The sequence below is a fragment of the Sporosarcina sp. P3 genome, from assembly GCF_002743415.1.
Classification (GTDB): domain Bacteria; phylum Bacillota; class Bacilli; order Bacillales_A; family Planococcaceae; genus Sporosarcina; species Sporosarcina ureae_A.
The window spans coordinates 1-230,686 of record NZ_PDZE01000005.1; the positions used below are offsets into that span (position 1 = coordinate 1).

Below are 230,686 nucleotides of genomic sequence, written 5' to 3' on the forward strand. Positions count from 1 at the left end.
GTGCGTCTTGAGACCCTGGACAGGTGCCTTAATTTCTGCAAAGTACACAGAAATACGGCAAAGCGAACCCTACGTTGTTCGCTTGGCTCAAGCCACGCCCCTCGGAAAGCGTGCCTTTCGGAGTGCAGGGAAACGAGGTGAGATAGTTATGTCCCAGCTTCTTATTGCGGTATTACTTTTGGTTTTTTTCTGCATAGATGCCCATAGCCGTACACATGAATTTGGCTAAACCTTCACCGAATTGATCAATGTTTTGGGTGAAACGCTCGTCGTCTACGTACATTTGACCCAATCCTTTGAATGCCTCTAGAGAGTAGTTTCCCATGTTGTTTAAGAAATGATACCACTCCCTAATTTTTTCTTGGACCTCTTTGGAATCAGGTGATAGATGGCGAATTGCGGCAAGGTTACGAAAAACCTCGTTGAATTTTTCCTGATCGAAGGCAGTCATATTTTTCGCTATCTTATTTGCTTCATCAACTGCTTGATCGCCCCACTTTTCTCTAGCTTCTTGTTCATACGGGTTATGGCTAAAGTCGAAGCCTTCAAATTTCTCTTGATTTGTCATTTGTATTTCTCCTTTCGCATGTTGAATTGTTTTTTCAATAGTCCCGATCATCTGATCAAGCCGTCTCTTTTTTTTCAGAAGCATTTTATGTTGCATTTCAAGCGCTTCTTGCTGATTAAACGATGGACTATCGATAATTTCTTTGATCTTCTTTAAAGGGAAGCCGAGTTCTCTAAAAAATAAGATTTGCTGCAAGGTCTCGAGATTCTCGTCAGAATATATACGATAACCAGCATCAGTGGTTTCGTCGGGAATGAGTAATCCAATTTCATTATAATGGTGTAGTGTGCGCACACTAATTCCTACTAACTCAGCAACTTCTTTCACTTTCATCTTGTTTCGCTCCCTTCACTAGTAACTATAAAGTATCTCGTAACGTGAGAGTCAATACTTTTCTAACAAAGGTTTGAAGAAGCATTGCATCAATAAACACATCAAGGGATGGATGATTCTATCCTAGCTGGCTAAGTTACAGAAAATATTATTCAAAAAATAGCATGATGTTGAGTGATTGGCGCTATGTTTAGCACTAATCACTTTTTTTATTATCGGTATTGGATCGCCTTAAAATTAGACCGTATAAACTTGATGTACATCAAGGTGTAAGCCCGCCAAGTAATTCATACTGAAGCTAGGAGTTACGCAATGGAACACTGACGATATCAGAGGCAACGCCAGTTTCACTTCTTATAGCGCAGCAATGAAACGAGGATGGTACTGGACAGAGAAATCCTGATTCGTTATGCCGGATATAGAAGAGGACTATACTTTTAAAGATATTCATATATAACAAGAAACGTTTAAAAGTTAATAGAATTATTACCCAAATTATTAGAATATTCCCAGTTATCGTGTTATGTTTATACTATTATCACTAGTAACTTGCCTTTACGTAAAGTAGAGAGAATGTGTGAAGTGAAATGAACGAGGCTGGTTGTATTGAATGGACAATAGCATTACCGTTCGTCACTCATAGAGTGGGTGACACAGACCTGCTTTATGTATGCGGTTCAATTACTTACAAAGAGGGGGGATCGTATGAAAAACTCACCGGGCAACGAAGTGAACAAAGAGGAAGTAGTGGATGAGGGTTCATTCAGAAATGCTATGTATGCTTCCATATTATTCGTTGGAGGCGGAATCGTTATTTTTTGGTTGATATTATTTATTTTCTTTTCAGTAAGACTATAAGGAGGTATTTCCATGAACATGCATCGATATGAAAAAATCTGGCTATTTTTAGCTGCTTCCATGTTGGTCATCGCTGTAGTCTATAGTGGCGTTCAGACCTTTGCGTTAGGTCAAGGCCCACCCAGTGGTGTCGGTATGATTGATCCAGAAAAAGTAGAAGAGACGGCGCCATTTGATAATCCGGGGACTTTTAAAATTAGTGAGAATGAATACGAAGTTGTCATGATCTTACGGGCTTTTTCATTTGAACCGAATGTAATTGAAATACCCGCTGGCGCAACGGTTCATTTTAAAATGACTTCTACAGATGTAATGCACGGTTTTCAAGTCATCGGCACGAATTTGAATGCGATGATCATGCCAGGACATATTCAAGAAGCGAAACAAACATTTAAGAAGCCTGGCGAGTATTTAGTCATATGTAATGAATATTGTGGTGTAGGTCATCAATTAATGAGCATGAAAATCATAGTGAAATAGGAGGTGAATGAAATGGAAGCGATTGAAAAGCAAAGTAGTAAAATCAGTAAATTGTCAGGGGGAAATAGATTAGATTCACGTCTGACATTAACGTATTTCTCCATAGCTTTCGTCACGTTATTGATAGGTGGACTCTTAGGTTTACTTCAAGGGCTTAATCGTGCGGGATTGCTCGAACTACCTACAAACTTTAATTATTACCAAGTCTTGACGGCGCATGGTATTTTATTAGTTTTAGTATTCTCTGTATTGTTCGTCATTGCGTATTTTTACTCGGTACTTTCTCATACGATGGATGGATTATTTCCAGTCGTCAGAAAGATGGGCTGGATTTCCCTGATCACTATGCTCGTAGGGGTAGTATTGGTCATTACGAACGTCGTCATGGGTAACGCCTCTGTCATGTACACATTTTATCCGCCGATGAAGGCATCCCCTTGGTTCTATGTTGGGTTATTCATTGTCGTGGCAGGCATCTGGATTGCTGCGTTTGGCGGATTTACTCAAATCGCCAAGTGGAGAAAGAGACACCGTGGCCAACATATACCGTTACTCGCATTCTTTGCGATGGGTGTTTTCATCCTGTTATTCTTCGGAAGTCTAGGTGTAACAGCAGAAGTGTTAATGCTTATACCGTGGGCGTTTGGGTGGACCGAAACGATTAATGTAATGCTCAGTAGAACATTATTTTGGAGCTTCGGACATACATTTGTCAATATTTGGTATTTAACCGCAGTTTCCTTATGGTATGTAGTCGTGCCGAAAGTAATTGGCGGTCGGTTATTTAGTGATACATTAACGAGAGTAGTTGTCATACTGTTAGTCGTCTCGAATATTCCAGGCGGTTTCCACCACCAAATTGTGGACCCAGGCATGTCAGAAGGAATTAAACTAACGCATGCGCTGATGAGCATGGTGATCGGCTTCCCGTCCTTGATGACAGCATTTGCGATGTTCTTCGTATTCGCTCGTGTGGGCAAGAAGAAAGGTGCGAAAGGGGTATTCGGCTGGATTAAAAAGATGCCTTGGGGAGACGTTCGTTTCCTAGCTCCGATGATTGCGATGATTTTCTTCATTCCAGGCGGAGCAGGTGGTATTGCACAAAATGCGAACCAATTGAATCAAGTCGTGCATAACTCGCTGTGGGTTGTAGGTCATTTCCATATCACTGTCGGAGTAACTGCCGTGTTGACCTTCTTCGGTGCGATGTATTGGTTAATACCTTATTTATCCAAGCGAACACTTACTCCTGCAATGAATAAATTGGGTGTAATTCAAACATTGATTTGGACTATTGGAATGGTCTTCATGGCCGGTGGAATGCACACGGTAGGTCTTCTAGGTGCTCCACGTAGAACGTCGTACACCACATATGGTGATAGTGCAACCGCTGCAAGTTGGGACCCGTACTTACTTTTATTGGCAGTAGGAGGCGTATTATTAACGATAGGTCTCGTGCTGATTGTCTACATCGTCTTCAATCTCATGTTCTTCGCACCAAAAGGAACTACAGAATTTCCTATTGCACAAGGTGAAGACAATGCAAGTGAGACACCGAAGTGGACAGAGCGTTGGAGTGTATGGATTATCATCATGCTGTTCATCGTCGCGTTCGGTTACGTTTTCCCTCTAGTGGATATGATTCAAAATGCACCACCGGGATCACCGCCATTCATTACTTGGTAATTGCTAGGGGTGTCCAGCATCAGTCGATATAGACACTTCATAATAAATTGTAAAAACATAGTGAAATCCCACCCAGTCATAATTGGTGGGATTTTTTCATAGAGTCAAAACCGGGGTGTTGCAGAAACGCCTACATCTATTGAGCTTAGTTAATATATCATTTTATTTAAAAGTATACTTGACGAATAGGAATTAAAGGGATAAAGTAAAATCTACAATACTATAGAGACAGAGGGGTGCGGAATGATGAATACTTTTTTACTTATTGTGAACATTGCGGGATTGTTATTGCTTGTCGGCCTATTATATAGAATGAATCGTAAAAAGGTATCCTTTTCAAAACGCGTGTTTACGGGGCTTGGGCTCGGAATTGGTTACGGACTTATTTTGCATTTTGCCTATGGAACAGAGTCTGAGATCCTCAAGCAGTCGATGCCATGGTTTAACCTAATCGGTAGCGGCTATGTTAAATTACTGCAAATGATTGTTATGCCACTTGTTTTTATTTCGATCTTAGCGGCCTTTACGAAAGTGACGATCGGGAAAAACTTTGGGAAAATGGCGGCTACGATTTTAGGCATGCTCGTCGGTACGACAGCGATTGCTGCCATTGTGGGGATTTCTGTTACGCTTCTATTTGGACTGGACGCTTCGGAAATTGTACAAGGGGAAGCAGAAGCGGCACGTGGGCTTTCTTTGGAAGAGAACTTGGAAACTGTAGCCGATGTTTCATTACCTGAAAAGCTCATCGATTTATTGCCTGCTAATCCTTTCCTAGATTTCACAGGTGCACGTCCAACTTCAACGATTGGAGTCGTGATTTTCGCGGCATTCCTCGGGTTTGCCTACTTAGCGATTACGAGAAGAGATGAAGAAAATGCGGTCACGGTGAAAAAAGGAATTGATGCGATTTACGCGTTGATCATGGGTGTGGTACGAATCGTACTACGTTTGACACCATATGGTATTTTGGCGATTATCGCGCGAACTGTTGCGACGTCTGATTTTATGGCGATTTACAGTCTCGGGAAGTTTGTCCTTGCTTCTTATGTCGCCTTACTGGTGATGTTCGGCATTCACTTGCTCATTATTACATTGTCGGGATTAAACCCAGTGACGTATGTGAAGAAAGCAGGGGAAGCATTGATATTTGCTTTCACATCCCGCTCAAGTGCAGGTACGTTACCGTTAACGATTCATGCACAAACGAACCGCTTGGGTGTGCCTGAAGGAATCGCCAACTTTTCGGGTTCATTTGGTTTATCCATCGGGCAAAATGGCTGTGCTGGGATCTACCCAGCGATGCTCGCTGTCATGATTGCTCCATCGGTTGGTATCAATCCACTGGACCCAACATTTTTAGTAACATTAATTGCAATTGTGGCGGTTAGCTCCTTTGGGGTAGCAGGCGTTGGAGGAGGCGCGACATTTGCCGCAATTCTAGTCTTGTCGGCACTCAATCTTCCTGTCGCACTCGCAGGGTTATTGATTTCTGTTGAACCACTGATTGACATGGGCCGTACTGCGGTAAACGTCAGTGGCTCGATGACAGCGGGTGTCACAACAGCCCGCGTAACGGGTGAACTGGACACGGATATGTATAATGAATCACTTGAAAAACAAACAGCAGAAGCGTAAGGTTTGGGAAATCCCGCAGGAGACAACATCGTCTTCTGCGGGATTTTTTTAATAGAATGAACATCCGATTAGAACGTCAAGCAGCACTGGATATAACGGTATCATTTAATTTCATAGAAAAATTTTTGGATAATTCTGTTATACTAATAAAATAGTCAGGTGAAGTTCATGTTTCCATCCTTGTCATCGATTGGGGAAGAGGTTCAGAAGGCCACGCTTAGTTGATCTTCGCTACAGCACAGATCAACGGTATCAGATCGCTATCTCGAGTTAAGGATTGTGTTCATCTCCCTACTGGCTATGTGGTTGATCTGTTATTACCTGTATCCCGTCTTGCACCGGATCTCTACTTTTTATATTTGAAACGAACACACCCAGCAGTGTAAGGACTCCTCCGATGATGGCGAAAGAGGTGGGCAGCTCATCCAGCCAGATCCACGCAATCATAAACGCGAAAGCCGGTGTTAAATAAAGGGAGCTTGTCGCTTCCGATGCGCCTGTACGTGATGTGATGTAAGCCAGAGTGAAATAAGGGATGACTGTCGGGAAAATACCTAAATAGACTACTACCATCGTAGTATCGATAGGAGCCTGCATAATCGCCAGTCCAAGCCCTGGAGTGAACAGGAGCATAAATAACGTCCCGGCCCAAATTGTATACATCGTAAACGCGACAAATCCATACTTTTTTAAATAGGATTGTTGGAATACAAAGTAGATACTTTCTGAAAGGGAGGCTACTAAAATGATGACAATTCCTCTATCAAATGAAAAACTTTCAGTTGCTCCGCCTAATGAAATACATGCTACTCCTATGAAGCTGATCAGGGCACCCATCCATCCTTGGAAGCCGAACCTTTCGCGGAAAAAGGCTAAAGCCAGAAAAGCTGTGAAAATAGGGGTCGTGGAAACAAGTAAGCTAGCGACTCCTGCGCTTATAGTTTGTTCTCCGTAATTTAAAGCGACTTGATAGACAGAAAAACCTAGGAAGCCTAGTAAGAAAATGACGGGGATGTCCTTCATTTCGGGCAGGCGGATCCGCAGAATGACTGCAACAATCAGTAATACCACTGACCCGACCAATAATCGTAAAAGCGATAAATGTGCGGGTGAATAGGTAGTGAGCGCTGCCCGGATACCCGGAAATGCGGATGCCCATAATACAATGGTCAGTATATGTGCAGAAATCAGTTTGAAACGAAATGTTTTTTCCATATAACCACTTCCTATTTATTTGTTTGTAAGCCAACCAATAAAAAAGTATGGTATTCATGTTAATCCGATTTTGCTAGAATGTCTTCAACCGGTTATACATTCAAAAACCAACCAATTTCCTACATGACGGTTGAGGAGGATCAGATGAGAAAACCAAAATACATACAGATTGTGGAGTATATAAAAGAAAAAATCGCAAAGGGCGAGTGGGCCATCGGAGACCGGATCCCCAGCCAGCGGGCGCTTGCCAAATTATTTGATGTAAACAGAAGTACGGTCATATCCGCGCTGGATGAGTTAACTGCAGATGGGTTGATCGAAGGAAAATCAGGGAAGGGAACCGTGGTGATCCATAACACGTGGACCTTGATGGGCCATACATCCTCGACGAACTGGAATGAGAATATTGCGTTAGGTATCCATAAAGCCAGTATGGAAACTGTGCAGAAGATTAATGAAGCGGAATCTGAAAACGACCTCATTCAGTTGAGTAAAGGGGAATTATCACCGGACATTTTCCCGTTGAAAAAGATGAGATCGGTCGTTCGGAAAGTCTCGGACCGGCTGGAGCCGTTCGGCTATGAAGTGCCCAAGGGCAATCTACAACTGCGCCAAGCTATCAGTGAGTATTTGAAGAAAGCAGGAATCCACGCCTCCCCTTCGTCCATTCTTGTAGTGTCAGGGGCGCTTCAAGCGTTGCATCTAATTTCCATCGGTCTGTTGCAGAAAGGATCGACCGTATTCTTAGAGAAACCATCCTATCTTTATTCGTTGTCGATGTTTCAGTCCATGGGAATGGATTTGAAGGGCCTGCCGATGGACGGAGAGGGACTGGTTCTGAGTTCGATTTATCAACCCAAATCCAAGAATTCCGTATTGTACACCATCCCGACCTTCCACAATCCGACCGGAAAGTTAATGCAGGAGAAAAGACGGGAAGAACTGATTCAATTCTGTGTAAAAGAGCAACTGCCTGTCATCGAGGATGATGTGTACCGAGAATTATGGATTGACTCTCCTCCACCGGCACCGTTAAAAGCGAATGACCATCACGGGAATATCCTATATTTGGGCAGCCTGTCGAAATCGTTAAGTCCTGGTTTGCGGATCGGGTGGGTGGTAGGATCGGAATCTGTAATTGACCGATTGGCCGATTTGAAAATGCAGTCCGATTACGGGTCCAGCACACTGTCCCAGCAAGTCGCCGCTGAGTGGCTGTCGAGCGGCTTATACGAAGATCATCTGCTGTTTGTAAGGGAGCAGCTGAAAATTCGAAGAGGTACGGCTTTGGGGGCATTGGAGACATACTTGAGTCCATATGCTACATGGGAGATTCCGAAAGGCGGTTTTTTCATTTGGATAAAAATAAAACCAGCCTTTCAACTACGTAATTTGTTTCAAAAAGCATTGGCGAAAGGGATTCTTCTTAATCCGGGAAGTATCTACGCTGAGCAATCGGGGCAATCCATCCGTTTGTCATATGCGTATGCATCATTGGAAGAAATCAACGAGGGTATTTTCCGATTGGGGGAAATGATCAAAAACAGGGAGTGAACAAATTTTATCATTAATTCATACAGGCGGAATCCTAAAGTCAGGAAATTTAACGGCTGTTTCGATACGTGAAGTAAGTGATTTGACATAAAAAACAAGCAAACGAAGGGGTAGATCAGAATGAAGAAGAAAATTGATGAGCATCAGATTCATAAAGAGTACTATGGGGAAATTCTTGAGCAAGTGAAAAACGATCCATACGCTACATCCTTAGGCATTGAGTTAACGAAATTTGACGCTGGCGTTGCAGAGGCAACGATGGAAGTGCAAAGTCATATGGTGAATGCGTTTGGCACGGTTCATGGAGCGGTTATTTATGCGTTAGCAGACCATGCCTTTTCTGTAGCGTGTAATGCCTATGGCAAAACGTCAGTGGGATTAAGTACAACGATTCAATTTATGGAACCAGCCAAGCCGGGGGACAAGTTAGTAGCCGCTGTAAAAGAAGTTAAACGAAACTTTCGCACAGGGTTCTACAGAGTGGAAGTTTTTCATGAAAAAAGTTTGATAGCGACCATGGAGGCAATGTCTTACAGTAAGAGTCATTACTTTATTGAACTTGAGGACCAAGATTAACTGCGTAGCCCGAAGATTATAGAATCAGGGAAGTCCTTTATTTAACGAATGGCCCAAATTAATGAATAGTTATCAGAAAGGTGATTGACTATGAAAATATATCTGAAAGAAAGATATACATCTTATATAAGTATCACTTTTGGTTTATTAATTGGTTTTATAATTGTTACATTTTTATCCGATAAACCTGATTATAAAGCTGGCGTTGTCGCCATTTTAATTGGATTAATAATCGGAGAGTTACTTTTTTACTTAAGATGGTCAATACGCCAAAAAAGGGAACGAGACATTTAAATAAACGGGCGTTTTTCTTGAAGAAAATCAGCGCTCACTTTTCATAATCGGAGCCATTTAATTGAGTTAATAAGAAATTTGATTAATAAAACTTTAATATTCGTTCAGTATTTATATGGTGACAAAAAGATATAATTGAACTAATAGGAGGTAGAATATATGGACGAGTTATTTAAAGCATTGCCTTCTTTGTTAGGTGTGATTATAGGTGGATTGATTACATTTTTTATTCAACAAAGTATTGTGCGCAAACAACAAAAATGGGACAGAGAAAAAATGAAGATTGATAAATTTCACCAAGAGCAAACTATTAAATTTCAAACATTTAACAAATACTCCAATTGAATGGTAGTTATGAAGTTCTTGAACATAATATACATTACGGACCTGAACTTAATCATAAAAATTATACTGAACATATAAGACCTTTGTTATTTGATATATTCCATCTATTAGATGAGAAAATAGTAACAAACGTTAATTGCATAGAAGACATAAATGAACGCCAATTTGTAATGGAAGAAGAAGCTCCTGGTGATAAAGAAGCTCTGAGCAATAGTTATTTAGAAATATTGGGATTAATTAATGAACAGTTTAAAGAGCTAAGAAAATCTAATCTAAATGATAGATAATAGGTCTATCAGAACTGACTGGCTAATCTTCTAATACAATCAGGTGCGTTAACTGTACAACTGTTGCGCACCAAACGGTCCAAATTATTTTAAAAAGGATGGTGATAGAATGTCTTTAAGCTTTTTTTATATATTAGTGTTATCGATTTTTGTAAGTTCAGTTGGTGGCTTTATTTTTTATAAACTAAGTTATAAATTTCTGTTACCGAAAACGATTAGTTCTGTGTTAGGTGGGATATTAACTTTACTTCTAAGCTATTTATTTGTAATGATTTTTATCGAAGTAAATTTATTATATGGCGCTATAATTGCATTGGCTATATATATTTGGTTCCTCAAAATTCCAGAGAGACATTTGGAATAAAAATTACTATTAACGGGTGCGTTTGCGTGATAAGGACAGTGCATCAAACGGGCCAGATTTTGCTTTTTGCGTTATTCTTTTTGAATTGATGAAAAGAATCAATGGCAGTCTGCCGACAATTTTGGAGGTATGTGTTTTGAGTCCAGGTAGTTTAATCCTTTTCACGATTTTAGTTGCTCCAATAATATTATTGGTCGTTGTGGCATTTTTTTGGAAAAAAGCTCGCATTATCTTGTTGGGTTTTGCGATTGTTATCTCATCGGTCGAAACTTATTATGTGCTTTACAATCAAGAGTCATCGCTTCAAAAGTGGTATCAGCATGAGGACATTGTTAATGCCTACTTAAAAAAAACATATCCTAACGACGATTGGGTAACTAGACAAGCTTCCAGATCTGCTTTTTTTCCGGCAGGTGTCGAAGTCATATTCACCGATGAACTCGAAGTAGCTTATTTGTACACAGTCGAAGATAGTACTGTAAATCTTGTCGGCTATTCTTCGGAAGAAGGATATGAAAATCCGAAAAGAAGTGAGTAGGAGATTGTTCATGGATTTAATTCAAAAAAGAGTTTAGTTTTATCACTGTCGCTTGCTTTTGGCCTTACTTGGTTGTAGGATAGCTTGTTTTGAGGGATTCAACAATCGGGTGCGTTTCTTGAATTAGGATTCCCGCCCATTATTGCAGAATCGGGCCAGATTTAGAAAAAAGTAATGATTAGTGGGAGTTGAGTGAACTGGTTAAAACAGTAACTTTTTCATTTATCAGTAGTACATTCGAAGGTACTGAGGCAAGAGAGACATTTACTTTTGAAGAATTAGAGATTGATGAATATCTGGAAGAAAAAGAATTAGGAGTTGAACTCGATCGAATTTATCAGGCGTGGATCTGGGATAAGATTAATGTATCGGGAAGTATCGTTATAGACGAACCAGATACATTCCAATAACGTCTGTCTCATAAACAGGGGAATTTGCTGAAGAAGGACTGTTCTCGAATCGGGTGCTTTAATCGTACATCGTTGTAGCTGAATAGGTTATTATCCGGAAGAGCTATTTTAATCATGATGATTAAAATTTAACCCAATATTATTTCAGAAAAGGGAGCAGTTGTTGCATAAAGGCTGTGTTGCAATCGAGATATTATATTATTGATTATTAAAAAGGAGGAGAAAAGGATTTGTATGAAGATTACAGTAGACAGGCTTTGCCATCTAAAGAATATAGGGAGTTACTAGGGAGTGCAGTCTGTGTTTTTAATTCTAATAATGCATTTATTATTGAAAACATACTGTCAAATGATGAAACGGATGAATATAATTGGCATCAATTAATTGATCTTACATCTGGAGAATTATCAGAACCTGTAAAGAATACTATTACAAAAAGTTCAAATACCGTTATTGCTAAGAAATTCAACGAACTTATCGCGACTAGAAATAGAATAATGCATAGCTTTCAAGTTACAGCTCGTACAGGAAGTGATCTTTCTGATGATGAAGATAATCAAATATTAGCTACTAAATATAAAAATGGAAAACAGGCTTATATTACAAAAGAGTTTTTATATGAATTTATCAAGAAGAATGAAGACTTGAGTATCGAACTCCATAATTTTAGAGGATATTAAAAACTTATTCTCGCAAACGGGGGGAGTTTGCGTTATAAGCGATCTCGTCTATATCGCAATCGGACCATTTAACCGATGAAATGAGGATTATATGATTAGAAAAAAATATCTTTTGTGTTTGCTAATTGTCAGTGTAATGTTTTCTGGTGGATGTGCTGGAGCATCGGATTACGATATAGATATACCAGGCAACTATTCGGTTCTTAGAACATCTGCTCACGAAGTAACGATAGCTCCTAAAACTAGTGAGACCGGTTGGGGTGCTAACGTGGTCCCCACTGAAGTTACTGAAGTAGGATGGAATGATGAATATATCATTGCAAAACAAGTTAAAGGTGAAAAAAAACCATAATTTTTGGATTATCCAAATAGATAATGGGAAAATAACAGGTCCATTAAATAAACCAAATTTAATTGATAAAAAAGAAGAATATGGAATACCTAGTGGTCTCACATTGAAAAAAGTGCAGGAATTAATAAATAACTAAAGTGTTCATTTGCAAAAGGAAATGCAACTGTTACTGAGTGCATATCAACTAATGGGTGCATTTCTTGAAGAAGATTTGCACCTTTTTTTTCAGTAATAAGGCCCTTTTTAAAAAATAAATATTGGTTTTAGATCGTGTGTAATTAGCAGTATTGAAGTGATTTACTTATCCCTTCAAGAATAGAAATGTATTAAGGAAAAAATACAGAAGTGGGGCGTGTCCAGTTAAGAAGAGACTAATGCTTATAATACTTTTTATAATTCTATTACTGGTGATTATTGTTCTTCTGAAACCTAACCAAAAACAAACAGACAAAGAGACAGCTTTAGTTGGAACAAACATACTAAACGAAGATTTCTCACCTCAAACGCTACCATCCGGTAATGAAAATCGATATGATATTGATTTAAAAATGGATTCAGATGGGAAGTTTCAAGTAGAATCAACTGTGGAAATTAAAAATACTTCAGAAGATACGTGGAAAGAGTTAGTTTTCTACTTTATTCCAAACATATTTACGAAAGAGAGTTCAGAGCAGTTGGGAAATACCTTGGATACTTCAGCGACTTTACAGGTACATGATATTTTAGTAGAAGGTAAAACCTCCGGATTCACTTTGACAAATGACACAATAACTATCCCATTAGATAACCCGATCCAACCAGGGGATAATGTTGCAGTGGATTTTTCTTACCAATTCACTTTGCCAGTAGGTGGGCTACGATTTACGAAGACCAAGGACAACTATCATCTTGCTCAATTTTTTCCCATGCTCGCTACATTCCGAGATCATAAGTGGAACAAGGAAGAGTATAGATTCAGGGGGGAAACGTACCATACCGGATTCAGTGATTTTAATGTATCGTATGATATTCCAGAAAGTTATACCTTTGTTTCTACAAGTGAAGATGAAATTTATCCTAGCAAAAGAACTGGTACATTTCTTATAAATGATGTTAAGGAAATCTTTATTGCTATATTGAAAGATCCTCGTGTTGTCGAGAAACAAGTGGGGGATGTAAACATAAGGGTATTCGGATTTGAAGAGAAAGACGATTTGTATAAGGAGATTAGTGGAATTGCTTCTGATTCATTACAATACTTTCAAGAGGTACTGGGGCCATATCCATTTACTCAATTAGATATTGTATTGGACGGTCTTGGAATGGAATATCCCGGTATTGTTACAGCGGGTTCAATCTATGGCAAATCAGTACGCGATGATGCTGTGAAAAATATGGTTGTTCACGAAATAGCACATCAGTGGTTTTACGGAGTTATTAATAATGATCCGTATAATGAAGCTTGGTTAGATGAAGGCTTTACTACCTTTGCTGAAGAGCTATTTCATTTCTCTCAATCTGATGATGAGATTCCTTATGATAAAATGCTAGAAAGAATCGAACTAATCAAGGATTCCTCTTTACCTGTAAACCTACCACTGGACCAATATGAGAATAACTCCCACTTCTACGGGAAAGCCAGCACAATGTTATGGTTATTATTTAAAGATAGAGGCGGATTAGAAGAGGCAGAAAAGTTTTTAAAAACCTATTATGATTTTTATAAGTATAAAGAAGTAAATACTGAGGAATTTGTAAGATTCGCCCGTTCTTATTTTAATCTAGAAGACGATTCCGAACTCTCAACTTGGTTGGAAATAAATAATTAAATCGCTATAACGTTCATCAATCGGGCGCGTTTATTGAGGAAGCTTCTCTGAAGTCGGTTAGTTGATCTTCGCTACAGCCGGCGACTCCGGGAGGATCAGTGGGACAGGTGAAACACCCGTCGAAGCGAAGAGGTGTGGTTCACCGCCCACCCATAGGACACGCGTCCGGCTGGAGCGCAGATCAACGGTTTTAGACTACTTTGCGTTTACCGGGCACGATTGTCGCAGGTTTTCTCTGTAGTCAGCTAGTTGATCTTCGCTGCAGCCAGCGACTCCGAGAGGATCAGCGAGAGCCGTGACGAAGAACGGCTTTTGCGAGTGAAGCGTAGCGAGAAGGAGCATATCTTTGCTTTGACAGGTGAAACACCCGTCGAAGCGAAGCGAAGAGGTGTGGTTCACCGCCCACCCATAGGACACGCGTCCGGCTGGAGCGCAGATCAACGGTTTCAGACTACTTTGCCTTTATCGGACGCAATAAATAAGATATATGCTTCAAGTGGGTGCTTAAGTAGAAAGATAAAATAGTAAGTTTTTATTAAATGTGGGGAGGAGAAAGATGGCTAGGCAGCAAGATTTCACAGAAGGAAATATAGTAAAACAGCTAATGCTTTTTTCTGGCCCCATTATGATCACCAATTTACTACAAGCATCCTATCAATTTATCGATAGCTTGTGGGTTGGAAATTTAATTGGCGCGAATGCACTTGGTGCTGTGGCTATTTCTGGGACAATCATCTTTACGGTCTTGTCATTTGTCATCGGATTGAACAATGCCGCACTGACGATTTTATCCCAGCAAAAAGGTAGAGGTAGCGAGTCGGGACTTCGACGTTATTTGAATGCGTTTGTCGTCCTGCTTTCCGGCATGTCCATCGTGCTCGGTGTTGCAGGGTTTATATTTGCAGAACCCCTCCTGCTGTTACTTGGAACTCCCGAAGCGATGTTGGCGATGGGCGTTACGTATTTGCGAATTAATTTCATCGGGATCCTTTTCTTATTCGGTTATAATTTTATTGGTACCGTATTTAGATCGGTAGGCGACTCGAAGACGCCGCTTTATTTTGTGTTGGCCGCGGTTATTTTGAATACAGTACTTGATCCTTTATTTATTTACGTCTTTGGATGGGGAGTTCACGGCGCTGCCTATGCAACGATTTTATCACAGGGAATCGCATTTGCCGCTGGCGCTATTTATTCGGTGCGAAAGAGCCTGGTACCATTCTCAACACCTCATATTCCAGCACGTCGAGAAGTACTCGATATATTGAGGTTGGGAATTCCTTCGGGTTTACAGATGAGCGTCATTTCGGCTGGTGTGATGGCAATCATGAGTGTTGTTGCATCATTCGGCCCTGCAGTTGTCGCGGGATACGGGGCGGCGCAAAGATTGGACAGTTTGATTATGCTGCCGGCCCAAGCACTCGGGACTGCGGTCAATAGTATGGCGGGTCAAAATATCGGGGCAGGCAGATGGGACCGGGTTCACAGAATTACATTGTACGGCTTTATATATAATTTGATTGTCATGTTTGCGATCGCCATTCTTATCGTCCTATTTGCAGATTATCTGATTAAGCTATTCATAACAGAACCGGAAGCTGCGGCTTTTGGTACAAACTATTTGAAGGCAATTGCGCTATTTTATCCGTTCCTTGGCATTAATTTCGTTTTAAATGGAGCTGTCCGTGCGGCGGGGGCCATGTTCCAAGTGCTTGTGCTAAACATCATTTCATTTTGGATCCTTCGTTATCCCGTCACGTATATGTTGTCTAGCATCATGGGTGAGAAGGGAATTGCACTCGGAATGGGCGTCAGTTTTGTCATGAGTAGTATCGTTGCGTTTCTTTATTACCGATATGGAAAATGGCGAGAAGCGAAAGCGATAAAGGAATAAGTTCCATGCACTTACGTAATCGATTTTCGCTACAGCCAGCGACACGGGCTGCAGATCAACCCGATCCCTATTTTGGGTACCGCATATGGGCAATCAATGTAAACACCACATGTAGTAACTTAGCAAAGGAGCAGACTATGAAAAACTTCACAAAATATTTAGTGTCTTCATTCATACTAGTACTCATCTTAAGTGGCTGCAGTTCCACTACCGAGCAGCCAAATGAAGATCTATTCGAATATAAAGGATCATTTATAGGGGATAATAGTGCAGTCATCCATATAATTGAGCAATTGCGTTATGCTGAGCAGTTTGAAGAAGTTTCTCTTGAAACCAAAACGGAACCTTATGGAATGACGATCCAGTATGAACATATGGATGCGGCAGTCGAAGAAAGTGAATACAAAGAGACGGCCGTTTATAATGCTAGTTACTTATTCGCGCTGATCGATAATGCACAGTGGGTTGTCTTTGATTTTGGAGATAACACCTATACAATCAGTAAATCAAAATTGCAGGAGTGGTATGGTAAAGAGTTACAGGACTTTACGAATGAAGAAGAATTGGACGCTTTCATTCAAGAAAAGTTAAAAGACGAGAGCGGAGTACGACAGCTGCTTACAGAGTAAAAATCGGAAAATTCCTCATTATAAGAACAATATATTATACAACAGAAACCCATCATTCTATGGTATACTTGCAGAAAAAATCAGGCATATTTGGAGATGGACAACGATGATACGATTTGAAAATGATTATACGGAAGGCGCTCATCCGCGGATTTTGCAGCGGTTGATCGAAACAAATGAAGAGCAAACTGCTGGATACGGTATGGATGCACATTGCGAAAAAGCTAAAGAGTATATTCGGAAAGAATGTGAAGCGGAAGAAGCGGATATTCATTTTTTAGTAGGGGGTACCCAAACGAATACGACGATTATTGCATCCATTTTACGTTCACATCAAGGAGCTGTCGCTGCGGAAAGTGGACATATTGCAACACATGAAACAGGAGCGATTGAATCTACTGGACATAAAGTGCTAACTATACCTAGTGAAAATGGAAAAATTACAGCCGAGCAAGTAAAAGAGTTAGTGGATGCTCACTGGAATGAAGCGAGTCCCGAACATAGTGTACAACCTGGACTTGTATATATTTCTAATCCAACAGAAAACGGGACGACGTATACGAAAGCGGAATTGGAAGCTTTAAGTGAAGTGTGTGGAGAAAGTCAGTTGCCATTAGTACTCGACGGTGCTCGATTAGGGTATGGTTTAGCTTCGATCGATAATGATATCACGTTAGCAGATTATGCACGACTCTGTGATGTGTTCTATATTGGTGGAACCAAGGTCGGTGCGATGTTCGGTGAAGCGGTAGTTATTACAAATGATTCACTAAAAAAGGATTTTCGTTATATTATCAAACAAAGAGGCGGCTTGCTCGCTAAAGGCAGACTGTTAGGGATCCAGTTTGAAACGTTGTTTGAAGACGGTTTATATTATGAAGTATCGAAGCACGCTGTGGAAATGGCGTCTATTCTTCGACGAGCATTTGAAGAGAATGGATTTGCCTTTCGTTATGATTCCACAACCAATCAGCAATTCCCGATTTTACCGGAGTATGTCATGACGGAATTAAGCAAAAAGTATTCATTCTCCTTCTGGGAAAAAGTCGACGCAACGCATAGTGCGGTTCGTTTTTGTACAAGCTGGTCTACTAAGAAAGAACATGTAGATCTGTTCGTGAACGATTTACACCAGCTATGTGTTACTTCCTAATACTTTCCGTTTGGGGTTAAATGACGGTAGATAGTAAATCAAGACCTACTCTACTAGAGAGGTTTGTTTAGGAATATGGATGGAATAGTAATTTTAGCAGCTCTATTGGCAATTCACGTTGGATACGAGACCTTACCAGTTTTTCGGGTAGGGTCTCTTTTGGTGTGTATATGACATCCTAGAGATTGACATAGAGTCGTTTATTCATAAAGTCAGAGGGAATAGATAATCAACTACCTTTAGGAAAGAGGGGGAGCAGATGAAGCGATTTTGGCAGTTAGTCGGCATAGGAATTGCCGGTGGTGCTGTTTTGGCGCTACTCATGCTGGTTATATGGGCTGTAACTGGAAATGAAGCATATATTTTACTGTATAATGTAGATTACTTCCCCATCATTCATGTCTTTTCGCACGTATTGTGGTTTGGTATCGTCTTTCACTTCGTTTTTTGCATTGCCAGTGTGTTGGGGCTGTTTTATCTATTGAGTTTTTTAAACTGGCAATATAAAATGTGGCCGTATATTGTGGTGTACACAGTAGGAAGCGGAGTTTTGTATTTCCTAACCTTGCTAACCGATCGGCCGCCAGCAGCAGATGACGGCATGGCCTGGTTGTACTGGACAGGGAGTCATTTGGTGTTCAGTGTGCTCGTTGCTAGCATGGTCAGCCGATACGTTGACCGCGGTCGTGTGTAGCGCATCCGGGATTCAATTGCTTGGATCATGTCATGCGTTGTCCTATCTAGTCTTTCGTACAATTACGGAGTATTTTCTTATCATTCTCTCCTATTTGCTTTCAATCTGGAAGGGGAACCTTATTTATTTTACTGACTAGGCACTTTTTAAGGATAAATACCATACGTTGAACGTAATGTAGATAGACGATGTGTATACATCTGGCATCCTCACTTGCGTATCGCTGCAGTCACTTTTCTTAAAAAGGAGCCTTTACATGAACCTCATTCAAGGACTCATCAGCTTCATCTTGCATATTGATGAACATCTGGTCGATATCATTCAACTATTTGGTAGCTGGTCATATGTCATCTTATTTTTAATCGTTTTTGTTGAAACCGGAGTAGTGATCTTTCCCTTTCTACCTGGAGATTCCCTGCTGTTCGCAGGCGGTGCATTTGCGGCTCTAGATGCTTTTAATATTTGGTTCGTTGTCGCGGTCTTCTTTGTTGCGGCCGTCCTCGGCGATACCGTGAACTATCATATTGGACGTAAAGTAGGGATGTCGATTTCTCCTGGTAGTTGGCTAGGGAAAGTCATAAACCAAGAGAAAATGAAAGCTGCGGAAGCGTTCTTTAATACGCATGGCGGGAAAACGATCCTGATTGCCCGCTTTATGCCGTTTGTCCGGACATTCGCTCCGTTCGTTGCAGGCGCGAGCCGCATGAATTACCGGTACTTTGCTTTCTATAACGTCGTTGGGGCGGCATTTTGGGTAGGCATATGCACCATGCTCGGGTATTTATTCGGCAATATTCCTATCATTAAAGAGAACTTTTCTACGGTATTGCTTGCAATTATTCTTTTATCTGTCTTGCCTGCGTTGTTCGGCATTGTGAAAAGTAAAGTTAGCAGTCAAACCGTGCGATGAGAGGAATCAGTTGTTATACACTGAAACTGTCAATAAATACCTATACATTCGTAGTTAGTTGACATATAAGCCGGTTCAATTTAAAGTGAATCTATAATAGTATACGAACACTTCCGTTAAGGGGAGTAGCTGTTACAGTAAGAGTCGTCAATACGGGATGGGAATCCTCGGCTTTACTGGCAACTCACGTTGTTTGCGAGACCTTACCAATTATTTGGTGAGGTCTCTTTTCATTTCAGTTGAGACATCAAAGCCACTAATTGGTCTTGATGTCTTTCTTATATGTATCGAAAACTATTGGAGGTTATATGTTGAGTATGTATCAGGAACTTGTACATTCCATTGTCATCACGAAAAAGAATCGACTAGTGGACTTTCATCCATCTCTGCAACTTGTCGGAACAGGAAGAAGTGCGTTTGTTTTCCGAGTCAAATCTTCGAACAAGGCAATTAAAGTATTCTTTCCAAACTCCGTGTACATCGCGAAGGAAGAAGCCGAGATTTATCAAACATTGAAAGACATTCATTATTTCCCCTGTATCTATGAAACCGGTGCGAATTACGTAGTGATGGATTACGTTGAAGGGCATACACTTTTTGATTGTATGACGAATGGGCGAGTCATTACAGAGGCTCATATTAAAGAAATTGATTACGCACTATCGCTAGCGGCCAATACAGGCTTAAATCCATCTGATATTCATTTGCGTAATATATTTATCACATCCGATAATCAAGTGAAGCTGATCGATGTGGCGCGGTATAGACAGAAAAAAGAGTGCAAACAGTGGAGCAATCTTAAAAGAGCCTACCGTCAATTTTATCGTAAACGTTTCTTTTGGAAGAAAGTCCCGAGTGCGCTTTTGAATGCTGTGGCGTTTTTGTATAAAAGAGGACTCATCCCATCGTATCGATTATAAAAATGTATATAGATAGTAGCGAGCTTTAGACACCGTCAAGCTGAAGAGAAAGAAGTAGCTATTTTTTATCTTCAGCGTCAGGCGTTAATTTCACACTGGAAGGTTCATAAAATTGATCCACTAAGTTATAAATAGTGATCAGTTCATACAAAACGACAAACTCGGGTGGGAATTGGCTTGGGTGTCTATCCTCCCGCATTGTGATTTCTTTATTGCCGTCCCAGAAAAGGTTGGTAACGTTTTGTAATTGCGTTTCATGCTTTTTCGGATTGTAGTCTATGGAATGCTTTAAGTCGTCCGCAAGCTCCTTGACAGCGTGCATGATCCGATCGCGCTCTGCCGATGTCCACGAAATGTGTTGTTCGGGTATATGGAGTAAAGCGCCTAAATGATATTCAAGATGATGTAAAAATAATAACTGTTTTTCAGCCATCTGCAGTTCTTTTTCTTTTCCTCTGACCCACGGATACAATTTGGATTCATTCCGTTGAAAATGAATCAATGTTTCCGTTTTCCTAATTTCTTTCGTAAGTTGCTTCGTGGTCTCTAGTTCATCGCGACGGTTTGTGTGTGCGTCATATAAAATCGTTCGGAAAGTCCGTTCTAAAATGGTTCCTGCTCGCTCACTGATTCGTTGGATGTTGTCTACAATATCTCTTCTGTAGTTCGGTGGGAACACCAACATATTCACTACAGTGGACACGAGCAAACCAATAGTGGTCGTACCAAGTCGAATGAAAAAGGCGAATAAGTAGTTGCTGTGGATGACTTCGACCATCGCAACAGCCGTCAATGTGGCAACGAGTAGACCGGCATGCAAGTTCAATCGGTAACAGACTAAAATGGTGGCTACCGCTGCTAATGCATAGGTAATCGGGGAATTCCCGAAGAGCGTAATAAAAAATACAGCGAATGCAGAGCCGATTGCCGATGCTGGAAATCGAATCAGTCCTTTTTTGATGGAATCGCTGACCGTTGGCTCGATCGTGACAATCGCTGTGATGACAGCGAATACGGGGGGCCAATTAAACCACTCACAAATGATAGCTGTCAACAAGATCGCTATCCCGGTTTTTACTATTCGGCCACCGTGGAAATGAAAGGATCGCATGCGGTTATAACCTCCAGTTTCTACTGCGTATGTCTAGTACTGTAGTACATTATAGCATCTGAAACCATCGGAATGTAGGAGCGATCCTTTTGCATACGTATCTACCTACACACATTTTTAATTGGCGAATACTATGCTGTAACGAGGAATAGATTGCTACTAAGGTGTCACTCGATTACTGTCTTGTCATGTTCGCAAGTAGCGTGCTAAATACGTGTGAAACTAGGAGAAGGGATGTGTGAAATGAGTATCCTTTTATATTTGATAGTTGGCGGTGTGATTGGCTGGTTTGCTAGTCTGATCATTGGCAAAAGTGTCCCGGGCGGTATTGTCGGTAACATTCTTACAGGAATCATAGGTGCGTGGATTGGCGGAAGTTTATTTGGCAGTTGGGGACCACGCTTAGGGGACTTTTATGTTATACCGACGATTGTCGGGGCGCTGATTTTTGTCATCATCGTCAGCTATATTATGAAAGCTGCGTACAAAAGTCGGTAACTAAATGAAGAAGAGGGCTACCCGAATTGTCGAGGGTGGTCCTTTTTTATTGATTACACTACAGAAGACGATGAAAATTCTACTTGCGTACATAAGCATATCGTTATATGATGCATAAAGAAGTGGAGGGATGGACTATGAATACACCTGTTACGGTTGATCTACAACGGGCATCACGACTGTTAAAATTGCTAGGCGATCCGACGCGGTTGACGATGATGAAGCTACTCCATGCACATGAATGCTGTGTCTGTGAATTTGTTGCGATTTTTAAAATGAGTCAGCCGGCAATTAGCCAGCACTTACGGAAACTTCGTGATATGGAGTTGGTTAAAGAAGAACGTAGAGGTCAGTGGATTTTCTTCTCGATCAATGAGCACCATGAAGAGTACCCGTTTATTCAAAGCATCCTTGAACACCTTCCAGAACAGAATGAATCCATCGCTGAATTGGAAGCACAAGGGCTTCGAATTTGTTGTGAATAAGGAGGAGAAAGTACGTTGGCTTCAGTCATAACCGCATCATTGATTTTCATCATCACATTGATTTTTGTCATTTGGCAGCCTAGAAACTTATCGATCGGATGGTCTGCCTGTATTGGTGCCATCATCGCATTAGGAGTAGGGGTTGTTAATTTCCAAGACGTCATGGACGTAACGGGAATCGTCTGGAATGCTACGCTAGCTTTCATCGCAATCATCATTATTTCATTAGTCTTGGATGAAATCGGATTTTTCGAGTGGTCCGCTCTACATATGGCTAGATTAGCCAAAGGCAGTGGTATTCGCCTATTTATTTACGTCACCATTTTAGGCGCAGTCGTGGCTGCTCTGTTCGCAAACGATGGGGCGGCTCTTATATTAACACCCATTGTACTTTCGATGGTACGAAATTTACATTTCAATGAAAAAATGATTTTCCCATTTATTATGGCCAGCGGTTTTATCGCTGACACGACTTCATTGCCATTGGTCGTAAGTAACTTAGTGAATATTGTTTCGGCAGACTTTTTTGATATCGGGTTTGTTGAATATGCATCTCGAATGATAGTCCCGAATTTGTTTGCATTAGTTGCCAGTGTCCTCGTGTTGTTGTTATTCTTCCGTAAAAGTATTCCCAAAAACTATGAAGTCTCTGATTTAAAACAACCGAAAGAGGCGATCAAAGATCTCAAGTTGTTCCGACTTGCTTGGGTCATTTTAGGTGTATTGCTGATTGGGTATTTCTCTAGTGGGTTTACAGGATTGCCTGTATCCATTATTGCGGGGCTGACGGCGATATTCTTCATGGCCATGGCACAAAAAAGTCCAGCTGTTCACACGAAACAAGTGCTTACAGGTGCACCTTGGGCGATCGTCTTCTTCTCTGTTGGGATGTATGTAGTCGTCTACGGATTGCGTAATGTCGGTCTAACGGGTGTGTTGGCGGATGTCATTCAAGTGGCAGCTGATCAAGGGCTCTTTATCGCAACGGTTTCGATGGGCTTTATCGCGGCACTATTGTCATCCATTATGAATAATATGCCGACGGTCATGATTAACGCGTTAGCCATATCAGACACGACCACGACAAGTCCTATTCGCGAAGCGTTGATTTACGCAAATGTTATCGGATCGGATTTAGGACCCAAAATCACCCCGATCGGTTCATTGGCCACTTTATTATGGTTGCATGTACTGTCTCAAAAAGGCGTGAAGATCTCTTGGGGGAGCTATTTCAAGATCGGTATTATACTAACAGTTCCTACACTCCTGATTACACTCATCGGACTGTATCTATGGCTGTCAATCGTACAATAAATCATCGAAAAAGGGGATTTCATTATGCAGAAAAAAACACTCTACTTCTTATGTACAGGCAACTCATGCCGTAGCCAAATGGCTGAAGGGTGGGGCAAAAAGTATCTCGGAGAAGAATGGCAAGTTCTCAGTGCTGGAATTGAAGCGCATGGTGTCAATCCACATGCTATACAAGCTATGAATGAAGTGGGCATCGACATTTCCAATCAAACTTCAGATATCATCGATCCACAAATCTTACACCATGCAGATGTCGTCGTCACTCTTTGTGGAGATGCTGCCGACAAGTGTCCGATGACACCACCCCATGTAAAACGTGATCATTGGGGATTCGATGACCCTGCAAAAGCACAAGGAACAGATGAAGAGAAATGGGCATTCTTCCAGCGTGTGCGCGATGAAATAGGTGCACGGATTGCGCATTTTTCTAAAACGGGTGAATGAAAGTGAAAGGCTGTAGATGCTGATCCGTGCTATTCGTTGACATGTGAAGTGCTTCTTTCATATTACTACGTCCTATAAATAGAATAATCAGATAGTACGTGAGATAATGAGACTATGAAAAGGAGGGGTTCGTCATGGATCATCGATTTCCGATCGGGGAATTACACGTTCCGGAACAGGTGACGTTGGAAGATGTTCAACAGTGGTTACAAAAAATGGAGAGCTATCCTACTCGATTGAGGGAAACTGTGGATGCATTAAATGTGGAAGAGTTGAACAAAACGTATCGCGAAGGTGCGTGGACCGTTCGTCAATTGGTGCATCACATTGCAGATTCGCAGTTGACTATGTATCAGCGATTAAAGCTTGCGTTAACAGAAGACCAGCCAACTGCTCCCGCTTTCGATCAAGAGAAGTGGGCTGTATTACCTGACACGCAGCTGCCGGTTGAGCCTTCGATTAACATGCTAGAAGGAATCAATGAACGTATAGTTGCGTTAGGCAATAGTCTAACGGAAGAGCAACTGCAACGAACATTTATTCATCAAGTAAACGGTGAGATCACAGTAGCGAAAAAAGTTGCGAAGTTGGCTTGGCATGAAGAGCATCACTTAGCACATATTGAAATCGCTTTGGCGAATTGAGTACGTAGTGTACGTATGGCCCCCGCCACTTCTTCATATGGAGGAAGTGGCGGGGTTTTTTTAATGAACTCCACGCCAAGTCATCCGTTCAAAAAGTAACCAATCTTTTTTACTAGTTGGAATTATGGTAAAGTGAGTACTAGTTTTTAAGATTGATCTTGCGCAGTTGAAAAGTTCATGTTGGATGATCCGACGTGTGTAAATGGAGGTTTACTGATGTTGAAAGTCGTGGTGATCTTTCTGCTGGCTGGCTTGGCTGAAATCGGCGGAGGGTATTTGATTTGGCAATGGTTGCGCGAAGGGAAATCTGCACTGTTCGGATTATTCGGCGGCATCGCCTTAATTTTATATGGCGTAGTGGTCACATTCCAGACATTTCCGACCTTTGGCAGAGTGTATGCGGCATATGGAGGCGTGTTCGTCTTTCTGTCCGTATTATGGGGATGGGGAATTGATAAAAAAACGCCTGATTTGTACGACTTCCTAGGGGCAGGAATTTGCCTGATTGGCGTAACTGTCATATTGTTTGCACCGAGATCGTGATGGCAAGACAGGGAAATGGAGTACATCATTTGATAACGGAAGGACGTTCCTATGACGCAAAATGAAATCTTTCATATTGGCAAACAAGCATTGGAAGCCCAATCTTTCAGCAAACTATTGGGAACGAAATTGATAGAGTTTACGATCGGGGAAGTAGTACTGGAAGTTCCCATCACGGAACACGTTCTACAGCAACATGGCTTTGTACACGGCGGGGTCATTGGCTATGCAGCAGATAACGCATTGACTTTTGTAGGCGGTTCCGTTCTAGGCCCGAACGTACTGACAGCAGAATACAAAATCAACTATGTACGGCCCGCTGTAGGTGAAATATTAATCGCCCGGGCGACAGTGATTTCTGCTGGAAAACGACAAGCCGTCTGCCGCTGTGATGTTTTTTCCATTAAGGATGGGGAAGAGAAGATTTGTGCCACTGCGCAAGGGACCATTATGACGGTCGTATCGGAATAATGAAATGAATAAACTACTACAACAACGCACCTACTAGCTAGCAGGTGCGTTTTGCGTCGTTTCATTCGCGTGCATATGACCGGCCGCAGTAGTCGTAGCGTCCGTCCGTTGACGTTTGGTCGAGTGATACCAGTTGTGAAACAATAGAATGATGATCACAAGATCCACCGCATCGCCACCGTAATACATAAGCATCGCTCCTGCACGCGCCTCTTCAATCGGTACACCGGTAGGCGGATAGGCGTATAGCCATTTGGATAAAATTCCGTGTCCCGCCAGAGCTACAATAAAGATTGCAGTACGGTAGCGATAACTATAGCGGCGTGACACGGGATCGATGTATAAGAGGGAAATCGTAAATAAATAACCCGCTATACACACGTGTATATGAATCACGATATGTAGCAAGAGATGATGATGCATGGCTGCAAACAAGCCTGTCGTGTATAACAGCCAAAGCCCGCCGATGTTCAAAATCGAAGCAATGACGGGATGTGTATAGAACCCTGCGAGTCGGCTTTTCAGCAAGTAGCTTACCTTTCTAGCCTGCCGAACGGGAAGTGTCCGCAGCGTTAACGTCATAGGAGCAGCGAGCGCCAATAGCAGGGGACCGAGCATGCCAAGCAAAAGGTGGCCTAACATATGCCAGGTAAAATGATCATGTGACAGCTTCGCTAGCGGTCCGACAACAGCGCTTACCGAAGCGAGTACGCCTGCTATCCATAGCACAGTCCGTCTATGTGGCCATTTCCGCAAATGCTTTTTCCGGTTGGAATGAAAGACAGCGCCCCCGTATAACAGAATAGAGAGCGATGCAAGCACCCCAAACAGCCAATCGGTTGTACTGAAGTATGCATCATGTGGCATGAAGCACCAACCTATCCGCTGATCGGGCGTCTTGTTGCGCTGACTTGATTAACAACAGACCGGCCCCAATCATCACAATCGCCGCACCGTTCCACACGACATCATACGGGACGATGTCTACATGATAACGAATCTGATGAATGCGCATGACCTTATGTTGAATGGTTCCGTCATACAATTGGAACGCCCCGCCACCAAGTAACTTGCCACCCCAAAACATCTTATGCCATAACGCATTTCTCCTACGCAAATCCGCCACCAAATACAACGCACCCACCGTCGCAAACCAGCTAAACGCATGAAACAAACCATCCGACACCAATCCAACCGCCACCGTAGATTGATCATAAAACTTGTGCCAATGCAGCAACTGATGAAACAGTGTCTCGTCCAAAAACGCTACAAACCCAAGTCCGAATAATATACCCGCCCAGAGATTTCTCTTTTGATAACTTTTTCGATTCGACCAATTTTTCACTTGCGATACAGCCATTTATTCCTACTCCTTTCCTAACGTACGTAGTGTTCCCTGAGCGTGCGGTGTTTAATACATGTTGGGGCTGGCGGATAGCTTATAGAGCGGTTGTGCGGGTGGATAGAGCGCATTGCTTTGAAGTATGAGCGGGTAGCGTTTGACATAGAGCGGATCTACACGGATATAGAGCGCTTTACAGTAAACTATGAGCGATTATGTGGCTTGATAGAGCGGATGTACGGGTGGATAGAGCGAATCGCCCCGCGCAGCTTGGTTAGAGCGCTCCACCCTGAAGTATGAGCGGCTAGCGTTTGACATAGAGCGGCTCCACACGGATATAGAGCGCTTTACAGTAAACTATGAGCGGATATACAACTCAATAGAGCGAATACGAGTACCCATAGAGCGGAAACACCCCCCAATAGAGCGCATACACCCCCCCGATTAAAACGACTACAAGCCTCAATTAATCAAACACACCCTGCCAAACCATCCACCTATTCATCTGCAAAGAAATTAAGCAACCATTATTAAAATAATAGATGAACCATCCACTATTTTACGGTAACTTTTCCTGCATAATCTGCTAGAATACGAATAAAGGGAGTGTGAGCCGTGAAAATTGTCATTGCGCCTGATGCATTTAAAGGAAGCTTGCATGCGGAAGAAGCGGCCGACGCTATATCTAAAGGAGTACAGAAAGTCTATCCACACGCGGAAGTAGTTCGTTTGCCTGTTGCGGATGGTGGCGAGGGGACGCTGGCTGTCCTCGTTTCGGCAACTGGCGGGACGTTGCGAAGGGTGCCTGTGCTTGATCCGTTGGGACGTACCATCGATGCATCGTTTGGCGTACTTGGTGACGGTCAGACGGCGGTCATTGAGATGGCGCAGGCGTCTGGTTTGTTGTTGCTGGAGGGGCATGAACTCGATCCGATGAAAGCGTCAACATTTGGCACGGGCCAGTTAATTCGTCATGCGCTGGATGCGGGCTACAGGAAAATGATTATTGGACTTGGCGGCAGTGCGACGAATGATGGGGGAGCAGGTTTGCTCGAAGCGCTAGGCGTCCGGTTTTTAGCTGATGGACAGTTGTTGCAAATGAATGGGGAAATACTTCCGTTCATCAATGAAATCGATGTCTCGCAACTAGATCAGCGTTTGCTGGAGACGGACATTCACATTGCATCCGACGTAGAAAATCCATTTGTCGGTGAACAAGGGGCGTCGTGTATTTTTGGTCCGCAAAAAGGGGCGGACGCGGAAATGGTTTTGCGTTTAGATGAAGGATTACGTCATTTGGCGGACGAGACAGAAAGGCAGACAGGCGTGCGGTTGCATGAGTTGCGCGGTGCAGGAGCGGCTGGGGGGAGTGCAGGTGCATTAATTGCATACTGTGGTGCGCGTCTTGAAAGTGGAATAGATGTCGTGCTGGAGGCGATGGATTTTGTAACGCATCTATCTTCAGCAGATTTCATTGTGACGGGCGAAGGCAAGACAGATCGGCAGACGCTTGCAGGCAAGGCATTAATGGGGATTGCGAAGCTTGCGAAAGTAGAGAGTGTTCCCGTTATAGTCATTTCGGGGACTATTGAGGAAGCGGCGCGTCCAGAGCTCCTCGAGTGGTTTTCTGAATTGCATTCATTGGATGACGGGAAGAGGTCGTTAGCTGAATTGATGGTACGTGCAGCGGAATTGTTGGAGAATAAAGCGTTGACAGTCATGCAAACTAAAAAATAGTTTTTAGTATGTCAAGCGTAGTAGGGTAGCATGTGGGGTATAGCATACACAAGGAGGTGGTCAGATGTTTCAAGACGCGATTGACTGGCTTGTAGGGCCGGCGAATAATTTTATTTGGACATATGTTTTAATTGCACTTTTATTGGCAGCGGGTTTATATTTCACGATTCGCACGAAATTTGTGCAAGTACGCTTATTTCGCGAGATGTTCCGTCTGATTGTAGAGAAGAAAGACAATAATGACGGAGTGTCTCCGTTCCAAGCATTCACAATTAGTGCCGCATCACGCGTTGGGACAGGTAACGTAGCGGGGGTAGCCCTCGCGATCGGAATCGGTGGACCGGGTGCGGTATTCTGGATGTGGGTGATCGCTGTAATCGGCATGGCGACCGCATTCATCGAAAGTACATTGGCACAAGTGTATAAAGTGAAAGACGGCGATACATTCCGCGGAGGACCGGCGTATTATATGCAAAAAGCGCTAGGTTGGCGGAAACTCGGTGTAGTCTTTGCGATTTTACTGACGATGTCTTTCGGATTCATATTTAACGCAGTACAATCTAACACGATCAGTCAATCATTCACAGATGTATTTGGCATTCCCGACTGGGGTGTTGGGGTCGGCTTAATACTCGTGACAGGAATCATCGTCTTCGGCGGCGTCAAACGGATTGTCAAAGTAACACAGACCATCGTACCCGTCATGGCAACTTTCTATATTTTGGTAGCGTTATATATTGTTATTGTAAATATCGCAGAAGTGCCGGGCTTGATTGTATTGATATTCGAGCATGCTTTCGGAATTAAAGAAGTCATGGGTGGCGGAATTGGGATGGCGATGATGCAAGGTGTGCGTCGTGGTCTCTTCTCCAATGAAGCAGGTATGGGTAGTGTGCCAAACGCAGCCGCTACAGCAAACGTATCGCACCCAGCAAAACAAGGATTGGTACAAAGTCTTGGCGTATTTTTCGATACGATCATCATCTGTTCTGCCACCGCATTCATTATTTTGCTCGGTGGATTGTATCAATCAGGTGAAGCAAATGGAATCATCTTGACACAAAACTCCATGGCCGTACAAGTAGGCGCGTGGGCACCGTATTTCATCGCGGTTGCGATCATGTTCTTCGCTTTCAGTTCCATCATCGGAAATTATTACTATGGCGAAACGAATATTGAATTTATTAATGCCAACGTCGTATGGAAACGAATCTACCAAGTACTCGTACTCGCAATGGTATATTTCGGCGCCATCGCAAAAGTACAAGTAGTATGGGATATGGCCGATCTGTTCATGGGACTAATGGCCATTATTAACCTAATTGTCATTCTACTGCTCGGCAAAATCGCCTTCAAAGTACTTGACGACTTCACGAAACAACGAAGAGCTGGTAGAAACCCCGTCTTCAAATCAGCCAGCATTCCTGACCTAAAAGGCGCAGAATGTTGGGAAAAAACAGCTGAAAGAGCAGAAGACCGTTTGTGATATGGAGAAATGATATTGCGCTTTTCAAGTTTTGATCGTAAGACTTTGAATGGGTACTAAAAAACACAGTGAATTTTCTAAGTGGTTTAGGTTAGAGAGTAGGATTGTAGCGGGAGCGGAAATCCCTTAACTTTACTTATTTCACACTCTATTTAAAAACATTCACACAAACGATTTAGTCAAGAAGTAAAAAGTTTGATATACTATAAAATACTGAATAGCAAAAGTCGAATCGTAGTTCAGAAGAAGGATTCTGAACTTCGGTTCGATTTTTGTTTTGCATGTTTGAACACAACATGTTAGGGTTATATATGAATTAACACACTATATATAGTGTGTGATAGCAATTAGATGAATTGGTACCCACGACGTTTAAAAGGGAATCCGCCACGAACGGAGCTGCCCCCGCAACTGAGGGCACGGACGACTATCTTATGAAAACCACTGCTACGGCGGGAAGGAAAGATGGAAGAACGATGTGCCAGCCAGTAGACCTGCCAGTCATCTCAGCAAAACATTCTTCGGGGTTGGAGAGTGAAAGCACAAAGCAGTCTTTTTTCAGTCTGCCTAAAACTTTCCGCAATCTACTAAGCGTCAATCGACGACTCCCGATTATATCGGGAGTTTTTTTAATTTAGTACATAACCGAATCAATTCACTAAAGGGAGCGGATATAATGGCTATTATTCAAGAAACTGTGGGACTTCATTTATTGATGGAAAACTTACAAGAAGAATTTGGCAAGAAACAAATCGAACCGTTGATCCAAGCGAGTGAGAAATTCCAAGAGCGTCACCCGGCGAGTTCGGCAACTGAATGGACGAACGCGATGGTGTTGGAATCTTTAAGCCGTATTGATGAGGCGAATGCGTATTGGACATTTGTAGCGGCGCGTATTTATTTATTCGACGTCTATGCAAAGCAAAAAGCATTGCGTGGAGCAGATGTCTATACCGATTTTGCGAAAAATGTAGAACGCTTGGTGGAACAAGGTTTATACACGCCTGTTCTGACAGAAAAATACAGCCGGGACGAGCTTCAGGAAATCGGTAAGCTACTCGATCCTTCTCGTGACCTATTATTCACATATATTGGACTAAAAACATTAGTAGACCGCTATGTAACAGTGAACTTTACGAAACAGTCAGTGGAGCTTCCGCAAGAGCGCTGGTTGATCATCGCGATGACGTTAATGCAAGACGAAACAGTAGATCGCATTCATAAAATCGGAGAAGCGTACTGGGCGATGAGTAATTTGTACATGACAGTTGCGACGCCTACATTATCGAATGCAGGTAAGATGCACGGTCAACTATCTAGCTGCTTTATCGATACAGTCGACGATTCATTACAAGGAATTTACAACAGCAATACGGATATCGCGAACTTGTCGAAATTTGGTGGCGGTATCGGTGTCTATATGGGGAAAGTTCGTTCTCGCGGTGCGTCGATTCGTGGTTTCGAAGGGGCATCAAGCGGTGTTCTTCCTTGGATCAAACAGCTGAACAACACAGCAGTCAGCGTCGACCAACTCGGTCAACGTCAAGGTGCCGTAGCCGTTTATCTTGACGTATGGCATCAAGACATCTTTACGTTCCTCGACCTCAAGCTCAATAACGGGGATGACCGTTTGCGCGCGCATGACATTTTCACAGGCGTCTGCTTGCCGGACTTGTTCATGGAAAAAGTTGAGTCCCGTGAAGACTGGCATTTATTCGATCCACATGAAGTCCGCACGAAAATGGGCTATTCATTGGAAGATTTCTATGATGAAACAAAAGGACAAGGCACATTCCGCGAGAAGTATGAAGAATGTGTCCGCAATGAAGATATATCCAGAGAGACGGTTCCAGCGATTGAAATCATGAAACGTATATTGCGTAGCCAGCTGGAAACAGGGACACCGTTCATGTTCTACCGCGACGAAGTAAACCGTATGAACGCTAATAAGCATGAAGGAATTATCTATTCTAGTAATTTGTGCACAGAAATAACCCAAAATATGTCAGCATCTGCACATGAATCCGTAACACTCGAAGACGATCTGGTCGTCACACGCACAAAGCCAGGCGATTTCGTTGTATGTAATCTGTCATCGATCAACCTTGGAAGAGCGGTGACAGCAGACGTGTTAGATCGTTTGATTCGCATCCAAGTACGTATGCTCGACAACGTCATCGATCAGAACCAAATCCCAGTCGTCCAAGCACAACGCACCAATGCACGCTACCGTGGAATTGGACTCGGCACATTCGGTTGGCACCATTTACTTGCATTGAAAAACATTCAGTGGGAGTCAGATGAAGCGGTGAATTTCGCAGACGAGTTATATGAAAACATTGCGTATTTGACTATTAAAGCCTCAATGGAATTATCGAAAGAAAAAGGCGCATATCCATTGTTTGATGGTTCCGATTGGCAAACAGGTGAATATTTCGAGCAACGCGAATACGATTCCAATAAATGGCGTGAATTGCGCATAGACGTAGCAATGAACGGTATGCGTAACGGCTACTTGATGGCAGTTGCACCAAACAGCTCGACGTCGGTTATCGCAGGCTCAACAGCATCCATCGATCCAGTGTTCAAGCCGTTCTACCATGAAGAGAAGAAAGACTATAAATTACCGGTCATTGCGCCGGATCTGGATCATAATACGTATGACATTTACCGTCGTTCCGCTTACATCGTGGATCAGCGCTGGTCTATTAAGCAAAATGCCGCGCGTCAGCAGCACATCGATCAGTCGATTTCATTCAACATCTATGTACCGAACTCCATCCGTGCTTCTGTTATTTTGGATCTGCACTTGCAAGCATGGAAATCAGGCATGAAAACAACGTACTACATGCGTTCAACCGCAGCAGAGATTGAGGAGTGCGAGTGGTGTCATTCTTAATCGCCTATGCGTCCTGGAGTGGTAACACTGAGGAAGTAGCGGAATTGATTGCGGAAAACTTACAAAGTGAAGGCGTCGACGTCGATACCTATCGTATCGGCATCGGCATCATCCCAAATGTTAAAGAATATGACGCGTTGTGCATTGGTTCCTTCACCTGGGAAAAAGGAGCAACACCCGATGAAGTCAAAGATTTCGTGGCGGACGTCGGCTACAAACCAGACCTCGTCTACGTTTTTGGCACAGGGGACACCCAGTTTGGCGGTGATGATTTATTTTGCAAAGCGGCAGACAAGCTCGCGAAATTCTATCATTCTCCATTTGAACCATTGAAGATCGAACAAAGCCCACGCGGCATGCAAGAACAAACAGTTACGAATTGGACGAAAGGAGTGCTCGAACATTGGCAACACTTACACGAGTAAAAGTACTGAATCCTGCAAACCCGAATAAAGCAACAGCCATTTTCGGTGGGGAAGCAAGCGGCATCCTGAACTGGAACGACATCGCGCACCCTCATTTCTATACACTACGTCAGCGAATCCGTGCGCTTTTCTGGACAGCGAATGAAGTGGACATGACGCAAGACGTTAAACAGTTCTCGAGCCTAACAAAAGAAGAGCAATCCGCATTCTTAAAAATTATCGGCCTACTGGCGACACTCGACGGTCCACAAACGGTCATCGCAATGAAAATCGCGGACTTCACAACGGATCCATCCGTCAAGTCGATTCTAGCGACAATCGCCGACCAGGAAAGTGAACATAATCACAGCTACGCGTACGTACTTTCATCCGTCACGAACTTAGACAAGCAAATGGAAGCCTTTGAAATGGGCCGTACAGACGAAGTACTAATGAAGCGAAATGAACGAATCGTAGACGTTTACAATGAGTTTGCGGAAAACCCGACAATCGAAACGGTTCTAAAAGCGATGGTCTACACGACGTTATTAGAAGGCTTATTCTTCTACAGTGGCTTCGCATTTTTCTACAACTTGGCGCGCCACCAAAAAATGGTCGGTACATCCACAATGATTTCGTACATTAACCGTGACGAACTGCAGCACGGTAAGGCAATCAGCGACATCTTCCGTGCAGCGTTAGCAGAAAACCCAGAGTACAACACAGACGAATTCACGGAATGGATCTATGACCAATTCCGCCACTCCGTCGAGCAAGAAGTCATCTGGAGTCGCTATGTATTAGCGGGCATCGATGGCCTCGAGCTAGATGAGATGGAAGGTTACATCAAGTATCGCGCGAATAAAATGTTGCGCATGCTCGGCTTAAGCGAAATCTATCCAGAGTTCACAGACAATCCAATGAAGTGGATCCGCGCGTACGTCGATAACTTCGACGACACGAAAACGGACTTCTTCGAACAAACGAGCCGTCAGTATGTGAAAACTAGTGATTTGAATGGCTTTGATGATTTGTAATAGGTAATAATGGAAGGGGAATCCGTGATGGGTTCCTCTTTTTTTTATGCTTGGGGGAGGGGAAGTGCACAGTTTTTTTAGGGAAGACGCTTTTACATACACATGGCTGGGCGCTCATACTTTTCCGCTATCCGCTCATAAATTTCCCTAACCGCTCAATGAACTACCGAAAGCGCTCAATCCATCCATTGATCCGCTCTATGTATCGCGGCATCCGCTCAAACTACTTGTTTAACCGCTCAATGTCCATCATGTCGGTCCGCCCAATCCAACAGCTAGAGGGGGTCGCTCACACATCTGGCCAAGCGCTCATACATCCACGCTATCCGCTCATACATTTCCCCAACCGCTCAAAGAACTACCGAAAGCGCTCAATCCATCCATTGATCCGCTCTATGTATCGCGGCATCCGCTCAAACCCCTTGTTTAACCGCTCAATGCCCAATCATGTCGGTCCGCTCCATCCAACCGCCCAAACCCCACCAAGCAAAGCATCCACCTACAACACCAATCCACAACCTACCCAAACCAATTCAAAACAAAAAAACCAAGCAGATCGAAATCTGCTTGGTCTTTCCTACCATATAAAATTACTTCTGAGCTTCAACAGTCTTGTGCATTGTCTTGTTCTTCGCAAGATTTACGTGCCAAGATAGAGCTTCTTCCAAGATGTGTGGAGTTTGTCCGCCCACTTGTTCGCATGCTCTGTTGTAATAATCACGAAGCTCTTCCTTGAAATCAGGGTGCGCACAGTTTTCGATCAACGCTTCTGCTTTTTGTCTTGGAGCCAAGCCGCGAAGATCTGCGTATCCTTGCTCTGTAACAATTACGTCTACGTCGTGCTCTGTGTGGTCCACGTGAGAAGAGAAAGGTACGATGGATGACACGTCTCCGCCTTTTGCATAAGACTTCGTAACGAAAATCGCGATACGTGCGTTACGAGCGAAGTCACCAGATCCTCCGATACCGTTCATCATGCGTGTTCCGCTAACATGTGTAGAGTTTACGTTTCCGTAGATGTCTAACTCAAGCGCTGTGTTGAATGAAATGATACCCAAACGACGGATTACTTCCGGGTGGTTTGAGATTTCTTGTGGACGGAATACAAGCTTGTCACGGTATTTAGCGATATCGTCTTTGAAGCTGTCCAAACGTTTTTTAGATAGAGTCAATGAAGTAGCAGAAGCGAATTTCACTACACCGTCATCGATCAAGTCGAAGATAGCGTCTTGAAGTACTTCGGAATATACTTCGATATCTTTAAACTCGGACGTTCTCATACCGTCAAGTACTGCGTTTGCAACCGAACCAACACCTGATTGAAGAGGCATGAGTGTTTCATCCATACGGCCCAATTTGATCTCATCACGGAAGAAGTTCAACAAGTTGTTTGCGATCTCTTGTGTCTCTTCGTCTGGAGGAACGATAGGGGAAGGAATATCACCTTTTTCTGTAAGTACGATTCCGACAACCTTCTCAGGGTCTACTTTGATACCTGGTGTACCGATTTTATCTGTTGTACTGTATATAGGAATTTCTTTACGATGGTTTTGAGCATCTGGGATATAGATGTCATGTAAGCCTTCAAATTCCATTGGTGCGTTGACGTTCAATTCGATGATGACATGCTTCGCTTCTTGAACGAAAATCGGAGAGTTACCAACAGAACCAGTCGGAATGATCGATCCGTCTTCTGTAATAGCTGCTGCTTCGATGATTGCATAGTCAACAGGTCCAATTACACCTTGGCGAATCCATTCAGATGTGTGGGAAAGGTGCTGGTCGATGTAGAATGAATCACCTGAGTTGATTTTGCCTCGCATTGCTGGGTTGCCTTGATAAGGAACACGTAGATTGATTACATCTGCATTGGCCATCAACTCATCAACGTTCGGGCCCATAGAAGCGCCAGTGAAAACGTTTACTTTGAAGTCCTCAGTTTTGCCTCGTTCTGCTAATGCCAATGGCACGGCTTTCGCGTCTCCGGACAAAGTAAATCCGCTCAGACCTAGAGACATTCCATCCTCGATCCAAGACGCTGCTTCTTCTGCTGTAACAATTTTGTCTTTCAGTGCTTCACAACGAAGTACCTTATTTAATTCGTTTGTCACGGTATCATCCACCTTACCTTTCATTTTGTATATAATTCTATCATTTATATAAATAAAATCAACTTAATATTATGAGAACTATACTAATTTTTCCATACGATTGAGAAATACAGTTAAAGTTACACACATGACAAATCGAATGCAAAAGCCATCATAAAGTATTCTCTCTTACTCAGAAAATAAGACAGGGGATTCAGGAAACGAGAATAGGGAATTCCCCCATAGGAATGAAAGTAAAAACACGTATACTTGTATAATATAAAGAAGTTTTACGAGGTTTGGTTAAAAAGTCCTGTGATTCAGAGTAAATAATAGGGAATTCCCTTAGATTAAAATCAGATTAATTAAATTATTTGAGGGTAAGAAGAGTAGTAGGTCTGTTTCATTTACTGCTACATTCTGAGAAGGAGTGGAATTATTCGATGAAAAAGAGATTCGGATTGAATTATTTTAAACCCGTCGAGAGTTTTTCTGGAAATTGGTCAGTGCTCGAAGAGAAAAATCGTGATTGGGAAAATATGTACCGACAGCGCTGGTCGCATGACAAAGTGGTGCGTACGACGCATGGCGTAAACTGCACAGGCTCTTGTAGCTGGAAAGTTTTCGTCAAGAACGGCATCATCACATGGGAAAATCAGCAAATCGATTATCCTTCCTGTGGTCCCGATATGCCTGAATTCGAACCGCGTGGTTGTCCGCGTGGTGCATCATTTTCTTGGTATGAATACAGCCCATTACGCGTGAAGTATCCTTATATAAGAGGGAAACTGTGGCGCATGTGGAACGAAGCACTGGAAGAAACGAAGGATCCAGTGAAAGCATGGACAGCGATCGTTGAAGATCCTGAGAAATCCAATGAATACAAAAAAGCCCGCGGTAAAGGCGGTCACGTTCGGATTCATTGGCGTGATGCAACGATGCTGATTGCGGCACAACTCATTTATACGGTACAAAAATACGGTCCGGATCGCGTAGCAGGATTTACACCGATTCCTGCCATGTCAATGGTCAGTTATGCATCAGGCGCGCGTTTCATTTCATTGCTCGGTGGCGAGATGCTCAGTTTCTACGACTGGTATGCAGATCTACCACCGTCCTCTCCACAAATCTGGGGTGAGCAGACAGATGTACCAGAATCGAGTGACTGGTTTAACGCAGGCTATATCATCATGTGGGGCTCCAATGTTCCGCTTACACGGACACCAGATGCGCACTTCATGACGGAAGTTCGCTATAAAGGAACGAAAGTAGTCTCGGTTGCACCGGATTATGCGGAAAGCGTAGTGCACGCCGACGACTGGATCGGGGCGAACCCGGGAACAGACGCAGCAGTTGCTCAAGCTATGACGCATGTTATTTTGGATGAATTCTATCAAAAACGTAAAGAACCGACATTTATAAACTATGCCAAACAATACACAGACATGCCCTTCTTGATTCTGCTGGATCCGCATGAAGATTCGTATAAAGCTGGACGTTTCTTGCGTGCAAGCGATCTTGGACAGCAGTCAGCACACGCTGAGTGGAAACCTGTCATATTTGATGAAGCGAAAGATGAAATCATCGTTCCAAACGGCACGATGGGGCAACGTTGGGAAGAAGACGTTAAGTGGAATCTGCAACTAGAAAACGAAGATGGCACACGCGTTGAGCCTGCATTGTCTATCGAAAAGCAAGCAGAACAATGGCATGAAATTCATTTCCCGTACTTCGATAACCGAGGAAATGGCACATTCAAACGCCCGATTCCAGCGATGAAAGTACAATTCGCTGACGGCACAGAGCGTTTAGTGACGACAACATATGATGTCATGCTGAGTCAATATGGTGTTAACCGGATCGACAGTGAGCTAGAGGCGACAGGTTATGACGATGTGACTTCTATCTATACACCGGCTTGGCAAGAAGCGATCACGAATGTGAAACCGGAACTCGTTACGCAAATCGCCATGGAGTTCGCACAAAATGCCATCGACACAGGTGGACGTTCGATGATTATTATGGGCGCAGGCATCAATCACTGGTTCAACAGTGACACGATCTACCGCGCGATCCTTAACCTGGTGACGTTGACAGCTTCACAAGGAGTGAACGGCGGAGGTTGGGCGCATTACGTAGGACAAGAGAAATGTCGTCCAATCGAAGGCTGGAGCACGATTGCCTTCGCGAAAGACTGGCAAGGACCACCACGTCTGCAAAACGCTACCTCATTCTTCTACTTTGCGACGGACCAATGGAAGTATGAAGAGGCGGGGACAGATACGTTGATGTCGCCACTTGGCGGAGAAGCGAGATACCAGCATCCGGCAGACTATAACGTACTGGCGGCGCGTCTCGGCTGGTTACCATCTTATCCTCAGTTCAATAAAAATAGTTTATTGCTCGTGGAAGAAGCGGCGAAGCTTGGGAAGACGGATACAAAGGAAGTCGTTTCACATGTCGTCGATCAACTTAAATCCGGTGAATTACAATTCGCAGCGGAAGACCCAGGTGCACCGGAAAACTTCCCGCGTTCATTATTCGTCTGGCGCTCGAACTTGATCTCCAGTTCCGCAAAAGGACAAGAATACTTCATGCGGCACTTACTCGGCGCTTCGGACGGCTTGCTTGCGACGCCGAACGAAGATATGAAACCGAAAGAAATGGTTTGGCGCGATGAAGTGGAAGGCAAGCTCGACCTATTAGTAGCGCTCGATTTCCGTATGACCGCGACACCGCTTTATGCAGATCTCGTGCTTCCGGCTGCGACATGGTACGAAAAGGTGGATTTATCTTCCACTGATATGCATCCATTCGTCCATCCATTCAATCCGGCAGTTAACCCATTATGGGAATCCAAATCGGATTGGGATATTTACCGCGAAATCGCAAAAACGTTCTCGACACTTGCGGAAACGCATTTGCCAGGCGTCTATAAAGACTTAGTCACATCTCCTCTAGCACATGACTCGGTTCAGGAAATTTCTCAGCCGATGGGCGAGGTGCATGACTGGAGTAAAGGTGAAATCGAAGCCATTCCGGGCAAAACGATGCCGGGCATGACCATCGTGGAGCGTGACTTTACGAAGATCTATGATAAATACATTACGCTTGGGCCTTTATTGTCCACAGGGAAAACGGGCGCGCATGGTGTCAGCTTCTCCGTCGCGGATGAATATGAAATGATGAAAGGAATTAACGGTATTTATGAGGATGATACCGTGAAAGACGGCTTGCCTAAATTGTACACAGCGAAACATGCAGCAGAAGCGATGTTAACCCTATCTTCCGCAACAAACGGTCGCGTGTCGCAACGTGCATTTGAAGCAGCGGAGCACGACACGGGCGTGGAATTGAAAGATATTTCAGCAGACCGCGCAGCAGAGCGATTCACATTCGCTGGTATTACCGCGCAACCGCGTGAAGTCATTCCAACACCAGTCTTCAGTGGTTCCAATAAACTCGGCAGACGCTACTCGCCGTTTACGACAAATATCGAACGTCTCGTACCATTCCGGACGTTGACGGGGAGACAGCATTTCTACGTCGATCACGAATTATTCCTAGGATTCGGTGAAGCATTGCCAGTCTATAAACCGACGCTTCCGCCATTTGTTTTTGCAGATCGTGATGCAGATATTAAAGGTGGACAAGATGCACTCGTACTGCGCTACTTAACACCGCACGGCAAGTGGAATATTCACTCGACATACCAGGACAACCAGCACATGTTGACGTTGTTCCGTGGAGGTCCAACCGTTTGGTTATCGAATCTCGATGCAGAAGAGCACGGAATCGACGACAATGCCTGGCTCGAAGTATATAACCGAAATGGTGTCGTCAATGCACGTGCCGTTGTCAGTCACAGAATGCCTAAAGGTACGATGTTTATGTACCACGCACAGGATAAGCATATTCAGATGCCTGGCTCGGAAATCACCGAGCAACGCGGAGGAAGCCATAATGCGCCGACGCGAATTCACATGAAGCCGACTCAAATGGTAGGCGGCTATGCACAGCTCAGTTATGGATTCAACTACTACGGGCCGATCGGTAATCAACGTGATGTCTACGTCGCAGTCCGTAAGATGAAGGAGGTCAATTGGCTTGAAAATTAAAGCGCAAGTTGCAATGGTGATGAACTTAGACAAGTGTATTGGGTGTCATACATGTAGTGTGACGTGTAAAACGACATGGACGAACCGTGAAGGTGCCGAGTATATGTGGTTCAATAACGTAGAAACGAAACCGGGGATCGGCTACCCGAAACGCTGGGAAGACCAGGAACTCTATAAGGGTGGCTGGCAGTTGCGAAAAGGGAAATTGGAATTGAAATCGGGTTCTAAACTATCGAAAATCGCACTCGGTAAAATCTTCTACAATCCCGATATGCCTGAAATGAAAGATTACTACGAGCCATGGACGTACGACTATGAAAAATTAACATCCGCACCGGATCAAGAACATACACCGGTTGCACGTGCAAAGTCTGTAGTTACAGGCGAATACATGGATCCAGAGTGGGGCCCGAACTGGGAAGATCAGTTAGCTGGTGCACATATTACCGGACCAACTGACCCAAATATCGAGAAAATTGAAGAAGAAATTAAATTCAACTTTGAACAAGCATTCATGATGTACTTGCCACGACTATGCGAACACTGCTTGAACCCGAGCTGTGTAGCTTCTTGTCCGTCAGGTGCTATGTACAAGCGTGACGAGGACGGAATCGTTCTGGTCGATCAGGAAGCATGTCGCGGATGGCGCTACTGTATGACCGGTTGCCCGTACAAGAAAGTGTACTTCAACTGGAAAACGAATAAAGCCGAGAAGTGTACGTTCTGTTTCCCACGCGTGGAATCTGGTTTGCCGACAGTTTGTTCCGAGACATGTACAGGCCGAATCCGCTATCTAGGTGTCTTGCTTTACGACGCAGACCGCGTGCAAGAAGCTGCATCTACACCGGATCCCAAAGACTTGTATCAAGCACAATGTGATTTGTTCTTAGATCCGCATGATCCGGAAGTCATCGAGCAAGCAATCAACGATGGCATTTCCGAAGACTGGATTGACGCAGCACAGAACTCACCTGTTTATAAATTAGCGATTGAATACAAGCTAGCATTCCCATTGCACCCGGAATACCGGACGTTGCCGATGGTGTGGTACGTTCCACCGCTTAGTCCGATCATGAACTACTTTGAAGGTAAAGACTCCATCAAAAACCCGGACATGATTTTCCCGGCTATCGAAGAAATGCGAATCCCGCTTCAATATTTAGCTAATATGCTAACGGCTGGAGATGTGGATATCGTCAAGGGAGGCTTGCAACGTATGGCGATGATGCGTTCGTATATGCGTGCGGTTTCTTCAGGCAAGGACTTCGACGAATCTAAGCTAGAGCGTGTTGGATTGACAGCGAAACAGACGAAGCAAATGTATCGTTTGCTTGCCATTGCGAAATACGAAGATCGTTTTGTGATTCCGACTTCGCATAAAGAAAGTCAGATGAACGTTTACCGTTCTCAAGGTTCTGCGGGGTACGACGGCATGGGTACGTATGGTGAACAAGCACCTGCCCAAAATCCGTATTCTTCCTTCTCTGTAATGGGCTCGGACGGAGGGTGTGACGGTTGTGGACCTGTAACTCCAGGAGCTGCTCCAGTGAAAACGGGCAAGCAAATCTACGAAGAGAATTTCTATGGGGGGATCTGGCGTGATTAATCTTGATCTCTTATATCAAAAGAAGCATATCTTCGGCTTTTTCTCCCATCAACTGAACTACCCAGAAAAGCTGACATTCCATCCAGATATGTGGAATGAGTATATAACAGAGGATGCTGCAGGTTACGAGGACCTGCAGCTCTACTGGGAAGCAATGCAAACATATAGTTTGGATGAAATACAGGAGATGTACACGTACACATTCGATTTTCAAAAAGACGCTACGCTGTTTATGACCTACGTAAAATTTTCAGACTCGAAAGAACGTGGTCAGACGCTGGCGCAGTTAAAAGTGTTATACGAAATGTTCGGGCTCGAAATGCCGGATGAAGAACTATCTGACTTGCTTCCGTTAATGTGTGAATTTATTTATGCAGCTGAATGGAAGGGAGATCCGCGAGCGCAACAGAGCTTCACGATGTTGCTTGCGGTCATCGAGGACGGTTCGTACTTCTTGATGAAAGCACTTGAGAAGTATGAAAGTCCATGGCTACATTTGATCCGTGCACTGCGTGAAACATGTAAATCATGTATTCAACGGGAGGTTTCCGCTAATGACTAGTCAATTCTTGTGGGTCATTTTTCCTTATATCTGTATCGCAGTATTTATTGTAGGGCATATTTTCCGTTACCGTAATGACCAATTCGGCTGGACCGCGAAGTCGAGTGAGTTTATTGAAAAGAAACAATTAATGATCGGTAGTTTGCTGTTCCACATCGGAATCTTTCCCGTCATTTTAGGTCATGTGGCGGGACTTGGGATTCCAAAAGAGTGGACACGTGCCATGGGAATCAGTGATCATATGTACCATATCGGTGCCGTATGGGGTGGTGGATTTTTTGGAGTCGTTACATTCGCCGGAATGATTATTTTAACATCCCGTCGTTTCACGAAGAAAAATGTACGCCATCTATCTTCTCGATCCGATTTAATTGTCAATTCGTTGTTGCTGTTGATCGTATTCCTAGGTGTCTACAGCTCATTGATTACGAACACGATGACACCGGGATTTGATTACCGTGATACGATTTCGGTCTGGTTCAGGTCATTACTCATATTCCAACCGGAAGCCGCGTTCATGGCATCAGTTCCCATTATGTTTAAGCTTCATGTTTTGACTGGATTTCTCATTTTTGCCATGTGGCCATTCACGCGCCTTGTACACGTGTGGAGTGTGCCATTGAATTATGTAGGTAGAAGTTATATCCTATATAGAAAACATCAGCCGACCAAACAATCACCTCGGTAAGCGAATGATAAATAATGGGAGATTAAGCTATGACAGGACAAGCAAATAGTACTTTCCAACTGGCGATTGACGAATTGAAGGAAACGCTTCATGCGGATTTCATTGGCTTAGCGTTAGTGGATTTGAAGAAATATCATCACGACTTTAGATGGCGATATGTAACGGGGAATATCAGTTCACGCTATCGTAGAATTGTCCTTCAATCAGGAAAAGGTGTGGCAGGAATTGTTTTCAAGACAGGAAAACCGATGAGTATCGAGAACGTAGACGTAAGTGTAATGGATGGAGATCTCTATAACTATCCAATTGTCGTATTTGAAAAGCTGAAAAGTTTTGGCGCGATCCCACTATTCCTTAATGATCATGTGCAAGGCGTGCTTTTGATTGGCTATCGTGAAGTGAACCGGTTAACGGCTGACAAGTTTGAGCAATTCAAACATGCGGTAGGACCTCGGTTTGGACCGTTTCACATGAAGGAGCGATTGAAAGATGACTTTATTGAACAATGACCAACTGACGACTATGTTGCATAAATTATACGACCATACGACAGAAGCAATGTTCTTTTTCGGCGCGAACGGCGAGATTCTATCCATGAATGAAGCGGCGAAACAAATTATAGAACCTGCGCTCTATGAAAAAATGCTACAAGGTGAAGCCGACGCGATGTGTCTTACATGCCGCGGCTTTACGAGCGAAGAGGAACAAATGACGTGTGTTTCGTGTTTTATGGAGAGACCGCAACAAACACTCTCTTCATTCCAACTATATTTGGAGACGAAAGATCTTGGCATACAACCATACAGCGCGACGTATCAGGTGTTGGATGAAGAGAACTATGTGTCCATGCTAATGTTGCGTAATTTAACGCGACAAACCCAGACGTCCGAAGTTCTCCATCAAAAATTGCGTATGCAACAAGTCATTTTGGCGCAGGAAAACGAACGCAAACGTATTTCACGCGAGTTGCATGACAGTGTAGCGCAGGAGATGCTCAGTTCACTTGTCGATTTACGTGTATTGAAATATATGGGGATGACGGAAAAGGCGCTCGAGAAGTTGCGTCAAACGGAAGGTTCATTGATGCGCTTACTCGATGAGATCCGTCATCTATCCGTCGAACTGCGACCGGCTGTACTCGATGATTTTGGACTGGATGCCGCTTTTCGAACGCACATCAAGAATCTGGAAAAGAACTACGGGCTGTATGTCCATTTCGAATCTGATTTGAGAGAATGTCGTTATGAAGGTGCGATTGAAACGGTTGCCTATCGTATCGGCCAAGAAGCAATTCTCAACTCCATGAAATATGCTCAAGTAGAAGATGTCTTTTTAACATTGAATGAAGTCGATGGCCAGCTGCAAATAAAAGTATTCGATGAAGGGGTCGGCTTCGATATCAATGACTTTACACCGCAAGGAACGGGCCTCGGTCTGTATGGCATGAAAGAACGGGTGGAACTAGTAGGTGGTAATTTGACAATCACTTCTAGTCAACAAAAAGGCACGACAGTACAAGCGACCATTCCACTGAAGAAGGAGAGAGCAACAAGTGAAAATCATAATAGCTGATGATCATGCAGTCGTCCGCACAGGGTTCATGCATATATTGAATTTCCAAGACGATATGGAAGTCGTGGCCACGGCGGCAGATGGATTGGAAGCATATGAACTAGTTGCAAAGCACAGACCCGATATTATTTTACTGGATCTTAGCATGCCTCCTGGCCAAAGTGGATTGATTGCGACAGGTAAAATTCATGAAGATTTTCCCGAAACCAAAATCGTCATTTTAACGATGTACGATGATGAGGAGTATATGTTTCATGTACTGAAAAACGGTGCAGCAGGCTATATTTTGAAAAATGCTCCTGATGAAGAGTTGCTACACGCCATTCGTGAAGTATACGACGGCGGGACGTATGTGCATCCGTCTATGGCGACGTCGCTTGTGAGGGAGTTTGTGAAGAAAGGAACGAAAGAGGCAGAAGAAAATGACCCGTTCAAGATTTTATCTAAACGAGAAGTCGAAATTCTGCCTTTGGTCGCAAAAGGTTACGGTAATAAGGAAATTGCAGAAATGCTGTATATTTCCGTCAAGACTGTAGAAGCGCATAAAGCGAAAATGATGGACAAACTGCATTTGAAGAGCCGTCCGGAACTCGTCGAATATGCGCTGCGCAAGAAACTTTTGAATTTCTAAATGAAGAGGTGAAGGATGATGGTCAATACAGGATTCACGCATACGCTACCTGCATTACGCGTGCTCGAAAACGAACATCGTTTCCTGACATCTTTGATGGAGCAGTGGCATACGATCGTACTGGATTTTGAGAATGATAGATTCACGCGTGACGAAGGTCTCGAAGCACTCAAGAGATTGCGCGAGCTAGTCGTCGAATTCATTGATCCATTGAAGAATCATACAGAAAAAGAAGAAGAATTTCTGTTTCCGATGCTAGCGAAATATGTGGGCAGTGATCAAGGACCGGTTCAAGCCGTGCAAGAAGAACATGATGAGATTGATGCGTTTATCGGACATTTCCTTCATCACACAAGAGGCGACTTATCAGAATTTACACTCGCCATGATGCAAGATGTCGTAAAAGACGCAGGCGAGGCATTTGAGGTGATTATGATTCATTTTGTAAAAGAAGAAAACGTCATCTTTCCGATGGTTCTATCGGTCTTGCTTGCTAAAGAGCAAGATGAATTATTCGAACAATTATATACGTCTATTCTACCGGAATAACGAATAATGAAGATGAAAAAAGAGTAAGTGGGTTGTTTTGCAACTAATTTTAGATTGGATGGATTCCTATGACACAAAAGATTCAGTTGCCTTTACAGACGGCAAATCTAGTTGTCGGCTTCATGGTGTGGGTCCTGATCTCTTCTTTACTACCGTTTATTAGCGAAGATATCAACATTCCACCAGAGCGCGTGGCCATCATCACAGCGATCCCTGTAGTACTCGGCTCAATTTTGCGTATTCCACTGGGTTACTATGCCAATGTCTATGGCGCGCGTATGATGTTTTTCATCAGTTTCATCGTTTTACTATTTCCTGTCTACTACATAAGTGAAACATCAACAGTGACAGGACTATTGATTGGCGGTACGTTACTTGGGATAGGGGGCGCGATTTTCTCTGTTGGTGTTACGTCGCTACCGAAGTACTATCCTAAAGAAAAGCACGGGCTCGTCAATGGTATTTACGGAATGGGGAATATCGGGACAGCGATCACAACGTTTGCGGCACCGATTCTCGCTGTAAAGTTCGGTTGGTCGTTGACTGTCAAAATGTACTTAATTTTACTGCTTGCATTCATCGCAATGAACTTCTTCTTCGGTGACCGTAAAGAAGTAAAAGTGAAAGCACCGATTGTCGATCAAATTAAAGGCGTGTATAAGAATGAGAAACTTTGGTTCTTCTCGTTGTTCTATTTCATCACATTCGGTTCATTCGTTGCGTTTACCGTATTCTTGCCGAGTTTCCTCGTCAATTACTTTGAACTCGATAAGGTCGACGCAGGACTACGTACAGCCGGCTTCATCGTCGTCGCGACGCTATTGCGTCCAGTCGGTGGTTGGTTAGGCGATAAATTCCAGCCGTTATTTTTATTGATGGGCTGTTTCGCAGGGTTGACAATCTCGTCCATCGTCTTAGCATTTTCACCGGATATCGGACTGTACACAGTCGGCAGTATTATGATTGCGGCAGCGGCTGGTATCGGAAACGGTGTGATCTTTAAACTGGTACCGATGTATTTCAGTAAGCAAGCAGGTACTGTCAACGGGATCGTATCGATGATGGGTGGTCTTGGTGGATTTTTCCCTCCATTATTACTCGCAACGATTTTCTCTATGACGGGTTCCTATTCAATAGGATTCATGGCGTTTTCACAAGTATCGTTAGTCAGTCTTGTATTGGCTATCTGGCTCTACTACATGGATCGCACGAGCTTGTCTAAAGAAGTATTCGATTCAACTGGGCAAGGTATTCTCGTGACCAATTCAAAAGGGTTGATTCTTTCGGTCAATCCGGCATTTACAAAACTAACAGGTTACAATGAGGAAGAAGTTCTCGGTAAGAGTCCGAGCATCTTAAGTTCAGGCCGACATGATCGAGCATACTATGACGACATGTGGCGCACCATTGAGGAACAAGGTGAATGGCAAGGTGAAATTTGGAATAAGAAAAAGAACGGCGAAGAGTATCTGGAGTTCCTATCCATCAGTTCGGTAATAGATGGAACAGGCGATGTAGTTCGCTATGTTGGTTCATTCAGTGATATTAGTCCAGAAGCAAACGCAGGCAATCGGTCTTAACCGATTGCCTCGCTTGTGGTGTAATGAAAGGAAGTAGATCCAGTGGAGAATCGTTATTCAAGGCAAACACTATTTCAACCTATTGGCACGTCGGGACAGCGGCAACTATCAGACTCTCATGCGGTCATCATAGGCTGTGGTGCGCTCGGTTCATCGATTTCCGAGACGCTTGTGCGTGCAGGAATTGGTAAAATAACGCTAGCAGACCGAGATTATGTGGAAGCATCCAATTTACAGCGGCAACAATTATTCGTCGAAGCAGATGCGAAAAACAGTGTGCCAAAAGTGGTAGCGGCAGCCCGTCGCTTGCATGCGATTCGAGAAGACGTGGACATTACAACGGTACTCGACCATATTGACGGACCGTTGCTCGAAGAAATGGCAGTCGGCGCGGACATCTTACTCGACGCAACCGATAACTTCGAGACACGTTTGCTGATCAATGACGTCGCATGGAAACGGAATATCCCTTGGGTCTACGGCGCGGTCGTTAGCAGTTCTGGCAGCGTCTTTCCTTTCATTCCAAGCAAAACACCGTGTTTTCGTTGTCTATTACCGGTTATGCCGGCGGTCAATGAAACATGTGATACAGTAGGGGTAATTGCACCCGCTGTCCAAATTTCGGCTGCACATCAAAGTGCGGAAGCAATGAAATGGCTGACGGGAAATGAAGACGCCATGCGTACAAAACTTCTGCATTTTGATGTGTGGAATAATACATCAGTGGAAGCGGGAATCAGCCGGATGAAGAACCCACAATGCGAAACTTGTGGTGAACATCCGACATATCCCGCGTTGCATCAGGCAGCGGGTACACAATACGCTGTGCTGTGCGGTCGTGATACAGTACAAATCATACCCGATGCAGGACGTAAATTAACGGTGGCGGACGGCGTAAAAGTCGCACAGCAACTGGGATCGAAGTACCGAGAGACACCATTTTTCGTGGAATTTCAAGCGGAAGGTTATCGTTGTATTTTATTCGGCAATGGCAGGCTGTTGATTCATGGTCTGAAAGATATGCGAGAAGGACGAAAAATCTATCATTCATTATTCGGCTAGGGGGAACAGCAAATGGAGAAGGCTCATTTACCACAGAAAGCGCGTGATCAATCGATTGCAGTCGCGGTGCTGACGATCAGTGATACGCGGACCAAAGCGGATGACAAAAGCGGCAAGGTCATCTGCGATAAGTTGGCCGAAGTGGGACATACCGTGAAAGCATACGAAATTTGCCCGGATGAAGCGGAGCGTATTGAAGAACAGTTGTCCACTTGGTCTTCCGATTCGTCCATTCAAGCTATGATTTTCACAGGCGGAACGGGGATTGGCGCACGGGATATTACAGTGGAAACCGTGTCACCTCATTTCACGAAACCATTAGACGGATTTGGCGAACTGTTTCGCTTTTTGAGTTATACCGAAGACGTGGGTTCGAAAGCATTGCTCAGTCGCGCGGCGGCTGGCGGAATGGGCTTGCAGGCGGTGTTTTTATTGCCGGGCTCTTCGAAGGCCGTGACGCTGGCGATGGATAAGTTGATCGTGCCGGAATTGCCGCATATTGTGCATGAATTGGGGAAGCATTTGGGGTGAATTAGGATGGGGGTATGAGCGGTTGTGGGGTTCGATAGAGCGGCTGGGTTGGAAGTATGAGCGGTTGCGGGGTTCGATAGAGCGGCTAGGGTGGAAGTATGAGCGGTTACGTGGCTTGATAGAGCGGTTGGGTTGGAAGAATGAGCGGTTGCGGGGTTCGATAGAGCGGCTAGGGTGGAAGTATGAGCGTTTGCGCGGTTAGATAGAGCGGCTAGCGTGAAAGTATGAGCGGCCACGCGGCTTGATAGAGCGGCTGGCATGAAACTATGAGCGGTCACCCGGCCCAATAGAGCGGCAAGCGCAAAACTATGAGCGGCCACGCAGCCCAATAGAGCGCTCAAGCCATTTCATTGAGCGCCAAGCCATCCCCAAACCAATCAAAAAAACGCGCGACATTCAGTCCGCGCGTTGATAATCTCCATTTTTCCCACCTGATTTATGCTGTAGCATCGTTGGGCCGATCACCATATCTTTGCCGGCCGCTTTACACATATCGTAAATTGTCAACGCGGCGGCAGAAGCGGCAGTCAAGGCTTCCATTTCGACGCCGGTTACGCCTTTCGTTTTGACTTCGGCTTGGATGAACACGTTATAATGGGAAGATTCTTCATCGATCTCCCAATCAAATCGGACATCTACACCTGTTAAAGGGAGTGGATGGCACATGGGAATGATGTTGGACGTGTTTTTCGCGGCCATAATGGCGGCGACTTGCGCAACTGCGAAGACGTCTCCTTTTTTATTTGTGCCTTGTGTAATTTGCTCGTGAATCGATTGGTTGACGAGGATGGACGATGTTGCGATCGCCGTACGTAATGTAGTTTCTTTTTCGGACACGTCGACCATTTTGGCGCGACCTTGTTCATTGAAGTGTGTAAGTTCGGACATGAGGATCATCCTTTCATTTCATTGTACTAGATAGTATACCAAAAGAAAGTAGGAGATGTACGTGGTAGAAATTCGAAAACCGATTCAAGTGGCGGAAGCTGTGGAACGTGTGATGAAAAATGTACATAAGCTTCAGACGGAAATTCTTCCGTTAGAAGATACATATGGTCGTGTGCTGGCAGAACCCATCGTGGCAAAGCATGATGTGCCGCCTTTTGATCGTTCGCCGTATGATGGTTTTGCGATTCGTGCGGAAGATTCGATGGGGGCTTCAGGAGACGCAAGAAAAGCGTTCCGTGTGATTGGGGAAATTGGTGCAGGGCATGTGGCGGATCGTCCGATGGAGACAGGTGAATCGTTCCGCATCATGACGGGTGCGTTGATTCCAGAACAGGCGGACGCAGTCGTTATGCTAGAGCAAACGGTCGAGAACGACAGTGGATTTACGCTGCGTAAGCCGTTTGAAGCGGGGGAGAATATTTCGCGTCAAGGGGAAGATGCAAAACAAGGTGAGACGTTGATTGAGGCAGGAACGGTTATTCATCCGGGAACGATCGCGTTGCTTGCGACATTTGGCTATGCACAAGTGCGTGTTGCGAAACGGCCGATTGCTGGCGTGTTGTCGACGGGAACTGAATTGCTGGATGTTGAGGATGAACTCGAACCAGGGAAGATCCGCAATTCAAATGGACCGATGATTCGCGCGCAGTTGAAGCGAATGGGGATTGAATATACGTCGTATGGCATGATGGAAGACGATTTAGATGCGTGTACTGAACTTGTTGAGAAAGCTCTTCAGGAGACGGACTTGCTCATTACGACGGGCGGTGTGTCGGTTGGAGATTATGATTATTTGCCGGTAATTTATGAACGTCTTGGTGCAAAAGTATTGTTCAATAAAGTGGCAATGCGTCCGGGAAGTGTGACGACGGTAGCGGTGTTAGGCGATAAATTATTATTTGGCCTATCAGGTAATCCTTCTGCTTGCTTCACTGGATTTGAGTTGTTCGCGCGTCCTGCTATTTATTCGATGATGGGTTGTACAGCGCCTTATATGCCACGTATTCAAGCGGTTCTTGGTGAGGATTTCAAGAAAGCGAATCCGTTCACTCGTTTCGTTCGTGCTAGCTGGTCGATGACGAATGAAGGAGTCGTTGCAACGCCTGCTGGCTTCAATAAGTCTAGCGCTGTGTCTTCTATTGCGCGTGGTAACTGTATCATCGTCTTGCCAAGCGGAACGCGCGGCTTTGAAAAAGGTATGTTGGTGGATGTATTATTGCTAGGAACGGAACAAGGCGTGGAGCGTTGGGAGCTGTGAAGACGTTACATGTCGTCGGCTTCAAGAATAGTGGCAAAACGACGCTTGTTTCGCATTGGATTACTGTGCTGAAACATCTTGGCTATGAAGTTGCGGTGCTAAAACATCATGGGCATGGTGGCGCGCCTGAACTGCCGCCAGCACATACCGACACGGTGCAATTCTTAGAATTTGGAGCTGTCTCTACACTTGTAGCGGGTGGCGATATGATACAATTGATACAAAACAAAGAACGTTCATTTGAACAACTAAAGGCATTGGCCGCGTCTAGTGAGCCAGATGTTTTATTGATAGAAGGGTATAAACAAGAAGTCGGTGAGAAAGTGGTCCTCATCCGAAATGAAGAGGAACGGCAAGAGTTGGAGTCGTTGTCTGGCATCATTCGGACAGAGAAAACAGCCGAACTGTTCGAAGATATCACACGACTCGACGATTGGCTGCAAGAATGGGTGGAGGCGAGATTATGAAACGGTATGAAATCATAGACACACCGATTGATGTGCAGAAATACAGTGAGTTGGTTCTGCATCCGGCGGCGGGTGCAGTGACGGTATTTACAGGACATGTACGCGAGTGGACGCATGGTGTTCGCACATTGTATCTCGCGTATGAAGCCTATGTACCGATGGCAGAAAAGAAACTTGCGGAAATCGGTGCGGAGATGGAAGCAAAGTGGCCGGGAATTCAGGTCGCGATGGCGCATCGGATTGGTGAATTGAAGATATCGGATATTGCTGTAGTGATCGCGGTATCATCACCTCACAGAAAAGAAGCGTATGAGGCAAATGAATACGCGATTGAGCGAATTAAAGAAGTCGTACCGATTTGGAAAAAGGAAATCTGGGAAGACGGTGAAGAGTGGATCGGTGCACAGAAGAAATATCCAGAGAAAGGGAGCGAATCACAATGATTACAGTTCATTACTTTGCAAGGCTACGGGAGTTAACGGGTAAAGATGAAGAGTCTTTGGATCGTGCGCCTTTGACGGTGGAAGAATTGCTGAACTGGGCGGAAGAGACGTATCCTGGTTTCGGTAAAGAGACGATCCATGTGGCGGTGAATGAAGAGTATGCCCTAAAGGATGATGTCATTCAAGTGGGCGATGTCTGCGCGTTCATTCCACCAGTGAGTGGCGGATGAAGACGGTCGGTGTGTTACTGGCAGGCGGACAATCGCGACGTTTCGGCTCGCCAAAAGCCTTTGCGACGCATGAAGGACACTCGTTCTATCAGTACTCGCTAGAAGCATTGCGACCGATTTGCGATGAAATTGTCGTCGTGACGCGTCCTGAATTTCAAGAACAGTTTCCAGACAGCGTTCAGGTGACGACGGATCTTGCGGCGTATGCTGGAATGGGCCCTCTTGCGGGGATTTTATCTGCAATGGAATTAATGGAAGCAGACCGCTACGTCGTGTTGCCTTGTGACATGCCGTTCATAGAAGCGAGTATCATGAAAAGATTAATGGAATTGCATGAAGGAGATATTTCGTCTGTCACGGTTGAAGGGAAGCGACATCCACTCGTATCGGTTTGGGACGCACGTGTCAAACCGACGATCAAACAAGCGTTGCGCGATGGCAATCGTCGCGTGATGCATGTGCAAGGCCAACACGAAGGTCAGTGGATTGAAGGAGCTTTATTAACCCCTACACCCGAAATAGCTTTCAAAAATGTCAACACGCCATGTGAACTGGAAAGGGGATGAAGAAGATGAATGCCATTGTAGATCAACTCGGACGTCCGATTCGGGACTTGCGGATTTCTGTTACGGATCGTTGTAACTTCCGCTGTACGTACTGCATGCCAAAAGAAGTATTTGGTGATGACTTCGTATTTTTAGCAAAAAATGAATTACTGTCGTTTGAAGAAATAGAACGCCTGGCTCGAATTTTCGCTCAGTTAGGTGTCAAGAAACTGCGCTTGACTGGCGGTGAACCGCTGATGCGTCGCAATTTGCCCGAGTTGATACAGAAGCTTCACGACATCGAAGGGATCGAAGACATCGGACTTACAACGAACGCAGTGCTGCTCGGTCAATACGCGCAACCGCTTTACGACGCTGGATTGCGCCGTCTGAACATTAGTTTAGACGCACTGGACCCGGAACTGTTTGGCCAGATCAACGGCCGTGGCATTTCACCTGAACTCGTTCTCAAAAACATTCAAAAGGCGCAGGACATCGGTTTTACTATCAAAGTGAATATGGTCGTACAAAAAGGTGTCAATGAAAGCGAGATCCTTCCGATGGCTGCGTATTTCAAAGAACGCGGCATCACATTGCGCTACATCGAGTTCATGGATGTCGGCAATGACAACGGCTGGAGCTTTAAAAAAGTGGTCACCAAAAAAGAAATCTACGACATGCTGGCTGCTGAATTCGATATGGAACCTGCGGAAGAAGACTATTACGGTGAAGTGGCTAAACGTTATCGCTATGTAGGAACGGATGCTCAAGTCGGCTTCATTACATCCGTTTCGGAGTCGTTTTGTTCAACGTGTACACGTTCACGTCTATCGTCTGAAGGGAAATTATACACTTGTCTTTTCGCGTCTGACGGCTTTGATCTGCGGGAATTAATTCGTTCGGATAAAACGGACGGAGAACTATACGAAGTGATTGCCAACGTGTGGAGAGGTCGAAAAGATCGCTATTCCGATGAACGTACGGAGCAAACTGTAAAGAACCGGAAGAAAATCAATATGAACTATATCGGTGGCTAAAGGAGTGCTGTCCATGAAACCAACAGTATATATCTGTCGAGAGATGCCAGAAGAAATGATCGCCCCCGTGCGTGAACATTACGAAGTACGCATGTGGGAATCGACGAGTGAAGCCGTTCCTCGTGACGTATTGCTTAAAGAAGTAGCTGACGTCGATGCGCTATGGACGGTTATCTCGGATCAAATCGATGAAGAAGTGCTAAACGCAGCGCCTTCCTTACAACTGATCGTCAATATGGCAGTGGGTTATAATCATATCGATGTCAAAGCGGCAGCGGCACGAAATATTGTCGTGACGAATACACCCGATGTGCTGACAGAAACGACGGCGGATTTAGCATTTGCTTTATTGATGGCTACGGCTCGTGATGTGATTGGCGCAGAGAATATGTTGCGCGAAGGACGTTGGACATCATGGGAGCCACTTGGTTTCACGGGAACCGACGTCTATGGGGCGACTCTTGGTATCATCGGAATGGGCCGAATCGGTGAAGCGGTGATGAAACGTGCAAAAGGGTTCGATATGGACGTGCTGTATCACAATCGTAACCGCAAGTCCGAAATGGAAGATATGTATGGTTGTCGGTATGCCCAGCTTCCGGATTTGCTTGCATCGTCTGATTTCGTGCTAATTTTAGTGCCGTATAGCGAAGAGACGAAAGGTATGATTGGGGAGAAAGAGTTGTCTCAGATGAAAGAGACGGGTATATTGATCAATGTTGCGCGTGGCGGAATTGTGGATGAAGACGCGTTGTTTGATGCGCTACGCACGAAGAAAATTCATGCGGCAGGGTTAGATGTCTTTGAGACGGAGCCTGTTCCGCTCGATCATCCGTTGCTGACGCTTCCGAATTTGACGGTGTTGCCGCATATTGGCAGTGCCACCGTGAAGACGCGCAAGGCGATGATGAAGCTGAACGTAGACGCATTGCTTGCGTTTGCGCAAGGAGAAGAGCCTAATCATCAGGTTCGTGGGTAGTCGTGACGTGGGAGCGCCGTTGCGACGTTCCAGGTACGCTCCTACACTCCCCGTATCTGTTTTCAACAATTGAAAAAGAGACTAGCAAAGTCGTACATGCCGACTTTGCTAGTCTCTTTTGTTGTTATTGAGATTTATGGATGAACAGCCAAACTGCTGCGGATAATTCGATTGCCTGTAGCTGCAGTTCGGAGCCTTCGAAGGCTTCGCGGAATGAGCGTACGACGGATTCGAGTAAATACAGTCGAGGTGGATCAGATGATAGCTCGTCCACTAAAAATTGGCTGTATAACGATCCTTGACTTTCTTCTTCCGGTAACTCGTCAATGAATTTTTGCAAACTCTCGATCAATACTTCGCGTGTCATCGGGTAAAACTCTGCGGCTGTTAACATGTCTTCTAGTAAGTTCTGCGACAGGAAGCGTGCGTCTCGTTCGATGATGTCCGGCACGATGACTTCCATTCGTTGCATAACGAATTCGACTAGTTTCATCGTATCGACGTGTTCGGTAGTGGAACTTTTCCAGACGTTGAGTGCGTGTTGGATGAAGCCAAAAAGCAGCGATGCACAATCGTAAGCGTAAGGTTTTATTTCTTCACCGTAAACGTTAACGAGTCGTTTCGCAATCCATGCCAGTTCCCGGAAATGCATCTGTTTGACGAATTGACGTAGCTCGTCGTCAGGGGAATGCACGATAGTTTCAAACAACGGTAGCAAGTTTTGTTCCCGGTTCGTTGTTAAACGAATTTCAATTTGTGCAGAAAGTAAGGCGGGGTCTGTAAGATCTTTACCGATCGCCAGCTCATTTCTTCGTAAGTAACTTATATAATAGGCATCGCGCAAAATGGCCATTAGACATTCGTTTTTAGAAGAAAAGTAATTATAGAACGTGCCTTTTGAAATTTGTGCTGCATCCAAAATGTCTTGAATGGATGTCGCATGAAAGCCTTTGTCGATAAATAATTGTTTCGCGATAAGCAATACGTGCCTTTTGCGGTCGTTCATAGAGAATCACCCGTAATTTTATTTTTTATACTGTGTGTACATTTCATATACTAATCTTAAAACATTGCCATATCAAGCTTTTAAATCTTTTAAAATGTATTAGTTGTAATAAATGTACTGGCGGTATAAAATATACTTCTGACATATTTTATATAGGTTATAGGAGGGTAAAATGGTAGAATCATTAGAAATTAAAAAAATGCATGAAAAACCGCCTTATGGCATCATTGCCATATTGTTCATTGGTGCATTTGTAGCGATCTTGAATAATACGTTGCTGAATATCGCATTACCGGTCATTATGGAAGAGTTCTCGATCACGCCATCAGCCGTTCAGTGGCTGACGACTGGTTATATGCTGGTCAACGGGATAATGATTCCGGCAAGTGCGTTTTTTATACAGAAGTTTACCAATAGAAGAATCTTTATTACAGCGATGGTGCTCTTTTCATTAGGGACGTTGATCGCAATCGTCGCACCGACATTTTCTTTGCTAGTAGTCGCACGGATGATCCAGGCATCTGGTTCCGCACTGATGATGCCGTTACTAATGAATGTCATGTTGACGGCTTTCCCGATTGAAAAGCGGGGAGCGGCACTGGGTATGTTTGGTCTCGTCATGTTCACGGCACCGGCAATTGGACCGACTTTATCCGGCTGGGTAGTGGAAAATTATTCGTGGCGGACATTGTTTGAAATTGTCTTGCCGATTTCCGTATTAACATTGGTTCTCGCTATCTTCAAACTTAAAAATATTACGCCAAATCGTGATGTACGCATCAATTTCTTATCGTTAGTATTATCGACGATCGGTTTTGGTAGTTTGCTGTACGGTTTCAGTTCTGCAGGTGAAAAAGGTTGGAGTTCCCCGCTCGTCTATGGGATGATCGCACTTGGAACGGTAGCCCTTGTATTATTTATAGTAAGACAACTACGTATGAAAGAGCCGATGCTCGATTTTCGAATTTACAAACATCCGATGTTTGCACTTGCTTCCGTCATATCTATGGTGCTGGCAGTAGCGATGTTTTCCGGCATGATTTTGACACCGTTATATGTGCAAAATGTCCGAGGTATTTCACCGCTAGATGCAGGACTGCTGATGTTGCCAGGTGCAGTTTTGATGGGCATCATGTCGCCTATTACAGGCCGTTTATTTGATAGATACGGTCCGCGGATATTAGTCTATACAGGGCTGATTATTTCCGTAATTGGTACATATCTAATGAGCCAATTACAGATGGATACAGGTTATTATTATTTAATGGCAGTCTATACGTTCCGTATGTTCGGCATGTCCATGGTCATGATGCCAGTTATGACAAACGGAATGAACTCGTTGCCGATGATCTCGAATCCGCATGGTACCGCCATGAATAACACATTGCAACAAGTTTCTGGTGCAATTGGTTCGGCATTGTTATTGACACTCATGACCAAACGATTGGATGCATCGGCAATGGCGCAAGCAAAGGACTTAGCCGCATCTGGAGTCGATGTGTCTACTATGACAGAAGAGATTGAACGTATGGCGATGCTCGACGGTGTCAATCACGCGTTCTTTGTTTCGACAGTGATTACAGTCTTCGCATTGATTCTCTCGTTGTTCATTAAACGAGTTATGCCACCTACTTCACCGTCTATTAAAGAGGTGAAGGAACAGTCAAAAAAGTAGAATAAGAAGTTTCGTATGCTACTATGCATGCGGAGCTTCTTTTTAGTATGGTATAGTAAAAAGAAAAGGTTGTGTTCGATGTGATAGGGAATAAAGAAAAATGCCCATGCGGAAGTGGGGATATCGTAGAGAACTGCTGCGGCAAAACAGATATGCCGGGCACAAATCTAGTTCAGGAAGAACTGAAGAAAGTATTAAACAGCTATTATGAAACTACATTGTCTCCTGCTGAGATTCAATCATTAGAAGGATTGTTGAAAGAGTGGGCAGGACGTCTAGGTGAGTGGATGGAAGAAGAGGAACTCGTGACGAATGTCAGCGATTATTATTTCTTCATCGTCCGCAAAGATCTATGGAGACGCCACCTCGTAAAAGCGCTGAACCGTACGCAAAATAGAGCGGTACGAGCTATTTTGAAGAGCTGGCAGAATGCTTTCATTACGTTCGCGGAAGTGACGAAGGCGGATAAAGAAGTCTACCATATGAAAGAAATTCTTGGAGATGGCGAGTATTTATTAGCAAGAGAAGCAGGCGAGCCTGAAGACGTTCGCGCTATCATTGCCATCGTATTGGAAGAGATGCGCAATGATGAGCGCTGGGTCATGCCGATTTCTGCCATCGCAGTGAATAAGCATATGAGTGATGAATTATTGACGCGTGTGCAAGATCTAGCTGAAACGAGTGAAGAAAAAAATAGCTTCGATTTCTTCAAGAAGCATCTTGTTGACATTTACGAAGTCGTTTGCAAACTCGACGTTCAGACATTATCTGACGTAGTCGAGCAAAACTTTACACCCTTACAACGTGAAGTAATAGAAATTTTGGATGCTCAACTCGAAAAGGAAGAGCTTTATCCGGGCGCGTATGAAATGGTGCTGTCCTTGATGGCATACTACTTTACCGATCAAAATCCGAAGTTCCGTAAGCCCGAAGTACTTGCTGCAGCGGCGTTCCAATTGGCAGTCGATACAAACATGATGCCAACTACGTATACGCAAGCAGAAGTAGGGAAACTGTTTGACGTTTCGGTTTCTTCATTCCGAAAGCACACGGATATTTTGCTAGAGAAGATTGAAGATCTTGAGAAAATGATGGCGAAAGGGCAAACTGGTGAAACGTATCATATCGGTACCAATCCACTGCCGTCTGAGCAAATGAACTGGCAAGTGCATATGTTGACGCAAAAGCATAATTTTGATTCATTTGAAGAAGCGCAAGCATATATTCAAGAAGCTATTCAACAGCCGTTCGAGCCGGAAAATCAGCAACAAGAAGCGCAAATGCTTGGTTATATGGCGTACAATGCCGAAACGATCGAACAGCGACATGACTTCGCGGTAGGAGCTTATGGCGCGGACCCAACGAATGTGGATGCGTTATTACTTCAGGTGGAGCTGACAGATTCGAAGGACGAGCAGGAGAAGTTCTTTAAGCAAGCTATATTCTCTGGTGACAAACAGTTTGACAACCGTGCGGAAGATGCATGGAAGTTCGCACCGAATCGTCCGTATTTACGTAGTTTGATGCAGTACGGTGTATGGCTCTATGAGCAAGATCGTTTTGTTGAAGCGAGCGAGACGTTGTTGCGCCTGCTGTCGCTCGACCTCTATGATCACCAAAGTGCACGGTACTTGGCGATTTCTTCATTGATTCACCAAGGCGAGATAGATCAGGCGGCGCAGGTTTTGGAAGCGAGTGCAGAAGTTTCTGAAGGCGATGCAACGTATTGGTATTTGTCTTGGTTGGTGGAGATGGAGCGTGCGAAAGGGAAGTCTTCGGAACGTGCTTTGGAGTTGTTTGCTAAGGCAGAGCAGTTGAATCCACATGTGAGTAAGTTGATGGAGATGGCTGTGGAGAAGATGAGTTATCCGAAGAGCGTGGCGCTTACGCCTGGTAGTCATGAGGAAGCGCATTATATTTGGTATTTGCTGTAATGCATGCAGGCCGTCACGGCGAGTTGGAAGTTCCGACTTGCTGTGACGGTTTTTTGGCATTGATGAGCAGTAGGGCTTGATTTGCGTGACGACATTGCCTTCCGCGATCATCTAGTATCGTTTTCTTTAGGGGGAGAAACGCTCATACTTTCTTCTACGCGCTCATACTTCCACGATATCCGCTCATACATCTCTAATAGTCGCTCTATGATCGCTCTAGAGCGCTCTATCAGCCCGTTTAACCGCTCTATGAAATGAGTCAAGCGCTCTAAGTCTGTCATCCATTCTTGCCCATCAAGTTCATTTTTCCCGAATATGTCTAGCTAAAGAGGAATAGGATGATATATTGTCGAACAATTCTAATAGGGATTACTTACGAAATCTATATGGAGTAGAGAGGAGTAGTTTTGATGAAGCTGACGAATTATATTGATGGTGTTTGGCAGAAGGAAGCCGCTAGTTATACCGCTGTATTGAATCCAGCGAATGGGGAAGAGTTGGCGCAGGTGCCTTTGTCGACCGAGGATGAAGTGGGGCAGGCGGTGGCTGCGGCGAAGAGGGCGCAAAGGAAGTGGGCTTTGGTGCCAGCGCCTAAGCGTGCGGACTATCTCTATGAAATTGGCCGTATAATGAAAGATAAGAAAGAACATTTAGCGTACGTGTTGACGAAGGAAATGGGTAAGGTAATTGAAGAGGCGCGTGGTGAAGTGCAAGAGGGAATCGACATGGCGTTCTACATGGCTGGCGAGGGTCGACGGTTGTTTGGTGAAACCGTTCCGTCGGAGTTGCAAGATAAATTCGCGATGAGCGTTCGCGCACCGATTGGCGTGGTCGGCTTGATTACGCCGTGGAATTTCCCTATTGCGATTGCTACGTGGAAATCGTTTCCGGCAATGGTAGCAGGGAATACATTCATTTGGAAACCGGCGACGGAAACTCCGTTGATGGCGTATGAAATGGCATTAATTTTTGAAGAGGTTGGTTTGCCGCATGGCGTGGCGAATATCGTCTTTGGTTCAGGATCAGACGTTGGTACTGCGCTAATCGAACATCCCGACGTACGTGTTATTTCGTTTACTGGCTCGACGGAAACAGGTCGACGCGTGGCGGAATTAGGCGGACGTCACTTGAAGAAAGTGTCCCTTGAAATGGGTGGCAAGAACGCGGTCATCGTGCTGGAAGATGCAGATATTGAGCTAGCGGTAGAAGGTATTTTATGGAGCGCATTTGGAACGGCAGGACAACGCTGTACAGCTTGTAGTCGGGTCATCGTTCATCAAGATGTAAAAGAAGAGCTGCAAAAACGTCTGCTAGAAAGCATGAAAGACCTGACGATGGGCGACGGACTGGACGAAACCGTGAAAGTTGGTCCGGTGATCAATGAAAAAGCGCTGGAGAAAATCCAACGCTATATTGAAATTGGCAAAGAGGAAGGTGCAAATCTAGTGGCGGGTGGACAGGTGCTGAATGAAGGCCGATTCGCTACTGGACATTATATTGAACCTACATTGTTTGCGGATGTCGCATGGGATAGCCGACTCGCACAGGAAGAAATTTTCGGCCCGGTAGTGTCATTGATTACGGTCAGCAGTCTGGACGAAGCGATCGAAGTGAATAACAGCGTTGCATATGGCTTGTCCAGTTCTATTTTCTCGCAAGACGTCAATAACGTGTTCCGCGCACAACGTGATTTAGATACAGGTATTGTCTATATCAATGCAGGGACAACGGGTGCGGAAATTCATTTGCCGTTTGGTGGAACGAAGGGAACGGGGAACGGTCATCGTGACTCTGGAGTTGCGGCGCTCGATGTCTTTACGGAATGGAAGAGCATTTACGTCGATTACAGCGGCAAGTTACAACGTGCGCAAATCGATACGGAATGAATTTACAGGAAGAAGGGATGAGCAGATGAAAGTTGTGGTATTAGGTGCAGGATTAATGGGAAAAGAGGTTGTGCGTGATTTAGTCAAGCAAGACGAAGTGAGAAAAGTGTATCTCGCGGACCGCGCGATTCGGCAGGCGGAAGATTTCGCTGAAGAACTAATGAATGAAAAGCTCGATATTTTATTACTCGATGCGACGAATGAAGAGCAACTGAGCGACGTCATCGGGCTTGGAGATATTGTCGTCAACGCACTGTTTTATACTTTCAATGAAGCGGTCGCCCGCTGTGCAGTAGAGCGGGGCGTACATGTTGTCGACCTAGGCGGACATATCGGTGGCGCAACGGAAAAAGTGCTTGCACTAAATGAACGGGCTGCCGCAAAAGGTGTGACATTGATTCCGGATCTCGGCGTAGCACCCGGTATGATTAATATTCTGTCAGGATACGGTGCGTCGTTACTCGATGAAACGAAGTCGATTAAACTGTATGTAGGCGGAGTTCCGGTTAAACCTGAGCCACCACTGAATTATAATGTCGTTTTTTCGTTGGAAGGATTATTCGATCATTACACCGATTCATCGCGCGTTATGCGGAATGGTGAAGTGAAGGAATTGCCTTCATTATCGGAAATTGAAACGCTAGAATTCGATGGCTATGGCGAAATGGAGGCCTTCCATACGTCAGGTGGTACGTCGACGATGCTCGAGTCATTCCCTACCGTCGACACGCTAGAATACAAGACAATCCGCTATCCGGGTCATGCTGAGAAGGTGCGGCTATTAGTTGATCTCGGTTTACTGTCTAGAGATTCTACTATTCAAGTAGATGGTAGACCGTTACGTGTGCGCGACGTCATGCTCGCTCATTTGACACCGCAATTGCGCCTGAGAGACAAATCGGATGCCGTCTTACTTCGCGTCATAGTGAGCGGTACGAAAGACGAACAGCCACAGACGGTCACGTTTAATATGATTACGGAAAAGGATCAGAACACGAACGAAACCGCTATGGCACTTGCGACGGCCAACACTATTTCTGTCGTAGCGCAAATGATCGGCAACGGAGTTATCACAAAAAGAGGTGCTCATCCACCAGAAAATATTGTGCCTGGCGAACTGTATATCGCGGAAATGAAGAAACGTGGAGTGGTTATTGACGTACAACAAGCCTGATACAGTATATACTAGTAGGAAAGCGTGGATTTAGATCTCAACAGACCATCTCCTCGTATGTCTAAGGAGTGAAGTACTATGCAACACCAAACATTAAATACATCACAGATGGGATTACAGCATCTCGCAACGAATCGACGGACGTTGAACAGGTTATTTAAATTTGTGCTAGTAGACTTTGGATTTCTCGATCATATTCCGTTCCCGATTATGCGTAAAGCACTGAAGAAAAATATTTTGCGTGCAGTCTATTTGACGGACGGCATCAACATTTACGGCTATGCTATCTATCAGGAAATCCCGAAATATGGCGGTATTCACGTACTCTACTTGGCAATAGCACCGGAATTCCGTTCATATGGCTTAGGCAGCGTCATGCTTCGTCGTCTGGATGCGTTATCGCCAGCGGGAATTTTACTAGAAGTGGAAGACCCCGACTTTTCCCGAAATGAAGAGGAATTATCGATTCGGACACGACGTATCGCTTTTTATGAACGCAATGGACTGACGCTGGATCCAGCGGTGAAGCTAACCAATTTCAAGCACCCGTTATTATTAATGACTACGTCCGCACTGCCTGTATTAAATGAGCGTCAGTTCCGTAAGTTTTATCGACAGTTGTATAATCGTGTATACCGCATGCCAGTAGGGCAAATTGCAGTAAATGCACGTATCGAAAAAGCCTAGTTTCATTGTAAAGGAGGACACGAAGATGGACTTTACATTTACAGATGAACAGAACATGTTGCGACAAACGGCCAGACAGTTTGTAGATGCGGAAATTATGCCGCATATTGCGAAATGGGATGCAGAGGGAAGTTTTGACAAAGGAATTTGGAAACGACTTGCGGATCTCGGATTCATGGGCGTCTGTGTACCAGAAAAGTATGGTGGTAGCGGGATGGATTATAATGCTCTGGCAATTTTATGCGAAGAACTCGAACGTGGAGACACAGCTTTTCGTACCGCAGTTTCCGTACACATCGGTTTGAATTGCATGACGCTAATGCAGTGGGGAACAGAAGAGCAGAAGCAAAAGTATTTGATGCCGCAAGCAAAAGGCGAGAAAATCGGTGCGTTCGGATTGACGGAACCAGGCGCTGGCTCAGACGTTTCCGCCATTCAGACGACTGCGGTTCTTGACGGCAATGACTATGTATTGAACGGGCAGAAAACGTGGATTTCATTATGTGATTCAGCAGACAACTTCCTCGTTTTCGCCTACACAGATAAATCAAAGAAGCACCACGGCATCAGCGCGTTTATTGTAGAGCGGAGCATGCCTGGATTTTCATCGAAAGCAATCAAAGGGAAATATGGCATTCGCGCTGGTAACACGGGCGAGCTGTTCTTTGAAGACGTGCGCGTACCGGCTACCAACTTACTAGGCGAAGAAGGCGAAGGATTCAAGATTGCGATGGCTGCGCTAGATAACGGCCGTTTCACCGTGGCAGCAGGTGCAGTCGGCTTGTTGTACGCCTGTCTTGAAGCGAGTGTAAAGTATGCTACAACGCGTGAAACGTTCGGCAAGAAAATAGGTGAACATCAACTAGTCCAGCAAATGCTGGCGAAGATGGAAGCGGGTTATGAAATGAGCCGTCTTCTCGTCTATCGCGCAGGTGAGTTGAAGAATAGCGGTGTTCGCAATACACGCGAGACGTCACTCGCGAAATGGCAAGCATGTGATTTTGCCAACCAAGCAGCAGATGACGCTGTGCAAATCCATGGCGCGTACGGCTATTCGGATGAATATCCAGTTGCACGGTATTTACGCAATTCGAAGGCGCCCGTTATTTACGAGGGCACGCGAGAAATCCATACGATCATGCAGGCGGAATATGTGCTTGGAGAGCGTAGTGATAAGAAATTGAATCGTATGTTGCCTAAGTGGCCGTTTGAGGAATAAAAGCGATGCGGTAAGCCTCATGGCTTACTGCATCGCTTTTTCGCGTGGAATTTCTTATTTTGAGAGTATAAGCGTGGTCGTACTAATTAAGACCCAACAAAGTCGCCGCCATCGACGTGTATCGTCTGTCCCGTCATATAGCTCGAGTCCTGTGAAGCCAAGAATACATAAGCGGGTGCGTTCTCAGCAGGCTGTCCACGGCGTTTCATCGGTGTGTCTGCACCATGTTCATCCACCTTTTTCACGTCGAATGTAGCAGGGATGAGCGGTGTCCAGATCGGTCCTGGTGCCACTGCGTTGACACGAATTCCTCTGTCCGATACATTTAAGGCCAATGAACGGGTAAAGCTTGTGATAGCTCCTTTTGTTGCGGAGTAATCAAGCAATCCAGGCGAGCCGTTATAAGCTGTAATCGAAGAAGTGTTGACGATGCAGTCGCCTTTTTTCATATGCGCAAGGGCTGCTTTTGACATAAAGAACAAGCCGAAGAAATTCGTTTCAAACGTTTCCTTCAACTGTTCTTCCGTAATGTCTTCGATCGAGGTTTGCGGAAATTGTTTACCGGCATTGTTAACGAGTATATTGAGCTCACCGAAGTCTTCTATTACCTGGCGGATTAGTTGTTTACAGTTGTCATCGCTACTAATATCAGTCTGATATTTCTTCGCTTTCCCACCATATTTCTCAATTAAAGCAATCGTTTTGTCGGCATCTTCATCTTCCTGATCAGCCAAATAGGCGATGGCGACGTTCGCACCTTCTTTCGCATAGGCAACCGCGACAGCGCGACCAATTCCACTGTCACCGCCCGTGATCAATGCGGTTTTTCCTTTCAATTTATCCGCACCTGTAAAATTAGGATCATCATAAATTGGCGCGGGATTCATTTCTTCCTCTACGCCAGGCTGTGTAGATTGTGTTTGTCCTGGTATATTGTCATCTATTTTTTCGTATCGATTTTTACTCATGTCGTATCCTCCTCTGTGCATAGTTACCAAAAGTATTCCCCGATTACTCATGAACAAACATGAAAAGGTCTGGTATAAAATTAATCCAAGCATTCTTTTTGCGTGTTATAATAAAGTCGTGAAGTACTATATAACAGCTAAGGAGCGTGTCTTCGTGAATTTTCAACCTTCCAAAAAAATGTCTATATTCTCACCAGCGATCTTTGGTGACTTAAAAGCAGCCGCCGAGTTAAAAAAAGCAACAGGTACGCAAGTCATCGATTTGAGCCTCGGTAGCCCGGACCTTCCGCCTGACGAGCGTGTGCGTCAAGCGTTGTCTGAGCAAAGCGCGTTAGCCTCATCTTACGGTTACACACTGGGAGGAACGAAGCGATTCCATGAAGCCGTCGCGAATTATTACAAACGACGCACAGGTGTCACCATCAATCCCGACACAGAAATTTTGCAGACAATGGGTTCGCAGGAAGGTCTCGTCCATTTACCGTTCGCATTTTGCGACGAAGGAGATTACGTCCTGACAACGAATCCTGCCTATGTCGCTTATGACGCAGGAATCAAACTAGCAGGCGCAGTGCCTTATTACATGCCATTACTTGCGGAAAATGACTTCTTGCCGAATCTGAATGAAGTCCCGGAAGATGTGCTGAAAAAAACTAAGTTACTGATCCTCAACCTACCAGGAAATCCAGTACCCGCTATGCCAAATGAAGCCTTTTTCGAAGAAGTCGTAGCGTTCGCAAAAAAACACGAAATCATCGTGCTTCATGACGCAGCGTATTCGGAATACTATTTCACAGGCGACCGTCCAGCGAGTTTCCTCACAACACCTGGCGCAATGGAAGTCGGTTTGGAAATCAACTCGCTATCAAAAAGCTTCAGCTTGGCAGGCGCACGGATTGCGTACTTCGTCGGTAATGCTGAAATGATCAGAGTGCTACGCGAACTAAAATCCAATCTCGACTATGGAACATTCGGCCCAATTCAAGAAGCGGCCATTGTGGCGCTTGATAACGGGGAAGAAATCACCAACCGTCTACGCGCGGAGTTCTCTAAACGTCACCACGCGTTAATGGACGGACTCGCATCATTAGGCTGGGAAACGACCCCGTCTGAAGGCGGTATGTTCGTCTGGGCGAAGTATCCCTATGACATCGACGACATAGAATTCGTCTTCGAAGTCATCAAACAAGCAGGCGTCGTCATGGTCCCTGGTAGCATCTTCGGTACCGCAGGGAAAGGTTACGTCCGCCTCGCCCTCGTACAAAAAGTTGAATTGATTGAACAAGCGATTCAACAGCTGAAAGAATTATCGATTGTTAGCGTGTAAATAATAAAAGGGAGAGCGATTTTTCTGCTCTTCCTTTTTCTATAATGAAAAAATGATTCAAAACCAATTCGATACTAGACATCTGCTGCATATACTGATTTACTACCGCGAAATATCGATAGAAATGAAACAGAGAGGGGGGGTACGATGAGCGAACATGAAAAGGACCGAAGCTACAAGGAAACCAACAGAATTCAACCACTTAGAAAAAAACAGAGTATAGTAATCTGGAGTGTAGTTGCGACAGTCACCGTGATGTTTTTACTACTCGTGTTACCATTATTGCAAGAATCGAATACAGAAAATGAAAAGGTTGTACCTGCTGTAGGTCTCTATGAAGATCTAGAAAATGTACAACTCAAGGTGTTACAAGAAAAACCGTTAGAAGATGGAAAAGTTGAATACTTAATTGAAATAAATAATGACACCAATAGGGTGATTCACCAGCCTACATTAACCTTCAGTTTCGAAGTGAAACTAGAAAAAGGTTGGGCAGAGAACCCTTTCAAGTACTCAACGGACCTTGGATTGGAAATCGAACCGGGACAAAAAATGAAAGTACCGCTCGCAGTAGATGTGAATCTTCTCAACCAGGAGACGATCGACACCAATCACATCATGCTTGAATTGAAAGGCTATCTAGATGAACTAGAACTAGAGAATCTGTTTCATACGGGACAATCCATCCATAATGATAAAGGCGACAGACAATGGAAGAAGCTATAACGTAGCTAAAATCACTCTATAAAAAGAGTGGTTTTAGCTTTTTTACATAGGATGTAACGAAACTGAAAAATTTCAGTCTACTCTACTACATAGTAAATAAAAGGAGATGAACATCATGAATACAGGTAAATGGCTCATTGTGTTGGGGGTAGCTGGAACGATCGGAGTGCTTGTGCTGATCAGTTTTTTATTCTGGCCAAAAGTAGGCGTTACATCGACCAAGTCTGTGCTCGCGGGTCAGTCACTACACGTCTACTTTACAGACCCCGTGAGAGGAAACGTGGACGCTTCACAGTTTTACGTGACGAAAAATAAGGAGAAGACACCGGCCAAGCTTGCGTACGGAAATGGAAAGACGTCATTGCAAGTAGGGGAGTTGCAACCCGGAAACTATACATTGCATGTTCCAGCGAATAGTTTTGGCATCTGGAAACGCGCAGCAAACCAAGCGCTTTCATTCACCGTCCTCGAATCCGTACAGCCCATCACGTCTATTAAGGAGATCGAGAACTTCTTTGAACGGGTGAAACCTCAAGGACGCAGTGAAATTATGGAAGAGTCTTCTTCGGAAGACAAAGCTTCTGGTAGCGGTGTCGACCATTCACAAACCAACCAGCAAGTAGCGGGTGTAGATGAAGCCGACACTGTCAAAACAGACGGCGATTTCCTATACGACGTCTTAAATGGTGATGGACTTATGATCACGGATATACGAAATCCAAACGAGATGGTCCGGGCCAGCAAGACCGACTTCACCGATGGATTCTATGCAAACCAACTGTATGTAGATCAAGACAAAGTCGTAGTCATCGGTGGCCAAAATCTAGACGCACCAACGTCCAATATGGATATGAAAATAACAGAAGATCGGATCATGCCGATGCAGCAACTTTCCGTTATCCGTGTATATGACGTCACGGACCGCACGAATCCGAAACTCATTCGCGAAACAGGGGCAGAAGGCTACGTCATCGGCACACGTAAAATCGGCCAATTCGTCTATATGGTCACGAATAATCAACCATTTCTCTGGTACGATCATCCAACTCCAGCAGAAGATCAGCTACTACCAACAGTCTATGATTCCGCAACCAATCAACAAGCACAGCCACTAGCACTCGATAAAATTTCCATTTTGCCAGGCGCGATGGAACCTTCCTACTCGATCATTACGACACTCGATATCGAATCAGGAGAACGGAGTGGAGTAGATACGAAAGCTTATCTCGGCAGCGGTGAACAACTGTACATGTCTGCAGATCATCTATACTTAACGTCTACAAACTACCAAGACAATCAGCAAAGCACTAGTGAGGTATTCAAATTCAGCCTCGAGAAAACGCATGTGCATTTCCTGCAAACCGCTCAACTAAGAGGGACCATCTTAAATCAATTTTCGATGGATGAGCACAACGGCTATTTCCGGACAGTCACAACAGAAGGCAATCTGTGGGACGAACGCAATAAAGCGAAGAACCATTTATTCATCCTCGACGAAAACATGAAGCAAGTCGGTTCAGTCGAAAATCTAGCAGTCAATGAACGCATTTACTCCGCACGATTCCTAGGAGACAAAGCGTATATGGTCACGTTCCGTGAAACAGATCCGCTATTCGTCATGGACGTTGCGGACCCGACTAACCCAAAAGTACTCGGCGAACTAAAAATACCAGGCTTCAGCAACTATTTGCATCCACTGGACGAAGGCCACTTAATCGGCTTCGGCTATGAAACCATCGCGAAGAAAAATCCACAAGGTGGCGCACCCATCATCCAAACAGGCGGCATGAAAATCTCCGTGTTCGACGTGACAGACTTTGCAAATCCAAAAGAAACCGCTTCTGAAATCATCGGCGGGCAAGGGACCTATTCATCAGTCCAACACGACCATCACGCACTGTTCATCCACCCAACACGAAACCTATTCGGCTTCCCGATCTCAGTGTATGAGCAATCCCAGCGTGAAAACATCCTGGATCTCCAAAGCACTGGCGCCATGATCTACGAAATCACAGCAGAACGCGGCATCGTCCAAACCGCCGATCTGACCAAACCCATGACGAATGACTATATGGACTGGGAAACAGAAATCCAACGTCTGGTATATAGCGGTAATTCCCTCTACACGATTTCCGTAAATGAAATAAACAGCTATACATTAGACCAGTTCACACCGCTGGATACGTTAGAGAGAGTCATCCATTGAATCAATCGAAAAGCAAGGCTTGAGCGCTCATATTTATAGGTGAGTGCTCATTTATTTTGCCTGAGCGCTCTATGGTGGTCGCAATGCGCTCAATGAAGCTGGTCGAGCGCGGTCACGTTCGAATTCGCTCAATAAAGTGGACCAAGCGCTCTATCTCAGTCGGGTTCCGCTCAATCAAGCCAGCCAAACGCTCTATAGCCATCGCTATCCGCTCAATCCATCTTCGCGAGCGCTCTATGTGTTGTCTAATGCGCTCAATCGCTCGCACCATCATGCACTAAGCCTGTCCGCGAGTGCTTAGTGTGTTGTCTGAAACACTTTATCAACCCGCGCCATCTCATCTCGCTCAATGAACTAACTTAAACGCTCTATGGGTCACGCTATCCGCTCTATATAACGCCACAAGCGCTCTATCTCAGTTGAATTCCGCTCAACAGGGCCAGCTAAGCGCTCAATAACCATCGCTATCCGCTCAATCGCACCCGCTGTCCGTCCAATGAAGCAAGTCGATGGACCAACCGCGGTCACGTTCGAATCCGCTCAATAAAGTGGCCCAAGCGCTCTATCCCAGTCGAATTCCGCTCAATCAAGCCAGCCAAACGCTCTATAGCCATCGTGATCCGCTCAATCCATCTTCGCGAGCGCTCTATGTGTCTGTCTAATGCGCTCAATCGCTCGCGCCATCATGCACTAAGCCTGTCCGCGAGTGCTTAGTGTGTTGTCTGAAACGCTGTATCAACCCGCGCCATCTCATCTCGCTCAATGAACTAACTTAAACGCTCTATGGGTCACGCTGTCCGCTCTATACAACTCCACAAGCGCTCTATCTCAGTCGAATTCCGCTCAACAGGGCCAGCTAAGCGCTCTATAGCCATCGCAATCCGCTCAATCGCACCCGCTGTCCGTCCAATGAAGCAATTCAATGAACCCAAACGCGGCCACGTTCGAATCCGCTCAATAAAGTGGCCCAAGCGCTCTATACCGGTCGAGTTCCGCTCAATCAAGCCAGCAAAACGCTCTATAACCACTGCTATCCGCTCAATCAGCCCAGCCAAGCGCTCAATCGCACCCGCTATCCGCTCAATCAACCCACCCCAACCACCACCCAACCCACACCCCTACCGCACACCAATCAAAAAAGGTTGTCTTTTCACCCCCCGTACAGTAAGCTGTAATCAAACGCACTAAGACATACCCCAAGTGAATAAGATAGACAAAAATGGAGCCCTTTCTTTATGAAAGGAGCTCCATCTAATTTGATAGCGATACTTTATTTAATTTCGATTTGTTCAGCGGGCATCGGCATGCCGATGAAATGACCTTGCATAGCATCGATGCCCATTTCTTTCAGCAACTCAAATTGCTGTTCATTGCTGACGCCTTCTGCAATGGTATATAAGTTAATTTTTTTGGAAAGTTGGATCAGTCCTTCGATCAACTTTTGCGTCTTTGGATTGCTCAACAACGTATCGATAAAGACGCGATCTATTTTGACGCTGGAGATCGGCAAGTGTTGCAAGTAGCGCAACGATGCGTATCCTGATCCGAAATCATCGAGAGTGAACTGAAAACCGAGGTTTTGTAGTTCGGACATTTGTGCCAGCACGGATTGTTCTTCTTCCGCTTTAAGCGCGAATTTCTCGGTGAATTCAAGTTGCACTTTATCTGCTGGGCAACCGGTTTGATTCAAGATGGAGATTAACCGGTCTTTCCATTGTGGATTCAAAGATTCACGAATAGAAGAGTTGATGGAAATATTCATGTCATTCCCTGCACGATGCCATTTCGTTACGAACGTCATCGCCTCTTCTGCCACATATGCACCGACTTCTTCAATCAAACCATTTTCTTCTGCAATCGGAATTAATTCGTCAGGGCTGATGACGCCAAGGTCTTCATCTTCCCAACGAACGAGTGCTTCGTAGCAAGTGATTTTCTCGCTAGCCACATCGTATTGTGGCTGATACGCTACATGCAATGAATTGCGATCAAGTGCCGTTAGCATCTTGCGATCAATTTCCAAACGTCGGTTCAGAATTTTATGGGACTCAGCAGACAGTGAAGCAATCCGTCCACCACCTTGACTAATGACATCATTTGCGGCGGTCATCGCGACTTTGTACAGTTGCGAATAGGTTTTCTGGTCTTCAGGGAAACGGACAATCCCGCCACTGATCGAAATGGTTTGCGCATTGTGGCTGAGGTAGATTGGCTGTTGCTTTAAGAAATCATAGAAACCTTGAATATACCAATCACCGAAAGCTGTCAGTACAACAAAGCTATTCGTATCGATCCGCGCAATCGGATTATCTTGGAAGTAGCGTTTTAACCGGTTAGTGAATTCTTGAATAAGCTGCGTCTCAGATTCTTGGGATTGCAGCTCTTTCATAGTGAAGTAATGATCGATCGTCAAATAGACAAATGAAAAATGGCTAGCATTTGCGATGGATTCATTTACTACTTGTTCTAGCTTGTGGCGGCTCATAAGTCCGGTTTCTACATCAATGAATGCAATGTCTCCTAAGCGTTCTTGCAAGCGAACATCTTCCGTAATATCAAGTTCTAGGAAGAACACGGATTGCAGTTCTCCGAAATCGGAGAGGGTAGGGACAGCGAGTGTATTCACAAAAAAGGAATCGCCTTTGCGAGTCATTTTTTCTATTTTACCCGCCCATGTTTTTCCGGACAGCAAACAGTCCCAAATGGAGTTCGCTATTTCTTGGCTTTCAGGTTGATCTGAAAACATTTGCCAGAAAGATTTGCCTAAGATGCGCTTAGGAGTCCAACCACTGACAGTTAGGTAATTTTGGTTAGCATAGGTGATTAGACCATCGCCATCCGTATGTGTAACTAATTGGTATTTACTTAGACTATCGACTAATGTCTGATGTTTGCTAGTCTCTGGTAACGGAATTGTGTGCATAGAGGTACTCCTTTCCAATTCTACTATATAACTATTATAAATGAAGTTTCAGTGTTGTCCATGTCTCATATGTGAATTTTATACTATATGACTAAAAAGACAAGAAATTAGTAAGGGGTGATCAATCATGTTGCGATTAAAAGGAATTATGATGATTATTATCGGTTCGATCTTATGGGGCGCTACGGGGCCTATGATGGAGTGGATTTTGGACCATAGTGAAATGTCTGTTTCGATGATGTTAATCCTTCGTTTGTCGATCGCGGGTGGCGCGTTGCTCTTATTATTGAAAGCAAAAGGCATACAAGTAGGTCGTCCTATGAGACAAAAGTTGTGGTTACGTAAAATGTTGATGTTCGGTGTCATCGGAATGCTCGGTGTACAATTCGGCTTTGTCCAAACTATTGCACATAGTGACGCAGTGGTGGCTACATTATTCCAGTTCGTTGCGCCGGTTTACATTATCATTCTGCTTTCGATTTTACAAAGATCCTTCCCACCAGGCAGCCAGGTGATCGGTATGATCGTTGCGTTATTCGGTTTGATTTTACTTTTAACAAACGGTTCATTCTCGAGTATTTCATTGGGTACGACCGCAATTGTGTGGGGTGTGATTGTAGGATTTGCCTTTACATTCTACACATTATATCCCGTAGTTCTTATGGCGGAGTGGGGAGTATTACTCGTCGTCGGCTGGGGAATGTTCATTGGCGGTATGACTTTATTCGTCATCAATTTGCCGATGTTCTTCATGAATCTTGGTGCTTTGCTTGACGGTCCAGCGATGGGTATGTTGTTACTCGTCATTATTATGGGAACGCTCGCTTTCATCATGTTCCTGCAAAGTATGAATTATATTTCACCCGTTGAAACGAGTGTGCTGTCTAGCTTCGAACCGCTTACGGCGATGATCGTTTCCGTTTTCTGGCTAGGTCAGGCAATGGGTGTCTGGCAAATAAGTGGCGCAGCGATCATGCTGGTAGGGGTTGTCTGGTTATCTATTGGAGGTAATCGCAAGAAGGAAAGCGCTCCGTTCCCTGATTCTATTCAAGAGTACGACCATAGCGAGGTATAGCTTTTCGCCTGTACACACTGTATTCCTATATGACATAATGAAAGGAAAGACAGCAAGTAAAGGGTGTATGAAATGAAAACGGTTTTCCGCTATGCACTACCTTATAAATGGCCGATGTTCATCGCCATTCTACTCATGTTACTTGAACTATCGGTCGAATTAATACAGCCATTGCTGATCGGTAGAATTATAGATGAAGGAATAATGAAAGAAGACTTGAACGCCGTGTTGATATGGGGGAGTGTCATGATGGCACTCGCCTTTATGGCGTTATTCACAGGCGTCGTCAATTCCTATTTCGCTGCACATGCCGCGCAAAGTTTCGGCTATGATCTCAGACAAGCTTTGTTTCGGTGCGTCCAGACGTTTTCATTAGCGGCATTTTTACGCTTTCCGACGTCAAGTCTCATTACACGTTTGACTAGTGATGTGACGCTTGCCCAAACTGCGTTGTTCATGGGGTTACGAATTATGGCTCGCGCGCCGTTGATGGCACTCGGCAGTTTGATTATGGCATTCGTCGTCAGTCCGAAACTCGCAGTATTCTTACTAATCGGTGCACCGTTCCTAGCTGTATTCCTCGTTGTCATGGCACGCAAAGGTGTACGTTTATTCGGGCAAGTACAACGCCGTTTGGACGGTGTCAATCGACTCGTACAAGAGAATTTACAAGCGGTTCGTCTCATAAAAGCCTATTTACGAGGTGTTTTTGAAACGAACCGTTTTTCCAAAGCGGCAAGTGCGCTGAAAAAAGATAGTATCCATGCGATGCGTTTAATGGAATTAATTTTACCCGTGTTATTGTTCATCATGAACGTCAGCTTCATGGCAGTGCTTTGGTTTGGTGCAGATGAAGTCCGCAACTCCAATATGCCTGTCGGGGACGTTGTAGCGGTCATCAACTACACGATGAGAATGACAAGCGCTTTTTCCATGTTCTCCTTTTTGATTGTTATTTTCTCGCGCGCAAAAGCGTCTTCTGATCGAATGGAAGAGTTGCTAGTTGCCGATGATGATCTTGAACAGCTGGAGATAGCTACCGATCGTCACCAAGGCGCAGTTTCCGTTCGGTTTGAACATGTATCATTCCGTTATCCAGGAACGACTGAAGACGTGCTACGAGACGTGTCGTTTGAAGTACCTGCGGGGGAGAAACTCGTCATTATGGGGGCTACCGGTTCAGGTAAGTCCACAATGCTTCAACTACTCCCACGCATGTTCACAGCGACGGAAGGTACGGTGTGGGTGGATGGTAAAAACCTAGCAGACTGGCCGCTTGATACATTACGGAACATGATCGGCTATGTGCCGCAACAATCGATGCTCTTTACAGGTTCCATCGCTGAAAATCTATCGTGGGGCAAGCCGAATGCCACTACGAATGAAATCGAAGAGGCCGCTAAAAAAGCGCAAGTTCATTCATCTGTCATGAATTTTACCGATGGCTATGCAACACGAGTCGGGCAGCGCGGCGTGAATTTATCTGGTGGTCAAAAACAGCGTCTATCGATTGCTCGTGCATTGATCCGTAAACCTTCTTTACTGATTTTGGATGATAGTACGAGCGCGCTCGATGTCAAAACCGAATCGTCGTTATGGGACGCATTGCAGGAAGAAGACACAACGATGCTGATCGTCACGCAAAAAATTCAAACCGCTCAAATTGCTGATGCGATTTTATTAGTGTCAGAGGGTGAAGTCGTGGGCTATGGCACGCATGAAGAGTTGCTTCAAACGTCTGCCTTCTATCGGGAAATTGCGAAATCGCAACAGAATGGGGGAGTGGCATGATGCAGAAACCTTTCGGCTATGAACCTATTATCCAAAAACAAGACCTATCAAAAGCAGAGCGTAAAAAAGTTCAAAAAGCGGGAGACTGGAAATCTGTCCTCGCACGCATTTGGCGTTTGATCGACCAACAACGAGGGTTACTGATTACAGTGTTGACACTCGTTTTCATCAGTTCAGCGCTAGCGCTAATCGGCCCATTGATGATCGGGAATATGATCGACCATTTCATTATTCCGAAAAAAGTGGACGGGCTCAGTATGCAAATTGGTTTATTATTACTTGTGTATGCAGGCTTTTCCTTGTCTACCTATTTCCAAAACTACTGGATGGTCGGAATCGCACAACAAACAGTCTATCGTCTACGCACGCAATTATTTGGCCATCTCCAGAAGTTGCCGATCCGATTTTTCGATAAACGACAGCACGGTGAATTGATGAGCCGCGTGACGAATGATATTGAGAATGTCAGTCAAACGCTAAATTCCTCATTGATCCAAGTGTTCTCCAGTGTACTGACACTTGTCGGTACTCTATCGATCATGCTGTATCTCAGTCCGTTATTGACGTTGCTCACTATGATCATCGTCCCTGTCATGTTCATTGCTATGCGCTGGATCACTCGACGCACCGGGATATTATTTAAAGAACAACAGCGCGCAATTGGTGAATTAAATGGCATGATTGAAGAAACGGTTTCGGGTCAGCGAGTCGTCAAAGCATTCTCACAGGAACAGAATGTCATGGAAGAGTTCGCGCGAAAAAGTGAACGCCTGCGTACAGCAGGTTTCTGGGCACAGACGTATTCAGGATTCATTCCAAAAGTCATGAACACACTTAATAATATGTCGTTCGCGATCGTCGCAGGAGTAGGCGGACTGCTGGCGGTGACAGGAACTGGCGGCGTAACGGTCGGAACGATTGTCATTTTCAGTGAGTACGCCAGACAATTTACGCGACCATTAAATGATTTGGCTAATCAATTCAATACCGTCCTCTCCGCCATTGCGGGAGCAGAGCGAGTATTTTCTATTCTGGACGAGCCGGAGGAAAAAGATGAAGCAACGAAGCAAATCGAAACCATACATGGCGATGTCGAGTTCCGTCATGTGACGTTTGGTTATGATGAAGAAGCGATTATTAAGAATCTTAGCTTCCATGTTCAATCAGGCGAAACCGCGGCCTTTGTCGGTGCAACAGGAGCGGGGAAGACGACGATCATGCAATTGCTCTCACGTTTTTATGAAGTAGATAGCGGTCAAATTCTGCTCGACGGCATCCCGATCAATGAACTGCCACGCCATACTGTACGTAGTCAAATGGCCTTCGTCTTGCAAGATCCGTTCTTATTCGAAGCGACAGTGCGTGAAAACATTCGCTACGGTCGACTCGACGCAACGGATGAAGAAGTAGAAGAAGCCGCCAAAAAGGCCAACGCCCACAGCTTCATCTGCAAACTACCGTCAGGCTATGACACGGTGTTGACGGCTGGCGGAGAAGAAATATCACAAGGACAAAAACAATTGTTATCCATCGCACGAGCACTAGTGGCAGATCCGACTTTGCTGTTACTCGATGAAGCAACGAGCAGCATCGATACCGTGACAGAGCTCGCGATTCAAGATGCGTTGGAGCGTCTCATGGAAGGACGAACAAGCTTCGTCATCGCCCACCGTTTGAACACGATTAGACAAGCAGACAAAATCTTTGTACTGGCAGATGGCGAGCTACTCGAATCCGGAAGCCACGAAGAATTGCTAGCACGCAAAGGTGTGTTTTACGGGATGCTGCATAATGAAGAGTAACGAAAAAATGTGCTTACGTAATGATCTAGGAAATTGAATTATAAACACATGAAAAAGCATCGCATGTAGCGGTGCTTTTTATTTTGGAATAAACATAGTTAGAACGCTTATTGGGATTTTATGTATACTTGTAATATAGTAACTAAAAGAGTGGAATCAGAAAGTCTAAGAACAGTCGCTTTACCTGTAGGTATTCAAAAGGGTTGAACATTTTCACGCTGTATGGACGTATAAATAGTAGAAGATCCATTTCATAAAAGGAGGGATTTGTGTGAGAAGGTTCATTTATTACTTCGGATGGACAATGGCGATAGGAATGATTATGTATGTAGGCGCTACCTATCAGTTCCAGTTGAAACAAGAATATATGAAAAACTATAATGCACAATCATTTGTGTTTTTTTCAACAATATTTTCTATTGGCATTGGAATGCTGCTCAAATTGCCGAATCTTCTAATCGAAATGAAAGAGAATAAGCAATGGACTTTTGATTGGGCTACATTCATAGGGATTGGGTTGCCGTCTCTTGCTGTATGTTCTATGGGCGTATTACTATTTACGCCAGTAGGAGAGAGTATGTTTCCATTCGTCCCGGAAATAATTTATCCCGGTAATTCACCAATTCAAACAATAGCTGGTGTGGTATTTGGGTTTATTCTGTTGGATAGTGTAAAGAAATAATGAATGGGATGTAAATTAATCAGTGTAGCTGTTGAAGAATTGTTGTGCTTAAAGCGGTCCATATGGTTAAGTTAAACGTATCGGAATGGTGCACATTATAAAATCTTAATTTACGGATTTTCAAACTACAATTAAGGAGGTTGTATATGATCAAGCAAAAAAGCGTGACTGGATTATTAACTTATCTTTTAGTTAGTATCGTTGCGATGTTTTTTCTTTATCTTATTGGTCTATCGATTTTATCGGCAAATCCGGCCGAATTAGAGCAATTGAGTAGAATGACGGGAATTTCAGTATCACTTGAAATCTTAGCCTTACTCGCTGTAATTCCCAATTTCATCATCATCATAATAGCTCTTGTCGTGGGATTTTTCACAGCGCATAAAGTTGGCTTGAAATCTGTGGTTATTCACCCTCATGCTAGGGTAAAGTCAAAGTCAGATTGGATAAATGGTATTAAACTAGCTATAATACTAGGCTCGGTTGCAGCTGTCGTTATGATTGGATTCGATTATTTTTTCCAACCGTTCTTACCAGATAGCTTAGTTGAAACATTACAACCGTATACAGCTCTACACTTCATATCGGCTTTACTTTACGGAGGGGTTGTTGAGGAACTAATCATGCGTTTTGGTGTGATGAGCTTATTGGTTTTTATTCTCGGGAAAGTATTTAATCGAAAATCGGAAAAACCTACTAATTGGGTCTTTATCCTTGCCATATTCATTAGCGCATTCATGTTTGCGTTAGGTCACTATAGTGCAACCGCGCAGATGACGGAAATGACCGCATTCATTTGGTTCCGAATGATTTTACTGAATGGTATAGGTGGCTTGTTCTTTGGTTGGATTTATTGGAAGCACAATCTTGAGCTTGCAATGCTTGCACATATGTTTGCACATATTGTCATGAATTTATTACTGTTGATTATCTATTTCTCGTTATAAGACAATCAACATCGCTGCTCTTACTCTGGTAATGTCATCTGTAGTAATAAGTAACCTAAGAGGAATAATGATATTCTACGAATGGAAGCGTTAACTGAACAACCATTACGCGCCAAACGGACCAAATAGTGTAACTTGCCTAACCATAAACCGTCTAACCTCACAAGGAGATGAAGGCATAATGAAATTGAAATTCATGTATTTTGCATTAGCATTATTTTCAATAATGCTTATTATGGGTTGTTCAAATAAGTCAGTGATAGAAAACTCAAATGACACAGATAGCTATGAAGATGCTAAAGCCGCAGCATGGGGATTTTTAAAAGAAGAAGGTTGGCAGGACCAAGCAAAAGATGACTTTCAAAATGCGAAAGTGAAAGAGGTAATTATTGATAATAAATATGTATTATTAGATAAAGCGTATGATGGAAAAGAAGTGTTAAGCGTTTCTTTTGAAGATGTAGATAATGCTGTAACTGGAACAACTTTAATCCTTGTTGATCCGAATACAAATAAAGTAATTGGCTATATGCCAACAGAATAATGCAACTAATGGCAAGCATTCGGGGGCTGTTCTTAAGAAGGATTGCTACCAATTCAGTAATAGGGCCATTTTGTTAGTTCAATGTGAAATTAATGAATTTCCAATAAGAAACTAGGATACTCTGGTATGATTTACAGTAAATTAATTAAGAGAGAGTAGATTCCATATGAAATATTTGTTCTTGACAATTTTTGGGGCAGTCTTTGCTTGGATAGTTCTTAGCTTTATTTTGAAAGATTGGGATCAGGATGGGCTTACGATTCTAATCATAGGAATAGTTATTGGATATATTACTAGAAAACAAACTGAAGATAAGCTTTAAACGCAAAAGATTGCAAGAACTCCCTCACTGAACTAAAGGGGGCGTTTGTAGCATAACTTTGTTCCAGAATAGGGCCATTATGGCTAAAGGGGGCATGAAAATATGGATTTAGATACTGTGTTTATAGTTTTAAGAGATTTATTTATGAGCTTATTCATTATTTTTTTCGTTTTGAATACTTTTTCGAAAAGATCTTATAAAATCCAATGCTATGTTTTCATAACATTAGGGGTCATCTTCTCAGCTTTAACATGGAATTGGTCACTAGGATTCAAAGTTGGATTTATTACTCTGTTTGCTATGTTGGCTATAAAAACAATTTCTGATGCTAGAAAAAGAAATGTAGATATTAATGCAGACATATAAACTATTTGAAATCTATTAAAGCAATCGGGTGCGTTTGCGTGATAAAGACAATGCACCAAACGGGCCAGATAAAAACAATATAGGTAGGGGTTAAGTATGAATTCATTTAAAATTTTAGGTCTTGTATTTATTGTTACGTCTGGATTTATTTACACTTTAGAAAAAGGCTTCTCTATGCTTTCTTCGAGTATTGTTCAAGCTGGATTTTATTCTGGAGGAATGACAGGAGAAGTCCCAGAAATTGAAGTTAGTGGATTCTTCGAAAATTTATATGTTGTACCTTTATTGGTTTTAGGGATATTGATTTTACTAGTTGGATTTGTAAGAGATAAATAATTCTATAATCGGGCGCGTTTATAGAGAAGATTTCTTTGTAGTTGGCTAGTTGATTGGAGCGGAAGCCGGCGACTCCGGGAGGATCAGTGGGACAGGTGAAACACCCGTCGAAGCGAAGCGAAGAGGTGTGGTTCACCGCCCACCCTCCGGAACGCGTCCGGCTGCAGCGCAGATCAACGGTTTTCGACCACTAAGTCGTTATCGGGCGCAAATGTTGTATATCTTCTATTTAAATCACGTTATAACTTTGACAAAAAGCATGCAAAAAACCGCTAATTCAAATACGAATTAACGGTCTGCTTTATTCTGCATTTTGTACCAGTAAATCGAACAAGTTACTCAACCCGTATAAATAGCTGATTCCCTGTTATTACTTCTTCTCATCAATATGCAGAGTCTTGTCGTCTGTAAACTTTACATCCAACTCAAACTCATCATACGTATCAAGACCGTACCACTGCAGAATGCGATCAATCGCTTCTTCTTTAGTAGTTCCGCTATCGATCAAAATCTCCATAAACATCTTATGCATATCGTCAATTGCTTCATTTCCTTCGAGATCCACTTCTTGGAACTCGTTGACATACTCTGCATCATCAGGCTTTACATCTTCATAATCTGTTTCGATTTTCTTGCCGTCTTTCTTGATCGTCAAATCGAAATCGGTGAAGCCATAGCCGTCACCCGTGTTAATTGTGCTGCCTTCACCCTCATCTTCAATACTGATTGCCTCATCATTGTCCGGTGCCTCGTCTTTTGATGAGCAACCTCCTAGAAGTAAAATAGATGAAACCCCAACCATAGATAGTATTCTCATTAATGACATAAGCGCCACCCTTTCTAAAGTGTATACTACCTATATTATCACCGTAAAACAGCAACCTTAAACAAAAAAACGATCTCTTTGTAGACAGGAAAGTAAAGTAAACAGGAAATTAATGATATTTGCGCTCTAAGATGGAACCGAGCATTTGTCGAATCGGTAAGACTTGTCCGCTTGATAATCGAACTTTTCCATGATAATAGCCGACATGTTGTGTAATCGACATCTTCCTGACGAGATAGTGATCAAGCGTCTGGCATTGAAAGAATGGTTTAAATGTCAATTGGATATCATCTGAAAATTTCGTTTGAATTTTCCAAGCGCTTTTTGGGTCTTCTTTATCGCTCTTGAATACTACATCCTCATGAAATTTATGCATCGTACCTTCTACAAAGACCGCATTTTCTGTTAGTCCCGTGCCATCGGTCCAACGGCCGCCGAAATTCAAGCCGATACGTTTTCCACTTGTACGTTGAGAGGCCATTGCCCAGTCCCAATTCGTTCGGCCGTTCCACACGCCACGACCATAATCATAGACCGCGAAACTGTAATAAGGATTGAAATCATAGCGTCGATCTCCAACGCGAACATATCCGCCAGTCGGCATAATTGAATGCTTGGAAGTGAAGTGGAATGAATCTCGACTTTTCGGAATGACGACGTTCAAAGATTCATCTTTTTCGGGATGTATAATATGCAAATCTGCATGCAATACTTCATTATCAAAGTCAGGAATGAGAATTGACAAATGCGTTTCGCCTTGCATGTGGACGAGTTGAATCGTTATATCGTCATGTACGAATTTAATACTTTCAAGTGCCTCCTCAGGCATTTTAACGCGTCTGCCAAATGGGAGGGAAACATGTTTTTCATAGAAACGTTGAGTCTCGTAGTTGAGTATGTAAATTAGACAAATAACTTTATGATCTAGGTGTACAATTGAAGTAGTTAATAAAACGTCTTCCCCGTAAATGCACCAATTGTTCCAGCGCTTTTTTTTCCTGAAATGTCCTCTTAGATTGCTTCTCACTATTGGGTTGCGTGCGTATCCTATTGATTCGGGATTCAAAAGCCCCTTGGAGTCACACAGAGACACAGCTTCAGTCAACTCTTTTTCTTCATGCTGCATACCATTAACCACCTTTCTTGCCTATTGTCTTTTAAACGAACAGTTGATATACTCTATATTGTATCAGATATGAGGGGCATTAGCTCAGCTGGGAGAGCGTTGCGCTGGCAGTGCAAAGGTCAGGGGTTCGAGCCCCCTATGCTCCATTCAAACGATAGCGGCAGTTCTTGAGTACATCTTCAAGAGCTGTCGCTTTTTCTATTTAACATCATACTAGTCTACATATATTCCCCTTTATCATTCACAATGAAACTATTTACTGTTGTATAATTATTCATTATGTCGTATATTAAAAATATAGAAAATAATCGTTATAAGACTTCGTCCAATATATGTAGTATACAAGCAAACGTATACATATACTTATAGACAGGCGTCGGTAGGTAACTTATAATTGTATTAATTTAGAATATTTATACTAGTAGAGAGAGAAGGGGAAATGTATGAAGAAGATGTTTACAGCACTATTACTAATCCTAGTATTGGTCGTCGCTGGATGTAGTAGTAACGATGGAGGAGCAGGATCAACAGAGAAGTCCACGTTAAAGAATATTAAAGACAACAAGAAATTGGTGATCGGAATTGCACCAGGCTATTTCCCTTTTGAAATGAAAAGCATTGACGGCGGATTTGTCGGCTACGATATCGATCTAGCAAATGCGGTAGGGGAAGCGCTAAATACAGAAGTAGAATTTAAACAGTTCGTATTTGACGGCTTAGGACCAGCTTTGCAAATAGGTGAAGTAGATATGGTCATCGCAGGGATGACGATTCGCGGAGACCGTGCATTATCTATTAGTATGTCAAATCCTTATTATAAAACAGGTCAGGCGATCATGGTGCCAGCTGCCAATAAAGGTATCAAGTCATGGGAAGAGCTTGATGTAAAAGGGAATAAAATTGCTGTAGGGATCGGAACTACAGGAGCGTTACTTGCGAAGACTCAGTTCAAAAACGCGGAAGTCGTAGATTTCGAAGATTTCCCGTTAGCAGCTACAACAATGGGCTCAGGGCAGGCGGATGCAGTCGTCTATGATGAACCTGCTATTGCTGTATGGCGCTTGGAGCACGAAGGGGAAGTTCATCAACTTGAAGGTTTGCTGTCAGCTGAAAACTTAGGAATTGCAGTAAAGAAAAATGACTTTGAAACAATTCAATGGTTGAACTCATTTTTGCATAGCTATGTGGATAGCCCCGAAGAATTGGAATCCAGAAGTCGCTGGTTTGAGGAAAGCGACTGGCTAGATAAGGTTTCAGGAGAATAATATGGGTGGCTATGAATATGACTTCAGTGTAATATCGCAAAATATGGATATCTTTATTGAAGGGGCGCTGAAAACACTCGAAATTTCAGCAATCGCATTATTGCTGGCTATTCCGATGGGTATTATCATCGGAATGGGTCGGATTTCCCGCAATAGATTCATCCGTATTCTTTCCTCAGCCTATGTAGAAGTCATGCGCGGCGTGCCGTTGCTAGTACTATTGATTTGGATTTTCTTTGTACTCGGTCAATTTTTAAAACTCGGTTCCTATTGGGCGTCGATTATCGGTCTAGCTGTCTTTACCGCAGCATTCATTGCAGAAATCGTTCGTTCAGGCATACAAGGTGTCCCAAGAGGTCAGATGGAAGCGGCTCGTTCGTCAGGTATGACCTACTGGCAGGCTATGCGTTTGATCGTCTTGCCACAAGCATTCCGACGAGTGTTACCGCCACTTGCTTCACAATTCATCATGCTAATTAAAGATTCTTCTTTGATCTCGGTCATCGGTGCGACGGAATTGACGTTGAACGCGAAGAACCTCGTTGCCACTAGTATGCGTTCCATTGAAGTATGGACATTCATAGGTTTCGTTTACTTTGCCATGACGTTCACGTTATCCATGATCATTCGTGCGATCGAACAAAAGTTATTAGCGAGAGAAAATTCATGAAGCTCGATGTGAAGGAGTGCCAGATATGATTTCTATAAAACATGTGAATAAAACATTCGGTATGAACCAAGTGCTGACAGATGTCACGCTTGAAGTACCCAAGTCTAACGTTGTGGCCATCATTGGCCCAAGTGGAGCGGGGAAGTCTACATTAATTCGCACGATCAATGCGCTCGAGCCGATCGATAACGGAGAAATTGTAGTAGACGGAATTTCCATCCACGATAAAAAAGTGAATATCAATAAAGCACGTTCTGAAATCGGATTCGTATTTCAAAGCTTTAATCTCTATCCTTTTCTCACGGCATTGCAAAACGTTACACTTGCGCCGATCAATGTCAAAGGACTAAGTAAGAGTGCGGCGGAAGAGCGAGGAAAGGAATTGCTGACTTCACTCGGACTTGGCGACAAATTCGATGCGTATCCAAACCGGTTATCGGGCGGTCAGCAACAACGCGTAGCAATAGCACGTGCGCTCGCGATGGATCCGCAAGTCATGCTTTTCGACGAGCCGACTTCCGCACTCGACCCGGAGATGGTCACGGAAGTTCTGGATGCGATTCGTAAACTCGCGGAAAGCGGTATGACGATGGTCGTTGTGACGCATGAAATGGGCTTCGCCAAAGAAATTTGCGACGAGATCATCTTTATGGCGGACGGCAAAGTCGTGGAACAAGCAACACCAGCCAAGTTCTTTACGAATCCTGATTCTGAACGCGCCCAAAACTTTTTATCGAAAGTGCTACATCACTAATTGAATGTCCCTCGTTGTCATATGATATGGCAAGGAGGGATTTTTTTGTACAATCGACAAGCGGCAGTGGACTATGCAGATAAATGGTGGAACAGCAGAAACCCTGCCTTTCCAAGTGTTGAAGATGACTGTACGAACTACATTTCACAATGTCTGTTGGCAGGCGGTGCACCGATGCATGGGGCACCGAACCGCGAAAAGGGCTGGTGGATGCGTAAAGGCACGTGGAGCTTCAGTTTTACCGTCGCACACTCGATGCGCTGGTACTTGGCAACTTCCACAAAAGGGCTGACTGCTACTCAAGTAAAAACTCCACAAGAATTACAGATTGGGGATATCATTACGTACGACTTTCATGGGGATGGCCGCTTCGACCATACGACCATCGTAACTGCCAAGGACGGGGATAACCCTCTCGTCAATGCTCATACGTACGACGCTTATCATCGCACATGGGACTATAAAGACTCTTACGCTTATTCGCCGAATGCGAAGTATATCTTCTTCAAAATTCATGACCATTTCTCATAATTCCCCAGTTCTGCATCAAAGTGTTTCTCTTAGCCTCTAGCAACAGACTACCAAGTTAGGGTATAATGAAAAACAGATACTTAGTGCAAAGGAGAAGGTTGAGTGTGAATGAACAAGCATTATCGGTAAGAGAGGCCATCGTCACACGGCGCTCTATCAAGAATTTTAACGGACAACCGATCGAACCAGAGATCATTCCCGAAATTATAGAAGATGCCGTTTGGGCGCCAAACCACGGAAACCGTAATCCTTGGCGATTGATCGTAGCAACAGGCGAACAGTATGAAGAGCTTTTGGACGTCTTAAAGGAGTTCGGTGTAGCAAATTGGAAACAGCTTTCTGACGAGGATCTAGAAAAACAAATGAAGAAGTTCTCGACTGCCAGTGCGGCTGTATTCGTCATCGTCCCTGAAGACGTACGCCAAAAAGAGCGGCTGGAAGATTACGCAGCAGCCAGCATACTGATTCAGAATATCCAATTGCTTGCTTGGGATAAAGGGGTCGGGACTTGCTGGAAAACACCGCCATTCATCGATAACCCAAAATTCCGCGAGCGTCTAGGTGTGGAGGAGGGCGAGCGCATCATCAGCATGTTGCAATTCGGCTATTTCGACACATCACCAAAAGCTCCACCGCGTAAGCCAGTAGAGGAAATCATCACATACTTTGGCAGTAGCGAGGACGAAGAAGAGGAAGCTTAAGAATCGAGAAGTCTCGTTCTTCATAATGGAATGAAATAAAAAACAGGCTACCCCCTTTGTGGAGTAGCCTGTTTTTTTGTATGTGTGAAGAGGGAGGAGTGCTCGTAATTTGTCGCGAGGAGCTCTATTGGGCTTCGCGAGCGCTCAATGTAAACCCGCGTACGCTCTATTCGGCTGTGTAAGCGCTCAATGCAAACCCGCATGCGCTCTATCAGGCTATGCAAACGCTCAATGTAACGCCGCATGCGCTCTATTCGACCACGTAAGCGCTCAATGCAACGCCGCAAGCGCTCTATACAGCCACGCAACCGCTCAATGCAACGCCGCTAACGCTTCAGCCACGCAAACGCTCAAAGCAATCCCGCGAGCGCTCTATCAGTCCGCGTAAGCGCTCAATGCAACGCCGCATGCGCTCTATTCAGCCACACAAGCGCTCAAAGCAAACCCGCAACCGCTCTATCAGTCCACACAACCGCTCAATACACCCACAAAACCGCTCAAAAATTCACAAATCACAATCCAAGCTTTTCAATCTCTCCATAATAACTTCCGATGACACGCAATCCTTTATCGAAATTCTCTAAATGGAAGTGTTCATTCGGTGCGTGGAAGTTTTCTGTGTCCAGTCCGAAGCCCATCAAGACAACTGGGATGTTCAGGATTTCATCGAACGCAGCAACGATTGGTATGGAGCCACCACCTCGTGTGTAGACGGTAGGTACGCCATATACTTGCTCGTATGCTCTGCCTGCTGCTTGAATCACTTCGTGGTCGTATGGCGTTAGGTAAGGTTTCCCTTTATCAAACTCCGTCACCGTTACTTCACAGCCGACGGGTTCGTGTTTCGCAATGTGCGCGCGTAGTTTTTCTACGATTTCATCCGGTTCTTGATCAGGGACTAGTCGGCATGTGATTTTCGCGCCTGCTTCGGAAGGGAGGACGGTCTTGATGCCTTCTCCTGAAAATCCACCGAATACGCCGTTGATCTCGAGTGTTGGACGAGCCCATGTGCGTTCTGTATACGTATAACCTGGTTCGCCAGTCAGTTCTTTGACGCCGACTTCTTTTTTCACTGCTTCCTTATCGAAGTCAAGAGCTGCCCAACCTGCGCGCTCTTCTTCAGTAAGATCACGAACTTGATCGTAGAATCCATCGATTGCGATAGTTCCTTCGGCATCACGGAATGAAGCGAGAATTTCGACAAGTGCGTGGATCGGGTTTTGTACGCCGCCACCGTATAGTCCGGAATGCAAGTCGCCTTTGGGACCTTTCACATCGATTTGTACGCCAGCTAATCCGCGCAGTCCGTAGCAAATGGCCGGCTGTCCAGGCCCGTACATGCCTGTATCAGAAATGACGATGAAGTCCGCTGCTAGCTTGTCTTGATTATTTCGGATATATTCCTCTAGGCTCGGGCTGCCAATTTCCTCTTCCCCTTCAATAATAAGCTTGACGTTAACAGGGAGTTTGCCTTCGACATTCATGAGTGCCTCGATCGCTTTACTGTGCATAAACACTTGCCCTTTATCATCGCTTGCTCCGCGTGCATATAATTTATTATCACGGATTGTTGCTTCAAATGGAGGTGTTTCCCATAAGTGAAGCGGATCAACAGGTTGCACATCGTAGTGGCCGTAGATCAGGATGGTTGGTTGACCTTCAGCATGCAACCAGTCTGCATACACAACGGATTGTCCAGCCGTTTTTTCAATTGACACGTTCTCCAAGCCGATATTTTCGAATTCATTCGACAGCCATTCCGCTGCTTTTTGCATATCCGGTTGATGTTCCGAAAGTGCGCTGATGCTTGGAATTGCCAGGAAGTTCGTTAATTCTTCCAAGTGGCGGTCACGGTTGTTTGTGAAATATTGGTCCAATGATTGTGATGAAGTCATGGTAAACCCTCTTTTCTTTAGTTATTTTATATTTCACAGTATAGCAGAGAATCATGATGCATTAAGGTTTAGACGCTTACGGATGAGGGAACCGAATGATAAAAGTATACGTCCTACCTGTATGTAGCATTAACAATTCAGTTTATATATATGATATACTTACGCAATAAGAAAAAGTGGATTCATGGCAATCACACATGATGAATGATGACAAATAAATGGAGAATCGTTGGAGGAGACGCAATTGTTTATTGCACTGGGACTATGTTTGATTTTGTCCTTCTTTTTATCGGGAAGTGAAACAGCTCTAACCGCTATCAACCGGATGAAAGTTCAGTTGCGTGCGGATCAAGGAGATAGTAAATCGATAAAATTACGAAAGTTGATTTCCAAGCCGGACCGTATGATTACGGCCATCCTAATTGGGAATAATATCGTAAATATTTTGATGCCGACGATTGTGACGATGATTGCAATCGATAAAGGATTGAATATTGGATTACTGACAGGGATCTTAACGGTTGTTTTGATTATATTCGGAGAAGTATTGCCGAAAACGATTGCTGCAACATTTGCAGATCGTATCGCGTATATTGTAGCGCCACCTATTTCGGTGCTCGTGAAGTTATTGATACCATTGACGTTAGTTCTGTCATTGTTTACCAATTTCTTCGTGCGCTTGATTTCTAAAGGAACGGTGACGGAAGCAACTTTGACGAAAGAAGATGTGCGTTCGATGGTGGACATTGCGTCTACAGAAGGTACTTTCGGTCAAGATGAATCCATTCGTTTAAAGGGTATGCTAGATTTTCGCGATAAAGATGTAAGCGATGTAATGGAAACACACCGTACCGATATTATTTCACTGTCGTTAGATTCAACGTATGAAGATGTACGTGACGTCGTATTGCAGTATTTCTATACTCGCTATCCAGTATATGAAGAGAGTATCGACAAAATAGTCGGTATTTTTTATTCAAAAATGATAATCGAGTGGTCCATGTTTCCCGAGCGGTCGTTTGCGGATGTCATTGATCGCCAACCTTTGTTCGTCGTGCAGACAGCAAGTGTAGAACTTGTATTTAAACGTATGCTAACACAAAAGAAACATATGGCGATTGTGTTAGATGAATACGGGGGGACATTAGGGATCGTGACACAGGAAGATATTATTGAAGAAATGATTGGGCAGGATATAGAGGACGAAACAGATGTCGAAGAAGAGTCGATGGTCTTCGAAAAAGAAGACAATCATTTAGTCTGTCAAGGACGTTTGGAGATTGAAGACGTGATTGAACTACTTGACATAGAGTTACCGACGGATCATGATACGATCGGTGGTTTTGTTTTTCAGGAAGTAGGGCATATTCCAGAAGAAGGCGAAAAGTTCAGTTATAATTCGCTATTGTTTGAGATTGAAGAAATGGATCGAACGCGGATTTTGCGTCTAAAGATTACTAAGCAGGAACCGAAAGAAGAGGCCATTGAAGCGTAGGATATGTCAAGTAACCTTACACAATTGTAAGGTTACTGAAAGAGAAAGCGATAGTTCGTAATGTGTTTGTCGGTGATAATAAGGGTACCAGTTATAAAACGGAGGCTACTTATTATGAAAAACGACTTAAACGCATTGTACGAAGAATATGGACGCTATATATATCACTTATGTCTTAAATTGACTCGCAATAAAGAAGAAGCAGAAGATCTCATGCAGGACGTATGGGTGAAAGTAGTGCGCTACAGAGGTGAAATGAGTGAAGTCAACCGCATGAAAGCTTGGTTGACGACGATTTGTATGAACACATTCCGCGACCGTTATAGAAAAAATGTACGTCACAGTCAATACGTGATGAATCAACCTGATACATTAGACGTTCCGATCTTAGATTTGGTTCCCAGCAATGCGAAAACTCCTGCTGAGTTGATAGAGCAGAATGATATTTCTGATCTTGTGCAGCAGAAAATCGGTGAGTTGGACGGTATTTATCGGAAGACGATCGAGTATTTCTATGTGAATCAGTATTCGTTAGTAGAGATCGCAGGGTTGATGAGTGTGTCGATCGGTACTGTGAAGTCTCGCTTGTTCCGCGCGAAGAAGTATCTGAAGGAGTTGCTCGTACAAGACGAAGCAGCCCACGAATATGTAATGGCCTAAGCTCACATTTGCTGTGAGCTTTTTTTAATGGATCAATAAGAGGTTAAGTTCTAGAGTATGGATAGTTAGTTACTGAGTGCAAGGGGATTGAGGCTCCAGCCATGCTCGCAGGAAAGCATCCCCTCCGAAGCGCAAATATCCAACCTAACAGCATTTCTAGACTTACAAGAAACAACCTCCATCAGCTATACATCCGATGGAGGTTGTTCGTGTTAATTTGTTGCTTCAGCAAGTTGCTTATTCAAATCTGCGAGGCGCTCTTCCATTCTAGAAAGACGCTTTTCCGCGTTTTCGATCATCTTCACATGACCGGTCGACTCCAACTTCTCCATATCACCCTGCAAGCTGATGTAGTCCATCTTAAGCTCCGCGATCTCTTGCTCTAACTGATCCTTTGTCATAAGGGAAAACTCCTATCATATGTTTTCCTTTAGTGTAACATATTCTGTCTTGTGCGTTTAGGATACTCCAGCAAATAACGGATCGCTTCAAGCACTGTTTCGTTACTCGCCCCAACATCGATCTGCAACTGCTTTTTGATTGCGCGTTCTTTACGTGCGTCATGCAGCAGCGGTTCCATAATTGCGTTCAATAAGTTCGACTGGGTCACTTTACGACCGAGGCCCAGGTGGGTAAAGCCATTTTTTTCAGTCGGAAATCCAAGGGTTGATTCGAACTCGTTTTGTGCAAGTACAATACAAGGAACACCGATAACAGCTACTTCATATGGTGTATAACCAGCATCGCACAGAACCATATCAGCTTTTGAAAACAGCTCAGCACGGTTGTCCGGGGCGTGGACGACTTTTGTGTTTGGTCGGCTCAATGCCATCATTTGAATTTCACTAACGTCATGTTTATAATTCGGTCCGAGTAGTACTGTGACGGACAAAGGAATTTGCAGTTGCTTTAAATGTCGCAACGCCCGGAACGTGAGGTTACCTGGATCCTCATCACCGAATGAAATGACGAGTTGCGAGGAGGATGAAGACTTTCTCTTTAAACCAGCATGTCGAAGTGATTGCAGTGACGCATCGACCATGAATGTCTGAGGCCCCACGATATAGTGCTCGGCATGTAGTTCTTGAGTTTCCGGATACAGCGTCTGGATCACCCAGTCTGCTAATTGCCCACCATCACCGAAGTCGTCAAAATGTAGAATGCTAGGTACTAGTTCATGAATTTTGGTCATTTCTTCTTTATGGCTTGGACCACTGTCTCGAATTAAAAGATCAGGTTGAAGTGTACGTATTAATTTACTAAATGAGGAAGGACCGATGACTTTATGACATGTGAAGTGTTCGCTTGGGACTGGTGTTTCTTGGTCGTATAAAAAGATGACTTGTGCTTCATTTTTTAGTATGTTTGCCAGTAGTAAAGCACGTCGTAAAGGATAACTTCCTTTACATTCTGTTATGGAAAGATAAATCACGATTGTTTTTTGGACTTGTTTTTCGATTGGAACCACCCTTTCTGAACCTGCTCGTTCCTCTTACCCTATGAAAAACGAGAATAGTTTATTACAATGGGATGGAAGCAGTTCAGAAAGGCTTGAAAGAGGGAAGGAGGCGACCTACCTAATGTTCAATTCATTGATTATGGATTTGATGTTGGTCGTGTTAATTGGCGTAGCGTCGCAATGGATAGCATGGCGGACGAGGATGCCAGCGATTGTCGTAATGGCAATTGCAGGGCTAGTAGTTGGACCGATTTTCGATTTGATCAATCCACAGCAATCAATGGGCGAGTTATATTCACCCATTATCACATTCGCAGTAGCTATCATATTATTTGAAGGCAGTTTGAACCTTGATTTTAAAGAAATTAAAGGATTTGGACGTCCCGTTGCAAGAATCGTAACGTTCGGTGCGTTTATCGCATGGATTGCAGGTTCACTTGCAGCTCACTATATCGCAGGATTGTCGTGGGAAGTGGCATTCATCATTGGCGGATTGTTTATCGTCACAGGTCCTACCGTAATCTTGCCTTTACTTCGACAAGCACGGTTAAAACCTCGTGCCGCCGCCATATTGAAGTGGGAAGGCATTGTCGTCGATCCGTTCGGCGCCTTGCTAGCGGTATTTGCATTTGAAGTTATCAGGTTCCTCAATAGTGAAGTAACGGCCAAAGCGATGTTGCTGTTCGTTGGTGCTTCGCTGTTCTCCGTATTTCTTGGATGGGGAACGAGCCGAATTTTGGGTACAGCATTTGAAAAAGGCTGGGTACCGGAGTATTTGAAAGCTCCGATTTTATTCGGCCTCGTGTTATTTGTCTTTGTGTTATCTGATGAAATTATGCACGAAACGGGTCTGTTGGCGGTCACCGCGATGGGGATGACGATGGCGAATATGCATTTGACTACGTTAGAAGATATTCGCAACTTTAAGGAGAATATTTCGGTATTGCTCATCTCAGGAATTTTCGTCATGTTGACGGCGTCCTTGAATCCGCATGTTTTAATTGAAATTTTGAACCCGAAAATTATTCTGTATGTACTCGCGATGCTATTTGTCGTCAGACCGCTTTCTATATGGATATCAACAATCGGTACAGATTTGACGAATCGTGAAAAAACACTCATCGGTTGGATTGCGCCACGAGGAATTGTGGCACTGACCGTGTCGGGCTATTTCGCGACCATATTACTAGAGAACGGCTATAAAGACGCGGAGCTTCTAACCGCTTTGACTTTCGCTCTCGTATTTGCGACCGTCGTCGTTCATGGTTTTTCAATTGGTTGGCTAGCCAAAAAACTCAATTTGGCCACGCCGGAAGAATCGGGTGTAGTCCTGATCGGAAGTACAAGGTTTGTAGCGGAGCTTGCGAATAATATTCGTAACGTGGGCCATAAAGTGTTAGTCGTGGAAGATTCATGGGGCGGTCTGTCCAATGCGCGAAAACTTAGCGTGCCAACATACAGGGGAGATATTTTATCCGAGCATACGGGCTATCATTTAGACTTGACGCCATATCGTTATATTTTAGCGATGACTAAAACGGATTCCTATAACTCGCACGTATGCGCTGATTTCACGCCGGATCTAGGACGCGACCTATTGTTCCAGACAACGACGCATAAACGAAGCGCAGGTCAAGAGTTTAACCTGGCGACAGGACAATTCCTGTTCACACCGAATTTGTCCATCCACGAATTAGACGATCGTATGAACCAAGGGCATGTATTCCGTAAGACGTTGCTGACGAAACAATACAGCTACACGCAATACTTACGCGAGCGTGATGACCGATCGGTGTTGTTGTACATCATACGGGCGAATGGGGAAATGGAGTTTTACACGGCAGAAAAAGAACTAAAAGCACAAACAGGAGACACCATTGTAGCGCTTTCGACGTTGAATAAAACCATCGAACGGACGATTGACCGACTCGAAGAAAAGAACGGCAAAGCAACGATGCCAAAAGAAGTCGTCGAGACAAAGTTCTTAGAAGATCCACCAAATGAAAAACCAGCAATTCCAGGTGAAACTCCGCCGAAGATCATGAAAGATGGAGTGACATGAATTGTAAGGTGGAGCACGCGTGTCAAGTGACATTGATCGGTGTTCATTAATGGTGAAATTGTATTGTTTCTGTATGTGAACTTGGCAAGCCCTTGAAATGAACTTGGTTCAAGGGCTTTACTAATTCACGTACTGTCTACAGTGGAAGATCTATCACCTTCCATCCCATGCACTCTGTCAATCAACGAGAAGCGTTGTTTGATCACATAAAAAAAGGGTATCTATAGTACACATATTCTCGCATTAACACTAGTAAATTCCACCCGCCTTGCCTATCCATACAGTATGAAAAGGGTATCCAGTGGGTGAAATGAAATTACCAACCTAAGCGAATCCAATCTTTTGATGGATTGGCAGTTCACGCGCTATTGCGTAAACTAGTTATACTAGATACACGTATCGAACATTCTATTCGGAGGTGGGTACCATGAATGCTGTATTAGGGTTTGCGAGCGCTGCCGAACAACTACAGCGGTATGACGCAGTCCGTAGAAAGAATACCGAAAACGCCTATGAACGCCAAACAGAATTCCGAGAACTAGCGCAAAAGACCAAAGACGACCTAGTTGCATTGCTACGCGGAAACTTACCACCGATTGAGAATTCCGGAGAAACGCAACAAGACTTCAAAAAGCTTGGTGCGGGCCAGGTAAAGAATATTTCAATTCCGCTCGGCAATAACTTGGATGAAACGATTGATCTCTTGCGTGAAGTTCGCAAAGAGGCATATTCTGAATCGCCGCCGACAATAGCGGATTATCAACTAGCCAGTAATGCATCAGCGAAAATAAACCAAGCAGAACTACAAATAGCGTTACATAACCGCGCCAAAACGATCCGTGATCAAATGAGCACAGTCGATAGTACCGTTGCAACTAATGGGCCGAGCCGTATGCAACAGCAATATAGCCATGCATTTTCCATCTATCAAGTCCAACATCAAGCGAGGATGAGGCAGTACGAAATGGATCAGCCACAAATGAATGTCAGCATCTAATCTACTTCATTTGAAAACGAAGCCCGTTTTGCTGGAACCCAGTGAATGGGCTTTTTGATGATATATATTCCATTAGCTTTCTATCCAAACGAAGAGAAAGGAAGTCCTACATATGTCTAAAAAGAACAAATTACCGAAAACCAATGCAATCCGTATCATCGAAAGCGAGCAGATTCCGTATGAAATTCATAGCTATCAAACAGATGATGGACATAATGACAGTATTTCGGTAGCGAAAAAAACGAATGAACCGGTCTCTACTGTCTATAAAACGCTTGTCGCCATGGCGAGTAAAACGGATTTACTCGTTTTTATCATTCCCGTCTCCGATGAGCTAGACTTGAAAAAAGCAGCGAAAACGGCAGGCTTTAAAAAAGTTGAAATGCTTCCGATGAAGGAATTAACGAAAGAAACAGGCTATGTCCGTGGCGGATGTTCACCGATTGGTATGAAACGGGAGTTACCGACATTCATTGACCAACAAGCAGAAGCGCTTGACTTTTTGTATGTCAGTGCGGGTAAAGTTGGTTTGCAAATGAAATTGGCCCCACAAGATTTGGCACATGTCGCAAAAGCACAATTTAGCGATCTCGTAAAGTAAGACCATAGCAACTCTGTTGATTTCTGTTACAATGAATCAATAAAGACATTGATAAACAGAAGAAAGAAGAATGTATATGCGTAATTTATTAGCTTGGCGATGGATATTTTTCATCGGAGGAATGATGATCATGTCGCTTGGCATCTCATTGATGATTAAAGGACAGCGGCTTGGCATAGCTCCGTGGGACGTGCTCCATCTCGGGTTGTATCAAAACTTCGGATTAACGATAGGATCATGGAGTATACTATCCGGTTTTGTGATCATTTCAGTGACGTCGATTATTTTGAAAGAATGGCCGAGAGTAGGCACTTGGCTTAATATGTTGGTCATCGGCTTATTTATCGACTTTTTCAACTGGCTCATACCCGATGTTTCTTCATTGACTGTGCAAATTATTTGTTTCATCATCGGTGTATTTGTCCTATCTTATGGGGTAGGAATATACGTATCTCCAAATCTTGGTGCTGGACCTCGTGACAGCTTGATGTTGTTGTTTGTTGAAAAGTTTGGCTGGAGCCTTCGATTGGTTCGAACCACGATTGAAGCTATTGCGACACTAATCGGTTTCTTACTTGGGGGACCTGTAGGGATCGGTACAGTGGTTGTCGTGTTATTCTCTGGGCAAATCATTCAAATTGCCTTACCGCAATGTAAGAAACTGTTATTGAAAATCACTCAGCAAACGGACGAAAAAGTTTTATTACACTATAAAGGAGCATAAGCCTACTCGGCTGTGCTTTTTTTATTTGCCTATACATATAATGAAATGAAGAAAGAAAGGGTGGTCAATATATACGGACATATTATAGATTACATGGGGACGGCTTATACAGGACAAGGCGTGCAGCATAAGTATGAAGAGTTGCTAGCGGAATCAAAGAAAACGATATTTTTGAAGTGTTTACCAACGCATTCTTTATCGCAAGTGCTCAATGACTTAGTAGTCTATTTTGTCAACAAGGGCTATAGTGTCGATAAATTTATGAATCCTGGCCATGTGGATAAGACCGATGCGCTTTTCGTGACAGAACTGGAACTTCTCATTTTACAGGCATCCCATCCGGTTTCATTCGAGCCAACAGATTTAGGCAAACGCCAAAAAGTCTTTTCTTTCTATGACGTCTATCACCAAGACCAGCTACTTGGACAGCATAACGAAGTGAGTGTTTTGTCGACAGAAGAGAAAACACACATCGGTCAGGCGTTGAAAGAATTGAAGAACGCAAAAGCAATTCATGACGAATGGGAAGCAGTGAATATCGCACGCATGGATTGGCCCCGCCACGAAGAGATTACGGAAGATTTAAAGCGGGAAATATTCGGGACGATTGAGTTGACGAAGGCAGCTCACGTTTCGCATCGCATAGTTGGCTCATTGTCTGCTGGAAGCGCGCATGACTTTATCCCATCTATCACGAAACATGCGAAACGTCGTTTTCTGATCAAGGGATTACCGGGCACAGGTAAGTCGACGATGATGCGTGCGCTAGGAGACGAAGCACAGCGCCGAGGGCTAGATGTGCTGTATGGTTGGTGCGGATTGGATGCGACAAGTATCGACTTAGTCCTGTTTCCGGAGTTGTCTGTGTGCTTGTTTGATTCGACGCAACCCCATGCCTATGATGCAGAAAGTCCGCGCGATGAGTTAGTAGACATCGTGCCGTTATGCGCAGAAGATGACGATGCAGAAAAGAAAATCGATGAGATACGAAACCGTTATCGAGCGGTGATTGGAGAAGCGGGCAAGCAGATGCAAGCCGCTGTGCAAGCACAAAACGGCGCAAGAATCCAAATGGATCGTGCGTTAAACGTGGAAGTATTTGAGAAGAAGGTACAGGATCTCTATGCCTTTATTCATGCATTTGAAGAGGAGTAATCTCGTATAAGATACAAAAAAAACCGCAAATTTGCGGTTTTTTACTTGAATTCATGAATATAAAAGGCTTCGTTATACAACCAGTCAAGTGCATCCTTGTCGTTGGCAGCCCACCGTTTTTCCATATCGGGCAGCATCCAAACTGTCTGGGAGGCGTGTGCGCGTAATGCGGCAATCTTTTTATCTGCTACGTTGGGTGTGTGATGCGCAACATGCGGTTCACCCAATTGATTCAACGTATCATTGTCGAATGCTTTCATATACAGTACCGGTCGATCAGCTTCCGGCATGCGACTCATCGCTTCAATCACAGCTACGCCTGTTGCGTTGTGGTCGGGATGAACAGCAAGTGTCGGGTGGAATGAAATGACTAACGAAGGGTGTAATTCTTCAATGAGGTCAGTCATCATGTTAACCAGTTTCTCGGGATCTTCAAATTCTATCGTTTTGTCTCGAAGTCCCATCATTCGTAAATCTGTCAATCCCATCGCCTCACACGCGCCTAGCAACTCTTGTTTCCGGATTTGCGGTAAGGTTTCGCGGTTAGCGAAAGGAGGATTTCCGAGATTTCGGCCCATTTCGCCAAGTGTCAAGCAAGCATACGTAACGGGAACACCCATTTCAATATATTGTGCAATCGTGCCGGCCGTGCCGAAAGATTCATCGTCTGGATGAGGGAATACAACGAGTACGTGTCGTTCTTTTTGCAACATCAAAAAATCTCCCTTCTTAATAAGCAAATGGCGTTTCACTGATTTCAAGCGCTACCGCTAGTTTTCCATCAGGTCCAAGTCCCGCCATTAGTAAACGATCATGTTCATCGAGTGTATAGTGTGTAATTCCTTGTGCGTAAATCCAACCATTCGGCAATTTCAAACCGATGCGGTGAGGGGATTCGCCCGCCACTTTTCCCAGTTCATAGCGGATGACAACATTACGAATAAACGCGCCCGCATTAAAAAATCCTTCTTGGAAATGAGAAGCATACGATCCATTTGTCGTTTCCAAATGTATGTAGACATCTTTATTGGCAAAGGAGTCTAGTAACTCCTGTAAATGGTTCACGTCAACAGTTTCCATACTCATCCTCCTAAATCTTGCAGTCATTTCGCTGCAATCTTCCTATTTAGTATTATATAGATATCGTAGTTTGAATGCGATTAGACGGCTCACAAAAAAAGCCAGGAATACACCTGACTTGTAAGCATTCATTATACTTCTTGCAACTCAACCCGTGGCACGTCGAACTGATTTTTCGCACCATGCATGACAGGTCCCACATACTCATTGAGCTTCCAGCCGTGCGCAATGGCCGCTGTGACAAACTGCTTCGCTTCAATGACCGCGTCCTTGATCGACAATCCATTCGCTAAATTTGCCGTGATCGCCGCTGCGAATGTGCAACCCGCGCCGTGATTATGATACGTATCAGATCTTTCGGATTTCAGTAACGTAAACGTTGATCCATCGTAAAATAAATCCACCGCTTTTTCGTGAACGAGTTGTTTACCACCTTTGATTACCACATTACGTGCACCAAGTTCATGGATTTTCTGTGCGGCCACTTTCATATCATCAATGGTCTTTGGTGTTTTCATAGAAGCTAATTGTCCTGCTTCGAATAAATTCGGTGTAACGATTTCTGCTTTTGGCACGAGATATGTAATCATCGCATCCGTGTTCCCAGGATTCAATACTTCATCTTCACCTTTACACACCATGACAGGGTCGATGACGACATGATCTAAACCAGATTCATCAATTGTTTGACCTGCTGTCTGAATGACTTCTTCTGTGCTCAACATGCCTGTCTTGATCGCGTCGATTCCAGTGGATAATGCAGTTTTCAATTGTGCTTTCACGACATCGATTGGCAAAGAATAGACATTATGCGACCAATTCTGATCGGGATCCATTGTGACAATTACGGTCACTGCTGTCATGCCATACGTACCGTGTTCTTGAAAAGTTTTCAAGTCCGCCTGAATACCTGCACCACCTGAGGTATCCGAGCCTGCAATCGTCAAAGTTTTCTTTAATGGCATAATCAAACATCTCCTTCGCTTACTAAATTTTCATGTTACTTATAGTATACAACTAATTGTCGAAATACAAACAATTCGGGTATGATGAAAGTCTAGAAAACTTGTCACGCGAATAGGTCTTACCTATGAAACCTATTATTTGAAGGAACGTATAAATAGAAACAGAGCGTTTGATGAAACGAGAGGATGTGAGCCATGAGTAAGCATAATTCGTCTAAGATAGGGAAGAAGGAAAAGACGGAGACGGAGGCTGATGCGCAAGCAACCGTAACATTCGCTGGACGTAAAAAGATCAAACGAAAGCGCAAGGGAGGAATACTCAAACTCGCCTTTACTTTATGGTCATCGTGAAGAAAAGCCTATATTTTATTACTTTTACTATTGGTCGCTGCACTTATTACCCTGCCGATCGCAGGCTTTTATTGAATGCAACTAGGCTCTACTTTTTTAGAACAAAAAACAGCTTTTGTCGAGCGGGTACAAGAGCTACAGCAACTGACAACGGCGGAAGCGTACACGAAAGTGCTCGTCAAACGCACCGACAATAAATTATTTGGTCAAAGCATCGGCGTTAATTTTCCTGGAACGAAGCGGAATTTATTAGTTGTCATTCCAGGCTCGATCAAAGCCGGAATTGACCTAAGTAAAATCACCGAGCAGGACGTACTGGAATCTGCAGAACAGAATGCAGTAAAAACGCTGAAAGATATGTTCTCATTCGCAGGCTATCGACTGTATATTGAATTTAAGGAGTGATGCAAATGGTAGCAGAGTTTCGTAATGACTGGGATCGCATACTACAAGATGAATTTAACAAACCATATTATCAAGAACTACGCACGTTCCTACACGAAGAATACACAAATCATGTCATCTATCCACAAATGGCCGATATATGGACGGCATTTGAACTGACGCCTTTTCAAGATGTTAAGGTCGTGATTTTGGGCCAAGATCCGTATCATGGACCGAACCAAGCGCATGGCATGAGTTTTTCAGTTCAGCCTGGCGTTAAAATACCGCCAAGTTTACGCAATATCTTCAAAGAGCTATCATCGGATATTGGAATCGATGTCCCGACTGAAGGGATGTTGACAGGATGGGCCGAGCAAGGTGTATTATTATTGAATACTGTACTGACTGTGCGTGAAGGAGCAGCAGCGTCGCATCGCGGAAAAGGCTGGGAACGCTTTACGGACGAAGTCATTCGTAAACTGTCGTTGCGTAGCGCACCCATTGTCTTCATATTATGGGGGAGGCATGCGCAAGAAAAAACGGCATTGATCAATCGCAGACGTCATGAGATTATTGAGTCACCACATCCGAGTCCATTCAGTGCCTCGAGAGGATTCTTTGGCAGTAAGCCATTTACGAAAGCGAATAATTATTTACGAGAGTGGGGAAGAGAGCCGATTGATTGGGCGAAAACCATCAAGTGAATAAGTAGAAAGGAAGTGTGACGATGGCTGTCAATTGCTTCGACTGTATCTTCTTTTATACCACATGGGATCCCGCCAGTCCGCGGGGCTGCAAGGCATATGGATTCAAAACGAAAATGTTGCCATCTATAGTAGTAAAACGCTCCTCAGGTATGGAGTGTATGAAGTTTGAACCGAAGAAGGGGATGAAAATGAGATGATCACAGTTGCACAATTGCTTGGAGAAATCGAGCAACAAGTTCGCTTGGCGAAACAAACACAGAATGAAGCGGCACAAAGAGAAGCCATTTATGCTGTACGAACGTTATGTAACCTGATGCTCGGTGAAGAAAGGCCGTCTGCACCGTCGATTCCACAACCCATGCAAATGAGCCCTGTCCATGCGACACCCATTACGTCGCTGAACGAGCAACCATTACAAGAAGCGGATGCCAATGGGGAATCATTGTTTGATTTTTAATGCGCCACAAACCGTTCAAACACCTGTCCTTTTTACGTGTATGAATATGATAGACTGGAAACAGGTGGACAAGATTCGTTAGAAAGAAGGAATAATCATGCCGTTTTTTATTATCGCAGGAGCTATTAACGCCGCGATCGCAGTTGCATTTGGGGCGTTTGGTGCACACGCATTGAAAGATCGTCTGTCTGAACATTACTTAGCCGTCTGGGAAACCGCGGTCCAATATCAGATGTTTCATGCAATCGCCTTGCTCGCTATCGGTATTTTAATGAGTAGTACATTGCTTGGGCCGTCTACACAACTCTCATGGGCTGGCTATTTGATTCTGGCTGGTATTATTATTTTCTCCGGAAGTTTGTACGTGCTTAGCTTGTCTGGAATCGGAATACTCGGCGCCATCACACCTATCGGCGGTGTAGCATTCATCGCTGGTTGGATCATGTTAATCATTGCCGCAGTGAAATTTGGAAGATAACATAGGAAAACCGCTCACACATGATGAGCGGTTTTTTTCTTATGGCGTTTGGTCGAAATAATTTAATTCCTCAGGGAACTCTGCATAGTCGAAGTAAATCATAGGGAATAAATAGCGACGTCCTGTATTCGCTTCGCTGAGGATGACGTGGTCGCGTCCTGCAGCTTCCACCATACCCGCGACAGATTTCGTGTTCTTGCCTGCATCTACCGCATGTTCGAATGAAAAGTGAAAGACGCCGGGTTTTCCTCTGTTAAGCCGTAAAATATTCTCGATGTACGACTGCTCTCTAAAAGGCGTAGTGGGTGCGTTCCCCTGTACATTCGGTTGGGGAGGTACCATTTGTTGGGGTGGTACCATTTGTTGCTGGGCATAGCCCGGATTCCAATAATATTGAACCATTTCAACATCCTCTCCAGATCTGTTAGTTTTACTCGCGGGCAGTCTTGTTGGGCGCGGGGGAAAGTGCGTTGCGTTTTGAAGTTGTCTGTGTGAGACTAGCAAGCGCTATCGTTCCCTTTTATTTATCGCGATGACAGCTAAAGCAAAACCCCCTTGGTTGTATCTTATGTTGGAAGGGTGGTGGGTATGAATGAAGTTTTTTGGAGAGGGGAGTTTGAGGCACGGGGGAGGAGTTACCGTTACGCTGCGTTCCAGGCGGACGCTTCAATCCCGAACCGCTAGCCCTATTTTTCCCTTTTCATCGCAACAAAAAAAGCCGCGAAGTGTTTCATTCGCGGCTTCCATCGTACGTATTAAACTTCGAAAAATGCTGCGCGCTTGTCGGCGTCTAAAATCGTACCGACGAAGAACGAGCCGAATACACCGTAGCGTGCGCTGACTTCGTCAAAACGCATTTCATAAATGAGCTTCTTAAACTGCAACATGTCATCGGAGAACAGTGTGACGCCCCACTCGTAATCATCTAAACCGATAGAACCTGAAATGATTTGCTTTACTTTACCTGCATATCCGCGGCCGATCATACCGTGGCTACGCATTAACCCTTTACGGTCGTCCATGTCGAGCATGTACCAGTTGTCTTCGCCTTCACGCTTCTTGTCCATTGGATAGAAACAAACGTATTGACTACGTGGTAGCTCAGGATACAAACGTCCGCGTATATATGGATTCTGATATGGATCTTCGTCAGATTCACCTGCTAGGTAATTCGATAACTCGACTACCGACACATAAGAATACGCTGGGATCGTATAATCCGCAATCGTTAATTTATTGAATTCTGCTTCTAGTTGCTGAAGTTCATCCATTGTAGGGCGTAATGTCATTAGCATGAAGTCTGCCTTTTGACCAACTACTGTATAAAACGCATGACTGCCTGTTTTAGCATCATCCGCCTCTTGCATACGCTCTAAAAATGTTAGAAATTCATTGACTGCTGCCTGGCGCTCTTCTTTTGAAATCAGTTTCCAAGAAGCCCAGTCCATCGTGCGAAAATCGTGAAGTACATACCAACCGTCTAATGTAATAGCTGCTTCGTTCACTTGAATTCAATCTCCTTTTAAATCAAAGTAGTTTCTATTTCAAGTGTATCATAACGGACTTTATTCGTTAAGGGATAAGGTACGACCCGCGATACGTACTATAAAAATGAATGGACAAGTTACAGTTATCAGAAAACTTCGGAATACGTGATGTATTAATTGGGCTTTTCAGGTATGATGAATAGGAAAATATAACAAAGGGTGGGAATTACATATGGCAGATCTTTTTGAAAGTATCCGTAAAACGTTGGAAGGTAAAGGGAAGACGATTGTTTTACCTGAAGGGGAAGACGTGAGAGTACTTGAAGCGGCTGTACATCTTCAACAAGAGGGAATTATCACACCGGTTTTATTAGGAAATGAAGAAGCGGTACATCAGGCCGCAAAAGATGGCGGCTTTGATATTTCGGAAATAAAGTTGATTGATCCTGAAAACGCTTCCTATTTTGAAGAACTGGCAGAAAAATTCGTTGAACGTCGTGCAGGAAAAGCGACAATTGAGCAGGCTCGTGAACAATTGAAAGATGTAAACTATTTCGGAACTATGCTAATCTATACAGGACGTGTAGACGGTTTGGTGAGCGGGGCTGCACATTCAACAGCGGATACAGTTCGTCCGGCATTGCAGATTATTAAGACGAAGCCCGGCATATCCAAAACAAGCGGAGCCTTCATTATGATGAAAGAAGAAGAACGTCTGATTTTTGCAGACTGTGCCATTACGGTGAATCCTACAGCTAAAGAGTTAGCTGAAATCGCAGTGGAGAGTACGAAAACAGCAAAAGCATTCGGAATTGATCCGCGCGTTGCGATGCTTTCATTCTCCACTAAAGGTTCCGCAGTGACAGAAGAGACGGAAAAAGTGGTGGAGGCGGCTAAACTAGCGAAGGAATTGGCGCCTGAGCTATTGATCGATGGAGAATTCCAATTTGACGCGGCGTATGTACCAAGTGTGGCAGCGAAAAAAGCTCCGGAATCCGTCATCAAAGGCGATGCAAACGTCTTTATTTTCCCGACACTCGACGCTGGAAACATTGGCTACAAATTGACAGAACGTCTAGGTGGCTACGAAGCGATCGGTCCGATTCTTCAAGGCTTGAATGGTCCTGTCAACGATTTATCACGCGGCTGCTCCGCAGAAGATGTGTACAAGCTATCTATCATCACAGCAGCTCAGAGCCTATAATTACAGGTTCGAAGTGTGTGAACCGTCTACATTTAATCCAGATCAACTACCATAGGAGAGCTAGACATGTCACAAGATAAACATTTATTGAATCAACCCGCTTGGCGTTTCATCGACGAATCCATTTCGGCACGCAATCGATCTGCGCTTGAATCTTTCGCCATGGATGATACGTTATGCCAATTAGTTGGACAACAACAAAGTGTCCCCGTCGTTAGGACGTGGGTGCATGACCATACGATCGTGTTAGGCATTCAAGATCATCGGATGCCATTTATCCAAGAAGCGATGGACAGCATTGAGCAACACGGCTATCAATCGATTGTGCGTAATTCGGGCGGTCTGGCTGTTGTGCTGGATGAAGGGATATTAAATATTTCCTTAATCTTTTCCGAACAAAAGTCATCGATTGATATTCCGATAGGCTACGAAGCTATGCTATCACTTGTTCAATTGTTATTTCCTGAACTCGGTGAACGGATTGAAGCCTATGAAATTGTCGGGTCCTATTGTCCCGGATCGTATGATTTAAGTGTCGATGGTAAGAAGTTCGCTGGAATCTCTCAGCGACGGCTGCGCCAAGGAGTCGCTGTGCAAGTGTATTTATGCGTAGAAGGCAGTGGTTCTGAACGTGCGGAGATCATTCGTGAAGTTTATGAGAAAGGCTTACAAGGTCAGCAGACAAAATTCACCTATCCTATAATCCAGCCCGATACCATGGCGTCGCTATCGGAAATTCTCGATACGCACTTGACGGTCAACGAAGTCGTCATCCGTCTGCAAATAGTATTACGCTCGTTGACGGAAGATGTGCGACATGGTGGATTAACAGATGAAGAGATGGAATTGTACAGCTTTTATTTAAAACGCGTCTTTGAACGCAATCAAAAAATGCTGTCATAGAACGAAAAAAAGCTGCCAATCAGTTATTGATTGGCGGCTCTTTTGATGTAATTAAATTTCCATTCGGTTCCATTTTAAATAATGGTGCGACGTGCTCGCTTTCTTCATTCAAAGCGATCAATCGGCGTGCGCGGTTCATGATTTGGACGAATTGCTCATAATCTTCTTTCAGCGTACGATTCTCTTTCTTCAGTTCTTCAAGTTGTGTTTCTAGCGATTTCATTTGCTCTGTCGCTGTTTTGGCTGTTTGTCTCCATCGAAGGGCATCCGTATCTGCACCGCCGTTATGGTGCATGCGAATCAAATAGGCAATCACAGTATCAAGGGATAGGGCGGATAATGGAACTTGGATTTTCTCCTGGCCATCTGCGCCTGTCTCCGGGTTGTACATTTGCTGGTTACGTCTTTTAAAATCTGTACCTAGCACACGTAACGTTTGCTTTCTCTCTTTCTTCGCTTCAGCGAGTTCACTCTCGTAGTCTCTTCGCACGACTGCATTCCATCTGAACCCACAAGCTGCTGCAGTTCGGTTCAATGCGTCGCCTACTTCCTCGAATGCACCTAGTTGTGTACTTCCTTCTCTTACATGTCGTAACACCGTCTCTGCCAATAATTCATCGTCTTGTTCTAACCATGCATCTTGTCTAACTTTCACCATCTCCATGCCTCCTGACTTGTACTCTCTTTCTACTGCCATTATGACCACGAAATGAATCTTTTATTCAGAGAGTCACAAAATTCTATCAAGATGGTAATGAAATGGCCGTTTTTTTGGATGAGTAGGAGTTGAATATGGTAGTTGGTAGGGTGTTCGGGAATAGGCTGACGGGCTGTTGGGGTGGGGATTGGTGCTTCCGAGGGGATGCAGTTCCTGAGGGCCCGCGGCGAGCCAAACAGTCGCAAGCTCCTTTGGTTGTCTCTCCTGTCGGGCTGATCCTCTGGGAGTCGCCCATCCTATGCGCCAATCCCTTGCAAGACGAGTAGGTTATACATTTTGTTGTGCATTGAAGTTAAGTTTGTAATCTATTTCGAACTTGAATAAGTTTAGGCATAACAATAGTTCACACACTACCTACAATGAGTGATATAAGTACCTCCACTCAATAAGTAGGATGGAAGCGGAAACTGACGGCGACTCCCGCAGGCTCATGGGAAAGCGTCCGTGGGCTTCCGCTTCCATCCCTTTGTAGATACTAAGTCACTATCCTGAATTTGAAATTCCATACACAATCCTGTTTAAAATCCGTCATAGTGTACTATGTCACGTTCCGTCGTTTTTTGTTATACTGTAACGAATGAAGGATGAGGTGACGACATGGCGTACCAAAACGAAAAACTGCCTGAAGAAAAAGTGTTTAAAGACCCCGTGCACCGCTACATACACGTCCGGGATCGCGTTATATGGGACCTGGTCAACACACGAGAGTTCCAGCGCCTGCGCAGGATTCGCCAGCTTGGCACCACCTACCTAGTGTTCCACGGCGCAGAACACAGCCGCTTCCAGCACTCGCTCGGTGTCTATGAAATCGTCAGACGAATTCTTGACGATGGCTTCAGTGGGCGTGAAGAATGGGACGATGAACAGCGACTGGTTGCTCTCTGTGCAGCATTATTGCATGATTTGGGACATGGCCCATTTTCCCACGCATTTGAAAAAGTATTCAACCTAGATCACGAACTATTTACCCAGCAAATTTTATTGGAACAGACAGAAGTTCATGAAGTATTGCATCGTGTATCACCGGATTTCCCTCAAAAAGTGGCGGATGTCATAGATAAAACGTATCCAGACAAACTAGTTGTCAGCTTGATTTCCAGTCAAATCGACGCGGACCGAATGGATTATCTTCAGCGCGATGCGTATTATACAGGCGTTTCCTATGGCCATTTCGACATGGAACGGATTTTGCGTGTCATGCGTCCGACAGAAGATCAAGTCGTCATCAAGCAGAGCGGCATGCACGCAGTGGAAGACTATATCATGAGCCGGTATCAAATGTATTGGCAAGTATATTTCCACCCGGTGTCGCGCAGTGCAGAAGTGATTTTGATCAAAATCTTACACAGAGCGAAACATTTATTCGAAACTGGATATGCGTTTAAGCAAGAACCGATGCATTTCGTTTCATTCTTCGCACAAGAGTTCAAACTGAAAGAGTACATAGCCCTTGACGAGGGTGTGTTATTAACGTATTTCCAGTTGTGGATGGAAGAAGACGATACCATTTTAGCAGATTTATGTGATCGATTCGTGAACAGACGGCTATTTCAATATGCCGAGTTCGATCCAGCAGTGCAGTATATGAAATTTGGTGAACTTATCACGTTGTTTAAAGAAACAGGACTCGATCCTGACTATTATTTAGTGACGGATTCTTCATCAGACTTACCGTACGACTTTTATCGTCCAGGTGAAGAAAATGAGCGCGTGCCGATTTATTTACAACTAGGAAATGGTGATTTGCGTGAACTATCGCGGATGTCCGACGTGGTCGAAGCGATATCAGGAAAACGCAGAACAGACCATAAAATTTATTATCCAGAAGATTTGTTGATAGATGGAAACCCATTGCACGAGAAAATTTTGGAATTGTTAAGAGGCTAAGAGAGGGGTTGCGGGACTTGCTGCAAGAGCATGCAAAAATCGTTCAGTTTATATCGTTGGCGAATGAAGTAAATGGCCGTAAGAAGATGCAGAAAATGGTGTATATATTAAAGAAAATGAATTTCCCGTTTGCTGAGAAATACGAGCTCCATATGTATGGTCCTTATTCGGAAGAACTAACATTACGAGTGGAAGAACTATGTGAAATGGGCTTTTTGGCTGAACGTTTCGAGGACAAGGGTTCGTATAAACAATATTGCTATCAAGTAACGGACGAGGGATCGAAATTCCTTGCGACAGCAGAAGCACCGAAAGAACAGTTACCAAAATGTATTGAGCGATTGAATGAGAAGTCGTCACGCTTTTTGGAATTGGTCTCCACCTTGTTGTTTTTCGATCAGCTCGATAAAGAGGATCAAATTGCTAAAGTACGTATCGTAAAAAACAAACTGAATTTTACTGATCAGGAAATGGATCAAGCATTTGCCTTCATCGAAGAGATGCAAGTGAGTTCAGTCAGCTAAATGAATGAAGAAAAAAGGATTCTCGTGATGAGAATCCTTTTGCCGATTTTACTGATCACTCATTAGTTTACCTTCTCTAAAAAGATGATTTTTTGGCATTTCTTCAATGAAAACTGTTACGCTATCAGAAGTAGCGCCCGTCGTTTCCACAACGGCTTGCGTAACTTTTTCACAGAGTGCACGTTTTTGATCATCAGTACGGCCTTCAAGCATTTTTACTGTAACGTATGGCATTTTATTTCCTCCTTGGCGGAAAATTCAGGTATAGTACATATAATAACAGAGACGGAGGTTGATTTACATGGCAAGTGAGCAAAATTCAAAACCAAAGTTAGGCTTTACGATAATAAAAAATGATCCTACAGATGGACATAAAGGGTTTGGCATAGGTTCGTTGTCGCTGGAAAACATTTCACCTGTGATCATCGACGTGGAGGAAGGTACAGCACAAGTAGAAATGGGTGCCATGCATGCCCGTAGTGATACAGAACGAGGAATCAAATTCACCACTGACCGCAAAGATTCTGAAGGCGGTAAACCATTCTGGCTCGTTTGGGTGACAATTGATTACCGTGAAGAAGGTCCATATTATGCAGGAATCACAGCGTGTGAAATGGTCGTGAATCGTGAAAAGAGACGTGGCTATAAGTTACTCGCTGACCACGTCAATCGCATGGACAAATCAATGAAACGTCACATTATCGTAGATGAAATGGACGATCGTTCAAAGAAGATTCTGAAAGATTTTCTAATCTCGCATAACGCAGAACTTTGGGAACGCAGCACCAATGAATTACACGAAGGTTTGCGTACAGAGTAAGATATCACGCGACATAATAGAATAGTGCAATTCTCGTCAAATACGTCAAAAATGTGACAATTTGCATAACGTACTCTTTGAGGTTGAATGTCTGCCACAAAGGAAGTAAACTAAATATACAGCTTTGCGCTGTAATCTAGGACACCCGCTATGTAGACAGTCGTTTGATGAAAACACAAACCCAAGCAGTGCGGATTCATTCGATCACTGCATAACGGTCAAAAAAGCCTCGTTCTCCGCGGATACGGAGAACGAGGCTTTTTTCTATGGAGATTTTTGGTGTGGAATCTACTTGTGGTGCTCATGCTTTGTGGTTAAGCGCTCTATGCTGTCGGCCGAGCGCTCATAGTTTGTCGTCATCCGCTCTATCTTGGCAGCTACCCGCTCAATCCGAAGCCTGTTCCGCTCAAACATCCACGCTATCCGCTCAATCCTGCCGGTCAACCGCTCATACTTTGCCGTCCGCTCAATCGCAAGCGCTAACCGCTCTATCAAAGCAACCACCCGCTCATAGCTACCAGCCATCAGCTCTATACAAGCGTAAACCCGCTCAAACATCCGCGATATCCGCTCACTCCTGCCGGTCAACCGCTCATACTTTGCCGTCCGCTCAATCACAAGCGCTACCCGCTCAATCAAGGCAACCATCCGCTCATAGCTACCAGCCATCCGCTCTATACAGGCGTAAACCTGCTCAAACATCCACGCTACCCGCTCAATCCTGCCGGCTAATCGCTCATACTTTGCCGTACGCTCAATCGCAAGCGCTACCCGCTCAATCAAAGCAACCACCCGCTCATAGCTACCAGCTATCCGCTCTATACAAGCGTAAACCCGCTCAAACATCCACGCCAACCGCTCAATCTCACCAGTCAACCGCTCAATCTCACCAGCCAACCGCTCAATCCCAAGCCAACAAGCCAAACCCACTCCACCCAAAATCACTCAAAAAATGAAAACGGGAATAACTCCATTTTAGAATTTTCCTCTTCCCCCGAATGCTGTTCTCTCAACGAGCGATCCGTACATAACTTCTTCGGTACATCTTTATCCTTCACATAGATCAATCGTTGCTTCGCACATTCATTGACAGCAATTCCGCCAGTTTCGATGTCTACAATGACACCTTGCACGCCGGAAGGGGGGACGAATGGTTGCGGTGCTGTACCTTCATGCGCCGCTTCCATAAAATCAATCCACACTTTTTTCGAGACAGATTTATCTTCCAAATTCTCGAGTTGCTTGCCACGGTCGAACCCCGTCCAAATTCCCGCTGTTAATGTGGGCGAGAATCCAATCAAATACTGATCTGTTATCGTTGTTCCGGACTTCGCCGCATAAGGCCGTGTTTGTTTAGGTCGCATGGATAGACCCGTAGAGGTTAAATAATCATTAAAGACGGGGTCGAACATCCCTGTCATCAAATGCGTCAACACAAATGCGTCTTGTTCCGACATCGCTTGCTTTGGTTTCTTCGAAGAATGCTCATAGACCAGTTTCCCGTTCGCATCCGTAATCGATAGAATCATTTGGGGTTCGACTTGTTTCCCTTTTGATGCAATCCGATTATACGCTGTCGTCATCTCGAACAACGTCACATCGGAAGTGCCGAGAGCAACTGCAGGGGATTCGGGAAACGTGACGTCGATTCCGAGTCGTTGCGCCATTTTCGTGTAGGGCTTGTAACCAACTTGCTCAAGCGTTTTGACTGCATAAATATTATCCGAAATCGCAATTGCCTGTGCCAATGAAATCGGCTTCGCCGCAAACTCATCGTTAATATTGCTTGGCTCATATGTCGAACGTCCGTCATCATACGTAAACAGCGTTTTTTCAGCCGTCATGAACGTTAAAGGATTCATGCCTTTTTCCAGTGCGGCTGCATAAAGGATCGGCTTCATCGCAGATCCTGGCTGACGTTTCGCTTGAGTCACACGGTTGAAGGAGCTTTCGCCAAAATCCACACCACCTATCATGGATGTAACAAAGCCTGTGTCTGCGGCCATTGAAATGAATCCTATTTGCAAATCATTTTCAGGCATCGCTTGTTTAATTGCTTGTTCCGCTGCTTGCTGGTGCTGTTGATTCAACGTCGTTCGGATTTGCCAACCACCTTCCGCGGGTGCTCGACCTTTCGAAGCGAGGATGTCTTCTGCTTGTTGCCACGCAGCATCCAAAAAATAAGGTGCCACTTGCTTCATATCTTTCCAACTATCAGTCTTGAGTACAATTTCCTCTTCTATTGCGCGTTCTTTTTGTTCAGTAGAAATATAGTCATAGAGCTCCATTTGATTCAGTACGAGCAATTGACGATCACGTGAATTTTCGGGATGATCAAGTGGCGAATAAATCGAAGGGCCTTTTGCGATCGCCGCAATCGTAGCCGCTTCTTCTAAAGTCAGATCTTTTGCTGCCTTGGAGAAATAAAATCGACTCGCTGCTTCCACTCCATACATTCCATGGCCGAAGTAGACGGTATTTAAATAACCTTCCAAAATCGTATCCTTGTCATAGAAAATTTCCAGTCGATAGGCAAAGAGTGCCTCATGCAGTTTCCGTGTCCATGACTTTTCGTGCGTCAAATATAAATTCCGCGCATATTGCATGGTAATCGTACTCGCTCCTTGTGCTTTACTCATCGTTTTGACATCTTTCAGAATTGCACCCGCGATCCGTTTGTAATCAAATCCATTATGCGAATAAAATTTCTTATCTTCCGTTGCAACGAAGGCATCCGAAAGAAAAGGGGACATATCGGACAGCTTCATCCAATAACGTCGATGTTGTGAAAAATGATCCCCGATCTGATGTCCGCTATGATCGAGGAACAATGAAGCCTTTGGTACGCTCAATGAAGGGGCACCAAGTACTTGAGCATATATTCGAAGAGCGATTAAGACAGTTAGAATCGCGGCTATAGACGTGATCGACAGAGATAGTGCGATCTTTTTCCATTTTTTACGATTTGTAGATTTTATATAATCGGTACGTTTCACTACATATCACATCCCGTTCCATTCAGTATCTTTTGACAGTATGGGACGGTTGTGAACGGATTAAACGGTTCGTAGGAAAAGTTTAGACGTGTAACATTGAAACTACCGCCAGAAGAAGTGTATAATGAGTGAATCTATTTACATAAGGCGGTGAACGAATGGAAGCGCCAAAAATGGAAGTTCAGCTCCGTTCCGTTATTCAACATCCAGACCAGCAAGCGGAAACGCATACGATGCAGGCGACTGGAGAACTCATTGAGAAAAAAGGACAGGCCTACTTATTGTTTGAAGAACGAACAGAAGGAATGCCGCCGGTCCGAACAACGGTGAAATTACATGCCGATGATGCCTTCATCATGCGTAAGGGCGGCGTTCAGATGCGATTGCCGTTCAGACAGGATGATACGCGTTTCGGTACATACGGTAATGGCCCTGCCGTTATGGATTTAGCCGTTTATACCAAACAACTGGAGTGGGTACCTGGACGCTTTACGGTAGCGTACGACTTACATTCAGACGAAAGTTTATTAGGAAAATATCATTTGACAATAACCTACTCGGAGGTAACACAATGAATGCAGTAGAGCAGATTCAACATGAAATAAAAGTAGCATTGCACGAAGCAATTGAAAAAGCACAACTAGTCGAAGGAACAGAAATTCCAGAAATCAAACTGGAATCACCAAGAAGTAAAGAAAACGGCGACTATGCGGCGAATATCGCTATGCAGTTGACGAAACTAGCAAAAAAGCCACCACGGGCGATTGCGGAAAGTATTTTGGAGCACCTCGACACGACGAGCACAGCAATTGATACCATTGAAATCGCTGGACCCGGCTTCCTCAATATTCGCTTGAAAACAGACAGTCTCGGGGATATCGTGAAATCCGTTCTTGACCAAGGAGTTGACTACGGTCGTTCCGACAGTGGACAACAACAGAAAATTCAAGTGGAATTCGTATCAGCCAACCCAACAGGCGACTTGCACTTAGGGCACGCACGCGGAGCATCACTTGGAGATTCACTATGTAATATTCTCGACAAAGCAGGCTATAACGTAGCGCGCGAATACTATATTAACGATGCTGGTAATCAAATAAACAACTTAGCATTATCTATCGACGTTCGGTATTTTGAAGCACTTGGCTTAGAAAAAGAAATGCCAGAAGACGGCTATCGTGGTGCGGATATCATCGCGATCGCAAAAGATCTCGTCGAACAATACGGTGACAAATATGTCCATGTACCAGAAGAAGAGCGGCTTGCATTTTTCCGTGAGCACGGATTGAATATCGAACTGGATAAACTGAAGAAAGACTTAGCGGACTTCCGCGTTCATTTCGATAACTGGTTCTCGGAAACCTCTCTATATAACAACGGCAAGATCGAAGTCGCACTTACTAAACTTCGTGAAAACGGCCATGTCTATGAAGAAGATGGTGCCACTTGGTTCCGCTCCACTACATTTGGCGACGACAAAGACCGTGTACTGATCAAGCAAGACGGTTCATTCACATACTTAACACCGGATATCGCGTATCACCAAGACAAGCTAAGCCGCGGATTCGATAAACTCATCAATATTTGGGGAGCAGACCACCACGGATATATTCCGCGTATGAAAGCGGCAATTCAGGCACTTGGCTATGACCGCGATACACTCGAAGTAGAAGTGGCACAAATGGTTCAGCTTTATAAAGACGGAGAAAAATTCAAGATGAGCAAACGCACGGGAAAAGCAGTCACACTACGTGAATTGGTGGAAGAAGTAGGCTTAGACGCTGTACGTTACTTCTTTGCGATGCGCTCAGGCGATGCACAAATGGACTTCGATTTAGATTTGGCGGTATCCAAATCCAATGAAAACCCTGTCTACTACGCACAATACGCGCACGCACGTATTTGCTCGATCTTACGTCAGGCAAAAGAGCAAAACGTAGAAGCATCAACAGAACACGTCACGCTATTGCAAGACGAAAAAGAGCTAGAGCTATTGAAGAAACTCGGAGATTTCCCGAAACTAATCAGCGACTCGGCTCGCATGCGCGCACCGCACCGCGTGACGACATATATCCAAGAACTAGCAGCTACATTCCATAGTTTCTACAATGCTAATAAAGTGCTGGATCCGGAAAACAAAGACCTTTCCGAAGCACGTTTAGCTTTGATTACAGCAACAAAAACGACGATTGCGAACGCGTTGAAATTGGTTGGCGTGGAAGCACCTGAAAGAATGTAATATATCGAACATGGCCAGGCGGATTTCCTGCTTGGCTTTTTTTATGTCTTTGTAAAGTGGAGAGGAAAAAGAAGATACTGTTACGCTGCGTTTCAGGCGGACGCTCACCGCAGGCCACCGGGAATGCGCTTCCTTACTGGAGCCTTATTCCCAAACGCTCCTCAATCTCCGCCTTACCCTGTACAACCAAGACTATTATCGCTATAATAAAGCATAATTACATATCTTCTGAAAAGGTTCTCAAAACTTGAGATGAAAAGCGAAATCGGTTCAAATCCGATGCGGTCCCGCCACTGTATGTGCCATGCACAAGCCAGGTCACCTGCCTTTTTAGAAAATGAAGTTCCGCAGCAACCTACGAGGATAGGTACAGTGGAAGAAGTCACGCGCTGACTTCATCCTACCTCATCCTTCGAACTTTTGAAGGTTTTTTTTATGTCTGCGACTTGCGTAATGAAACACACATATTAGAGGAGGAACACACATGAAGAAGTTTTGGCAACTGATGCTAACGGCAATGCTTGCAGTACTACTACTCGCGGCATGCGGAAGCGACAGTGAAAAAGAAGAAACACCGGCAGATGAAAATCAAGCTGGCGAAGAAGCGAACACGGAACAAGAATCAACGGATGCAACGAGCTATCCCTACACCTTGACGGATGCCACTGGCGAAGAAATGACATTTGAACAAGCGCCGGAAACTGTCATTTCATTAATTCCGAGCAATACAGAAATTTTATTCGGAATTGATGCAGGAGATCAAGTGATCGCGGTAACAGAAAACGATGACTACCCTGAAGAAGTAACGGAGCTTGATACAGTAGGGGACTTTACGGTTAACGTGGAAAAAGTCATTTCATTGGAGCCGGAAGCAGTGTTCGCAAGTGAAATGATGATGGGTTCAAGTGAAGAAGGATTGAATCAAATTCGCGAAGCAGGCATCCCTGTAATCGTCGTGCAGAATGCAGGGTCATTCGACGAGACATATGAAGTGATTGAACTGATTGGTGAAGTCATGGACAAAAATGTAGAAGCCAATCAAATCGTCGAAGATATGAAAGCAAAAGTGGCAGATATCAAAAAGAAAGCAGCAGACATTACGGACAAGAAACGTGTGTCTGTTGAAAACTCCGATGCGCCTGAAATTTATACGCCAGGAAAAGGGACATTCCCACAGCAATTCCTAGATATGATCCACGCTGAAAACATCGTGACAGAAGAAGGCTGGATCATGATCAGCCCTGAAACGATTGTAGATGAAAATCCGGATGTAATTTTGGCTATGTATAGTTATGTTCCGAATGTCATAGAAAATATTAAAACGCGTGACGGATTTGATACGGTTACTGCGATCAAAGAAGATCAAGTTATTCAACTGGATGAAAACATCACAAGCCGTACGGGTCCACGTTTAGCTGACGGATTAGAATTGTTTGCAAAAGCAGTCTATCCAGAGGTATTCGGTGAATAAAACCGCCCTCGCCTATGTCGTGTCGATGGCCACATTGCTTGTGGCCATCTGGCTCGGCGTATCGATCGGTACAGTGAAAATACCAATAGAGACGCTATGGAATCAATCGGATGCGACCGCAAGTAATATACTGTGGAAGATCCGCATGCCCCGTGTGTTGCTGGCGGGAATCGTCGGTGCATCACTAGCTATTTCAGGAGCCGCTTTCCAAGGGCTATTGAAAAACCCATTAGCTGATCCTTACACCCTCGGAGTGTCATCCGGTGCCTCTGTCGGCGCCGTGATCACACTCTTTTTTGGTATTTCACTACCGGTTCTGGGCGCATTCACCTTACCTGTATTTAGTATGATCGGTGCCGCCGTGACGATGTTTCTAGTAATCGGTTTCGCTCGAATGGTCGATCGGTCAATGAAAATGGAAACGATTATTTTAACAGGTATTATTTTCGGTTCATTTCTTGGCTCCGTGCTGTCGCTGATGATCGCGTTAACGCAAGAAGAACTCCGTCAGATCGTTGGGTGGCTGCTTGGTAGCGTATCGATGCGCGGTTGGAATTATATTCTGATGGTACTGCCGTTTTTCATCATCGGTTCCTTCATGCTGTGGCTCAATCGCCGTGAGTTGAACGCTTTATTATTCGGTGAAGAACGCGCACATCATCTCGGGGTCAATGTCAAACAGCGTAAATTGATGATTTTGCTAGGTGGTTCGGTCTTAACGGGTTCTGCTGTTGCAGTGTCTGGGACCATCGGCTTTGTCGGTCTAGTGGTCCCTCATATGACGCGCATGCTATGGGGGTCCGATCACCGTCATGTTCTGCCGTTATCACTATGTAACGGTGCTTCCTTATTGATCATTTGCGATCTCGTGGCACGAACGATCATTTCACCGGCTGAATTACCGGTCGGTGTCATTACAGCATTCATTGGCGCTCCGGTGTTTGCTTATATCTTTTACAAACAACGTAGAAAAGGGGCGATGTGAAGATGTTGCAAGTGGACAATCTTTCGGGGGGCTACGGCAAAGAACCGATTGTGCGAAATGTGTCGTTCCACGTGGAAAAAGGAGAAGTTCTTGGAATATTAGGGCCGAATGGTAGCGGAAAATCCACGTTATTGAAAATCATCTCGGGAATTTTGCCGAAACAAAGCGGTAAGGTCATGATTGCCGGTAAACCTTCGGGCGCCTATACTCAAAAGCAATTTGCGCAGCAAGTAGCCGTCTTGCCACAGCTTCATGCCCATGCGTTTTCTCATAGCGTCAAAGACACTGTCGCTCTCGGTCGCTATCCGTATCAGTCGGGGATTTTTTCGAGTTGGTCGGAGCTAGACGAGCAAGCAGTGCAAGAAGCGATGAACTATACAGGCGTCACGCGATATGAAAATACCGCTATTGAATTATTATCTGGCGGTGAGCAACAACGTGTATTCGTTGCCCAAGCACTCGCCCAGCAAGCACCTATTTTATTATTGGATGAACCGACAAACCATCTAGACATCGCGCATCAGCAACAATTGCTCGATACGATCCGCAATCAAGCGAGACAGAAGGGGATCACGGTCATCTCAGTATTTCACGACATCAATTTGGCCGCACTCTATTGTGATCGCTTATTGCTGCTGAAGAACGGGGAAGTAGCATCAATTGGTGTGCCGCAAGACGTCGTACTGGAACAAGAAATTCATCATGTGTACGACGCACGCGTCAAAACGCAGCCTCACCCTGAAATGCCGAAACCTCAAATGACGCTATTGCCGAACTTGCAAGAAAAGGTGGAGCTGTTTAGTGTGAAGAAAGCAGACGTAAAGATTCGTGAAGATCACGTATTGTTGCAATCCAACCAACCACTGAAGACCATTTCTTCAGCGGTCCATAATGCGGGGCTTGGTTGGTACCGGACATTCGTCAATCGAGGTGTACGTGCAGATTATATGATCGATGACGTACAACGCGAGAATACGGAATACTTACGTGCGCTAGGCTATCATTTGACAGATACAGTTGCGATGATGACGGCGGTTAGTCCGGAGCACGTTGAAGTGGAAGAATACGAAGGACCATTTGGCTCGATTGTCGTGGCAGTGACAGCAGGTGTCGGAAACGCGGTCGATGTTTCGAAGTCGTGGCAGCGTGAAAATATTCCGTACATAGGGACGATCAACACATGGGTATTCATTAATGGCGAATTAAGTGAAGAAGCATTCGTCCAAGCATTGATTACCGCAACGGAAGCGAAAGTGAAAGCACTGCAAGATGAGCGAGTAAAGGATCCTGAATCCGGCACGGTCGCTACCGGTACTTCGACAGACAGCTTGCTGATCGCATCGACACAGCAAGGGGAATACTTGCCGTACGCTGGACCGATTACGCAACTCGGAAAGTTGATCGGTAAAGGGGTATATGACTGTACGGTGCGGGCTATTCATTCATATCGAGCAGCAGTAGGTGAGCACGTATGATCCCAGCGCATTTCATAGCGATTGCGATCGGCATGGTGCTCGACCGGTTCATTGGTGATCCACCTAACTGGCCCCATCCAGTCAAATGGCTAGGCACGACAATCAGTAATTTGACGAAGCTATTAAATAAAGGGCGTATGCGGACAATAAAAGGTGCGATTTTATGGTTACTTATTTGCATGACGACATTTCTACTAGTCATCTGGCTCGTGAGTATCGCATACCGTCTGCATCTAATCGCAGGCATCGCAATCGAAGCGCTACTCATTGCGGCTGGACTTGCGCAAAAGAGTTTGCGTGATGCGGCATTCGTAGTCTATGAGCCGTTGAAGATAGGAGATGTAAGCGAAGCGCGTGAGAAGCTGAGCTGGATTGTCGGCAGGGATACGGAGAAGCTCGATGAGAGTGAGATAGCCCGTGCGACGATTGAAACAGTTTCGGAAAACACGTCTGATGGCATCACAGCCCCCTTATTTTGGGCATTCTGGCTAGGGGCACCGGGCCTGTGGTTGTATAAAGCGGTCAATACACTCGATTCTATGATCGGGTACAAAGATGAGCGTTATCGTGCATTCGGAAAAATTTCAGCGCATATGGATGATCTTTTTAACTGGATTCCTTCTAGAATAACAGGATTGCTTATTCTATTGTTCACTTCGAATGAAGGTGGACATTCTTTTACACAGCGAATGAGTGGCTGGTTAGGCGATGCCAAAAAACATATGAGCCCGAATAGCGGCTATTTGGAAGCGGCAACTGCTTGGCAACTCAATATCCAATTAGGCGGACGCAGTACATATCGAGGAGTCGTATCGGAACGAGCGGTACTAGGCCCGGCAGTCATTGCGAATAAAGAACATATCCGCTCCGCTACGTATCAAATGCAAGTCGTGTCTTGGACTTTCTGGTCACTCGGCACAGTAATAGGGGGGATTTTCTATGCGATTGCCTGAACACGGTGCAAACAGTAAACGATTATATACATCCATGAATATCTCGATGCCTGATGAAGTGCTCGATTTCAGTGAGAACTGCAATCCGGCAGGACCTCCATCGTCCGTAGTGGAAGCGTGGCCTACGTTGATTTCGACCCTCAACAGCTACCCCGATCCAGACGGTCAGCCGTTTCGTTCGGCAATTGCGGAATTTCATCAAGTGGACGAACAACAAGTTCTTGTAGGCAATGGGGCTGCGGACATACTATCTTTGTTAGCAGGCACCTATCGTGGAAAGCGAGTTCTCCTAATTGACCCAACCTTTTCCGAATACCGTGCCACGCTCGAAGTGAACGATGCAGAGGTCGTGTCGCTTCAAGCGAATGAAACAGAAGGATTTCTATTACCTATGCGTCAAATTCTGGAAGCACTACCTGAAGCGGATGCGCTGTATATGTGCACGCCTAATAATCCGACAGGCTTGTTGCCTTCAAAAGACGAGCTACTAACGATTGTAGACGCAGCTAAGAAGAGTTCAACAGATGTGGTGTTAGATGAAGCATTCATTGATTTCGTCGATGAATCAAAGTCCTTTATTCCGCATGTCGCGAACTATCCGAATGTATTAATTGTACGCTCGATGACGAAAATGTACGCGATTCCTGGCATCCGCCTTGGGTATTTAATTGCCCATTCCGAGCGAATCAACACGCTTGCGCAACGAGCTTCCCATTGGCATGTCAACGGACTCGCTGCTGAAATCGGTGTACTATGTCTGAAGGAAAAAACGTATCGTCAACAGGCGATTTCACATGCGCAAATGGAGCGCGTGAAGATGACCCAGTTCTTGCGCTCACATGGCTGTGAAGTACTCAATTCTTCGGCAAACTACCTCGTCATGAAACCTCAGCAAGAGGCGAAGAAGCTATATCAAGATTTATTGAAACAAGGCATCGTCTTGCGTCACTCTGAAAACTTCCGCGGGATGGATGGGCGCTGGTTACGGATCGGCATGAAGTCCGAACCGATGATGGATACACTGCGGGAGGCGATGGATCAATGGTTCAAGCAACACTAACATTCGTCAGTGGCGGTGCGCGCAGTGGGAAAAGTGCGTATGCAGAACGTCTGTTGACGAGTCAAACGGCAAGTCGCCTCGTCTACATCGCATCCGGTGTAGCAGCCGATGAAGAGATGAAGCATCGGATTCAGCAACATAAAGAAGATCGTCAACAAGCCAATTGGCACACAATTGAGCAACCGAAAAACCTTCATGAAGTGTTGCCGCTTCTAAAGCCAGGCGATCTCGTATTATGGGATTGCCTCACTACGTGGCTCGCCAATGAAATGTATGAAGGGTACGAAGAAGGTGCTCCGTGCGTTCAACGACCAGGCTGTCTGGAACAAAAACAAGAACAATTACTGCAGACGTTAAAGCAAATGAAAGAAATCGTCTCTCATCTAGTCATCGTGTCAAATGAAGTCCTCGATGAGTGGCCGCATTACGAAAAAGAGACGGAAATCTACCGCCAAACGATCGGCATGCTTCATCAACAACTGGTGGAGTTTGCTGATCACGCAGTGGAAATGGATCACGGCATGCCCATCGTTTGGAAACGAGAACGTATATGAACGGAGTAATGATCGTTGGCACTGCGTCAGACGTTGGTAAAACGATGATTTGCACTGCGCTATGCCGACTGCTTGCGAATGAAGGTGTCCAGGTAGCCCCTTTCAAATCACAAAATATGTCCGGCTTCTCTGAGACATTAGCAGACGGACGTGAAATAAGCCGCTCCCAGTTCCAGCAAGCACAAGCCGCCCGCACACAACCGATCGTTGAAATGAATCCGATTTTGATGAAGCCGCAAGAAAACATGGAGGCTGACGTTCTACTGATGGGCGTCCCGCTTGAGACGATAGAGGGGCAAACTTTTCGTAAGGAGTGGTTCGACAAAGGTCTGAAAACGATTCAACAAGCGCTAGACTATTTAGCCGATCACTACGATACGCTAATTATCGAAGGAGCAGGGAGTATCGCTGAAGTAAATTTAATGGACCGTGAACTAACCAATATGCGCGTCGCGGAACTGGCGGATGTGCCTGTCATACTAGTCGCAGACATTTCTAAAGGCGGTGCGTTTGCATCGATTGTCGGCACGCTTCAACTTCTGTCAGAAGAAAGACGTCGGCGTGTCAAAGGAATTATCATCAATAAATTTTACGGAGACGCTTCTTATTTTAAAGAGGGAGTGAAATTTATTGAACAATACACCGGAATTCCGGTTGCGGGTGTCATTCCTGTCTTGGAAAATCACGGGATTCCAGAAGAGGATATGGATCGTGCCACGCTTCCTGCAACGGAAGGTGTTGACGTATACGAACAATGGGCGGCACACGTCAAGCAACATATCGACTGGCCATTCGTTCAATCTATTTTGGCGTAAAGGAGCGAGAAGATGAATAGCATTTTATTAGCGCTCCAATTTTTCACGTCGCTACCTGTTCATAAAGAACTGCCGCTAGGGAAAAAAGAAGTATCGGGCATGTACATCGCGCTGCCGTTTGTCGGTGGAGGAATCGGTCTACTGCTGGCGGGCGTTGCGTATATCATGAGTGATTTCAATAGTTTCCTTGCAGCGGTACTTATTTTGTTGGCGGGACTTATTGCGACTGGCGGCTTGCATGTAGATGGTTTTGCAGATCTAGGTGATGCATTCTTTTCCTATCAAGATCGTGAAAAACGTCTGACCATCATGGATGATCCACGACTCGGGGCATTCGGGACGCTATCGTTACTCGTGTTACTCTGTTTGAAAATCGGCTTGTTCATTGAAATTCTACAGCTTGTAAACGGTTGGGCGTTGCTCGTGGCAGTGCCGATTCTCTCTCGTGCCGCATTAGTAGGGTATTATACCTTAACGAAAACCGCGAAACCAAGTGGCATTGCATTCTTTTTTAAACAACATTTCCTACGCGGGCGGATGCTAGTCGCATCGAGCACCACCAGCTTCGTAACAATTATTTTGTTAAGTATTCAATTCCACGCTATTTTATTACTCCCCGTGATCCTAATCGTCATCTGTTTGGCCATCTGGTTTTACCATCGCTGGACGATCAAACATTTCGGCGGTGTCACCGGGGATTTATGCGGGGCATTCATTGAAGGAATGGAGGTGGTCTTATGGTTCGTCCTTATCGTATATTTCTCATTCGCCATTTAAAAACAACTGCGAATGCACAAAAAGTCTATTGTGGGTGGACAGATAGCGGCTTGGTTGCAAAAGAAGGAGAAGCCATTGATTTTCCAGTGCCAGTTCAACAAGTAACGGGTAGTGATTTAATTAGAACTCGTCAAACAGCGGCCATTTATTTTCCGAACATCAACTTTACAGCAGATCCACGCTGGCGAGAATGTAATTTCGGTGACTTTGAAGAGCAGACGTATGATCAATTGAAAAATGACCCCGACTATCGCAACTGGCTAGACGATGCGTGGAACACACCACCTCGCAACGGGGAAACATTGCAACAAGTAAAGTCACGCGTGTTGGAAGCGCTAGCTGAATTGCCAAATGAAGCAGTCGTCGTGACACATGGCGGTGTGATCCGGGTCGTGCTGGATACATTCGCGCAAGACAATCGTTCATTTTGGGACTGGAACGTAACGAACGGATCTATTTGGCAACTCGAATGGGCTAGCGCGGAAGAATTCAGGGAGGGGAAGCCATGCACGTCTTTATCGGAGGTGCCTATAACGGCAAAACGGACTATGTGAGACGTTGGATTGGCGATTCGCCGGCATGTTTCTGTACAATGGATACAACAGCGACCGCTAAACCCGGTGAATCACTCGTTATAACGGATATACACGAGTGGCTGATGACTACTGACATAACAGAAAAAGAAGCTAGCAACACAGTACGCGAGATTAGCGGACCGAACACCGTTTTCATTTTGACGGAAATGGGGCGGGGCATTGTCCCGCTCGATGCACAGCAACGAGAACTCCGCGATCGATGCGGCCGTCTGTACCAGCAATTATTTGCAGAAGCAACAACTGTCACAAGAATTTGGTATGGAATTCCTCAAACAATTAAAGGAGTGAAGTGAAATGAAAATCTATACGAAGACTGGCGACAAAGGAACGACTAGCTTAATTGGTGGGCGCGTCGCAAAAGATGACTTACGCGTCGAAGCATATGGCACGATCGATGAACTGAATTCATTCATTGGTAAAGCTATGACAGAACTTGATGGAGAGAAGTTTGCAGATATCCTGACTGATCTCGAGACGATCCAAAATGAATTATTCGACGGTGGCGGCGACTTAGCCAACGTTATGAAAGAACGCCATTACAAACTCGACGAAGAACCGATCACAGTTCTCGAAAACCGAATTGATAAGCTGATGGAAGAAGCACCCGAACTAGAACGCTTCATCCTGCCGGGCGGCTCACCAGCTGCGGCAACATTACACATCGCACGTACCGTCACACGCCGCGCAGAACGTGTAACTGTCACACTGATGAACGCAGCAGACGACGTATCGCCAGTCGTTGGACGCTATTTGAACCGTCTATCGGACTACCTATTCGTAGCAGCACGCATCGTGAACGCCCGTCTCGGCATTTCAGACAATGAATACGTCCGCAGCGCAAAAGTATTCCGCACGAACGAGAAAAAGGATAAATGATCATGAATAAACAAGGCCCCCTGGTTAATGCCAGGGGGCCTTGTTTTTCGTGTGGGGCTCAATGTGTTGGTGTATTCGCTCTATGCCGGGGCTTAAGCGCTCAATCCGCTCGCGTATCCGCTCAATACCGAGGCCTAAGCGCTCAATCCGCCCGCGTATCCGCTCAATGCCGAAGCCCAAGCGCTCAATCCGCCCGCGTATCCGCTCAATACCAAGGCTCAAGCGCTCAATCCGCCCACGTATCCGCTCAATGCCAAAGCCCAAGCGCTCAATCCGCCCGCGTATCCGCTCAATACCAAGGCCCAAGCGCTCAATCCGCCCACGTATCCGCTCAATGCCAAAGCCCAAGCGCTCAATCCGCCCACGTATCCGCTCAATGCCGAAGCCCAACCGCTCAATCCAAACAACCTCATCAAACCCGAATCACATCATACAACTCCGTAAACTCTCTCTTACTCAAAATCTTCGGCACAGGATACAGCGGATTCGCTTCCGCGGAGGCACGTTTAACCATCAAAGGAATATCCTCAACCATAATTCCATCCACTTGCTTCGGAATATTCATTGCATGATTCAACGCCCGAATTTCCTCAATAAACTTCTCGGCTTTCATTTGCTTCGTATCCGAATGATGTGTAATGCCGATTAGATCAGCTAACTCGGAAAGCGGTTCGTGTACACATTTGCCGTAATACTCGAGTGCGTGTGGTAAAATAATCGCGTTCGCTAATCCGTGTGGCATGCTGTAAAATCCACCGAGTGTGTGTGCAATAGCGTGGATATTTCCAACATACGCTCGAGTAAATGCTTTGCCAGCCAAATAAGAAGCCCGTTGCATATTCGTTCGCGCGATCAAATTATCTCCATTACGATACGCTTCATATAAGTTAGCGAATACCAACTGCACTACTTCACGGCTATCTTTCCACGTTTCAGTTGTATTACTATTCCCAATATATGCTTCCACCGCGTGCGTTAACGCATCCATTCCAGTAGCGGCGGTAATCGCTGGCGGCAATTTCATCGTCAACAATGGATCAAGTACAGCGTAGTGGGGGATCAGTGATGTATCATTGATCGCATACTTCTCATGTGTCTTACTATTCGTCACGACAGCGGCAAGCGTGGCTTCACTTCCAGTTCCCGCTGTCGTCGGTACCGCGAATAACGTAGGGATTTGCTTCCGTACATGGAATAAACCTTTCAACTCGGGAATCTGTTTCTCGGGTCTCGCAATTCTCGCACCCACTGCTTTTGCACAATCAATCGGAGAACCGCCGCCGAACGCAATGAGTGCTTCGCATTCATTCGCAACGTATAATCTCCGTGCTTCTTCAATATTAATGATCGTGGGATTCGCGACAGTTTGGTCATACACTAAGTATTTGATTCCAAGTGAATGGAGACCGACTAGCATGACGTCTAACAAGCCGAGTTTCGCAATTTCGCGATCTGTAATTATGAGCACGCTGTGTATTCCAAGACTTTTCACTTTTCCTGCAAGATTTTCCAAGCTACCAGGTCCAACTAGCAGCTCAGGCTCCCTCCAAGGTAAATGATCCATTCCCGCTTTGAGTCCTTTTTGAAATAATCGCGCATACAATCGATACATAATGAAAACTCCTTTCCGATGCTAGCAACACATTATGAAAACGTTATCATGAAATAGACGAATTTGCTATATTGTTATACAATAAAGTTAGAACATTCCAACTGATCGGATACTACTAATATGCTAGACGTGTAGTGAGTACATTTTCGCTAATTTAGAACAGATCTGCGTCCTATATAGAGTGGTAAATTAAATTTACAATACGATCAAGCCTATACTAGTAGGTTTAGATGAGGGAATTATTATAATAAATAAATAATTGCTTGACAAAAAGGTCTTTCAGCCATAGTAAGAAAATAAAAAATAAACTTTCAAAAACAGTTGACTGAATGATCATTCATTATTACACTATATATAGAATATTATTGAAAGCGGTTTCTCAAAGGGGATCTCAAGTAGAAGAAATGGAAGGGGAATAAGAGATGAATATACTACTCATCGCAAACTGGATATTATTTGTAGCAGTCGTCTTATACGGCTTGGGTCTATTCCTATACCTATTAAAAACTCGCTACGAATTCATCCGACTGGGGAGAAAAGAAGAATTCGATAATGACGTCAAAGCGCGTCTGAAGAAAATTTGGGTGTATGTATTTGGACAAAAGAAACTATTGAAAGATAAAAAGAGTGGGGCTATCCACGTCATGTTCTTTTATGGCTTCCTACTCGTGCAATTTGGTGCAATTGATTTGATTTGGAAAGGTTTAAAGCCAGGATCACATCTACCACTTGGTCCGTTGTATCCGGCATTTACATTCTTCCAGGAAATTGTTGTATTCGTTATCCTAGTAGCGGTCGTATGGGCATTCTATCGTCGTTACATGGAGAAGCTAGTTCGTCTAAAGCGCGGCTGGAAATCCGGTCTAGTTCTTATATTTATTGGACTACTTATGCTTTCCACACTGGTAGCTAACGGTGCGAACATGATTTGGCACAATGAAGGCACTACATGGACAGAGCCAATGGCATCGATCATCGCCACTGTATTCAGCGCGGTTCCGACAGGCGTAGCTGTGACGATATTCTTTGTCGGTTGGTGGGTACACTTACTGACATTGCTGACGTTCCTAGTGTATGTACCACAATCTAAGCATGCGCACTTGATCGCAGGTCCGGCGAACGTGTATTTCCACCGTTTAGATCACGCGGGACGTTTGAAGCCGATCGATTTTGAAGCACTTGAAGAAATTGAAGACGAAGAGGACATGCCACCACTTGGTGTAGGCAAGATCACGGACTTCACACAAGCGCAAATGATTGACTTCTATGCATGTGTAGAATGTGGACGTTGTACAAATATGTGTCCAGCAACGGGTACAGGTAAAATGCTGTCGCCGATGGACTTAATTACAAAGCTACGTGATCATCTAACAAACACAGGTGCCATCATGACGAAGCAACAGCCATGGGTACCTCAACTAATGTTCAAAAACTCACAAGGAAATCAATTGGCCCTCGCTGCTACGGCAGAGGGAATGACAATGGACGAACTCTACAATCCTTCATTGATCGGTGACGTCATCACGGAAGAAGAAATTTGGGCATGTACGACGTGCCGTAACTGTGAAGATCAGTGTCCGGTAATGAATGAACACGTAGATAAAATTATCGATCTTCGTCGTTATCTTGTGATGACGGAAGGGAAGATGAACCCGGATGCTCAGCGCGCGATGACGAACATCGAACGTCAAGGGAATCCGTGGGGCCTTAACCGTAAAGAGAAAGAAAACTGGAGAGACGCACGTCCAGACTTGCACATCCCGACAGTAAAAGAAGCGAAAAAAGCTGGAGAAGACTTTGAATACTTACTATGGGTTGGTTCTATGGGAGCGTTTGATAACCGCTCACAGAAGATCGCTCTATCATTCGCGCATTTATTGAATGAAGCCGGTGTGAGCTTCGCGATTCTTGGTAATAAAGAGAAGAACTCCGGAGACACACCACGTCGCCTCGGAAATGAATTCTTATTCCAAGAGCTCGCAACAGCGAATATCGCGGAATTCGAAAAAGCGAACGTCTCGAAAATTGTGACGGTCGATCCGCACGCCTATAATATCTTCAAAAATGAATATCCTGATTTCGGACTGCAAGTCATCGTCAAACACCATACCGAGTTGCTACACGAACTAGTTATGGCAGGCAAGCTAGTACCGAAGTATGAAATCGATGAAGTCATTACATTCCACGACTCTTGTTATCTAGGTCGCTATAATGATGTCTATGATCAGCCGAGAGAAATTCTTAAAGCTATTCCAGGCGTTCAGTTGGTGGAGATGGAACGTAACCGTGAAGACGGTATGTGCTGTGGAGCAGGTGGCGGTATGATGTGGATGGAAGAAGATACAGGCCAGCGCGTCAACGTAGCACGTACTGAACAAGCGCTTGAAGTGAGCCCAGGAATCATTTCATCAGGTTGTCCGTATTGCTTGACGATGTTGTCTGACGGAACGAAAGCCGTTGAAGTCGAAGAACAAGTCGGCACATACGATATTGCTGAACTATTGGAACGCTCGATCTTTGGAGAACACCAAACAGTCGTTGAAACTGAAGAAGTAGTAGAGTTGGAGGAAGGGATTTTAGAACCTGAGTTAGCTGTAACGGTTGAAACAGGGGATGGAACACCGGAAACCGACGATAGAAAACAAGATTAAAATTATTGCGAATATCGTGTCAATACCGTACAATTAAGATATCTAAAACGCTAACAATTGAATGAACTATTAATAAGAGGGTCTATACGCCCTCTTATTTAGTAGTAAGATATCGAGCGAGCGTTCAGTCAGTAAACTACTAGGGGGAATAGGAAAATGAGAACAGTAATCTTACAAGGTGCTAGAACACCATTTGGAAAATTAAGCGGTGCATTACAATCACAAACGGCAAGTGATCTTGGTGGTATCGCTATTAAGGAAGCGCTTGCACGGGCTGGAGTACAAGGCGATCAAGTAGACGAAGTCATCATGGGGACGGTTTTACAAGCAGGGCAAGGCCAGATTCCTTCTCGCCAAGCAGCTGTTAAAGGCGGTATTCCGTACGGCGTCAAAACGGAAACAATCAACAAAGTATGCGCTTCCGGAATGCGCAGTATCACACTTGCTGATCAGTTGATCCGTCTTGGGGATGAGACAACGATTGTCGCGGGTGGTATGGAATCAATGACCAACGCACCGTACTATGCAAATGTTCGTTCAGGTTTGAAAATGGGCGATAGCACATTGGTAGATGGCATGATTTACGATGGATTGACGTGTTCATTCTCTGAAGGCAATGTCCACATGGGCACATACGGAAACAGCACAGCAAACGACTTCTCTGTAAGCCGTGAAACGCAGGACGAATGGTCGTTACGTAGTCATGAACGCGCACTTGCAGCGATGGATAATGGATTATTTGAAGAGGAAATCGTTGGCGTCAGCATTCCACAGCGCAAAGGCGATCCAGTCGTTGTGACAGAAGATGAAGGCCCACGTAGAGGCAGTTCACTTGAAGCGTTGGCGAAACTACGCCCAGCTTTCGGCAAAGAAGGCAGTGTCACGGCTGGAAACGCACCTGGCATTAACGATGGCGCATGTGCGGTAGTGTTAATGAATGAAGACGAAGCGAAGAAGCAAGGCAAAGAACCACTTGCTGTGATTCTAGGCCACGCGGAAGTTGCTATCGAACCGGAACGTTTCCCTGAAACACCAGGCCACGTCATCAAAGCGTTACTTGAGAAAACAGGTAAAACAGCGGACGACATTGATCTATATGAAATCAATGAAGCATTCGCAGTCGTTGCGCTTGCGAGCTCACAAATCGCTGGACTGGACGAAGAAAAAGTGAACGTTAATGGTGGCGCAGTCGCACTAGGACACCCAATCGGTGCAAGCGGAGCGCGTGTCGTTCTGACACTGGCAAATGAATTAAAACGTCGTGGCGGTGGAATCGGAATCGCAGCAATCTGTTCAGGTGGCGGTCAAGGCGATGCCATCATGATCGAAGTACCAAAAACTAACTGATCGGGGGCATTCCAGATGACAATTGAAAAAGTATTCGTAATCGGTGCAGGACAAATGGGCGGAGGAATTGCTCAAGTCTGCGCACAGGCGGGCTATCAAGTAACTCTTCACGACCTCAATGAAGAAGCATACGACCGAGGTTTTAAAGTCATCACGAAAAACTTAGCGCGCAACGTGGAAAAAGGACGTATGACAGAAGAAGAAAAAGAAGCAGTGCTTGGTCGCTTCACGAAATCACTGGATATGCAAAATGCCAAAGATGCCGACATCGTCATCGAAGCGGCAGTTGAAAATATGGCAATCAAAACAAAGATCTTTGCGGAGCTCGATGAAATCACACCAGAACACACGATATTGGCAACGAACACATCTTCGTTGCCTATCACGGAAATCGGTGCAGCTACTAAACGTCCAGGGAAGGTCATTGGCATGCACTTCATGAATCCAGTACCGGTCATGCAGCTTGTCGAAGTCATTCGTGGCCTTGCTACAGATGATGATGTCTATGAAGCCGTCGAAGAGATGACGAAAAAGCTCAGCAAAACACCAGTTGAAGTGAATGACGCGCCAGGGTTTGTTGCAAACCGTGTATTGATGCCGATGATCAACGAAGCCATCTTCACATTATACGAAGGTGTTGCGACGAAAGAAGCCATTGATGATGTCATGAAAATGGGAATGAATCATCCGATGGGACCTCTGCAACTAGCAGATTTCATTGGACTCGATACATGTCTCTACATTATGGAAACGCTGTATGAAGGATTCGGCGACTCGAAATACCGTCCATGCCCGTTGCTGCGTAAATACGTCAAAGCGGGTTGGTACGGCAAGAAAACAGGACGCGGTTTCTATTCATACGAATAATTGAATTAAGTGGAAAGTAAGAGGTGAAAAGGATGGATTTTATATTAACAGAAGAACAACAGATGATGCGCCAAATGGTTCGTGATTTCGCAAAGAACGAGATCGAACCTTGGATTCCCCGGATGGAAGATGGAGAGTTTCCACGTGAACTACTAGAGAAAATGGGCGAGCTTGGATTGATGGGCATTACAGCGCCTGAACAGTATGGAGGTTCAGAGATGGACTTCTTGTCATATATCATCGCGATTCACGAACTATCGAAAGTCAGCGCCGTCATGGGCGTCGTGTTGTCTGTCCATACTTCTGTTGGAATGAATCCAATCCTTTACTTCGGCACGGAAGAACAAAAGAATCGCTACTTACCAAAAATGGCATCTGGCGAGTATCTCGGTGCCTTCTGCCTGACAGAAGCATCGTCCGGATCAGATGCAGGTTCATTGAAAACGAAAGCGAAGCGAGTCGACGACCACTACGTGATCAGCGGCTCCAAAATATTCATCACAAACGGTGGGGAAGCGGACGTTTACATCGTATTTGCTAACACGGCTCCTGAAAAAGGTACATACGGCATTACCGCATTCATCGTCGACCGAAACACACCGGGATTATCTGTAGGGAAAGACGAAAAGAAAATGGGACTACACGGTTCACGAACCGTCGCACTCAGCTTCGACAATATGAAAGTACCGGTGGAAAATAGACTAGGTGAAGAAGGAAACGGCTTCAAAATCGCTATGGCCAACCTTGACGCTGGACGAATCGGCATCGCTGCTCAAGCACTGGGCATAGCAGAAGCGTCACTAGAAGCCGCCGTCGCCTACGCAAAAGAACGCGAACAATTCGGCAAACCGATCGCAGCCAACCAAGGTATAGGATTTAAGCTAGCCGACATGGCGACCGCAACAGAAGCAGCCAGATTACTAGTCTACCGCGCAGCTTGGCTACGTTCAGAAGACAAACCATGTGGCAAAGAAGCCTCCATGGCCAAACTATTCGCATCCCAAGCAGCCGTAGACAACTCCATAGAAGCCGTCCAAGTATTCGGTGGCTACGGCTACACCAAAGACTACCCAGTAGAACGCTACTTCCGCGACGCCAAAGTATGCCAAATCTACGAAGGCACAAGCGAAATCCAAAGAGTCGTCATCGCCAAACACCTAACAAACTAAAGGTAGAAGCGCTTAGGGGAGCGCATGGCGCGGTTAGCACAAACTACGGCTGTGATTGATTCACAACAACTTACAAATTTAATGATGTCAGTTTGCTTCAACAAGATGTAGGTAGGGATTGGAGCGGAAGAAGGGGCGACTCCTGGGGATCAGCGAGAGCCGTGGCGAAGGACGGCTTTTGCGAGTAAAAGCGAAGCGTTGGGAGCATGCACTTTTACAGGTTGCATTCGAGTAGGCCACGCCTTCCGGAAAGCGTCCCCTTCTGGAGCTCCAATCCCCAAGCATAAGCCAGCATCAAGCTTCACTATTTCATTGAAATTTTCAGTAACCAAACAAACAAAAGGGTGGGAGAAAAAATGGACTTTAAATTATCAGAAGAACACGAAATGATCAGAAAAATGGTACGCGACTTTGCACAAAAGGAAGTAGCACCAACCGCAGCACAACGAGACGAAGACGAAACCTTCGACATGGACATTTTCCACAAGATGGCCGAACTCGGACTCACAGGCATTCCATGGCCAGAAGAATATGGCGGCATCGGCAGCGACTTCCTAGCGTACGTCATCGCAGTAGAAGAACTATCCCGTGTCTGTGCATCTACAGGCGTCGTCCTATCCGCACACACATCACTAGCAGGATGGCCACTATTCAAATACGGCAACGAAGAACAAAAACAAAAATACTTACGCCCACTGGCTGAAGGTTCGAAGATGGGAGCGTACTGCCTAACAGAAGCAGGCTCAGGATCAGACGCAGGGGGAATGAAAACGACAGCGAAGCTTGATGGTGACGACTACGTGCTAAATGGCTCGAAAATCTTCATCACGAATGGCGGAATCGCTGACACATATATCGTCTTTGCTGTAACGGATCCAGAATCCAAACATAAAGGAACAAGCGCATTCATTGTAGAAAGTACATTTGAAGGATTCTCTGTAGGAAAGAAAGAGAAGAAAATGGGCATTCGTTCCTCTCCGACAACAGAAGTCGTACTGGATAACTGTCGCGTACCGAAAGAAAATCTTCTAGGAGAAGAAGGCGATGGTTTCATTATCGCGATGAAAACGCTCGACGGTGGACGTAACGGAATCGCTGCTCAAGCAGTAGGAATCGCACAAGGCGCATTGGATGCGGCAGTCGATTATTCAAAAGAACGTGTACAATTCGGCAAGCCGATCGTAGCCAATCAAGGCATCAGCTTCAAACTAGCGGATATGGCGACAGCGACAGAAGCATCTCGTCTGTTAACATACCAGGCAGCATGGCTCGAATCGAATGACCTGCCGTACGGTAAAGCCTCTGCTATGGCGAAACTAATGGCTGGTGACACAGCGATGAAAGTCACAACAGAAGCGGTTCAAGTATTCGGCGGCTACGGTTATACAAAAGATTATCCAGTAGAGCGCTATATGCGTGATGCGAAAATCACGCAAATCTATGAAGGTACACAAGAAATTCAACGTCTCGTCATCTCGCGTATGCTGACGAAATAACAGGAGGTCTATGCAATGCCCAAACATGAAGTGAAATCTACCGTCAAAGATGAAGAACTCATTCAGAAGCGACGTGAACAAATTAGCCGGGGCGCTGTGAAATTATTTATCGATAAAGGATTCCACAGGACGACTACACGTGAAATCGCCAAAGAAGCGGGCTTCAGTATTGGCACATTGTACGAGTATATTCGGACAAAGGAAGACGTCCTGTATCTCGTCTGTGACAATATTTACAATGAAGTGAAAGTTCGCCTGTCTGAGCTCGACAACAATGACAACACGGTAGAAGGGCTACGTGTGGCGATTGCACGGTATTATGAAGTCATCGATCAAATGTCGGATGAATTCCTCGTCATGTATCAGGAGTCGAAGTCGTTACCTAGCGAAGCACTTCGTTACGTACTCACGAAAGAACTGGAAATGGTTGAACAATTTGAGACCATTATTCGTAAATGCATGGAAGCTGGGAATCTTCGCATTGGACGGGATGAAGTATCATTGACCGCACACCACATCCTCGTATCTGGCCAAATGTGGTCGTTCCGAAGATGGGCGTTGCGTAAACAATATACGTTAGAACACTATACGAGAGTACAAACTGATCTACTTATTAAAGGTGTAGAGAAGTAACTAACTTGCGGACTCTGCCACGAAAAATTTCGTGGCGGTAGTCAGCATGTACGGAAGGTGGAAGACAAATGGTAACCACAGAAATTTATCAACCGAAACACCATATTCGTTTCGTGACGGCATCTAGTTTATTCGACGGGCATGATGCATCCATCAATATCATGCGTAGAATTTTACAGTCAACCGGAGCGGAAGTTATTCATCTCGGACATAATCGATCCGTTGAGGAAGTTGTAAACGCTGCCATCCAAGAAGATGTGCAAGGAATTGCCATGTCATCCTATCAAGGTGGCCACGTGGAGTATTTCAAATACATGCATGACTTGCTGAAAGAAAGAGGCGCTTCCCATATTAAAATATTCGGCGGTGGTGGAGGAGTCATCATCCCGAAAGAAATCAAAGAGTTGCATGAGTATGGCATCGAATGGATCTTTTCACCGGAAGACGGTCGAAAACTAGGTCTACAAGGTATGATCAATAAAATCATGGAATTATCGGATTTCTCCACGACTCCCGAAAGCGAAGAGGCCAATCTGGAGCAGTTGACAGCCGAAACACCAGGTATCTTAGCCAATTTAATTACCTACGTAGAAGAAAAGCATATGAAAAAAGATGAAGCAGCGGAGCAGTTACTCGATCACGCCCGTTCCATGTCCAAACAAACGCCGGTACTCGGTATCACTGGTACAGGTGGAGCAGGTAAAAGTTCCTTGACGGATGAATTAATTCGTCGTTTCTTGCGTGAGTTCCCTGATAAAAGAGTAGCGATTCTTTCTGTAGATCCAACGAAGCAAAAAACAGGTGGTGCGTTGCTTGGCGACCGAATTCGCATGAATGCAATCTTTAATAACCGTGTGTACATGCGGAGTTTAGCAACACGTGGCTCACGTTCTGAGCTGACAACGGCGATCCATGATGTATTGGATATCACGAAAGCAGCTGGTTACGATTTAATTATTGTAGAAACGAGCGGAATCGGGCAAGGAGATGCGCGCATTACAGATGTCTCCGACGTTTCAATGTACGTCATGACGAGTGAATTCGGTGCACCGACACAGCTCGAGAAAATCGATATGATCGACTTTGCTGACTTAATTGTTATCAATAAATTCGAGCGTAAAGGTTCGGAAGATGCGCTAATTCAAGTCCGCAAACAATATCAACGTAGCCATTTACTATTTGACAACGATCTAGAAACGATGCCTGTCTATGGCACGATCGCAAGCCAGTTCAACGACAAAGGGACCAACACACTTTTCGCAGCGCTTATTGAAAAGATCAACGACGCAACAGATTCAGATTGGACGACAAGCTACACAGACTTGGTGACGAATCAAAAGCAAACCGTGATCATTCCGCCTGACCGAAGCCATTACTTACGCGAGATCGCTTCCACTGTTCGTAACTACCATGCGAAATCCAAGCAACAAGCCGAATTCGCACGTCGGATGTTCCAGTTGGAAGGTGCGATCGAAGCAGTGAAAGAAAGCGATTCTAATGAAGCGTTACTAGACTCATTGAATAGCTTAAAAGAAGGCGTCGAAGAACAACTAACAAGCGAATCCAAGCGAGCTCTGAAAAACTGGGAGTCTTTGAAAGAATCTTACAAGCAGGATGAATATGTAGTGAAAATCCGCGACAAAGAAATCCGTACGTCGCTCAATACTGTAAGTCTTTCTGGCTTGAAGGTTCCGAAAGTAGTCTTGCCGCAATACAAAGACTATGGTGAAATTTTACGTTTTATCTATAGTGAAAATGTTCCAGGTTCATTCCCGTACACTGGAGGCGTCTTCCCATTCAAACGCGAAGGTGAAGATCCACGCCGTCAGTTCGCTGGAGAAGGGACACCTGAACGTACGAACCGTCGTTTCCACTACGTATCAAAAGATGACGACGCGAAACGTCTATCTACAGCGTTTGATTCTGTCACATTATACGGGGAAGACCCTGACGAGCGTCCTGACATCTACGGAAAAGTCGGCGAATCGGGTGTGAGCATTTGTACACTAGAAGATATGAAAAAGCTCTATGACGGTTTTGATCTGTGTTCACCTATGACGTCCGTTTCCATGACCATCAATGGACCGGCACCGATTATTCTAGCGATGTTCATGAATGCAGCTGTCGATCAGCAAGTGCGTAAAAAAGAAGAAGAGCTTGGCCGGACACTCACTGTGGAAGAGTTCACTGAAGTCCGTGAAATGACATTCCAAACAGTTCGTGGAACCGTCCAAGCGGATATTCTAAAAGAAGACCAAGGGCAAAATACATGCATCTTCTCTACAGAATTTGCATTGCGTCTAATGGGTGATATCCAGCAGTACTTCATTGATAAAAAAGTTCGTAATTATTATTCGGTGTCGATTTCGGGCTATCATATCGCAGAGGCAGGGTCGAATCCGATTTCGCAGCTAGCGTTCACACTCGCAAACGGCTTCACGTATGTCGAATATTACTTGAGTCGCGGTATGCACATCGACGACTTTGCACCGAATCTGTCGTTCTTCTTCTCAAATGGACTCGATCCCGAATATACGGTCATCGGTCGCGTGGCACGTCGCATTTGGGCAGTTACGATGCGTGATAAATACGGAGCCAATGAACGCAGCCAAAAATTGAAATACCATATCCAAACATCGGGTCGTAGTTTGCATGCGCAGGAAATCGATTTCAACGACATCCGCACAACATTGCAGGCATTGATGGCTTTGCAAGATAACTGTAATTCGCTGCACACAAATGCTTACGACGAAGCCATTACGACACCGACAGAAGAATCTGTTCGTCGTGCGATGGCAATTCAGATGATCATTATGAAAGAACACGGCTTGTCGAAGAACGAAAATCCGCTTCAAGGGGCTTACATTATCGAAGAAATGACAAGTCTCGTGGAAGAAGCGGTATTACAAGAATTCGATCGACTAAATGATCGTGGCGGTGTACTTGGCTCTATGGAGACACAGTACCAGCGCGGAAAAATCCAAGAAGAGTCCATGTATTACGAAATGAAAAAGCACTCAGGTGAGCTACCAATCATCGGCGTCAACACGTACGTGAATCCGAATCCACCATCTGAGGAAGATATCGATAATATGGAATTGGCACGTGCAACACAAGAAGAAAAAGAGTCACAAATTACCAACTTGCGCGCTTTCCAAGCCAAGCATGCTGACGAAGCAGAACAAGCGCTTGCTGATCTTCAAGAAGTAGCGATCACAGGAGGCAACGTCTTCGCTGAGTTGATGAAGACGGTGCGAGTAGCGAGCCTTGGACAAATTACCAATGCGCTTTACGAAGTAGGCGGGCAGTACCGCCGTAATATGTAATTGCATCTCAGAGGGGATGCCACAGAAGCCATCACTTCTGGCGGCATCCTCTTTTTGCATGGGGTTAAGGTGGAATTCAAATTCAAAGTATAGGTGCATGGGCTGATTGCGTGGGATTGCAACTCCAGCTAGGGACGCGTTTCAGGGGCAGCTGGGGTTGCAGTCCTTATGTAGAGAGTGAAAAACATAGAATATTCACTGGCTACGGAGTGTAAATTATTGTTGTCCTTGAACTTAATAATATTCAAGTGCTGAATAGATTACGAAACTGACTTGATAAGTCACAATATGTGTCACTCACTGTCGCTAGTGTGTGAAATAGTAATGTCCCTAGCAATAGTTAAATTTAAGGCCAGAGTGAGTGTAAATGATACGTACTAAACCAGTCACAAGCGCAACTTCAATGGGCAACAATAACTGTCACCCACTCAGCTTGCAAGGGATTGGCGCGTAGGAGGGGCGACTCCTAGAGGATCAGCTCACCGCGAGCCCTCAGGAAAAGCGTCCCCTCCGAAGCGCAAATCCCCACCCCAACAGCCATTCCGACCACTCAATATCAAGTATCCTATGAAACTAAACCAGCTGCTTATAATTCATTCTTCATCAAAGTGGATAATTTAGTAAGTTAATTAGTATAATGAGAACAACAATGAAAAGGGACGTGCTGAATGTGAGATGGTACTATCATGCAATCATAATAGCTCTCTTAATTACACTCACACTCATCTTCTACAACAGCGGACTCGGCGTAATCCCCTTCACCATTGGGGCGGTCTACCTGGGGTATTTGACCATTATTGAGTATAGAAATATAAAGAGAAGTAAAAGAATGTAGCATATTGGTAGAAATAACGTATATAATGTACACTATGCTTATACGCTACAAGATAAAAAACGTCGATCGGCCAAATCATTCACTGACTTGGTCGGTTCCGCGTGTGATTGATAGAAGAAAGGACGTGCCATACATTGAATATCCATGACATGACAAAAGAAGAATTGTTGGAAGAATCATTAATCAACATTACGCACCAAGTACTAACAGAACGACGTGAATCCCTCACGTTAGCGGAATTAATGGAAGAGTTCCGTAAACTTACAGGTATATCCGAGAAAGAATTGAAGGCAAAACTCCTTCAGTTTTATACAGACCTGAACATCGATGGCAGATTCCTTGCGATCCAAGACAACCGTTGGGGCTTGCGCGAATGGTATCCAGTTGATCAGCTCGTAGAAGAAACAGCGCCTGTCGTAAAAGTACGCAAGAAGAAAAAGAAGAAAAAAGATTATGATGAAGAAGATATTGAAGAAGATGATGACGAAGAAGAAATCTTCGATGAAGAATACGTAGAGCTCGGCGAAGAAGATGACGTAGACGACGAGGAAGACGAAGAAGAGGAAGTAGTCGAACTCGAGGAAGATTTAATCGATCCTGATGACGACCTGGAAGTTATTCCTGAAGTAGAACTCGATATCGAAGAAGATGACGAGGACGAAGAAGAAGACGAAGAGTACGACGAAGAGTACGAGGAAGAGAAATAATTGGACTTGACTTTTAGTGCCCAAAAATATAAGATTTGGATGGGCTCCTGAAAAGGACACATAAATTCGTGTATACGCGCTCCTTATTGTAGTTACGCTACAAACGGGGCGCTTTTTTGATTTTATATCGACCCTACAAGCATGGAAAAAGAATAAATGGAGGCACTACACATGACAAAATATATTTTCATTACAGGCGGCGTCGTCTCTTCTTTAGGTAAAGGTATCAACGCAGCATCACTTGGACGTTTACTTAAAAACCGCGGTTTGAAAATCACTAACCAAAAATTCGACCCATATATCAATATTGACCCACGCATGATGAGCCCATACCAGCACGGAGAAGTTTTCGTAACAGAAGACGGTGCGGAAACGGATCTTGACATCGGTCACTATGAGCGTTTTATCGACATCGAATGTAATCGTTACTCCAACGTAACAATGGGTAAAGTATATGATCTAGTATTGCGCAAAGAGCGCGCTGGCGAATATAACGGCGCAACAGTTCAGGTAATCCCGCATATTACGAATGAAATTAAAGAATTGATCAAACGTGCTGGTCAAACATTGAACGCAGACGTTGTCATTACAGAAATTGGTGGTAGCGTAGGGGATATCGAATCCTTACCGTATCTTGAAGCCATTCGCCAAATGAAAACAGATCTTGCGAAAGATGACGTGATGTACATCCACAACACGCTCATTCCGTATTTGCATGCAGCTGGTGAAATGAAAACGAAGCCGACGCAGCACAGTGTAAAAGAATTACGTAGCCTTGGAATTCAGCCGAACATGATCGTCGTACGAAGCGAATACCCAGTACCACAAGAAATGAAAGACAAGATCGCGTTGTTCTGTAACATTAAGTCAGAAGAAGTAATCGAAGCACTCGATGCAGAAACTTTATACGAAGTACCTCTTCGTTTGCATGAACAAAACATGGATCAGCTAGTTGTGGATTACTTGGGGCTTGAAACACCACAGCCTGAACTCTCAGAAGTGGAACAACTAGTAAAGTTGGTTAAGTCACTAAAAGAAACAGTGAAAATCGGTTTAGTTGGTAAGTATGTGGAATTACAAGATGCATACATTTCAGCAGTTGAAGCTATGCGTCACGCCGGATACTCGTTCGACGCAGATATCGATATTAAGTGGATCAACTCTGCAGATGTGACTTCTGAAAACGTAGCAGAACTTCTTGGAGACGTAGATGGTATTCTGGTACCAGGTGGTTTCGGAGATCGTGCAATCGATGGTAAAATTGAAGCGATTACGTATGCACGTGAACAGAAGATTCCATTCTTCGGTATCAGTTTAGGTTTACAGTTAGCGGCTACTGAAATCGCGCGTAACGTCATCGGTCTGAAAACAGCTCATTCATTGGAGTTCGACACAGAGACTGAGCATCAGGTGACAACATTCCATCCAGATTGCCGTACAGCACGCGAAGCAGACAGTACATTGCGTCTAGGTGCGTATCCGTGTAAAGTAGCTGAAAATACGAAGGCTTCCGCTGCATATGGCGAGGAGTTAGTGTACGAGCGTCATCGTCACCGTTATGAAATGAACTTAGCATACCGTGCGCAGTTGGAAGAGGCAGGATTCATCGTATCTGGAATTAGCCCGGACGGTCGCTTGATCGAAATTATGGAAATGAAAGACCATCCATACTTCGTGGCATGCCAGTTCCACCCGGAATTCGCTTCCCGTCCAAATCGTCCATCACCACTCATCCGCGATTTCATCCGCGCGGCGCTTGAGCATAAAAACTAAAATCAATGCCCACAGAAGACTTGTCCTCTGTGGGCATTTTTGGCATTACATATTAGTGGAGACTAGAAATTAGAGTTGCTGAGTGCAGGGGGATTGAAGCTCCAGCTGGCGGACGCTTTCCCATGGGCTCGGCTTGAGCCGCTTCCTACGCTTCGCTTCGTCCAGGGTCTCAAGCTCTCGCTGATCCATCGGGAGTCGCCGCCAGCCTCCGCTTCAATCCTACTTACCGAGTGGATGTACTCGCAACACTTACTGTAGATCGTGTATGATTTTTTGCTGTTTTGAACATTTTTTAAGTCAAGTGCAGATCTTATCCAGTTTCTAGTTAATCACTGATTACTAACGAAACTTCAATGTGCAATGGAAAGTATCACCCACTCACATCGTAAGGGATTGGCGCGTAGGAGGGGCGACTCCCGATGGATCAGCCCGATCAGGTGAGACAACCATGAGGGAGCTCGCGACCTGGTTGGGTCACCGCGGGCCCATGGGAAAGCGTCCCCTCCGAAGCGCCAATCCCCACCCCAACAGTAATTTCGCCCTATGCCAAGTTATAGCTCGTCGTCTTCATCCGCCAACATATCATCAATCGACAGCTTCACTGCCTCGTACACAAACAACGCAGCGAGCGCGTGGGGCTGTACGATTCTTTCGCCCGTAGGACCCGGAATCAGTCCCTTTTTCAAACCTGTCGAAATATACGTATACGCAAGAGAAGCGAGTTCATTGTCGTCTTCTTCCTTATCCGCAGCCAACACAGCAAACGGGATGAATTGATCCGCTAGCTCCTGTGCCAGCTCAAGTGCAGCGGGGTGATCTGCCTTTCGCACAAGCAACCATACGCGATCTGCCGTCGTCAGCTCCAACTCTTTAGTGTAACGAATCGCACCCTCCAACGGTTCAACACCATCCAGTGCAGTCGCAGTCACAGCTTTCATTTCATCAAAAGCAGCCAAGACAATTCGTCCTTCGCCTACTAATGCTTGCGCCAATAAACGAGCAGTTTCCTCCAGTGACTCTTCTTGTCCTTCTGCAATTCTCTCCAGAAGACCTCTAATCTGTGTAGTTAATATTTTCACGAAAATCCCTCCAAAAGCTCAGTATAGGCGAGAAAAGAAAGAAGTGCAAAATAGTTGACGAAAAATAAAGGAATTGTTGGAATACTCTAGAATAACATGACATAGACGAAAAATAGAGAAATAGAATCATACATAATTTTTCTATACAAGCGCCTTTATTAGACAGGAATAATGAAGGGTGGATTTCACTGTAAGTACAAAATCAAACAAAAAATTAGGTGATGGGAGAGATGTGGATGAAACATTTATTAATTGTAGACGACCAACCAGGAATACGGTTATTACTGGAGGAAATCTTCAAGACAACTGGAATAATGACAGCGCTTGCATCAAATGGAAAAGAAGCGTTAGAAATAGTTCAGAAACTTAATCCAGACTGTATTTTGCTTGATATGAAGATGCCGGGTATGAATGGTGTCGAGGTATTAAGAGAAATTCGAACCCTATCGCCTGACGCAATTGTCATGATGATGACAGCGTACAGTGAAATAGAATTACTTGAAGATGCCGACAAGCTTGGCATTGATCAGCACTTTACCAAGCCATTCGATATTTTCGAAGTGCGCGATAGCGTCTTAAAAAGGTTAGAACGACTAGACGTCTGACAGTAGTAATCATGGCATGAATTTGATATGCTAGTGGATGGAAATAACTATAATTACAACACATAAAAATTCGTGAAAACTCAAGGAGGAATTTTACATGCCACTGGTCTCGATGAAGGAAATGATGATCCAAGGTAAAGAGCGAGGATATGCGATCGGTCAATATAACTTGAATAACCTGGAATATACACAAGCCATCTTACAAGCTGCCGAAGAAGAGAAATCGCCTGTTATTTTAGGTGTTTCAGAAGGCGCTGCACGCTATATGGGCGGATTCAAAACAGTCGTTATGATGGTCAAAGGATTAATGGAGGACTACGGTACGACTGTGCCGGTAGCCATTCATTTGGATCACGGTTCCAGCTTTGAAAAGTGTAAGGAAGCAATCGAAGCAGGCTTCACTTCTGTCATGATCGATGCATCTTCTAAGCCACTTGAAGAAAACATTGAAATCACGAAAAAAGTGGTGGATTTCGCGAAGCAACATAATGTATCAGTAGAAGCTGAACTTGGCGTAGTTGGTGGTCAGGAAGATGACGTCATCGCAGACGGTGTTATTTATGCAGATCCGGCTGAATGCAAAGAGCTTGTGGAGCAGACAGGTATCGACTGCCTAGCACCTGCACTTGGTTCTGTACACGGACCGTATAAAGGTGAACCGAATCTTGGATTTGAAGAAATGGAAGAAATCTCAAAACAAGGCGATATTCCACTCGTGTTGCACGGTGGCACAGGTATTCCGACGAAGGATATCCAACATGCCATTTCACTTGGTACGTCTAAAATTAACGTCAACACAGAAAATCAGATTCAAGGTACGAAAGCTGTGCGCGACATCCTGAACGAAGATGCCGACGTGTATGATCCACGTAAATACCTTGGACCAATGCGCGAAGCGATCAAAGCAACAGTAATCGGTAAAATGCGTGAGTTTGGCAGTTCAAACCAAGCGTAATGACAGTATGTAGATGGAGCAAAGGAGGAGCGTAACCTGTCTCCTTCTTTGCTTTTTAGTTAAATGAATAACCCACAACTAGGAGGATAACAAACATGAAATTTTTTATAGATACAGCCAATTTTGAGGAAATTAAAGAAGCGCATAGCTGGGGGATCATCTCTGGTGTCACAACTAACCCTTCGCTAGTCGCAAAAGAAAATATTTCATTCCACGACCGCTTGAAAGAAATTACGGCTCTCGTACCGGGTTCTGTCAGTGCGGAAGTCATCGCTTTAGATGCGGAAGGTATGATCGAAGAAGGACGTAAACTTGCAGCCCTTGCAGAAAACATCACAGTGAAATTACCGATGACACCTGAAGGCTTGAAAGCTTGTTCTGTATTCGCAGCAGAAGGAATCAAAACGAACGTCACACTTATTTTTAGTGCCAACCAAGCCCTACTTGCAGCACGTGCAGGCGCGACGTACGTTTCACCGTTCATCGGACGTTTGGATGACATTGGCCAAAATGGTGTCGAATTAATCGAAACGATTTCAGACATCTTCACGATCCATGACTTGGATACACAAATTATCGCGGCTTCTATCAGACACCCACAACATATCACGGCTGCAGCACTTGCAGGAGCGCATATTGCGACCACTCCATTCAACGTACTTCAGAGTCTGTTTGCACACCCATTAACGACTAAAGGAATCGATCAGTTTTTGAAAGACTGGGAAACCAGAACGAATAAGTGATAGAACAAAAGGAGCTTGAAATGGACGTTTATAAAATCAAAGGCGGAAAACGACTGCAAGGAACGATCAGAGTGAGTGGAGCGAAGAATAGCGCAGTGGCTCTTATTCCTGCCGCTATTTTAGCTGATTCACCTGTTACAATTGCAGGTCTTCCCGAAATTTCAGATGTCTATACATTGCAGGCGCTCGTCGAAGAAATCGGCGGCAAAGTGGAAATGAAAGATGGCACGATGATCATCGACCCAACTGAAATCATTTCTATGCCATTGCCTAACGGTAACGTCAAAAAACTTCGTGCTTCCTACTATATGATGGGGGCGATGCTTGGCAAGTTCAAGCACGCAGTCATCGGATTACCTGGAGGTTGTCACTTGGGACCACGCCCGATTGATCAACACATTAAGGGCTTTGAAGCGCTGGGTGCCAAAGTCGAAAATGAACATGGCGCTATTTATTTGCGTGCAGATGAACTGTATGGCGCGAAAATTTATTTAGACGTCGTCAGCGTTGGTGCCACGATCAATATCATGCTTGCTGCTGTGAAAGCAAAAGGCAAAACAATTATTGAAAACGCAGCGAAAGAACCCGAAATTATTGATGTCGCGACGTTGCTTTCCAATATGGGCGCGAATATTAAAGGGGCAGGAACGAATGTCATTCGTATCGAAGGCGTTGACACATTGCACGGTACGAAACACACGATCATTCCAGACCGCATTGAAACAGGTACGCATATGATCATGGCGGCTGCAATTGGTGATGGCGTCACCATTGATAATGTCATTCCTTTACATGTTGAGGCAGTCACAGCGAAGCTTCGTGAAATGGGCGTAAAAGTAGAAGTCGGTGAAGAACAAATTTTCATTCCAAAAACTGAGAAACTTCATGCGGTCGATGTGAAAACTCTTGTCTATCCAGGATTCCCAACAGACTTGCAGCAACCATTCGGTGTTTTATCGACACAGGCAGAAGGTTCATCCATTCTGACAGACACAATTTATCCCGCTCGCTTCAAACAAATCGATGAGCTTCGTCGAATGAATGCAGACGGTAGAGTAGAAGGCCGATCCGCTATCATAACAGGACCAACGGAATTGCAAGCGGCAACGGTTGAAGCAACCGATTTACGTGCTGGAGCTGCGTTATTGATCGCAGGATTACTAGCTAGCGGAGAAACAGAAATTCATGAAATTGAACATATTGAACGCGGCTATGGCGATATCATTAACAAACTGCGAAATCTCGGTGCCGAGATCGATAAAGTACATGTGCTCACTCCATCTTCAATTTCTGAGTGACGCTAATTGCCAAAACGTGTATAATAGACTCAAACGACACATCCATTACGTATGAAAGTGGCCAATGGGTGCGGACGTAGGCAAATGAAAGGTAATTCGCAATACGCGCCTTACCGCAAACAGGAGGAACAAAACATTATGGAACGTAGTTTATCGATGGAATTAGTGCGTGTAACAGAGGCAGCAGCCGTAGCGGCAGCTCGCTGGATGGGACGCGGTTTGAAGAACGAAGCAGACGACGCAGCAACAGAAGCGATGCGTACAGTATTCGACACAATTCCTATGGAAGGTGTAGTCGTGATCGGTGAAGGTGAAATGGACGAAGCACCTATGCTATATATCGGTGAAGAGCTTGGAACAGGTCACGGACCCGCTGTAGACATCGCTGTCGATCCAGTTGAAGGTACGAATATCGTAGCGGCAGGTGGTTGGAATGCGCTAGCTGTTCTAGCTGTTGCAGATAAAGGCAACTTGCTAAACGCACCGGATATGTACATGGACAAAATCGCAGTAGGACCTGAAGCGGTTGGAAAAATTGATATTGACGCAAGCGTTACAGATAACTTGAAGGCTGTAGCAAAAGCGAAAAATAAATCAGTATCTGACCTCGTGGCATCTGTTTTAAACCGTGAACGCCACGCAGACATCATCGAGGAAATTCGTGAAGCGGGTGCTCGTATTAAGTTGATCGAAGATGGCGACGTAGCAGCTGCGATCAACACAGCTTTCGATGACACAGGTGTGGATATTTTATTCGGTAGAGGCGGTGCTCCGGAAGGCGTAATCGCAGCAGTCGGCTTGAAATGTCTCGGTGGAGAAATCCAAGGACGTCTCGTACCTTCAAATGATGAGGAAAGAGCACGTTGTATTAAAATGGGCATCGATGTAGACAAAGTTCTCATGATGGACGATTTAGTTAAAGGAGACGACTGTATTTTCGCAGCAACAGGTGTAACAGACGGTGAATTGATGGACGGCGTGCAGTTTAAAGGTACGTATTGCCGAACTCAGTCGATTGTTATGCGCTCGAAATCAGGAACAATTCGTTTCGTAGAAGGTCGCCACAGTATGAAGAAAAAACCTCTTCTCGTAATGCAAGACTAACTCCCTCAACACCCGGTGTCACAACCGGGTCTCTATTTCCTAAAAACTATCTAGATCCATAATGTCCGGCTACTGAAGGAAAGGAAGTACATCACGTACTCTCCTTTCTATTTACTATGCCAAATTTTCCATATAATAAATGAAGAGTGGTGTACGCATAGATGACAATGATTACCCTTGCAGACCTAGAGAATATGACGCTTAAAGAGCTATACTCTCATGCGAAGCAGTTTAAGGTTACCAACTATAGCAAACTGACAAAGAAAGAATTGATCTTCGCTATATTAAAATCCCGCGCGGAACAAGAAGGCTTCTTCTTCATGGAAGGTGTCCTCGAAATTATTCAATCTGAAGGATACGGATTCTTACGTCCGATTAATTACTCATCCAGTTCAGAAGATATCTACATCTCAGCATCTCAAATCCGTCGTTTCGATTTACGTAACGGAGACAAAGTAACAGGGAAAGTGCGACCACCAAAAGAAAACGAACGCTTCTATGGTTTACTTCAAGTAGAAGCAGTCAACGGGCAAAATCCAGAAGTCTCACGCGAACGTGTGCACTTCCCAGCGTTGACACCTTTATATCCTGAACGTCAAATTCATTTGGAAACTTCAAAAAACAATGTTTCCACACGTATTATGGACCTCGTCTCTCCGGTCGGATTTGGTCAACGTGGATTAATCGTCGCGCCTCCAAAAGCAGGGAAGACGACATTGCTGAAAGAAATTGCTAATTCCATCACAACAAACCATCCTGAAGCGGAACTCATTGTATTGTTGATCGACGAACGTCCAGAAGAAGTAACGGACATCGAACGTTCAGTGAAAGCCGATGTAGTCAGTTCCACGTTCGATGAAGTGCCGCAAAATCACGTCAAAGTAGCGGAACTTGTGCTCGAACGCGCAATGCGTCTAGTCGAAAGTAAACGCGACGTGATCATCTTAATGGATTCCATCACTCGATTGGCACGCGCATTCAACCTAGTCATCCCACCGAGTGGACGAACACTATCCGGAGGAATTGATCCAGCAGCTTTCCACCGTCCGAAAAGATTCTTCGGTGCAGCACGTAACATCGAAGAAGGTGGAAGCTTAACGATCCTTGCGACAGCCCTAATTGAAACTGGCTCACGTATGGACGAAGTCATCTACGAAGAATTTAAAGGAACGGGCAACATGGAATTGCACCTAGACCGCAACCTAGCCGAACGCAGAATCTTCCCAGCGCTGGACATCCGTCGCTCGGGCACACGAAAAGAAGAATTACTCATTCCAAAAGACAACTTGGAAAAACTATGGGCCATCAGAAAAACGTTCTCAGACTCCCACGACTTCACCGAACGCTTCATGAAAAAGCTAAGCCAATCTGAAAACAACGAAGAATTCTTCAACAAGCTTAATGAAGAAATGAAGGCGAAAAAAGGCAAGGGCCTAATCTGATTTATCAAGTGTAACCATGTGGATTTTGTATTACTTTTACGCACGTAAACGAAAAAACTAAGTGAGCATATGCCCAGTAAATACCCAAATCAAACAGTTGCACAACGTATCGAATTTTGCTATACTAATCAAGTACAGTTTTTCTGTACACCGCATATACGGCTGACAAACACGGGCCGTGTACGGCATCGATCGTTTCATTGGCAACTGGTCAATAAAACATCCATAATTTCAAACTCTGTGCCAGATGGTTCAGGGCGAAAGGAGAGATATCGATGAAAGCAGGAATTCATCCCGATTACAAACTCGCAACAGTAACTTGCTCATGTGGCAATACATTTGAAACAGGTTCTGTAAAAGAGGACATTCGCGTAGAAGTATGCTCAGAATGTCACCCATTCTACACTGGCCGTCAGAAGTTTGCTACAGCAGACGGACGAGTTGACCGTTTCAACAAGAAATACGGCATCAAGACAGAAGGACAAGAGTAATAAAAGCCAGATACCCGTCAGGTGCAGTCGTGCCAGACGGGTATTTTTATTAATTTACTGCGAATTTTAGCGAGTACATAGGGCCAAAGTGTAAAGATTTAGGGGAGTTTCGCTCTGTTGGTGTTGTAGAGCGCTCGAACTGTGTCTCTAAGTGCTCAATGTTTTGTGTTAAGCGCTCAAAGTTGGACGGTAACCGCTCAATCTAGGTTGCTAAGCGCTCAAAGTTGGACGGTAACCGCTCAATCTAGGCTGCTAAGCGCTCAAAGTTACGCGCTAACCGCTCAATCCAAGCGGCCAAACGCTCATATTTACACGTCAACCGCTCAAACTAAGCGTCTAAGCGCTCAAAGTTGCGTGTCAACCGCTCAATCCAAGCGGCCAGGGGCTCATAGTTACACGCGAACCGCTCAATCCAAGCGGCCAAGCGCTCAAAGTTGCACGCGAACCGCTCAATCCAAGCGGCCAAGCGCTCATAACTACACAAACAAACCGCTCAAAACAGCACACGAAACCACTCTTATCGCACGACCCACATACATATAGCACGACATCGAAAGGAGATTGACCATGTACGTTTCAATGCAAGGCGGCTGGATGGAAGTCATCTGCGGCAGCATGTTTTCAGGTAAATCAGAGGAGCTCATTCGCCGGATTCGGAGGGGGGAATTTGCCAAACAAAAGATTGCGGTGTTCAAACCGGCAATTGATGATCGGTATAGCGAGGAAGCCGTCGTCAGCCACGATGGCGCTTCGACCATTGCGAATCCCATTTCCAAAGCGAGTGAAATACCGGACCTCGTATCAGATGATTTCGATGTGGTCGCCATTGATGAAGCACAGTTTTTCGACAGGGATATTATAGATGTCGCAATTGCACTCGCTGATCGCGGATTTCGCGTGATTATTGCAGGACTCGATCAAGACTTCAAGGGCGAACCATTCGGGCCGATGCCGGAATTAATGGCAGTGGCAGAACTGGTGACTAAACTTCAAGCAGTTTGTACTGTTTGCGGATCGCCTTCAAGCCGGACGCAACGATTAATTGATGGACAACCGGCATGCCAAGATGATCCCATCATTCTAGTTGGCGCATCCGAAGCATATGAACCACGTTGCCGTCAGCACCACGAAGTACCCGTCAGTCGTGCGCAACATGTAGAATAAACATATTTGCGTCTATCCATAAGCAAGAAAGGATAGACGTTTCTGCTATATAGTAGAATGTAACCAATAATGTAGAAGAGGTGAACCGACTATGTTCGATAGACTGCAAGCGGTAGAAGACCGTTATGATCGACTCAATGAACTACTTAGTGACCCGGAAATCGTCAATGATCTGGATAAATTACGGAGCTATTCGAAAGAGCAATCGGATTTACAAGACACGGTCGATGTGTACCGTGAATACAAAAGTGTCTACGCTCAATATAAAAATGCGAAAGACATGCAAGATGAACCACTCGATGACGAAATGAAAGAATTAGTTAAAATGGAAATCGATGAACTGGAAGACCGGATTGAAGCTCTGGAAGAACAATTAAAGGTATTGTTGATTCCAAAAGATCCGAATGACAATAAAAGTGTCATTATGGAAATACGAGGCGCAGCGGGCGGAGACGAAGCAGCTTTATTTGCGGGAAGTCTATATCGTATGTATACACGCTACGCGGAAATGAATCATTGGAAAGTAGAAGTCATCGATTCATCGCCAACCGAACTTGGTGGTTTTAAAGAAATTATTTTCATGATTGATGGCAAAGGTGCTTACTCCAAGTTGAAGTATGAAAACGGAGCGCATCGTGTGCAACGTGTACCGGAAACGGAATCAGGGGGACGAACGCATACGTCTACTGCGACAGTTGCGTGCTTGCCTGAAACGGAAGAAGTAGAAATTGAGATTCATGATAAAGATATTCGTACTGATACATTCGCTTCATCGGGACCGGGTGGACAATCCGTTAACACGACCATGTCTGCTGTACGCCTGACGCATTTGCCGACAGGTACGACGGTATCGATTCAAGACGAAAAATCTCAAATCAAAAATAAAGAAAAAGCGATGAAAGTTTTACGCGCACGTGTTTACGATAAGTTTATGCAAGAGGCGCAAGCTGAATACGATGAAAAGCGGAAAACAGCCGTGGGGTCAGGAGACCGTTCTGAACGAATTCGCACATACAACTTCCCGCAAAATCGTGTGACTGACCATCGAATCGGTTTGACCATCCAAAAACTCGATCAGATTATAGAAGGGAAATTGGATGAAGTCATCGATGCACTGATTATAGAAGAACAAGCACATCGTCTGGAAAGCTTGGACCGCAATGAATGAGACCATCTATGAGTCCGTACAACGCGCACAACGATTGCTTCAGGAACGTGGAATGGACACGCATGCCGCTGAACTAGCGATGCGTTCTGTCACTGGAATGAGTCAGGCTCATTATTTAGCTAGTTTTCGTGAACGAATTTCGCCTGAAACGCATTCGCAATTTTGGGCGATTGTCACAGAATTACTGACCGGTAAGCCGATTCAATATATCCTGGGTGAAGAATCTTTTTACGGCTATTCATTCGAGGTCAATGAACACGTCTTGATTCCACGCCCTGAAACAGAAGAACTCGTCCACTATGCATTGCAACGAGCGAATCAATTATTCGGAGACCAAGTTATTCAAGTGGCGGATATTGGAACGGGTAGTGGAGCAATTGCGGTCGCATTCAAAAAAGAACGACCGACTGCAAATGTAACGGCCACTGACTTTAGTGACGCAGCGCTTGAAGTTGCAAAACGCAATGCACAGCGCAATGAAGCGGATGTACACTTTATTCATGGCGATATGGAAGAACCGTTGACTCAGCAGAAATGGGACATTATCCTATCGAATCCACCGTACATCGCTGACCATGAAAAATCCAATATGTCGCCAACTGTCTATGATTTCGAACCGCAAACTGCGCTATTCGCTGAAGAAGAAGGACTCTACTTTTATCGAAGACTAGCAGAGAACTTATCTCCTCTAATGAATCGTCCGGCACTTATCGGCTTTGAAATCGGCTACCAGCAAGGAGTGATCGTGCAGGAATACTTGCGAAAATCCTTTCCCGAAGCGACAGTTGAAATCGTTCAAGATATCCATAATAAAGATCGAATGATATTTTGTGAGATTCGATGAATAAAATCTCCTCCTGCGGGTCAAGATAGAGTGCAGGAGGGGATGACATGTTACAAGATTATCCGATTAACCAACAACCGACTCAAACTTCGAAACTATTGGCGTTTATAGAATTTGTACTTATATTACTTACTATTCAAGCGGTGCTGCTCGTGTTCGGTCAGCAGGCAACGACAGGTGAAGCGACACAATTTCGCATTCTGGCAAACTCTAATACAGTAGCGGATCAACAAGTGAAACGAGATGTTCAAGAAAAAATTGCGCCATTACTTGAGCAGGCAATTAACCAATCTACTAGCACACAGCAAATTACTGATAAACTTCAAGGATTAGAGCCTGCGATTCTGGAAATCGCCAAATCACAAGCAAACGGTGCACGCGTAACACTTGAGCACAGTGCAGCAGTGATTCCACCAAAACGGGTAGGGTTCTTCATTCAGCCACAAGACGTTTACGATGCGTATGTCGTGAAAATTGGCGCAGGCCGAGGCGATAATTGGTGGTGTTCATTGTTTCCTAACGTTTGTTTCCCGGAAGAAGCTACAGTGACTGAAACAGAAGAAGAAGAACCTGTTACATTTTTCATTTGGGAGTGGATAAAGTCGCTGTTTAAATGAACATATTCACATTTTTTGTGGATAAGGTTGATAAAATGTGTATAAAAAGGGGTTGAGCAAGTGGAGACTACGCAAGAAATAGTGGATAACCTAGTGGATAACGACAGAGTCTATGAACAAGCTGTGGGTATCTTAAATTCTGGAGGGATAGTTGCCTTCCCGACTGAAACAGTTTATGGTTTAGGAGCTATTGCGACAGATGAGCAAGCAGTACAGCGGATCTTCGAAGCAAAAGGAAGACCTTCAGATAATCCGCTGATCGTACATATTGGGAACCAGTCAGACATCAAGAAATACGCAACCGATATTCCTGAAATTGCAGACATATTACTAAAGGAATTTTGGCCAGGACCGTTGACGTTAATTATGAAGAAAAAAGCTGGAGTTATTGCAGATGTCGTCACGGCAGGACTTGACACAGTAGCTATTCGCATGCCTGACCACCCGATAGCGTTGGCCTTACTGCGCAAACTAGATCAGCCGTTAGCGGCACCGAGTGCGAATCGTAGCGGAAAGCCGAGCCCGACAGAAGCGGATCATGTCTACCATGATCTAATCGGTAGAGTACCGCTAATTTTGGATGGTGGAGAGACGGGTGTAGGTGTAGAATCTACTATTTTAGATATTACAGTTACGCCGCCCGTCATTTTGCGCCCGGGCGGCATTACGAAAGAGCAGCTGGAAAATTTAATCGGCACCGTTCATATAGCGACGCTTCCTACAGATCAAACGGCCACGCCGCGTGCGCCGGGGATGAAATATGCCCATTACGCACCCGAAGCACCGTTATTCATCATCGAGCCAAATGCGGATTCTATTGCGCATGCGCTAGAGACTAGTCATCAACAAAATAAACGCGTCGCGATGATTGGACCCGATGAGTTATACACAGAAAAAGCAGATTGGTACTTTTCCACAGGTTCTATCCATAATCGTGAAGCGATGGCATCGAGTCTTTATAAATTGATTCGCCAATGCGACAATACAGAAGCTGATATGATCTTGGCAATTGAGACCGATCATTCGGGTATCGGTGCAGCGGTTATGAATCGCCTTGATAAAGCATCGGACGGCAAGCGTTTCACCGAATAACATTGCGAAAATGATGAATAGCTCCCTTTAGCACCCGCATAAGATGAGTAGATGCGAGACTTGCGAGGGGGCTACTTTTTTGATAGAAATTATAGCGGCGATCGTGACAACGATTGATATTCTGATCGTCTACACATTACTCCGACTGCGGCGAGGTCGTTTGATGATTATGCTGTGGACGACTATACTGAATGTGTTGCTACCACTCATCGGTTTCTACACAGGGGAGTGGGTGATGACCTTTTTCGCAGGGTGGGGCCATGCGCTCTCAGGTGTACTGCTTTCACTCATAGGTCTTCACATTCTCCTCTCTGACAGTGAAGATCTGTCAGTTGTCAATAAAATTTCCCCATTTTTCTTAGCGCTGATCGTCAGTATAGATGCGTTCGGAGTGAGCGTGACATTCGGAATGATGCAACTGAATAAATGGCTATTTGTTTTGGTGTCTGGTTTCTTTTCTATGCTGTTTTCGGCCATTGCTCTCTTGTACACAGGCCGCTTGCGTATAATTAATAGTACATTTATTCGCCGATTAGCAGGTATTGTATTCATATGTATGGGTGTATTGTCCTTGATTCATTAAAAATAGTGTTTCTTTTTTCTCATAAATCCGTTATTCTGTAAAGTAGGTGAAGAAAATGAATATGTATTTTATTTGTACAGGCAACACATGTAGAAGTCCTTTGGCGGAAGCATTAGTCAATCATGCCAACGTGCCAGGTATTACGGCGAAATCAGCAGGTATTCATGCGATAGACGGCTTGCCGATTTCAACGAATTCCGCACGGTTGCTGACGGAAGAAAAAATACCTTTTACTCCACATTCTAATGAAGTCAAGTTAGCTGACATGGAGTGGGCAGATGTTGTGTTGACGATGACAGCAAACCATCGAGATATCCTGCACAGTCGTTATCCTGCAATGAAAGAAAAAGTATTTACATTAAAAGAATACGCGGGTACGATGGCGGGTCTTGATGTGCATGATCCATATGGCGGCGATTTGGAAACATACCGCACTACATTTCATGAACTGACAGATCTCATTAACTCCGTCATCCGAAAGCAAGCGGAGGAGAACTTATGAAAGAACCGAAAAAAGTCGGGCTACGGGCGAAACTCGTCCTATTTATCGTGATTCTTGCAGTCATCACGTATACAACGAGTGCGGTATTCATTAACTGGGTACAACCAACATTCTTCCCGAATGTACGGCCATTCGTTTTCCAACTACTTACATACGCGCTGGGCATCATGTGGTCAGGCATTTTAGCTGCTCTATTCAGCACGATTTTGACTAAGCCGTTGCAACGTTTGGAAACAGCTGCTATGCAAGTGGCGGATGGCAAGATTGGTACAGACATTCAATTGCCCAACTCTTCGGATGAAATTCATTCCGTCTCCAAAGCATTCCAGCAAGTAGTCGTTAATTTACGTAGCATTATTGAGCAAATTGAATCCAACTTCCAAGCTACTGCTCAATCCGTCGATGAATTGACGAAAGAGACAAGCGCTGCGTCCGGCCAATCAGACGCCATTGCGCGCACGATTGGCGAAATTTCCGATGGAGCAGAAAACACGTCGGAATCGATTCAAGAAACAGTCAATGCGATTGAAGATATTCGGCAACTCGCAGTGGAAGTCAATAATCGCGCGGGTCAGTCTTCTGAACAATCCAAAGTGATGTTGCAGGAATTACACGCAACTACAGAAGTCTTCCAATCCGTGCTAGCGGGCATTCATCAAATGAGCGACCAAAGCGAGCATTCATTGGAAACGATACAAGTGCTCGATGAAAATGCACATAAAATTGGTGAGATCGTGGAACTCGTCGGCAACATCGCGGGTCAGACTAACCTACTGGCGCTTAACGCGTCTATAGAAGCGGCACGAGCAGGGGAGCATGGTAAGGGCTTCGCTGTCGTTGCGGAAGAAGTCCGGAATTTAGCGGATGAAAGCGCAAAAGCGGTTCAAATGATTTCGGGGCTCGTTCAAACGATCCAATCCGACGTCAAACAAGTCGTAGCAGAAATGCAGCAACAAGTAAAAACGGCATCCACTGAGGCCGAACGTGCGACAAAAACGAATGGAAACGTTGAAACGATGACCGCTACCATTCAGACAATGGCACATTATGTAGAAGAAATTAGCCAAATCGTCAGCAATCAAATGCAGACGATCGAGCGAACGGCCAAGCAGTCGATGGATGTAGCAACGATTGCAGAGCATGCTTCAGCGGGAGCACAAGAAGTTCGTGCGGCCACAGAAGAACAAGTGGCGTCCATAGACCAAACGAAAAACAAGGCACTGGAGCTGAAAGAGCAGTCGGAAGAGTTGTACAAAGTCATCCGAAAGTTCGACCGTACGCCGATGTGATAAATAAAGACGATTCTGGGGCGTTTTGCTCGAGGTCGTTTTTTTATTTGGATTGTGGTTATTAATGGAGTTGGTGGGGTTCAGTTTGGTGTTTGATTAGAACTACAACCCAATTACGTGCTACTTAGTCGCGCAACATCCCTACGCCTAGGCATCTACAAAAATGAAACTTTCCGAATAGAATGCTTAATTTACGTCAAGCAATGCCTTGAACCTGCCTTCTTACACTTCAAACACGTACGATACTTTCGTTTTATTCATATAATATTCGTCTTTATGACGAAAATCCAACGTTTTAAAATAAGGTTTTCAAAAATAGTACAGTAAAACCGATGATTTTTTAATCGAACAATGATAGAATAAGCGATAAGTAAAAATAGAAATGAGGGTGCGCAGTGAAAGTTGCAATTTCTTCAGACCACGGAGGCAACAACCTCCGAAAAGAGATCACCAATCTATTAACCGAACTCGACATTGAATATATCGACTACGGACCGGACGCCGACACTTCCGTCGACTATCCTGACTATGCAGTACCGGTAGCGAACGACGTCGTGGCGGGGAAAGTAGACCGCGGAATTTTGATTTGCGGTACAGGAATCGGCATGTCCATTTCTGCCAATAAAATCAAAGGGATCCGTTGCGCGCTCGTTCATGATGTATTCAGCGCAAAAGCGACACGCGGACATAATGACACCAACATGTTAGCGATGGGAGAACGTGTAATTGGACCAGGTCTAGCACGAGAAATCGTTAGCACTTGGCTTGAAACAGAATTTGAAGGCGGCCGTCACGAGCGTCGTATAAATAAAATGATGGAACTTGAAAAGAACTAAAGGAAGCAGGTGGAACAAGTGGATGCCATTCAATTATGGAAACTGCAGCTAGAACAAGCATTGACCGAGTTTGCCGAGCAAGCACCACCTGTCGAAGGGACGATTTTCGTCGTCGGCTGTTCTACTTCTGAAGTAGCGGGTGCCCGTATCGGTACGAACGGTGCACTGGAAATCGGAGAAGCACTATTCGCACCGCTTCAAGCGTTCGCGAATACACACCACGTACATTTAGCTTTCCAAGGTTGCGAGCATATCAACCGCGCCATCACATTGGAACGCAAGACGGCACAGCAATTTCATTTGGAACCTGTATCCGTTATACCCGTTTTTAAAGCGGGTGGCTCGATGTCTACGTATGCATATCAACAATTCAGCGATCCCGTCGTAGTGGAATCGGTACAGGCAAATGCCGGTATCGATATCGGACAAACTTTAATTGGCATGCAAATGAAGCCGGTAGTAGTACCGATCCGCACATCTATTAAGAAAATCGGTGAAGCTGTAATCACACTTGCGACAACTCGTCCAAAATTAATTGGCGGAAGTCGTGCGAAATACGAATAAACCGTGTACAATACAAGAAAATATAAAACTATCAGAAAAAAGGGGATACTATCCAATGGACTTAAGCAATGTACAACGCAATGATTCAGCAATTTATGAAGCAATCATGGCGGAAAAGAACCGTCAAAACTCGAACATCGAATTAATCGCATCTGAAAACTTCGTATCGGAAGCGGTAATGGAAGCGCAAGGGTCATACTTGACGAATAAATATGCTGAAGGATATCCAGGCAAGCGTTACTACGGTGGATGTGAGCACGTAGACGTAGTCGAAAACATTGCACGCGATCGTGTAAAAGAAATTTTCGGTGCAGCATATGCAAACGTACAGCCACACTCTGGCGCACAAGCAAACATGGCTGTTTATTTTACAGCACTTGAGGCGGGCGACACAGTTCTTGGAATGAACCTTTCTCACGGCGGTCACTTAACACACGGTTCACCAGTTAACTTCTCGGGGAAGCTTTATAATTTCGTAGATTACGGTGTAACAAAAGATGAAGAAGTGATCGACTATGAAGACGTTCGTCAAAAAGCGCTTGAGCACAAGCCGAAGATGATCGTTGCGGGTGCAAGTGCGTACCCACGTGGAATCGACTTTGCAAAATTCCGTGAAATTGCGGATGAAGTCGGTGCATACTTGATGGTAGATATGGCACACATCGCAGGTTTAGTCGCAGTAGGTGAGCATGAAAATCCAGTTCCACACGCACACTTTGTGACATCCACAACGCATAAAACATTGCGTGGACCACGTGGCGGAATCATTCTATTGAATGAAGAAATGGCTGAAGAATTCGGCAAGAAAATCGACAAAACAGTATTCCCAGGCGTTCAAGGCGGTCCGTTGATGCACGTAATCGCTGCAAAAGCGGTAGCGTTCAAAGAAGTACTCGAACCTTCATTCAAAGAATATGCACAACAAGTAAAGAAAAACGCTGTGGCATTGGCTGAAAAACTACAATCAGAAGGAATCGACGTCGTGTCTGGCGGTACAGACAACCACATCGTACTTGTGAAGCTGAAATCACTAGACCTAACTGGTAAAGTAGCGGAGCACGTACTCGATGAAGTGGGAATCACAGTAAACAAAAACACCGTACCCTTCGATACGGAAGGACCATTCATCACGTCGGGTATCCGCATCGGTACACCGGCTGTTACCACTCGTGGTTTCGTAGAAAAAGACATGGTAGAAGTAGGACGCATCATCGCAGAATTGTTGAAAAACCACGAAGATCCGTCCGCAAAAGAAGCAGCACGCAAAGCCGTTACTGCTTTGACAGATCAGTATCCTCTATATAAATAAGCAAACGAGCGCCTGACCTTGTGTTAGGCGCTTTTTTTATGTGGTGGGTGGGTGTTTATGAGCGGTTGGGGGTGTGGATAGAGCGGTTAACTTGATTCAATGAGCGGTTGAGCGTGGAAATAGAGCGATTGAGGAGATACATAGAGCGGTTCCGGAGTTGTATAGAGCGGGTAGAACGCGACATAGAGCGGTTAAGGCAGTACATTGAGCACTTGTGGACGGGCATTGAGCGAGATGGCGCGGTCGATAGAGTGTTTTAGCCCACATACTGAGCGCACGCGGAACGGCATAGAGCGGATAACCGGGCCGAATGAGCGATTGAGGGGACACATAGAGCACTCGCGGAGTTGTATAGAGCGGATAGAACGTGGCATAGAGCGGTTAAGCCAGTACATTGAGCGCTTGCGGATGAACTTTGAGCGAGATGGCGCGGTCGATAGAGTGTTTTGACCAACACACTAAGCACACGCGGAACGGCATTGAGCGGATAACCGGGCCGGATGAGCGATTGAGGCGACACATAGAGCACTCGCGGAGTTGTATAGAGCGGATAGAACGTGGCATAGAGCGGTTAAGCCAACACATTGAGCGCTTGCGGATGAACTTTGAGCGAGATGGCGCGGACGATAGAGTGTTTTAGCCCACATTCTGAGCGCACGCGGAACGGCATAGAGCGGATAACCGAGCCGAATGAGCGATTGAAGGGACACATAGAGCGCTCGCGGAGTTGTATAGAGCGGATAGAACACGACATAGAGCGGTTAAACCAGAACATAGAGCGCTTGACAGAAAGTATGAGCGGGTCGCTCGCTTGATAGAGCGGATACACAGTTCGATAGAGCGCTTAGTAGAGCGAATACACCAACCCACAGAGCACTTCCGAAGAAGTATGAGCATTCACAAAATTAAATGTCCTTTTCATTATATTTTCATTATTACAAATCACACATGTTCACTGCGCCTCGTGCTTGATTTCTGTTATAATGTACAAGATATTCCGAAAAGGAGCGATACCAATGGGAAAAGTACATGTTTTTGATCATCCATTAATTCAACACAAATTGACGTTTATACGAAAGGTCGATACAGGAACGAAAGAATTTCGCGAGCTTGTGAACGAATTAGCCACACTTATGGCTTTCGAAATCACACGTGATCTTCCAACGCAAGAAATTACGATCCAGACACCGGTCTGCGAAGCAAAATCACGCATTTTGGCAGGGAAAAAATTAGGAATTGTTCCGATCTTACGTGCGGGAATCGGCATGGTCGACGGAATCATTGATTTAATCCCAGCAGCAAAAGTAGGACATGTTGGATTATTCCGCGACCCAGAAACATTAAAGCCCGTTGAGTACTTTGTGAAGTTGCCTTCTGATGTAGCTGAGCGTGAATTCATCGTAGTGGATCCGATGCTGGCGACGGGTGGAACTGCAGTTGAAGCAATCAATTCAATGAAAAAGCGTGGCGCGGTGAACATCAAATTTATGTGCTTAGTCGCTGCTCCTGAAGGTGTCGAAGTTCTGACAGAAGCGCATCCAGACGTTGACGTGTATATCGCAGCGCTAGACGAGAAGTTGGATGAACATGGCTATATCGTCCCTGGACTAGGTGACGCAGGTGACCGTTTATTCGGCACGAAATAATGGAGGGATCAATCATTGACTAAAAAATGGAAAGTGATGACGATTTTCGGCACAAGACCGGAAGCTATTAAAATGGCGCCTCTCGTTCTCGAGCTCGAAAAGCATCCGAATGAAATTGAGTCAATCGTCACGGTCACTGCCCAGCATCGTGAAATGCTTGACCAAGTGCTGGAAACATTTAACATTACACCAGACTATGATTTGAATATCATGAAAGACCGCCAGACGCTGATCGATGTGGCAACACGCGGCCTAGAAGGTTTGGATAAAATAATGAAAGAAGCGCAACCGGATATCGTGCTCGTCCACGGTGATACATCGACGACGTTCATCGGTAGTCTAGCTGCGTTCTATAATCAAATTTCGGTCGGTCACGTGGAGGCCGGGCTACGTACATGGAATAAATATTCGCCGTACCCTGAAGAAATGAATCGCCAACTGACTGGCGTTATTGCCGATCTTCATTTCTCGCCAACTGAAAGATCCGCGCAAAATTTGATTGATGAAGGCAAAAACAAAGAACGCATCTACGTCACGGGCAACACGGCAATTGACGCGTTGCAAACGACGGTAGATCCTGAGTATCACCATCCAATCTTTGATACGCTTGGAGACGACCGTTTAGTCTTATTGACTGCGCACCGACGTGAAAACCTCGGTGAACCAATGCGCAACATGTTCCGTGCGATCAATCGTTTGCTAGACAAACACGATGATATTCAAGTGATCTATCCGGTGCACATGAATCCGGCTGTACGTGAAGTGGCGGATGAATTACTAGGCGACAACGATCGCATTCATCTGATTGAGCCGCTCGAAGTACTAGATTTCCATAACTTCGCAGCACGTTCGCACATCATTCTCACAGACTCAGGCGGTATTCAAGAAGAAGCACCATCCCTTGGAAAACCTGTCATCGTTTTGCGGGATACAACCGAACGCCCAGAAGGTATCGATGCAGGCACATTGCGCTTAGCGGGAACAGAAGAAGAAAACATCTTCCAACTATCCGACGCGCTCCTATCCGACGATGCCGAGTACGAAAAAATGTCCAAAGCCCACAACCCTTACGGCGACGGCCACGCATCGGCGCGAATAGTAGAGTCCCTACTCAAATACCTACATTCACTATAAGAACCAAAACAGCAGAGAACTTACATCTGCTGTTTTTTCTGTTTGCAAATAAAGTTGTTAAGAGAAGAGAGGGGAGGGGGGGCGGGATTGAAGCTCCAGCTGGCGGGCCCATGGGAAAGCGTCCCCTCCGAAGCGCCAATCCCTACCCCAACAGCCCGTCAAGCTTGAAAGTATAAAACCGACAGACCATAACAACTAAATCAGAAAATACTAACAGTTCCCTACACAAATTCCCCCTGAAAAACCACCCATCCAACCCTCCAAACAAATATGTCGAATGTTTGACAAAGAGAACACATTGTGAATTAAATCACTTGAATCAATTGACATAAAAAACCCTCTATTGTATGCTAACAAAGGGTAAGATTGATAAGGAACTCATACATAAATTGAGTACAGAAATCATGTTTCGTAGGTTTCAAGTCTTCACTCGGAAGCGCCAAACCTTAACACTTTATCGACGTCGCACATAGCAACGTCACCTGGTGGACGGAACAGGCGATTCACTTACAATTTCCAGATTCCTCTACAAGGAATCTATGTCGTTGAAAGAGATCAAAACGACAAAGACTCAACACTCGACACAAGTCGGGAACTACTGAACACTTCAGACGCTGTAATCCAAAATACGAATTGGGAGAATCGACAATGCAAAGTATGCAGGAAATTTTTAAACAGCAAAAGAAGAGTTTCTTTTTTTTGCTTGCATTGTTCGTGCTCGGTTGGTTTTTCTTGGACTACCGGACAATCTTCGCTGGGCTCATCTTAGGTTCACTTTTCGGTATGTATAACTTTTGGATTCTCGTTCGACGGATGGAACGATTTGATCGGTCCATCGATGAAGGAAAGCGAGCGAAGTCATTAGGTATGGGCTTACGTTTTGCATCAGGTGTAGGGGCTACGGCCATTGCACTCGTTATGCCGGAGGAGTTCGATCTGATCAGCACGGTAATCGGGTTAATGATACCCTATGCATTGCTGTTTACTGGTCATCTGCTGTTCCATTTTAAGCAATGACACTTTACTAGCAAGGGGAGGTGAACAAAAACGTGAATCATGAAAATCCACAGTTTATTTTATTCGGAATCGGGTTTAACCCATCGAATATACTGATGTTATTTGTAACGTGTCTGATCGTCTTCCTGATTGCAGTTGCATCTACGCGGCGGCTTCAAATGAAACCTACGGGTATGCAAAACTTCATGGAGTGGGTCATGGACTTTGTCAAAGGCATCATCAAAAATAACATGGACTGGAAAACGGGTGGCCGCTTCCACGTACTAGGCATTACTTTAATCATGTTTGTCTTCGTTGCAAATATGATTGGACTTCCATTTGCAATCGTATGGGATGACCAACTTTGGTGGAAATCACCGACAGCTGATCCAGTTATCACGTTAACCCTCGCTGCTACAGTGGTTGCGTTAACGCATTACTATGGTGTGAAACAGCTCGGAATGGGCAAGTATTTGAAATCATACTTCCAGCCAATTCCATTCTTAGCACCATTGAAGATCATTGAGGAATTCGCAAACACGTTGACACTCGGTCTTCGTCTTTACGGTAACATTTTCGCAGGTGAAATCTTGATTGGTTTACTTGCAACATTGGGTGCTTCCAGCATCTTCGGTCTTGCCGGAGCTGTTATACCAGCACTTGCATGGCTCGGTTTCTCGGTATTCATCGGGGCGATCCAAGCATTTATCTTCGTTATGTTAACGATGGTCTATATGGCTCACAAAGTCAGCACAGATCACTAAACATATATTTACCCTGGAATCAGGGAACAAAACTACAAAGAATATTAGGAGGAAATACAAAATGGCAGGTATGGGTTTATTAGCAGCAGCTATTGCAGTTGGTCTAGGTGCACTTGGTGCAGGTATCGGTAACGGTTTAATCGTTTCTAAGACAGTTGAAGGGATCGCTCGTCAACCAGAAGCACGTGGCGTTCTACAAACAACAATGTTCATTGGTGTTGCATTGGTTGAGGCACTTCCAATCATCGCAACTGTTATTGCGTTTATCGTAATGAACAAATAATATTTGCGTTATATGGCGAAGCATGCAGTATAGGTCTTCGCCATTGCTTTATGTCATCAAATAAACAAATGATAGATCTGAAAGAATAAAGTGTTCTAAATTGAGTAAGAAACAAAAGAGTCATGAGCTCTTGAAGGGAGTGAAACAATCGTGTTGGATACCTTCGTCCTCTTATCAGCAAACGCTGACGCAGGATTTTTAGCTAGTTTAAACCAACGTCTAAATTTAGGCGACATTATCGTCACTGTAGTATTTTTCACGATTCTCATGGTACTTCTAAAGAAGTTTGCATGGGGTCCGTTAATGGGCGTGATGGATCAACGAGCGAAACTAATCGCTACAGAGATCGAACAAGCCGAAGCAAGTCGTCAAGAATCTGCAAAGCTTCTTGAAGAGCAACGTGCTCTATTGAAAGAAGCACGCGAAAACGCACAATCTATTGTAGAGAGTGCGAAGAAACAAGGTGACACTCAACGTGAAGAGCTGATTATGGCTGCACGCGCTGAAGCTAACCGTATGAAAGAATCTGCAACTCTCGAAATCGCTACTGAAAAAGAGAAAGCCGTTGCAGCAGTTCGCGAAGAATTCGTATCTCTTTCTATTTTGGCTGCGTCTAAGGTTCTTGGGAAGGAAATTTCTGAGGAAGATAACCGCGCATTGATCGAAGAAACGATTGTGAAGGCAGGCGAAGGGCGATGAGCCAATCGGTAATCGCAAAACGTTATGCCGTTGCATTATTTGAAGCAGCACAGGAGAAGCAACAAACACTTTCCGTGCAAACTGATCTAAAAGAAATGAAAAAAGTATTCGCTGGAGACAAGCAGTTTGGTGAGCTATTAATTTCACCAAAGTTTTCTACAGAGAAAAAGAAAGAATTGATTGGGCAATTTTTCAATGGAGCAAACCCACTTGTATTGAACACACTATATGTGTTGCTCGATGCAGGTCGTATTGAAGAAATAGATAGTCTAATCGAAGACTTCCAGGAACTCGCTAACGAGGCTTCCGGAGTTGCCGAAGCGAAAGTCTACTCTACACGTTTGCTTTCTGATGAAGAAAGTACAGCTATCTCTACTGCCTTTGCGCACAAAGTAGGAAAACAATCATTGCATATCGAAAACATCATTGATCCAAGCTTGATCGGTGGCATTCGCCTCCAGATCGGCAATCAAATTTACGACAGTAGTGTCAGTGCAAAACTGGCGCGTCTGGAACGTCAATTAATCAATTAATTTGAATTAAGAGGGGTGACATACATGGGCATCAAAGCTGAGGAAATTAGCGGTCTGATCAAACAACAGATCGAAAATTATCAGTCTGAAATGGAAGTAAGTGAAACAGGTACTGTAATCCGTGTAGGTGACGGTATCGCACTTGCTCATGGCCTCGACAATGTCATGGCGGGGGAACTTCTTGAGTTCTCTACCGGCGTAATGGGTCTGGCACAAAACTTGGAAGCGAACAACGTAGGTATCGTTATCCTTGGGCCATACACAGACATTAAAGAAGGCGATGAAGTTCGTCGTACAGGCCGTATTATGGAAGTACCAGTCGGAGAAGAATTGATCGGACGTGTAGTCAATTCACTTGGACAACCAGTTGATGGACTAGGTCCAATCAATACAACAAAAACTCGTCCTATCGAAAGCCCTGCACAAGGGGTTATGGCGCGTAAATCAGTTCATGAACCATTGCAAACAGGAATCAAAGCGATTGACGCTCTAGTTCCGATCGGCCGTGGACAACGTGAATTAATCATCGGTGACCGTCAAACAGGTAAAACAACTGTTGCAATTGACGCCATCCTAAACCAAGCAGACCAAGACATGATCTGTATCTATGTCGCAATCGGTCAAAAAGAATCTACTGTTCGTGGAGTGGTTGAAACTTTACGTAAAAACGGTGCACTTGACTACACAATCGTAGTTACTGCTTCTGCATCAAGCCCGTCGCCAATGCTTTTCTTGGCACCATATACAGGTATTTCGATGGCAGAAGAATTCATGTTCGACGGCAAGCACGTACTAATTGTTTACGATGATCTATCTAAACAAGCAGCAGCTTACCGTGAACTGTCCTTGCTACTTCGTCGTCCTCCGGGCCGTGAAGCCTATCCAGGGGATGTCTTCTACCTACACAGCCGCCTACTTGAGCGTGCTGCGAAGTTGAATGACGAACTAGGAGCAGGATCGATTACAGCATTGCCGTTCGTTGAAACACAAGCTGGAGATATCTCCGCTTATATTCCAACAAACGTAATTTCTATTACAGACGGACAAATCTTCTTGCAGTCTGACCTATTCTTCTCAGGTGTACGTCCAGCGATCAACGCCGGTCTATCCGTATCCCGTGTTGGTGGATCAGCGCAAATTAAAGCAATGAAGAAAGTTGCCGGTACACTTCGTTTGGACTTGGCAGCATTCCGTGAACTAGAAGCATTCTCACAATTCGGTTCGGATCTAGATCCATCTACAAGAGCAAAACTGGACCGCGGTCAACGCACAGTTGAAATCTTGAAGCAGGACTTGAACAAGCCGTTGAAAGTCGAATACCAAGTAATCAGTCTATATGCACTGACACGTGGTTACCTCGACGATATTCCAGTAAGAGACGTATTGCGTTTTGAAAGTGAAATCACTAGCTGGTTAGAATCCAACCATACGGAAGTGTATGATCACATCCGGACAACGAAAGATCTTCCAGCTGATGACGTAATGAGCGCAGCGTTCAACGAATTCAAGAAAAATTTTGTGACTTCTGAAGCTTAATATTCCTTGAATGGATCTTAAAATAAAGGTGGTGAATAGCCAGTGGCGTCCTTACGCGAGATAGAAAGCCGCATTGCTTCAACAAAAAAGACGAGTCAAATCACGAGAGCGATGCAAATGGTATCTGCTTCCAAACTAAACCGTGCTGAAATGAATGCGAAGAAATTCGTACCATACATGGATAAAGTAGAAGAAGTAGTTGGTGCCATTGCAGCCGTAACGAAAGATTCCGGACATCCTCTATTAACTGCACGCCCTGTTAAGAAGTCTGCGTATATCGTAGTTACTTCCGACCGTGGACTAGTTGGTGGATACAACGCGCACATTTTCCGTGCAGTTACCCGTGCAATCGAACAACGCCATAAATCGAAAGATGAAGTGGTCATTATCGCGATCGGTCGTAAAGGCTATGAATTCTTCGACCGTCTGGGTTACCAGATTGAAGAAAGCCTGATCGGACTTTCGGATCACCCTCGTTTTGAAGAAGTAAAAGATATCGCGAATCGGGCTGTTGGCATGTTCACAGAAGGCGTGTACGATGAAGTGTTCTTGTATTACAACCACTTCATCTCCGCCATCTCCAACGAAGCAACTGAACGTAAATTGCTTCCACTCACAGATATTTCATCTGTATCAGCTTCATCATCTTATGAGTTCGAGCCTTCAGCAGAAGCGATTCTCGAAACACTCCTCCCACAATACACGGAGAGCCTCATTTATGGAGCGGTACTCGATGGAAAAGCGAGCGAACATGCTTCCAGTATGACAGCGATGAAGACGGCGACAGACAATGCGTCTGACCTAATTGATTCGTTAACATTACAATTTAACCGTGCTCGTCAAGCAGCGATCACTCAGGAAATCACTGAAATCGTAGCCGGCGTAGCAGCACTCGAATAATAGATTTGAAACAGTAAGACAGGAGGGAAAAGCATGAGTAATGGACATATTCTTCAAGTTATGGGTCCAGTTGTCGACGTAAAGTTCGAAAACGGACAACTTCCAGCGATCTATAACGCATTGAAGGTTAATATCGACCGTTCTAACGGAGTGGTTGAAGTATTGACTTTAGAAGTAGCACTTCACCTTGGTGATGATGCAGTTCGTACGATTGCAATGTCTTCGACAGATGGTCTGAAACGCGGTACGTCAGTAATTAATACAGGCGCACCCATTTCTGTTCCAGTTGGTGACGTTACACTCGGACGTGTATTTAACGTACTAGGTGAGGAAATTGACCTGCGTGAGCCAGTTCCTGCTGAATCACAACGTGACCCAATTCACCGTGCTGCACCTACATTCGAATTCCTATCCACAGAGGTAGAAATTCTTGAAACAGGAATTAAAGTAGTTGACTTGCTTGCACCATACATCAAGGGTGGTAAAATCGGACTCTTCGGTGGTGCTGGAGTTGGTAAAACAGTTCTAATTCAGGAATTAATCAACAACATCGCACAAGAACACGGTGGTATTTCCGTATTCGCTGGTGTTGGAGAGCGTACTCGTGAAGGAAACGACTTGTACTTTGAAATGACAGATTCAGGCGTTATCAAGAAAACGGCAATGGTATTCGGTCAAATGAACGAGCCACCAGGCGCACGTATGCGTGTAGCACTTTCTGGCTTGACTATGGCTGAGTATTTCCGTGATGAGCAAGGACAAGACGTTCTATTGTTCATCGATAACATTTTCCGCTTTACACAAGCAGGTTCTGAAGTTTCTGCCCTACTTGGACGTATGCCTTCTGCGGTTGGTTACCAGCCGACATTGGCTACAGAAATGGGTCAGTTACAAGAGCGAATCACTTCTACAAATAAAGGATCGGTTACATCGATCCAAGCAATCTACGTACCAGCGGATGACTATACGGATCCAGCTCCGGCAACAACTTTCGCTCACTTAGATGCAACAACGAACTTGGAGCGTAAACTTTCAGAGATGGGTATCTACCCAGCTGTGGATCCACTAGCTTCTTCTTCACGTGCATTGAGTGCAGAAATCGTTGGACCGGAACACTACCGTGTAGCTCGTGAAGTACAAACTACTCTTCAACGATACCGTGAATTGCAAGATATCATCGCAATCCTAGGTATGGATGAGTTGGATGAAGACGACAAGCAGGTTGTTGACCGCGCACGTCGTATCCAGTTCTTCTTGTCACAAAACTTCCACGTTGCGGAGCAGTTTACAGGACAAAAAGGTTCTTACGTTCCTGTTGCTGAAACGATCAAAGGCTTTGCTGAAATTCTTGAAGGTAAGTATGATCACTTACCGGAAGATGCATTCCGTCTAGTTGGACGTATCGAAGAAGTTATTGCAAAAGCAAAAGCTATGGGTGTAGAAGTCTAAGAAAAGGGACCAGGAGGGAAAAAAATGAGTAAAATCAAAGTGAATATCGTCACTCCCGACGGCCCTGTTGTTGAAATGGATGCGAACATGGTGATTGCAGTTACCGAAGCAGGTGAGATCGGGGTTCTACCCGGTCACATCGCGATGGTCGCGCCGCTTCAAATTGGTGCACTTCGCCTAAAGACAGATGGCAAAACAGAAACAGTCGCAGTCCACGGAGGCTTCATCGAGGTCCGTCCTGAAGTTGTCACTGTATTGGCACAGAGTGCGGAACTGGCTGAGTCTATTGATATCGCACGCGCAAAGAAAGCTGCTGAAAAAGCTGAACAAGATCTTCAGAAAAAGACTGATGACCTTACTCAAAACTTAGCAGAGCTTGATTTAAAACGTGCTATTAACCGCATACAAGTGTATGAACAACGTATTTAATCTATAATTAAAATGGGTGGACAGACAACCTCTGTCTGCCCATTTTCTCTATACAAAGGAAAAAAGGAGTGGTAACTATGGACAGCATGTTAGGAAGTAATCCACTACTCGCGATCGTATCGCACATCTTCTTCATCGGCATCAGCTTTTACGCACTACAAGCGATCCTGCCAGAAAACATCATACGAAAAAATCGCGTATTCCAAACACAACTTTTGTTTATTTTGTTAAGTATTGCTATCGGATCTACCGTATCAAAATTCTTTTTAGACATATCCTACTGGTCAGGAAGATGGGCAACCTGGTTTTGATTTCCTTCAGCTGAAGCTCTACTAGTACGACCAGCGGAAATCAGAACTCTGGCTGAAAGAAATTAAAACGGGATGACCATGACATGGTGTGTTTTTGTCATTTGAACTTTTAAAAGTTCAAATGAATTCACTTCTAGTCAACAACTTATAGGTAGGGTTGCAACAGCGAATGTATAGGACAAGCGCCCCATGGTAGATGTGGAAATTCTACATACGTTACATTGTAGACTTTTCATGAGGCCACTTTGTAATATTCATGTAATAAAAATATCTCACATTGCGTGTAAAATGTAGGATTAACGGGTAATTACGATAATGTGGCTATAAATGAACGGTCAAATGCAATCACTTTGTGTCAGATCATCACATATACTACATCATGCAAGAAATAACTCAAAACTGCGCCGGAAGGTACTTGTTTAGGAAAGTTTTACAAGGTACAATAGTATATGTTTTATATGTGAAATCTGAATTTAACAATTGAACTGCAACACCAATGAAAATGTTTATAGACGATTAAACGATTATTGATAATAGGCTGTGGGTGAAGGATAAATTGGACTCGGAGGGGCTACTGGTGGAAAAAATTATTATTAACGGCGGACGGACTTTACAAGGGAACGTACGTGTAGAAGGTGCGAAAAACGCGGTATTACCGATCTTGGCTGCTGCTTTATTAGCATCTGAAGGAGTGAATGTCATTCGTGACGTTCCCAATCTCTCAGATGTACGGACGATTAATGAAGTGCTTAAGAGTTTAAACGCAAAAATCACGCATGATCCAGAAAAAGGGGAAGTCATCGTAGATTCACGTGGAAGACTAGCTGATGAAGCACAATTTGAATTTGTACGTAAAATGCGCGCATCCATTTTAGTAATGGGACCGTTACTGGCGCGTAACGGATTCGCACGTATTGCATTGCCAGGCGGCTGTGCAATCGGTTCAAGACCCATTGACCAACATTTGAAAGGCTTCGAGGCAATGGGAGCAGAAATTTCATTTGGACATGGTCATGTGGAAGCAAAAGTGGACGGCCGATTAAAAGGCGCGAAGATCTACTTGGATTTCCCAAGCGTAGGTGCAACAGAAAATATTATGACGGCTGCTGCTCTCGCGGAAGGTACAACGATCATCGAGAACGCTGCCAAAGAACCTGAAATCGTCGACTTGTCGAATTTCATCAATGAAATGGGCGGTAAAGTCGTAGGTGCAGGTACAGATACTATTCGTATCGAAGGTGTACAGACAATGTATGCATCGGTTCATCACATTATTCCGGATCGTATCGAAGCAGGAACATTCATGGTAGCTGCAGCGATTACAGGTGGAGACGTTACCATCGACAACGCAGTACCTGAACATTCTACAGCTTTAATTTCCAAATTGACGGAAATGGGCGTAGACATTACTCCGTTGGATGAAGGGATTCGCGTTACAGCGAAGCATCCACTAAAGGCAGTTGACTTGAAGACGATGCCGCATCCAGGTTTCCCGACAGATATGCAATCACAAATGATGGCATTGATGTTAACAGCTACCGGTATCGGTGTGTTAACGGAAACTGTATTTGAAAATCGTTTTATGCACGTTGAAGAATTCCGCCGTATGAACGCGGATGTAAAAATCGAAGGACGTTCTGTTATTGTTTCAGGGCCTTCAAAACTCCAAGGTGCGGAAGTCGCAGCCACAGACTTGCGTGCCGCTGCATCACTCATCCTAGCCGGACTCGTAGCAGAAGGCGTTACACGTGTGACTGAATTGATTCACTTAGATCGCGGTTATGTGGACTTTGATAAAAAGCTCAAAGCCCTAGGCGCAGACATAACACGTGTTTCAACTGAACAAGAAGTTTCAGAATCTCAACTAGTATAATGAACGAAGCCATGGACAGTACGCTGTTCATGGTTTTTTCATGGATTCCAATGAATACGAAATCTCCGCTTAACATATAGTCTAGTATGTACAAAAAACTACTCCCTTTATTCATCATTCTCACATTATTTTTTATTCCTATTTTAGTAAGACAAGCGCCAGAATTTACACTGGTAGACCAACGAGAGGAGAAGTATTGCGATGCTATGATCACGGTCATAGGTGTGGACGAGCCAATACCATTAGAAGAGTATGTCGTCGGAGTGGTAGCAGGTGAGATGCCGGCTGATTTTCATCCCGAAGCATTGAAAGCGCAAGTGATTGCTGCCCGCACATATGCCGCAAGAAACACAGACAAAGGGGTCAAGCCGATCGCTAAAGATGTCTCCGCCCAAGTGTATCGCACAGAAGCTGAACGTAAAGAGCGTTGGGGCAAGTCGTTCAACGACAATGAAAAGAAAGTGCGCAAAGCGGCGGAAGAGACGAAAGGTCAAATCATTGTGTACGGGGAAGAAATCATATCCGCCATGTTTTTCTCTACATCCAATGGAAAAACTGAAGCTGCACAAAACTTCAGCGGCAATCCAGTCGAGTATTTACAGAGTGTGGAAAGTCCAGGCGAAGAAGATGTAGCCCCTACCGTAGAGCGCAAGCAAGAGCTAACATTAACTGAATGGAATCGTAAACTCGGTTTCAACTGGGATGCCAATCAATTTCGTGAACTGAAGCTCGTCCGCAATCAAACCGGACGTGTCCAGAAAATTATCTCTGGACAATATGAAACAAGTGGGCGACAAATTCGTGAAAAACTTCATTTGGCCTCTACCGATTTCAATATTGCGTATGATGTCAACAATCAAATCGTCCATATTACGACCGTTGGTTATGGCCATGGAGTCGGGATGAGTCAATACGGTGCGGAGGCTTTTGCCCAAAAAGGATGGACCGCAGATCAAATTGTGTCTCACTATTATACAGGCACAAAAATCCAGCAAATAAATTTACCTGAAGATCGATGTTTAAAATCCTCTTAACTTGCAAAGAATGCAAGTGAGGTGATGAACATGCGAGAAGAAAAACCAAAGGCCCCTTCTCAGGAGAACAAGAAAACGAAGAACGGCTGGTTCTGGCCTGCCATTTATACGAGCGTTGCGCTTTTATTCATCGGCATGGTATGGGGATACACCGCATTGACGACGGAAGAATCAGCACCGTCTGAAGTGGCAAAAGTAGAGCAGCCAAAAGAAAACGCCACGGTAGAAACAAACGCAGCAAAGGAAACACTGAAGTATCCATTCGATGAAGCAAAAGTAGATCAAGTCGCCATCTTACAAGAATTTTATGATGCAGAAGCAGACGAAGCAGTGCGTGAGAAAGCACTACTCGTATTCAACCAGACGTACGTCACCAGCAAAGGACTTTCTCTATCGATGGATGGAGAGCCATTCGAAGCTGTAGCGGCAATGAGTGGAACAGTCGAAGAAGTCATCGTGGATTCATTCAAAGGCACAGAAATTAGATTGAAACACGCGGACGGAAAGTCAACAGTCTACGGTTCATTGACAGGCGTCCTTGTAAAAGAAGGCGACACAGTCGAACAAGGACAAGTGCTTGCCACAACGACGCAGAATGAATGGAATCCTGAAGCTGGCGTCCACTTGCAATTCGAAATCCAGCAAGATGGAGTAGCCGTAAATCCACACGATTTCCTAGCGTTTTAATACGAAGCACCCAAGCCATTCCAGCCCCCGGAATGGCTTTTTTCATATGTTGACACCTGTTCGCATACACTACATTAGTCAAAGGAGTGAATAGAGAAAGGAAGAGGGCGTGCACGAGCAAATTAGAAAACGCTGCGTACGACTGGGCAAGCTACTGATCGAGACCAACTTGACAGTGCGCGCGCTAGCCAATGCGACCGGCTACTCCAAAAGCACGGTCCACAAAGACTTGACCGAACGACTACCAAACGTAGATCCATGCTTGTCACGGGAAGTCGCAGAAATTCTGGCTTACCACAAATCCATCCGCCACCTACGCGGAGGAGAAGCCACCCGCCAAAAATGGAAAAATGAAACCGAAGCTCAAAAAGCAGATGCCTAACCCCACTGAAAATGAAGCAATAAAGCACTGTACCCATACAAGCAGCCTGAACATGTGAAAAGCTATCCAGAGGAATGTATCTGGATAGCTTTTGTGTGATTGATTGAGTGTTGGGTGGTGATGCGGGGTTGGGTCATGCTGGGCTAGATGGGGCTGGGCCGCTCAATGTTGAGTGCTAACCGCTCTATGTGGGTCCGCAAGCGCTCAATGCGTTGGCTTATCCGCTCAAAGTCACGTGCTACCCGCTCTATAAAACTCCGCGAGCGCTCAATGTGTCGGCTCAAGCGCTCAATCGTCCGCGCCATCATGCTCTAAGCCTATCCGCGCGTGCTTAGTGTGTCGTCTAAAAGACTGTATTGCACGCGCCATCTCGCTCTATGTCGGTCCGTAAGCGCTCAATGTATTGGCCCAATCGCTCTATGTCTCGCGCTATCCGCTCAATGTGCTGGCTTACCCGCTCTATATCGCGTGTTATCCGCTCTATGTCAGTCCGCAAGCGCTCAATGCGTTTGGCTTGACCGCTCAATGTGTCGCTTTAAGCGCTCAGTCCTCCGTGCTGTCATTCTCTAAGTCTGTCCGCGAGTGCTTAGTGTGTGGTCTAAAACACTGTATTGCCCGCGCCATCTCGCTCAATGCCCGTCCGTCAGCGCTCAATGTGTTGGCTTACCCGCTCAATGTCCTACGCTATCCGCTCTATACAACTCCGCTAGCGCTCTATGTATCGTCTCAATCGCTCAATCCTCGTGCGCAAGCGCTCAATGTGCAAGCTTAACCGCTCTAACCCACCACCCTCACCCCAAAAAACATGTATAATAGACACCAATCATCACCAACAGGAGGAATGAATCATGACGAAAAAGTATATCCTAGCGCTCGATCAAGGTACGACGAGCTCGCGTGCGATCCTATTTGATAAAAAAGGTGACATTTTCCATACCGCGCAACAGGAATTTACGCAGTATTTTCCGAAGCCTGGCTGGGTGGAGCATAATGCGGATGAAATTTGGAGCTCGGTTCTGTCTGTCATCGCGGCTGTCATTTCTGAAAAAAATATTGCCGCCACGCAAATTGAGGGGATTGGCATCACCAATCAACGTGAAACGACGGTCGTGTGGGATAAGCATACTGGCAACCCGGTGTACCATGCGATCGTTTGGCAATCCCGCCAGACAGCTGACGTGTGTGAAGAATTAAAAGCGGCAGGGCACGATGATGTATTCCGTACTAAAACGGGCTTGCTAATTGATTCGTATTTCTCCGGAACGAAAGTGAAATGGATTTTGGACAACGTAGAAGGCGCGCGTGAAAAAGCCGACAACGGGGACTTGCTATTTGGCACAATCGATACGTGGATTATTTGGAAATTGTCAGGCGGTGCAGCGCATGTTACCGACTACTCGAATGCCTCGCGCACGCTCATGTACAATATTCACGACTTGCAGTGGGATGAAGAGTTACTCAACATATTAAATGTTCCTAAAACAATGTTGCCGACTGTCTGCCAATCTTCCGAAATTTACACACACACGGATACTAGACACTTTTTCGGTCACAATGCACCAATCGCGGGAATCGCTGGTGATCAGCAGGCGGCTTTATTTGGCCAGGCGTGCTTTGAAAGCGGCATGGTGAAAAACACGTACGGCACGGGTTGTTTCATGCTGATGAATACAGGGGAGAAAGCGGTGACGTCTGACCACGGGTTATTGACGACCATCGCGTGGGGAATTGATGGGAAAGTGGAATACGCACTTGAAGGCAGTATTTTCGTCGCGGGCTCTGCGATTCAATGGCTGCGTGACGGACTGCGTATGTTCCGTAGCGCATCTGAGAGCGAAAGTTATGCGAAGCGCGTCCAATCGACGGATGGTGTCTACGTTGTACCGGCATTCGTCGGGCTCGGCACACCGTATTGGGACAGTGACGTCAAAGGCGCGGTATTCGGCTTGACTCGCGGAACGACAAAAGAACATTTCGTGCGGGCTACTATCGAATCGCTCGCTTACCAAACGAAAGACGTGCTCGATGCGATGGAAGCGGACTCGGGGATTTCATTGAAAACGTTACGGGTTGATGGGGGCGTGGTGGACAATGACTTCCTGATGCAATTTCAGGCAGATTTGCTCAACGTGCCAGTCGAGCGTTCGACGATCAATGAAACGACGGCTCTCGGCGCGGCGTATCTTGCAGGTTTGGCGGTAGGATTTTGGAAGGACCGCAATGAAATCGCAGACTACTGGCGTCTCGATCGACCTTTTGAGCCGAATATGGAAGAGGCGGTACGCGAAGATCTCTACAAAGGATGGCAAAAAGCTATTCACGCAACGATTGCCTTTAAATAATTCACTAGCCGCCGCTAACTTGCTGGCGGCTTTTAGTTTTGCTGACCGCTATCGAAAAATGCCAAATAAAGTAGAAATATGATATAATGAACAGCTAAGAGTGTAATCAGACAGGACGTATGAGGAAGGAGTCGTGGTCACGATGTTTTCAAAAGATATTGGAATAGACCTAGGTACTGCCAATGTATTGATATATGTGAAAGACAACGGTCTCGTCATCAATGAGCCGGCTGTCATGGCGATCGATAAGCGTACGGACGAACCTGTGGCGTTTGGTGAAGAGGCGTATCACATGATGGGTCGTTCACCGGAACATATCCAGATTGTACGTCCAATGAAAGCTGGGAACATTGCGGAGTTTGAGATGACCCGCGTGTTGATCAGACACTTCCTCGAAAAAGCGCTAGGAAAAAGCCTGCGTCTCAAACCTCATATTACGGTATGCTGTAAAGCGGATACGACGCGAGTGGAAAAAAACGTGATCCGACAAGTGCTGATGGGGGCGGGAGCCAAGCAAGTCGTTATAGAAGAAGAATCAAAAGTAGCGGCACTTGGTGCAGGTATTGATATATCCAAGCCTTCAGGCAATATGCTAGTCGATCTCGGTGCAGGCACGACAGATGCATCCGTGCTGTCGATGGGGGAAATCGTATCGTTTACGAAAACGAATATTGGCGGCCTTCATTTCGATCAATGTATCATCCAACATATACGAAAAAAACATAATGTTTATATAGGTGAAAAAACGGCAGAACAAGTGAAAAAAGGCATTGGTGTCGTGTTGATGAGTGGAGAAAAACCGAACACGATGAATGTGCATGGTAGTGACCTGGCGACAGGCATTCCGAAAACGATTGAAGTCACAGCGGAAGAGATTCGTCAGGCATTGCAACTACCGATTAGTAAAATCGTAGAGACAACTAGAGACGCGCTGGAAGACACACCGCCCGAGCTCGCTGCGGATATCGCACAGCGCGGCATCATTTTAATCGGTGGTGGCGCATGGCTACCCGGAATAGATACTTTATTATCCGAACACCTCAACGTTCCGGTCTTCATTGCGGAAAATCCACTTACTTGTATGGCGGAAGGCGCTGGACTGCTACTAGACGCGGACGGTAAAACTTCAACACGCATAATTTGACCTGCCATGCAAGCTGCAAGTAGTGTATACTAAAAACATCGATTTATCTGACATGACGATGCAAAGGAGTGAAATGAAATGTTTCGTGGTTTTTACACAGTAGGATCAGGCATGATCGCACAGCAACGCCGTACGGAAATGCTGTCAAATAATATCGCGAACGCCAACACGCCAGGCTATAAGGCGGAGCAGTCGACGATTCGTGCATTTCCTGACATGTTGATGTCCCGCTTGGATTCAACGCGCGTACCGACGGAAAAAGGCTTGAACTTTAGAAATCTTTCCGAAGTCGGTGAACTTTCGACGGGCGTTTATATGCAGGAAACCTTGCCGTTATTCGCACAAGGCCAGTTGCGTGAAACGGAACAGAAGACCGACATCGCGTTATTTGATGGACCGATGGAAGTCAATGAAGAGACAGGCGTTGCAGGAACCGTGTTTTTCACGCTAGAAGGTGAGAATGGCGGTCAGTACTACACACGAAACGGTAATTTCGCTGTCAACGCAGAAGGATACTTGACCAATCCATCCGGCTTATACGTCTTAGACGATGCAGGCAATCGGATCGAACTGACAAGTGATGATATTCGCGTGACGGATTCAGGAGCGATCTTCGCGGGGGAAACAGAAGTCGCGACGCTAGGTATTGCCTACTCTGACGCACCGGATACCTTGTCCAAGCAAGACAACGGACTCTTCACGACGATCGACGGCAATGCGTTACCTACAGGCGGCACATACTCGATGCAACAAGGCTATCTTGAAGATTCCAATGTCGATGCCGCGCGCTCGATGACGGATATGCTGACAGCCTACCGTGCATTTGAAGCCAATCAAAAAATCCTACAAGCTTATGATCGCAGTATGGAAAAAGCGGTCAATGAAGTAGGTCGGGTCAATTAATGACTACATATAGAAGCATGCGAAAAGGAAGTGACCTTTGATGATCCGCACGATGACTACAGCGACCAACACGATGAACCAGTTGCAGCAACGTCTCGACTTGATCGGCAACAACTTATCGAACGTCGGTACGCATGGATATAAATCCTTGGCCGCTACATTCCAAGAACTTTTATTCCAGCAAATGAATAATGACAAAGCCGACCAAGCCGAGCGCAGTTCAGACTTTGGCATCCGTATGGGCACCGGCGCACATCTCGGTAGCTTGCAAATGAACTGGAAAGTGGGCTCTGTTCAAATAACGGACCGCCAGCTAGACTTTGCGCTAACAGAACCGAAACAACATTTTAATTTGATCCAGCCAACGGACGGTGGAGAAGAAATCATTTATTCACGTAAAGGGAATTTCTACTTATCCCCAACTGCAAACGGGGACAATGCGCTAGTCAATGAAGAAGGACTCGCAGTGGCGGATAGCGCAGGCCGTCCAATCGTCTTTTCTGGACAGGCAACCGACTATCAAATTCGTCCGAACGGTGTATTGCAAGTGACGACACCGCAAGGCACACAGGAATTTAATCTCGGTGTCACCGTCCTAGAAAAACCTGATTCCATGGTTCAGCTTTCCGCAACCAACTTTGGTTTGCCGACAGACCTAGCAGCGCTCGGACTGACAGCAAATGACGTATTGACTGAAATGACAGGCGCTGGACGAAGTCAGATTGGCTTGCAAAATCGAGCGCTCGAAACTTCCAACGTAGAGTATGAAAAAGAAATGGCGGATTTGATTTCGACGCAACGTGCCTATCAATTCAATGCGCGTTCCGTAACCATGGCGGACCAGATGATGGGCTTAATTAATGGCATTCGCTAACGCGTGCAATAGGAGTATTTACTATGACAGATAAAAATAAAAACTTCAAAAAAATAACAGAACCACTATCACCTGTGCAACCATTCGAACCCATGAAGACTTCGGAACCGGCAGAAATGGAAGAACCGATCGAACTGACAGAGACAGATCCGATCGTACCCACTGAAAAGGACGAAGTGGCAGTTACGGTCGCAGAGCCGCTCACAGCAGACGAAGAAGTTCAAGAAGACATTGAGTCGACAACGGAGATAGAAGTGCCTGAAACTGCTCCTGACGCTCCAGAAGAGGCAATAGAAGAAACACCACTAGTCGAAACAGAACCTGTCAAAAAATTGCCTGCGCCAGAAGAGTCCAACACGACATTCTGGACAAAGATCAAATCGAAATGGCCACGCAGAGAGCGCGCTGAAAAAATCGCAAAACCCGTTAGTGAAATGCGCTGGGTCCAAGTCCGCATGATCCCCATCTGGTTGCGACTGCTGATTGTACTCGTATTGCTTGTCTTAGCAGCTATAGCAGGTACCATGGTTGGATTCAGTGTAATTGGTGACGGATCAGCAGGCGATGTCTTTAAAAAAGAGACATGGACGCATATTTTTGATATCATGAACGGTAAATAAGTACAGAAACGTCTGATTACTTCAGAACCTCTGGAATAAAGGAGACATATTTCATGCTGAATGCTCAACAAATACAAGAAATTATCCCGCATCGCTATCCATTCTTGCTCGTCGATCGCATCGAAGAACTCGAAGAAGGTAAGCGTGCAGTCGGGTTGAAAAACGTTTCAATTAATGAAGACTTCTTCAACGGTCACTTCCCAGGCTATCCGGTCATGCCGGGCGTCCTCATCGTAGAAGCACTCGCCCAAGTCGGCGCTGTCGCTCTACTCAAAAAAGAAGAAAACAAAGGCCGTCTAGCGTTTTTCGCAGGCATCGACAACTGCCGCTTCAAACGTCAAGTCACACCAGGCGACACCCTTCGTCTCGAAGTAGAAATTGTGCGCTTGCGTGGTTCAATCGGTAAAGGAAAAGCCATCGCAACCGTTGAAGGCGAAGTGGCATGCGAAGCAGATATTACGTTCGCACTCGGCCCCGTCCAAGAACAATAACATCACGAAGCAGTACTGAAAAGTTGATATAATAATCATTGGAATGCCAAGCAAGGCATACAGTGGGAGGGTACATTACAGCATGTTAAAGAAGCTTTCTCCAAATATTAAGAGCAGCATCACTCGTTCCATTTCTCAATCATTCGAACAATATATGAGTGAAATCGGCTGGTCAGCAGAAGAATACAATATCGAACAATTTTATGCGAACTGGCGGGAATACATCACGACCAAAGCGCTTTGGTACGACAAGATACCAGACGACGTCAAAGCAGATCCCGAGTTCCACAAAGAGTTGGCAGAGCGCGTGGAAGAAGTATTAATCCGCATACTCAATGATCCACCGACCGAAGAACAGATCGCACAAATTGAAATTTTACAACAAAATCTCGACACACATTATGATTATGGCTGTAAAGCGGAAGCTGTATACGTTCAAAACATATTAGAAACTACATCAGGCTATCCGAATAATTAAAACGAATAGTTCTCTCCTTTTCGCACAAGCTACCGTTGAACATACCAATACGTATGGTTCACAGCTTGTAAAAAAGGAGGGAATTTTTTTATGATCAGAAAAGCTCTACCCGTAGTTTTCGCATCCGCGCTCGTTCTGACCGCATGTAACACGAACAACGGCGCACTGCCGAACAACAACGAAACACCCATGCAAGACGTAGAACGTGACAATACGCCAAACGACAATCAGCGTATGGGTCCAAACCTCGACGGTCTTGACGACAACGATGACCGCGGCATCATGAACAACGACGGCGATGGCATCATGAACGGTGACGGCGATGGCATCATGGAAGACACGCGTGAAGGAATCGAAAAAACACGCGAAGAACTTCTTGATGACAACAACGAAAACCGTGGCGCACGCGACGACAACAACATGAACGGCAACATGAACGGTAGCGACTCTGCTCCTGACGGCGTTATACGCAATGACGATCGTAAAGAGTGATGATTCCCGCCATTATAAAAACGGCCCTGCATATTACATGCTAGGGTCGTTTTTGTGTGGGGTTTTTTGGGGTGTGTGTGCTCTATGTGGTGGGGTATCCGATCAAACTTCATTCGCGAGCGCTCTATGTGTCCTTCCGAGCGTCCTATCGTACGCGCTATCCGCTCAATGTCCTTGCGCATGCGCTCAATGTATCCTTGAATCCGCTCAATGCTGGTGTATGAGCGCTCAATGTGCCATCGTAACCGCTCAAACTCCGCGAGCCGCTCAATCCATCCGCCCAAGCGCTCTATCGCACGCGCTATTCGCTCAATGTCCTTCCGTATGCGCTCTATGTATCCTTGGAATCGCTCAATGCTAGTGTGTGAGCGCTCAAAGTGGCATCATATCCGCTCAAACTCCGCGAGCCGCTCAATCCATCCGCCCGAGCGCTCTATCGCACGCGCTATTCGCTCAATGTAACGTCGTATGCGCTCAATGTATCCTTGAATCCGCTCAATACTAGCGTGTGAGTGCTCTATGTGGCATCGTAACCGCTCAAACTCCGCGAGCCGCTCAATCCATCCTCCCGAGCGCTCTATTGCACGCGCTATTCGCTCAATGTCCTTCCGTATGCGCTCTATGTATCTTTGAATCCGCTCAATGCTAGTGTGTGAGTGCTCAATGTGGCCTCATAACCGCTCAAACTCCGCGAGCCGCTCAATCCATCCTCCCGAGCGCTCTATCGCACGCGCTATTCGCTCAATGTCCTTCCGTATGCGCTCTATCAATCCTTGAATCCGCTCAATGTAAGCGTGTAAGCGCTCAATGTGGCATCGTAACCGCTCAAACTCCGCGAGCCGCTCAATCCATCCTCCCAAGCGCTCTATCGCACGCGCCATCCGCTCAATGCCATCATACAAGCGCTCTATCAAGTATCGTATCCGCTCAAACTTCACCCCCAAGCGCTCAATCACCCCCGCCAGCCGCTCAATCCCACCGCCCATCCACCCCCAAAAACCCAAAAACCCAAAAACCCAAAAACCAAAAAAAAGCCACCCAAAAGGGCAGCCCATCCATCACAACTTCGTCTTCTCATCAAGCTCCGTATCACGCTTCAACTTCGGCCGATCCCACATAGCCGTTTGGAATTGCTCGAGCAGCGCATCGCCTTCCAAACCTTCATCCATCAACTCTTCCAGCAAGTGCTCGGGATACTTCGATCGGACACGCTTCAAACGTCCCTTCATCAAAACGGAAATCCGGTCCCCGATCTGCCGCCAATTTTCCACCGCCACATCAAATGAAGCGGGCTCGTTGCCAGGATACGAAATGACGACGCGCACGGTCAGCAACGTCTCCTCGACTTTCCACTTTTCCATAATGTCCTTGTGCTTGGCATCAATGAACAGCTCCAGCACCCACAAACGATGACTGTTCTCCTGGTTGATGATAATGCCGTCAAACAGCGGGAATGCAAGCACACCGCTCTCCTGAATTACTTCCACCGAAATCATTTTAAACGTCTTCAATTCCATCACCTCGGTACAATTTTCCCAAGTATAGCATAAAAATCTCAAAATACTCGAGAATTCAAAAATGCCGTGTAGCTCACCAAGCAGAAACCGCATATTACCGCGAATGTTCAAAAATCCTTTCAAATGAAAATTTAAAAAACACACCGAAAATCATAGCAAAATTCAATTTTGCCACTTTGCCAACGAGAACCCCTGTAGATTACGATAAGGGCAGCACAAAGAAAGGAGGAACCAACTCGTGAACCAAGTGGCTTTAGTAGGGAACATCACCAAAGACTTCGTATTAAAAGAACACGCATCAGGACGTGTCAACACCACGTTCGTCCTCGCTATCAATCGCAGCTTCAAAAACGCAAACGGGGAAGTAGCAACCGACTTCGTGCTGTGCTCCGTCTGGGGACGATCCGCCGAAAACCTAGTCCGTCACTGTGGCAAAGGATCGCTCGTAGGCGTCAGTGGAAGCATTCAGACCCGGAACTACGAACGCGAAGATCGATCGAAAGTGTATGTCACGGAAGTCGTGTGCAATGAAATCCGCTTCTTGTCGAAATCACTTAAATCTCAACACACAGAAATGAAAACACATTCGTCTACTGAGCCCAAACGTTTTGAAGAAGCGAAAACAACCGAAACCGCATTACCTATTTTCTAACCAGTTCCATAACGAAAGGGGAGATGACCCAGGCAGATCCGCCGTCGCACATCCGGTTCTGATCAATTCCTGAAAAGAGATGGATGACATACAATTGAAGAGAAATGAAAAAAGAGAAAATCACACGACACTACAAGCATATTCGCCAACTAGCATGACTCGGCAGAAGCAAGAGCGGGTGGGGACTCGATCCTCTGTGATGCCGGGAGTACATTCAGCATAGGAACTGAATCAATTTTACGCCAACTCATCCGTCGCCCGTCTCTGTCGGAGACCACTTCCACTAGGCGGGCTGACGGAATACATACCCGCTCATAGAAAGGATGAAGCCCACATGCACAGCCCACCTACAGTCGCGCAGAAACAAGATATTCAACGCCTCGAAGACCAGATTGGCCAGCTGATCCGCATTATTGCCAACCTGAACGAGCGCATCAATTACCTCGAAACCGTCAAAACGAACCCTTTCCTCATCCCCGATATAAAATGAATACAAAAAGACCTGCATCCACTTTCGATACAGATCCTAATGGTCAATAAGTTAATTAAATGTCAGCAAATCCTCGAGCTCTCGATCATTGAGCTCCGTCAACCACTGACTCGAATGAATCAAATCAGCTGACAACGCTGCTTTCTCGAAGAGCATCTCGTCAATCTTTTCCTCGATCGTCCCGACAGTCACAAATTTATGCACATGCACAAATTTGGTCTGCCCGATACGGTACGCCCGATCCGTTGCCTGGTTCTCCACAGCCGGATTCCACCAACGGTCTGCGTGCAATACGTGATTCGCCTGCGTCAGATTTAAGCCGGTGCCCCCAGCTTTCAACGACAGGATGAAAATCGGGAATTCCCCGTTTTGGAACGCCTCGACCAATGCATCACGTTGTCCTTTTGGCATACTACCTGTCAAGAATGGTACGTCAATTCCGTGCAACTCCGACAAGCACTGACGGATCATTTGCCCCATGCCAATATACTGCGTGAAGATCAAGCATTGCTCACCGTTCGCCGCAATCTCCGCTGCCATCGAAACGATTCGCGCCATTTTATTGGAACGCTTCGTCAACTCGGCAGCAGGGGCTGGCGGTTCCTTTAGGAATAAAGCTGGATGGTTACATAATTGCTTCAACCGACTGAGCATCTTCAAGATCAAGCCTTTGCGCTCAAATCCTGTCAACGTCTCGAGTTTGAATTTCGTCTCCGAAACAAAACTCTCATACAACGCAGCTTGCTCAGGCGTCAGCGGTACATATTCATTTTGCTCGAGCTTCTCAGGCAAGTTCAGACGTAACTCCGGATCATTCTTCGTCCGGCGCATCATGAACGGCTGAATGCGCGCACGCAATTTCCGTTTCTCCGCCTCGAGATCATCACGCTCGATCGGCACGATGAACTCCTCGCTAAATTTACGGAAACTTCCAAGATAGCCTTTATGAATGAAATCAAAAATAGCCCATAACTCCGATAAACGGTTCTCGATCGGCGTACCCGTCAACGCGATATGATGCTCACCGCGCAATTTGCGGATCGCTCGTGATTGCTTCGTCTGTAAGTTTTTAATATTTTGTGCTTCATCAATCGTTACATTCGCAAACTCATACATCGACAGCATCTCACCGTCTTGCGTGGCAGTGCCATACGTCGTCAAAATAATGTCCGCCTGGCGCTTGCTCATCATATCGGCAAACTGTTCTTCACGCGCGCGATTCGTCCCGTAATGTACATGTACTGTCAATGAAGGCGCGAAACGCTCGAGCTCCTTCTGCCAGTTCCCCATGACACTCGTCGGGCAAATGATCAGCGAAGGGGAGTCCGTTTCCGGTAAATTATGCACATACAGCAAATACGTGATGAGCTGTACGGTTTTACCGAGCCCCATATCATCCGCGAGCACTGCACCGAATTGATTGTCGCGCATGAAATGAAGCCACTCGAAACCTTCTTGCTGATAAGGACGCAACTCGGCGTGCAATGTCTGCGGTACAGAAACAGCCGGCAAACCTTTCTTGTCATGCAGCATATTCATTACTTTACGCAACGACTGCTGCATCGAAAACGCTACTAACGGATCGTCTTCTTCCTCTTCATCATAGACAGGCGCAATCTCTTCCGGGACTTCATTGAACAGCAAATCTTTCACTGTCCATTCACCGTCGTCAACTTGCTCCATCAACTCACGAATGCGTTTAAGCCATGTCGGATCCAAATGGAACCACTCATCGCCCGCGCGGATATACTCGCGGTTCTCATCGACCATCTTCTGGAATTGCTCCCTGTTGATCTTTTCTCCAGCGAGCGAAAACTGCCAATCAAACGACAACACTTGATCGAGGCTTGCTGCAGAACGATACGACTGCATACCTGCAGACGTCCGAATCTTCAACTTCGTCTCGGTCACGCTCTTTAACCAAGCCGGCAAGATCACCGGATAATCAAATGCCTGACATAGTGGCAGATCTTCCTGAATGAAAATCCGCACTTGCGCATCATTTAACGGCACATGCATAAACTGGCGCGGTTCATACCATTCAACAGAGCGGAAAATCCCGACCATCTCGGCTTGACGCTCTTCGATATCCTCCGCATACGGCTTTCGTTTTGCCGGCAATGCATTTTCGATCGAACCCGCTAGTTTACCGGCCGCTGGCGACCACTGCGCACCGCGATCGCTAATCAAGATCGTCTCAAGCAACCAATCCGTCTCATTGACATCAGGTTCCGTCAAACGAAGGGCTACGCGGAACGGTAACTTCGTCGTTTCGGTATGTGGCCAGCCATACTGCTGGAAGTGTGGCAACAAAGCAGGGAAGTCTGCCATCGAGATACCAAGCGTCGCCAACTGCCCACGCATCGCAAGCGAAATATAACGTCCAGCCCGTTCGGATAAATCGGTTTTGTCGAGATCGAACGACAGTCCAGACTCATTCGCTTCAACATATGAAAACAACGCAGGATCTTTCCACAACGTCGTGGCTTCACGAATGTCAGTCAGCACTTGTTGATCGTCAGACGTCGCACCGGAGTATTGCACGTACGGATGACTTCCAGCCGAGAACAAGCGCAGCAACATATCGATCGATACATCGAGCCAATTATCCCGCTGCTCCACCAACATGCCGTACATCGTAGGTTCATCCGAATAAAATAAATACGACACCAACATGTCCGCATCGATCTTGCGCGTTTCACCTGCAACATTGGCGGACACGAAGAAGAGGCCGTCTTGTCCTTCTTGTAACGTTAACTCTAATGAAAGTTGTAAGATGTTCGAATCGGTCATAGCAGTAGATTTCCTTTCTCCATCTCTTCCAACAGTGCACGCAGACGTGGAAATTGCTGGCGGACTGTATGGACGTAACGGTTCCAAAATTCATTGCGGCCATCGCGCTTGGCAGCCGTCTTCATTTGCTTCCACAAACGCACTGCACGACGATAGCTATCTCGATTTTTCTCTTTGACTAATTTCAACGCTTCGGCATGCATGAGAGGGAACACCGCTTGCGAATCTTCCGCGAGCGCCGTTTTCATCGCAGAGTTGTCAATCATATCGACGGACCCGCGCGTTAAATGCATCAGCGCAGCCCATTCGGCGTAACGGTTACGTTCGAATAAAAATTTGCCATACGCACGACTTGCTTCTGGTCCATATGATTGGAACAGTTGATCGCGCTGCTCTTCTGACACATCCGACAGCGACAGCAACTCGTCGATATCTTCAGCAAATGCTGAACGGTTACGCGTTGCAAGCTGCTGATAGTGCTCAGCTAAATGAGGGAGCAATTGCTGCATAATCGACTGCACAATATCAAAATCCTCATCTTCCTTCGCGTAAAGCGCAAACGCCAACCACTGGGGAACAGCAGTCGCATCTAGCGTATTCAACTCCTCATCAAGCTCGTCAAAACGTCCTGACGTCAAATAGAGAAACGCACGGAACAATGGCGCATCTTCTGCCGTTTCCTTTTGCAGGCGTTCGATCTCCTCTGTCAATTCAGCCTCATCGGAATACAGCTCAGTATAGACAAGACGGAACGCTTCAAAACGCTTCGAGAATAAACCTTCTTCGTCTATTGCGAATGAATGAATCAAATCTTTCAACTTCACATGAAATGCATCCGTCTCAAACAGACGCGATTTCGAACTCAGTTGTTTAATGCCCGCTTTAATTTCGGACATTTGCTCATTGAGCCAAATCGTCAGTTGCCATTTGCCGTATTGATAGGAATCATTTGCTGATAGCTCGCTATGCAGGAAAGGCCATGCCGCCCGCAATAACGTCAGCTGATAGTACAGCGAAAAGAGCGGCTTCCATTCCCATTCAAAAGGAGAAAGCCGCGTCTTCTGATGTTCGATTTTGGAAGCATAATGCAAGAAACCGGTCGGTCCGTCACTTGGGCTCAACTCGGTTAGCGGCTTCACTAATACGGATAACGCATTCAACCAAGCTTCTGGCGTTCGCTCATTGATCGACAATTGCGTCTGCACCGTTCCAGACTTGCGCCACGTATTGAGCCAATCTGATAACGAATGAAATTGCGAGTACAGATGAAAGACGACCGCGATCTGATGCGCGCACCAGTCTCCGTCAGCACATGTGCAGTACGGTTCCATCGTCATGAAGGACAGACGTGCGAACTCCGACTCGGTGCCTGAAATATTGGCCATTAAGGATTGCTCGGTTTCCGTGTAGCGATACGCACCAATTGCGTTCATACGTACAAGTGAAGCGGCCTTGCGTATAATTTCCGCCTGTGCAGAGTCAGACGGCTGAAATGTATGTTTAATATGATTCATGAATTCTTCAATTTCTGATTCGTGCATATTTGCGATTCGTTCAATAGTGATGGCCACCGAATCCACTCCTTACTTAAGCATTCCTCCTATTATACCGTTTTTATCGGTCCTTTACCACAACTTGAGAAACATAAAAACCATTCAATTTCATTTACTTGTTTGATTATCGAATAGCTGCATAAGGTTCAACATGCCTGACAGCAACAACTGGCGGTTTTCGTGGTCCAATGAACTGGCTCGTAAAATAAATTCTTTTAACAGTGGCTCGTTTTCAATAAATGATCCGTATTGCGCTAAAAAGCCTTTTTCGTATGTGGCGGTGCTGTCGAGCGTTTGATTCGAAAAAGGGCGTACCGTCTTTAACGGTTTGTCCAGGATCATCGCAAGTAATACATCATCTGGTATGTTATAGATTCTCTGAATAAGCGGTACTAAATAAATGGGGAAAGACCGTTCGCTCGATTCATATCTGGACATCGTCGCGCCGTCGACTCCGAGGTCCTCTGCCATCTGCTTTTGTGAAATATGTAAATACTCATCGCGATATTCTCGTAATTGTGTTCCGAAACTCATTTTCATCACCCGTTTTTCTCGCCATCGTATAAGAAAAGAATCCGCTATTTCGTTAAATTGTCATTTAGACAATAGGAATTGACGAATTAGCAATTACAAGATTTTTCTACAAGATTATGAGAAGATTGTGATAAAAAATAGAAAGTAGGCGAAAGTGATAGAAAAAGTGCAATTGATCTTACACTTACCTCAATTGCGGTACCGACTACAAAGACCGGAATCCGTAAAGACAAGCAAGCTAGGTTTCTTCGAATCTTTCGAACAATACTCCGAAAAATGCGTCCATGATTCGAACGGGAAAGTTTCCTATTTGTATAACGTCACGCGCGAAGAGATGTTGTTTGAGCAAGTCGTCATCTCGTACGCTACCCATCAAATGACTTTTACTTACGAGAAAACAATTGTCGATGCGAGCGAGCAATTACTGGAACAATTGAAAGAAGGAAACATCGAGTATCAGCCAGTGTCCAAAACCTTTTTCGTCGGGTATGATGAATAACCCGAAAGACGGCGTGATTCGCCACTATGACCGATTTTTGAAAATTCTCTTGGTATATTAGATGGTTTCCGACTCATATCATGCACAAAATCCTCTTTAATGTGATATATTAATAATAATCGGAAAATTCAAATTACTGAGGAGGAGGGGGAAGATATGCTAGTCATACAGCGAATCAAGCCGTTTTTCACCAGGAAAGAAGAATTCAACTTACGCCTTGTATTCGCTTATCAATATTTCTCGATTAAGCGAAATGATGAGGTATTTCAATTCATCCCTACAGAAGGTAAAGAAATCGTTGTGAATACGAAAAGTCTGCAGATTGAGAACTTAGGAGAAGTGTTCGTCTTTCAGCGAGGCAGCAGGTTTATACGGATCCCACTTTATCAATTGTTACTAGTTTCCGATTTGCATTTACATTTGTCGACTATACTCGAAGGAGCGATGGGATTGGAAGGCCATCTACAGGAAGAGTACATGCGTGAAGCGGACGGTTTGGTGGAGAAGTTGGAGCAGGATAACTGGGAACGAATGGTAGATTATGCGCTAGAAACGAAAAACCAGCTCTTGTTTAAGGAGTTGATGGAAGGACTGCGAGTAATTTGATCATCACACTTACGAGATAAAAACACCTCAGTTGGAAGCGCATGTATGTGCGTGGACGATGAGGTGTTTTTATGTGTGTGGTGGTATCCGTTTTCTCATAGCGTTAGGAAATGGAGCGCCGCTACGAATAGTCCTGATCCGCCAAGGCCTAGTGCAAAGTCCTGCCATGTAAACTCAATCGTTTTTTCTAAGTTCATCGCTCTTCACTCCTTTTATATATTCATAGTCTTCCCGGATGGTTCCTATCATAACCTATTTTTATTTATTTTCAACATTCTGATAATTAAATGAATCTAATGGGCTAGGGATTTTTAGTGGCGGAGGGAGATGGGCTGTTGGGGTGGGGATTGAGCTGAAGGGGTGTTGAGTAGAAAGGCTGTTGGGTTGGGGATTGGTGCTTCGGAGGGGACGCTTTCCCATGGGCCCGCGGTGAGCCAACCAGGTCGCGAGCTCCCTCTTGGTTGTCTCACCTGATCGGGCTGATCCATCGGGAGTCGCCCCTCCTACGCTCCAATCCCTTACGGACAGAGTGGGGGACAATTATTGAAGCCATCGAAATTACGCTTGTGATTGCTTTTATAGTTGAAATAAAGCTAGTTTAATAACCACAAATATTTGCAATGTACTGCCAGAGAGTGATGCATATCTTTCCATTTTGAGAGTAGGATTGAAGCGGAAGATGGGGGCGACTCTGAGAGGATTAGCGCGAGTTCGAGACCCCGGGCAGATGCCTTAATTTCTGTAGAGTGCACAGAAATACGGCAAAGCGAACCCTTCGCTGTTCGCTTGGTTCGGGCCGCGCCCTCCAGAAAGCGTCCCCCATCTGTAGCGGAAATCCCATGCACAATGTAACTTCACTCAGCACCTTTGAGCATTTAATTCTCCAACCCAATTGCCAAATTCTGCAACAATACGAGACATTCGTTGCAAATCCGTCATATTTTGATAAAGTAAGAGAGATAGAAACTGATATAATCAGCTGATAAAGTTGGAGGCAAAGGAGAAGTACATATGTATTCTACTTACGGTTACTGGCGTTCACTAGTTTATCCTGACCGGCTTGCCGTGGAAATTGGGCAAGGGACCGTTACTGGATTTAAACGCCGTGTGTTTAGCGTATTCATTTTGGGCATCATCCTGTTCGTCCTCCGCGATATGTGGGGCATGAATACTGGGACGATGACGTATATTTTGGCGAACGGTTCACTTGACGAATACACCATTGGCCGCATCACTGCATTGGTCGGTGCCATTCTCTGGGCCATCGTCTATATGGCGTTCCATTTCTGGGGCGTTGCATGGATTTTAAGTATGCTGACGAAAATTCCGTTTAAGCCATTGCTGAAGTTGCAGCTGGTGGTTACGGGCTTATTATTAATTGAAAAACTCATCAATTTCCTAATCTTCGCGGTTGCTGGGAAGTCAGCAGCGGTTTCGATTCTTTCGTTCGGACCTCTCGCGGTTACGTTCTTGGATAATTGGTACATCATTTTATTTGTCAATCAACTTACGATTTTCTCCGCCTTGATCGTGGCGGTTCAGTATCGCTTCATCAGCTTCTCGAAAGTGGAAACGTCACTTGTTGGTGGGGAAGTTGTAGAGCATACAGGCGTCCGCAAGCATGCATTGTGGATGTTGATCGCCTTGCAAGTGGTCTTTGCATTGATCACTGCGGCAGTTGGCTTTGCTCCTATTGAAAAAATGTTGAACTTGTTAATGATTGGGGGACTATAAGATGAAAGCACAAAATATCATCGTGACGGTCCTCGTTACAGCGTTCCTAGCATTAAATACGTATTTAGTATTCGCAGAAAAAAGTGTCATCCCGAAAGCGCAGTACGTTAGTGAGTACGAACGGCTATCTGCGGATGATTACAAGAAAGAGCTCGATAAAGAAGGGTTCATTTCGCCGAAAGATTTGCATACGATCTACCTAAAAGACGACCAGACGATTGAATCATGGCTCGTGCAAGAAGGGGAGACAGTGGACTTTGGAACGGAGCTCGCTTCATTGAAAGTGGATCATATTGATTCCAAACGCAGTGAACTGAACTCGGAACTGTCCGCGTTGCAAAATCAGTCGTCTTCGATTTCACAAACGATCAGTAATCTTGAGTATGAACAGTCCTCAGCGGGCGGTTCGAAAAACGACAGCGATTACTACGATACGAATGACGAGAAAAAAGTGCGTGTCAATTTGAATGTGGGTATTGAAGTAAAAGAAGAAGCAGCATATGCGCAAGCGATTGCGGAAGCGGAGCGTGATCTTGCAGAAGTGCAGCGGAAAACGGAAATTGTCGAAGCCAAGCTCGCAGAATTACCGAATGAATCTGCATTGACGAGTCCAGTCAGCGGCTATGTCGTAGCAATCAAACGCGACAGCGAATCACCATCTATTGATATTTACAGCACAGACCAAACAATTGTCACATACGTTCTCGACAACGAATGGCCAAACGTCGAAACGGGCGCGCCGGTTATAATCCAGCACGGCTCGATCCAAACACCATTCACACCTAAAGTCGATCCGAATGAACAACTTGAAGATCAAACAGAACCAATTGATCCTGAAAATACGGAAGACGGAATCGGCAGTGAAAAAGGCAAGTCTGTAGCCTCTCTATCTGCTGACGGTGTACCACCGAGTACCGTACCGTACGACGATCCAAAAAAGGAAATCGACGGAACGAATGCAGAACCGCCAGCTGTTGATCCAAACACAGGAACGGACGCTCCTGAAGAAAACTTCGACGGCACTTCCGGTAATCCGGACGGCTCAGTCGATCAGCCGGATACACCGGTATCTTCACCGGGCAGTTCGAATACAGGTACGGAAAACGAACCCGACACGGAGACACCGCCAACTACAGGCACTCCGGATACGGACAGCACGATCGATCCTGATGCTAATCCGGAAGGTACAACAACAAACCCTGACGGCACAATCACGAATCCCGATGGAACGATTTCCAATCCTGAAGTAAACGATTCGCCTGAAGGCAAACCTGTCTTAACAAATAAAGAAAAGAAACTAGCGGAAGCTCAAGAACGCATCACACCGGATTATCCGGATAACATCTCCACAATTAACGGAGTCGTTGTATCGGTATCCAAAGTGCCTGCGAAAGACGACGAATGGCTAGAAGCGTATAAAGCCCTAGGCAACACACAAAAAGACAATCCACTAGCCTATTACGAAGTACGCGTAGCACCGTACGACGAGCAAATGGACTTGCCATTCGGCACAAACGTCAACACATTCATTCAAACGAATGAAGCAAACCAAGTCGTCAGCATCAAAACAAACTGGCTAACAGATCAATATCAGAACGATGCAAAAGTATGGACACTAGACACCAATGGACGAGCAGTCCAAAACATCGTCGAAGCGCCATTTACATCATTGGATCGAACCGTCCTCACAACAGGCGTCGAACCAGGAATGGTCGCACTGCACAACGACGATCTAGACAGCAGCCTCGAGCACCAATCCGTCTTCCATCCATTGCCGCTCTATCTGCCGGAATGGGAACAATGGAAAACCACGCCTTGGCAACTTTATGTACGGTATTTGATTAAACGATGAAAAAACTGCCCTTGAGGGGGCAGTTTTTTTCGTTGGAATGAAATTATGCAGAGTGGTGGTGGCTGTGCCGCTCATACGCCCATTCCTTTGAACGAAATCAAGCAAGGCGGAGCCGCGCGCTCAAACATTCAATTAAGCGCTCTATTAACTACCTTATCCGCTCAATCTACATGTTGGAGCGCTCTATCAAACCGAATATCCGCTCAATTCCAACGCTGGACCGCTCTATCCAGCGCCCCACCCGCTCATACGCCCAATCCATTGAACGAAATCAAGCAAGGCGGAGCCGCGCGCTCAAACATTCTATTAAGCGCTCTATCGACCTAGCCAACCGCTCAATCCACATGTTGAAACGCTCTATCAAACCGCGTATCCGCTCAATCCCAACGCTGGACCGCTCTATCCAGCCCGCCATCCGCTCATACGCCCATTCCTTGGAACGAAATCAAGCAAGGCGGAGCCGCGCGCTCAAACATTCAATTAAGCGCTCTACCAACCTCCTCATCCGCTCAATCTACATGTTCAAGCGCTCTATAAAACCACATATCTGCTCTATCTCACCCAATCACCGCTCTATCCAACCAATCAACCGCTCATAGCTCCCACAAATTCACATGACTAAAGACATATTTTCAAATAAATTCACACTCTAAATCACTCTACAACCCTTAAAAATTGAATTCTCCCCAACAAATCCAACCCAAAATCCAATTTCATCCCCAATAATCCGCTCAAAATTGAATTTATCCCAATACTTCCCAATAACCAACACTCTTGCTACAATAAATACACGCACCACAATGCCCTAAATAGGAGGTGAACCAACATACTCTACAAAACGCGCACGATCCCCAAACTGATCATCGGCCAACAGGCGCTTCTCAAACGCTTGCCGGCCAATCACGACAAGTACGAAAAAATCCGCACTGACTTCTACAACGGCAAAGCTGGTTTTGGAGGGGAGAAGGAATTCGACTACCAATTACGAGACTTCATTCCGCCGTATCCGCACGCGATCCTCCACGATGTATTCCTGAAACACGAGCATGCTTACTTCCAAATCGATTCGATCTTGATCACCCCAAGCATTATTGTCTTGTTTGAAATCAAAAACATCGCAGGCAAACTACACATCAAGCAAAATCCGACACAGTTCATCCGGGAATCAGTTAACGGGGAACGCACCGTCCTAAGAAGTCCAATAGAAGAAATGGAACGCAAAAAGCATTACTTCGCCAGCTGGCTACAAGCGCGCAACATCGACATCCCCTTCGTCGACTACATCGTCTTCGCCTACCAAAACGAACTCACCATTGAAAACACATCGTCCCACCGACTCGTATTCTCGTATGAAATACCTAACCGTCTGAGAAACTTAGAAATGAAAGCAGATATTTTGAATGCAAAACAGATTACTAGATTAGCCAATGAACTCCTGAAAACACATCGCCACTACGACCCATTTCCGCTAACCGAGAAATATGCACTTTCCATACAAGATCTGGCAAGTGGTGTCACGTGCCCAAATTGCGAACAATTAACGATGCTATGGCGGACGAGAAGTTGGCAGTGCCGAGCGTGTGGCCATATCGATCGCCATGCCCACCATGCCACACTAGCGGAGTGGTACTGCATTGGCGGTGCGCAACTCACCAACCGGCAATTCCGCCACTTTACCAATATCCACTCCCGTCACATAGCGAAACGAATGCTAGCTAACCCCTTCACCGAACTGTCCGGCAAAAAGCGCAATGCAATCTACCAACTCTCTCCGAGAGTCCTCGAAACAGAAAATCTGAAATTGTAAATGCAATTAAACCAGTGCATAAGCTCTTCATGCACTGGTTTCTTGTTGAAATCAAATAACGCACGCGCTCAATGTTTGGGGCTGACCGCTCAATCCACTCCGTCGAGCGCTCTATTCAGTCAATCAACCGCTCTATCAATCCAGTATTTCGCTCTATATCGATAAATACCCGCTCATAACTACGGTCTGACCGCTCATAAGGACAAGCTTGCCAGTTAAAACACTCACGCGCTCAATGTTTCGGCCTATCCGCCCAACCCATCCCGTCAAGCGCTCTATCTACCTAATCAACCGCTCTATCAATCCATTAATCCGCTCTATACAAACCAACATCCGCTCATTAACTCCGCCCAACCGCTCATAAACCCCATCCGCCAAAATTAACAAAATATCAAATAACTCAACAAATTTCACCAATACCCTACCAAACCACCTGTCAAATCCGTATACTCTAACAAAAGGAGGACGTTTATATGAGTCTAGTTTATAACAAAAAGTTATTCTTAAGTACTATAGCTACGACGGTTGCGGTGGCTGCAACGGGAATAGCGACTCCCGCGCCGGTGGAAGCTGCGAAGGCTGTGAAGTTTAAGGATGTGCCGGAGAAGCATTATGCCTATGATGCGGTGATGTATATGGCTGCTAATGATATTATTAAAGGGTATGCTGACCATACATATCGTCTGAATAAACCGGTGACTCGGGCTCAGGCGGCGAAGATGATTGCGGTTTCGATTGGGGCGAAACCGAGCCATGCGTATAAGATGGATTTTAAGGATGTCACGAAGGATAACGGGTCGTATGATCATATTCGTGCGTTGACACAGCGGGGGCTGTTTAAGAATGCGGAGAAGTTCAATCCGAATAAATCACTTACCCGTGGCCAAATGGCGAAATTATTAGTTCTTGGGTATCACATCGTGACGGATGACAATGATTTCATTATTTTTGATGATGTCAAGAAGAGCAGTGGGGCATATGAATACATTATTACGATCGCTGAACTCAATATTACTACGACGCGTCCAGGGGGGAAGTTTAAGCCAAATTCGCCTGTTACGCGTGGTCAATTGGCGGCATTCTTATACCGTACGATGCAATTTGATGAAAATCGCAAAAAAGGGTTAATTACGTATGATAATCAGAAGAAAGGCTATGTCGACAAAGAGAAAAACTTGATTAAGCCGAATCCTGATCATCAAAAGCCGGCACCTGAAAAGCCGAAGCCGGTTCCGCCAAAGCCGACTCCGAAGCCGCCAGCGCCGAAACCAGAGCCACCGAAGCCAAAACCGGAGCCGCCTAAACCAGAACCCGAGCAGCCTTCATTGGCGGCACAGTCTATTATTAATGTGAATATTAAACGAACAAATGCCAAAGTTGGCAATCTGCTAGCGGATCCGACACTTAATCGCATGGCTAGTGCGAGAGCGGAGGATTTGGCGAAACTCGGGGAATTGTCACATATTACACCGACACATGGCACGCTTGCGGAGATGCTGGAGAAGTTTGATTATAAATGGGAGGCATATGGTGAGAACATTGGGGCTGGCTTTAATGATGCGCTTGAAATTACCAATGCTTGGTTAGCGTCTCCTGCGCATAAGGAAAATCTACTAAGCCCGGTATTTACGCATATGGGAGCAGGCACGGCACCCGATTCGGATGGTAAAATCTATTGGGTGACACTATATACTAAAAAATAATTATAGTTAGCCGCTTAACCACCGGTGTATAGGGTATAGTCTAAAGATACATACTTTTGACAAACCCGACCGAATAAAGGAGGAAGCGCAATGAAACAAACCCTAACTGCAGTAGTAGCTGTTTTTGCCTGGCTCTGCTTAACGCCCGCCACTGAAGCCGCGACGCTTGACGAAGTGAAAGAAATTGTCGATTTATACTATTATGGCGAGCAGCCTACTAATCTTCGCCAAGCGAAAAACGTCACCGAAGTCGTCCGTCAGCTCGACGAATACTCGGTGTACATGACGCCTGCTGAATATAATGAATATCTCAGTCAATACGCAAGCGCCAAAGCACCTGCGCAAGTCGCTGCGGTTACGGCACCGCACAATCAGAACAATGTCACTTCACATATGATGTACGGAAACGTGGGGTACTTGAAAATTAAGTCGTTCTCTGCACACTTACAAGAAGACGTGAACGCTCACTGGTCACGTTTGAGAGCAGCAGGAGCGAAGAAACTGATCCTCGACTTACGTTTTAACGGTGGCGGCTATGTAGATAGTGCCGAACAATTACTAGGCTTCTTCCCAAGAGTAAGAGAAGCGTACAAATTGCAAACACGCATGGGGACACAGTCAGGTACAGTCATTCGAGCGAAAAATCAATTCCCGATTGACACGTACGTACTCGTCAATCGCTACTCCGCTTCCGCATCTGAAATTGTGGCGGTCAGTCTCAAAGACCAGAGTGCCGCGAACGTAGTAGGGGAGACGACAAAAGGGAAAGGTAGCGTCCAGTCGTTATTCGAATTAGAAAACGGTGGCGCACTGAAACTGACAACAGGTCACTACACAGGACCTAAAGGAACGCCCGTGCAACATAAAGGCGTTGAGCCGAATATTAAAATGAAACCTGGCACGGAGCACACGGGCATGCACAAACGTCTGGTCACATCCGACTTGGTCGCACAAGGTTACCAGTTCATCAAAGGACCTACTGACGTACCGCAAACAAAAGTGTTCAACGTGGAGTTCACGCAAAAAATGAACTTCGGTCCAGCGAAAAGTTTCAACAAGATGGAACTTGTGAAGTTCGGAAGCGTCTCCATACAAACGGCTAAAAAAGCTAGTGATGAAAAAACGATGACGATCCAGCCAGCCAAACCGATGGCGCTTGGCGCGGAGTATATGCTCGTTGTTCATCCGGGCATAGTAGGGGCTAATGGGTTGAGTGTGGTGAAGGGAACGTATACGCCTTATACTGTGCAAGCGCGAGTGTCGGCACGAGCTAAATAAATTGGTCGTACTGAATAGAAGTTGGTATACTGTATAGATGGAGTGTGAGTTTAAACTTTAAAGATTGTGGATTTCTATTGGATGGAGTGAAGGGTAAGGCAACGTGGATCGACGCTGCAGGCGGACGCTTTCCCATGGGCCCGCGGTGAGCCAACTGTTCACTGCGTTCTCTTAGTTGTCTCACCTGATCGGGCTGATCCATCGGGAGTCGCCGCCTTCCGCTTACGATCCACTGTGTGTTCTTTTGGAGTTTTTGCGGAAGAGTCAAAAGCTGAAGTACTCTATCATTTTTTAAGTAGCTATAAAAATTCAAGGATGAAGAAATTCATCCTTTCTCTTTGAACAAAAAGTATTGAGGTCTTGAACTTCAGACCCCAACAAACAGAAAAAAGTGGTCACTACCTGTCACCACACTGTAAGTAGGATCGGAACGAAAGGCGGCGACTCCCGCGGGAATAGCATGAGTTTGAGACCCTGGACTGAACGAAGTGAGGGAAGCGGCTCAAGCCATGCCCGCAGGAAAGCGTCCGCCTGCAGTGCAGATCCAATACCCAATTAAAAGTCTTCCCAGACTTTGACCAATCACAACCTAAATTAAGAAAGCGAAGGTATCATACATTATGGAAAAGAAATTATGCGTAGTAGGCCTAGGGTACATCGGCCTTCCAACTGCTGTTATGTTCGCAAACAGCGGCTTGCAAGTACACGGTGTCGACCGGAACGAACATGTCGTAAACTTGATCAACAACAAACAACTACATATAGAAGAAAACGGCCTGCAAGAGCGTCTCGAGAAAGCTGTAGACGAAGGACACTTCCAAGCATCGACTACACCAGTTGAAGCAGATGTCTACATCATCGCGGTGCCGTCACCGATCAATCCGGACAACACAGCGAACTTGGAATTCATCCGTGCGGCTACGGCATCGATCGTGCCATTCGTCAAAAAAGGTGCGCTCGTGATCTTGGAATCAACCGTTCCACCAAAGACTGTCGAGAATATCATGCTACCTGAATTACGCAAAACGGATTTGATCATCGGTGAAGACCTATTCGTCTCTCACTCCCCAGAACGCGTAATCCCAGGTAAGATTTTCGAAGAACTAGTCAACAACGACCGGATTGTTGGCGGAATCAATGCGAAGTCAGCGGAAATGACAAAGGATCTCTACGAAGTGTTCGTCAAAGGAACGATCCACCTAACAGACGCAACGACAGCGGAACTCGTGAAAGTCATGGAAAATACCTACCGCGACGTCAACATTGCATTCGCCAATGAACTCGCAAAAATTGCAGAAGGGATTGACGTGGACATTTGGGAAGCGATCAAGTTTGCAAACTTTCACCCACGCGTCAATATCCATACGCCAGGCCCAGGCGTCGGCGGTCACTGTATCGCTGTTGATCCATGGTTCTTAGTGGAACTGGCACCTGAAAAAGCAGACATCATCAAAAAAGCACGTCTAACGAATGATGGCATGCCGATGTATACGGCAAAGCGCGCGCAGCGTTTGCTACAAGAGTATAATATCGAAAACGGTAAAGTGGCGGTACTTGGTCTGGCGTTCAAAGGCAACGTCGACGACATGCGTGAAAGCCCATCAACGAAAGTGATTGATTCACTGCAAGATCTCGGTCTAGACGTCGTATCATTCGATCCACACATCAAAGAACTACAGCATTCGACGCAAGTGGCGACACTAGAAGAAGCAATCAACACAGCGGATCTTCTTCTATTAACTACAGACCATGACCAATTCAAACAACTGAATCCGGCAGACTTGCAGACGAAGCAGCCGAGACCGATTATGTTGGATACAAAAAATGCACTCGATGCAGACAAATGGGAACAGGCAGAATATCGCTTCTTCAAATTAGGAGATGGCAAAAAAGAGGGGCAGCTATACAAATGAAAGAAGAAGTTCTAGGCGTCTCCGTCAATACGGAAAACTACGATGAACTGATTCCGAAAGTTTTCGAGAATATCGAAACGGGAAAGAAATCACTCATCGTGGCAATCAATCCGGAAAAGCTAATGAAGGCAAAAGAAGATCCGGAGCTAAAAGCATTGCTGAACCGAGCGGAATTTCAAATCCCGGATGGCATCGGCGTCATTCTCGCGTCTAAGCTACAAAAAGGTCAAATCCGATCACGTGTTACAGGAATCGACATGATGGACCGCGTCGTACAGGAAGCCGCTGCGCGCGGAAAACGTATTTTCCTCTACGGCGCGAAGCCTGGAGTGGCGGAAGAAGCAGCAGCGAAATTACAAGTCTTGCATCCGAACATTCAAATCGCGGGTGTCCAGCATGGTTATGAAAAAAATATACAAGTCGTACTCGACACGATTAACGAAGCGCAACCAGATATACTATTTGTTGCGATGGGATCACCGAAGCAAGAGCAGTGGATCGAACAATACCGTGATCAGCTACATCCGGTTGTGTTCCAAGGAGTCGGCGGGTCATTTGACGTACTAGCAGGTAATATTAAAAGAGCACCGGCTGTGTTCCAGAAAGCAGGGGCAGAGTGGTTGTATCGATTACTGCTTGAGCCGAGTCGGATCAAACGTCAAATGAATTTGCCGAAGTTTTTGATAGAGGTGTATCGAAAGAAGTAATGTTGAAAAATCAAGCTAATAAGGATTGGTGCTTCGAAAGGGAGGCGCCAATCCTTTTTAATTTGAGTGATGATCCTTATCGAGAATCATCAAGATTAGGATTGTAATCCGTGTTGCACATGAACTTAAGCAAATTTTAAAAAAGTAATTAACACATCACTTCGAGAGTGATTCAAAGTACCCTGATTCAATCAAACCCTTATTTCTAGCCATCTAGTAAACCGAATCAAATCTAGTAATAACCTCAACCAATTAATGATAGTAGATTTAGAAATATTATACTAGTGAGTTACTATCTTGTAATCTATTGAACTTGGTGATAGAATACGAAGTTGTAAGGATAATTTTCTCTATAGCATATAGCACGATACGTGCAAAGCGTTACGGTTGGTTGACCGCAAACAAAAAGGCTTGAACAGTTCCCATCTGCTCAAGCCTTTTTGTTTGGCAAAAATACTTTGCGTGGCCAACATCCTGTATTTATAAAACGCTATGGAAAATACTTGTATTTTGGTAATCTTTCGATACAATAGTAGATGGTATGAAAATAAATTGGCATACCGTGCTATTAGACTATCATCTAGTTCAAGATTCAATTGACTTTTAGCACATTCTTATCTATACTTTAATGTGTAATGCTTACTACTCTCATACATAGGTAGTAATAGGCAAAAACAAGAGATATTACGAGGAGGAAATTATTTAATGGCTAACCAACCAACGAAATACCGCAAGTTTGTAGTAGGAGCTGCTTCAGCTGCACTAGTAGCATCAGCAGTAGCACCAGTAGCATTCGCGGCTGAATTTACAGATGTAAAAGACAACAACTCTCACAAAGTAGCGATCGACGCTCTTTCTGAAGCAGGTGTCATCACAGGATACCAAGATGGAACATTCCAACCTAACAAGACACTTACACGTTCTGACGTTGTAAAGTTGATGGGTAAATGGTTGATCGCAGAAGGATATGACGTACCTACTGATTACAAAACAAAGCCACGCTTTGCTGACTTGAAGACTACATCTAACGATGAACTTCTAAAAATGTCTGCACTAGTTTATGACAACGGCCTATTCGTTGGTAAAGTAGACGGAACACTTGATCCAGCAGGCGACATCACTCGTGAAAACATGGCAATCGTTCTTGTTCGTGCATTCGACCGCGTACATGACATTGACCTAGTATCATACGTGGAAGCACAGGAATTCGACAAAGACGTTACAGACCTAGGCAAAGCGAAAGCTGAAGCTCGTCCGGCAATCGACGTTCTAGACTTCTTCGACATCACAAACCCAGCTGCACCTGAGTTCAACCCAAAGAACACAACAACTCGTGCGCAGTTCGCTTCATTCCTTTACAAGACTACTCTAGTAGACTTTGATAAAATTGGTGGCGGAATTGTAGCTCCTGACGTTGATTCTGTAACAGCTATTAACAGCACAACTGTAGAAGTGAAAATGAAAGAAAAGGTTGAAAATATCAACTCCTTGAAATTCACAATCGACGGATTGACTGTATCTAACGCTGCAGTTAAGCAATCAGATGACAAAACTGTTGTATTGACAACTGCTGTTCAAAAAGGCGGAGAGAAGTACACTGTTAAATTGGATGGCAAAGCAATTGGTTCATTCAATGGCGTATCACCGACAGTACCTTCTAAAATCAACTTGAACACTACATCAGTACAAGGTGTTGTAGGACAGCAAGTTATCCTATCTGCTGACACAGGCGTTAAAGAAGCAGGAATCCCTGTAACTTTCAACGTATCTGCAGCTGGAAACACACTAAACAAAGATCAAGTGTTTGAAGTAGTTACAAACGCTGACGGTATCGCAACATTCTCTTACACTCAGTACAATGCTGGTAAAGATACAGTAACTGTATACCCTACTGGTAAAGCTGATGTTCGCGAACAAGGAACGGTTTACTGGGCAAATGCAGCACAGTTGACTATTACTGATTCAACAGAAGGTAGCCTACTTGCAAACGGATCTAAGAAAGTTTACGAAATCAACTCAAAGAAAAATGCTGGAAAAGTTGTATTCGTTGGATTCAAAGAGAACTTGAATGTTGCTCCTGATCAATTAGTTAAGACTGTAAACGCTGAAGGCGTTGCAACTTACGAATTGAACACTAATGGCATTCCAACTTCAGCATCTAACTATCCTTACAAAGCTTCAACAAGCGGCGAAGCAGTAATTGCTGTTCCATTGGATGCAAACGGAAAAGCTAACCTTGTTCTTACAGGAACAAATGCAGCTGTAACTCCAATTGTTTACGAAGGAACTTATAATCCAACAGCAGCAAATACAGCTGCTGATCAAATGGATCCTAAAAATTACAATGCTTCATTCGATAAAACAGCTCTACAAGCTACTGGAAGCACAGTAACATTCTCAGTACAACACGCACTAGGATTGACAATCAAAGCTGAAGGCGTACAAAACGCAGCAGTTGCGAATGAATTCGGTACTGGCGGACGTGACTATGTAGTTAACTACACAGACAAAGATGGCAAGCCAGCTGCTAAAGGAACTACAGTACGTGTAGCAATTCCACGTGTAGGCCTATCAGCAACTTCTGACTTCAAAGTACTTGATTCAAAAGGAAATGAACTTGCTCAAGCAGCACCTTCAAGCGCAACAAACTTCTACTATAACGTTCCATTAGAAGATGCAGGCAAAGCTACATTTACAGTTACTTCAAAAGGTAACAATGACTATGTAACTCCAACTGTATTCATCGAAAATGGTTCAGTAGACGGACTAGATAAAAATGATCTTCAAACTCAAGCAGTAGTAACATACTTCGTGAACTCTGTTCAATATGCTGCTGAATTGTCTGCAGTTAACGCTGCTGGCAAAGAAATCAATTCACTTAACACTGGAGAGACAGCTGAATTTAATTATGAGCTTGTTGACCAAAACGGTAAAGAACGTAAAGCTGACAAAGCAACTGAAGTTACATTCGGTGTAACTGCTGGAGTCGGTAAAATTCTTGTAGATGGTAAAACATATGAGCCGGGACAAAACGGTGTAGCGACAGTTACAATCGCACCTGGTAAGAGCGAAGCTACTCTTAAAGTTGAAGGCGTAGAAGCATCAAGTGCAACTGTAACAGCAACAGGATCTAAAGCTGGAATCGTTATTCCAACAACAGTACCTGCTTCTAAGACAGTTACATTCGTTTCTTCTTCAGTAGTTCCATCTGTTTACACTGGAATTGTACAATCATTGGACGCTTCTAAAGAAGAAGTTAAATTCGATGGTAAAGATGCTGTAAGCTATGAAACAGCTACATTCAAGAATGAAAATGGAAATGCAATCAGTAAAAAGCAATTTGAAGATACTATTGTAGCTAACCTAGGCTCGGCAACTGTAACGTACACTAAAGTTGGCGACGCAGTTACATTTGAAATTGTAAAAGTTACGAATGTACCAACACCTGAAGTACCAACTGAATTAACAGCTAACACTGTAGTTGAACAAACAGTAGCAGTTGGAGCAGAAAAAGTTCTTTTGACAAATGTTTTAGCTACTAGTAACAAGGACATCACAATTGTATCTGTAACTGACGGTGGAACTGTTGCCAATGCAGAAGTTAAAAATAACGAGCTTGTAATCACAGGTAAAGCAGTTGGAAACGTTGAAGTAACAGTAACTGTGAAAGCTGGAGATAAAACGGCAGATGTTAAAGTTCCTGTAAAAGTTAGTGAGGCGAATGCAGTAGTGAAATTTGATACTATCGGTGCATCATCTAAAATCGCGCCAAATGCAACATTTGAAAACGTAGTATCATTCTTAGAATCTGAATTAGCTGCTGATTTAAAAGGCGATTCTTATTCATTAGTAATTGGTGACGCAGTTTACGAGTTCAGACAAAGCTCTCTAAACGCTGATCGTTACCTAGTTGCAATTGCGATGGACGAAGCAACTGTTGATCAAATCAACGCTGGTACGTTCAAAACAACTAAGTAATTTAAAGTAAAAACATATAAGGATAGCGACCCGCTATCCTTATATGTATATATGAACTATTAAACAAACTAAACTATGAGGTGAATTAACTTGACGAAAAAACCATTTAAAGTATTGTCTAAGGCAAGTCTGGCAGGAGTTCTTGCTGTTTCAGCATTAGTACCAGTAGCAGCTGCAAGCGCAGCTACTAGCTACGCTGTAGATGAAATCATTGTTGCTGTTGACGGACAAAATGTTGCTATCTCCAAAGCAGTATATGATGCTGCTATCGCAGAAGGATGGATGACTGGAGCTACTGTTTCTTACGTTCAAAATTCCGATGGTAAATATTACTCTAAAGCAGTTTTAGATGAGGCAGTTTCCGAAGAATCTACTTTGGACAAAGCGCTTGAGCTATTGGCTGGATCAGATAAAGCTGAATCGATCACAACTGTTCCTGGTGAATTTGTAGACGGGAATCTAGTTCCTGAAGAAGAACAAGTTGCAGATTTGAAAGTTGAATCAGTAAGTGCGATTGACGAAACTGGCGTAACTGTTTCATTCACTGCTCTTACAGAAGCTAAAGAAGGCGCTACAATCACTGTTGTAGATCCTGCTGGTAAAACTGTTGAAGTAACACCTGTAAACCTAGAAGTTGGCGATACATCAGCTACGTTCGATTTCGTAACAGCTTATGAAGAGCTTCCACTAGGTACTTTTGTAGTTCAAGGGAAAGACTTCGATACAGAAGCAGTTGACGCAGTAGCAAAAGTTAATGCGGCTGGAAACGTTGTAACACTTTGGAATGCACTTCAGTCTAAATACTTCACGGGTGCTACAGAAGCAAACATCCAAGGCTACTTTGACTCAATTGCAGCAGATGCACCTGGTACAGTAGCAGACATTAATAAAATCATCGCTGATGTTAACAAAGCTAGCGAAGATGCAACTGCTGAAGCGACAACAGTTAAGAATGTTGCAGACGCAACGAATGTATTGCAGCTCCTTAACGCTTTGAAGGCTGGTAATTTTGAGCGCGTTAAGGATGCATGGATTACTGACTATGCCACTCAAGATGTAACACTTGCTGACGGCGTAACTACAGAGACCTTATTGGACCTTGGTTCAGCTAATTACTTTGGAGTAGAGGGTGCAGGCGCATCTATTGAAGCTATCCAAGCTGCAATTGATGCTCAGAACGAAGTGAAAGCAGACGAAGCAGTAACCGCAGCTGAAGGAACACTTTCTTCAGCTGACATTGCTGAAGCAAGAGCAACAGTTAACAATTATGTAGTTGCTGACGTTGAAGATGCTGATGCTACACCTAAGCAAGATTTGTTAGACCGTTTGGCATTGCATGACGCAGTTGTAAATGTTACAAAAGCCAACACTAACGCTAAATTGACATCAGCATTGAATGCTTTAAATACACTTACTGAAGATGGTGTTTTCGACATTGCTTCAGTGAACTCAAAAGAATTGAAGCGTTATGTAACTGATATTCAAGCAGCAGATTTAGCAGATAAAGATACAGCTGGAGAAATCCAAACGCTTATCGATACAGCAAATACAAACGCTGAAACAGCTGCACTGAACGCAGTTAAAGCAATCACTGAAGATACAACTACTGCTAAGGTTAAAGAGCTCCTTGTTACATTAGCAGATCGTTCAGCATATGCTTCCGACGCATTTGATGGGGAAACTGTTATCGATGCATTATTAGAAGAATACAGAACAGCAATTGCTACAGCCGATGCAGCTGACAAAGATACTGTTGCTAAAATTCAAGGGTTTATCACAGTAGAGAACACTCCTGATCAAGCCCTTACAGATCTATATGCCACAAGTGTTGATTTTGAAGACCCAGATGCATTGTTGGAAGCTCTTCAAGCCAAAACTCTTAACTTGAATGTAACTCCAGCTAACAAAGATGCATACCTTGCTGATACGACTGCAATTCAAACCGCTGCAAACACAGGTGCTGACGCAGAGGCTAAAATTGCTAACGTACAAGCAGCAGTGAATGCAACTGACGCACGCGTAGCTCTAAATGCTGCAACTACTGACACGGCTGTAAGAACTGAACTTACTAAGTTTGTAGTTGCTAATGGTGACTCAAATCCTTCTTACGTAAATCTATCTGCACAAGGCAAGCTTGAAGTAGCTGGTCTTGTATTGGCTGAGAAGCCAGCAGCCGGCTATGCTACTAACACTGCATTGGCAACTGAAATTAATGACCAAGTTACTGCTCGTGGTACTTTGCTTACAAATGTAAATGCTGCTGATACTATCACTAAAGTTAATACAGCATTGACAGCTTTAAACTACAAGCCATTCGCTGATCTCTCTTCTACACAAAAAATCTCAGTTGCTGAAGCATTCCTTGCGAACTTCCCAACTGACAAAGACGGAGCAAAGGTTGCTTATACTACTTTGACTAACATCAAAGCTGATATCGACAAAGCAATCACAGCAGTAGCCGAATAACAAAATTGCGAAACGTTACTCTATAAATTCATAGCAATGTGGATGAAATGAGTGAAGGATGCCTCCTCACTAGAATTAAATTTTTAGTAAGGAGGCTTTTCTTTAACTATATACTGTCAAATGTCGGGAGAATTCCCTGACCTATGGAATAGCCTAATATACATAGTGCCTAATCCTCCTGCATGCTATATGGCTTACTCGCCATTATGCATGAAGCCAGGTGAAGTCGTAATACGTGAGAGTCGTATGCGGGGCTCCTTAAAAGATTACTATGGTTAAGCAGATGAACCCATGGATTAACGCTACATCAGCTAATGAATGTTCTACAAAGAACCTTCGGCTGTACATTCATCTCTCTGTTTGAAATGACAAAGTTGAATCCAACACAATTCAGGCTGTTAAATTGGATTTTCTGATGACGCATAGTGGGGACCTAACGTAATCAAAACAAGGGATGACGGGTATGGAACGTTTGAGAGCTTCAGTGCCTAGGGAGAGTAATTCCAGTGAGGTGCTGAGGAAGTCAGCAGGTTCGTAGTAGTGACGATCACTGGCCGTTTATACAGAGGTGGTAACATCTTTGGAGGAGAAAAGCAGTGGGAGCGAAGGAACCTAGTCGGTGGAAGTTAATCCATCGATAGCACGCCGTATGCCATGAAAGTGGCACGTACGGTGTAGACCGGTCGAAATCCATGGCAGGATAGACACGGAATGGTAAACCATTGCCAACGCCACCTTCAGCAACGAAAGTGGTAACGAATAAAGCACAGTTTGATGCGGCTGTTAAGAACACTGCAATCAAGACAATCAAATTGGGTGATAACATTACAGGCGATTTAACCATTGATCGTTTGGCAAACCTAGACTTGAATGGAAGAACGGTTACAGGGAACGTGGTAATCGCTACACAAGCAACAGGAACTATCGATATTTCTGCTGGTACAATTACTGGTAACTTGACTGTGACGGCTCCTGCAGCGACTATTAACAATAGTGCCACTGTAAAAGGAACAGTTACAATCAACGACGTTGCAGTAGGTACGTGGAATGAGAGTGCTGACTTTAATAAGTTTGTAATCAATGATAAGACTGGTGTTATTTTTAATGTAAAAGCCGGTAAGAAAGTTGCCAAGATTGAAGTAACAGCACAAGCTGCTGGTGGTGCTGTACAAATTAACAATGAAGGAACTATTACTGAGTTAGAAGCGAATACTGAAGTTTCACTTGTAAATGAACAAGGCGCTGCAGTGACAACAGTAAGTGGAACTAAAGATGTTGAGATTACTGGAGACGGAGCGGGAAATGTTGATGCAGGATACCAGGCTCTGCAAAATGCTAAAGCAAAGGTAAATGCCTTGGTAGCAGCGATGACTGATAAAGATCTTACCGTTGAAAGTAACCTTATTGCTGCTGAGAATGCATTAGGTGAAGCTCAAACAGCTTTACAAGCAATTGAAAACAACCCGAATACTGAAGGATTATTCAATGAGACAAATGGCCGTGAAGCAACTATTCAAACAGCTCGTGCAACCTTTAACGCTACGAAGGATCTTTCTGTAGCTGAAGCAGCTGTAAAGGCAGCAGAGCTAACTAACCTTGAATTAACCGACACTAAAAAAGTTGCTGTTGAATCAGCTATTAAGAATTTAGCGGCTGTTAATGGTAAGAGTATTGAGGTTGTAGCAAGTGAAGATGGCAAGACAGTGATATTGAAGAAAGCTAACGCTTCTGATGTTTCGGTCACAGTCAATCCTACATTTGTAAAAGCAATAGATGGAGCTGGAATTGCAAGAGTTACAACAAATACTGATACCAAAGTTTCTGTAAATACAACATTGCCAGAAGGACTTACAATTGGTGATTTAGAATCCCTTTCTGTATCACTTTCAGATGACAGTATTGTGTTAACTACAAACACCTTAAATGCTCTTGGTCACTTCTTGCATGGGACAGAGAAGGATACATTTGATTCTAAGTTCACTAAAAAGCTAGTTGAAGGAAATGTAAGCTACTGGAAAGGCATTTATGAAGGTATCACTTCTGCAGACAAACCAGTTGTTGCTGAAGAGGATTGGAAAGCTGGCACAGTGATACAGCATCCATCTGCTGGAAATATAAGCGCTATTGACACTTCTTTCATTAAGAGAACATCTGATCTGGATGGCATGGCTAATCTTGAGAGTAGAAGTGCTTGGAACCAAGGGGAATATGATCCAACAAATGCTCCATCAAAAGTAATCGTGAAATTTGTAAGAAATAATGATAACGTTACTTATGTGGCTACTCTAAGTGGAGTAACTAGATAAGACAACAAGAAAGGACTGGCCTTCGGGTTGGTCCTTTCTTTTTTGGTTTGGTAGAATTGTAGAGAAGGCGGAGGAATGTGATTTAAGGTTTTCATTATTCTTATACTTAGTTCCAGTGTTGTTGCTGCTATAGTTTCTTACCTGTCGACATAACACACAAACATTCGCAGTCATAAAGTAGTACATAACGGAAGAACGTCAAAGATGGCGGCATGATATAAAACAAAGCGTTGCAGAATTTTGCTCAAGCAACGACCAAGAGAAAAAGAGTCAGCTTATAACCTTTATCACGTTATCGTTGAATCCTTGTGATACAGAAGATCAAAAGAGTGTGGCTTGTTTGAATGCATTGCTGGAAGATCGAAATGATGAGAAGCTTCAAGAATTAGAAAAAAGAGTTGCATTTTTACTGAAGCATGATTGGGAAAGGGCTAAAGACGAAGTCGGTATGGGAAGTAAAAAGGTCGATAGAGAAAAACAAGAGTGTGTAAATCTGGAATAAATAGATTGAGGTGAGAGGGATGCATATGAATGAAAGGGCATTAGAACTTTATTCTGGTAACCATTTGATAAGAGCGCTTATAAAAAATTATTCACTTTGCGGTATTCCAGTAGGTGAATTGATTGATTCACTCGCTACCGAAGCATATAATAAACTTCACGTTGAACGAGCAGCTATCTTCTTCGAAGAATTAGACAGAGGAAATATCGAGTTATCGCAGGAAGTGATCCAGAGCGAAGAGTTCCTGTTCTCGTTGTTTGCTGCATTGAAGGCTTCTTTGTATACTCGCCAAAAAGAAAAAGTCCGGTTCTTTGCGAAGCTGTTTGCAAAGCATCTCACTAAAAATCAGTTCAGCCAGGCCGATGAATACGACGGTTATCTGAAAATTTTGGATGGGCTGACCTTTCGGGAAATATATATGCTCTATCGGCTCAAACAATATGAAGACACGGCGCATCTAATAGAAGTTGATGAAGATGACGAAGATAAAGATGATGAATTACGGATAGCTGGCCGGTACTGGAGAGACTTCTCGCGAGAGATGCATGAAACACTTGGTATTGAATATCCAGAGATTGCAGGCTTGCTAACACGCGCTGGTAGGACCGGCTGCTACGCACCTATTACGAGTATGACACTCGGCTGCCGCGGCGATCGAGGGAAGACGACGCGGGTGTTTGAAAAGCTTGCGGAGATGATTGGCATGAAGCAAGAGGACTTCCCATATTATCGAAATGCCGGATTGATGTAAAAAATACGAATAAGAAAAGGACTGAGCACAAGTGGCTGAGTCCCTTTCCTATTTCATATTCTTATTAATACTTACATATTTGTTCTTCTTTAAGTATCTTTCCTTCTTCTAAATCCATTAACATCACAAATATATTACCTCGAAGTGAAAGTGGTGGTCTATCTAAAAAAACATTCAAACATAAACTCATTATTGACAGCTATTATAAACCTATCAGTTTCCTCTAAATTTATCATTGAGATAAACCCATAAGTATTCATAATGTTTGATACAATCGGTCTTTTAATATCATTTGGTGTTCCTTAAAATTCTACTAACCATCTCTTATAAAAATCATCTTCTACTTCTATTTCTAAATCTACAATATGTCTATCACTAATTTTCTTTTCTACACTCCACTTAAAAGGCTTCTCATATAACTCTGATAAAAATACTTGTACAAACTTCTTTTCTAAATCCCTAATTTGCCTCATTCTATTTCTTGGAGAAGTTGATATCTTCTTCGTCTTCATCTTCATTAGATCCTACTATATGGTCGGCAGCGGTCATTAACTCTTTATAAGTAACTTCATCCCATGCTTTATCTGCTAATTTTGCAATGATTTCGGGAGCCGGTGGTGATTCAATTAAACTTCTTAAAAATCTGGATATGTGTGCGGTGCTCACCCCTGTCGAAATCAAATAGTCCATCCGGACAGAAATTGCTTTGATTTCACTGGATGGCTTTTTCTATTCAACAGTATTTCAGGATCTTAATAATACAATTCGAGGGAAAGCAAAGGCGGAGAAGAAGTTGGACGTGCCAAAACAGTCTTTTACAAGACTGTTTTAAAATATTAAGTTAGTTGAAATACGCTATTTCCTCATAAGTATGATAGAGACCATCCAATGTAGAGGTGGCGTCCAATTGGATATCTACCGCCAAAGTGAGAAAGTAAACTGGCGATGGAATTGGTGATTTTCCGTTTATCCCTTGATGTATTCCGTTAGTAGAATACGTTGAAGTTGCTAATTCAACGGAATCACTTGATCAATCAACTTCCTTTTAATCGTACCGATTACTCTTTCAGCATAAGCATTTTGAAAAGGTGATCAATAAGCAGTTCTCCTTACCGTAACATCCGACGATTGTAAGAAAGCTTTGAATACTTTGGAATGAAAAATTGGATCATTATCGTGGATATAATATTTAGGAGATTTGCCGTAAGATGTTGTATTTTGAAATTGCTAAATTGTCCATTTTGCTGTTGGATTAATCGTTACGATGAAAGAATAATTTTATGTGTTTTATGGTGGATAATCATCAAGACATGAACTACGTTAAAGGTAAGTGTAGGAATCGTTAAGAAATCGGTTGCACAGATTTCTTGCTGATAGTTTTGCAAGAACGTCCTCCAGGATTGGCACTGTTTTTCGAAAGGCGACTATTTTCCTTATGTACTCGTTAAAATAGCTGGATTGTTGCAGACAAAATTGTATGCCACCCACTTTTATCCATCTCCGCTTCTGATAGAATTTGAAAGCTGTTCGATGCTAACGAATTACAATTTCGGGTTTAACCATCACTAAAGACTATTTCCGACTATCAGAATACTTAGATAGGAGAGCCGAGAGTTGACGGAATGCTGTCGTCGAACGTGGTTTTGGGATTTTTTTCTTTCAAAACGATGGACATATGATGCAAGTTGGCTCTTCAATGCGATATTTTCCATATAAATTGAATGCCGTGATATAAAATTGTTTTTAAAAAATGTAACCAAATAACCTAGACACTCCTTACTATGCTTATAAAGTGAACTTAAAAATGACAACATACAGATTCCTCCTAATTGTATAGATAGGTTTAACATCGATTGTATGCAACCAGCAGTTGAAGTACTAGTACATCCCCTATTCTATTAATAGAGTAATATAGATCCGAAAATGGTTTCTAGAGAAGCCTGTCTATGAGTGTAGAAAGAAGGGAGTGTCGTGACGGAGAGATGTGAGGTGGTGATTTATACATCCAATAAATGTATTAAGGTTGGTAATGAAAGCAATACCCTTCGTTATCCATGAAATTTAAAAGACGGGTATAGGTAATTATTTCTGTGATCTCAATTGCGTCGTCAACAAGTTCTTTGACCACTTGAATTGCTTTGTACATGTACAATCTATTGCATTGTAACCCCTTGAGTTGTCTTCTACATCAGGATGAGACAAAAAACAACCTACTTATTGTAAGCAACTTTAGTGAGCTATACGTGTTGAATACCCTGTTTGGCAATTAGCCTATTATATAGTATCAATAAAAATTGTTAGAAGTTGCTACAGCAGTCTAGTTCTTTATGCTATTACTTAATGTAATACCTAGAAGTAGTAGTTGAAATGTTAAAACTCATTTTGAATGTCGTTGTGTTAACCTCAGCCATTCACTATTTCATCGAACAATATTAAGTCCTGTTTTGGCTGGCTATAATCAAAGGGTATCTTATCTAATCCCGGATATACTATCCCTGAATTAATTGACCGCTCTTCTATGGTAAAATACAAGTCGAAAATTGAACAGGTGGACTAGGACGAAGCAACTGACCAAAATATTGAGGGGACATACGACGTAGAAATAGTTGTTACTTAACGTATAGCAGTGCTTCAGTGGCTTTACTATTTGTCCCCTTATAATTTATTTCGGCAGTATACCTGCCTGTTAAAGCATTCTAAACTACAGGTACTTGAACAATAAAATAAATTAAATATATTTTATATGTCCTATTATCCAATATTTTAAAATAGCATTGAAAGAATAGAGAAAATCTGGTAAAGTTAACTTGAGTATAAATGCTTAAAGCCTATATAACTATTATCTAAGGAGGATTTAATATATTGAAGAAAACATTAACATATTCACTAGCAGCCCTAGTAGCGGCTACTGCATTAGTACCAGCCGTTTCCACCGAGGCTGTTAGCGCAAATACAATCCAAGAATTAGTATTTACAAAGGATGGTAAAGATATCAAGATTTCAAATTCTTTATATCAAGATGCATTCACTGAAGGTCTTGTTAGAAATAATGATTTGAAGTACATTCAGTTAGATAACCTAAAATATTATAACAAAGATTTATATTCTGATGCTATCTCAGAGTTTAATTCAAATGCAGAAGCTCTTAAGTTTTTAGCTGGATCTAATAAACACAGTAATATTACTCCAGTAGATGGAGAATTTAAAAATGGACAACTTGTTGCTAAAGAACCTGTTGTTGAAGTTTTTGAAGTAGAGAATATCGAATAAATTATTACTACTACATTAAACGAGTCAAAAACTAGTCGAATACATAAAGTCATCTGATTATGTTTTGAATCAGATGACTTTTTTATAATTCCATACTTCAGATTTGAACATTAGTAAAACTTTGATAATTCGAATATTATTGTTCACCATTTTGACCTTATTCGACTTTTATCAATTTATTTTTATAAAGTAATCATTCTGGTTTATTATTATTGTTGCCATTTGAAACGAACTATTCGTTATTGCCTGATGGAAATCGAAGAAATTATGAATTTATAAGGGTATGTTTTCTAGTAATATGAATATATTCTGTTTGTTTTACTGAACATCCTTTATACTTAGACTAAGGTATGTTTATAGGAGGAACGAATATGTTTAATTATACTGCATTGCCGGGCAGTTCAGGATATGGCTTTTCAGACGAACAAGATCAGATGAAAGGTATTTATTATACAGCGCTAGAAGGACGAGATGAAAGAAAGGTATACAATGAACTAAACGAAAGACTAACATTGATTGAAACGGTTACTACGCTTCATGAAGCTGATTTAGCCGCAATTGAAGAAGATGCTAGTGCTATTATAGTGTCTATTGAATTAAAAGAAGAGATCCAGTTACGTATAGAGTGGATGAAGCGTTTATACGAAGTACAGTACAGTTTATCTTTCCCAAACACTTTAAGTGATTTGGAGCGCCTACGTTCGTTGATTGTGCCAGTTCAGACATGTCCATTAAAGGTAGTACTAGTAGCTGAATTGGAAAATAGGATTGCATCTCTGCCCGTTGAAACAAAACAAATAAAGGAAAGTGCTCTCGATGAATTAATGGAACAAGCAATAGAGCAAGCGGGTGAAGAGTTCATTAATTTAGGCGCTGCAGGAAGAGCTCATGTAGTAGAAAAGCTACTTGTAGATCGAGGAGCGCTTGTATCGATTGATATGGTCCAGCAAGCAAGCGTGTCGTTAGAACGACAAGTAACTGAGCTCCATGACTCATTGAATATAGAGGATTTTCGAATGAAGTTGGAAGCTTTGCCGTTACCTGTATTTACCCACTTGTCAGAGGAACAAAAAGATATAGTGGCTTCAAAGCTACAAGATTCGAACGTGTGGCAAGGGCTCGCTTCGCTCAATCGAATGATTGATCAGTTGGATCGAACGGAAGGTACACTGAAAGAGTTAGACCTATCGAAAAGTGAAGATGGCAGAATTGCGACTGCATTCGATATATCTAAACTGGATAGCGGGAAAATTAGATATCACTGAGTATATTTTTGAGACTGGCTTACGAGCTGGTCTTTTTTAATTGGTTTGAAACTTGGTAGGGTGATAGTACATTACTCTTTTGAGTCTATATACACAATACTATAGTAATGGTATTATTTACTTACTATTGTATTGGAGGAATTTTATTGAAAACTACTAATGTTTTATTTTACACGCTCTTGATTATGATTCTGGCTAGCGTGACTGCCGTACCACAAAAAAGTTTTGCGCAAAATGAATTAGAAATGAACGATGGAGAAATGACTGTAACGCGGATCTTAGATCAATCTACTCGGCTATTTAATACCGCATTAGTTAATGAGATTGACAATGAAAAAACGAGTGCTACTAAATATTTTTCAGCAAATACACAGGCGCACTTTTTCTGGTTGTCCCTTCGTGATCGCGAATATAATGCTGTTACAGGTATTCTGGCAAGCCGTTTGGAAATGATTCAACATGGACAAGTGGTTGCGAGAGCCAATCAACTGGACTCATATAGTGTGATTGGTGAATATCAAACAAGGCATTTAGAAAAGGTGAATTCTTTTCAAAATGTAAACGGAGAAAATACGGTAGATATTGTGCTGTATTTAGGAAGTAAAGAAGTTGCGCGAGTGAGAGACTTTAGTGTCTTTGTGTATGAAGATCCTGCAATCAGTTTTGTGAATCCTTATCAAATCGGCGTACAAAGTGAAAAGTTTGGCTTTTCATTAGAAATACTCAATGTCGATGAATCGCAAGCTGTAGATAAATATTTACGTGATGAAGAAAATAACAGAATAACAAAGATCGATAAAGTGGTTACAGATTATTATAACGAAGATGAAAATACTAGGAGACTAGATTTCGGTCTTTCGTTCATCGATCCACAATATTTACAGGAATTCACAACGTATAATGTCGTTGTTGAAGTAAATGGACAAGTTATTCAGAACCCCGTAAATGAAGAAGTTTATTTAGCGGAGGATTCGTATATCGACACTACGTACCATGCACAAATGACAGATTTGAGATATAGAGGATTGGGTATTAATTTACTACATAACAATCCATACAGAATAGTGATTGAGCAAGATGGCAAGGTTACAAAAGAGTTGAATGATATTCAAGCCTTTTTCAATGAAGAGACATATAAGGAAGAAATCAACGTAAAGTTATTGCCAGAGTATTTTACGGATTATGGTGGTGCGTATACTATTAAGGTATATAACGCATTGAATAAAGAGATGAAGTACTTTGAATTTCTAGTAGAGAAAGATGTCGTAAATAAAAATGATATCACTATTCCACTTGAAGGTTTTAAAACGTTTAAGAAGAGAGAAGACATCAAATCTACCAAAACGTGGTACGTAACGTTCAATAAGGCGGTAGATGAAAATACAATCAATAACAGTAATACATATATTATTGAAAAAGAATCGGGTAAGTCCGTGAAAGTCGGGTATGCCTTACAAGAAGATGGAACCATGCTAGAAATTACGCCAGAGAAAAACTTCACTTCTGGTATGACGTATATTCTCATTGTAGACCAGCGTGTAACATGTGGAGAGGGTAAGCAGTTAAGCGAACCAGCTGCTATTGAGTTTACGGTGAAATGATTGTTATGAGTGCCTGATTCTTACACATTTATATAGTGGAGAGAGTCAAAATAGAGCAGATTTGCGGTCAATTGGAGATTCTGTAAAGTGTACGTGCTTTCCACATAGTTCTATGAATTGTATGTAAGGATAAATAAAGAGAGACTGCTAATCCAAAAAGTGATGGCGGTCTCTTTGGCGTTTGTAGAGGTTAGAGTGTTTTATCAAATGTTAGTGGCAGGCATCGTGGGATGGTTTGGATGTCTATATATCCAAGTGAAGGGCTAAAAGGCGAAGAGTAAAGAGGAAAGGAGCAAATAGCCTCTGGATTTTAAAAACTGTAATGATTTTGCGGGATCCGGCATCTTTTCCTGGCGTCCTTCGCGGATCATACCTTTGAATGTACACAGTTGGAGTAAAGGAGTATCCTTAGGGTATAGACACTTACGACGCGCAATTTATTGTGCGTTAACATAAGCATTCATTGATTAGGAGGCGCTCATATGAGCCAGATGACGGCAGTTAATGTAATTCGAATTGAAAAAGGAAAGGGTCAAGAAGTTGCGGGACGTTTTGAAAAACCAAAAGCTGTCCATACGTTTGAGGGATTTGTTCGGATGGAAGTGTGGATGAAAGAAGATGTTGAAGATCATGATGAACTTCATATTTGCACTACATGGGAAGATGAAAAATATTTTGAAGCATGGCGTAAAAAGCGAGCGGTCGATAAAGCACAGGCTCGTGCTATGCAAGAACAAAACCCTTCTGTACAGCCAGAACAAAATCCGATTCTTGGAACTGAACTATCCACATACTTGACGCTCGTTCAGCATTTGCCGGCTGAAAAGGAGTAACTCTAAGCGCGGCTTGGCACGGGTACCAGGTCCCCACACAATTCAGACACTATTTTGACAATTAAAAGATGATAAAACGAGGAGCTTCCCATTTCTATACATCGGGAGGCTCTTTTTGTGCGCTCAGCATGGGCAAGTCTATAGAATGCAAGTCAGCGAGGAGCTCTTCAACCGAGAAATTAGTTGGATAGCTTTTTCATCCAATCAAGGCGGCATATACGCGATGAGTAATAATTTAAAAGATAGCAAATAAGAGATAATCATACTGGATATTAAGATTCTGTTAATTGGATATACATGGTAAGATATAGTTAGAAAAGTAGAGAAGAGGGATAGCTTGGGGAAAAAGTGGAGTAGATTGCTGCCAACCTTGTTGGTATTACTGAGTCTTTTTGTGGTGTATGCATTCAGTTCCGTGCAAGTCAGTGCCGAAATAGAGGAAGAAGCTAAAGAGAGAGAACTTTTAGTGGAGTTTGCAGAAAGTCATCGATCATTTTCTTCTTCCACTGATGTTACTGGAGTGGAAAGCAGAGAAGAGATTGCGGAGCATGTGGAATTGTGGCGCTTGGACAAGGGGGAAGATCTTCTTAAGATGGCGGAACAATTGAAAGAAGAACCAAATGTATTAATTGTTGAGCCGAATTACAAGCGAGATTTGCACTCTTCGACGAATGATCCATATCTTTATACTCAATGGTGGGTCCCACAAGTGAAGCCACAGCCGATTTGGATGCGAGTTGCAGAACAAAAGAAAAACGCGGTTGTGGCTGTCATAGATTCGGGTATTGCTATTCATCATGAGGATTTGCAAGGACGTATTCAGCAGGGGGGTTACAACTTCGTTCATAATACGATGGACGTGACAGATGTCAATGGTCACGGAACTGCCGTTTCAGGTGTCATAGCTGCTTCCTCAGGGAACGGCATAGGCATTACTGGAATTGCTGGGTCGTATGATGTGAAAATTTTACCCCTAAAAGTGTCTCATCTGTCCGGTAGTAGTTATGTATCGGATTCAATTAGAGCCATTGATTATGCAATTGAGAGAAAAGTAGACGTGATCAATATGAGTCTAGGTAATGACCAGTCATCCATTCTGGAACAGAATGCCGTTCAGCGTGCTGTCAGGGCAGGAATTACGGTTGTGGCTTCGGCCGGGAATGAAGCATTAGAAGGCAACCCGGTCAATTATCCGGCATCTTATCCTGAAGTGATTTCCGTCGGTGCAACAGATCAACAAAACAGACGCGCTTCCTTTTCGAATTATAATTCGTATGTAGATGTAGTAGCACCGGGGGTTGGCGTTTATACGACAGCACTGACGAATACGTATAAACAGGCAAGCGGGACGTCGTTTTCTTCGCCAATTGTAGCAGGGGCAGCCGCACTTGTGAAGTCACTACAACCAGACGCTTCGCCGGCACAAGTCAAAGCGTATTTAGAAGGAACAGCAATGGATTTGGGTCAGCCTGGCAAGGATACGCATTACGGTGCAGGCCTTCTAAATCTGGAGGAATTGAATGATAAACTGCTGCCAGCGGTTGTTCCTGTTACGGGAGTAAACATTCGTCATAAAAATGTAACGATAGATTTGGATACACAACAGAAAACAGCATTCAGTACTGAACGCGTGTCTGAGCAATTGGAATCTCTGCGGCGTCAGAAAGCGGTTTATTTTGAATCGGAACCAAATGATACGTTCATGACTGCTAATCGCTTGCCTCTTGGAAATAGCATCGTAGGTACGATAACAGATTATTATTTCGATATGGATCACTATCGTTTTACTTTGGATACGCCAGGGACGTTCTCCATGATTGCCAGCTGGATTGATGATTCGTATATTAGCCACCAAGATAATGAATATTTATTTGTAGGAATTCATGATGCCCGGCAGGAGCTGATTGACGTAGCTAGATTGACTACTACTTCAGGCGGCAGGCAAGATATGTATTACTCAAAACAATTACCTAAAGGTGATTACTACTTAGTCATTCTTCAGTCCTCACCGTATAAATACTTATTCACTGATGCCGAATACATGATTACCTCACTATTTACACCGGTTAGTCAGCCGAAGCCTGAACCTGTCCCTACCTTTTTATTCGATAGTATATTTATGAAGGTCGGGTTGAATGACCAGTTCGTTATGGACATAGAATCAGATGCACAGCTGAGTTCTACGAATGAACAAGTTGCGACTGTAGATCAAACAGGAAAAGTCTATGCGACGGGCTACGGCTCTGCAAAGCTATTGTATAAGAGCAAGAGCTTGACCAAGGAAGCGACCGTAAAAGTTGCCCGGAATTCGAAATCGAAAACGGCTGCTTTGTTCGAACAAATTTCACCTATAGACGCGACAAACAAGGAAGTGACGTGGTCCTCTTCCAATCCAACTGTAGCTTCAGTAGATCAGTATGGCATCATTACAGGTGAAAAAGCTGGGAAAACAACAATTACCGTAACTACGAATGATGGTGGCTTTACAGCAAGTTCAACCGTGACCGTCATAGGCGGAGCGCCACCCGAGTTTATAGGTACTCACCCTGATCTGTCAGTAGGACAAAACAAAGTATTCACTGTTACTTTTAGTCAGGATTTAAAGGTTGGGAAGGACTACAGCAAAGATATACTGATTTCCCGCTCACCAGAGCATTCAGATCCCATCACAGCATTCACTGCCACAGTCGATCCTTTAACGCCAAATAAGCTATATATTCAGCCTAACAGCAGTTGGGAAGAGGGTGTGCATTACATGACGATCAGTAAAAGCTTGCAGAATAAAGATACTACCCCATTAGCCAAAGTAGCCCGATTGAAGTTTGATGTGATTGGTAACTTTACCGATGGAAAGACCAATGAAGTGAAGCGTTATGAACGTGTGTTGTCGGGTATGCGTTGAGGCCCGCTTAGACACACAATCCAGTGGATAGGAGAATGTAGACATGCCGAAAACATATATTGTAAATACGAATAAATCCAACAACACTGCGAACGAAGGAGAAATGTTAACGCAACAAAAGGTGGCGGCTTATTATACCCCGTGGAAATATTTTATCGATGAAATGGAAGCGGGAGATATTGTGTATTTGTACAGTAATGGGCAAGGAATTATTGCACGTGGCATCGCTACAGGAATAGTGGAAGTCGCAGATATTGGAGCTGAGAGAAAAGAGGAGCATTATATGCATCTTGACCGCTTTGGAATATTGGAAAATCCGCTTGCTCCTTCAAAAATCACGGAAATCGCTCAAACTGCAACGGATTGTAAGTATGTATTGAAATGGAATCAGACTATGATTCACTTGCCGAATTTCATTGGATTAAAGGTTTGGCAGTCTATTACGAAACATTGTATGTAATGGAAGATACGTTTAAGTTAATCGTGTAAAAAACTATATGTGGGCATCATACAAAACGTTGCTTGACTGAGAAAATCAGTCAAGTAGCGTTTTTGTTTATTGGATACTTTTTTCCTTAAATCAAAATAATACTATTAAGTAACTTGATAGTATTATAAAATGACTTTAGGAGAAATAGGCAGTAAGGATCTACTGCTGATGGATCGCCGTGTGCGATGAAAGTCACTTGCATACGGAATGTTTGGATGATCATCTTGCGCTTAAAAGAAAATTCGAAATATATATATATTAAGTACTAGTAAGGTCTTCATTCCATGGTAGAATAATAAGAAATAAAGGATAAGAAGGTGAGACTATTGAAACGTAGTAAGCAATACTTTGTTATTGTCATTGTCATAACGTTGGTAGCTCTTGCCTATTATTATTCACATGCCCTAAAGGGAGACGCTTCCATCAGCCACGGGAAAGTTGATCTTTCCGAGACAGATTTTCTAGAGAAAGGCGTAATTGCCCTCGATGGAGAGTGGGAGTTTTATTGGAAACAGTTATGGAATCCTGAAGATTTTATGAATGATCCGCAGCACGATCTGCAGTATACGGTTGTTCCGGGAAATTGGTTGCACGATCAAGAGGGCAATACGTATGAACGTACGGGCTATGCAACGTACAGGATGGTGGTTACAAATATACCGTCAGATACGAAGTATTTTGGTTTGTTGAAAGCGAATATACGAAATGCGAGCCGGATATTCATCAATGGAGAATTGGTGTTGGAGGATGGTGAGGTTTCAGAGTCGCCGAAAGCGAATGTATCGGGTAATAACTCGGTGGCGACTTTTTTTGAATTGGAGAGTTCAACGGCGGAAATTATTATTCAAGCGGCCAATCATGATTTTATCGTTGGGGGTATAGCGAGATCGATCACGTTTGGAACACAAGATGAGATAATACAATTGCATCAGCAGAAATTCCTGTTTGAGTTTGCCATGATTCTTTTTGTAGTGATCATCGGTCTTTTTTATCTTTTCTTGTTCTTGGTCAATGCGGATTATCGAAAGAAGGAGCCCGCCACGCTACCGCTTGCATTGAGCTGTCTTTTCTATGGAATTATGAGCAGCATATACAGCGAACGAATTATTACCGTGATCACCCCGATGATGAGCATGGACAGCACGTTTCGTTTTGGGCATTTAATAAGTGCTTTTACCGTTATTACGGTGTTGATCGTGCTCAATCAAATCAGCCCCATCTTTTTATCCAATCGAATACGTAATGGTATGTTGATTTTTTACAGTATTTTTATTGTAATCATTCTATTGCTTCCCATGACTATTTACTCCAATATACTAGAGTTTTACATGGTGACCACAGTCGTCTTTTACTTTTTTGTATGGCTAAAAGTGCTGTGCCTGTTTATCAAAAAAAGCGGACCTGAAATTGAAAGTATAGAACATATTGCCATGATTATATCATTGCTTAGCGTCTACTTATTTTGGTTTGACATGATTTTATACAGTACGGGATTAAAAGAGGACATGTTGATTTCCTTCCTGACAATCGCCGTCTACAGCATTGCTATGTCTGTCCTGTTGATTTTCCGGTATACGAGCTCCTACAAAAAGAATGAAGAATTGTCGACGCAGTTGGTTGAAACGTTCTCTACGCTCGATCAAACGACGAAGATCGCAGAGAGAAATGAATTGGCCTTTTTACAAGCGCAAATTAAACCCCACTTCTTATTTAACACGCTTAGCAGCATTATAAGTCTTTGCTATACGGACGGGGAACGTGCAGGCAAGGTCCTGTCCGATTTGTCGAACTACCTGAAGCGGTCTTTCCAAATAGATATCCATACCGATTACGTCACGATCGAGAATGAATTGAAATTGATCAAAGCGTATGTCGAGATCGAGAAAGTACGATTCGGCGACCGGATTGACATGGTCTATGACGTCGATGAAGAAATTCTTTCGTGCAAGATCATTCCTCTCATTATCGAGCCTCTTGTTGAAAACGCCATCAGGCACGGTGTCTTAAAAAATAAAAGCGGTGGCATATTGAAATTGACGTTAAAAAAACAAGATCACGGTATATATGTGTGCGTACAAGATAACGGCAAAGGCATGGATCCGCATCAATTGAATGCCATTAGAAGCGGGGAACGAAACCTGAAATCGCTGACAGGTAACGGTATAAGTTTGGCGAATATCCATACGAGGTTGCAAAGTTTTTATCAAACCGGGCTACACTTTGAAACAAATCCCGGAGGAACGAACGTCTATTTTATTATTCCTTTACACGATGACCAGGAGGAGACGACCGATGATTAAAGCGGTATTGGTGGACGATGAGATATTAGTATTAAACTACTTAAAGAAAGTTGTCGGGGAGACAACCGGTATTGAAGTAATCGGTACGTTTACGGATCCTGAACTCGCGCTAGTTGAAATTCCTCGATTGGAGCCGGACGTGTTGTTTTTGGATGTAGACATGCCCGAAATGAATGGAATGGAGTTAGGGGAAAAACTCATCCAGACTCACAATCCTGATGAAATGGCGATTGTTTTTGTCACGGCATACGAGCAATATGCGATGCATGCTTTCGAGCTGAATGCGATTCATTACATTTTGAAGCCGGTAGACAAGCAGTCGGTAGAAGAAGTTTTGAATAGAGTGTACAAAATAAAGAGGATGACGCGAGACGAGACGAAAACGGTGGGCGAGATTTGTTTGTTCGGCAACATGCATTTGCGTATGAATAATTCCCGAACCGAATTTATGACCGCAAAACTCGAAGAACTCCTTGCCTTATTGATCATGCATCGAAAGAAAGGCATCAGCAAGTGGCAGATCATTGATATTTTATGGGAAGAATCTTCTATGGAAAAGTCTCAACAAAATCTCTACACGATGATCTTCCGGCTCAAGAAAACATTAAAAAATGCCGGCATTCCTGTCAATTTGGAAAGGAAAAACGGCATGTATAAAATCATGCTACCGGGAGTTCACTGTGATGTAATCGAGTTCGATCATTTTATGGACAAAAAACTGAAAATCAACAGCCAAAACCTCGAGGAGTTTGAAAAAGCCGTCACCTTGTATCAAGGAGAATTGTTCGATGGGAAAGGCTATATCTGGTGCGTGGGTGAAACGGAAAGCTATTATCAACAATACGTCCGTCTGATTAACGAACTAGTCAACTATTATGAGAGGAATACGTGTATAACTCAATTGGGGAATTTGATTGATAAAATCAAGCCGATAATTAGGGAAGAAGACTTGGAGAACTTGATAAAAGAAAATATGTAAGTGAGTCTGAGACATCATAAACAAGAGTGTAGAGGAATGAATACCAATCTTCTATGCTCTTTTTGTTATATATACATGGATGCATGCGTGTCCCGGGGCAGAATGGAGTCAGTCAGTTTTTTAGCTTTCAATCATTTACATGTAAGAAAAAAGTAAGGATAGCTTGCTATACTCTGTTTAACGTAGCGTACTCATACTTTCATATACAAGTACTTTATACTATTGATCCATAGAAAAAGTCGAAACCCTTTCTGAAAAAACGTCTACTTGATTGTAAACTAAAGGAGATGAGTAAGATGCCAGCTTATTTGGTTAATGAATACTATGTGTTTACGTCTTATGAGGATCTATCTTCCCTTATTCACGATATTATCCATTACTCCCTTCTGCCTCCGCGACAAGACAGGCATTCGTTCTCTATACTCGTGGGTCAACTGGATACGCAAACCCTTCAGTTTGAAGGGGACAATGGCAACTCCGTCCCAGTGCGTTATGAAAGGAAGGAGGGGGTGTATTATTCTGTTTGACTTGTTGCTGATATGGGTACCAGGTCCCCACACAATTCCCACACAATTTACGTAAACGAATACAGAAGAGATGGGTCCTCCTATAAATTAAGAAAAAGCGTCAACTCTGAACTTTAGAGTTGACGTTTTTTGGTGACACAAACGGTTTACATCACAAGTCATACATAGTACATCATCAATTTCAACTTATCCAAAGAATTCACTCAATCATATTCCTATTCCCAACATAACCTATAAAAGCACTACTAAAAGTAGGAAGGGGAATGATGTATGACAAACGAATTCCATTATGGAGAGTCGCAACCGAACATTCTGTTTTTAATGGTGGACCAGGATCGATTTCCGCCAGTTTATGAAACAAAGGCGATACAAAAGTGGAGAAGAAAGAATTTAGTTGCGCAGAATTTATTACGAAAAAATGGTCTTTCATTTTTGAACCATTATGCAGCGAGTACGGCTTGTTCTCCTAGCCGGACGTCATTATATACAGGGCACTATCCTTCATTACATGGTGTCACGCAAACGCCGGGTGCCGCAAAGGGTTCTTTCGATGCGGATTTATTCTGGTTGGATCCGAATACAGTTCCAACTACAGGGGACTACTTCCGCGCTGCAGGCTACAAAACGTTTTGGAAAGGGAAATGGCATGCGTCGGAACCAGATATCCTTATTCCAGGAACAAAAAATTCATTGCCTAGTTATGATCCAAATACGGGGGTGCCTAATAAACAAGACGAAAGGATATATCGAAAAGCAGACCGTCTGAATGAATACGGCTTTTCCGAGTGGATTGGTCCAGATCCGCATGGTGCGGATCCCAGAAACTCCGCTTCATCTGCAGGCACGGGAACGAGTGGACGTGATGAAGTGTATGCAGCGGATACCGTGAAACTGATAAAACAACTAGATAAAGATAGACATTGTGATAAAAAGGATACCCCTTGGTTTATTCAATGTTCATTCGTCAACCCGCATGACATTGCATTGTATGGACTGTTTTCGGCCATTTCTCCCAACTTTAATTTTGAAGTGGATCCCACACTACCTTATATCCCGCCCGCGCCAACTGTTCACGAATCGCTGCAGTCGAAACCGTCAGTACAGGAAAGTTATCGACAAACATATCCAAAAGGACTTCAGCCTATACATGACAATAACTTTTACCGCCAGCTTTATTACAGTCTTCAAAAAGAAGTGGATAATGAACTCCTCAAAGTCCTAACCGCTCTTCAACAATCCAGTTTTTTGGATAATACGATCATTGTGTTCACTTCGGATCATGGCGAGCAACTGGGGGCACATGGCGGCCTATATCAGAAATGGTACACGATGTACGAAGAATCCATTCATGTTCCTCTCATCATTCATAGCCCAACACTTTTCAAAAAAGCAGAATCTACAGACATGCTAACGAGTCACGTTGATATTCTACCTACTCTTCTAGGTTTAGCTGGAATTGACGTTGCGGCCATACAACGCAAGCTATCCCGCGATCATACAGATGTACAGCCGCTCGTTGGAAGGAATCTAACACCGCTCATTTACGGCCGTGACCATTTCTTCCGAGCAAATGAACCGCTGTATTTCATGACAGAAGATAATGTCTTCAAAGGGCTCCACCAAACCAACCCGATTACTGGGCGTCCCTATGAACAGGTTGTCCAACCAAGCTCTATCGAAGCCGTCTTTGCTTCATTTCAAACGGGATGCAACCATGTGTATGAAATTTGGAAATTCGCCCGATACTTCGACAACCCTCAATTTTGGTTGGATCCCGGAGTCAGTGATACGACACTGGTTGAGAAGAATGGGTGCTTGGTGGAGATCATCAAGACAGAGCCGGTTTGCGATCAATTTGAAATCTACAATCTGGCCGAAGATCCGTTAGAGACGAAGAATTTAGCTGATCCTGCTTATGCAACGGATGAGACAGAGGTGATTCGTTGTAAATTGGAAAAATTATTGGCGGATCAGCGTTCTGAAAAACGATTGAGTCCCGGGGGGCAATAGGTGTTTAATAGGGGGTGCCAGGACCCCACACAATTACCTGAATACGATTGTAAAATCCATCTATCAGGGAAGTGATACAAGGAGGAAGCAAGTGTCTTTTGAAGGGATAAAGACCTTAACGTAGGCCAGAAAATAGAGTGGATGAACGAACATTTCACCAATCATATAATGTAAACGAAAAATGCGTGCTTATGCGAGAAACTATCTGGATGGTTTCTCGCGTAGGCACGCTTATAAAATGTAGTGAAATATATTTACGCTTCTTGCGCCAGTTTAGTTAAGAAGCGCTCGAGACCATCCATGCCTTTTACTAATTCCTCCATAGATTGTGCGTAGGAAATTCGTAAATACCCTTCACCGTATGAAGAGAATGCGCTGCCGGGAATGACGGCAACGTTCGCTTCTTCAAGTAGGCGGGTGGAAAATTCTTCAGAAGTTAGTCCCGTATTCTTGATGGAAGGGAAAATATAAAAAGCACCTTCAGGTCTAGTCACGTTCAGCCCCATCTCTTTGATTCGTGAGTAGACGAAGTCTCTTCTTCTTTTATAATCCTCTTTCATCATCACAATCTCTTCATGATCTGCGCCTTGTCTTAACGCTTCAATGGCTGCATATTGGCTAATGGAAGGTGCGCAAATAGCGTTAAACGAGTGAACGGCATAAAACTGATCTACTAGATAAGCGGGCGCAAAAGCGAAACCAATTCTCCATCCTGTCATCGCATGGGACTTGGAGAGACCGTTAATGATAATGGTTTGATCTTTTAATCCTGGCACTGCACCAATTGAAAAATGCTTACTCTCGTAGACTAGTTCGCTATAAATTTCATCCGAAATAATAAAGATATCTCTTCCGCGAAGTAATTCACCAATCTCTATGACTTCTTCTTTAGTCAAGGTAGTACCAGTTGGATTGCTTGGGTAAGGCAGTAGAACACAACGGGTTTTGTCGGTTAGTTTCTCTTCAATCATAGAGGCGGTCATTTTGAAATCAGTATCCGTTGTGTCTACATAGACAGCTTTTGCGTTACACATTTTAATCAAAGGTTCGTAGCCAACAAACACGGGAGCAGGCATGATGACTTCAGAACCCTCATCAAGGATCGTCCGTAGTGCAATATCCAAAGCCTCACTAGCGCCTACTGTGACAATGACTTCGTTTTCTGGGTTGTATTTCAATCCATACAGCTTTTCCACGTACTCGCAAGCGGCCTGACGGAGTTCGTATACTCCGGCAGTTTCTGTGTAGTCTGTATGATTGTCCTCCAACGCTTGAATCGCAGCATTCTTAATGTAATCAGGTGTAGGAAAATTAGGTTGTCCGAAAGTCATATTGACGGTGTCAGATGATTTATCTATCAAGTTTGAGATCTTACGAATACCTGAGATTTCGATATTTCTCACGTTTTTATTCAGTAAATGTTTCATAATTGGATCTTCCCCTCTATGCTTTTAATTTTGATAGCCCATTTTCCATGAGATTTTGTTGACTGTATTCGTGACCTCGTTAATGACCTGTTCTTTTTTTTCGGCGGTCATTGTGGAACTTTTAATCTTCACATTCACTGCTCCGATAATATCCCCGTAGTGGTTCACTACAGGTGCTGCAACTGTAGTGATCTGGTCTTCATTGTCCTCGCCAATGGCATAGCCATCTCGCTTGATGTGATGTAACTGAAGAAAAAAGTCGTCTTTTTTGTTTTCTGGAATCAGCTCTTGAATGATTTCTTCTACTTTTTCTCTCTTCATATGGGCTAACATAGCCAAATTAGCCTCACCTTCGTGTAAAGAAGAGCGCAATCCTAGTTTTTCATGAGCCAGAATGGTTTGGTTTGTACAATCAATTCGTTCAATGATGATGGATTCCGAACCAATGGGCTTTCGTAAATATACGCTAGCTTCTACTTGCTTCATTAAGGATTCTAAATCAGGCCGTACCACACTGACATAATCCATCGTGTCATACATTTTTAAGCCGTATTCTAACCAAGTGATGCCGAGTCCGTATAATTTACGCTCTTGATCTTGTTGTATTAATTCATGCTTAATCATTGCGTTAAGTATGCGATGAATGGAGCTAACAGGTAAATTACATTGTTTGGAGAGCTCGGTAATCGATAAGAAACGATTGGGTTCACTGGAGATAAAACAATCAATTATTTTCATCGCCCGAGTGATCGTCTGCATTCGCAACCCGCCTTTCATTACAATCAAATTTAATAGAGAAAAAGAATATTTAAGATCCTTAGAAGGAAAAATAAATTTGCCATATAACTGAAAATTTCGTATTGACATTCAATTCTGTTTCATTATAATGAAAATATATCCCATTTACAACAAAAACTTTCCGCACAGTGGAAAGCATTTTCGTTAATGAATTTGAATATATTTGAAAACGTTTACATCTAGTTTTATAAAAAAGTAGGGGGAATGCAACATGTTATTTAAACAGACAATTGTCAAGAAACCTGGAAAAAGCTATTTGAATGGATTGACGACTTCTGACTTAGGGGAACCAAACTATGAAAAGCTTCTTCAACAACATGAAGAATATGTGAAGGCACTTAAAAGTTGTGGAGTGGCAGTACATGAACTGGATCCGAGTGAAGAGTTTCCGGATTCTTGCTTTGTGGAAGATGCGGCAGTAGTCGTACCGGAGTTCGCGGTGATTACAAACCCTGGAGCAGATTCACGTAACAAAGAAATTATTGAGATAGAAGAGGTGCTAAAGAATTATTACGATGAGTTCCGCTATATACAAGGGCCTGGCACATTAGATGGCGGAGATGTTATGCAAATTGATAAAAACTTCTATATTGGTATATCCGATCGGACCAATCAAGAAGGAGCGGATCAGCTTAAGAAAATTCTTGAAGATGCAGGATATCATGTAACGATTACAACGCTGGAAGAGTTTTTCCATTTGAAAACGGGGATTACATTCCTTGGTGATCAAACAGTAGTTGTAGCCGGGGAATTTATCAACCATCCGGCATTTGCTGAATATAAAAAAATAGTTGTGCCGGCTGAAGAAGAATATACAGCAAATACTATTCGTGTGAATGACAAAGTGATCGTTCCTAGCGGTTTTCCTGAAACAAAGCAGAAAATAGAAGAAGCAGGCTTTAATGTACTTGAAGTAGAGATGACAGAGTTTCAGAAACATGATGGCGGTTTAAGTTGCTTGTCACTGCGTTTTTAACTAAGTCAACATTCTCATCTTTGTTCCATACTTACGAAAAAAATAGGGGGTAATTGTATGAAGAACAAATGGTTATTGACAGCAATGTCAGCAGTATTGGCGGTTTTCCTGTCTGCTTGTTCCGGTGATAACGTCAAACCTGTTTCAGGCGAAGAAGTGGAGGGTGGAAATGCTACGTATACGTTAAAGTTTCCACATATTGTACCAACTGATCATCCAGCTCATAAAGCAGCTCTTGTTTTTAAAGATGAAGTAGAGAAGAACTCTGATGGCAAGGTAAAAGTAGAAGTGTTTGCGAATGGTGAGTTGTATGGCTCAGACCGTGAAATTATTGAAGCTATACAGCTTGGAAATGCGGATATCAGTATGGTGGGATCACCGTCACTAGGAAACTTCGATGAACGTTTCTATGTACTAGATCTTCCTTTCTTATTCGCAAATAAAGAAGCACCTAGAGAAGCTCTAGCGGGTGATTTAGGGAAAGAGCTCTCTGATGGTTTAGGAAGTATCAATCTAAAAGCTCTTGGTTATGGTTATGATGGATTTAGACATGTTTTAAACAATAAAAAGCCAATCACAACGCCAGAAGATATGGAAGGCCTAAAAATTCGAGTACAAGAGTCTGAAATTCAACAGGATATTTTCAATACTCTTGGCGCAAATGCTTCTCCGTTAGCATTTGGTGAGCTATACAGCGCATTGCAACAGAAGACATACGATGGTATGGATAGCACGTTATCACTTATCGATTCAAGTAAGTTCTACGAAGTACAAAAATACTTAACATTAA

The 230,686-nt window shown here is 44.3% G+C and carries 222 protein-coding genes, 1 tRNA gene and 2 riboswitches (1 of these 225 cut by a window edge); of the genes, 182 read left to right on the plus strand and 41 right to left on the minus strand.

All coding sequences use genetic code 11. The annotated features are described in order from the left end of the window. Positions 1–172 precede the first annotated feature (172 nt). Positions 173–901 (minus strand): MerR family transcriptional regulator, encoded by a 729-nt coding sequence (locus CSV61_RS07525; RefSeq protein WP_099638721.1) that lies wholly within the window; start codon positions 899–901, stop codon positions 173–175. A 705-nt stretch (positions 902–1,606) separates the two neighbouring features. On the opposite strand from CSV61_RS07525, the gene CSV61_RS16760 reads away from it, so the two are divergent. From CSV61_RS16760 to CSV61_RS07540, 4 genes are all read left to right on the plus strand, one after another. After that, entirely contained in the window at positions 1,607–1,759 is a 153-nt protein-coding gene (locus CSV61_RS16760) for a hypothetical protein (RefSeq protein ID WP_156890563.1), read from the plus strand. A gap of 12 nt (positions 1,760–1,771) precedes the next feature. Then, positions 1,772–2,239 (plus strand): cytochrome c oxidase subunit II, encoded by a 468-nt coding sequence (locus tag CSV61_RS07530; RefSeq protein ID WP_099638722.1) that lies wholly within the window; start codon positions 1,772–1,774, stop codon positions 2,237–2,239. Positions 2,240–2,251: 12 nt separating this feature from the next. Beyond that, positions 2,252–3,925 (plus strand): cbb3-type cytochrome c oxidase subunit I, encoded by a 1,674-nt coding sequence (locus tag CSV61_RS07535; RefSeq protein WP_083034762.1) that lies wholly within the window; start codon positions 2,252–2,254, stop codon positions 3,923–3,925. A gap of 246 nt (positions 3,926–4,171) precedes the next feature. Further along, a complete protein-coding gene (locus tag CSV61_RS07540) occupies positions 4,172–5,563 on the plus strand; it encodes an L-cystine transporter (protein WP_099638723.1) in 1,392 nt (463 codons plus the stop codon). A gap of 291 nt (positions 5,564–5,854) precedes the next feature. Here the strand turns inward: CSV61_RS07540 and CSV61_RS07545 are convergent, their stop codons facing one another. After that, positions 5,855–6,778, minus strand: a complete 924-nt coding sequence (locus tag CSV61_RS07545) for a DMT family transporter (protein ID WP_099638724.1) — start codon at positions 6,776–6,778, stop codon at positions 5,855–5,857. A 123-nt stretch (positions 6,779–6,901) separates the two neighbouring features. Here CSV61_RS07545 and CSV61_RS07550 point away from each other — a divergent pair, with 123 nt between their 5' ends. The 15 genes from CSV61_RS07550 to CSV61_RS07625 all read left to right on the plus strand — a co-directional run bounded on the left by CSV61_RS07550 (position 6,902) and on the right by CSV61_RS07625 (position 20,186). Then, the gene (locus CSV61_RS07550; RefSeq protein ID WP_099638927.1) at positions 6,902–8,332 is read left to right on the plus strand and encodes an aminotransferase-like domain-containing protein; all 1,431 of its coding nucleotides are present in this window, start codon (positions 6,902–6,904) and stop codon (positions 8,330–8,332) included. 120 nt (positions 8,333–8,452) lie between these two features. After that, positions 8,453–8,908, plus strand: coding sequence for a hotdog fold thioesterase (locus CSV61_RS07555; RefSeq protein WP_099638725.1), 456 nt, complete (start codon positions 8,453–8,455; stop codon positions 8,906–8,908). 453 nt (positions 8,909–9,361) lie between these two features. Next, complete coding sequence (locus tag CSV61_RS17065) at positions 9,362–9,547, plus strand: hypothetical protein (protein WP_233193548.1); 186 nt, start codon at positions 9,362–9,364, stop codon at positions 9,545–9,547. Beyond that, positions 9,544–9,834 (plus strand): hypothetical protein, encoded by a 291-nt coding sequence (locus tag CSV61_RS17070; RefSeq protein ID WP_233193549.1) that lies wholly within the window; start codon positions 9,544–9,546, stop codon positions 9,832–9,834. Before CSV61_RS17065 ends, CSV61_RS17070 begins: the two co-directional genes overlap by 4 nt. 500 nt (positions 9,835–10,334) lie before the next feature. Then, complete coding sequence (locus CSV61_RS07575) at positions 10,335–10,736, plus strand: hypothetical protein (protein WP_099638727.1); 402 nt, start codon at positions 10,335–10,337, stop codon at positions 10,734–10,736. 188 nt (positions 10,737–10,924) lie between these two features. Continuing rightward, positions 10,925–11,146 (plus strand): hypothetical protein, encoded by a 222-nt coding sequence (locus tag CSV61_RS07580; protein ID WP_233193550.1) that lies wholly within the window; start codon positions 10,925–10,927, stop codon positions 11,144–11,146. Positions 11,147–11,376: 230 nt separating this feature from the next. Further along, positions 11,377–11,826, plus strand: a complete 450-nt coding sequence (locus tag CSV61_RS07585; RefSeq protein ID WP_099638728.1) for a selenium binding protein — start codon at positions 11,377–11,379, stop codon at positions 11,824–11,826. A 91-nt stretch (positions 11,827–11,917) separates the two neighbouring features. Then, entirely contained in the window at positions 11,918–12,178 is a 261-nt protein-coding gene (locus CSV61_RS07590; protein WP_099638729.1) for a DUF3997 domain-containing protein, read from the plus strand. A gap of 374 nt (positions 12,179–12,552) precedes the next feature. Beyond that, positions 12,553–13,986 carry a M1 family metallopeptidase gene (locus CSV61_RS07595; protein WP_099638730.1) on the plus strand — a complete coding sequence of 478 codons (1,434 nt, stop codon included), beginning with the start codon at positions 12,553–12,555 and terminating at the stop codon, positions 13,984–13,986. A gap of 556 nt (positions 13,987–14,542) precedes the next feature. After that, on the plus strand, positions 14,543–15,880 hold the full coding sequence (locus CSV61_RS07600; RefSeq protein ID WP_099638731.1) for an MATE family efflux transporter: 1,338 nt from the start codon (positions 14,543–14,545) through the stop codon (positions 15,878–15,880). A 5-nt stretch (positions 15,881–15,885) separates the two neighbouring features. Further along, positions 15,886–16,509 carry a DUF4825 domain-containing protein gene (locus CSV61_RS07605; protein ID WP_233193551.1) on the plus strand — a complete coding sequence of 208 codons (624 nt, stop codon included), beginning with the start codon at positions 15,886–15,888 and terminating at the stop codon, positions 16,507–16,509. Positions 16,510–16,615: 106 nt separating this feature from the next. Then, a complete protein-coding gene (locus CSV61_RS07610; protein ID WP_099638732.1) occupies positions 16,616–17,662 on the plus strand; it encodes a threonine aldolase family protein in 1,047 nt (348 codons plus the stop codon). 259 nt (positions 17,663–17,921) lie between these two features. Next, the gene (locus CSV61_RS07615) at positions 17,922–18,356 is read left to right on the plus strand and encodes a hypothetical protein (RefSeq protein WP_083034793.1); all 435 of its coding nucleotides are present in this window, start codon (positions 17,922–17,924) and stop codon (positions 18,354–18,356) included. 256 nt (positions 18,357–18,612) lie between these two features. Next, positions 18,613–19,266 carry a VTT domain-containing protein gene (locus tag CSV61_RS07620; protein WP_099638733.1) on the plus strand — a complete coding sequence of 218 codons (654 nt, stop codon included), beginning with the start codon at positions 18,613–18,615 and terminating at the stop codon, positions 19,264–19,266. Between the two features lie 317 nt (positions 19,267–19,583). Further along, complete coding sequence (locus CSV61_RS07625) at positions 19,584–20,186, plus strand: protein kinase family protein (protein ID WP_233193562.1); 603 nt, start codon at positions 19,584–19,586, stop codon at positions 20,184–20,186. A gap of 58 nt (positions 20,187–20,244) precedes the next feature. Here the strand turns inward: CSV61_RS07625 and CSV61_RS07630 are convergent, their stop codons facing one another. Beyond that, the gene (locus tag CSV61_RS07630) at positions 20,245–21,297 is read right to left on the minus strand and encodes an FUSC family protein (RefSeq protein ID WP_099638735.1); all 1,053 of its coding nucleotides are present in this window, start codon (positions 21,295–21,297) and stop codon (positions 20,245–20,247) included. Positions 21,298–21,540: 243 nt separating this feature from the next. Here CSV61_RS07630 and CSV61_RS07635 point away from each other — a divergent pair, with 243 nt between their 5' ends. From CSV61_RS07635 to CSV61_RS07665, 7 genes are all read left to right on the plus strand, one after another. Then, on the plus strand, positions 21,541–21,795 hold the full coding sequence (locus tag CSV61_RS07635; protein WP_083036068.1) for a GlsB/YeaQ/YmgE family stress response membrane protein: 255 nt from the start codon (positions 21,541–21,543) through the stop codon (positions 21,793–21,795). Between the two features lie 137 nt (positions 21,796–21,932). Then, on the plus strand, positions 21,933–22,280 hold the full coding sequence (locus CSV61_RS07640; protein ID WP_083034799.1) for an ArsR/SmtB family transcription factor: 348 nt from the start codon (positions 21,933–21,935) through the stop codon (positions 22,278–22,280). A 15-nt stretch (positions 22,281–22,295) separates the two neighbouring features. Beyond that, positions 22,296–23,594, plus strand: a complete 1,299-nt coding sequence (locus tag CSV61_RS07645) for an arsenic transporter (RefSeq protein ID WP_099638736.1) — start codon at positions 22,296–22,298, stop codon at positions 23,592–23,594. Between the two features lie 24 nt (positions 23,595–23,618). After that, positions 23,619–24,038 carry an arsenate reductase (thioredoxin) gene (gene arsC, locus CSV61_RS07650; RefSeq protein WP_083034802.1) on the plus strand — a complete coding sequence of 140 codons (420 nt, stop codon included), beginning with the start codon at positions 23,619–23,621 and terminating at the stop codon, positions 24,036–24,038. Between the two features lie 134 nt (positions 24,039–24,172). Beyond that, the gene (locus CSV61_RS07655) at positions 24,173–24,682 is read left to right on the plus strand and encodes a YfiT family bacillithiol transferase (RefSeq protein WP_099638737.1); all 510 of its coding nucleotides are present in this window, start codon (positions 24,173–24,175) and stop codon (positions 24,680–24,682) included. 216 nt (positions 24,683–24,898) lie between these two features. After that, entirely contained in the window at positions 24,899–25,225 is a 327-nt protein-coding gene (locus CSV61_RS07660) for a YnfA family protein (protein ID WP_083034809.1), read from the plus strand. 51 nt (positions 25,226–25,276) lie between these two features. Next, positions 25,277–25,696 (plus strand): PaaI family thioesterase, encoded by a 420-nt coding sequence (locus tag CSV61_RS07665; RefSeq protein WP_099638738.1) that lies wholly within the window; start codon positions 25,277–25,279, stop codon positions 25,694–25,696. A 33-nt stretch (positions 25,697–25,729) separates the two neighbouring features. On the opposite strand, the gene CSV61_RS07670 is transcribed toward CSV61_RS07665, so the two are convergent. After that, complete coding sequence (locus CSV61_RS07670) at positions 25,730–26,563, minus strand: cytochrome c oxidase assembly protein (protein ID WP_099638739.1); 834 nt, start codon at positions 26,561–26,563, stop codon at positions 25,730–25,732. Beyond that, the gene (locus tag CSV61_RS07675) at positions 26,553–27,056 is read right to left on the minus strand and encodes a DUF2243 domain-containing protein (protein WP_099638740.1); all 504 of its coding nucleotides are present in this window, start codon (positions 27,054–27,056) and stop codon (positions 26,553–26,555) included. Before CSV61_RS07675 ends, CSV61_RS07670 begins: the two co-directional genes overlap by 11 nt. 597 nt (positions 27,057–27,653) lie before the next feature. Here CSV61_RS07675 and CSV61_RS07680 point away from each other — a divergent pair. From CSV61_RS07680 to CSV61_RS07700, 5 genes are all read left to right on the plus strand, one after another. Further along, entirely contained in the window at positions 27,654–28,775 is a 1,122-nt protein-coding gene (locus CSV61_RS07680) for a glycerate kinase (protein ID WP_099638741.1), read from the plus strand. A 64-nt stretch (positions 28,776–28,839) separates the two neighbouring features. Then, positions 28,840–30,261, plus strand: coding sequence for an alanine/glycine:cation symporter family protein (locus CSV61_RS07685; protein ID WP_083034820.1), 1,422 nt, complete (start codon positions 28,840–28,842; stop codon positions 30,259–30,261). A gap of 339 nt (positions 30,262–30,600) precedes the next feature. Continuing rightward, positions 30,601–30,777, plus strand: a riboswitch (cobalamin riboswitch). A 160-nt stretch (positions 30,778–30,937) separates the two neighbouring features. Continuing rightward, positions 30,938–33,160, plus strand: coding sequence for a ribonucleoside-diphosphate reductase subunit alpha (locus CSV61_RS07690; protein ID WP_099638742.1), 2,223 nt, complete (start codon positions 30,938–30,940; stop codon positions 33,158–33,160). Then, positions 33,148–33,585: a flavodoxin gene (locus CSV61_RS07695; protein WP_099638743.1), complete on the plus strand. Its 438-nt coding sequence runs from the start codon at positions 33,148–33,150 to the stop codon at positions 33,583–33,585. Before CSV61_RS07690 ends, CSV61_RS07695 begins: the two co-directional genes overlap by 13 nt. Continuing rightward, a complete protein-coding gene (locus CSV61_RS07700; protein WP_099638744.1) occupies positions 33,564–34,601 on the plus strand; it encodes a ribonucleotide-diphosphate reductase subunit beta in 1,038 nt (345 codons plus the stop codon). The genes CSV61_RS07695 and CSV61_RS07700 overlap by 22 nt, the downstream gene beginning before the upstream one ends. Positions 34,602–35,191: 590 nt before the next feature. On the opposite strand, the gene CSV61_RS07705 is transcribed toward CSV61_RS07700, so the two are convergent. Continuing rightward, the gene (locus CSV61_RS07705) at positions 35,192–36,736 is read right to left on the minus strand and encodes a succinyl-CoA:acetate CoA-transferase ScpC (RefSeq protein WP_369824331.1); all 1,545 of its coding nucleotides are present in this window, start codon (positions 36,734–36,736) and stop codon (positions 35,192–35,194) included. Between the two features lie 398 nt (positions 36,737–37,134). Here CSV61_RS07705 and CSV61_RS07710 point away from each other — a divergent pair, with 398 nt between their 5' ends. The 12 genes from CSV61_RS07710 (at position 37,135) to CSV61_RS16585 (ending at position 49,792) form a co-directional block, all read left to right on the plus strand. Then, entirely contained in the window at positions 37,135–40,809 is a 3,675-nt protein-coding gene (locus CSV61_RS07710; protein WP_099638746.1) for a nitrate reductase subunit alpha, read from the plus strand. Then, a complete protein-coding gene (gene narH / locus CSV61_RS07715) occupies positions 40,799–42,415 on the plus strand; it encodes a nitrate reductase subunit beta (protein WP_099638747.1) in 1,617 nt (538 codons plus the stop codon). The genes CSV61_RS07710 and narH overlap by 11 nt, the downstream gene beginning before the upstream one ends. After that, entirely contained in the window at positions 42,408–42,977 is a 570-nt protein-coding gene (gene narJ, locus CSV61_RS07720; protein ID WP_099638748.1) for a nitrate reductase molybdenum cofactor assembly chaperone, read from the plus strand. The genes narH and narJ overlap by 8 nt, the downstream gene beginning before the upstream one ends. Beyond that, a complete protein-coding gene (narI, locus tag CSV61_RS07725) occupies positions 42,970–43,665 on the plus strand; it encodes a respiratory nitrate reductase subunit gamma (protein ID WP_083034838.1) in 696 nt (231 codons plus the stop codon). Before narJ ends, narI begins: the two co-directional genes overlap by 8 nt. 29 nt (positions 43,666–43,694) lie before the next feature. Next, on the plus strand, positions 43,695–44,174 hold the full coding sequence (locus tag CSV61_RS07730; RefSeq protein WP_099638749.1) for a GAF domain-containing protein: 480 nt from the start codon (positions 43,695–43,697) through the stop codon (positions 44,172–44,174). Next, complete coding sequence (locus CSV61_RS07735) at positions 44,155–45,237, plus strand: sensor histidine kinase (protein WP_099638750.1); 1,083 nt, start codon at positions 44,155–44,157, stop codon at positions 45,235–45,237. The genes CSV61_RS07730 and CSV61_RS07735 overlap by 20 nt, the downstream gene beginning before the upstream one ends. Further along, positions 45,218–45,868: a response regulator gene (locus CSV61_RS07740; RefSeq protein WP_083034842.1), complete on the plus strand. Its 651-nt coding sequence runs from the start codon at positions 45,218–45,220 to the stop codon at positions 45,866–45,868. The genes CSV61_RS07735 and CSV61_RS07740 overlap by 20 nt, the downstream gene beginning before the upstream one ends. A gap of 15 nt (positions 45,869–45,883) precedes the next feature. Further along, positions 45,884–46,417, plus strand: a complete 534-nt coding sequence (locus CSV61_RS07745; protein WP_233193553.1) for a hemerythrin domain-containing protein — start codon at positions 45,884–45,886, stop codon at positions 46,415–46,417. Positions 46,418–46,485: 68 nt separating this feature from the next. Further along, the gene (locus CSV61_RS07750; RefSeq protein WP_099638752.1) at positions 46,486–47,997 is read left to right on the plus strand and encodes an MFS transporter; all 1,512 of its coding nucleotides are present in this window, start codon (positions 46,486–46,488) and stop codon (positions 47,995–47,997) included. 42 nt (positions 47,998–48,039) lie between these two features. After that, complete coding sequence (locus tag CSV61_RS07755; RefSeq protein WP_099638753.1) at positions 48,040–49,059, plus strand: ThiF family adenylyltransferase; 1,020 nt, start codon at positions 48,040–48,042, stop codon at positions 49,057–49,059. 12 nt (positions 49,060–49,071) lie between these two features. Further along, the gene (locus CSV61_RS07760; protein WP_099638754.1) at positions 49,072–49,590 is read left to right on the plus strand and encodes a MogA/MoaB family molybdenum cofactor biosynthesis protein; all 519 of its coding nucleotides are present in this window, start codon (positions 49,072–49,074) and stop codon (positions 49,588–49,590) included. Positions 49,591–49,612: 22 nt separating this feature from the next. Beyond that, positions 49,613–49,792 carry a hypothetical protein gene (locus CSV61_RS16585; RefSeq protein ID WP_143561072.1) on the plus strand — a complete coding sequence of 60 codons (180 nt, stop codon included), beginning with the start codon at positions 49,613–49,615 and terminating at the stop codon, positions 49,790–49,792. A gap of 194 nt (positions 49,793–49,986) precedes the next feature. Here the strand turns inward: CSV61_RS16585 and moaC are convergent, their stop codons facing one another. Then, complete coding sequence (gene moaC / locus CSV61_RS07765) at positions 49,987–50,478, minus strand: cyclic pyranopterin monophosphate synthase MoaC (RefSeq protein ID WP_099638755.1); 492 nt, start codon at positions 50,476–50,478, stop codon at positions 49,987–49,989. 61 nt (positions 50,479–50,539) lie between these two features. On the opposite strand from moaC, the gene CSV61_RS07770 reads away from it, so the two are divergent. Genes CSV61_RS07770 through CSV61_RS07800 form a run of 7 tightly spaced genes read left to right on the plus strand, consistent with a single transcriptional unit; the run spans position 50,540 to position 55,497 of the window. Further along, positions 50,540–51,796 (plus strand): molybdopterin molybdotransferase MoeA, encoded by a 1,257-nt coding sequence (locus CSV61_RS07770; protein ID WP_099638756.1) that lies wholly within the window; start codon positions 50,540–50,542, stop codon positions 51,794–51,796. Continuing rightward, the gene (gene mobB / locus CSV61_RS07775) at positions 51,793–52,263 is read left to right on the plus strand and encodes a molybdopterin-guanine dinucleotide biosynthesis protein B (RefSeq protein ID WP_158233801.1); all 471 of its coding nucleotides are present in this window, start codon (positions 51,793–51,795) and stop codon (positions 52,261–52,263) included. The genes CSV61_RS07770 and mobB overlap by 4 nt, the downstream gene beginning before the upstream one ends. Beyond that, positions 52,260–52,706, plus strand: a complete 447-nt coding sequence (locus CSV61_RS07780) for a molybdenum cofactor biosynthesis protein MoaE (protein ID WP_099638758.1) — start codon at positions 52,260–52,262, stop codon at positions 52,704–52,706. The genes mobB and CSV61_RS07780 overlap by 4 nt, the downstream gene beginning before the upstream one ends. After that, positions 52,703–52,936 (plus strand): molybdopterin converting factor subunit 1, encoded by a 234-nt coding sequence (gene moaD / locus CSV61_RS07785; RefSeq protein ID WP_099638759.1) that lies wholly within the window; start codon positions 52,703–52,705, stop codon positions 52,934–52,936. Before CSV61_RS07780 ends, moaD begins: the two co-directional genes overlap by 4 nt. Next, positions 52,933–53,502: a molybdenum cofactor guanylyltransferase gene (gene mobA, locus CSV61_RS07790; protein WP_099638760.1), complete on the plus strand. Its 570-nt coding sequence runs from the start codon at positions 52,933–52,935 to the stop codon at positions 53,500–53,502. The genes moaD and mobA overlap by 4 nt, the downstream gene beginning before the upstream one ends. Continuing rightward, positions 53,499–54,518 carry a GTP 3',8-cyclase MoaA gene (gene moaA / locus CSV61_RS07795; RefSeq protein WP_099638761.1) on the plus strand — a complete coding sequence of 340 codons (1,020 nt, stop codon included), beginning with the start codon at positions 53,499–53,501 and terminating at the stop codon, positions 54,516–54,518. The genes mobA and moaA overlap by 4 nt, the downstream gene beginning before the upstream one ends. 13 nt (positions 54,519–54,531) lie before the next feature. Continuing rightward, complete coding sequence (locus CSV61_RS07800; RefSeq protein ID WP_083034854.1) at positions 54,532–55,497, plus strand: 2-hydroxyacid dehydrogenase; 966 nt, start codon at positions 54,532–54,534, stop codon at positions 55,495–55,497. Positions 55,498–55,621: 124 nt separating this feature from the next. Here CSV61_RS07800 and CSV61_RS07805 read toward each other — a convergent pair whose 3' ends face one another. Continuing rightward, positions 55,622–56,503 (minus strand): TetR/AcrR family transcriptional regulator, encoded by an 882-nt coding sequence (locus tag CSV61_RS07805; RefSeq protein WP_099638762.1) that lies wholly within the window; start codon positions 56,501–56,503, stop codon positions 55,622–55,624. A 172-nt stretch (positions 56,504–56,675) separates the two neighbouring features. Here CSV61_RS07805 and CSV61_RS07810 point away from each other — a divergent pair, with 172 nt between their 5' ends. From CSV61_RS07810 to CSV61_RS07835, 6 genes are all read left to right on the plus strand, one after another. Next, the gene (locus CSV61_RS07810; RefSeq protein ID WP_099638763.1) at positions 56,676–58,178 is read left to right on the plus strand and encodes a DHA2 family efflux MFS transporter permease subunit; all 1,503 of its coding nucleotides are present in this window, start codon (positions 56,676–56,678) and stop codon (positions 58,176–58,178) included. A gap of 80 nt (positions 58,179–58,258) precedes the next feature. Beyond that, positions 58,259–60,112, plus strand: coding sequence for a tetratricopeptide repeat protein (locus tag CSV61_RS07815; RefSeq protein ID WP_099638764.1), 1,854 nt, complete (start codon positions 58,259–58,261; stop codon positions 60,110–60,112). Positions 60,113–60,522: 410 nt separating this feature from the next. Continuing rightward, the gene (locus CSV61_RS07820; protein WP_099638765.1) at positions 60,523–61,998 is read left to right on the plus strand and encodes an aldehyde dehydrogenase family protein; all 1,476 of its coding nucleotides are present in this window, start codon (positions 60,523–60,525) and stop codon (positions 61,996–61,998) included. A gap of 25 nt (positions 61,999–62,023) precedes the next feature. Next, on the plus strand, positions 62,024–63,172 hold the full coding sequence (locus CSV61_RS07825) for a saccharopine dehydrogenase family protein (RefSeq protein ID WP_099638766.1): 1,149 nt from the start codon (positions 62,024–62,026) through the stop codon (positions 63,170–63,172). A gap of 78 nt (positions 63,173–63,250) precedes the next feature. Further along, the gene (locus tag CSV61_RS07830; protein WP_099638767.1) at positions 63,251–63,859 is read left to right on the plus strand and encodes a GNAT family N-acetyltransferase; all 609 of its coding nucleotides are present in this window, start codon (positions 63,251–63,253) and stop codon (positions 63,857–63,859) included. Positions 63,860–63,884: 25 nt separating this feature from the next. Beyond that, entirely contained in the window at positions 63,885–65,078 is a 1,194-nt protein-coding gene (locus CSV61_RS07835; protein ID WP_099638768.1) for an acyl-CoA dehydrogenase family protein, read from the plus strand. An 86-nt stretch (positions 65,079–65,164) separates the two neighbouring features. Here CSV61_RS07835 and CSV61_RS07840 read toward each other — a convergent pair whose 3' ends face one another. Then, positions 65,165–66,046 carry an SDR family oxidoreductase gene (locus CSV61_RS07840; RefSeq protein ID WP_099638769.1) on the minus strand — a complete coding sequence of 294 codons (882 nt, stop codon included), beginning with the start codon at positions 66,044–66,046 and terminating at the stop codon, positions 65,165–65,167. 154 nt (positions 66,047–66,200) lie between these two features. On the opposite strand from CSV61_RS07840, the gene CSV61_RS07845 reads away from it, so the two are divergent. The 3 genes from CSV61_RS07845 to CSV61_RS07855 all read left to right on the plus strand — a co-directional run bounded on the left by CSV61_RS07845 (position 66,201) and on the right by CSV61_RS07855 (position 70,305). Then, the gene (locus CSV61_RS07845) at positions 66,201–67,373 is read left to right on the plus strand and encodes an aminotransferase class I/II-fold pyridoxal phosphate-dependent enzyme (RefSeq protein WP_099638770.1); all 1,173 of its coding nucleotides are present in this window, start codon (positions 66,201–66,203) and stop codon (positions 67,371–67,373) included. A gap of 147 nt (positions 67,374–67,520) precedes the next feature. Next, positions 67,521–68,099, plus strand: coding sequence for a hypothetical protein (locus tag CSV61_RS07850; protein ID WP_099638771.1), 579 nt, complete (start codon positions 67,521–67,523; stop codon positions 68,097–68,099). A gap of 115 nt (positions 68,100–68,214) precedes the next feature. Then, entirely contained in the window at positions 68,215–70,305 is a 2,091-nt protein-coding gene (locus CSV61_RS07855; RefSeq protein ID WP_158233802.1) for a beta-propeller domain-containing protein, read from the plus strand. 112 nt (positions 70,306–70,417) lie between these two features. On the opposite strand, the gene CSV61_RS16765 is transcribed toward CSV61_RS07855, so the two are convergent. The 5 genes from CSV61_RS16765 to CSV61_RS07865 all read right to left on the minus strand — a co-directional run bounded on the left by CSV61_RS16765 (position 70,418) and on the right by CSV61_RS07865 (position 73,228). Beyond that, positions 70,418–70,579 carry a hypothetical protein gene (locus CSV61_RS16765; RefSeq protein WP_158233803.1) on the minus strand — a complete coding sequence of 54 codons (162 nt, stop codon included), beginning with the start codon at positions 70,577–70,579 and terminating at the stop codon, positions 70,418–70,420. Between the two features lie 101 nt (positions 70,580–70,680). Then, complete coding sequence (locus CSV61_RS16770; RefSeq protein WP_158233804.1) at positions 70,681–70,833, minus strand: hypothetical protein; 153 nt, start codon at positions 70,831–70,833, stop codon at positions 70,681–70,683. Continuing rightward, a complete protein-coding gene (locus CSV61_RS16775; RefSeq protein ID WP_158233805.1) occupies positions 70,830–70,976 on the minus strand; it encodes a hypothetical protein in 147 nt (48 codons plus the stop codon). Before CSV61_RS16775 ends, CSV61_RS16770 begins: the two co-directional genes overlap by 4 nt. A 117-nt stretch (positions 70,977–71,093) precedes the next feature. After that, positions 71,094–71,414 (minus strand): hypothetical protein, encoded by a 321-nt coding sequence (locus CSV61_RS07860; protein WP_099638773.1) that lies wholly within the window; start codon positions 71,412–71,414, stop codon positions 71,094–71,096. A 161-nt stretch (positions 71,415–71,575) separates the two neighbouring features. Further along, a complete protein-coding gene (locus CSV61_RS07865; RefSeq protein WP_099638774.1) occupies positions 71,576–73,228 on the minus strand; it encodes a sensor domain-containing protein in 1,653 nt (550 codons plus the stop codon). 127 nt (positions 73,229–73,355) lie between these two features. Here CSV61_RS07865 and CSV61_RS07870 point away from each other — a divergent pair, with 127 nt between their 5' ends. The 8 genes from CSV61_RS07870 (at position 73,356) to CSV61_RS07905 (ending at position 81,093) form a co-directional block, all read left to right on the plus strand. Continuing rightward, on the plus strand, positions 73,356–74,303 hold the full coding sequence (locus CSV61_RS07870) for a DMT family transporter (protein WP_099638775.1): 948 nt from the start codon (positions 73,356–73,358) through the stop codon (positions 74,301–74,303). Between the two features lie 72 nt (positions 74,304–74,375). Further along, positions 74,376–76,094 carry an ABC transporter ATP-binding protein gene (locus CSV61_RS07875; protein ID WP_099638776.1) on the plus strand — a complete coding sequence of 573 codons (1,719 nt, stop codon included), beginning with the start codon at positions 74,376–74,378 and terminating at the stop codon, positions 76,092–76,094. Further along, on the plus strand, positions 76,091–77,896 hold the full coding sequence (locus CSV61_RS07880) for an ABC transporter ATP-binding protein (protein WP_099638777.1): 1,806 nt from the start codon (positions 76,091–76,093) through the stop codon (positions 77,894–77,896). The genes CSV61_RS07875 and CSV61_RS07880 overlap by 4 nt, the downstream gene beginning before the upstream one ends. 271 nt (positions 77,897–78,167) lie before the next feature. After that, on the plus strand, positions 78,168–78,578 hold the full coding sequence (locus CSV61_RS07885; protein WP_099638778.1) for a hypothetical protein: 411 nt from the start codon (positions 78,168–78,170) through the stop codon (positions 78,576–78,578). Between the two features lie 146 nt (positions 78,579–78,724). Next, positions 78,725–79,525, plus strand: a complete 801-nt coding sequence (locus CSV61_RS07890) for a CPBP family intramembrane glutamic endopeptidase (RefSeq protein WP_099638779.1) — start codon at positions 78,725–78,727, stop codon at positions 79,523–79,525. A gap of 181 nt (positions 79,526–79,706) precedes the next feature. Beyond that, positions 79,707–80,069, plus strand: a complete 363-nt coding sequence (locus tag CSV61_RS07895) for a hypothetical protein (protein WP_099638780.1) — start codon at positions 79,707–79,709, stop codon at positions 80,067–80,069. Between the two features lie 424 nt (positions 80,070–80,493). Next, positions 80,494–80,757, plus strand: coding sequence for a hypothetical protein (locus CSV61_RS07900; RefSeq protein WP_099638781.1), 264 nt, complete (start codon positions 80,494–80,496; stop codon positions 80,755–80,757). 96 nt (positions 80,758–80,853) lie between these two features. Beyond that, positions 80,854–81,093 carry a hypothetical protein gene (locus CSV61_RS07905; protein WP_099638782.1) on the plus strand — a complete coding sequence of 80 codons (240 nt, stop codon included), beginning with the start codon at positions 80,854–80,856 and terminating at the stop codon, positions 81,091–81,093. A gap of 370 nt (positions 81,094–81,463) precedes the next feature. Here the strand turns inward: CSV61_RS07905 and CSV61_RS07910 are convergent, their stop codons facing one another. Together CSV61_RS07910 and CSV61_RS07915 are read right to left on the minus strand one after the other, a co-directional pair. Next, complete coding sequence (locus CSV61_RS07910; protein ID WP_099638783.1) at positions 81,464–81,919, minus strand: YusW family protein; 456 nt, start codon at positions 81,917–81,919, stop codon at positions 81,464–81,466. Between the two features lie 109 nt (positions 81,920–82,028). After that, positions 82,029–83,045 carry a DUF2804 domain-containing protein gene (locus tag CSV61_RS07915; protein ID WP_099638784.1) on the minus strand — a complete coding sequence of 339 codons (1,017 nt, stop codon included), beginning with the start codon at positions 83,043–83,045 and terminating at the stop codon, positions 82,029–82,031. A gap of 73 nt (positions 83,046–83,118) precedes the next feature. Here CSV61_RS07915 and CSV61_RS07920 point away from each other — a divergent pair. From CSV61_RS07920 to CSV61_RS07945, 6 genes are all read left to right on the plus strand, one after another. After that, positions 83,119–83,191, plus strand: a tRNA-Ala gene (locus CSV61_RS07920). 297 nt (positions 83,192–83,488) lie between these two features. Continuing rightward, complete coding sequence (locus tag CSV61_RS07925; RefSeq protein WP_099638785.1) at positions 83,489–84,310, plus strand: transporter substrate-binding domain-containing protein; 822 nt, start codon at positions 83,489–83,491, stop codon at positions 84,308–84,310. 1 nt (position 84,311) lies between these two features. After that, entirely contained in the window at positions 84,312–84,980 is a 669-nt protein-coding gene (locus CSV61_RS07930; RefSeq protein WP_083034879.1) for an amino acid ABC transporter permease, read from the plus strand. A 25-nt stretch (positions 84,981–85,005) separates the two neighbouring features. Then, positions 85,006–85,734 carry an amino acid ABC transporter ATP-binding protein gene (locus CSV61_RS07935; protein ID WP_029053522.1) on the plus strand — a complete coding sequence of 243 codons (729 nt, stop codon included), beginning with the start codon at positions 85,006–85,008 and terminating at the stop codon, positions 85,732–85,734. 45 nt (positions 85,735–85,779) lie between these two features. After that, positions 85,780–86,265 carry an amidase domain-containing protein gene (locus CSV61_RS07940; RefSeq protein WP_233193555.1) on the plus strand — a complete coding sequence of 162 codons (486 nt, stop codon included), beginning with the start codon at positions 85,780–85,782 and terminating at the stop codon, positions 86,263–86,265. A gap of 104 nt (positions 86,266–86,369) precedes the next feature. Then, entirely contained in the window at positions 86,370–86,966 is a 597-nt protein-coding gene (locus CSV61_RS07945) for a nitroreductase family protein (RefSeq protein WP_099638786.1), read from the plus strand. A 512-nt stretch (positions 86,967–87,478) separates the two neighbouring features. Here CSV61_RS07945 and CSV61_RS07955 read toward each other — a convergent pair. Then, a complete protein-coding gene (locus tag CSV61_RS07955) occupies positions 87,479–88,861 on the minus strand; it encodes a dipeptidase (RefSeq protein WP_099638788.1) in 1,383 nt (460 codons plus the stop codon). A 244-nt stretch (positions 88,862–89,105) separates the two neighbouring features. On the opposite strand from CSV61_RS07955, the gene CSV61_RS07960 reads away from it, so the two are divergent. Then, positions 89,106–90,356, plus strand: coding sequence for a hemolysin family protein (locus CSV61_RS07960; RefSeq protein ID WP_099638789.1), 1,251 nt, complete (start codon positions 89,106–89,108; stop codon positions 90,354–90,356). A 114-nt stretch (positions 90,357–90,470) separates the two neighbouring features. Beyond that, positions 90,471–91,016 (plus strand): RNA polymerase sigma factor, encoded by a 546-nt coding sequence (locus CSV61_RS07965; RefSeq protein ID WP_083034884.1) that lies wholly within the window; start codon positions 90,471–90,473, stop codon positions 91,014–91,016. 212 nt (positions 91,017–91,228) lie between these two features. On the opposite strand, the gene CSV61_RS07970 is transcribed toward CSV61_RS07965, so the two are convergent. Continuing rightward, entirely contained in the window at positions 91,229–91,417 is a 189-nt protein-coding gene (locus tag CSV61_RS07970) for an SE1832 family protein (RefSeq protein ID WP_083034885.1), read from the minus strand. A gap of 29 nt (positions 91,418–91,446) precedes the next feature. Beyond that, positions 91,447–92,484, minus strand: coding sequence for a CMP-N-acetylneuraminic acid synthetase (locus CSV61_RS07975; protein ID WP_099638790.1), 1,038 nt, complete (start codon positions 92,482–92,484; stop codon positions 91,447–91,449). 112 nt (positions 92,485–92,596) lie between these two features. Between CSV61_RS07975 and CSV61_RS07980 the strand changes: the two genes are divergently transcribed. The 5 genes from CSV61_RS07980 (at position 92,597) to CSV61_RS08000 (ending at position 98,014) form a co-directional block, all read left to right on the plus strand. Then, entirely contained in the window at positions 92,597–94,537 is a 1,941-nt protein-coding gene (locus tag CSV61_RS07980; RefSeq protein WP_233193556.1) for a cation:proton antiporter, read from the plus strand. Between the two features lie 427 nt (positions 94,538–94,964). Continuing rightward, on the plus strand, positions 94,965–95,534 hold the full coding sequence (locus tag CSV61_RS07985; protein ID WP_099638792.1) for a hypothetical protein: 570 nt from the start codon (positions 94,965–94,967) through the stop codon (positions 95,532–95,534). 112 nt (positions 95,535–95,646) lie between these two features. Beyond that, entirely contained in the window at positions 95,647–96,135 is a 489-nt protein-coding gene (gene ybaK, locus CSV61_RS07990; RefSeq protein ID WP_099638793.1) for a Cys-tRNA(Pro) deacylase, read from the plus strand. Between the two features lie 76 nt (positions 96,136–96,211). Further along, positions 96,212–96,859, plus strand: coding sequence for a YczE/YyaS/YitT family protein (locus tag CSV61_RS07995; protein ID WP_099638794.1), 648 nt, complete (start codon positions 96,212–96,214; stop codon positions 96,857–96,859). Between the two features lie 60 nt (positions 96,860–96,919). Continuing rightward, complete coding sequence (locus CSV61_RS08000) at positions 96,920–98,014, plus strand: hypothetical protein (protein ID WP_143561073.1); 1,095 nt, start codon at positions 96,920–96,922, stop codon at positions 98,012–98,014. 41 nt (positions 98,015–98,055) lie between these two features. On the opposite strand, the gene bshB2 is transcribed toward CSV61_RS08000, so the two are convergent. From bshB2 to pdxK, 3 genes are all read right to left on the minus strand, one after another. After that, entirely contained in the window at positions 98,056–98,730 is a 675-nt protein-coding gene (bshB2, locus tag CSV61_RS08005) for a bacillithiol biosynthesis deacetylase BshB2 (RefSeq protein ID WP_099638796.1), read from the minus strand. 13 nt (positions 98,731–98,743) lie between these two features. Beyond that, positions 98,744–99,094 carry a YojF family protein gene (locus CSV61_RS08010; protein ID WP_099638797.1) on the minus strand — a complete coding sequence of 117 codons (351 nt, stop codon included), beginning with the start codon at positions 99,092–99,094 and terminating at the stop codon, positions 98,744–98,746. A gap of 131 nt (positions 99,095–99,225) precedes the next feature. Beyond that, a complete protein-coding gene (gene pdxK / locus CSV61_RS08015) occupies positions 99,226–100,059 on the minus strand; it encodes a pyridoxine/pyridoxal/pyridoxamine kinase (RefSeq protein WP_099638798.1) in 834 nt (277 codons plus the stop codon). Between the two features lie 195 nt (positions 100,060–100,254). Here pdxK and CSV61_RS16780 point away from each other — a divergent pair, with 195 nt between their 5' ends. From CSV61_RS16780 to CSV61_RS08040, 6 genes are all read left to right on the plus strand, one after another. Beyond that, the gene (locus CSV61_RS16780) at positions 100,255–100,410 is read left to right on the plus strand and encodes a hypothetical protein (RefSeq protein ID WP_158233806.1); all 156 of its coding nucleotides are present in this window, start codon (positions 100,255–100,257) and stop codon (positions 100,408–100,410) included. A 75-nt stretch (positions 100,411–100,485) separates the two neighbouring features. Continuing rightward, positions 100,486–100,815, plus strand: coding sequence for a DUF4230 domain-containing protein (locus CSV61_RS08020; RefSeq protein ID WP_099638799.1), 330 nt, complete (start codon positions 100,486–100,488; stop codon positions 100,813–100,815). 5 nt (positions 100,816–100,820) lie between these two features. Continuing rightward, positions 100,821–101,498, plus strand: coding sequence for a uracil-DNA glycosylase (locus tag CSV61_RS08025; protein WP_099638800.1), 678 nt, complete (start codon positions 100,821–100,823; stop codon positions 101,496–101,498). 23 nt (positions 101,499–101,521) lie between these two features. After that, the gene (locus tag CSV61_RS17075; protein WP_083034898.1) at positions 101,522–101,698 is read left to right on the plus strand and encodes a uracil-DNA glycosylase; all 177 of its coding nucleotides are present in this window, start codon (positions 101,522–101,524) and stop codon (positions 101,696–101,698) included. Next, positions 101,695–101,958 carry a YwdI family protein gene (locus CSV61_RS08035; RefSeq protein ID WP_099638801.1) on the plus strand — a complete coding sequence of 88 codons (264 nt, stop codon included), beginning with the start codon at positions 101,695–101,697 and terminating at the stop codon, positions 101,956–101,958. The genes CSV61_RS17075 and CSV61_RS08035 overlap by 4 nt, the downstream gene beginning before the upstream one ends. A 97-nt stretch (positions 101,959–102,055) precedes the next feature. Then, the gene (locus CSV61_RS08040) at positions 102,056–102,436 is read left to right on the plus strand and encodes a DUF423 domain-containing protein (protein ID WP_083034900.1); all 381 of its coding nucleotides are present in this window, start codon (positions 102,056–102,058) and stop codon (positions 102,434–102,436) included. A 39-nt stretch (positions 102,437–102,475) separates the two neighbouring features. Here the strand turns inward: CSV61_RS08040 and CSV61_RS08045 are convergent, their stop codons facing one another. Together CSV61_RS08045 and hemQ are read right to left on the minus strand one after the other, a co-directional pair. Beyond that, the gene (locus tag CSV61_RS08045; protein WP_083034901.1) at positions 102,476–102,838 is read right to left on the minus strand and encodes a spore coat protein GerQ; all 363 of its coding nucleotides are present in this window, start codon (positions 102,836–102,838) and stop codon (positions 102,476–102,478) included. Positions 102,839–103,191: 353 nt separating this feature from the next. Then, positions 103,192–103,941 carry a hydrogen peroxide-dependent heme synthase gene (gene hemQ, locus CSV61_RS08050; RefSeq protein ID WP_083034902.1) on the minus strand — a complete coding sequence of 250 codons (750 nt, stop codon included), beginning with the start codon at positions 103,939–103,941 and terminating at the stop codon, positions 103,192–103,194. A 214-nt stretch (positions 103,942–104,155) separates the two neighbouring features. Here hemQ and pta point away from each other — a divergent pair, with 214 nt between their 5' ends. Continuing rightward, positions 104,156–105,127 carry a phosphate acetyltransferase gene (pta, locus tag CSV61_RS08055; RefSeq protein WP_099638802.1) on the plus strand — a complete coding sequence of 324 codons (972 nt, stop codon included), beginning with the start codon at positions 104,156–104,158 and terminating at the stop codon, positions 105,125–105,127. A 66-nt stretch (positions 105,128–105,193) separates the two neighbouring features. Further along, a complete protein-coding gene (gene lipL, locus CSV61_RS08060; RefSeq protein ID WP_099638803.1) occupies positions 105,194–106,030 on the plus strand; it encodes an octanoyl-[GcvH]:protein N-octanoyltransferase in 837 nt (278 codons plus the stop codon). 19 nt (positions 106,031–106,049) lie between these two features. On the opposite strand, the gene CSV61_RS08065 is transcribed toward lipL, so the two are convergent. Next, on the minus strand, positions 106,050–106,688 hold the full coding sequence (locus CSV61_RS08065) for an RsfA family transcriptional regulator (protein ID WP_083034905.1): 639 nt from the start codon (positions 106,686–106,688) through the stop codon (positions 106,050–106,052). Between the two features lie 657 nt (positions 106,689–107,345). On the opposite strand from CSV61_RS08065, the gene CSV61_RS08075 reads away from it, so the two are divergent. Beyond that, entirely contained in the window at positions 107,346–108,635 is a 1,290-nt protein-coding gene (locus CSV61_RS08075) for an HD domain-containing protein (protein ID WP_099638805.1), read from the plus strand. 17 nt (positions 108,636–108,652) lie between these two features. Beyond that, positions 108,653–109,159, plus strand: coding sequence for a YwgA family protein (locus CSV61_RS08080; protein WP_029053498.1), 507 nt, complete (start codon positions 108,653–108,655; stop codon positions 109,157–109,159). 48 nt (positions 109,160–109,207) lie between these two features. Here CSV61_RS08080 and CSV61_RS08085 read toward each other — a convergent pair whose 3' ends face one another. Next, the gene (locus CSV61_RS08085; protein WP_083034909.1) at positions 109,208–109,393 is read right to left on the minus strand and encodes a 2-hydroxymuconate tautomerase; all 186 of its coding nucleotides are present in this window, start codon (positions 109,391–109,393) and stop codon (positions 109,208–109,210) included. A 67-nt stretch (positions 109,394–109,460) separates the two neighbouring features. Here CSV61_RS08085 and CSV61_RS08090 point away from each other — a divergent pair, with 67 nt between their 5' ends. Further along, positions 109,461–109,979, plus strand: coding sequence for a YwhD family protein (locus tag CSV61_RS08090; protein ID WP_099638806.1), 519 nt, complete (start codon positions 109,461–109,463; stop codon positions 109,977–109,979). A gap of 288 nt (positions 109,980–110,267) precedes the next feature. Here the strand turns inward: CSV61_RS08090 and CSV61_RS08095 are convergent, their stop codons facing one another. Both CSV61_RS08095 and CSV61_RS08100 read right to left on the minus strand, forming a co-directional pair. Then, positions 110,268–110,903, minus strand: a complete 636-nt coding sequence (locus tag CSV61_RS08095) for a hypothetical protein (RefSeq protein ID WP_099638807.1) — start codon at positions 110,901–110,903, stop codon at positions 110,268–110,270. A gap of 17 nt (positions 110,904–110,920) precedes the next feature. Next, positions 110,921–112,975, minus strand: a complete 2,055-nt coding sequence (locus tag CSV61_RS08100; RefSeq protein ID WP_099638808.1) for a transglycosylase domain-containing protein — start codon at positions 112,973–112,975, stop codon at positions 110,921–110,923. A gap of 158 nt (positions 112,976–113,133) precedes the next feature. Between CSV61_RS08100 and CSV61_RS08105 the strand changes: the two genes are divergently transcribed. The 13 genes from CSV61_RS08105 (at position 113,134) to CSV61_RS08165 (ending at position 124,776) form a co-directional block, all read left to right on the plus strand. Continuing rightward, positions 113,134–113,550 carry a YwiB family protein gene (locus CSV61_RS08105; protein ID WP_099638809.1) on the plus strand — a complete coding sequence of 139 codons (417 nt, stop codon included), beginning with the start codon at positions 113,134–113,136 and terminating at the stop codon, positions 113,548–113,550. Further along, the gene (argS, locus tag CSV61_RS08110) at positions 113,547–115,214 is read left to right on the plus strand and encodes an arginine--tRNA ligase (RefSeq protein WP_099638810.1); all 1,668 of its coding nucleotides are present in this window, start codon (positions 113,547–113,549) and stop codon (positions 115,212–115,214) included. The genes CSV61_RS08105 and argS overlap by 4 nt, the downstream gene beginning before the upstream one ends. 217 nt (positions 115,215–115,431) lie before the next feature. After that, a riboswitch (cobalamin riboswitch) is annotated at positions 115,432–115,558 on the plus strand. Positions 115,559–115,698: 140 nt separating this feature from the next. Beyond that, on the plus strand, positions 115,699–116,685 hold the full coding sequence (locus CSV61_RS08115; RefSeq protein WP_099638811.1) for an ABC transporter substrate-binding protein: 987 nt from the start codon (positions 115,699–115,701) through the stop codon (positions 116,683–116,685). Continuing rightward, positions 116,678–117,670: a FecCD family ABC transporter permease gene (locus CSV61_RS08120; RefSeq protein WP_099638812.1), complete on the plus strand. Its 993-nt coding sequence runs from the start codon at positions 116,678–116,680 to the stop codon at positions 117,668–117,670. Before CSV61_RS08115 ends, CSV61_RS08120 begins: the two co-directional genes overlap by 8 nt. Positions 117,671–117,672: 2 nt before the next feature. Then, complete coding sequence (locus CSV61_RS08125) at positions 117,673–119,145, plus strand: adenosylcobinamide amidohydrolase (protein WP_099638813.1); 1,473 nt, start codon at positions 117,673–117,675, stop codon at positions 119,143–119,145. Next, on the plus strand, positions 119,145–120,098 hold the full coding sequence (gene cbiB, locus CSV61_RS08130) for an adenosylcobinamide-phosphate synthase CbiB (protein WP_099638931.1): 954 nt from the start codon (positions 119,145–119,147) through the stop codon (positions 120,096–120,098). The genes CSV61_RS08125 and cbiB overlap by 1 nt, the downstream gene beginning before the upstream one ends. After that, positions 120,085–121,158, plus strand: coding sequence for a threonine-phosphate decarboxylase CobD (cobD, locus tag CSV61_RS08135; protein ID WP_099638814.1), 1,074 nt, complete (start codon positions 120,085–120,087; stop codon positions 121,156–121,158). Before cbiB ends, cobD begins: the two co-directional genes overlap by 14 nt. Then, entirely contained in the window at positions 121,140–121,712 is a 573-nt protein-coding gene (locus tag CSV61_RS08140; RefSeq protein WP_099638815.1) for a bifunctional adenosylcobinamide kinase/adenosylcobinamide-phosphate guanylyltransferase, read from the plus strand. The genes cobD and CSV61_RS08140 overlap by 19 nt, the downstream gene beginning before the upstream one ends. After that, positions 121,709–122,527, plus strand: a complete 819-nt coding sequence (locus tag CSV61_RS08145) for a cobyric acid synthase (protein WP_099638816.1) — start codon at positions 121,709–121,711, stop codon at positions 122,525–122,527. The genes CSV61_RS08140 and CSV61_RS08145 overlap by 4 nt, the downstream gene beginning before the upstream one ends. Positions 122,528–122,539: 12 nt before the next feature. Further along, on the plus strand, positions 122,540–123,304 hold the full coding sequence (gene cobS, locus CSV61_RS08150) for an adenosylcobinamide-GDP ribazoletransferase (protein WP_099638817.1): 765 nt from the start codon (positions 122,540–122,542) through the stop codon (positions 123,302–123,304). Further along, complete coding sequence (locus CSV61_RS08155; RefSeq protein ID WP_099638818.1) at positions 123,265–123,858, plus strand: histidine phosphatase family protein; 594 nt, start codon at positions 123,265–123,267, stop codon at positions 123,856–123,858. Before cobS ends, CSV61_RS08155 begins: the two co-directional genes overlap by 40 nt. Then, positions 123,810–124,193 (plus strand): bifunctional adenosylcobinamide kinase/adenosylcobinamide-phosphate guanylyltransferase, encoded by a 384-nt coding sequence (locus CSV61_RS08160; RefSeq protein ID WP_099638819.1) that lies wholly within the window; start codon positions 123,810–123,812, stop codon positions 124,191–124,193. Before CSV61_RS08155 ends, CSV61_RS08160 begins: the two co-directional genes overlap by 49 nt. Position 124,194: 1 nt before the next feature. Further along, positions 124,195–124,776 (plus strand): cob(I)yrinic acid a,c-diamide adenosyltransferase, encoded by a 582-nt coding sequence (locus tag CSV61_RS08165; protein WP_083034924.1) that lies wholly within the window; start codon positions 124,195–124,197, stop codon positions 124,774–124,776. Between the two features lie 412 nt (positions 124,777–125,188). Here CSV61_RS08165 and CSV61_RS08175 read toward each other — a convergent pair whose 3' ends face one another. Next, positions 125,189–126,388, minus strand: a complete 1,200-nt coding sequence (locus CSV61_RS08175; protein ID WP_099638821.1) for an iron-containing alcohol dehydrogenase — start codon at positions 126,386–126,388, stop codon at positions 125,189–125,191. 422 nt (positions 126,389–126,810) lie between these two features. Between CSV61_RS08175 and CSV61_RS08180 the strand changes: the two genes are divergently transcribed. From CSV61_RS08180 to CSV61_RS08225, 9 genes are all read left to right on the plus strand, one after another. Continuing rightward, positions 126,811–129,039: a (Fe-S)-binding protein gene (locus CSV61_RS08180; RefSeq protein WP_099638822.1), complete on the plus strand. Its 2,229-nt coding sequence runs from the start codon at positions 126,811–126,813 to the stop codon at positions 129,037–129,039. Positions 129,040–129,195: 156 nt separating this feature from the next. Continuing rightward, positions 129,196–130,386 carry an acetyl-CoA C-acetyltransferase gene (locus CSV61_RS08185; RefSeq protein ID WP_083034927.1) on the plus strand — a complete coding sequence of 397 codons (1,191 nt, stop codon included), beginning with the start codon at positions 129,196–129,198 and terminating at the stop codon, positions 130,384–130,386. Positions 130,387–130,401: 15 nt separating this feature from the next. Continuing rightward, positions 130,402–131,253: a 3-hydroxybutyryl-CoA dehydrogenase gene (locus CSV61_RS08190; RefSeq protein WP_099638823.1), complete on the plus strand. Its 852-nt coding sequence runs from the start codon at positions 130,402–130,404 to the stop codon at positions 131,251–131,253. 32 nt (positions 131,254–131,285) lie between these two features. After that, positions 131,286–132,422 carry an acyl-CoA dehydrogenase gene (locus CSV61_RS08195; protein ID WP_099638824.1) on the plus strand — a complete coding sequence of 379 codons (1,137 nt, stop codon included), beginning with the start codon at positions 131,286–131,288 and terminating at the stop codon, positions 132,420–132,422. Between the two features lie 356 nt (positions 132,423–132,778). Beyond that, positions 132,779–133,918 carry an acyl-CoA dehydrogenase gene (locus tag CSV61_RS08200; RefSeq protein ID WP_083034930.1) on the plus strand — a complete coding sequence of 380 codons (1,140 nt, stop codon included), beginning with the start codon at positions 132,779–132,781 and terminating at the stop codon, positions 133,916–133,918. Between the two features lie 15 nt (positions 133,919–133,933). Then, complete coding sequence (locus CSV61_RS08205; protein ID WP_099638825.1) at positions 133,934–134,551, plus strand: TetR/AcrR family transcriptional regulator; 618 nt, start codon at positions 133,934–133,936, stop codon at positions 134,549–134,551. Between the two features lie 68 nt (positions 134,552–134,619). After that, positions 134,620–137,877, plus strand: coding sequence for a fused isobutyryl-CoA mutase/GTPase IcmF (gene icmF, locus CSV61_RS08210; RefSeq protein ID WP_099638826.1), 3,258 nt, complete (start codon positions 134,620–134,622; stop codon positions 137,875–137,877). Between the two features lie 969 nt (positions 137,878–138,846). After that, on the plus strand, positions 138,847–139,419 hold the full coding sequence (gene rpoE / locus CSV61_RS08220; protein WP_099638828.1) for a DNA-directed RNA polymerase subunit delta: 573 nt from the start codon (positions 138,847–138,849) through the stop codon (positions 139,417–139,419). 171 nt (positions 139,420–139,590) lie between these two features. Beyond that, positions 139,591–141,192: a CTP synthase gene (locus CSV61_RS08225; protein WP_099638829.1), complete on the plus strand. Its 1,602-nt coding sequence runs from the start codon at positions 139,591–139,593 to the stop codon at positions 141,190–141,192. Positions 141,193–141,743: 551 nt separating this feature from the next. Here the strand turns inward: CSV61_RS08225 and CSV61_RS08230 are convergent. Continuing rightward, positions 141,744–142,271 (minus strand): DUF2529 family protein, encoded by a 528-nt coding sequence (locus CSV61_RS08230; protein WP_099638830.1) that lies wholly within the window; start codon positions 142,269–142,271, stop codon positions 141,744–141,746. Between the two features lie 236 nt (positions 142,272–142,507). Here CSV61_RS08230 and CSV61_RS08235 point away from each other — a divergent pair, with 236 nt between their 5' ends. From CSV61_RS08235 to CSV61_RS08440, 42 genes are all read left to right on the plus strand, one after another. Next, on the plus strand, positions 142,508–142,876 hold the full coding sequence (locus CSV61_RS08235) for a response regulator (protein WP_099638831.1): 369 nt from the start codon (positions 142,508–142,510) through the stop codon (positions 142,874–142,876). A gap of 97 nt (positions 142,877–142,973) precedes the next feature. Continuing rightward, positions 142,974–143,831, plus strand: a complete 858-nt coding sequence (locus CSV61_RS08240) for a class II fructose-bisphosphate aldolase (RefSeq protein WP_083034936.1) — start codon at positions 142,974–142,976, stop codon at positions 143,829–143,831. 95 nt (positions 143,832–143,926) lie between these two features. After that, positions 143,927–144,574: a fructose-6-phosphate aldolase gene (gene fsa, locus CSV61_RS08245; protein WP_029053467.1), complete on the plus strand. Its 648-nt coding sequence runs from the start codon at positions 143,927–143,929 to the stop codon at positions 144,572–144,574. A 20-nt stretch (positions 144,575–144,594) separates the two neighbouring features. Further along, positions 144,595–145,872, plus strand: a complete 1,278-nt coding sequence (locus CSV61_RS08250) for a UDP-N-acetylglucosamine 1-carboxyvinyltransferase (protein WP_099638832.1) — start codon at positions 144,595–144,597, stop codon at positions 145,870–145,872. Positions 145,873–146,010: 138 nt separating this feature from the next. Continuing rightward, positions 146,011–146,976 (plus strand): class II fructose-bisphosphatase, encoded by a 966-nt coding sequence (gene glpX, locus CSV61_RS08255; RefSeq protein WP_083034938.1) that lies wholly within the window; start codon positions 146,011–146,013, stop codon positions 146,974–146,976. Positions 146,977–147,137: 161 nt separating this feature from the next. Continuing rightward, positions 147,138–148,418 carry a transcription termination factor Rho gene (gene rho, locus CSV61_RS08260; RefSeq protein WP_083034939.1) on the plus strand — a complete coding sequence of 427 codons (1,281 nt, stop codon included), beginning with the start codon at positions 147,138–147,140 and terminating at the stop codon, positions 148,416–148,418. A 275-nt stretch (positions 148,419–148,693) separates the two neighbouring features. Continuing rightward, positions 148,694–148,909 carry a 50S ribosomal protein L31 gene (rpmE, locus tag CSV61_RS08265; protein ID WP_083034940.1) on the plus strand — a complete coding sequence of 72 codons (216 nt, stop codon included), beginning with the start codon at positions 148,694–148,696 and terminating at the stop codon, positions 148,907–148,909. Between the two features lie 567 nt (positions 148,910–149,476). Further along, positions 149,477–150,073, plus strand: coding sequence for a thymidine kinase (locus CSV61_RS08270; RefSeq protein ID WP_099638833.1), 597 nt, complete (start codon positions 149,477–149,479; stop codon positions 150,071–150,073). 91 nt (positions 150,074–150,164) lie between these two features. Beyond that, positions 150,165–151,241, plus strand: a complete 1,077-nt coding sequence (gene prfA, locus CSV61_RS08275) for a peptide chain release factor 1 (protein ID WP_083034942.1) — start codon at positions 150,165–150,167, stop codon at positions 151,239–151,241. Continuing rightward, positions 151,234–152,085, plus strand: coding sequence for a peptide chain release factor N(5)-glutamine methyltransferase (gene prmC, locus CSV61_RS08280; protein WP_099638834.1), 852 nt, complete (start codon positions 151,234–151,236; stop codon positions 152,083–152,085). Before prfA ends, prmC begins: the two co-directional genes overlap by 8 nt. Positions 152,086–152,132: 47 nt before the next feature. Next, complete coding sequence (locus tag CSV61_RS08285; protein ID WP_083034944.1) at positions 152,133–152,702, plus strand: stage II sporulation protein R; 570 nt, start codon at positions 152,133–152,135, stop codon at positions 152,700–152,702. Between the two features lie 60 nt (positions 152,703–152,762). Further along, positions 152,763–153,794, plus strand: coding sequence for an L-threonylcarbamoyladenylate synthase (locus tag CSV61_RS08290; protein ID WP_099638835.1), 1,032 nt, complete (start codon positions 152,763–152,765; stop codon positions 153,792–153,794). 79 nt (positions 153,795–153,873) lie between these two features. Next, on the plus strand, positions 153,874–154,377 hold the full coding sequence (locus CSV61_RS08295) for a manganese efflux pump (RefSeq protein ID WP_158233807.1): 504 nt from the start codon (positions 153,874–153,876) through the stop codon (positions 154,375–154,377). Between the two features lie 55 nt (positions 154,378–154,432). Beyond that, positions 154,433–154,879, plus strand: a complete 447-nt coding sequence (locus CSV61_RS08300; protein ID WP_099638837.1) for a low molecular weight protein arginine phosphatase — start codon at positions 154,433–154,435, stop codon at positions 154,877–154,879. Continuing rightward, a complete protein-coding gene (locus CSV61_RS08305; RefSeq protein WP_099638838.1) occupies positions 154,876–156,168 on the plus strand; it encodes a methyl-accepting chemotaxis protein in 1,293 nt (430 codons plus the stop codon). Before CSV61_RS08300 ends, CSV61_RS08305 begins: the two co-directional genes overlap by 4 nt. Before the next feature lie 395 nt (positions 156,169–156,563). Beyond that, entirely contained in the window at positions 156,564–157,004 is a 441-nt protein-coding gene (gene rpiB, locus CSV61_RS08310; protein WP_099638839.1) for a ribose 5-phosphate isomerase B, read from the plus strand. Positions 157,005–157,022: 18 nt separating this feature from the next. Next, a complete protein-coding gene (locus tag CSV61_RS08315) occupies positions 157,023–157,568 on the plus strand; it encodes a TIGR01440 family protein (protein ID WP_199173603.1) in 546 nt (181 codons plus the stop codon). A 55-nt stretch (positions 157,569–157,623) separates the two neighbouring features. Beyond that, a complete protein-coding gene (glyA, locus tag CSV61_RS08320) occupies positions 157,624–158,877 on the plus strand; it encodes a serine hydroxymethyltransferase (RefSeq protein ID WP_099638841.1) in 1,254 nt (417 codons plus the stop codon). Between the two features lie 1,016 nt (positions 158,878–159,893). Beyond that, positions 159,894–160,523: a uracil phosphoribosyltransferase gene (gene upp, locus CSV61_RS08325; RefSeq protein WP_083034952.1), complete on the plus strand. Its 630-nt coding sequence runs from the start codon at positions 159,894–159,896 to the stop codon at positions 160,521–160,523. Positions 160,524–160,538: 15 nt separating this feature from the next. Further along, positions 160,539–161,657 (plus strand): non-hydrolyzing UDP-N-acetylglucosamine 2-epimerase, encoded by a 1,119-nt coding sequence (gene wecB, locus CSV61_RS08330; protein WP_099638842.1) that lies wholly within the window; start codon positions 160,539–160,541, stop codon positions 161,655–161,657. A 648-nt stretch (positions 161,658–162,305) separates the two neighbouring features. After that, the gene (locus CSV61_RS08335) at positions 162,306–162,674 is read left to right on the plus strand and encodes an ATP synthase subunit I (RefSeq protein ID WP_083034954.1); all 369 of its coding nucleotides are present in this window, start codon (positions 162,306–162,308) and stop codon (positions 162,672–162,674) included. A gap of 32 nt (positions 162,675–162,706) precedes the next feature. Continuing rightward, positions 162,707–163,417, plus strand: a complete 711-nt coding sequence (atpB, locus tag CSV61_RS08340; protein ID WP_099631256.1) for a F0F1 ATP synthase subunit A — start codon at positions 162,707–162,709, stop codon at positions 163,415–163,417. Positions 163,418–163,487: 70 nt separating this feature from the next. Then, on the plus strand, positions 163,488–163,700 hold the full coding sequence (atpE, locus tag CSV61_RS08345) for a F0F1 ATP synthase subunit C (protein WP_029053447.1): 213 nt from the start codon (positions 163,488–163,490) through the stop codon (positions 163,698–163,700). 147 nt (positions 163,701–163,847) lie between these two features. Then, complete coding sequence (gene atpF / locus CSV61_RS08350; RefSeq protein ID WP_369824339.1) at positions 163,848–164,399, plus strand: F0F1 ATP synthase subunit B; 552 nt, start codon at positions 163,848–163,850, stop codon at positions 164,397–164,399. Next, positions 164,396–164,932: a F0F1 ATP synthase subunit delta gene (locus tag CSV61_RS08355; protein ID WP_083034956.1), complete on the plus strand. Its 537-nt coding sequence runs from the start codon at positions 164,396–164,398 to the stop codon at positions 164,930–164,932. Before atpF ends, CSV61_RS08355 begins: the two co-directional genes overlap by 4 nt. A gap of 24 nt (positions 164,933–164,956) precedes the next feature. Continuing rightward, the gene (atpA, locus tag CSV61_RS08360; RefSeq protein ID WP_083034957.1) at positions 164,957–166,468 is read left to right on the plus strand and encodes a F0F1 ATP synthase subunit alpha; all 1,512 of its coding nucleotides are present in this window, start codon (positions 164,957–164,959) and stop codon (positions 166,466–166,468) included. 42 nt (positions 166,469–166,510) lie between these two features. Further along, positions 166,511–167,368: an ATP synthase F1 subunit gamma gene (atpG, locus tag CSV61_RS08365; protein WP_029053443.1), complete on the plus strand. Its 858-nt coding sequence runs from the start codon at positions 166,511–166,513 to the stop codon at positions 167,366–167,368. 33 nt (positions 167,369–167,401) lie between these two features. Next, on the plus strand, positions 167,402–168,817 hold the full coding sequence (gene atpD / locus CSV61_RS08370; RefSeq protein WP_099638843.1) for a F0F1 ATP synthase subunit beta: 1,416 nt from the start codon (positions 167,402–167,404) through the stop codon (positions 168,815–168,817). Between the two features lie 24 nt (positions 168,818–168,841). Further along, the gene (locus CSV61_RS08375) at positions 168,842–169,246 is read left to right on the plus strand and encodes a F0F1 ATP synthase subunit epsilon (protein ID WP_099638844.1); all 405 of its coding nucleotides are present in this window, start codon (positions 168,842–168,844) and stop codon (positions 169,244–169,246) included. A 77-nt stretch (positions 169,247–169,323) separates the two neighbouring features. Further along, positions 169,324–169,557 (plus strand): DUF1146 family protein, encoded by a 234-nt coding sequence (locus tag CSV61_RS08380; RefSeq protein ID WP_029053440.1) that lies wholly within the window; start codon positions 169,324–169,326, stop codon positions 169,555–169,557. 577 nt (positions 169,558–170,134) lie between these two features. Next, positions 170,135–171,430 carry a UDP-N-acetylglucosamine 1-carboxyvinyltransferase gene (gene murA, locus CSV61_RS08385; protein ID WP_099638845.1) on the plus strand — a complete coding sequence of 432 codons (1,296 nt, stop codon included), beginning with the start codon at positions 170,135–170,137 and terminating at the stop codon, positions 171,428–171,430. A 206-nt stretch (positions 171,431–171,636) separates the two neighbouring features. Then, on the plus strand, positions 171,637–172,464 hold the full coding sequence (spoIID, locus tag CSV61_RS08390) for a stage II sporulation protein D (RefSeq protein WP_233193557.1): 828 nt from the start codon (positions 171,637–171,639) through the stop codon (positions 172,462–172,464). 30 nt (positions 172,465–172,494) lie between these two features. Next, positions 172,495–173,151, plus strand: a complete 657-nt coding sequence (locus tag CSV61_RS08395) for a M23 family metallopeptidase (RefSeq protein ID WP_199173604.1) — start codon at positions 172,495–172,497, stop codon at positions 173,149–173,151. A 109-nt stretch (positions 173,152–173,260) separates the two neighbouring features. After that, positions 173,261–173,533 carry a sporulation transcriptional regulator SpoIIID gene (locus tag CSV61_RS08400; protein WP_083034962.1) on the plus strand — a complete coding sequence of 91 codons (273 nt, stop codon included), beginning with the start codon at positions 173,261–173,263 and terminating at the stop codon, positions 173,531–173,533. An 848-nt stretch (positions 173,534–174,381) separates the two neighbouring features. Then, entirely contained in the window at positions 174,382–175,875 is a 1,494-nt protein-coding gene (gene glpK, locus CSV61_RS08405) for a glycerol kinase GlpK (RefSeq protein WP_099638847.1), read from the plus strand. A 142-nt stretch (positions 175,876–176,017) separates the two neighbouring features. Further along, the gene (gene mreB / locus CSV61_RS08410; protein ID WP_099638848.1) at positions 176,018–177,019 is read left to right on the plus strand and encodes a rod shape-determining protein; all 1,002 of its coding nucleotides are present in this window, start codon (positions 176,018–176,020) and stop codon (positions 177,017–177,019) included. Between the two features lie 78 nt (positions 177,020–177,097). After that, complete coding sequence (locus CSV61_RS08415; protein ID WP_099638849.1) at positions 177,098–177,922, plus strand: flagellar hook-basal body protein; 825 nt, start codon at positions 177,098–177,100, stop codon at positions 177,920–177,922. Between the two features lie 40 nt (positions 177,923–177,962). Continuing rightward, entirely contained in the window at positions 177,963–178,796 is an 834-nt protein-coding gene (locus CSV61_RS08420; RefSeq protein WP_099638850.1) for a flagellar hook-basal body protein, read from the plus strand. 23 nt (positions 178,797–178,819) lie between these two features. Further along, positions 178,820–179,416, plus strand: coding sequence for a DNA-directed RNA polymerase subunit beta (locus CSV61_RS17080; protein ID WP_233193558.1), 597 nt, complete (start codon positions 178,820–178,822; stop codon positions 179,414–179,416). A 53-nt stretch (positions 179,417–179,469) separates the two neighbouring features. Further along, positions 179,470–179,907: a 3-hydroxyacyl-ACP dehydratase FabZ gene (gene fabZ, locus CSV61_RS08430; protein ID WP_083034967.1), complete on the plus strand. Its 438-nt coding sequence runs from the start codon at positions 179,470–179,472 to the stop codon at positions 179,905–179,907. A gap of 82 nt (positions 179,908–179,989) precedes the next feature. Continuing rightward, positions 179,990–180,385, plus strand: coding sequence for a hypothetical protein (locus CSV61_RS08435; RefSeq protein ID WP_233193559.1), 396 nt, complete (start codon positions 179,990–179,992; stop codon positions 180,383–180,385). A 90-nt stretch (positions 180,386–180,475) separates the two neighbouring features. Further along, positions 180,476–180,877 carry a hypothetical protein gene (locus tag CSV61_RS08440; protein ID WP_099638852.1) on the plus strand — a complete coding sequence of 134 codons (402 nt, stop codon included), beginning with the start codon at positions 180,476–180,478 and terminating at the stop codon, positions 180,875–180,877. 671 nt (positions 180,878–181,548) lie between these two features. On the opposite strand, the gene CSV61_RS08445 is transcribed toward CSV61_RS08440, so the two are convergent. Then, a complete protein-coding gene (locus tag CSV61_RS08445; protein WP_143561074.1) occupies positions 181,549–181,881 on the minus strand; it encodes a hypothetical protein in 333 nt (110 codons plus the stop codon). 54 nt (positions 181,882–181,935) lie between these two features. Next, entirely contained in the window at positions 181,936–182,436 is a 501-nt protein-coding gene (locus tag CSV61_RS08450; RefSeq protein ID WP_369824337.1) for a YwpF family protein, read from the minus strand. Positions 182,437–182,632: 196 nt separating this feature from the next. On the opposite strand from CSV61_RS08450, the gene CSV61_RS08455 reads away from it, so the two are divergent. Further along, positions 182,633–183,046 carry a single-stranded DNA-binding protein gene (locus CSV61_RS08455; RefSeq protein WP_099638854.1) on the plus strand — a complete coding sequence of 138 codons (414 nt, stop codon included), beginning with the start codon at positions 182,633–182,635 and terminating at the stop codon, positions 183,044–183,046. Between the two features lie 334 nt (positions 183,047–183,380). Beyond that, complete coding sequence (locus CSV61_RS16785) at positions 183,381–183,536, plus strand: hypothetical protein (protein ID WP_156890569.1); 156 nt, start codon at positions 183,381–183,383, stop codon at positions 183,534–183,536. 51 nt (positions 183,537–183,587) lie between these two features. Here the strand turns inward: CSV61_RS16785 and CSV61_RS08460 are convergent, their stop codons facing one another. From CSV61_RS08460 to CSV61_RS08470, 3 genes are all read right to left on the minus strand, one after another. Continuing rightward, the gene (locus tag CSV61_RS08460; RefSeq protein ID WP_099638855.1) at positions 183,588–186,329 is read right to left on the minus strand and encodes a DEAD/DEAH box helicase; all 2,742 of its coding nucleotides are present in this window, start codon (positions 186,327–186,329) and stop codon (positions 183,588–183,590) included. Continuing rightward, a complete protein-coding gene (locus tag CSV61_RS08465) occupies positions 186,326–187,900 on the minus strand; it encodes a hypothetical protein (RefSeq protein ID WP_099638856.1) in 1,575 nt (524 codons plus the stop codon). The genes CSV61_RS08460 and CSV61_RS08465 overlap by 4 nt, the downstream gene beginning before the upstream one ends. A 90-nt stretch (positions 187,901–187,990) precedes the next feature. Then, positions 187,991–188,416: a helix-turn-helix transcriptional regulator gene (locus CSV61_RS08470; RefSeq protein WP_143561075.1), complete on the minus strand. Its 426-nt coding sequence runs from the start codon at positions 188,414–188,416 to the stop codon at positions 187,991–187,993. Positions 188,417–188,570: 154 nt separating this feature from the next. Here CSV61_RS08470 and CSV61_RS08475 point away from each other — a divergent pair, with 154 nt between their 5' ends. The 5 genes from CSV61_RS08475 to CSV61_RS08500 all read left to right on the plus strand — a co-directional run bounded on the left by CSV61_RS08475 (position 188,571) and on the right by CSV61_RS08500 (position 194,914). Continuing rightward, the gene (locus tag CSV61_RS08475) at positions 188,571–188,915 is read left to right on the plus strand and encodes a hypothetical protein (protein ID WP_099638858.1); all 345 of its coding nucleotides are present in this window, start codon (positions 188,571–188,573) and stop codon (positions 188,913–188,915) included. A gap of 156 nt (positions 188,916–189,071) precedes the next feature. Next, entirely contained in the window at positions 189,072–189,521 is a 450-nt protein-coding gene (locus tag CSV61_RS08480; RefSeq protein WP_083034977.1) for a transcriptional regulator, read from the plus strand. Positions 189,522–190,532: 1,011 nt separating this feature from the next. After that, positions 190,533–191,255: a hypothetical protein gene (locus CSV61_RS08485; RefSeq protein ID WP_083034979.1), complete on the plus strand. Its 723-nt coding sequence runs from the start codon at positions 190,533–190,535 to the stop codon at positions 191,253–191,255. A gap of 1 nt (position 191,256) precedes the next feature. Further along, entirely contained in the window at positions 191,257–193,107 is a 1,851-nt protein-coding gene (locus CSV61_RS08490; protein ID WP_099638859.1) for an efflux RND transporter periplasmic adaptor subunit, read from the plus strand. Between the two features lie 889 nt (positions 193,108–193,996). After that, the gene (locus tag CSV61_RS08500; RefSeq protein WP_158233808.1) at positions 193,997–194,914 is read left to right on the plus strand and encodes a nuclease-related domain-containing protein; all 918 of its coding nucleotides are present in this window, start codon (positions 193,997–193,999) and stop codon (positions 194,912–194,914) included. Positions 194,915–195,193: 279 nt separating this feature from the next. On the opposite strand, the gene CSV61_RS16790 is transcribed toward CSV61_RS08500, so the two are convergent. Further along, positions 195,194–195,331, minus strand: coding sequence for a hypothetical protein (locus tag CSV61_RS16790; RefSeq protein WP_158233809.1), 138 nt, complete (start codon positions 195,329–195,331; stop codon positions 195,194–195,196). A gap of 56 nt (positions 195,332–195,387) precedes the next feature. On the opposite strand from CSV61_RS16790, the gene CSV61_RS08505 reads away from it, so the two are divergent. From CSV61_RS08505 to CSV61_RS08545, 9 genes are all read left to right on the plus strand, one after another. Beyond that, complete coding sequence (locus tag CSV61_RS08505) at positions 195,388–196,617, plus strand: CAP and S-layer homology domain-containing protein (RefSeq protein WP_099638862.1); 1,230 nt, start codon at positions 195,388–195,390, stop codon at positions 196,615–196,617. A 90-nt stretch (positions 196,618–196,707) separates the two neighbouring features. After that, positions 196,708–197,895, plus strand: coding sequence for a S41 family peptidase (locus CSV61_RS08510; protein WP_099638863.1), 1,188 nt, complete (start codon positions 196,708–196,710; stop codon positions 197,893–197,895). A gap of 620 nt (positions 197,896–198,515) precedes the next feature. Next, entirely contained in the window at positions 198,516–199,808 is a 1,293-nt protein-coding gene (locus tag CSV61_RS08520) for a nucleotide sugar dehydrogenase (RefSeq protein ID WP_083034987.1), read from the plus strand. Further along, positions 199,805–200,515, plus strand: coding sequence for a WecB/TagA/CpsF family glycosyltransferase (locus CSV61_RS08525; protein WP_099638864.1), 711 nt, complete (start codon positions 199,805–199,807; stop codon positions 200,513–200,515). Before CSV61_RS08520 ends, CSV61_RS08525 begins: the two co-directional genes overlap by 4 nt. A 705-nt stretch (positions 200,516–201,220) precedes the next feature. After that, complete coding sequence (locus CSV61_RS08530) at positions 201,221–204,493, plus strand: S-layer homology domain-containing protein (RefSeq protein ID WP_099638865.1); 3,273 nt, start codon at positions 201,221–201,223, stop codon at positions 204,491–204,493. Between the two features lie 90 nt (positions 204,494–204,583). Beyond that, positions 204,584–206,959, plus strand: coding sequence for a hypothetical protein (locus CSV61_RS08535; RefSeq protein WP_099638866.1), 2,376 nt, complete (start codon positions 204,584–204,586; stop codon positions 206,957–206,959). Between the two features lie 722 nt (positions 206,960–207,681). Next, positions 207,682–209,265 carry an autotransporter outer membrane beta-barrel domain-containing protein gene (locus CSV61_RS08540; RefSeq protein ID WP_099638867.1) on the plus strand — a complete coding sequence of 528 codons (1,584 nt, stop codon included), beginning with the start codon at positions 207,682–207,684 and terminating at the stop codon, positions 209,263–209,265. 340 nt (positions 209,266–209,605) lie between these two features. Further along, the gene (locus CSV61_RS16795) at positions 209,606–209,767 is read left to right on the plus strand and encodes a hypothetical protein (protein WP_158233810.1); all 162 of its coding nucleotides are present in this window, start codon (positions 209,606–209,608) and stop codon (positions 209,765–209,767) included. 25 nt (positions 209,768–209,792) lie between these two features. Next, complete coding sequence (locus tag CSV61_RS08545) at positions 209,793–210,518, plus strand: hypothetical protein (protein WP_099638868.1); 726 nt, start codon at positions 209,793–209,795, stop codon at positions 210,516–210,518. Between the two features lie 302 nt (positions 210,519–210,820). Here the strand turns inward: CSV61_RS08545 and CSV61_RS16590 are convergent, their stop codons facing one another. From CSV61_RS16590 to CSV61_RS17185, 3 genes are all read right to left on the minus strand, one after another. Continuing rightward, the gene (locus tag CSV61_RS16590) at positions 210,821–211,030 is read right to left on the minus strand and encodes a hypothetical protein (RefSeq protein WP_143561076.1); all 210 of its coding nucleotides are present in this window, start codon (positions 211,028–211,030) and stop codon (positions 210,821–210,823) included. Then, positions 210,993–211,199, minus strand: a complete 207-nt coding sequence (locus tag CSV61_RS08550) for a hypothetical protein (protein ID WP_099638869.1) — start codon at positions 211,197–211,199, stop codon at positions 210,993–210,995. Before CSV61_RS08550 ends, CSV61_RS16590 begins: the two co-directional genes overlap by 38 nt. 578 nt (positions 211,200–211,777) lie before the next feature. Beyond that, positions 211,778–211,903 carry a hypothetical protein gene (locus tag CSV61_RS17185; protein ID WP_255408176.1) on the minus strand — a complete coding sequence of 42 codons (126 nt, stop codon included), beginning with the start codon at positions 211,901–211,903 and terminating at the stop codon, positions 211,778–211,780. Positions 211,904–213,380: 1,477 nt separating this feature from the next. Between CSV61_RS17185 and CSV61_RS08555 the strand changes: the two genes are divergently transcribed. The 9 genes from CSV61_RS08555 to CSV61_RS08600 all read left to right on the plus strand — a co-directional run bounded on the left by CSV61_RS08555 (position 213,381) and on the right by CSV61_RS08600 (position 226,695). Then, positions 213,381–213,788, plus strand: a complete 408-nt coding sequence (locus CSV61_RS08555; RefSeq protein ID WP_099638870.1) for a hypothetical protein — start codon at positions 213,381–213,383, stop codon at positions 213,786–213,788. 371 nt (positions 213,789–214,159) lie between these two features. Next, a complete protein-coding gene (locus tag CSV61_RS08560; protein WP_099638871.1) occupies positions 214,160–215,053 on the plus strand; it encodes a hypothetical protein in 894 nt (297 codons plus the stop codon). Between the two features lie 146 nt (positions 215,054–215,199). After that, on the plus strand, positions 215,200–216,654 hold the full coding sequence (locus tag CSV61_RS08565) for an Ig-like domain-containing domain (RefSeq protein WP_099638872.1): 1,455 nt from the start codon (positions 215,200–215,202) through the stop codon (positions 216,652–216,654). 482 nt (positions 216,655–217,136) lie between these two features. Next, on the plus strand, positions 217,137–217,487 hold the full coding sequence (locus CSV61_RS08570) for an antibiotic biosynthesis monooxygenase (protein ID WP_099638873.1): 351 nt from the start codon (positions 217,137–217,139) through the stop codon (positions 217,485–217,487). 337 nt (positions 217,488–217,824) lie between these two features. Further along, positions 217,825–220,389 (plus strand): S8 family serine peptidase, encoded by a 2,565-nt coding sequence (locus tag CSV61_RS08575; RefSeq protein WP_099638874.1) that lies wholly within the window; start codon positions 217,825–217,827, stop codon positions 220,387–220,389. A 43-nt stretch (positions 220,390–220,432) separates the two neighbouring features. Next, the gene (locus CSV61_RS08580; protein WP_099638875.1) at positions 220,433–220,849 is read left to right on the plus strand and encodes a hypothetical protein; all 417 of its coding nucleotides are present in this window, start codon (positions 220,433–220,435) and stop codon (positions 220,847–220,849) included. Positions 220,850–221,205: 356 nt separating this feature from the next. Continuing rightward, positions 221,206–223,179 carry a sensor histidine kinase gene (locus CSV61_RS08585; RefSeq protein ID WP_099638876.1) on the plus strand — a complete coding sequence of 658 codons (1,974 nt, stop codon included), beginning with the start codon at positions 221,206–221,208 and terminating at the stop codon, positions 223,177–223,179. Further along, positions 223,172–224,158, plus strand: coding sequence for a response regulator (locus CSV61_RS08590; RefSeq protein ID WP_158233811.1), 987 nt, complete (start codon positions 223,172–223,174; stop codon positions 224,156–224,158). Before CSV61_RS08585 ends, CSV61_RS08590 begins: the two co-directional genes overlap by 8 nt. A 797-nt stretch (positions 224,159–224,955) precedes the next feature. Further along, entirely contained in the window at positions 224,956–226,695 is a 1,740-nt protein-coding gene (locus tag CSV61_RS08600; protein ID WP_099638879.1) for a sulfatase family protein, read from the plus strand. Between the two features lie 254 nt (positions 226,696–226,949). Here CSV61_RS08600 and CSV61_RS08605 read toward each other — a convergent pair whose 3' ends face one another. Continuing rightward, entirely contained in the window at positions 226,950–228,122 is a 1,173-nt protein-coding gene (locus tag CSV61_RS08605; RefSeq protein WP_099638880.1) for an aminotransferase A, read from the minus strand. A gap of 24 nt (positions 228,123–228,146) precedes the next feature. After that, positions 228,147–228,881: an IclR family transcriptional regulator gene (locus CSV61_RS08610; RefSeq protein WP_158233812.1), complete on the minus strand. Its 735-nt coding sequence runs from the start codon at positions 228,879–228,881 to the stop codon at positions 228,147–228,149. A gap of 250 nt (positions 228,882–229,131) precedes the next feature. Between CSV61_RS08610 and CSV61_RS08615 the strand changes: the two genes are divergently transcribed. Then, the gene (locus tag CSV61_RS08615; protein ID WP_099638882.1) at positions 229,132–229,896 is read left to right on the plus strand and encodes a dimethylarginine dimethylaminohydrolase family protein; all 765 of its coding nucleotides are present in this window, start codon (positions 229,132–229,134) and stop codon (positions 229,894–229,896) included. Positions 229,897–229,953: 57 nt separating this feature from the next. Then, on the plus strand, positions 229,954–230,686 hold the 5' portion of the coding sequence (locus CSV61_RS08620) for a TRAP transporter substrate-binding protein (RefSeq protein WP_099638883.1). The gene runs 305 nt beyond the window's last position; only the first 733 of its 1,038 coding nucleotides appear in the window; its start codon is at positions 229,954–229,956; the stop codon falls past the right edge of the window.

Bases quoted from the DNA above. Each gene is read 5' to 3' on its own strand.
- CSV61_RS07545 (WP_099638724.1), bottom strand. From the start codon at position 6,778: ATGGAAAAAACATTTCGTTTCAAACTGATTTCTGCACATATACTGACC.
- CSV61_RS07745 (WP_233193553.1), top strand. From the start codon at position 45,884: ATGATGGTCAATACAGGATTCACGCATACGCTACCTGCATTACGCGTG.
- CSV61_RS08195 (WP_099638824.1), top strand. From the start codon at position 131,286: ATGGATTTTATATTAACAGAAGAACAACAGATGATGCGCCAAATGGTT.
- CSV61_RS08225 (WP_099638829.1), top strand. From the start codon at position 139,591: ATGACAAAATATATTTTCATTACAGGCGGCGTCGTCTCTTCTTTAGGT.
- CSV61_RS07995 (WP_099638794.1), top strand. From the start codon at position 96,212: ATGCGTAATTTATTAGCTTGGCGATGGATATTTTTCATCGGAGGAATG.
- CSV61_RS07915 (WP_099638784.1), bottom strand. From the start codon at position 83,045: ATGCAGCATGAAGAAAAAGAGTTGACTGAAGCTGTGTCTCTGTGTGAC.
- CSV61_RS08305 (WP_099638838.1), top strand. From the start codon at position 154,876: ATGAAAGAACCGAAAAAAGTCGGGCTACGGGCGAAACTCGTCCTATTT.
- CSV61_RS08235 (WP_099638831.1), top strand. From the start codon at position 142,508: ATGAAACATTTATTAATTGTAGACGACCAACCAGGAATACGGTTATTA.
- CSV61_RS08530 (WP_099638865.1), top strand. From the start codon at position 201,221: ATGGCTAACCAACCAACGAAATACCGCAAGTTTGTAGTAGGAGCTGCT.
- CSV61_RS07750 (WP_099638752.1), top strand. From the start codon at position 46,486: ATGACACAAAAGATTCAGTTGCCTTTACAGACGGCAAATCTAGTTGTC.
- arsC (WP_083034802.1), top strand. From the start codon at position 23,619: ATGCAGAAAAAAACACTCTACTTCTTATGTACAGGCAACTCATGCCGT.
- CSV61_RS07600 (WP_099638731.1), top strand. From the start codon at position 14,543: ATGGCTAGGCAGCAAGATTTCACAGAAGGAAATATAGTAAAACAGCTA.
- CSV61_RS07865 (WP_099638774.1), bottom strand. From the start codon at position 73,228: ATGCACACAATTCCGTTACCAGAGACTAGCAAACATCAGACATTAGTC.
- moaA (WP_099638761.1), top strand. From the start codon at position 53,499: ATGAAGAAGATGAATGCCATTGTAGATCAACTCGGACGTCCGATTCGG.
- CSV61_RS08155 (WP_099638818.1), top strand. From the start codon at position 123,265: ATGGTTCGTCCTTATCGTATATTTCTCATTCGCCATTTAAAAACAACT.
- CSV61_RS07840 (WP_099638769.1), bottom strand. From the start codon at position 66,046: ATGAGTAAAAATCGATACGAAAAAATAGATGACAATATACCAGGACAA.
- CSV61_RS07925 (WP_099638785.1), top strand. From the start codon at position 83,489: ATGAAGAAGATGTTTACAGCACTATTACTAATCCTAGTATTGGTCGTC.
- CSV61_RS07875 (WP_099638776.1), top strand. From the start codon at position 74,376: ATGAAAACGGTTTTCCGCTATGCACTACCTTATAAATGGCCGATGTTC.
- CSV61_RS08420 (WP_099638850.1), top strand. From the start codon at position 177,963: ATGATCCGCACGATGACTACAGCGACCAACACGATGAACCAGTTGCAG.
- moaC (WP_099638755.1), bottom strand. From the start codon at position 50,478: ATGTCCGAACTTACACACTTCAATGAACAAGGTCGCGCCAAAATGGTC.
- lipL (WP_099638803.1), top strand. From the start codon at position 105,194: ATGTCACAAGATAAACATTTATTGAATCAACCCGCTTGGCGTTTCATC.
- pdxK (WP_099638798.1), bottom strand. From the start codon at position 100,059: ATGCCATTAAAGAAAACTTTGACGATTGCAGGCTCGGATACCTCAGGT.
- CSV61_RS07625 (WP_233193562.1), top strand. From the start codon at position 19,584: ATGTATCAGGAACTTGTACATTCCATTGTCATCACGAAAAAGAATCGA.
- CSV61_RS08250 (WP_099638832.1), top strand. From the start codon at position 144,595: ATGGACGTTTATAAAATCAAAGGCGGAAAACGACTGCAAGGAACGATC.
- narI (WP_083034838.1), top strand. From the start codon at position 42,970: ATGACTAGTCAATTCTTGTGGGTCATTTTTCCTTATATCTGTATCGCA.
- CSV61_RS08075 (WP_099638805.1), top strand. From the start codon at position 107,346: ATGGCGTACCAAAACGAAAAACTGCCTGAAGAAAAAGTGTTTAAAGAC.
- CSV61_RS07635 (WP_083036068.1), top strand. From the start codon at position 21,541: ATGAGTATCCTTTTATATTTGATAGTTGGCGGTGTGATTGGCTGGTTT.
- CSV61_RS08175 (WP_099638821.1), bottom strand. From the start codon at position 126,388: ATGTATCGATTGTATGCGCGATTATTTCAAAAAGGACTCAAAGCGGGA.
- cobD (WP_099638814.1), top strand. From the start codon at position 120,085: ATGCGATTGCCTGAACACGGTGCAAACAGTAAACGATTATATACATCC.
- CSV61_RS07935 (WP_029053522.1), top strand. From the start codon at position 85,006: ATGATTTCTATAAAACATGTGAATAAAACATTCGGTATGAACCAAGTG.
- CSV61_RS08045 (WP_083034901.1), bottom strand. From the start codon at position 102,838: ATGGTTCAATATTATTGGAATCCGGGCTATGCCCAGCAACAAATGGTA.
- CSV61_RS07850 (WP_099638771.1), top strand. From the start codon at position 67,521: ATGAGCGAACATGAAAAGGACCGAAGCTACAAGGAAACCAACAGAATT.
- glyA (WP_099638841.1), top strand. From the start codon at position 157,624: ATGGACTTAAGCAATGTACAACGCAATGATTCAGCAATTTATGAAGCA.
- rpmE (WP_083034940.1), top strand. From the start codon at position 148,694: ATGAAAGCAGGAATTCATCCCGATTACAAACTCGCAACAGTAACTTGC.
- CSV61_RS07805 (WP_099638762.1), bottom strand. From the start codon at position 56,503: ATGAACGACCGCAAAAGGCACGTATTGCTTATCGCGAAACAATTATTT.
- CSV61_RS07655 (WP_099638737.1), top strand. From the start codon at position 24,173: ATGGATCATCGATTTCCGATCGGGGAATTACACGTTCCGGAACAGGTG.
- CSV61_RS07555 (WP_099638725.1), top strand. From the start codon at position 8,453: ATGAAGAAGAAAATTGATGAGCATCAGATTCATAAAGAGTACTATGGG.
- CSV61_RS07620 (WP_099638733.1), top strand. From the start codon at position 18,613: ATGAACCTCATTCAAGGACTCATCAGCTTCATCTTGCATATTGATGAA.
- CSV61_RS08485 (WP_083034979.1), top strand. From the start codon at position 190,533: ATGTATTCTACTTACGGTTACTGGCGTTCACTAGTTTATCCTGACCGG.
- CSV61_RS08165 (WP_083034924.1), top strand. From the start codon at position 124,195: ATGAAAATCTATACGAAGACTGGCGACAAAGGAACGACTAGCTTAATT.
- CSV61_RS08590 (WP_158233811.1), top strand. From the start codon at position 223,172: ATGATTAAAGCGGTATTGGTGGACGATGAGATATTAGTATTAAACTAC.
- CSV61_RS07665 (WP_099638738.1), top strand. From the start codon at position 25,277: ATGACGCAAAATGAAATCTTTCATATTGGCAAACAAGCATTGGAAGCC.
- CSV61_RS08085 (WP_083034909.1), bottom strand. From the start codon at position 109,393: ATGCCATACGTTACAGTAAAAATGCTTGAAGGCCGTACTGATGATCAA.
- CSV61_RS07800 (WP_083034854.1), top strand. From the start codon at position 54,532: ATGAAACCAACAGTATATATCTGTCGAGAGATGCCAGAAGAAATGATC.
- CSV61_RS08185 (WP_083034927.1), top strand. From the start codon at position 129,196: ATGAGAACAGTAATCTTACAAGGTGCTAGAACACCATTTGGAAAATTA.
- atpE (WP_029053447.1), top strand. From the start codon at position 163,488: ATGGGTTTATTAGCAGCAGCTATTGCAGTTGGTCTAGGTGCACTTGGT.
- CSV61_RS08200 (WP_083034930.1), top strand. From the start codon at position 132,779: ATGGACTTTAAATTATCAGAAGAACACGAAATGATCAGAAAAATGGTA.
- CSV61_RS08415 (WP_099638849.1), top strand. From the start codon at position 177,098: ATGTTTCGTGGTTTTTACACAGTAGGATCAGGCATGATCGCACAGCAA.
- CSV61_RS07830 (WP_099638767.1), top strand. From the start codon at position 63,251: ATGCAACACCAAACATTAAATACATCACAGATGGGATTACAGCATCTC.
- CSV61_RS08090 (WP_099638806.1), top strand. From the start codon at position 109,461: ATGGCAAGTGAGCAAAATTCAAAACCAAAGTTAGGCTTTACGATAATA.
- prfA (WP_083034942.1), top strand. From the start codon at position 150,165: ATGTTCGATAGACTGCAAGCGGTAGAAGACCGTTATGATCGACTCAAT.
- CSV61_RS07730 (WP_099638749.1), top strand. From the start codon at position 43,695: ATGACAGGACAAGCAAATAGTACTTTCCAACTGGCGATTGACGAATTG.
- CSV61_RS07590 (WP_099638729.1), top strand. From the start codon at position 11,918: ATGATTAGAAAAAAATATCTTTTGTGTTTGCTAATTGTCAGTGTAATG.
- CSV61_RS08040 (WP_083034900.1), top strand. From the start codon at position 102,056: ATGCCGTTTTTTATTATCGCAGGAGCTATTAACGCCGCGATCGCAGTT.
- CSV61_RS07880 (WP_099638777.1), top strand. From the start codon at position 76,091: ATGATGCAGAAACCTTTCGGCTATGAACCTATTATCCAAAAACAAGAC.
- CSV61_RS07595 (WP_099638730.1), top strand. From the start codon at position 12,553: ATGCTTATAATACTTTTTATAATTCTATTACTGGTGATTATTGTTCTT.
- CSV61_RS08605 (WP_099638880.1), bottom strand. From the start codon at position 228,122: ATGAAACATTTACTGAATAAAAACGTGAGAAATATCGAAATCTCAGGT.
- CSV61_RS07910 (WP_099638783.1), bottom strand. From the start codon at position 81,919: ATGTCATTAATGAGAATACTATCTATGGTTGGGGTTTCATCTATTTTA.
- CSV61_RS07825 (WP_099638766.1), top strand. From the start codon at position 62,024: ATGAAAGTTGTGGTATTAGGTGCAGGATTAATGGGAAAAGAGGTTGTG.
- mobA (WP_099638760.1), top strand. From the start codon at position 52,933: ATGAAGACGGTCGGTGTGTTACTGGCAGGCGGACAATCGCGACGTTTC.
- CSV61_RS07810 (WP_099638763.1), top strand. From the start codon at position 56,676: ATGGTAGAATCATTAGAAATTAAAAAAATGCATGAAAAACCGCCTTAT.
- glpX (WP_083034938.1), top strand. From the start codon at position 146,011: ATGGAACGTAGTTTATCGATGGAATTAGTGCGTGTAACAGAGGCAGCA.
- CSV61_RS07705 (WP_369824331.1), bottom strand. From the start codon at position 36,736: ATGAAAGGTAAGGTGGATGATACCGTGACAAACGAATTAAATAAGGTA.
- CSV61_RS07525 (WP_099638721.1), bottom strand. From the start codon at position 901: ATGAAAGTGAAAGAAGTTGCTGAGTTAGTAGGAATTAGTGTGCGCACA.
- CSV61_RS07605 (WP_233193551.1), top strand. From the start codon at position 15,886: ATGCACTTACGTAATCGATTTTCGCTACAGCCAGCGACACGGGCTGCA.
- CSV61_RS07980 (WP_233193556.1), top strand. From the start codon at position 92,597: ATGTTCAATTCATTGATTATGGATTTGATGTTGGTCGTGTTAATTGGC.
- pta (WP_099638802.1), top strand. From the start codon at position 104,156: ATGGCAGATCTTTTTGAAAGTATCCGTAAAACGTTGGAAGGTAAAGGG.
- CSV61_RS08035 (WP_099638801.1), top strand. From the start codon at position 101,695: ATGATCACAGTTGCACAATTGCTTGGAGAAATCGAGCAACAAGTTCGC.
- CSV61_RS08140 (WP_099638815.1), top strand. From the start codon at position 121,140: ATGGTTCAAGCAACACTAACATTCGTCAGTGGCGGTGCGCGCAGTGGG.
- CSV61_RS08145 (WP_099638816.1), top strand. From the start codon at position 121,709: ATGAACGGAGTAATGATCGTTGGCACTGCGTCAGACGTTGGTAAAACG.
- CSV61_RS08480 (WP_083034977.1), top strand. From the start codon at position 189,072: ATGCTAGTCATACAGCGAATCAAGCCGTTTTTCACCAGGAAAGAAGAA.
- CSV61_RS07540 (WP_099638723.1), top strand. From the start codon at position 4,172: ATGAATACTTTTTTACTTATTGTGAACATTGCGGGATTGTTATTGCTT.
- CSV61_RS08105 (WP_099638809.1), top strand. From the start codon at position 113,134: ATGGAAGCGCCAAAAATGGAAGTTCAGCTCCGTTCCGTTATTCAACAT.
- CSV61_RS16590 (WP_143561076.1), bottom strand. From the start codon at position 211,030: ATGAAGACGAAGAAGATATCAACTTCTCCAAGAAATAGAATGAGGCAA.
- CSV61_RS16785 (WP_156890569.1), top strand. From the start codon at position 183,381: ATGCACAGCCCACCTACAGTCGCGCAGAAACAAGATATTCAACGCCTC.
- spoIID (WP_233193557.1), top strand. From the start codon at position 171,637: ATGATCACGGTCATAGGTGTGGACGAGCCAATACCATTAGAAGAGTAT.
- CSV61_RS08160 (WP_099638819.1), top strand. From the start codon at position 123,810: ATGCACGTCTTTATCGGAGGTGCCTATAACGGCAAAACGGACTATGTG.
- CSV61_RS08440 (WP_099638852.1), top strand. From the start codon at position 180,476: ATGATCAGAAAAGCTCTACCCGTAGTTTTCGCATCCGCGCTCGTTCTG.
- CSV61_RS07985 (WP_099638792.1), top strand. From the start codon at position 94,965: ATGAATGCTGTATTAGGGTTTGCGAGCGCTGCCGAACAACTACAGCGG.
- CSV61_RS08460 (WP_099638855.1), bottom strand. From the start codon at position 186,329: ATGACCGATTCGAACATCTTACAACTTTCATTAGAGTTAACGTTACAA.
- CSV61_RS08525 (WP_099638864.1), top strand. From the start codon at position 199,805: ATGAAAGAAGAAGTTCTAGGCGTCTCCGTCAATACGGAAAACTACGAT.
- CSV61_RS07870 (WP_099638775.1), top strand. From the start codon at position 73,356: ATGTTGCGATTAAAAGGAATTATGATGATTATTATCGGTTCGATCTTA.
- CSV61_RS08490 (WP_099638859.1), top strand. From the start codon at position 191,257: ATGAAAGCACAAAATATCATCGTGACGGTCCTCGTTACAGCGTTCCTA.
- CSV61_RS08300 (WP_099638837.1), top strand. From the start codon at position 154,433: ATGAATATGTATTTTATTTGTACAGGCAACACATGTAGAAGTCCTTTG.
- fsa (WP_029053467.1), top strand. From the start codon at position 143,927: ATGAAATTTTTTATAGATACAGCCAATTTTGAGGAAATTAAAGAAGCG.
- glpK (WP_099638847.1), top strand. From the start codon at position 174,382: ATGACGAAAAAGTATATCCTAGCGCTCGATCAAGGTACGACGAGCTCG.
- upp (WP_083034952.1), top strand. From the start codon at position 159,894: ATGGGAAAAGTACATGTTTTTGATCATCCATTAATTCAACACAAATTG.
- CSV61_RS07685 (WP_083034820.1), top strand. From the start codon at position 28,840: ATGTTTCAAGACGCGATTGACTGGCTTGTAGGGCCGGCGAATAATTTT.
- CSV61_RS07610 (WP_099638732.1), top strand. From the start codon at position 16,616: ATGATACGATTTGAAAATGATTATACGGAAGGCGCTCATCCGCGGATT.
- CSV61_RS08380 (WP_029053440.1), top strand. From the start codon at position 169,324: ATGGACAGCATGTTAGGAAGTAATCCACTACTCGCGATCGTATCGCAC.
- CSV61_RS07835 (WP_099638768.1), top strand. From the start codon at position 63,885: ATGGACTTTACATTTACAGATGAACAGAACATGTTGCGACAAACGGCC.
- CSV61_RS07675 (WP_099638740.1), bottom strand. From the start codon at position 27,056: ATGGCTGTATCGCAAGTGAAAAATTGGTCGAATCGAAAAAGTTATCAA.
- CSV61_RS07895 (WP_099638780.1), top strand. From the start codon at position 79,707: ATGAAATTGAAATTCATGTATTTTGCATTAGCATTATTTTCAATAATG.
- CSV61_RS08125 (WP_099638813.1), top strand. From the start codon at position 117,673: ATGTTGCAAGTGGACAATCTTTCGGGGGGCTACGGCAAAGAACCGATT.
- CSV61_RS07690 (WP_099638742.1), top strand. From the start codon at position 30,938: ATGGCTATTATTCAAGAAACTGTGGGACTTCATTTATTGATGGAAAAC.
- CSV61_RS08510 (WP_099638863.1), top strand. From the start codon at position 196,708: ATGAAACAAACCCTAACTGCAGTAGTAGCTGTTTTTGCCTGGCTCTGC.
- CSV61_RS16760 (WP_156890563.1), top strand. From the start codon at position 1,607: ATGAAAAACTCACCGGGCAACGAAGTGAACAAAGAGGAAGTAGTGGAT.
- CSV61_RS07965 (WP_083034884.1), top strand. From the start codon at position 90,471: ATGAAAAACGACTTAAACGCATTGTACGAAGAATATGGACGCTATATA.
- CSV61_RS08025 (WP_099638800.1), top strand. From the start codon at position 100,821: ATGGTAGCAGAGTTTCGTAATGACTGGGATCGCATACTACAAGATGAA.
- CSV61_RS08545 (WP_099638868.1), top strand. From the start codon at position 209,793: ATGAATGAAAGGGCATTAGAACTTTATTCTGGTAACCATTTGATAAGA.
- CSV61_RS08470 (WP_143561075.1), bottom strand. From the start codon at position 188,416: ATGAGTTTCGGAACACAATTACGAGAATATCGCGATGAGTATTTACAT.
- CSV61_RS07535 (WP_083034762.1), top strand. From the start codon at position 2,252: ATGGAAGCGATTGAAAAGCAAAGTAGTAAAATCAGTAAATTGTCAGGG.
- CSV61_RS07710 (WP_099638746.1), top strand. From the start codon at position 37,135: ATGAAAAAGAGATTCGGATTGAATTATTTTAAACCCGTCGAGAGTTTT.
- CSV61_RS07970 (WP_083034885.1), bottom strand. From the start codon at position 91,417: ATGACAAAGGATCAGTTAGAGCAAGAGATCGCGGAGCTTAAGATGGAC.
- rho (WP_083034939.1), top strand. From the start codon at position 147,138: ATGACAATGATTACCCTTGCAGACCTAGAGAATATGACGCTTAAAGAG.
- CSV61_RS07630 (WP_099638735.1), bottom strand. From the start codon at position 21,297: ATGCGATCCTTTCATTTCCACGGTGGCCGAATAGTAAAAACCGGGATA.
- CSV61_RS07550 (WP_099638927.1), top strand. From the start codon at position 6,902: ATGACGGTTGAGGAGGATCAGATGAGAAAACCAAAATACATACAGATT.
- CSV61_RS08355 (WP_083034956.1), top strand. From the start codon at position 164,396: ATGAGCCAATCGGTAATCGCAAAACGTTATGCCGTTGCATTATTTGAA.
- CSV61_RS08395 (WP_199173604.1), top strand. From the start codon at position 172,495: ATGCGAGAAGAAAAACCAAAGGCCCCTTCTCAGGAGAACAAGAAAACG.
- CSV61_RS08505 (WP_099638862.1), top strand. From the start codon at position 195,388: ATGAGTCTAGTTTATAACAAAAAGTTATTCTTAAGTACTATAGCTACG.
- CSV61_RS08065 (WP_083034905.1), bottom strand. From the start codon at position 106,688: ATGGTGAAAGTTAGACAAGATGCATGGTTAGAACAAGACGATGAATTA.
- CSV61_RS07930 (WP_083034879.1), top strand. From the start codon at position 84,312: ATGGGTGGCTATGAATATGACTTCAGTGTAATATCGCAAAATATGGAT.
- CSV61_RS07780 (WP_099638758.1), top strand. From the start codon at position 52,260: ATGAAACGGTATGAAATCATAGACACACCGATTGATGTGCAGAAATAC.
- CSV61_RS08580 (WP_099638875.1), top strand. From the start codon at position 220,433: ATGCCGAAAACATATATTGTAAATACGAATAAATCCAACAACACTGCG.
- CSV61_RS08570 (WP_099638873.1), top strand. From the start codon at position 217,137: ATGAGCCAGATGACGGCAGTTAATGTAATTCGAATTGAAAAAGGAAAG.
- CSV61_RS07890 (WP_099638779.1), top strand. From the start codon at position 78,725: ATGATCAAGCAAAAAAGCGTGACTGGATTATTAACTTATCTTTTAGTT.
- CSV61_RS07640 (WP_083034799.1), top strand. From the start codon at position 21,933: ATGAATACACCTGTTACGGTTGATCTACAACGGGCATCACGACTGTTA.
- CSV61_RS08435 (WP_233193559.1), top strand. From the start codon at position 179,990: ATGTTAAAGAAGCTTTCTCCAAATATTAAGAGCAGCATCACTCGTTCC.
- CSV61_RS08520 (WP_083034987.1), top strand. From the start codon at position 198,516: ATGGAAAAGAAATTATGCGTAGTAGGCCTAGGGTACATCGGCCTTCCA.
- CSV61_RS08610 (WP_158233812.1), bottom strand. From the start codon at position 228,881: ATGCAGACGATCACTCGGGCGATGAAAATAATTGATTGTTTTATCTCC.
- CSV61_RS17080 (WP_233193558.1), top strand. From the start codon at position 178,820: ATGACAGATAAAAATAAAAACTTCAAAAAAATAACAGAACCACTATCA.
- argS (WP_099638810.1), top strand. From the start codon at position 113,547: ATGAATGCAGTAGAGCAGATTCAACATGAAATAAAAGTAGCATTGCAC.
- CSV61_RS07760 (WP_099638754.1), top strand. From the start codon at position 49,072: ATGGAGAAGGCTCATTTACCACAGAAAGCGCGTGATCAATCGATTGCA.
- CSV61_RS07900 (WP_099638781.1), top strand. From the start codon at position 80,494: ATGGATTTAGATACTGTGTTTATAGTTTTAAGAGATTTATTTATGAGC.
- CSV61_RS07820 (WP_099638765.1), top strand. From the start codon at position 60,523: ATGAAGCTGACGAATTATATTGATGGTGTTTGGCAGAAGGAAGCCGCT.
- CSV61_RS08205 (WP_099638825.1), top strand. From the start codon at position 133,934: ATGCCCAAACATGAAGTGAAATCTACCGTCAAAGATGAAGAACTCATT.
- CSV61_RS08115 (WP_099638811.1), top strand. From the start codon at position 115,699: ATGAAGAAGTTTTGGCAACTGATGCTAACGGCAATGCTTGCAGTACTA.
- CSV61_RS17065 (WP_233193548.1), top strand. From the start codon at position 9,362: ATGGACGAGTTATTTAAAGCATTGCCTTCTTTGTTAGGTGTGATTATA.
- CSV61_RS07660 (WP_083034809.1), top strand. From the start codon at position 24,899: ATGTTGAAAGTCGTGGTGATCTTTCTGCTGGCTGGCTTGGCTGAAATC.
- CSV61_RS07530 (WP_099638722.1), top strand. From the start codon at position 1,772: ATGAACATGCATCGATATGAAAAAATCTGGCTATTTTTAGCTGCTTCC.
- CSV61_RS08285 (WP_083034944.1), top strand. From the start codon at position 152,133: ATGTTACAAGATTATCCGATTAACCAACAACCGACTCAAACTTCGAAA.
- CSV61_RS16765 (WP_158233803.1), bottom strand. From the start codon at position 70,579: ATGATGGTGCGAGCGATTGAGCGCATTAGACAACACATAGAGCGCTCG.
- CSV61_RS08560 (WP_099638871.1), top strand. From the start codon at position 214,160: ATGTTTAATTATACTGCATTGCCGGGCAGTTCAGGATATGGCTTTTCA.
- atpA (WP_083034957.1), top strand. From the start codon at position 164,957: ATGGGCATCAAAGCTGAGGAAATTAGCGGTCTGATCAAACAACAGATC.
- icmF (WP_099638826.1), top strand. From the start codon at position 134,620: ATGGTAACCACAGAAATTTATCAACCGAAACACCATATTCGTTTCGTG.
- CSV61_RS07855 (WP_158233802.1), top strand. From the start codon at position 68,215: ATGAATACAGGTAAATGGCTCATTGTGTTGGGGGTAGCTGGAACGATC.
- CSV61_RS08600 (WP_099638879.1), top strand. From the start codon at position 224,956: ATGACAAACGAATTCCATTATGGAGAGTCGCAACCGAACATTCTGTTT.
- CSV61_RS07955 (WP_099638788.1), bottom strand. From the start codon at position 88,861: ATGACTTCATCACAATCATTGGACCAATATTTCACAAACAACCGTGAC.
- CSV61_RS16780 (WP_158233806.1), top strand. From the start codon at position 100,255: ATGAGTAAGCATAATTCGTCTAAGATAGGGAAGAAGGAAAAGACGGAG.
- CSV61_RS07615 (WP_083034793.1), top strand. From the start codon at position 17,922: ATGAAGCGATTTTGGCAGTTAGTCGGCATAGGAATTGCCGGTGGTGCT.
- CSV61_RS07905 (WP_099638782.1), top strand. From the start codon at position 80,854: ATGAATTCATTTAAAATTTTAGGTCTTGTATTTATTGTTACGTCTGGA.
- CSV61_RS08180 (WP_099638822.1), top strand. From the start codon at position 126,811: ATGAATATACTACTCATCGCAAACTGGATATTATTTGTAGCAGTCGTC.
- mreB (WP_099638848.1), top strand. From the start codon at position 176,018: ATGTTTTCAAAAGATATTGGAATAGACCTAGGTACTGCCAATGTATTG.
- CSV61_RS08240 (WP_083034936.1), top strand. From the start codon at position 142,974: ATGCCACTGGTCTCGATGAAGGAAATGATGATCCAAGGTAAAGAGCGA.
- atpD (WP_099638843.1), top strand. From the start codon at position 167,402: ATGAGTAATGGACATATTCTTCAAGTTATGGGTCCAGTTGTCGACGTA.
- fabZ (WP_083034967.1), top strand. From the start codon at position 179,470: ATGCTGAATGCTCAACAAATACAAGAAATTATCCCGCATCGCTATCCA.
- CSV61_RS08190 (WP_099638823.1), top strand. From the start codon at position 130,402: ATGACAATTGAAAAAGTATTCGTAATCGGTGCAGGACAAATGGGCGGA.
- CSV61_RS07670 (WP_099638739.1), bottom strand. From the start codon at position 26,563: ATGCCACATGATGCATACTTCAGTACAACCGATTGGCTGTTTGGGGTG.
- CSV61_RS08010 (WP_099638797.1), bottom strand. From the start codon at position 99,094: ATGGAAACTGTTGACGTGAACCATTTACAGGAGTTACTAGACTCCTTT.
- CSV61_RS08335 (WP_083034954.1), top strand. From the start codon at position 162,306: ATGCAAAGTATGCAGGAAATTTTTAAACAGCAAAAGAAGAGTTTCTTT.
- CSV61_RS08615 (WP_099638882.1), top strand. From the start codon at position 229,132: ATGTTATTTAAACAGACAATTGTCAAGAAACCTGGAAAAAGCTATTTG.
- CSV61_RS17075 (WP_083034898.1), top strand. From the start codon at position 101,522: ATGGCTGTCAATTGCTTCGACTGTATCTTCTTTTATACCACATGGGAT.
- moaD (WP_099638759.1), top strand. From the start codon at position 52,703: ATGATTACAGTTCATTACTTTGCAAGGCTACGGGAGTTAACGGGTAAA.
- CSV61_RS08270 (WP_099638833.1), top strand. From the start codon at position 149,477: ATGTACGTTTCAATGCAAGGCGGCTGGATGGAAGTCATCTGCGGCAGC.
- CSV61_RS08375 (WP_099638844.1), top strand. From the start codon at position 168,842: ATGAGTAAAATCAAAGTGAATATCGTCACTCCCGACGGCCCTGTTGTT.
- ybaK (WP_099638793.1), top strand. From the start codon at position 95,647: ATGTCTAAAAAGAACAAATTACCGAAAACCAATGCAATCCGTATCATC.
- CSV61_RS07735 (WP_099638750.1), top strand. From the start codon at position 44,155: ATGACTTTATTGAACAATGACCAACTGACGACTATGTTGCATAAATTA.
- cobS (WP_099638817.1), top strand. From the start codon at position 122,540: ATGAATAGCATTTTATTAGCGCTCCAATTTTTCACGTCGCTACCTGTT.
- prmC (WP_099638834.1), top strand. From the start codon at position 151,234: ATGAATGAGACCATCTATGAGTCCGTACAACGCGCACAACGATTGCTT.
- CSV61_RS08020 (WP_099638799.1), top strand. From the start codon at position 100,486: ATGCAACTAGGCTCTACTTTTTTAGAACAAAAAACAGCTTTTGTCGAG.